This window comes from Tabrizicola flagellatus (assembly GCF_008271465.1).
Taxonomy (GTDB): domain Bacteria; phylum Pseudomonadota; class Alphaproteobacteria; order Rhodobacterales; family Rhodobacteraceae; genus Tabrizicola; species Tabrizicola flagellata.
The window spans coordinates 109,510-328,617 of sequence record NZ_VMDU01000003.1; the positions used below are offsets into that span (position 1 = coordinate 109,510).

The following is a 219,108-nucleotide window of genomic DNA, read 5'->3' on the forward strand; positions in this document are numbered from 1 at the left end:
GGGGAGGCTTACCTCAGCCATGCGGTGATCTCGCCTTACCTCAACATCGGGCTTCTGGGGCCGATGGAGGTGTGTCGTGCGGTCGAGGCGGCGTGGCAGGCGGGCCGTGTGCCGATCCAGGCGGCGGAAGGGTTCATCCGGCAGGTGATCGGCTGGCGGGAATATGTGCGGGGGATCTGGGCGCTGAAGGGGCCGGCCTATCTGGAGGGCAACGCCCTGGGCCATTCCCGCGCCCTGCCGGCGGTCTATTGGGGGGGCACGACGGGCATGGCCTGCATGAAGGCGGCCGTCGGGCAGACACGGGACCTGGCCTATGCGCATCATATCCAGCGGCTGATGGTGACGGGGAATTTCGCGCTCCTGGCCGGGGTCACTCCGAGCGAGGTGCATGAGTGGTACCTGTCGATCTATGTCGATGCCTTCGAATGGGTGGAGGCGCCGAACACGCTGGGGATGAGCCAGTTCGCGGACGGGGGGCTTCTGGGGTCGAAACCCTATGTCTCGTCCGGGGCCTATATCGACCGGATGTCGGATTACTGCGGGGGGTGCCGGTATCGGGTGAAAGAAAAGGTGGGCGAACGGGCCTGTCCTTTCAACCTGCTCTACTGGCATTTCCTCGACCGGCACCGAGCGCGGTTTGAGGCCAATCCGCGGATGGCGCAGATGTATCGGGTCTGGGACGGGATGCCGGAAAGCCACCGGCAGGCGGTGCTGGCCGGCGCCGACGGCGTGCTGGCCCGGCTGGACGCCGGAGCGCCGGTCTGAGGCGGCGCTGCCTCCGGCGGGAGTATCTGGATGAAGGGCAAGCGCAGGGCCGGGGGCTTCGGGATCAGTCGAAGAAGCCGGCACCCGCGCGGGCCAGAAGTTCGTCGGCCAGGGCGCGGCCGATGTCTGCGCCCTGGCGAACCGGGCCGCGCCGGTCGCCGGCGACCGCGGCGCTGCCGTCGGGGCGCAAGATCTCGCCGCGCAGCCAGAGGCTGTCGCCCTCGATCACCGCCAGGCCCGCGATGGGGGTTTCGCAGGATCCGTCGAGCCGGGCGAGGAAGGCGCGTTCGGCCGCGAGGCGCAGGCCGGTTTCCGTGTCGTGGATGTGGGACAGCAGCGCGGCGGTGCGGGCATCGGCAAGGCGGCGTTCGACCCCGATCGCGCCCTGGGCGACGGCGGGCAGCATCTCCTCGGGTGCTATGGCAGAGCGGGCGACCTCGGTCATCCCGAGGCGGGTGAGGCCAGCCATGGCAAGGAAGGTGGCATCGGCCACGCCCTCGTCGAGCTTGCGCATCCGGGTCTGGACGTTACCGCGGAATTCCACGAGCTGCAGGTCGGGGCGGCGCAGCGCGAGTTGGGCGCGGCGACGCAGGGAGGAGGAGCCGACTGTGGCGCCCTGGGGCAGGTCGTCGATGGAGGCGTAACGCGGCGAGACGAAGGCATCGCGCACGTCGGCGCGGGGGAGGTAGCAGTCGAGGATCAGGCCCTCGGGCTGCACCGTGGGCATGTCCTTCATCGAATGGACGGCGATGTCGATGGAGCCGTCGAGCAGCGCCTCCTCGATCTCGCGGGTGAAAAGGCCCTTGCCGCCGATCTCGCGCAGGGCCTTGTCCTGGATCTGGTCGCCGGTGACCTTGATGACCACGATCTCGAAGGCATCCTCGGGCAGCGCGAAGGCGGCCATCAGGCTGCGGCGCGTCTCGTGCGCCTGCCAGAGGGCGAGGGCCGAGCCTCGGGTGCCGATCTTGAGGGGACGCGCGGGGGTGGGCAGATCATCGCTCATGCGCCAAGGCTTAACCCTGTCAGGCCAGGCTTACAACTCTTGACAAGCCGGGCGGGGCAGCGGACGCATGGTCCGACACGGAAAGGACTTCCCATGACCAAGACGATCCTGCGCGCGCTGAGGGGCGAGGTGCTGCCCACCCCCCCGATCTGGATGATGCGCCAGGCGGGCCGCTACCTGCCGGAATACCGCGAGACGCGGGCGAAGGCGGGGGATTTCCTGTCGCTCTGCTATACGCCGGAGCTGGCCGCCGAGGTCACGTTGCAGCCGATCCGCCGCTTCGGGTTCGACGCCGCGATCCTGTTTGCCGACATCCTTCTGCTGCCGCAGGCGCTGGGCCCGAAGCTGTGGTTCGAGACGGGCGAGGGGCCCCGGATGGAGACGACGGATACGCCCGGACAGGTGGCGAACCTGAAGCCCGTGGAGGCGATCCACGAGACGCTGGCCCCGGTCTACGAGACGGTGCGGATCCTGGCGCGCGAGTTGCCGAAGGAGACGACGCTGATCGGCTTTGCCGGCGCGCCCTGGACGGTGGCGACCTACATGATCGCGGGCCGGGGCTCGAAAGACCAGGCGGCTGCGCATGCGCTGAAGGATCAGGACCGGGCGACCTTTCAGGCGCTGATCGACCGGATCGTCGAGGCGACGGTGGAATATCTCTCGGCGCAGATCGAGGCCGGGGCCGAAGTGGTCAAGCTGTTCGACAGCTGGGCCGGCAGCCTGAAGGGGCAGGATTTCCGCGACTTTGCCGAGGCGCCGGTGGCTCGCATCATCGCTGGCGTCAAGGCGCGGCATCCCGGCGTGCCGGTGATCGCCTTCCCGCGCGAGGCCGGGCAGGGCTACATCGGCTTTGCGCATCGGACAGGGGCGGATTGCGTGGCGATCGACAATTCGGTCAGCCCGGAATGGGCGGCGGCGAATGTGCAGATCGACGGCTGCGTGCAGGGGAACCTTGCACCCGAGCACATGGTGACGGGCGGGCAGGCTCTGGTGGCGGCAACGCGGCATGTGGTGCGCGCCTTCTCGAAGGGGCCGCATATCTTCAACCTGGGCCACGGGATCACGCCGGACGCGAATCCCGACAATGTGCAGTTGATGATCGACACGGTGCGGGGCGGCTGACCGGCCGCTTGCCGTCCAGGTGACGACACGTCCGGCCTGCGGGCGTTGCAGGGCGGCAGAACCATCCGGTGCCCCCGTTGCGCGGCATTAGCCGCCACGGGCAGTGGCAGGACAGCTGAGGCCGCTGCAACGCCGGCGCCGGCCGCCGACGTGCCCATGGGCCGGGCCGGCGGGACAAGATGCCGTGCGATCCGGGACGCGAGGGCACGTCGCGCGCGGGGCTGCCGGCCGTGCCGCGGTGGGCCTCCTCGCGGGTTGGCGAGGAGGAGACGCAGTCGAACGACGAGCGGGTCGGTCAGGCGTGGATCGCGCCGTCGCCGCAGGCGAGCGCGGCCTCGCGCACGGCCTCGGACCAGGTGGGGTGCGCGTGGCAGGTGAGCGCGAGGTCCTGCGCCGAGGCGCCGAACTCCATCGCCACGCAGACCTCGTGGATCAGGTCGCCCGCGGCCGGGCCGATGATGTGGCAACCGAGGATGCGGTCGGTGGCGGCGTCGGCGATCAGCTTGACGAAGCCTTCGGCCTGGAACACGGCCTTGGCGCGGGCATTGCCCATGAAGGGGAATTTTCCGACCTTGTAGGCGCGGCCCGCCTCTTTCAGCTGTTCCTCGGTCTGGCCCACCGAGGCCACCTCGGGCGTGGTGTAGATCACGCCGGGGATGACGCCATAGTTCACATGGCCATGCTTGCCCGCGAGGACCTCGGCCACGGCCATGCCTTCGTCCTCGGCCTTGTGGGCGAGCATGGGGCCTGCGACGCAATCGCCGATGGCATAGAGGCCGGGGATGTTGGTCTGCCAGTGCGCGTCGGTCTTGATCGTGCCGCGGGGGCCCATCTCGACCCCCAGCGCCTCGAGCCCGAGGCCGGCGGTGTAGGGCTTGCGGCCGGTGGCGACGAGGACGATCTCGGCGTCCAGGCTGGCCTCGCTGTCGTTCTTCCGCAGCTTGTAGGCAACGGTCGCGCCGCTGGCGGTTTTCGTGACCGACTGGACGGCGGCGCCGAGGACGAATTTCAGGCCCTGTTTCGTCAGGATGCGCTGGAAGGTCTTGGCGACCTCGGCGTCCATGCCGGGGGTGATGGCGTCGAGGTATTCGACCACGGTCACTTGCGTGCCGAGCCGGGCATAGACCGAGCCCATTTCAAGGCCGATGACGCCCGCGCCGATGACGACCATCGACTTCGGCGGCTTGGCCAGCGTCAGGGCGCCGGTGGAGGTGACGACGGTTTCCTCGTCCACCTCGACGCCGGGGAGGGACGAGGCCTCGGACCCGGTGGCGATGACGATGTTCTTCGCGCTGTGGATGTCGTCGCCGACCTTGACCTGGCCGGGGGCGGGGATCGTGGCCCAGCCCTTCAGCCAGGTGACCTTGTTCTTCTTGAACAGGAACTCGATCCCCTTGGTGTTGCCGGCGACGACATCGGCCTTGTAGGCCTGCATCTTCGCCCAATCGACGGTGGGGGCGGCGCCCATGAGGCCCATCTTCTCGAAGTTCTCGTGCGTCTCGTGCAGGAGGTGGGTGGCATGCAGAAGCGCCTTCGAGGGGATGCAGCCCACGTTCAGGCAGGTGCCGCCGAGCGTGTCGCGCCCCTCGACGCAGGCGACCTTCTGGCCAAGCTGTGCGGCGCGGATCGCGGCGACATAGCCGCCGGGGCCGGCGCCGATGATGATGGTGTCGAAATCTGCCATGGGTCGGGTCCTTTGGGTTCGGTCGGAGCCGGGGGTTTCACACCCCCGGACCCCCGTGGGATATTTGGGGACAGATGAAAGGGTCAGACGAGGGCGGCCACGATCATCGTCAGGGTTGCGAAGAAGCCTACCGCCCAGATGGCCGAGCGCCAAGGGCGCCAGCCGGCGGCATAGGCCGGGATGTAGAGCACGCGCGCCGCGAGATAGGTCCAGGCGGCATATTGCGTGAGCGGGGTGGACTGGTTGCCGAGGGTCACGACGACGACGGCGAGGGTGAAGAGGATCAGCCCCTCGAAATGGTTGTTCATCGCGCGTTGCAGCCGGCCGGTGAGCGGAGAGAGCGGCCGGGGCGGCGGGGTGTCGCGGGGGCCGGAGGTGTAGCCGGTGCCGAGTTCCAGGTTCGCGGGGATGGCGAAGAGGTGGAACTGCACGGCCTGCAGGAGGCCGGCCAGCGCGAGGGCGGTCAGTTCGGGGGTCATGCGGCGCCTTTCGTGATCTCGCGGATGCGGTCGGGGGTGAGCGCGGCGGCACGCGTCCGGAACCAGGCGCGGCAGTCGGCTTCGGCCTCGCCCATGCCCGGCAGGGCGCGGAGGCGGGCGAGTTCGGCCTCGACCTCGGGCCAGCGCAGGAGGATCGACCGGTCCTGGCACTCGTTGCGGTTGGCCTGGCGGTGCCAGGTGCCGTTCAGGCGGTACTTGGCATGGCGTTCGCCGGTGCCGAGGCCGCGGTCGTTCTTCAAGAGGAACACGTCGGTCGAGCGGGTCGCGTAGTGGTTCACCTGCGCGCCGCCCTTGAGGGCAAGGTCGGCCGGGTGATAGCGCGCGCGGGGCGGGCCGAGGAGCGTGTCGGGGGCCAGCGCCTCGCCTGCCGCATTGACCGCGACGGGGGCGGGGATGCGGGGGTCGCAGGGCTGGTGTTCGGAGGCATGGCCGAAGTCTCGGAAGCGGTAGAGCGACTTGAACTTCACGGTGGCCGGGTCGGGGGCTGTTTCGCAGGCGGTGAAGGCGCGCAGCGTCTCGCCCGGCCAGGTCGCATGGCCGTTGTCGCCGAAGAACCGCCAGGGCAGGGCCACGGCATGCGCCGCGCCGGCGCGGGCGGCGAGGTCGGCGACCGGCGCGGCGCCGGGGGCGAGGTTCAGGGACTCGTCGCTGTCGGGATGGGCAACCCGTTGCGCCGGGCTGTCCGCCACGTGCCGGTGCGCACGGCGGATGCCCGCGTCCTGCGGCGAAGCGCCGGGGGTGACGGGGTTCGGCAGGTGCTCCACCGCGCCGTGCCGCGCGAGGAGGTCGAGCAGGCGGTCGGAGCCGTCCTTGCAATCGTTGGTGCAGACGACGATCGGGCCGAAGCCGATCACGCGGTGACAGGTCAGCCATTCGAGGAGGTGGATCCCCTCGTTCCGCATGCAGGACATCAGCGCGACGGGGGCCGGGGTCATGGGAAGACCTGCGGGAGCCTTTGGCCGAGGAGGGTGAAATCGAACTGGGCGAGGCGGGTCTGCCAGTCGGTATGGGTGTCGCAGAGGCCCTTGATGGAAGCCCAAGGGGTTTCGGGGCCGGGCATCAGGGCGGCGGGCGCGGCGGAGCTGGTGAAGGCGGCGATGGCCTCGGGCGGAACCTTGTTGGCGGTCAGTATGGCGGTGGCGTCGGTCACGTCGCGCTGCCAGCTGTCGGCGATCCGGGCGTGGAGGGCGGGGTCGAGGGCCGAGCAGGTCAGGAACACGCGGTGTTCGGTGATGGCCTGGCTGAGGAGGATGTCGGCGGCGGGGGTACCGGTGGGGATGACCTGGGCGGCGGCTGGGGTGGAAAGCGTGATGGCGAGGGCCAGCGCGAGGCCCCCCACCCCCATCCCCTCCCCACGGCGGGGGAGGGGAGGCGCTTTGGGCCGGGGCGTGGGGATGGGGCGGGGCATGTGGGGTTTGGGAGGCCGGTTGGGGGTGGCGTAGGGTGCGGCTCACAGCGCACCGTCGGAAGGTGCGCTGTAGCGCACCCTACTCCAGGTTATTGTTGGCAGTTTTCCAAGGGAGTGATTTCATCGTTGGTGATGGCATAGGTTCTTAACTGGCCTTCGTTCATTATGCGGGCCATCATCAACCTGTAGGAAAACGTTCCAGAATCGCCACGGCAGGTGACGTCGAACAGAAATGCATCCATGCCCCTGACCGATGTCGGCTCTTCCATGACGCAAGTCTCTTCACAGGTGAAGAAACTGTTACCGGTGATGGGCACAGGCCCCGTGCATCCGTTCCCGGGAAAGCAGAGGCCGTCGTAGCTCTGCGCTGATGCTTGCAGGCCGACGACAACGACTAACGCTGGTGTCAGAAGAAGTCTCATCATCCGAAGCCTCAAGTACAAGGTTATATGGCTGTCGGGGCAGACCCCGCCCTACGCATCACCATAGGCCGGGGTTCACACTGGCTCCGCTCACAAATCCATCAGCAGCCGACGCGGGTCCTCCAGTGCCTCTTTCACTCGGACGAGGAACGTCACTGCCCCTTTGCCGTCCACGATCCGGTGGTCGTAGCTCAGCGCCAGGTACATCATCGGGCGGATGACGATCTGGCCGTTCACGACGACGGGGCGGTCCTGGATCTTGTGCATGCCGAGGATGCCCGACTGCGGGGGGTTGAGGATGGGCGACGACATCAGCGAGCCGTAGACGCCGCCGTTCGAGATGGTGAAGGAGCCGCCCTGCATCTCGGCCATCGACAGTTTCCCGTCGCGGGCGCGGACACCCAGTTCGGCGATCTTCTTTTCGATGGCGGCGAAGCTCATCTGGTCGGCGTCGCGGACCACCGGGACGACGAGGCCCGAGGGGGTGCCGACGGCGACGCCCATGTGGACGTAGTTCTTGTAGACGATGTCCTGGCCGTCGATCTCGGCGTTGACCTCGGGGACTTCCTTCAGCGCGTGGCAGCAGGCCTTCACGAAGAAGGACATGAAGCCGAGTTTCACGCCGTGCTTCTTCTCGAAGGCGTCCTTGTAGGTGTTGCGCAGCTCCATGATGCCGGACATGTCGACCTCGTTGTAGGTCGTCAGCATCGCGGCGGTGTTCTGCGCGTCCTTCAGGCGGCGGGCGATGGTCTGGCGCAGGCGGGTCATGCGGACCCGTTCCTCGCGCGCGGCGTCATCGGCGGGGACGGGGGCGCGGGGGATGGCAACCGGAGCCGGAGCCGGGGCGGAGGCGGCAGGGGCCGGGGCGGCGACGGCGCGGGCGACGTCTTCCTTCATGATCCGGCCGTCACGGCCGGTGCCCTGGACCTGATCGGGGGAAAGCCCTGCCTCTGCCATGGCCTTCCTGGCGCTGGGCGCGTCTTCCACCGATTTCGTGGCGGGTGCGGGCTTCGGCTCCTCCTTCGGTGCGGGCGCCTCGGTCTTCGCGGGGGCCGCAGCCGCCGCGCCTTCGGTCACGATGGCAAGACGGGCGTTGGCGGCCACCGTGGTGCCCTCGGGCGCGAGGATCTCGGCCAGGACGCCGGCGACGGGCGAGGGGACCTCGACCGAGACCTTGTCGGTTTCCAGTTCGCAGAGCATCTCGTCCTGCTTCACCGCATCGCCCGGCTTCTTGAACCAGGTCGAAACGGTGGCCTCGGACACGGATTCGCCAAGGGCGGGAACCATCACGTCAGTCATTTCAAAGTCTCCGGTCTTTCCGAGGTCAGTTCAGGCCAAGGGCCTGGGCGACGAGGGTTTCTTGTTCATGCTTGTGGCGGGAGGCGAGGCCCGTGGCGGGCGAGGCCGATGCCTTGCGGCCGGCATAGGACATGCGGGTGGTCTTGCCGCGCACCCTGGTCAGGATTGCCTCCATCTCGGGCTCGATGAAGGACCAGGCTCCCTGGTTCTTCGGTTCTTCCTGGCACCAGACGAATTCGGCCTTCGGGAACCGGGCGAGTTCCTGGCCGAGCGAGATCGTCGGCACGGGGTAAAGCTGTTCCACACGCAGCAGATAGACATCGTCCAGCTTCTGCGCATCGCGTTCGGCCAGAAGATCGTAATAGACCTTGCCCGAGCAGAGGACGACACGCTTGATCTTGTCGTCGGCCTTGAGTTTCAGGGTCGAATTGCCCTTCTGCGCGTCGTCCCAGAGGACGCGGTGGAAGGTGGAGCCGTCGGTGAAGTCCTCGGCCCGGCTGATGCACATCGGATGGCGCAACAGCGACTTGGGCGTCATCAGGATCAGGGGCTTGCGGTAGGTCCGGTGCAGCTGGCGGCGCAGGATGTGGAAGTAGTTCGCCGGCGTCGTGCAGTTGGCGACGATCCAGTTGTCCTCGGCACTGAGTTGCAGGAAGCGTTCGAGGCGCGCGGAGGAGTGTTCCGGGCCCTGGCCCTCGAAGCCGTGCGGCAGGAGGACGACAAGGCCAGACATCCGCAGCCATTTCGATTCCGACGAGTTGATGAACTGGTCGAACATGATCTGCGCGCCATTGGCGAAATCGCCGAACTGGGCTTCCCAGAGCGTCAGCGCGTTCGGTTCGGCCAGCGAATAGCCGTATTCGAAGCCGAGGACCGCGTATTCCGAGAGCATCGAGTCGATGACCTCATACCGCGCTTGCCCCGGACGGATGTGGTTCAGCGGGTAGTGGCGTTCCTCGGTGGTCTGGTCGATCCAGCCGGAATGGCGCTGGCTGAAGGTGCCGCGGGTGCAGTCCTGGCCGGCAAGGCGGACGGGGAAGCCTTCGAGCTGGAGTGAACCGAAGGCCAGCGCCTCGGCCGTGGCCCAGTCGAAGCCTTGACCTTTTGCAAACATTTCCCGCTTGGCTTCCAGCTGGCGGGCCACGGTCTTGTGGATATCGAACCCTTCCGGCACGCGGGTCAGGGCGGCGCCGATCTCGGCCATGGTCTCGGCCTTGATCCAGGTTTCGCCGCGTTGATAGTTGTTCAGGTCCTTGGTCTGGAGATTCTTCCAGCGCCCGTCCAGCCAGTCGGCCTTGTTCGGCAGGAAGGCCTTGCCGGCCTCGAATTCCTCGTTGAGCCGGGCCTGGAAGGCGGCCTTCATGTCCTCGATCTCGCCGGCCGAGATCAGCCCGTCGGCCACCAGCCGTTCGGTGTAGAGCTGAAGCGTCGTCTTCTGCTTGCGGATGCGGTTGTACATCGCCGGGTTGGTGAACATCGGCTCGTCGCCTTCGTTGTGACCGAAGCGGCGGTAGCAGAAGATGTCGATGACCACGTCCTTGTGGAACTTCTGGCGGAACTCGGTGGCGACCTTGGCGGCATGGACCACGGCCTCGGGGTCGTCGCCGTTGACGTGGAAGATCGGCGCCTCGACCATCAGCGCGATGTCGGTCGGATAGGGCGAGGTGCGGCTGAAGGCGGGCGCGGTGGTGAAGCCGATCTGGTTGTTGACGATGATGTGGATGCAGCCCCCTGTCCGGTGGCCCTTGATGCCCGACAGTTGCAGGCATTCCGCCACGACACCCTGGCCGGCAAAGGCCGCGTCGCCGTGCAACAGCACCGGCAGCACCGCGATGCGTTCGGCCTGATCGTTCAGCTGGTCCTGCTTGGCCCGCGCCTTGCCCAGCACGACAGGGTTCACGGCCTCGAGGTGCGAGGGGTTCGCGGTCAGCGAGAGGTGGACCTTGTTGCCGTCGAACTCGCGGTCGGACGAGGCGCCGAGGTGGTATTTCACGTCGCCCGAGCCGTCCACGTCCTCGGGCTTGTAGGAGCCGCCCTGGAATTCGTGGAAGATCGCGCGGTAGGGCTTCTGCATCACGTTGGCGAGGATGTTCAGCCGCCCGCGGTGCGGCATGCCGATGATGATTTCCTTCACCCCCAGCGCGCCGCCGCGCTTGATGATCTGCTCCATCGCCGGGATCAGCGCCTCGCCCCCGTCAAGGCCGAAACGCTTGGTGCCCATGTACTTGACATGCAGGAACTTTTCGTAGCCCTCGGCCTCCACGAGCTTGTTCAGGATGGCCTTGCGCCCCTCGCGGGTGAACTGGATTTCCTTGCCGTAGCCCTCGATCCGTTCCTTCAGCCAGGAGGCCTGTTCGGGGTCGGAGATGTGCATGTACTGCAGCGCGAAGGTGCCGCAATAGGTGCGTTTCAGGATGTCGATGATCTCGCGCATCGAGGCGTGCGTCAGGCCCAGCACGTTGTCGATGAAGATCGGCCGGTCCATGTCGGCCTCGGTGAAGCCGTAGGAGGCGGGGTCGAGCTCGGGGTGGTTGCCGCGTTCGGTGAGGCCCAGCGGGTCGAGATCTGCGGCGAGGTGGCCGCGGATCCGGTAGGCGCGGATGATCATGAGCGCGCGGATGGAATCCAGCACGGCGCGCTGGATCTGGTCTTCGGTCAACTGGACGCCCGCCTCGGCGGCCTTGACGGCGATCTTCTGGCCGGCGGCCTTCGCCTCCTTCGCAGGGGGCGAGGCCGCCCATTCGCCGGTCAGCGCGGCGGTCAGGTCGTCGGCGGGCTGCGGCGGCCAGTCGGCGCGCGCCCAGCTGGGGCCTTGCGCGGCGCGCTTGGCGTCGATCTCGCTGTCGCCGAGGGCCTTGAAGAATTCGGCCCATTGCGGGTCGACCGAGTTCGGGTCCTGCGCATGGCGAGCGGCGAGCTGGTCGACGTATTCGGCATTGGCCCCGTCGAGGAAGGACGAGGCGGTGAAGGCGGCGGTGGGGGATTGGTCGGTCATCGCGCGTTTCCTGTTGGGGCGGGGCTACCGCCGAGGGAAAGGCGGGGCGTCCCCCGCCCTGGTCCAGTTCAGCCCTTGATCGCTTTCAGCACGGCTTCGCCCAGGCCTGCGGGGCTGTCGGCCACGACGATCCCGGCGGATTTCATCGCCTCGATCTTCGATCCCGCGTCGCCCTTGCCGCCCGCCACGATGGCGCCGGCGTGGCCCATGCGGCGGCCTGGGGGGGCGGTGCGGCCGGCGATGAAGCCGGCGGTGGGCTTCCAGCGGCCGCGCTTCCTTTCGTCGGCGAGGAACTGGGCGGCTTCCTCTTCGGCCGACCCGCCGATTTCCCCGATCATGATGATCGAATGGGTGTCGGGGTCGGCGAGGAACATTTCCAGCACGTCGATGTGTTCGGTCCCCTTGATCGGGTCGCCGCCGATGCCGACGGCGGTGGTCTGGCCCAGGCCCACGTCGGTGGTCTGCTTCACGGCCTCATAGGTAAGCGTGCCGGAGCGCGACACAACCCCGACCGAGCCCTTGGAGAAGATCGAGCCCGGCATGATGCCGATCTTGCATTCGCCGGGGGTCAGGACGCCGGGGCAGTTCGGGCCGATGAGCCGCGACTTCGAATTTATGAGCGCGCGCTTCACTTTCATCATGTCGAGGACCGGGATGCCTTCGGTGATGCACACGATCAGCGGCACTTCGGCGTCGATGGCTTCGAGGATCGAGTCGGCGGCGAAGGGCGGCGGCACGTAGATCGCGGTCGCATCGGCGCCGGTTTTGGCGACGGCCTCGTGGACCGAGTCGAAGACGGGGAGGCCGAGATGCTCGGTCCCGCCCTTTCCGGGGGTCACGCCGCCGACCATTTGCGTCCCATAGGCGATGGCCTGTTCCGAGTGGAAGGTGCCCTGGGAGCCGGTGAAGCCCTGGCAGATGACGCGGGTGTTCTTGTTGACGAGAACGGACATGAGCTTCAGCCTTTCACCGCTTTGACGATCTTCCGGGCAGCATCCGACAGGTCGTCGGCTGCGATGACGTTGAGGCCCGAGTCGTTGATGATCTTCTTGCCCAACTCGACGTTGGTGCCTTCGAGCCGCACCACCAGCGGGACCTTGAGGCCGACTTCCTTGACCGCCGCGATCACGCCCTCGGCGATGATGTCGCAGCGCATGATGCCGCCAAAGATGTTGACGAGGATGCCCTTCACGTTCGGGTCCGAGGTGATGATCTTGAAGGCCTCGGTCACCTTCTCCTTGGTCGCACCACCGCCCACGTCGAGGAAGTTTGCGGGTTCCGCCCCGTAGAGCTTGATGATGTCCATGGTGGCCATGGCAAGGCCGGCGCCGTTGACCATGCAGCCGATCTCGCCATCAAGCGCGATGTAGTTCAGGTCGAACTTCGACGCGGCGAGTTCCTTGGGGTCTTCCTCGGTCTCGTCGCGCAGGGCGGCGATGTCGGGGTGGCGGTAGATCGCATTGCCGTCGAAGCCCATCTTCGCGTCCAGCAGTCGCAGCGAGCCATCCTTGAGGACGCAGAAGGGGTTGATCTCCAGCATGTCCATGTCCTTGTCCAGGAACAGCTGGTAGAGCTTCTTCACGATCTGGACGCATTGCTTGACCTGCGCCCCGGTCAGCCCCAGCGCAAAGGCCACGCGGCGACCATGGAAGTCCTGCAGGCCCGTGGCCGGGTCGATGGTGAAGGTGTGGATCTTCTCGGGCGTGTCGTGGGCCACGTCCTCGATCGACATGCCGCCCTCGGTCGAGGCGACGATCGAGATGCGGCTGGATTTGCGGTCGATCAGGAAGGCCAGGTAGAATTCCTTGTCGATGTCCGAGCCGTCCTCGATGTAGATGCGGTTCACCTGCTTGCCCGCCGGGCCGGTCTGGACGGTGACGAGCGTGCGGCCCAGCATCTGGCGGGCGAATTCGGCGGCCTCTCCGACGCTGCGGGCCAGGCGCACGCCGCCCTTCTCGCCGGCCTCGGGCTCCTTGAAATGGCCCTTGCCGCGGCCCCCGGCATGGATCTGCGCCTTCACGACCCACAGCGGCCCGTCGAGTTCCCCCGCGGCGGTCTTGGCGTCCTCGGCCTTCAGGACGACACGGCCGTCACTGACCGGTATGCCGTAGCTGCGCAGAAGCTCTTTCGCCTGGTATTCGTGGATGTTCATGGAGCGCCCCTTCACGGCCGGGATTGGTCAGGCGTCTTCTGGCACGGGTTGGCGGTCTGGCCAAACGGCAAATGCCTGTAATGCCGGCAGAATGCCGAGAAAATGAACGATGTGATCACGGCTTTCAAATGTGTGATCACATGCTGGAAACGTGTGATCACATGGTGGCGGTAACGCCAGAACAGTCTGCGAATCACCCCTGGAGTGGCCAGATTGACAAGGGGCGGCCGGCTTGCGAAGCCTTCCCGGACCAAGGAGGAGAGCATCATGCCGCGCCCAAGCGCCAACGACATCACCCAGGACAGCCTGCCGAAGATCAGCCACGGGCGCGGGGTCTATCTGTGGGATGTCGAGGGGAAGCAATACATCGACGGCTCGGGCGGGCCGGCGGTGTTCTCGATCGGGCACGGCGACCCCCGGGTCAACGCGGCGGTGGCCGGGCAGATGGAGAAGGTCGCCTACGGCTACCGCTATCTCTTCACCACCGACCCGCTGGAGGAGATGACCGAGATCATCCGGCAGGCCACGGGGCTGGCAGACATGGTCTATACCACCTCGGGGTCCGAGGCGGTGGAAAGCGCGGTGAAGATCGCGCTGCAATACCATTACGACAGGGGCGATCCGAAGCGGGTGAAGTTCATCGCGCGGAAGCGGTCCTGGCATGGGAATACGCTGATGGCGACGGCCTTGTCGGGGTTCGAGGAGCGGCAGCGCGCCTTTGCGGGCGCCTTGCCCCAGGTCGGGCGGGTGAGCGCGGCCAATGCCTACCGGCTGCCGGAGGGGGTGAGCCGCGAAGGGCTGGTGGCGCATCTGGCCGCCGAGTTGGAGGCAGAGATCCTGCGGCTGGGGCCCGAGACGGTGGCGGCCTTCATCTTCGAGCCGGTGGTGGGCGCGGCCGGCGGAGCGCTGCCCGCGCCGGAAGGCTATGGCAGGGCCGTGGCCGAGGTCTGCCGGCGGCACGGCGTACTGGTCATCTGCGACGAGGTGATGTGCGGCTCGGGCCGCACCGGGGTCTGGCGCGCCTCCGAGGAGGACGGGATCACCGCCGACATCATCACCGTGGCCAAGTCGCTGTCGGGCGGCTATCTGCCGCTGGGGGCGGCGGTCTACACGGCCGAGATCGCCGAGGCGATGGCGAAAGGCCACGGCGGGCCGCTTACGGGACACACCTACACCGGGCACACGGCCTGCCTTGCGGCGGGTGTGGCGGTGCAGAAGATCGTGCGAGAGGAGGGGCTTCTGGCCCGCATCCGCGACAAGGGCCCGCGCTGGCAGGCCGACTTGCGGGCGCGGATGGCGCATCTGCCGCAGGTCGGCGATGTGCGGGGGCGCGGCTATTTCATCGGGGTCGAGATCGTGGCGGATCCCGAGACGAAGGCTCCGTTCGACGTGGCGCTGGGCGTCAACGGCCGGATCCGCGCCGAAGGGCTGCGGCGGGGCCTGATCTGCTATCCCTCGGGCGGCAACGTGGATGGCGCGGCGGGGGATACGGTGATCCTTGCGCCGCCGTTCAATGCGACGGATTCCGAGCTGGACGAGATCGCCGACAAGCTGGTCGCAACGCTGGAAACGGTGATCGCCGGTCTGCCCGGCTGATGGTGGTCAGTTCAGGAAGACCGCGAACAGCATCGCGTCGCCCTGGATGAAATCCTCGAAGTCGCGCCAGGACTGCAACGACATCAGCGGGCCCTTCTCGGCATAGGGCAGCAGGCCCTCGCCCTGGATGAAGGTGACCAGGTCGATGGCGGGCGGGTCGTCGAAGGCGCGTTTCAGGTTGATCCCAGCCTCGGCCCCGAAGCGCCAGTGCGGGAGCAGCACCTCGCCTTTGAGCACCTTCTCGGCGTCGGCCAGCACCGCCTGCCAGCGTTCGCCGGTGCCCGGGGGCATCCTGAGGCCAAGGCCGGAAACCTGGGTATCGTTCGGGACCCATTCGCCGGTGTCGTCGGTCTCCATCTCCACCAGCGACCAAAAGCGGCGGTTCTCGCGGATCATCGACAGGAAGTGATTGTGGGCGTCCTGCGCCAGCGCGCGGTCGGGCCTGTTCGACAGGGCGTGCAGGATCATCGCCGCGCGGTCCACCTGGCGGCCGAACATCATGTCCATCGCGTTGCGGGGCGGCGTGGTGCCCCACAGGGCGTAGATCGCCTTCGACGAATCGATCACCCGCTGGATCGCGGGTTCGGGGTCGTATGCCAGAGCGGTCGAGGCGAAGCCGGACAGGAAATGGGTGTAGGCCGACAGCCATGCGGCGTCGGCGGTGTCGAAGGTGATGACCGGATCCTCGACCCGGACGCCCATGCCGCGACCGCCGCCGAGGGCCATGCCGGTGACTTCGGCGAGGCTTTCTCCGGCTTCGCGGGTGCCGTTGGCGTTGATGTCGAACCAGAGGTCGCTGATGCGGACCGGCAGCGAAAACTCCTGGTCGCCAAGCTGCGCCAGGGCCGTGCGGGCAGCGTCCATGTCGGCGTCGAGGTTGCGGATGAGGGCGGTGAAGTCGGCGGCCTGAAAGGGGATGGCGTCGGGGTTCTCGGGGATCGGCAGGCGGAGGATCGGGAGTTCGGACCAGTCGGCCTTGACCCCGGTCTTCCAGCGCAACTGCAGGGCTTGTTCGACGCCGCCGAGGAAGTGGAGACCAGCCAGCGCGAAGAGCTCTTCGCTGGTGGGGGAGGGGAGCGCAGCGAGGCGGGTTTCGGTCGCCTGCAGGCCGGTGCGGGCGATTTCCTCGGAGATCGTCTCGGCGGTGGCCGGGGTGGCGAGGAGGAGGGCGAGGGCGAGGGTGCGCATGGGGGACTCCGGATTCCGCACAAGTGTGGGCGGGCCTGCGGCGCGGCGCAAGGTGGGGAAGCCCTCATCAGGTCGCGGACCACAGGACCTGCCCGCGCGGCAGGAGTGTCGGGAGGCGGGTGGGGGTGAAACCTGCTGCGGCGATGGTGTCTCGAACGGCGGCTTCGGCGACGTGATAGGGCGGGCGGTCGGGGTGAGTGACGACTCCGTCGGGCTGGCGGGTGGGGCCGGGGGCGTCCGAGAGGAAGACCGTGAACAGGATCGCGCGGAGATCGGGGAAGCGCCGGAGGTTCCGCAGCGCCGTGGCGAGGTCGTCGTGTGGGAGGTGGGTGAAGACGCCGAAGGCGATGGCTAGCGTGATCGTGTCGGGGATGCCAGGGAAGGCGAAGGCGGCGTCCTCGATCAGGTGATCGAGCGGCAGCGCATCGGGGTCGGAGAGTTCGGTGCGCCGGCCGTGCCGCATCAGGGCGAGGGAGGCGTCGGTGCCCCAGTAGTGGCCGGGATTGAGGAAGGACACGGCCTTGTGGCCGAGCCGGAGCGCGCCGCAGCCGATGTCGAGGAGGTGGTCGTCCGGGGTCATCCCCGCGGCAAGCAGGGCCGCCATCTGGACGCGGGCGGTCTCGTCCCAGCGGCCGCCGACGATGTCGCGGTGGCGGCCCCTGGCGATGGCCTCGTCATAGAAGCCGGGGGCGAGGTAGGGCGATTTTAGGCGGGTCAGGCCTTGGGGTCCTTCTTCGCGGCGGCGGCAGCCTTCATGCGGGCGAGGAGTTGGTCCGGCGTCTCGCGCGGGGGCTTCACCGACTTGGGCGCGCCCTTCTGGGCATGGTCGGGGCCGCGGAGCGTGCTGCGGGAGCCCTTGGGGTTGCCGGATTTCGAATAGTCCATCGGGGCGCCTCCGAGGCTGTGGGTCTGGAAGGGGGATGCCGGATTTGCGGCGGCGGGACAAGAGGGTGCATATGTGTCCACGGTGGACAAATCCATAAATGTGAATGATTCCAACAGGTTCAGATTTTCCGTTATGGCTTTGTTAGGCATCCTGGATCGAGTGTTCGGGGCTTCCCTTCGCGCCCCGCTTCCCATCCCTCCTCTGCCCCCCTCCCCATCCCTCCCCCACGCGGGGGGAGGGAGGCGCGTCGCGGGAGATCAGGGTGCGGGCGGGGTCGCCGGTTGTGTCGGTCTGAAGCCCGATCGCCGGGCGGGAGCGGGCAGCAGGGCATGCATCCCCGGGGTGCCGGTCCCGAAGGCGGAACCGGATGCGATCAGTTCAGGAACACCATCATCAGCCCGGCATCGCCGCCCATCAGCGCCTCGAACCGGCGCAGGCTTGTGGCGGTCACCACGGGGCCCTGTTCCAGGTAGGGGACGGCGGCCCAGCCCTGCGCCCAGCCGATGATCGACATGGGCGCGGGGTCGTCGAACATGCGGCCGAGGTTGATGCCCTGGCCGGTGGGCCCGCGCCAGTAGGGGATCAGGAGACGGCCCTGAAGGAGGGCTTCGCCATCGGCCAGGACGCCGAGCCAGGTGTCGCCGGTGCCCGCAGGCAGATCGAGGCCAAGCGCGGAGGTCTGGCGGTCGTTCGGGATCCATTCGAGGGTATTGTCGGTCTCAAGCGCGACAAGGGACCAGAAGCGGCGGTTCTCGGCGATCATCGACAGGAAATGATCCTTGGCGGCTTTCGCTCGGGCGGCATCGGGGGGCTGGTTCACCGCACCTTCCAGCATGGCGAAGGCGTCGAGAAACTGTCCGAAGGAGGCATCGAAGCTGTAGTTTCCGGGACTTGGCGGTGCCACCCTGATCGCGGCGCGGGCGGCGATGACGCGGTCGATGCTGGCCGCGGGGTCGTAGGCGAGGACGGTGTTCGCCACGCCGGACATCACATGCGTGTAGGCCGCAAGCCAGGCCGCATCGGCGGCGTCGAAGCGGACGGTCAGGGGCGGCGCGGCGGGGTCGGGCGCCTGCCATTGCCAGCCGAGAAGGACCGGGCCGAGAATGGCGAGGGCGTCCTCTTCAGGCTCGCGGGTGCCGTTCAGGTTGATGTCGAACCAGAGGTCCGAGAAGGTGATTTCCAGGCCGAAGTCTTCGCCCGGCGGTAGGGTGGCCAGGGCGGCGCGGGCGGCGGCCATGTCGGCGTCGATGTCGGCAAAAAGCTGGCTGACCACTGCGCCGCTGAACGGCTCGGGCGCGGGGTTGGGCGGCACGGGCAGGCGCAGGAACGGCAGGCCCAGCGCATCGCCCACGTTGCCGGTGGCCTGATCGGCCCCGCTGCGCCACTGCATCTGAAGGGCGCGTTCGACGGAACCCAGGAAATGCAGCCCGCCGATGGCGAAGATGTCTTCGAGCGCGGGTTCGGGCTGGGCCTTGAGCCGGGCAAGCGTGGGGGCGATGCCGTTTGCGCCGATTTCGGCGGACAGGCTTTCGGCGGTCGCCGGGACGGCAAGGGCCAGGGCAAGGGCGGACAGGGCCACGACACGCATGAGTAACCTCCGGTAGAGCCTCATCCGACAATGGAGCCTGGCGCCTGCGCGTTCAAGGAAGGTTTCGGGTATGGATTGGCGCACGCCCGGCGGGGGGTGATACCTCCTGCCGGTCAGTGGTTTTCCGAGGTCATGACCACAGCGGAAAAGTCGCGCGCGGCCAGCGCCTCGGGGGTGATCCAGAATTGCAGGGCCCCGGCGTCGCCGAGATGGAGGCCCACGAAGGGATCCCAGCCGAGTTGCAGCAGCAGGATGCCGCCCTTGGGCCGCCCCTCGCCGTCCCGGATCACCGCGCCGCGGCCGAACATGCGGTGGAGGGGCGCCTGTTTCGTGGGCACGAGATAGCTTTGGTCGATCAGCTCTTGCGCGGCCTTGGGCAGAAGGGCGCGGCGGGCGGCATCGCCCCGGACCATCCAGAGAAGAAGGTCGGTCGCAAGCTGCCCGCCGCCCATATAGCTGGCCCGGTAGCGGGGGTAGCTTTGCGGCGTCGGCCGGTCGACGAACTCTTCCACCAGGGCTTCGACGGCGGCGAGGTCGGTCTCGGTCAGTGGCGCGGTCGGGGCCTTGCCCTGGGCGATGGCCTGCAACCGGGGCAGATAGATGCGAAGGCGTTCTGCCGTCTGGCCGGCATTTTCCGCGACGCTCTGCGCAAGTTTGAAGCCGGCAAGCATTTCGACCAGCACATGATCCGGCGGCGGCGGCATCACGGGCGCCGGGCTGGGGGTATCGGGCCTGGGGGCAAGCGCGCGGAAGATCCGGCCGAGAGTGGTGATGGGCGTCGAGGGCGCAGGGGTCGGACCCGGCGCCGGGGGAAGGGCCGCGCGGATCGCCGCCTTTCGGTCCTTGTCCAGAAGGCCGCCCAGGCTTCGTCCGGGCCAAGCCCGATCCCCATCGCCATCAGCTGCTGTCCAAGGTCCGCGGCCTTCTTGCCGCTGCGGGCCTGGACCTCCTCATTCCCCGCAATGTCGCCGGTCCAGGCATCGACCATCATGTGCAGTGCCTGGCCGAGGAAGGGCTTCCGCCCCATCGGCAGATGATCCTGCACGAGCGAGGCACCGAAGGTGACCTGCGCCGCAGGATGCGTGGCGGCAAGTTCGGCCCTGAGCTTCGCCTCTCCCGCGTCGTCGGCGAGGGCCGAGCGGCGCAGCTCGACCGGCCAGCGGGGCAGGATGCGGGGCGCGTCTGCGTGGCGGGGCGAGGTGGGGTAGAGGGACCGCCAGTGTTCGGCACCGAAGGGGGGTGGATGTCGTTGGGCTGCGGCGTGTCGGGCCGGGCCATCTGGTCGCCGGGCACATGCAGGACGCGGGCGGTCTGCCAGCCGACAGTATCGGCGAAAAAGGCGAGGCTTCCGCTGGTCGGCAGGCCAGTCAGCGGGGCCAGGCGGGCAAGGTCGCCCATGTCGATCTGGGCCAGGAAATGCAGCGCCCTGCCGCCGCAATGCGGCCAGTCGAGGTCACCGAGGCGCGGCAGCCCGCCCATCCAGCTGCGGGCCATGGGCCAGGTCACGGCATCGGCCAGGGGAGGCGGATCAGGAAGACGGGCGGACGCTGCGACATGAAAACACCCTCGGAACACAACGGCCCGAGGGTGTCTGGAAAGTCACGTCACGTCAACGGGTTGCTCAGGCGAGCGTCGGGTCGATGCCCTTGCAGGCGGCGACGAGGCCCTTCACGGCATCGACCGACTTGTCGAACATGGCCTTTTCGGCGGCGTCGAGTTTCACCTCGACCACACGTTCCACCCCGTTCGCGCCGATGATGACCGGCACGCCGACATAGAGGCCGTCAAGCCCGTAGGCGCCCTTCACATGGGCCGCGCAGGGCAGAAGGCGCTTCTGGTCCTTGAGGTAGGCTTCGGCCATTTCAACGGCCGAGGCGGCGGGGGCGTAGAAGGCCGAGCCGGTCTTGAGAAGGCCCACGATCTCGGCCCCGCCGTCGCGGGTGCGCTGGACGATGGCGTCGAGTTTCTCCTGCGTGGTCCAGCCCATTGCCACGAGATCGGGCAGCGGGATGCCGCCGACGGTGGAGTAGCGGACGGACGGCACCATCGTGTCCCCGTGGCCGCCGAGGACGAAGGCGGTGACGTCCTTCATCGAGACGTTGAACTCGAGGCTGAGGAAGTGGCGGAAGCGGGCCGAGTCGAGCACGCCGGCCATGCCGATCACCTTGTTGTGCGGCAGGCCCGAGAATTCGCGCAGCGCCCAGACCATGGCGTCGAGCGGGTTGGTGATGCAGATCACGAAGGCGTTCGGGGCATGGGCCTTGATGCCTTCGCCCACCGACTTCATCACCTTGAGGTTGATGCCCAGGAGGTCGTCACGGCTCATCCCCGGCTTGCGGGGGACGCCGGCGGTGACGATGCAGACATCGGCGCCCGCGATGTCGGCGTAGGAATTGGTGCCCTTCAGCGCCGCATCGAAGCCCTCCACGGGGCCGGACTGCGCGATGTCCAGCGCCTTGCCTTGCGGCGTGCCCTCGGCGATGTCGAACAGGACGACATCGCCCAGTTCCTTGAGCGCGATCAGGTGAGCAAGCGTGCCGCCGATCTGACCGGCGCCGATCAGGGCGATCTTGGGTCTGGCCATGGGAGCCTCCGTTGGGGTGAATCGGGGCTGTGGGTAGCGGCTAACGGCGCGTCTGTCCAGCCTTCGGACGGGATTGGTATACCATTGTATGCGAAATTTTCCGCCTTTCGGCGCGACGCGGAAGCGGTTAGCGGTAACGGGCGGAGGGCGCGATGGAAGGTCCGGGTTTCTGGGTGGCGGCAGTGGTCGCGGCGGCCCTGGTGGGGATGGGCAAGGGCGGTGTCCCGGTGGTGGGCATGCTGGGGGTTCCGGTCCTTGCGCTGGCGATCAACCCGGTGGTGGCGGCGGGGCTTCTGCTGCCGGTCTACATCGTTTCGGATGTCTTCGGGCTGTATGCCTACCGCCATGCCTTCGACCGAAGGGTGCTGGCCATCGTGGTGCCGGGGGCGGTGATCGGGATCGGCATCGGCTGGGCGACGGCGAGCCTGGTCAGCGAGGCGGCGGTGACGCTGGTCGTGGGTGCGATAGGTCTTGCCTTCGCGCTGAACATCCTGGCGCGCAAGCCGGTGGCGGCAAGCCCGAAGCGGGCCGAGGTGGCGCCGGGCCTGTTCTGGGGCGCCGTGACGGGGTTCACCAGCTTTGTGAGCCATGCGGGGGCGCCGCCCTGGCAGGTCTACACGCTGCCCCTGGGGCTGCCGAAGGCGGTCTTTGCGGGGACGACGACGATCGCCTTCGCGATCATCAACGCGGTGAAGCTGATCCCCTATTACGCGCTGGGCCAACTGAACCCGGCGAACCTGAAGGCGGCGGCGGTTCTGGCGCTGCCGGCCATTGTGGCGGTGTTCGCCGGGGTCCGTCTGGTGCAGCTGATGCCGGAGCGGCTGTTTTTCCGGCTGGTGGTCTGGGCGCTGGCGCTGATCTCGCTGAAGCTGATCTGGGACGGTGCCCGCGGGCTGATCTGACCCGGAAGCTGCGGTTTCCGCCGGGCGGGGGGTGATCGCGGAGCCGGTGCGTGGCAGCATGATCCCGCGGTGGCCGCTGCGCCCCCCCCTCTCCCTCCCACACGAGGGGGAAGGGAAGCGCCCGGCGTCCCGACCCGGAAGGAGAGAACGGATGCTGCCCGACAAAGATGTGCTTTACGCCAGCCTTGCCGCGCGGGACGGGCGGTTCGAAGGGTTGGCCTTCGTCTGCGTGACCACCACCGGGATCTTCTGCCGGATGACCTGCCCGGCGCGGACGCCCCTGCGGCGGAACGTGGTATTCAGGCCTTCGGTCGAGGATTGCCTTTCAGCGGGGTTCCGGGCCTGCAGGCGGTGCCGGCCTCAGGCAGGGTCGCCGCCGGCGGGCAGACCCTCGGTCACCGCCTCGTAGTCCGAGCCCGAGGCCATCAGGCACATCCTGCCGTCGGGCAAGGTCATGGTGATCGACCAGGTGCCGGTTTCGTCCGAGGCATAGACTTCCATCACGGCGGCCTGACCGGCGATGCCGACCGAGCGGCGCGTCTCGCCGTAGCGGTCGGCGAGCAGCGCGGTCACGGCCTCGCGGCTGTCGCATTGCGGGGCGCCGTGGGCGATGTCGGCGGCGGCAAGCATCGCGGCGAGGCCGAAGGAAAGGGCGAACATCTCTTGAGTCATGGGAGGGCCTTTCTGGCGGTCTGGATGCGGGAAAGGCTGCCGGTCCTGGGCTGACAGGCGGTTAACACGGCGTTCCCGCGCTGCGGTCGCCAAGAGATTTCTGCGCTGCGGCAGATTTCATCTTGCTGTTTGTGTCCGATCCGTGCTTTCAAGCGCAAGAATGTTGCGCGGAGGTGAGTCGTGATCCGTCCCTATCGCTCTGTCCTCTACATCCCTGCCTCGCGCGAGCGGGCGTTGGAGAAGGCCCGGGAGCTGGCGGCCGACGCGATCATCTTCGACCTTGAGGATGCCGTGGCGCCCGACGAGAAGGGGCGGGCGCGGGAGTTGCTGGCCCGTGTCCTGCGCGAGGCGGACTATGGCGCGCGGGCGCGGATCGTGCGGGTCAACGGCCTTGGCACCGAGTGGGTCGCGGGCGACCTGGCGGCGTTCGGCGACCATCCGGGCGTGGATGCGGTGCTGCTGCCGAAGGTGAATGGTCCGGCCGATCTGGACGCCGTGGCGGGACCGGTGCGCGCGCCGCTCTGGGCGATGCTGGAAACGACGAAGGGCTGCCTGAACGCAGCCGCCATCGCGGCGCATCCCCGGCTGGAGGGGATGGTGATGGGCACCAACGACCTGGCCAAGGAACTGGGCGCGCGGTTCCGGCCCGACCGGCTGCCGCTGCTGGCGGGGCTGGGCGCTTGCGTCATGGCGGCGCGGGCCGAGGGGCGCATCATCGTGGACGGGGTGTTCAACGCCTTCAAGGACGAGGCGGGGCTGCGCGCCGAATGCGAGCAGGGCCGCGACATGGGGTTCGACGGCAAGACGCTGATCCATCCGGCGCAGCTGGACATCGCCAACGAGGTCTTTGCGCCGAGCGAGGAGGAGGTCGCGCTGGCGCGGCGGATGATCGCCGCCTATGCCGAGGCGCGGGCGCGGGGCGAGGGTGTGGCGGTCGTGGACGGAAAGATCGTCGAGAACCTGCATGTGGCGACGGCCGAGGCGCTGATCGGCAAGGCCGAGGCAATTGCGGCGCTGGCGGTTTGAGGGCAGTGTGCGCGCGATGAACCGGCTGGAGGCATCGCATGACACTGATCGTTCTGGGACTGGCGCTGTGGTGGGCGGCGCATCTGTGGAAACGGCTGGCGCCGGCATCGCGGGCGCGGGTGGGCGCCCCCGGCAAGGGGATCGTCGCAGTCGGCGTGCTGGCCGGCGTGGTGCTGATGATCCTGGGCTATCGCGGGGTCGAGCAGGTCGATCTGTGGTATCCGCCGCGCTTCCTGGTGCATGTGAACAACCTCCTGATGCTGTTCGCCTTCTACCTTTACGCGGCGAGCGGCATGAAGACGCGGATCACCGGCGTGATCCGGCATCCGCAGCTGACGGCGGTCAAGACCTGGGCGGTGGCGCATCTTCTGGTGAACGGCGATCTGGCCTCGGTCGTGCTGTTCGGCGGGCTTCTGGCCTGGGCGGTGGTGGAGGTCATCCTGATCAACCGCGCCGAGCCGCGACCCGCGCCGCCGGCGCCTGCCTCGATGGGCAAGGAAGCGGGCGCCGTGATCGGGGCCGTGGTGGTGATGGGCGTGGTGATGCTGATCCACAACTGGCTGGGCGTGCCGCCCTGGGGCTGAGGCAGGACCGGGGGTTTCACACCCCCCAGCCCATTGGTTTCTCGAGCCAATGGCGAAACCAAACGGCTACCCCGTGGGATATTTGCGGACAGATGAAGGGCAATTCGAGGCGAATTGTCAGGGGCTTGGTGAGGGAATGAAGCTTTACCGTTTCTTGAGCGCGGACGACACCTCGGCCTTCTGTCACAAGGTGACGGCGGCCTTGAACAAGGGATGGGAGCTGCATGGCTCGCCCACTTATGCCTTCGACGCGGCCAATGGCGTGATGCGCTGCGGGCAGGCGGTGGTGAAGGAGGTGGCGGGCGATTATCACCCGGAGCTGAAGCTGGGCGAGCAATGAAGACCAATCCGGGACGGTTCTTCGAGGACTACCGCCTGGGCGAGGTCATCCGCCATGCGGTGCCGCGCACGGTGGGGGCGGGCGAGCGGGCGCTCTACCATGCGCTCTACCCGGCGCGCGGGGCCTTGTATTCGTCGGACGAGTTCGCGCGGTCGGTGGGGCTGAGGGCCTCGCCGCTGGACGATCTGATCGCCTTCCACACGGTGTTCGGCAAGACGGTGCCGGACATCAGCCTGAACGCGGTGGCGAACCTCGGCTATGCCGAGGGGCGCTGGCTGAGGCCGGTCTGGCCGGGCGACACGCTGCGGTCCGAAAGCGAGGTGATCGGGCTGAAGGAGACCTCGTCGGGGGCAACCGGGGTGGTCTGGGTGCGGACGCGGGGGCTGAACCAGGCTGGCGAGACGGTGCTGGAGTATGTCCGCTGGGTGATGGTGCGCAAACGCCGGCGCGAGGTCGAGGTGCCGGTGTCGGTGCCGGCACTGGCGGCGGTGGTGGAGCCGGGGGCGCTGGTGATTCCTGAGGGGCTGGATTTCGCGGCCTATGACTTCGGGCTGGCGGGAGAGCCGCACCGCTGGGGCGATTATCGGGTCGGCGAAGTGATCGACCATGTGGACGCGGTGACGGTCGAGGAGGCCGAGCACATGCTGGCGACGCGCCTGTGGCAGAACACGGCCAAGGTGCATTTCGACGTTACCCAGCGCGAGGATGGCCGGCGGCTGATCTATGGCGGGCATGTCATCAGCCTGGCCCGCGCCCTGTCGTTCAATGGCCTGGCCAATGCGCAGATGATCGTGGCGCTGAACGCCGGTGCCCATGCGAACCCCTGCTTCGCCGGCGACACGGTGCGGGCCTGGTCGGAGGTGCTGGACCGGGCGGAGACCTCGGTCCCCTCGGTCGGCGCCTTACGGCTGCGGCTTGTGGCGACGAAAGGCCGGGTGGGCGAGTTGCGCGGGCCGGACGGGAAATACCTGCCGGAGGTGCTCTTGGATCTCGACTACTGGGCGCTTGTGCCGATGTGAGTCGGGTGTCCGCACCGGGTGTGATCACGCCCCGAAAATTTGTGATCGCAAACGCCAGAAATTCGCCACCGATAGCGACAACATGTTGCAGTTGCGGCAATCCGCGCGTGACATGGGCGAAATCCGCGCTATGCAGAGGAACGAGTGACAGCCTGGCGCCGGTCTTCGGGCGGCGCCGCCAGACGTGAGGACGGACCATGGCAGACGCAAAGCGCCCCCCCGTGCAGGTCGCGCGACCCCTGTCGCCACACCTGCAGATCTATCGCTGGCAGGTGCCGATGCTGACCTCGATCCTGACGCGGATCACCGGGCACGCGCTGATCGCCGGGGTGGTGCTGGGCGTGTGGTGGCTGCTGGCGGCGGCGACCTCGGAGGCCTATTTCGCCACGGCGAACGCGGTGGCAACCAGCTGGTTCGGCGATCTGGTGTTCACCGGCTCGCTCTGGGCGGTGTGGTATCACTACCTGGCAGGCCTGCGGCATCTCTACTACGACGCCGGCAAGGGTCTGGACATTCCCACGGCGGAAAAGCTGGGCTGGGCCTGCATCATCGGCTCGGTCGTGCTGACTGTGATCACAATTCTTCTGGTACGGTGAGGGCTGCGACCATGCGCTACATCACTCCCCGCAAGCGGGCCGAGGGCCGGGGTGCCGCCCATCACGGGACGGAACACCACTGGTCGATGACCGTCTCGGCGGTCGGCCTCGCCTTCCTGGTACCGGTCTGGCTCTATGTCTTCGGCCGCGCGCTGGGGCAAAGCCGCGAGGCGGTGGTCCAGACCTTCGGCAGCCCGTTTCCGGCGATCCTGACGGCGCTTTTGCTGGTGGTGGGGATGCGGCATTTCGCCATGGGGGCGACGACGATGATCGAGGATTATGCCCGGGGCACGGCGCGGAAGATGCTGATCATCTTCGTCATCTCGCTGGCCTGGGTGATCGCCGCGACGGGGCTGTTCGCCCTGGCCCGCATGGCTCTGTAAGGAAGCGATGATGACTGCCTATCCGTACGAGACGCATGAATACGACGTGGTCGTGGTGGGGGCCGGCGGCGCGGGCCTGCGCGCGACGCTGGGCATGGCCGAACAGGGGCTGCGCACGGCCTGCGTGACCAAGGTGTTCCCGACCCGCAGCCACACGGTGGCGGCGCAGGGCGGCATCGCGGCCAGCCTTGGCAACATGGGGCCGGACCACTGGCAGTGGCACATGTATGACACGGTAAAGGGCTCGGACTGGCTGGGCGACACCGATGCCATGGAATACCTCGCGCGCGAGGCGCCGAAAGCGGTCTACGAGCTGGACCATTACGGGGTGCCATTCAGCCGCACCGAGGAGGGCAAGATCTACCAGCGCCCCTTCGGCGGGCATACGACCGAGTTCGGCAACGGCCCGCCGGTGCAGCGGACCTGCGCGGCGGCGGACCGGACGGGGCATGCGATCCTGCATACGCTCTATGGACAAAGCCTGAAGAACAACGCGGAATTCTACATCGAGTATTTCGCGATCGACCTGGTCATCACCGATGGCGCCTGCACGGGCGTCGTCGCGTGGAAGCTGGATGACGGCACGATCCATGTCTTCAACGCGAAGATGGTGGTGCTGGCGACGGGCGGCTATGGCCGCGCCTATTTCAGTGCGACCTCGGCCCATACCTGCACCGGCGACGGCGGCGGGATGGTGGCGCGGGCGGGTCTGCCCTTGCAGGACATGGAGTTCGTGCAGTTCCACCCGACGGGGATCTATGGCTCGGGCTGCCTGATCACCGAAGGCGCGCGGGGCGAGGGCGGCTATCTGACGAACAGTGCAGGCGAGCGGTTCATGGAGCGGTATGCGCCGCACTACAAGGACCTGGCACCGCGCGACTATGTCAGCCGCTGCATGACCATCGAGATCCGCGAGGGCCGTGGGGTGGGGCCGAACAAGGACCACATCCACCTGAACCTCAGCCACCTGCCGCGCGAGGCGCTGGAGCAGCGTCTGCCCGGCATCACCGAGTCTGCACGGATCTTCGCAGGTGTCGATCTGACGAAGGAGCCGATCCCGGTCCTGCCGACAGTGCACTACAACATGGGCGGCATCCCCACGAACTACTGGGGCGAGGTACTGAACCCGACGAAGGAGAACCCCGATGCGGTCTTCCCCGGCCTGATGGCGGTGGGCGAGGCGGGCTGTGCCAGCGTGCACGGGGCGAACCGGCTGGGGTCGAACAGCCTGATCGACCTGGTGGTCTTCGGACGTGCGGCAGCGATCCGGGCCGGGCAGGTGGTGGATCGCGGCGCAAGCGTTCCCGCGACGAACAAGACCGAGGTGGACAGGGCGCTGTCCCGGTTCGACGCGCTGCGCCATGCGAACGGCGCGATTCCGACGGCCGAGTTGCGGCTGGAAATGCAGCGCACGATGCAGTCCGACGCAGCGGTCTTCCGTGCCGAGGAGACGCTGGCGGCCGGCGAGCGCAAGATGACCGAGATCGCGGGCAGGATGGGCGATCTGAAGGTTACCGACCGCAGCCTGGTCTGGAACAGCGACCTGATGGAGACGCTGGAACTGACCAACCTGATGCCGAACGCGCTCGCCACGATCTATGCCGCACATGCCCGCACCGAAAGCCGCGGTGCCCATGCGCACGAGGATTATCCGCACCGCGACGACGCGAACTGGCGCAAACACTCGCTGGCCTGGGTGGACGGCAACCGGGTCCGGCTTGACTATCGCCCGGTCCACACCGACCCTCTGACGACGGAAGCCGAGGGCGGCATCGCCCTGGAAAGGATCGCCCCGGCGGAAAGGAAGTTCTGATGCGCGCCCTGGCCGTTTCGCTTGCCGCTGTCCTTGGTCTTGCCGCCTGCGATCCGGCGGAACTGGTGCAGGACACGCTTAAGCGGACGGCCCATACGGTGGTGTTCCCGGTGGTCAACATCGACATGCCGGCCGAACCGGCGCGGAAGGCCACGAAATGCATCCTCGATGCGGCCAGCGCGGACGAGCTTCGGCTTCTGGCGCGCGACGTCGGCGTCGAGGCCGGAACCGCGACCAAGGCGACGATCCGGCAGATCGCGCTTCGCCCCGCGGCACAGGCCTGCTTTGCCGCCAATGGCGTTCCTCCGATCCGGTGATGCGATGAACCGACTGCTGCCCGTTGCATGTCTTGCCCTCGCCGCCTGTGGCCCGATGTCGCTGGCCGAGGCCGAGCGGCAATGTTTCGAGCGCGCCCGCCTGGCCCAGCAGCCGCGGGGCGAGGTCACGGTCGGCCTCGGTTCGGGCGGGCAGAAGTCTGCGGGCGTGGAGTTGAACGTCAGCTCGGATTACCTGATGGGCCGCGACCCCTCGGCCGTTTACGACAGCTGCGTTATGCAGAAGGCCGGCGAACCGCCGAGCCGCCCCCTTTATGCAAGACCCGACTGGAAAGGCTGAGACATGGTCCAGTTCTCGCTCCCCAAGAATTCCAAGATCCGCACCGGCAAGACCTGGCCGAAGCCCGAGGGCAAGAACGTCCGCAAGTTCCAGATCTACCGCTGGAACCCCGATGACGGCGAGAACCCGCGGGTCGACACCTATTTCCTGGACATGGACCAGTGCGGCCCGATGGTCCTGGATGCGCTGATCAAGATCAAGAACGAGATCGACCCGACGCTGACGTTCCGGCGGTCCTGCCGCGAGGGCATCTGCGGATCCTGCGCGATGAACATCGACGGGATCAACACGCTGGCCTGCATCTATGGCCTCGACGAGATCAAGGGCGACGTGAGGATCTATCCGCTGCCGCACATGGCGGTGATCAAGGACCTGATCCCGGACCTGACGCATTTCTACGCCCAGCATGCCAGCATCATGCCCTGGCTGGAGACCAAGACGAACCGCCCGGCGAAGGAATGGCGCCAGTCGATCGAGGACCGGAAGAAGCTGGACGGGCTTTATGAATGCGTGATGTGCGCTTCGTGCAGCACCTCCTGCCCGAGCTACTGGTGGAACTCGGACCGTTATCTGGGCCCCGCCGCGTTGCTGCACGCCTATCGCTGGATCATCGACAGCCGCGACGAGGCGACGGGCGAGCGGCTGGACGCGCTGGAGGATCCCTTCAAGCTCTATCGCTGCCACACGATCATGAACTGCGCCAAGACCTGCCCCAAGGGGCTGAACCCGGCGAAGGCGATTGCCGAGATCAAGAAGATGATGGTGGAACGGGTAGTCTGATCCACCCATGCCGATCCTGCTGCTGATCCTGGCGGTCGGGGTCTATCTGTTCCTCTGGCACCAGTGGCGGACCACGACCCTGACGCGCGACTGCCGTTGGCGGCTGGACCGCGGCGTGGCGCCGGACTTCTGGCGCTGCGTGGCCTGCGGGGCCGAGGCGCGGGGGGCGGAACCGAAGGATTGCCTGCGCCGCCGGCGCTAGGTGGAAAGTTCGCGCCGCGCATCGCGCAGGATCGCAAGCGCCGAACCGAGAAACAGGCTGGCGATGCCGATGGCCACCAGGATGTCGGGCCAGGGGCTGCCCAGAAGCGCCACGAACAGCGCCGCCGCGACCACCGCCAGGTTGCCGATCGCATCGTTGCGCGAGAAAAGCCAGACGGCGCGGGCCGAGGCATCTCCTGTCCGATGCCGCATCATCAGGGCCGCACAGGCCAGGTTCACGGCCATTGCCCCAAGGCCCATGACGGTCATCACGGTGGATTGCGGCAGCTCCGGCCGCAGCGCCTCGAACAGGGTGCCGGTCAGCACGGACAGGCCCATTGCCATCAGGAACAGGCCCTGGACCATCGCAGTCCGGGCCCGCGCCCGCGCCGTCCAGCGCAGGGCTATGAGGGCCAGCAGCGAGATCAGCCCGTCACCGAGGAAATCCAGCGAATCCGCCAGAAGCGCCTGCGAACCCGCCCAGAGGCCGGCGACGATTTCAGCGAGCCCGTAGCCCAGATTCAGCGCCACCACGATGCCGAGGATGCGGGCATAGGCGGGGTCGTGATGGGTCTGGATCGGGGAAAGTTCGTGTCCCGTCGCGGCGACCGCGGCGGCGATGGCCGCGGCCTCCGGCCCTGCGGGCGCGAGAGTGACTTCCAGCGTGCCGTTGGTCAGCGAGGCGCGGGCCGAACCGACCCCGGGCACGGACAGGGCGGCCTGTTCGACGCGCTGCACGCAGGAGGCGCAGTCGAGCCCGGACACGGAGAAGCGCAAGGTCTCAGCCATGCCGGACTATTACCGCTGACTTCGTCCCGGGGAAAGCCGTCAGGAATAGCGTTCCACCGTCGCCGCCATGTGGTCGTCGTAGCGGTCGCCCCAGGCCCAGCCGATGGGCAGGACGCGGTCGATCTCGGCCCGGTCCTCGTCGGTCAGGTCGATGCCGGGCGCCATGGCCCAGGCGCGCAGGTGCTCGGCCGTCCGGGTGCCGGGGATCGGGATGAGATGCGGCCCCCGGTCGAGAAGCCAGGCAAGCGCAAGCGCCGCGGGGGAGTGGCCGCGGCTTCGGGCGAAGGCATGGAAGGCGTCGAGCCGCGCCTTGTTGTGCGGCCAGTTTTCCGGCGTGAAGCGGGGGATGCGACTGCGGAATTCGCCGGGCGCGAAGGTCGCGGGGTCGGCCATCGGTGTGCCGAAGGCGCCACGGGCGAGCGGCGAGAAGGGGACGAAGGCCACGCCCAGGCTCGCGCAGCGCTGGATGAGCCCCAGTTCCGGCGTTCGGGTCCAGAGGGAATATTCGCTCTGCACCGCCATCACGGGATGCACCGCATGGGCGCGCTCCAGCGTGTAGGGGCCAACCTCGGACAGGCCGTAGCCGAGGATTTTCCCTTCCTCGTGAAGGCGTTGCATGGTGCCGGCCAGATCCTCGGCCGGGATCAGGGGATCGTGGCGGTGGGCGTAGAAGAGCGTCACATGGTCCACCCCCAGCCGCCGCAGCGAGCCTTCGAGTTCCGCGCGCATGTGTTCGGGTCGGTTGTCGATCCGCCGGGCGGGGTCGTCGGTGAAGGCGGCCTTGGTGGCGATGTGGGGCCGGTGGCCCGTCCGCTTCAGCCAGGTGCCGATGACGGTTTCGCTGACGCCTTTGCCGTAACCGTTGGCGGTGTCGAGGAAGGTGATCCCGGCCTCCCAGGCGGCATCGAGCGTGCGGAGCGACTCGGATTCGGTCGTGGGACCGAACATGCCGCCGAAGGAGAGGCAGCCGAGCCCGAGAGCCGAGACCTCGGGGCCGTGCCGGCCAAGGCGGCGGGTTCTCATGGCGTCACATAGTGCAGGCCCTGGAACCGGGCGCGGAGGGCGCGGGTCCGGGGAGCGACGGTTTCGGGGGCGTTCGAGCGCAGGGCTTCGGCGATCAGCGCGGCAAGCGCAGGCGCATCGGCGGGGGTGACGCCACGGCGGACGAGTTCGGGCGTGCCGATGCGCAGGCCGTTCAGGTCGCCCGGCACCTCGGCCAGGGGCAGGCCGATGCCGCAGGCCAGGAACCCTGCCTTGCGCAGGGTCTTCGAGGCCGCCTGCCCGCCGCCGAAACCCGCGGCCTCCAGAGCGAACTGGTGCGAGGCGGTGGCGCCCCGATCGGCGGCAAAGACCGGCAGGCCGAGCGCGGCCAGTTCGCGCGCCAGTGCCTGGGCGAGGTCCACCATCGCCCGGGCATAGGCCGCGCCATGCTCGCGCCAGTCGAGCAGCGTATAGGCAAGCGCCGCCGATTTCGCGGCGTCGAAATTGGCGGTGAGGCCGGGGAAGGCGATGGCGTCCAGCCGTTCGGCGATGGCGGCGTCATTGGTGACGATCAGCCCCCCGGCGGGGCCGCCAAGCGACTTGTAGGTGGACATCGTCATCAGATGCGCGCCTTCGGTCAGCGGATTGGCCCAGACGCGCCCCGCGATGATCCCGCATTGATGTGCGGCGTCGAACAGCACCTTTGCCCCGACCCGGTCGGCGATCTTGCGCACCTCGGCCACCGGATGGGGGAAGAGGTTCAGGCTGCCGCCCACGATGATGATCTTCGGCCGCACGGCATGGGCCAGATCCTCCAGCCCTTTCAGATCAAGCGTATAGCCGTCGGCGTCGATCGGTGCCGGGTGGGTGGTCAGGCCGTAGAGCCCGGCGCAGCCTGCGGCATGGTGGGTGACATGGCCGCCGATGGAAGGGGGCGGCGCGATGATCGCATCGCCGGGCTTCGCCAGTGCCATGAAGCCGTAGAGGTTCGCGAGAGCCCCGGAGCCCACGCGGATCTCGGCATGTGTCGCGCCGAAGACCTCGGCGGCAAGCTCGGCGGCGATGACCTCGATCTCCTCGATCGCTTCCAGCCCCATCTCGTACTTGTCGCCCGGATAGCCCAGCGATGGGCGCGAGCCGAGGCCAGCGGCGAGGGCCGCCTCGGCGCGCGGGTTCATCACGTTGGTCGCGGGGTTGAGGTTGAAGCAGTCCCGGTCGTGGATCTGCCGGTTCTCGGCGATCAGCGCATCCAGCCGCGCCGCGACCTCGGACGAGGGGCGCGCGGCCCCGGCGGCAAGGCGCTGGACATGGGCCTCGCAGGAGGCGGGAACCCAGGGGCGGGGGGCGAGGTGGGACATGGGCAACTCCGGTCAGGTCGGCGCAGGAAAGCCGCCCCTTGCCCCGGATGCAAGGGGCAAGCGCCGCTCAGCCCGGCACGCGCGGCAGGCCGCGGGCGATCCAGCCCGGCCCGGCGGAGGAGCCGAGCATGCCTTCGGCCACGTCGAAGACCTGCGAGAAGCCCGCCTGTTCCAGCGCGCGGGCCAGCCGCGCCGACCGGCCGCCGGTGGCGCAGATCAGCGCAATGGGGCGGGACGGGTCGCCGCCGGCGAGGTCGGACAGGGCGGCGAGGAAATCCTTCCGCCGCATGTCCAGCCGGTGCGCCGGGGCCGGGCTGCCGGTCCCGGCCCATTCCTCGGGGGTGCGGATGTCCACGAGCAGAACCTCGCCCGCTTCGGCGCGGCGGAAGGCCTCGGCGGCGTCCAGCGCGGGGCCGGCCGGCCCCCTGGGCAGCGCGACATAGCCGACCCCGGCAACCGCGGCAGCCCCGGCCAGTAGCAGGAAGGTGCGGCGCGTGGACATGGGGTTCGTCTCCGGTTCGAGTGTCAGCCGAGGGCGGCTTCCAGCGCGATCTCGACCATGGCGCCGAAGCTGCGTTCGCGCTGGTCGGCAGGCAGCGCCTCGCCCGTGGTGATATGGTCCGAGACCGTCAGGATGGCAAGCGCCCGCGCCCCATGCCGGGCGGCGACCATGTAGAGCTCGGCGGCCTCCATCTCGACGCCCAGGCAACCGTGGCGCAGAAGCTGCTCGGTAAGGTCGGGGCGTTCGTCATAGAAGGTGTCCGAGGAATAGATGCCCCCCACATGGACGGGCGTGCCCCGTGCGGTCGCCGCGGCGTGGGCCTTGGACAAAAGGTGGAAGTCGGCGCAAGGCGCGAAGTTCAGTTCGCGGAAGATCGTGCGCGAGGGCGACCCCACGGTCGAGCAGGCCTGCGCCAGGATCACGTCGCGGACCTTGACATGGGTGGGCAGCGCCCCGGCCGACCCGATGCGGATCAGGGTCTTAGCGCCGAAGTCGCGGATCAGCTCGTTGGCGTAGATCGACAGGGACGGCATCCCCATGCCCGAGCCATGGATGGTGACCCGGTGGCCCCGCCAGGTGCCGGTGTAGCCGAGCATCCCCCGGACCTCGTTGACCAGCACCGCGTCGGTCAGGAAGGTCTGTGCTGCCCAGCGTGCGCGGTAGGGGTCGCCGGGCATGAGCACGGTTTCGGCGATGTCGCCCGGTCTGGCGCCGATGTGAACGGTCATCTTTTCCCCCCATGGTCTGGAAGCGTATCATCCGGAAACGTCCGGCCTGCCCGCAACGGATGCGCGGTGTGGCAAGTGGAAGTCCGGCTGACCACTCCTGGGTTCAGGTATGGGCCGCGCATCCTTCCGGCGCAAGGCCGCAAGATCCGGTCCGAGCGCCGACCGCCGGTATACCGCGCCGGCGGCGAATCCTATTCCCCCGGCATCGTGACCAGGGCGTTTGTCGCCGGAGACCAGGTCATCCGGAAGACGCCCGGATCGGGCCGGTTGATCAGTTCGCCCGCGATGGTGACCTTCAGGAGGTGCCGGTCGTCGTCGGGGACCAGCGACCACTCCTGCACGACCAGACTGTGCTGCGCACCGTGCTGGAAGACCTTGATCTCGCAGCCGATCGTGTCGGCGCAGAACATGGCAAGGGCGGCAGAGCAGGAGAGCCTGCGCGAATCGAGGACCAGGGCAGGGTCCTCGGGACCGAGGAGGAACGCCTGCGTCACGGCATCCTCGGAGACGGTCAGCGTTCCGCCCCGGGCGGTGCAGGCGGCCCGGTGGTAATCGAGAAGCGCCGTCAGCGCCTGCGGGCGGTCTTGCGCGACGGCCGGGGCGGCGAGGGCCAGGAGGAGGAGGGTGCGGATCATTGCAGCAGCCATTCGCTGCCGGTCCAGAGGAAGCGGACGGTCTCGCCCTTGTCGTTCGGGGCGGTGAGGTAGGTGACGCCGCCTTCGGTCACCGTGTCCCAGGAGTGCAGGTTGAGGCCCGCGCGGGTGCCGTCGATCAGGGTGTCGACGCCGCAGCCGCGGGTCCCGCAATAGGTGCCGTGGCTGTCCGAGCACCGGAAGAAGCCGCTGTCGATCACCCAGTCGGAGGTGCCGTCGCCGTTCAGGTCGCGCTGGGTCACGGCGCCAGGGTCCGCGGTGAACTCTCCAGCGCAGATGGACTTCGCCTCGTCCACGATGGTGGTGACGTCGCGCGGCCAGTCCTGGGCGGCGACAGGGCCGGCGAGGACGAGAAGGCTGAGGAAAATGCGCATGGCGGGCCCTTCCTGTTGCAGTCACCGCTTTCTAGGCAGGGCAACCGGGTCCGGAAAGGCAGGGAATCCCTATTCCGCCGCGACCGGCGCGGGGTCGGCCAGCGCCACGAGGTCCAGCATGATCCGGTTCAGCTGGAAATCCTTGGGCGTGTAGACCTGCGCCACGCCCATCGCCTTGAGCGTGCGGGCGTCCTCGTCGGGGATGATTCCGCCGACGACGAGGGGCTGGGTCAGCTTGGCCTCGCGCATCAGGTCGAGCGTCTCGCGGATGAGGGGGATGTGACTGCCCGAGAGGATCGACAGGCCGATGACGTCGGGCTGTTTCTCTGCCGCGGCGGCGACGATTTCCTGCGGGGTCAGGCGGATGCCGTCGTAGGTGATCTCCATCCCGCAGTCGCGGGCGCGGGCGGCGATCTGCTCGGCGCCGTTGGAGTGACCGTCGAGGCCCGGCTTGCCGAGGAGGAGGCGGAGCGGGCGGCCGAGTTTCGCCGAGACGGCGGCGACGGCGTCGCGGACGGGCTCCAGACCCTCGGTCCGGTTCGAGGGGTTGCGCGAGACGCCGGTGGGGGCGCGGTATTCGCCGTAGAGCGCGCGCATCGCGCCGCCCCATTCGCCGGTGGTGACGCCGGCCTTCGCGCAGGCGATGGAGGCGGGCATGATGTTTTCGCCGGACTGGGCGGCCTGGCGGAGGGCGGCGAGGGCCTTGGCGACCGCCTCGGGGTCGCGGGCGGCGCGCCACTGGGCGAGGCGGGCGCATTGGTCGGCCTCGGCCTTGGGGTCGGCCTGCATGATCGCGCCTTCGCCGGTGGCGAGCGGCGAGGGTTCGGTGGTGGTGAACCTGTTGACGCCGACGACCGTGGTCGCACCGGATTCGATGCGGGCGAGGCGTTCGGCGTTGGATTCGACGAGGCGGCCCTTCATGTAGGCGATGGCGGCGACGGCCCCGCCCATGGCGTCGATATGGGCGAGTTCCTCAAGCGCGCCGGCCTTCAGTTCGGCGACCTTGCGGTCGATGGCGGGGTTGCCGTCGAAGAGGTCGTCGTATTCCAGAAGGTCGGTCTCGTAGGCGAGGATCTGCTGCATGCGCAGCGACCATTGCTGGTCGAAGGGGCGGGGCAGGCCCAGGGCCTCGTTCCAGGCGGGCAGCTGGACGGCGCGGGCGCGGGCGTTCTTCGAGAGCGTCACGGCCAGCATTTCCAGAAGGATCCGGTAGACGTTGTTTTCCGGCTGCTGTTCGGTGAGGCCGAGGGAGTTGACCTGAACGCCATAGCGGAAGCGGCGGAACCGGGCGTCGGAGATGCCGTAGCGGGACTCGAGGAGTTCGTCCCAGAGCGCGGTGAAGGCGCGCATCTTGCAGAGCTCGGTCACGAAGCGGATGCCGGCGTTTACAAAAAACGACATTCTGCCCGCCATTGCCGGAAAATCTTCCGCCGGAACCTTCACTTTCAGATCATCGAGCACTGCGCAGGCCGTGGCGAGCGCGAAGGCAAGCTCCTGTTCCGGCGTCGCCCCGGCCTCTTGCAGGTGATAGGAGCAGACATTCATCGGGTTCCACTTGGGCAGGTGTTTCCCGGTATAGGCCGCGACATCGGTGATGAGGCGCAGCGAGGGCTCGGGCGGCAGGATGTAGGTGCCGCGCGAGAGATATTCCTTGATGATGTCGTTCTGGACGGTGCCCTGCAGTTTCGAGATGTCGGCGCCTTGTTCCTCGGCCACGGCGATGTAGAGGGCCAACAGCCAGGGTGCGGTGGCGTTGATCGTCATCGAGGTGTTCATCTGTTCCAGGGGAATGTCCTGGAAGAGCGTCCGCATGTCGCCGAGGTGTGCGACGGGAACGCCGACCTTGCCGACCTCGCCGCGCGCGCGGGGATCGTCCGAGTCGTAGCCGGTCTGCGTGGGCAGGTCGAAGGCGACCGAAAGCCCGGTCTGCCCCTTGGCGAGGTTGGTCCGGTAAAGCGCGTTCGAGGCCGCTGCGGTGGAATGGCCGGCGTAGGTGCGGAAGAGCCAGGGTTTTTCGGCGGTCATCGGGGCCTCGCGAGCGGTTTGGGCGATTCTGGCGGGTAATTTTATTGCGCATGGGAAGGCATACGGGAAAGATCATGCCGCTGTCAATCGCTGCGCTGCGGCAAGTCCGGGCGGGGGCCAGCCCCCGCACCCCCGGAGTATTTGGGAAAGGGCAAATGCATTGCGGGATGGGCCGGATGGGCTAGGCTGGCCCCATGTTCGGCACGGTGGCGGTTCCGGTCTGGTTGCTTGTCCTGATCCTGGGGTTTGCCGCGATCAGCCTTGCCACGCATTTCCTGTTTCCCAGCGTGCGCTGGTTCTTCCGGCGGCGGGCGGAGCGGGCGCTGTCGCAGCTGAACGCGCGGCTCGACCGCAAGATCGACCTGTTCAAGCTGGCGCGACGGTCGGACATGGTGGCGCGGCTGGCCTATGACCAGCGCGTCGTCGAGGCGGCGATGGCGCATGCGGCGGAAACCGGGGTGCCGGGCGAGGTGGCCTTCGAGGAGGCGCGGCGCTATGCCCGCGAGATCGTGCCGGGGTTTTCCGCCACGGTCTACTTCGGGTTCGGCACACGGGCGGCGAAATGGCTGAGCCGCCTCTTGTTCCGGGTCCGGGTTGGCAAGGTGGACCAGGCTTTGCGCCAGATCGACCCCAGGGCCACGGTCGTCTTTGTCATGAACCACCGCAGCAACATGGATTATGTGCTGGTGACCTGGCTGGTCGCGGACCGCTCTGCCATCAGCTACGCCGTCGGTGAATGGGCGCGTGTCTGGCCGCTTTCGGCGCTGATCCGGTCGATGGGCGCCTATTTCATCCGGCGCGGCAGCCGCAACGCGCTCTATCGCAAGGTGCTGGCGCGCTATGTGCAGATGGCCACCGAAGAGGGCACGACCCAGGCCATGTTCCCGGAAGGCGGGCTGAGCCTGGATGGCCGGGTCGGGCCGGCGAAGCTGGGACTGCTCAGCTATATCGTCGAGGGCTGGACCCCGGAGGCGCGCGACGTGGTCTTCGTGCCGGTGGGGCTTGCCTATGACCGGGTGCTGGAGGACCGGGTGCTGGTCGAGGCGGCAAAGTCCGGCACGCGGCGGTTCCGCAATCGCCCGTTCTTGGTGGCGTGGCACGGGCTGAAGTTCCTGTGGGCGCGGTTCCGGGGGCGGGCGGAGGTGTTCGGGACGGCGGCGGCGGGGTTCGGGGCGCCGATCTCGTTGCGCGACCATCTGCGGGCCGGGGGCACGGTCGAGGGCCTGGGCGAGCGCCTGATGGCGGCGATCGCGGCGGTGGTCCCGGTGCTTCCGGTGCCGCTGGTGGCGCGGGCCCTGGGCGAGGGGGCGGCGAGCCGCGACGAGCTGGACGCTCGGGTCAGGGATCTGGTCGCGCGGCTTGCCGAGGCGGGGGCGGTCCTGAAACTGCCGCCGGCCGGCGCAGCCTCGACCCTGGACGAGGGGCTGGGGCCGCTGATCCGGCGCGGCCTTGTGTCGGCGGAACTGCAGCCGGTTGCGGAGCATCGCTCGCTGCTGGACTTCTACGCGGCCTCGGTGCCCGACATCGGCATTTCTGCGCCGCCGCAGACATAAAATTTCAATATTGGCCCAAGATACTATTGCAAAGTTGCGCGCAAGAATATTATCTGCCGGCAGAGGCGCAGCGATTCTGCGGCGCGGCAACCATCTGGAGGCTGAGGTGGCTTTGGATACGCAAAATGCTCCGGTGATCTACGACGCGCCGAAGAAGGACCTGTACGAACTGGGCGAGATGCCCCCGCTGGGCCATGTGCCGAAGCAGATGTATGCCTGGGCCATCCGCCGGGAACGCCACGGGGCGCCGGAACAGGCCATGGTGCAGGAGGTGGTGGACACCTGGACCATCGACAGCCACGAGGTGCTGGTCCTGGTGATGGCGGCGGGCGTCAACTACAACGGCGTCTGGGCGGGCCTGGGCCAGCCGATCAGCCCCTTCGACGGGCACAAGGCGGCCTATCACATCGCGGGCTCGGATGCCTCGGGCATCGTCTGGGCGGTCGGCGACAAGGTCAGGCGCTGGAAGGTCGGCGACGAGGTGGTGATCCACTGCAACCAGGACGACGGCGACGACGAGGAGTGCAACGGCGGCGACCCGATGTTCAGCCCGACGCAACGGATCTGGGGTTACGAGACGCCGGACGGGTCCTTCGCGCAGTTCACGCGCGTCCAGGCCCAGCAGTTGATGCCGCGGCCGAAGCACCTGACCTGGGAGGAATCGGCCTGCTACACGCTGACGCTGGCCACGGCCTACCGGATGCTCTTCGGGCACGAACCGCATGACCTGAAGCCGGGTCAGAACGTGCTGGTCTGGGGCGCCTCGGGGGGCCTCGGGTCCTATGCGATCCAGCTGATCAACACGGCCGGGGCGAATGCGATCGGCGTCATCAGCGACGAATCGAAGCGCGATTTCGTCATGGGCCTGGGCGCCAAGGGCGTCATCAACCGCAACGAGTTCAAGTGCTGGGGCCAGCTGCCCAAGGTGAACTCGCCCGAATACAACGAGTGGCTGAAGGAAGCGCGCCGCTTCGGCAAGGCGATCTGGGACATCACCGGCAAGGGCGTGAACGTGGACATGGTGTTCGAACATCCGGGCGAGGCGACCTTCCCGGTCTCGAGCCTCGTCTGCAAGAAGGGCGGCATGGTGGTGATCTGCGCCGGGACCACCGGATTCAACTGCACCTTCGACGTGCGTTACATGTGGATGCACCAGAAGCGCCTGCAAGGGAGCCACTTCGCGCATCTGAAGCAGGCGGCCTCGGCCAACAAGCTGATGATCGAGCGCCGGCTCGACCCCTGCATGTCCGAGGTCTTCCCATGGGCCGACATCCCCAAGGCGCACACGCTGATGTGGAAGAACCAGCACAAGCCCGGCAACATGGCGGTGCTGGTGCAGGCGCCGCGCACGGGTCTGCGCACATTCGAGGACACGCTTGAGGCGAGCAAGCAGCTTTAAGCGCAACCTTTGACAACGAATTCACCCATCGCCCGGATTTCTGTGTTTAACTGAGTCGCCATGGGGTTCGGCCCTTCCGGGTCGGCCCTCTGGCGGCACAGGTTTCGGGCGGAGGGAATTCATGCGCCACGACTGGGTCTTCGACGTGTTGTCGGATCTTCTAACCTACGCGACCCAGAACGGCCTGCCCGGTTTGGCGGAGAAGGTCTCGCAGACGATCGACATGGCGCGCCTCGAGATCGGCGCGTCGCAAGCCGGGACGGAGGAGCCGCCGCAAGCGCCTCCGGCGAAGGGCCGGCGGATGCACTGACCCTACCGCTTGGGGCGGGAAGGGGCTATGGTCACAGGATGCAGGCCGCCGCGCTGATCTTTTCCGACGACCAGGCCGAGGCCTATGACCGGCTTGCCGCCGCCTTCCTTGGCGCGGGTATCGATCTTGCCGAGGGCGAGCTGACCCCGGTTGCCGAAGGGCGGAGCAGCGTCCTGGCTGTGGTGGGCAAGGCCGGGTCAGGCAAGACGATGCTGCTGGCCGAGCTGTATCGCGGTCTGAAGGCGGCGGGCGTCGAGGTGGTCTCGGGCGATTACGAGGGGCGCAAGCGCAAGGACCGCCGGACGCTGGCGATCCTGGCGCCGACGAACAAGGCCGCAAGCGTGCTGCGGCTGCGCGGGGTGCCGGCGACGACGATCCATCGCATCCTCTATACCCCGGTCTATGACCCGGAATACGAGAAGATCGCCGAATGGCTGACCGGGACGGGCACGCGGCCCAAGGTCGAGGGGCTGACGGATCTGGCGCTGGACCGGGCGCATGCCTTCTACCAACAGGTGGCCTCGATCCCCGGGGCGCTGGCGGCGGCGGGGCTTAAGGGGTCGGACTTCATCAAGGGCTGGAAGCGGCGCGAGGAACCCCTGGACGTGGGCTTCGTCGATGAAAGCTCCATGCTGGACGAGCGGCAGTTCAACGATCTGCAGGAAATCTTCCCGACTCTGGTCCTGTTCGGCGACCCGGCGCAGCTGGCCCCGGTCGGCCAGTCGGGCGAGATGGTGTTCGACCGGCTGTCCGAGGGGCGCAAGCTGGTGCTGCACCGCATCCACCGCCAGGCGGAGGACAACCCGATCCTCGACCTCGCCCATGCGCTGGGCGACGAGCGGCTGGGGTTCGAGGATTTCGAGGCGCTGGTGCAGGAGGCCGCGCGGAAGGACGACAGGGTGGTCTGGGCCGAACGGGTCGAGGCGGGGCTGATGGCGCGGTCTCCGGTCCTTGTCTGGCGCAACACGACGCGGGTGCGGCTGATCCAGGCCTTCCGGTCGGCCTATGGCGCGCCCGAGGACCAGCTTCTGCCGGGAGAGCCGCTGATCTGCGACGGCATCGAACTGCCGCTCAAGCACCGCAAGAAACGTATCGATCTCGAGGCGCGGGGGCTGATCAAGGGCGCGCAGGTGATCTATCTGGGCGAAGGCAACCGGCCGGGCTTTGCCCGTCTGCATGTGGTGGGGGCCGAGGAGCCGCAGCTTTCGGCCGCCTCGATCATCAAGATCGAGAAGCCGGACGCGGAAGAGCCCTTCATCCCGCATGCCGCCCAGATGGGCGCGGCCTTCCTGCATGGCGCGGCGGTTACGATCCACAAGGCGCAGGGCTCGCAATGGGAGGTGGTGCAGGTCTTTGCGCCGGACCTCTATGCCGCCGCGCAGTCGGGGCGGTCCGAAGCCGGAGTGCCCCTGTGGAAGCGGCTGGCCTATGTGGCGATCACCCGGGCGCAGACCCGGCTCTACTGGGTGGTGCGCAACCGGCTGGCCCGGCCCGAGGTTCCCCTCGGGATCGAGGACCTGCGCCGGGCTCCGGCGGCGCTGTCGCTGGAAGAGGCCGGCTAGGGTGGTGCGGGCCGCCGGAATTTTCCGGCGAAAAATTTTGGCGGCGGCGGTTCTGCTTTGGCGGCGTCTGGCCTATCCTGCCGCAAACAGAGGAGCCTTCGCATGACCCTGGTATTCGTCCAGTTCCGCTGCACGCCCGGCATGACCTACGAGGTCGCCGATGCGATCTGGGACCGCGAGGTGGTGAGCGAGCTTTACTCGACCAGCGGCGACTATGACCTGATCGCCAAGGTCTACATCCCGGACGACCAGGATGTGGGGCATTACCTGTCGTCGCGCCTGTTCGACATCCCCGGCATCCAGCGCACGCTGACCACGATGACGTTCAAGGCGTTCTGAGCCACGCCGCTCGGGTCGCGTCTGGGCTGTGGCCGAGGGCCGGGGGCCAGCCCCCGGACCCCCGGAGTATTTGGGCAAAGGGCAGGAGAGGATCAGAGCCAGGCGCTGCGGCCGGTGCCGACGGCGAGGGTCACGTTGGCGTAGCCGTCGCGCGCCAGCAGCCTGTCCAGCCCCTGGGCGATCCGCGGCACCAGCGACAACCCGTCATAGACCATGGCCGTGTAGAGCTGAACCGCCGAGGCCCCGGCGCGGATCTTCTCGTAGGCCTGTTCGGCCGAGCCCACCCCGCCGACCCCGACCAGCGGCAGGACTCCCTTGGTCAGATGCGACAGTCGCGCCAGGACTCTTGTGGACTTTTCGAACAATGGCGCCCCGGAAAGCCCGCCAGATTGATCCCGATTTGCAGATTTCAAACCTTCGCGGGACAAGGTGGTGTTCGTCGCGATGATGCCCGACACCCGGGCCAGCAGGGCCACCTCGACGATGTCCTCCAGCTCGCCCGGCGACAGGTCGGGTGCGATCTTCAGGAAGACCGGGATCGGGCGGGCGAGGGCCAGCCGCGCCTCCATCACCTGACGGAGAAGGTCGGCGAGGAGCGCCTTGCCCTGAAGGTTGCGCAGCCCCTCGGTGTTGGGCGAACTGACGTTCACCGTGGCGAAATCGACATGCGGGCCGCAATGGGCCAGCACGGCGGCGAAATCGGCGGCGCGGTTGGTCGAGGTCTTGTTCGCCCCTAGGTTCAGCCCGACCGGCACCGGCCCGCGCTGGCGGGCGGCAAGGCGTCCGCCGATCGCCTGCATGCCCTGATTGTTGAAGCCGAAACGGTTGATCGCCGCGCGGTCCTCGGTCAGACGGAAGAGGCGCGGGCGGTCGTTGCCGGGCTGCGCCAGGGGGGTCGCGGCCCCGACCTCGATGAAGCCGAAGCCCGCGCGCGACAGGGGGGCGATGGCCTCGGCGTTCTTGTCGTAGCCCGCCGCCAGCCCGACCGGGTTCGGAAGCCGCAGGCCGGCGATCGTCACATGCAGGCGCGGCAGGTCCACCGGGCCGGGCAGGGGCACGAGACCCGCGCGGAGCGCCCGGAGCGACAGGCCATGCGCGCGCTCGGGGTCGATGCGGTGCAGAAGCGACAGGCCCAGCCGCTCGAGCGTGCTCACCACAGCCCCTCGGGGAAGATGTGGCCGGTCGCGCCAAGGGGCAGCGACTTGTCCCAGACCACCTCGTCGAGGCGCAGGGGCCGGTAGAGATGCGGGAAAAGCTGCCCACCGCGCGAGGGTTCCCATTTCAGCGCCGGTCCCAGCCTGTCGGGGTCGAAAGCCACCAGCACGAGGTCGCTTTCCGTGCCGAACCACTTCGCCGCCGTTTCGGCCACCTGGGCGGGGGTGGAGAAATGGATGTAGCCGTCGGCCAGATCGACCGGCGCGCCCCGGGTTTCCCCGGCGGCCCGGAAGGCATCCCATTCGGTGCGGCGGAAGATCTTGAGGATAAGCATGGGCGCCGAATAGCGAAGGACGGGAGAGCTGGCAATGCCTTGCCGCCTGTCATTCGCCTGACACCGCGCGGGCCGATGTTCCTTTGACACGCCCGGCTCGCGCGGCGCAAGCTGGGCCCACTGGCAAACAACCTCTTGGAGAGTCGCGATGTTCAATGTTTCAAGGCTGGCCCTGATCTCTGCCATGCTGGCGCTGCCCGCGGGGGCCGAGACGGTGAAGCTGACGCTGCTGGGCGTCGGCGATGTCTACAATTTTGAAGAAGAGGACGGTCGGGGCGGTTTTGCCCGGCTGAACGCGGTGGCGAAGGCGGAACGCGCGGCCAATCCGAACACGCTTTACCTGTTCAATGGCGACATGCTGTCGCCGTCGCTCGCCTCGGGCTTCGACAAGGGGCAGAACACCATCGACTTCACCAACCTGGTGCCCTTCGACCTGGCGGTGCCGGGCAACCACGAATTCGACTTCGGGCCGGAGAATTTCTTCGAGAAGATGAAGGCCTCGAAATACCCGTGGGCGGCGATCAACATCACAAATGGCGACGGCAGCCCGATCGAGGGACTGGGCGGCGTGATGGTGAAGGAGGTCGGCGGGCTGAAGGTGGCGCTGATCCCGGTGGCGCAGGACACCTCGCCCGAGGTGAGTTCCACCGGCAGTCTGAAATTCGGACCCACGGTGGAGATGGGCGTCGAGGCCGCCAAGAAGGCGCGCGAGGACGGGGCGGACATCGTGGTCGGCGTGGTCCAGACCAACATGGAGAACGACCGCGCGCTGATGAAGAGCGGCGCCTTCGACGTGATCCTGTCGGGCGACGACCACACCTATGCCACCGCATATGACGGCCGCACGGCCTATGTCGAGACCAGCGTGGACGGCCAGTTCCTGACGCCGATCGATCTGACGGTCGAGGTGAAGGTGGCCGAGGACGGCAAGCGGTCGATAAGCTGGGTGCCGTCCTTCCGGTTCATCGACACCGCGACGGTGACGCCCGACCCCGAGTCGGTGGCGATGGCCGATGCGCTGCGCGCGACGATGGACAAGACGCTGGCGGTCGAGATCGGGACGCTCGCCGCTCCGCTCGACAGCCGCCGGAACGTGGTGCGGTCCGAGGAGGCGACCATGGGCAACCTGATTGCGGACGCGATGCGGGATGCGACCGGGGCCGATATCGCGATCATGAACGGCGGCGGCATCCGGGGGGACACGACCTATGACGCGGGTCGCAAGCTGACCCGTCGCGACATCCTGACCGAGCTGCCCTTCGGCAACGTCACGGTGGTGACCGAGCTGCCGGGCAGCCAGGTGCTGCTGGCGCTGGAGAACGGCGTCAGCCAGGTCGAGAAAGGCGCGGGGCGGTTTCCGCAAGTGTCGGGCCTGACTTTCGTCTTCGATCCGTCGGCCGAGCCGGGCAAACGGGTCAGCGAGGTGATGGTGGGTGGCGCGGCCCTTGAGCCCGACAAGCTCTACAAGGTGGCGGTCAACGACTACATCCTGGGCGGCGGAGACGGCTATGCGGCCCTTGGCGGCGGGCGCGTGCTGACCGACGGTCCGACCGGGCAGCTCGTGGCCAATGACGTGATGGCCTATGTCGAGAAGCTGGGCACGGTGAACGTGGGCGTCGAAGGGCGGATCCGCAAACTGGGACAATAGACCCGGGGGGCGGCTCCTCGCTTCCTTCGGTCGCTCCTCGCAGGGCACTCCGAGGAGAAGCCGAAGGCGCACGACGAGAGGTCAGCGGCGGATGCCGTGCAGGGCAAGGTCGCGGCCTTCGTCGTCCTTGAAGAAGGCCATCCACTCCTCGGACCCGTCCGGGTGCCGGTGGATCAGATTCGGGCCGCCGGTGACTGGGATGCCCGGCTCGACCAGCCGGGCATGGCCGGCGCTGATCTCGTCGGTCGCAAGGTAAAGGATGTCGGCGTCCTCGCGGCGACCGGTTTCCTTCAGCATCAGCCGGGTACCGGCGAGATCGAGGAAGGCCAGGCCGGGAAAGCGGTAGAGAAGGGGGGCGCCCAGCCGGTCGCTCCAGAAGGCGTGGGCGCGCTCGAGGTTCTCGACACGGCGCGAGATCTGGGAAAGCTGCGGCATCGGCGGCTCTGCGGTTGGGATGCGCGATCAGCCTGGCACGTCTTGCGCGTCTGCGGGATCGGGCACAGACTGGCGTGATGTGCGGGCGTTTCACCATCACCCACCCCACCGAGGCGCTGGCGGCGCTGTTCGATGCGGTCCCCGGCAACGACCTGCCGCCGGTGCCCAACTACAACGTCTGTCCGACGAACCCCGTCACCGTCGTGACCTCCGAGGGCGGGGTGCGGCGGCTGCGCGCGATGCGCTGGGGCTTCATCCCGGCCTGGTACAAGGCGCCGAACGATGGCCCGCTGATCATCAACGCGCGGTCCGACACCGTGGCCACGAAGCCCGCCTTCAAGGCCGCGATCCGCGAGCGGCGCTGCATCGTGCCCGCCAGTGGCTTCTACGAATGGAGCGAGGGCGAGAACAAGGCGCGGCTGCCCTGGTACTTCACCCGCGCCGACGGGCAGCCGATGGCGCTGGCGGGGGTCTGGCAGCGTTGGCGCGACCTCGACACCGTGGCCATCGTCTCGACCGAGGCCGGCGCCGGCATGGCCGGGATCCACCACCGCGAGCCGGTGATCCTGGAGCGGGCGGACTGGCCCCTGTGGCTGGGCGAGGCGGGGCACGGGGCGGCGGTCCTGATGCGACCCGTCGCGCCGGGCGTGCTGAACCCGCCCTGGCGGGTGGGGGTCGAGGTCAACTCGAACCAGGCGTCCGGAGAGCGTCTGATCGCCCCGGTCGCGGCTTGAAGCGCGCCCGGCGAGGTGTTATCTGACAGGCAGCGCGGGTGTTGTGTAATGGTAAGACCCTAGCCTTCCAAGCTAGAGACACGGGTTCGATTCCCGTCACCCGCTCCACCCCCTTCCCCACGGTCTCCGCAACCCGTCCACGGTGGACATTTCCGGATATCCGTTTCCTGACAAGGGCTTGTCCGTGGGCGTTCAGGGTTTGTTAACCCATCTTCCGCGTCTCGACGGAACGTCGGTTGTCCAGCGTATCAGTCGGTGACAGGCACGGAGTTCCACCGATGACGGACCGCGACAACCGCGCGGACAGCCGCGCGGACAGCCGCGCGGACAGCCGCGCGCGCGACGGGCATGAGCCGGAGAATCCGGCCGCCGACCCGCCGCATCTGACGCGGCGACGGCTGCTGGTGACGGGGCTGGGAATGGGCGCGGCGGCGCTGTCCTTGTGGGCAAGGCACGGACGCACGCCGACCATGCCGGGGACGCAGCGCCTTGCCTTGCCGGCCCGGCCAGGGTCGGGCAGTCTTTCCCTGCCGGCGCCGCCGCTGCCATCACGGGCCAAGCCGTCCACATCCTGAGCGAGGCCGGGACCGGACGGCAGGTGTCCGGGTCAGAAGATCCTGGTTATCAGTGGCCAGCCGACGATGCCGAAACTTGCCAGGGCCGCAAGATAGGCCGCGGCTGCCAGCAGGCCGTGCTGCCGTCCCATGCGGCGCTCGCGCCCGGTTTCGTCTCCGTCCGCGACCAGATACTGCGCGCCGAGCAGCGCGAAGGCGGTCAGGGCGAAGGATTGCAGCAGGAGCGCAATCAGGATCGCGGCGATGGACATGGCGATCGTCACCTTGCGGGCGATCCCGGGCGCGAAGGTCTGGCTCAGCACCGACAGGCAGCGCCCCCCGTCCAGGGGCCAGAACGGCAACAGGTTGAAGAAATTGATCGCGCCGGTGACAAGGGCGAAGGTCCAGAGGAAATCGGTCACGAGCGGGGACTGGATCAGCCCCGTGTCCAGAACGGTCAGGGCGAGGACCATGGGTGCGAGGCAGATACCCGGCCCCATAAGGGTGATGAAGACGTCCTCGGCGTGGCTTGCCGGTGGCCGGCCGGAGATGGCGACACCGCCGATCAGCGGGATCAGGCGAAACCGCGCATCGGCATGGCCGCAGACACGGTAGGCCGCGACATGGCCGAATTCATGGATCATCACCGAGAGGACCAGCGCCACGCCATACAGCGGGTCGAAGAAATAGACCGCGGCCGCCAGCGCCATGGCGCCCGTGACAAGCGCCGGGGCGTCGAGGCCGGCAAGGGTGACGAAACGGCCCCGGTCAACAAGCCCGCCGCGCAGCGCGTGAAGGGTGGCGGCACAGAGGGCGAGGGCGGCAAGGACCGGTAGCACCGCGGTCAGAGGTTCTCGGCCTGCGGCATGCCGAGGATGTGGAAGCCGCCATCGACATGGATGACCTCGCCGGTGGTGCAGGCGCCGTAGTCCGAGCAGAGCCAGACCGCGGTGCCGCCGATCGCCTCGAGCGTGGCGTTCGAGCGCAGGGGCGTGTTGTCCTCGGTGTGGCGGTAGGTGGCGCGGGCGCCGCCGATGGCCGAGCCGGCCAGCGTCTTCATCGGCCCGGGCGAGATCGCGTTGACGCGGATCTTCTGCGGCCCGAGGTCGTTGGCCAGATAGCGCGTCGCCGATTCCAGCGCCGCCTTGGCCACGCCCATCACGTTGTAGTTCGGCACGACCCGGTTCGAGCCCTGGAAGGTCAGGGTGATGAGCGTGCCGCCGTTGGGCATCAGGGGCTCGGCGCGCCGGGCCACGTCGATGAAGCTGAAGCAGGAGATGTTCAGCGAGTTCAGGAAGTTGCCCTTGGTCGTGTTGATGAAGCGCCCGGTCAGTTCCGCCTTGTCGGAATAGGCGATGGCGTGGATGACGAAATCGAGCGAGCCCCAGCGGCGGCCGATCTCGGCAAACAGCCGGTCGAGGCTGTCCTCGTTGGTCACGTCCACGTCGATCAGGAAATCCGACCCCACGCTGGCCGCCAGCGGTTCGACCCGCTTGCCGAAGGCCTCGCCCTGGTAGCTGAACGCAAGTTCCGCGCCTTCCGCCGCCAGCGCCGAGGCGATGCCCCAGGCGATCGACCGGTCGTTCGCCACGCCCATGACAAGCCCGCGCTTGCCTTTCATCAGTTCGGCCATGATGGTTACCCGAGGTATTTCGACATGACGAGGGTGGCGTTGGTGCCGCCGAAGCCGAAGCTGTTGGACAGCACGCTGTCGATGGCGACATTGTCGCGCATCGTGGTCACGATCTCTCCGGGATCGAGCGCCGGGTCGGGGGTGAAGACATTGGCCGAGGCGGCGATGAAGTTGCCGTTCATCATGATGAGCGAATAGATCGCCTCCCACACGCCGGCACCGCCGAGGCAATGGCCGGTCAGCGACTTGGTCGAGGCGATGGGCGGGGTCTGGCCGCGGCCGAAGACGCGGCGGATCGCCTCGACCTCGGTGATGTCGCCGACGGGGGTCGAGGTGCCGTGGCTGTTGATGTAGTCGATCTTCCGGCCCTGGGGCAGGGTGGAAAGCGCCAGCCGCATCGCCCGTTCGCCGCCTTCGCCCGAGGGCGCCACCATGTCGTAGCCGTCCGAGGTGGCACCGTAGCCGGTGACTTCGCCATAGATCTTCGCGCCGCGGGCCAGGGCGTGTTCCAGTTCCTCCAGCACCACGATCCCGCCGCCGCCGGCGATGACGAAGCCGTCGCGGTTGGCGTCATAGGTGCGGGACGCGGTTTCCGGCGCGTCGTTGTATTTCGAGGACATGGCGCCCATGGCGTCGAACAGGCAGGAAAGCGTCCAGTCCAGTTCCTCGCCTCCGCCGGCGAAGACGATGTCCTGCTTGCCCATCTGGATCAGTTCGGTGCCGTTGCCGATGCAATGGGCCGAGGTGGAGCAGGCCGAGGTGATGGAATAGTTCACGCCCTTGATCTTGAAGGGCGTGGCCAGGCAGGCCGAGGCGGTCGAGGACATGCCCTTGGTCACGCCGAAGGGGCCGATGCGTTTCGGCGAGCCGGTCTCGCGCACGATGTTGTGGGCGCGGAAGAAGGATTTGGTCGAGGGCCCGCCGGTGCCGACGATGATGCCGGTGCGGTCGTTCGAGATGTCGGCCTCGGCCAGGCCGGAATCCTCGATCGCCTGGCGCATCGAGAGATAGCAGTAGGCCGCGCCGTCGCCCATGAAGCGCAGGTCGCGCTTGTCGATGTGGTCCTCCAGCACGATGTTCGGCGCGCCGTGCACGCGGCAGCGGAAACCGTGTTCGGCATAGTCGGGGGCGAAGACGATGCCGGATTTCCCGGCACGCAGGTTCGCCTCGACCTCGGCGGCGGAGTTGCCGATGGACGAGATGATCCCGATCCCGGTGATGACGACGCGGCGCATGCGGCCTCCCTTCATGGCTTGGCGCCCTGTTTAGGGCAGAGGGGGGGAGGGGGCAAGCGGGTTGGCTCGGCCGGATCGGGCCAGTCGGCAATCCTGACTGTCATTGTTGACCATTCGGTGCTAATCTTCCCGCATTGTTCGATGTTTTTCAGCATGCAGCGAAGGAGCCGGGTTCATGGCCTCATCCGTTCCGCCGGGAATGTTCTCGACCGCCGAGATCCGCAAGCACCGCGACACGCTGGACGTGTTCACCGATGCGGCGGCGGATTTCCTGGACTGGGTCTATGACGACCACCTGAAGTTCTACGCGAAGTGGGGGGTGTCGAAATACTACGGCAACCGCAAGCCCGAGCACCGGACGCGGGAAAAGCGGATGGCGCAGTTGCGCAAGTTCGGCAAGCCCGAGTTCCTGGTGGACCTGCAGGTGGCGACGGCCTGCATCCTTCTGGCGATGCAGGCCTGCGAGCGCGGCTTCAACGCGACGGGCATGGGCAACACCTGGAAGAAGATCAACGCCCAGCTGAAGATCGACCAGAAGTTCTACGGAACCGACCTGCAGATCATGCTGCAGCAGCTGGGCTGGAAGCTCTACTACTGGAACCCCGACCCGTCCCAGAACGCGGCCTGGGATGCCGAGGACCAGGCGCTGAACCCGTTGAAGCCGCCGCGCAAGTGGATGCCGGTCTGGGGCGGCCATGCGCTGCGGTATGCGAGCGCGGTGAACAAGGGCATCTACTACGACGCGAAGGTGGACAACGTGACCAGGCTGGTGGGGTTCAGGAAGACCCAGCCCGCGGCCTTCCGCAACGTGCCCTTCTTCGTCGGCATCGCCCATGCCGGTTATCACGTCTTTCCCGGGCGCCGGGGCGACGTGATCGAGGCGCATTCGATGCGCGAGATGATCGCGAAGGACAACATCGAGGTGGCGCCCTTCAACCCGCTGGCCCAGGGCGGTGCGCCGCGCTGGACGCGGACCGAGAAATACCGGTCCGGCCTGATCGCCGTGCCGGCCGATTTCTGAGCCGGGATTTTCGTCAGGTCATTGCAGGAGAAGAACCATGCTGAAACGGGCGGTGACGATCGTTCAGGCGCATCTGAGGGGCGCGGGCCTGTTCAACGGTCCGGCGGACGGCGCGGTGACGCCGGCCTTCGACGCGGCGGTGCTGGCCGCGCTGACGGCCCGGCAGGCCGAGATCCCGGCCGGAGCCCTTGGCTTTCCGCCCCGGCGGCGGGCGATCCTCCTGTTCCAGCTGGTCTGCAAGGATCGCGGCATCCCCTGCGACCCGGTGGACGGGTTCTGGGGCCCGGTCACGCAGGAGGCCTACGACCAGCTGGTGCATCTGCTGGACCACGGCAGCCTGCCGCGGCCCTGGCGCGATGACGAGCCTTCGGATGCCAATCCGCACGGCTGGCCGCGCGACACCGGCAACCAGGCGGCGATGCGCGCCTTCTACGGCCCGCCGGGCGCCCCGCCGATCACCCGCGTCCGGGTGCCCTGGACGCTGCGGCTGGCCTGGAACAAGTCGCAGAAGGTCACGCATATCGGCTGCCATTCCAAGGTGGCGGCGAGCCTCGACCGCGTGTTGCAGAAGGTCCATGCCCATTACGGCGAGGCCGAGCTGAAGAAGCTGCGGCTGGACCTGTTCGGCGGCTGTTTCGCCAACCGCAAGAAGCGGGGCGGGACCACCTGGTCCACCCATGCCTGGGCGGTGGCGATCGACTGGGACCCCGAGCGCAATCCGCTGAACTGGGGCCGCGACCGGGCGAGCCTGGATGCGCCCGCCTATGACTTCTGGTGGCACGCCTGGGAGGCCGAGGGCTGGGTCTCCCTGGGCCGGTCGCGCAATTTCGACTGGATGCATGTCCAGGCGGCGCGGTTGTAGCGGTTCAGGGCCGGCGGCGGGCTAGCCGTTACCCGCACAGGCTACTATCGCCAAGGTTCCCACCATCATGAAGAGGAAGAAATTGGGCAAGAGCTGGAGGGCGAGGATGTAGGATATGATCGCCCAGAGGGCACCGTAAAGCAGCGAGGTGATCGTCCGGACGATCGCGAACACGACCGCGGTGATGAGAAAGACGATGACCGGAAACAGCGGTGCATACTGTTCGGCGAGGGCTTCCGTGCAACGGACCAGATCTTCCATGGCTGTCAGGCCCTCGTTCGAATTTCAGACAACGAAACCGGTGGCGGATGCAGCCAGAGAAGCGACGCCGAGGAGGCCTCAGGCCTCGCTGAGCGCGACCTTCATGTCCTTCACCAGATAGATCGTCTCGCCGTCCGCCTCGACCCGGCCGTCGGCGACACCCATGGTCAGGCGGCGGGTCTGCACGGCCTTGGTGAAATCGACGTAGTAGGTGAGCTTCTTGCGGTCGGGGCGGACCATGCCGGTCAGCTTGACCTCGCCCACGCCCAGCGCATAGCCGCGCCCCTGCCAGCCGCGCCAGCCGAGGTTGAAGCCGGTCAGCTGCCAGAGCCCGTCGAGGCCAAGGCAACCTGGCATGATCGGGTTGCCGGGGAAGTGGCACTCGAAGAACCACAGGTCGGGCGTGATGTCGAATTCGGCGACCACATGGCCCTTGCCGTGTTCGCCCCGGTCCTCCGAGATGTCGGTGATCCGGTCCATCATGAGCATCGGCGGTGCCGGCAGCTGGGCGTTGCCCGGACCGAACAGTTCGCCGCGCGAGCAGGCCAGAAGCGCCTCCTTGTCGAAATAGGTCGGATACGGCGCCATCCCTTGTGGTCCCCCATTTGCCCCTTCACCCTCCCTAGCATCCGGTGGCGAAGACTGGCAAGTCTGCCCGGGTGTCGCAGGAGGAACGGGCATGACGGCGTTGCAGCGCTTCATCGCGGCAAGCGGGATGACGAACCTCGCCGACGGGGTCGCGGTGGTGGCCTGGGGCTGGATCGCCTCGCTGCTGACGCGCGACGCGCTGCTGGTCGCGCTGGTGCCGGTGGCGCTGCGCCTGCCCTGGGCGCTGTTCGCGCTGCCGGCCGGGGTGGTGACGGACCGGGTGGACAGGCGCCGGCTGATCCTGGCCATGGACGGGGTGCGGGCGCTGGCCTTCCTGGGGGCGGCGATCGCGCTGGGGCTGGCCCTGCCGCTGGCCCCGGCGCCGGCGCAAGGCGTGTCGGCACCGGCGCTTTATGCCGCGCTGGTGGCCGCGGCCTTCGTGGTGGGCGGGGCCGAGGTCTTCCGCGACAATGCCGCGCAGACCATGCTGCCCGCGCTGGTGCCGCCCGAGCGGCTGGAGCGGGCGAACGGGCAGTTGTGGAGCGCCGAGCTGCTGACCAACGCACTGATCGGCCCGGTGCTGGGGGCGTTCCTGATCGGGCTCTGGCTGCCGCTGGGCTTCGGGCTGAACGCGCTCGCCTACGGGCTGGCGCTGCTGATGGTGGCCGGGCTGGCGGGCAGGTTCCGCGCGACGCGCAGGGACCGGCCGGGCTGGCGGGCCGAGATCGGCGAGGGTCTCGCCTTCCTGCGCGGCCTGCCGCTGCTGCGCACCCTGGCCTGGACCACCGGGTTCTGGAACCTGTTCCACCAGATGATCGTGATCGGCGTGGTCCTGCATGCGCAGGAGAACCTGGGGCTGTCGGCCGAGGCCTACGGGCTGACGCTGGCCGGCGGCGCGGTCGGCGGGATCGCGGGCAGCCTTCTGGGCGAACGCATCGCAAGGGCGCTGGGGCCGGTCAGGACGATGCAATGGATGCTGGCCGCGTCGGGGCCCTGCTTCATCGCCATGGCGCTGGCGCCGGGGCCGTGGACCTTGGGGCTGGCCTTCGCGGCGATGGAGTTTTCCGGCTTTGTCTGGAACGTGGTTTCGGTCAGCACCCGGCAGCGACTGATCCCGGATGCGCTGCTGGGCCGGGTGAACAGCCTGTACCGGCTGCTGGCCTGGGGGATGATGCCCCTGGGGCTGGTCCTTTCGGGCGTGGTGGTGTCGCTGGGCGCAACCTTCCTGCCCCGCGAGAGCGCGCTTTTGCTGCCGTTCTGGGGGGCGGGCCTGGGCTCGCTGGCCGTGACCGCGGTGGTCTGGGGGGCGATCCGGCGCGGATTTGCCGGGATTTCCCGCTGAAAGCCGCGATTTCGCATTGAAACGGTCGGGTTTGCGGTCCTATATCGGAAGGGCAACGCAAGGGGCGGCATGTGACCGGCACGGAACGCAGCGCGGATTGGCTGAAGGCGGGGGGCCTGCGCCCCACGCGCCAGCGGCTTGCGCTGGCGGAACTTCTGGTCGGCGACGGGATGAACCGGCATGTGACGGCGGAAAGCCTGCACGCCCTGTCGCGCGAGGCCGGAGAGCGGGTCAGCCTTGCCACGGTCTACAACACGCTGCGCGCCTTCTGCGAGGCTGGGCTGATGAACGAGGTCGTGGTGGACGGGTCGAAAAGCTATTTCGACACGCGCACCGACGACCATCCGCATTTCTACTGGGAAGACAGCCACAGCCTGACCGACGCCCCGGCGGAGGAACTGGAGATCGCCTCTCTGCCGCAGGTGCCCGAGGGCATGGCAGTGGCCCGCGTCGATGTGGTGATCCGCCTGCGCCGCGCCTGAGTGGCGATGCGGCGCACGAAGTGCGGCCATTCCGGACCCTCTGGCCCCTGCGCGAAAGGGGCACGCCGGACCAACCCCCTGGGGACGGGCGATCCGGCGTGCCGACGGCGCCCACAGGCACCGTGTCGGGACAGAAAATCCATTGATCTGTTGCATTTGCGCAAAGATCTGGTCGAAACGCGCGCTGTTTTCCGTAACGGAGTTGACGCACGCACAGCTTGTGTCATGTCATTCATGCACGTGCCAGTTGCAAGTCGGGGTCACGAGTTGTGTTGAAATGCAAGTTGTTGCATCCGGTTGCAGGATGGGTGCGGCGTTGAACATCCCCGACGATTTTGCCGGCAGGCTGAATCTGGCGATGAAGCAGGCGAACGTCTCTCCCGCAGCTCTGGCGTCGGCGGTGGGCGTGGACAAGTCGGTGGTCTCGCGCTGGATCTCGGGTCGGGTCCGACCGACGCAGCACAACCTGTCGCGCATCTCTGCCGTTCTGGCCCAGGGCCTGCCGGGGTTCACGGTGCTGGCCTTCGAGGCTCCGGCGGCCGCCTTCCGGGCGCTGGTCATGCATGGGGCACGCGGCGCTCTGGCCGGGTCCGACCACAGTCTGCCGATTCCCAATGCCATACTGGACGCCGCCCGGCAGGAGACGGCTCTGCGGGGCGCGCAGTATCTCGGCTTCTACCGGATGTTCTACCGATCCTTCAGTCGCCCAAGGGGCATCGTCCGCATGGCCACGCTGCTTCGGCCCCTGGACGGATTGATCGAAATGCGCGCCGGCGCGGCGGGAACGTCCTTCGAGGGCTGGGCGCTTCTGCTGTTGAACCGGGTCTATGGGCTGCTTGTCGAGGACAGGCTGGAAGCCCTCGCCTTCCTGGTGCTGAACGCCGGCCAGTTGCCGAGGGCGAGATTCATCACCGGTGTGCTGTCGGGTCCGGCGGCCGGGGTGCAGGTGCCGTCGGCGGCACCTGTGGTGCTGGTGCGCAGCCGCGATCTGACCGGCGAGGCAGAGGCCGATCTCGCCCGTCACCGGCTGGACTGCGCCGAGCCCCCGCTGATCGACCCGCGCGAGGTCCCGCCGGAAGTTCTGGCGGTGCTGGACGCGCCGGCCGAGCCCGGACCTCCGATGCTGCGTGTGCCCTTCTCCGAAGGCTGACGGATCAGAACCACTGACCGGGCTCCATCAGCCCGAGGTCCATCAGCTGCCGGCTATGCCAGTCGAACCTTGCCGAGTTCGGCCATCGGAAGGTAGCGATCGCGTGGCGCGAGCCGGGGTTGGTGCGCAACGCCTTTGCGGTGCGGAAGGAACAGACCGCCGCCGTCAGGTTGTTGTGCCAGCGGCAGGAATGGGTGTTCATCTCTTCGTCCGTAAGCGTAAAGTCGGACCGCAGCACCAGCCCTGGCTTGGCACGGAACAGCGAGATTCGGTCGATCCGGCGGCGGGTATAGGGGATATGTTCCTCGAAGCGCCAGCGCAGGCCCCCGTAGAAATCGAGCTGCCGGTCCTTCGGTTGCCAGTCCTTCTCCGGGTCCTTGCGGGCGAGCGCATAATAGCCCGAGCGGTCGAGCCAGGCATCGGTCAGGCTGACCGCGTTCGGAGCGGCGTCAAGGTCTCCGGCGTAGAGGTCGATCACATAGGTCAGCATTGCCTCGCGCCGTTCCTCGGCGTGGAAGGCCAGCATCTCGCCCACGCGGCGGGTCTCGCAGAAGGGGAAGAACAGGTATTCGGCGTTGTGGCAGTAGTAGAGCCAGCGGCCGGGCAGGGCCCTGATCGCCCGGTTCACCGCCTGGACCAGCGCGCCTTCGGCAAAGACATCATGGGCCACGATGTGGACGCGGGCCTCATGCTCGGGGCTGACCTCGACGCCTTCGGGTGCCAGCAGGATGACATCGCGAAAGCCGATCTTCAGATGGTGGTCGAGGGTCGAGGCCAGTTCGACATCGTCCTCGGCCAGGATCAGCGCGACCGGCCCCTTGCCGAAGCCGGGCGGCGGGCGGTCGAGGAGGGCGGCGAGGCTGGAGTGGTGCATTGCGGCATCCGTTGGCGAACAGCGCCAAGGTCCGCGATCCGCCCGCCCGATGCAAGGCCGCGCGGCGCAAGCGTTGAGGTGGCGGGCGGCTTGCGCTAGAAGGCCCCCCATCCCAGGAGACCCGGCCCATGACCGAAGCCAAGAAGCTGTTCGTCAAGACCTACGGCTGCCAGATGAACGTCTATGACAGCGAGCGCATGGCCGAGGCGCTGGGCGCGAAGGGCTATGTCACGACCGAGGTCGTGGAAGAGGCGGACATGGTGCTCTTGAACACCTGCCACATCCGCGAGAAGGCGTCGGAAAAGCTTTACTCCGACCTCGGCCGGCTGCGGGCGCTGAAGGCAGAGCGGCCGGGGATGAAGATCGGCGTCGCGGGCTGCGTCGCCCAGGCCGAGGGCGAGGAGATCCTGCGCCGCGCGCCGGTGGTCGATCTGGTGGTCGGGCCGCAGGCCTATCACCGCCTGCCGCAGATGGTCGAGGCCGGGACTCGCGTCGTGGACACCGAGTTCCCGGTCGAGGACAAGTTCGCCCATCTGCCCGAACGCCGCAGCCTGCGCGGTCCCACGGCCTTTCTGACCGTGCAGGAAGGCTGCGACAAGTTCTGCGCCTTCTGCGTCGTCCCCTACACCCGCGGAGCCGAGGTCAGCCGCCCGGTCGCGCGCCTTCTGGACGAGGCGCGCAAGCTGGTCGATCAGGGGGTGCGCGAAATCACGCTTCTGGGCCAGAACGTCAACGCCTATCACGGCGCGGGGCCGGGCGGCACATGGGGTCTCGCGCGGCTGGTGCGCGAGATGGCCGGGATCGCGGGGCTGGACCGGATCCGATACACCACCAGCCACCCCAACGACATGGACGACGACCTGATCGCCGCCCATGGCGAGGTGGCGCAGCTGATGCCCTACCTGCACCTGCCGGTGCAGTCGGGCAGCGACCGGATCCTGAAGGCGATGAACCGCAAGCACACGGCCGAGGCCTATCTGCGGCTGGTCGAACGCATCCGCGCGGCGCGGCCCGACATCCTGTTGAGTTCCGATTTCATCGTGGGCTTCCCGGGCGAGAGCGATGCCGATTTCCAGGCCACGCTGGACCTCATTCGCGCCGTTGGCTTCGGGGCGGCCTTCAGCTTCAAGTATTCCGCCCGGCCGGGCACCCCGGCCGCGGAAAAGACCCCGGTCCCGGCCGAGGTGGCCGATGCGCGGCTGCAGGAGCTTCAGGCGCTGATCACCACGCAGCAGCAGGCCGCACAGCAGGCGATGGTCGGCCGCGAGGTCGAGGTGCTGTATGAAAAGCCCGGGCGCAGGTCCGGCCAGATGGTCGGCAAGTCGGGCCATCTGCATGCGGTGCATGTGGACGATCCCGAAGGACGGATCGGCGACATGGTGCGGGCGAGAGTTTCAGCTTCGGCGCCCAACTCTCTGGCAGCGGAACTGATTTCCCGGATCGCTTGAAGAAATGCGACTGGTGCGCGCACGGAACAGACCGGCAGGCGACCTGTTCCGGCACAGCAGATTCCTGTTCTCAAGCGACGGCGTCCTGCCGTAAGAGGAACGGCGCTGGCTGCCCAGCGCGCAATAGCTGGACGATTCGACCGGGTCGGTAACGAGGAGTGGGGGATGTGATGAAGCGGAGTGGCAGGCTTCGGCATGCGCTTCCGGTGGTGCTGGCGGGCCTCTGCCTGGCAGCCGCGCCTATGGCGTCTGCGCAGGAGGGCGCGGTCTCGGGTCGGATCGAATGGGGTCTCTGGATCGACCCGGACGGGTGCCAGCACTGGTGGGCCGATGGCGGGACCGAGGGCTACATGGTGCCCCGGCGCGATCCGAAAACCGGCAAGCCCGTCTGCCTGAAACAGGTCAGCTGCCTGACCGAAAGCGTGGACACCTATTTTGCCACCGCCAGCGCCACGCTTACGGCGGCAGGTCGGGCGAAGCTGGAGGACTATTTCCGGCAGACCGGCGCCTTCTCGTTCTCGATCGCCGGCCACACCGACAGCCGCGGGTCGGAAGCCTACAACCAGGGTCTGTCGGAGGCCCGCGCCGCAGCCGTGGCGGCGGTCGCGCAGTCGGTCGGTGCGGTGGTGGACAGTGTGACGGGATATGGCGAAAGCCGGCCCGTTGCCTCGAATGCGACGGCGAAGGGCATGGCGAAGAACCGCCGTGTCGAAGTCCTCTGCACGAAGGGCGGATGATGATGACGGTTGCAGTAAGATCGGAACTCGGCCGTGGCGCGGTGGCGCGGGCCGGCGTGGCTCTGGGTCTGGGTGTTCTCTTGTCGGGCTGCGGCGGGCTGTTCGAGAGTGTCGAGGGCACCCGACCCTATTCGGGACCGGATTCGGTGATCGCCACGGCGGAGGACTATGGCCGTGACTCGACCAGGCTGGTCGATGGCGAGGCTGCGGTCGCCTATGACCCGGACGGTTGCCAGGTCTGGATCATCGACGACGGGCTGGAAGGCTATTCCTCGCCGCGGTTCGACCCGAAGACCGGGCTACCGGTCTGCGACGGCAAGTATCCGCCCGGCACGGTGATCGGTGTCTACGAGACGCGCGATGCCGGCATCCGCGACAGCGTTCCGGGTCCGGCCGCGAGCCACCGCAAGCCCTGATCGACGGGAAACGGTCCGGGACATGAGAGAGGCCCCGGCTGGAGCGGGGCCTTTTTCCTGGGCACTTTTGCTCCGATTGTCATCAATTCGGCATGATTCCCCACAACACTTTGTGGCGGCATCCGGTTTTGCTTGCCAGATGCCGTGTCTGGCTGCACACTTTCCCTGTGGCCCTGCAACAAGGAGACCCCTTTGGGCATCAGCGCGCTGACCCCCCCGTCCGCCGAGGATATCGTCGAGACCGTCCTCGAATTTCCCGACAACCGCTTGCTGATCGATCTCTGCGGCGAATTCGACCGCAACCTCGCGCAGATCGAACACCAGATGGGGGTACACATCCTGCGACGCGGCAACCGCCTGGCGGTGGTGGGCGACAGGGTGACGCGCGAACAGGCGGCGGCCGTGCTGCGCTCGCTCTACGCGCGCCTCGAATCGGGGCGCAATGTCGGGGCGGGCGACATCGACGGGGCAATGCGCATGGGGCGCCCGGCCGGAGAGGCCGAGGGCGCCGAGCAGATCGAGCTGTTCTCGACCGGCATGGAGTTGCGCACCCGCAAGAAGCCGATCGAGCCCCGGACCGAGGCGCAGAAGGCCTATGTCGCCAACCTGTTCCAGAACGAACTGGGCTTCGGCATCGGCCCGGCGGGGACCGGCAAGACCTATCTTGCCGTCGCGGTGGGCGTGACCATGTTCATCTCGGGCGCGGTGGAGAAGATCATCCTCAGCCGTCCGGCGGTGGAGGCGGGCGAGAGGCTCGGCTTCCTGCCCGGCGACATGAAGGAGAAGGTCGATCCCTACATGCAGCCGCTTTACGACGCGCTGAACGACTTCCTGCCCGCGAAACAGGTGGAAAAGCTGATCCAGGAAAAGCGGATCGAGATCGCGCCTCTGGCCTTCATGCGCGGCCGCACGCTGTCCAACGCCTTCATCGTGCTGGACGAGGCGCAGAACGCGACCAGCATGCAGATGAAGATGTTCCTGACCCGTCTGGGCGAGGGCAGCCGCATGGTCATCACCGGCGACCGCACCCAGGTGGACCTGCCGCGCGGCACCGCCTCGGGCCTGGCCGAGGCCGAGCGCATCCTGAAGGGCGTCAAGGGCGTCAGCTTCAACTACTTCAGCTCGAAGGACGTGGTGCGCCACCCGCTGGTCGGGCGGATCATCGAGGCCTACGAGGCCGACGAAGCCCAAGGCTGACCGGCGCCCCTGCGTAACGCCGCCGGGGGCATTCTGCCCCCGGACCCCCTGAGAGTATTTCGAAAAGGGCAAGTGCATTTGCCCTTTTCCCAAATACTCCCGCCGGAGGCAGCGCCGAGGAGGCGGCGCAAGCCGACGACGAGGGGAAAGGCTTGCGCCGCAGGCGCGCAATTCGGTTTGCCTCCGGCGCGCATCGGCGCTAGGGGGCAGCCATGGATCTGGTCGAGACGGTGATCGAGGAGGCGCGCTGGGAAGGCTTCGGCTTGCCCGCCCTGGCCGAGCGCGCGGCGCGTGCTGCGCTTGCCGGTCTCGGGCTGGAGGCGTCGGGCTTCGCGATCGTCGTCATGGGTTGCGACGATGCGCGGATCGCCGTCCTGAACGCCGATTTCCGCGGCAAGCCGCAGCCGACCAACGTGCTGAGCTGGCCGTCGGAGGAGCGGGGCTCGGACTTCGCGGGCGAGGCGCCGGCCCTGCCGGAGCCGGGGCCGGAGGACGACCCGGAATCCCTGGGCGACATTGCCATCGCCTGGGAGACCTGCGCGTGCGAGGCGGCCGAACAGGGCAAGACCATGGAAGACCACGTCACCCATCTTCTGGTGCATGGCGTGCTGCATCTTCTGGGCTACGACCATGTCGAGGACCAGGATGCCGCGCTGATGGAGGCGCTCGAGGTGCGGATACTTGCAAGCCTCGGGGTTTCTGACCCATATTGACGGTTGCATCCGCCGGACGGGTGTTCTCTGGAAAAAGGACCGATGGGCAGTAGCAGCGACGGGTCTGACGCGGCGCAGGGCGCGCTGGCCGAGACCGATGATCCCGCCTCGGACCAAAGCCAGCGCGGCTTTTTCGGCAGGCTTCTTTCCGCGTTCAGTTCCGCACCCGAACCCGCCGTCAGCGAGACGGCGTCTGGCGCCGGCCCCGCGAACCCGGGGTTGCATGCGCTGCGCCGGATGCGGGTCGATGACGTTGCCATTCCGAAGGCCGAGATCGTCGCCGTGCCGCTGGACATCGGCAAGGACGAGCTGGTCGAGACCTTCCGCGAGCATGGCTTCAGCCGGCTGCCGGTCTACAAGGGCACGCTCGACCATCCGCAGGGGTTGGTGCTGTTGAAGGACCTGGCACTTCAGCACGGCTTCGGCGCCGCCGGCCGGTTCAGCCTGAAGCGGCTTTTGCGTCCGATCCTCTATGCCCCCCCCTCGATGCCGACCGGCGTCCTGTTGCAGAAGATGCAGAAGGAACGGGTCCACATGGCGCTGGTCATCGACGAATACGGCGGCGTGGACGGGCTGGTGACCATCGAGGACCTGATCGAGACCGTCATCGGCGAGATCGAGGACGAGCATGACGAGGACGAGGGCGCGCTGTGGAAAGAGGAGAAGCCCGGCGTGATCCTCGCGCAGTCCACCGCGCCCCTGGAGGAGATCGAGGCCGCGCTCGGCCTGCCGTTGCGGGTCGGCGAGGAGGACGAGGAGATCGACACGCTGGGGGGCCTCGTCTTCCTGCGCTCGGGCCGGGTGCCGGCACGGGGCGAGGTGATCGAGCACGAAAGCGGCGTCCAGTTCGAGATCGTCGATGCCGATCCGCGCCGGATCAAGCGGCTGCGGGTGCGGCTGCCGGCGGCGGGCGCGGCCCCGGCTCCGGCGGCCGGGTAGGGCATGGTGCAGCCATGGACCGAGGGCCGGCGGCGGCTGGTGCTGGCCTTTGGCCTGGGCGCGCTGGCCGCGCTGGGGCAGGCGCCGCTGGGCTTCTGGTGGGCGACGCTGGCGGGGACGGCGGGGCTGATCTGGCTTGTGGGCCGCGTGCCGGACGCGCGCGGGGCCTTCCTGACCGGGCTGTTCGCCGGCGCGGGGCATTTCGCCGTTGCCCTGAACTGGATCGTGGAGCCCTTCCTGATCGACATCGCCCGCCACGGCTGGATGGCGCCCTTCGCCGTCGTCCTTCTGTCTTTCGGCCTTGGCCTGTTCTGGGCCGGGGCGGCGGTGCTGGGGCGCCTGGCGGCCCGGCCGGCCCTGGGCTTCGTCCTGGCCTTCGTCGCGCTGGAATGGCTGCGCGGCGTGGTCTTCACCGGCTTTCCCTGGGCGATGGCCGGCCATGTCTGGATCGGCACGCCGGTCGATCAGCTGGCCGCGCTGGCAGGGCCCTCCGGGTTGAGCCTTCTGACCCTGACCCTGGCCATGCTTGCCGTGCAGTGGCGCGGCCGGGGGCTGGCGCTGGCGGCTGTCCTTCTGGCCGCGGCCTGGGGCTTCGGAGCCTGGCGGCTGGCCCAGCCGTTGCCCGCCCCGCGCGAGGGCGTGGTGCGTCTGGTGCAGCCCAATGCCGAGCAGTCGCTGAAATGGGACCAGGCGCTGGCGGACATGCACCTGGACCGGCTTCTGGACCTGACGGCCGAGGGCGGGCCGGCGGACCTGACGCTCTGGCCGGAAACGGCGGTGCCCTACATGCTGGAATATGCGCCCTCGGTGGCCGGGATGGTCGTCGCCGCCTCGGACGGGCGGCCGGTCGCGGTGGGCATCCAGCGCGAGGAAGCGGGGCGGTTCTACAACTCGATCCGGGTGCTGGAAGGCGACGGGCAGGAAAGCGCGCGCTACGACAAGGCGCATCTGGTGCCATTCGGCGAATACATTCCCTTCGGCGACCTGGCCTATGACTGGTTCGGTCTGCGCGCCTTTGCCGCCCAGGCGGGCAACACCTATTCGGCGGGGCCGGGGGTGCGGGTCATGGACCTTGGCCGCTTCGGCAAGGTGCTGCCGCTGATCTGCTACGAGGCGATCTTCCCGCGCGAGGTCAACGTGGCGCCCGAGCGCGCGGACTGGATGCTGCAGGCGACGAACGACGCCTGGTTCGGGGTCTGGACCGGTCCGTTCCAGCATTTCGCCCAGGCCCGGCTGCGGGCGGTGGAGCAGGGGCTGCCGCTGCTGCGCGTGGCCAACACCGGGGTGACGGCGGTGATCGACGCGCGGGGGCGGGTGGTGGACAGCCTGCCCTTCGGCGAGATGGGGGCGCTGGATGCGGCCATCCCCGGCGCCCTGCCGCCCACGCCCTATGCGCGCTGGGGCGACGGACCAATGGCGCTGTTGCTGGCGGGTCTCGCGCTGGCGGCCATGACGCGCGGGAGGCGGCTTGCCATTGACGGCCCGCCCCCCGCCGTCTAAGGCGCATCCAGAACCGCCACAACGGCTTCCTGGCGTGGCGGGGATCATCCAACGGAGCACTTCCTCATGAGCCGCAAAGATTACGTCTTCACTTCCGAGTCCGTCTCGGAAGGTCACCCCGACAAGGTCTGCGACCGCATCTCGGATGCCGTCCTGGATGCCTTCCTGAAGGAAGAGCCCAACGCTCGTGTGGCCTGCGAGACCTTCGCCACCACGAACCGCGTGGTGGTCGGCGGCGAGGTCGGCCTGTCCTCGAAAGAGGCGACCAAGGCGATGATGGACCGCATCGACGGCATCGTGCGCGACTGCGTGCGCGACATCGGCTATGAGCAGAAGAAGTTCCACTGGGACAAGATCAGGGTTCACAACTACATCCACGAACAAAGCGCGCATATCGCGCAGGGCGTTGACCGCGATGGGGCGGGGGACCAGGGCATCATGTTCGGCTATGCGACGCTGGAGACGCCCGAGTACATGCCGGCGCCGATCCAGTATGCCCATGCCATCCTGCGCCGTCTGGCCGAGGCGCGGAAGTCGGGCGCGGAACCCACGCTCGGTCCGGATGCCAAAAGCCAGCTGACGCTGCGGTATGCGGACGGAAAGCCGGTCGAGGTCACTTCGATCGTGCTGTCCACCCAACATACTTCGAAGCGGCAGACCTCCAAGGTCATCCGCAAGATCGTGGAGCCCTATATCCGCGAAGTGCTGCCCGAGGGCTGGATCACGAAGAAGACCGAATGGCATGTGAACCCGACCGGGACCTTCGTGATCGGGGGGCCGGATGGCGATGCAGGCCTGACGGGCCGCAAGATCATCGTCGATACCTACGGCGGCGCGGCGCCGCATGGGGGCGGGGCGTTCTCGGGCAAGGACCCGACCAAGGTGGACCGCTCGGCCGCCTATGCCGCGCGGTATCTGGCAAAGAACGTCGTGGCGGCGGGACTTGCCGATCGCTGCACCTTGCAGGTGAGCTATGCCATCGGCGTGGCGAAGCCCCTGTCGATCTATGTCGATACCCACGGAACCGGCCAGGTCGAGGCCGCGCGGATCGAGAGGGCCGTGGCCGAGGTCATGGACCTGACCCCGCGCGGCATCCGCACGCATCTGGAGCTGAACCGGCCGATCTACCAGCGCACCGCGGCCTACGGCCATTTCGGCCGGGCCCCCGAGGCGGATGGCGGGTTCAGCTGGGAACGCACCGACCTGGTCGAGGCGCTGAAGAAGGCCGTCTGACCGGGGGAGCCGTCCTTGTGGCATCGAGCCACGCGGACGGCGTCGCCAGTTCCGGCTCCGGTCGCGCTTGACCCTTGGCGCCCGCTCTGCTTGAAGGCCCCGGATCAAACCGGGGCCTTTCTCATGTCGGACGCGGGCGAACACCGCAATTTCTATGGCCGCATCCACGGCAAGACGCTCCGGGCGCAGCAGAAGGCGGACCTGGAGACCGGACTTGCCGCGCTTTCGTTGCGGGGCGTGACGCGGGCGGAGAACCCGGACCGTGCGACGCTGGACCTGGGCTTCGCCGGGGGGCGGCCCTTGTGGCTGGAGGTCGGCTTCGGCGGGGGCGAACACCTGGTCCACATGGCCGGGAAGAACCCGGGGATCTTCCTGATCGGCTGCGAGCCGTTCGTGAACGGCGTGGCGATGCTTCTGGGCAAGCTGCGCGACGGCCGGATCGGGAATGTGGCGATTCACCCCGGCGACGTGCGCGACCTTTTCGACGTGCTGCCGGACGGGTGCCTGGAGAAGGTCTTCCTCAACTATCCCGATCCCTGGCCGAAGGCACGCCACCACCGCCGACGCTTCGTGACGCCGGGCTACCTCAAACCGCTTGCCCGCGTTTGCACGCCGGGGGCCGAGTTTCGCGTGGCGACCGATATTCCCGACTATGTCCGTCAGACGCTGGAGGAAGTGCCGCCGGCAGGCTTCGCCCTGATCAGCGAGGCGGGCCCTGGCGAGGCCTGGGACGATTGGCTCTCCACCCGCTATGAACAGAAGGCGCTGCGCGAAGGGCGGCGCCCGCATTACCTGACCTTCCGCCGGTCCGGCTGACGGACTGAGTATTTGGAAAGGGGCAAGACATGCCGATTTGCCCATTCCCAAATACTCCCCCCGGAGGGTCCGCCATCGGCCCGGCGCGCGCCGCTTCCGGTGATGGACCCCGGCTGCCGCTTGCGCTATCAGGCGTGCCGGAATGCAAGGGAGACCCAGATGTCCGGCCACGGCGAAGCGCAACCGATGAAATCCCGCAAGTCGGGGCCCTTGCAGGGTGTGGCCGAGGTGCCGGGCGACAAGTCGATCAGCCACCGGAGCCTGATCTTCGGGGCGATGGCGGTAGGCGAGACGAAGATCTCGGGCCTGCTGGAAGGTCAGGACGTGCTGGACACGGCCAAGGCGATGCGCGCCTTCGGGGCGACGGTCACGCGGCACGGGCAGGGTATCTGGACGGTGAATGGCGTCGGGGTCGGCGGCTTTCGCGAGCCCGAGGACGTGATCGACTGCGGCAACTCGGGCACCGGGGTGCGGCTGATCATGGGCACCATGGCGACCACGCCGATCACGGCGACCTTCACCGGGGACGCCAGCTTGCGCAAGCGGCCGATGGGCCGGGTGACCGATCCGCTGAGCCTGTTCGGCGCGCGCGCCTACGGGCGGCAGGGCGGGCGGCTGCCGATGACCGTCGTCGGCGCGGCGAATCCGGTGCCGGTGCGCTATGCCCTGCCGGTGGCAAGCGCGCAGGTGAAGTCGGCGGTGCTGCTGGCTGGCCTCAACGCCCCCGGCGAGACGGTGGTGATCGAACGTGAACCCACGCGGGACCACTCCGAGCGGATGCTGGTGGGCTTCGGGGCGAAGTTGCGGGTCGAGAAGACCGCCGAGGGCCAGGTCATCACCCTGACTGGCCAACCCGAGCTGCGCCCGCAGAGCGTGGCCGTGCCGCGCGACCCCTCCAGCGCCGCCTTCCCGGTCTGTGCCGCGCTGATCGTCGAGGGGTCCGACATCCTGGTGCCCGGCGTCAGCCAGAACGCGACCCGGAACGGCCTTTACCTGACCCTTGTCGAGATGGGCGCCGACATCGCGTTCCAGAACCCGCGGGAAGAGGGCGGCGAGCCGGTGGCGGACCTGCGGGTGCGGTTCTCGGGCGACATGAAAGGGATCGAGGTTCCGCCCGAGCGCGCGCCCTCGATGATCGACGAATATCCGGTGCTGTCCGTCGTCGCGGCCTATGCGACCGGCCGGACGGTGATGCGGGGCGTCAAGGAGCTGCGCGTCAAGGAAAGCGACCGGATCGACGCGATGGCCCGGGGGCTCGAGGCCTGCGGGGTCCGGGTCGAAGAGGACGAGGACACGCTGATCGTCCATGGCATGGGGCCGGGCGGGGTGCCGGGCGGGGCGACCTGCGCCACCCATATCGACCACCGGATCGCGATGTCCTTCCTCGTCTGCGGCCTGGCCGCGAAGGCCCCGGTCGCGGTGGACGATGGCTCGCCCATCCAGACCTCCTTCCCGGTCTTCGAGGAGCTGATGCGCGGTCTTGGGGCAGAGATCGAGCGCGGCTGACCTCGGCCGCGCCGCCGCTTGTCCACGGTGGACAATCCGAGATTTGCCATGAATGACAAGGGCTTGGCGATTCTCGTTAGGGTGGTGTCAACCATGTCCTGAACCGCCCTCCCGGACCGCGGCTGCGGCGGTCCGGGTGCATTCGGTCGTCAGAACACATCCACGAGATGGAGGATGATGATGATCGGGATCGGGATGCCGATCAGCCAGGCCAGAACGCCTTTCATGGGAAATCTCCGTCGGTTGCTCTGGCCGGGCAACGCAGCGCGGCGGGCTGCGGTTCCCTTGTCCCGCGCTTCAGCAGGGCGCGTCGGGGGCCGGTGAGCGGAACTGCCGTTCGATCCGCGCGGTGAGGTCGGGGCGGGAGAGGAAGAGCATGTGCCCCTCTTCTGGCAGCACGCAGAGCCGCGCGCCCAGCCGGTCGGCCAGGCGCCCGACCGCCCCGAGCGGGAACACCGGGTCGCGGTCGCCGTGGTAGAAGGTGATCGCGGCGCGGCTCTCCAGTGCCGCGCGCGAGGGGCTCCAGAACAGCAGGCTTGCCGATTGCGCGCGGCCGCGCCCCTCGCCCGGGGTGGTCAGGCGGCCGCGCATCGCTTCTTCCAGCCGGCGGGCGAGCGCGCGCTTTTCGGGCGACTGCCGCCAGCCGCTGCCGAGGTAGAGCGTCTTGAAATATTCCTCCCAGATCCGGTCGCGGTCGAGCGACCCGATGGCGAGCGCCCCGCCCGCGACCTGCGCCGCTCCGCGCATGAGGGCGAGGGCCGCGCCGGGGAAGGGCGTGGCGCTTGAGACGGCGACGATGCGCACCCTCTCGCTGCGGTCGATGCGGCCGGCGGCCTCGATGGCGATCACGGCGCCGGTGGAATAGCCGAGGAGCTGGATCCGCGCCTGCGGGTGGCGGTTGGCGAGATCGGCCACCCAGCCCGCCGCGCGGTCGATGTCGAGCGCGGGGCGCAGGGGTTCGCCCTGCATGCCGGGCAGGCGGTATTCGACGACGAGGTGGTCGGGCCCGGCCCAGTCGCGCGCCGGGCCGAAGACGCGCGAGGTGGTCAGGGCGCCCGGCAGAAGGACGGTGACGGTGGCGGGGCCGGCGCGGGTCTCGGCCGCGACGGGGTAGAGGGGGGCACGGGCAGGCGGGGGCGCGGCGGCGCAGGCGGCTAGGAGGAACGCGACCAGCGCCCCCATCGCCGACCGGGCGCGGGGCGGGCGGGTCAGAACGGCCATCGGTCCTGGGCGAAGGCCGAGATCGCGGCGGTGATCCGGGCAAAGCTTTCGGCGGCGCGGGGGACGGAGTGCCGGGCGCGCAGGTAGCCGTGGACGAGGCCCGCTTCGGTGATCGCCTGCGCGCGGCCCCCGGCGGCCCGGATCTTGGCGGCATAGGCGGGGGCGTCGTCGGCCAGGGGGTCGCATTCTGCGGCGATGGCGAACGTTGGCGGCAGGCCGGTGAAGTCGGTGTCCTGGAGCGGGCTGACGGTCGGGTCGCCTTCCGGCGCGGGGCCGTCGTGGCGGATGTCCTTGTAGAAAAGGACGTCGTCGCGGGACAGCATGGGCGCCTGGGCATGGGTGAGGTAGCTGCCTTTTGAGAGGTCTCCGCCGAGGCCGGGGTAGATCAGGACCTGTCCCTTGATCTGCGGTTGCCCCCGAAGCGCATGGACCGCGGCGGCGGCGAGGTTGGCGCCGGCGCTGTCGCCGACGAGGATCAGGGGGCCTTGCTGGGCGAGGGCGCGGGCGACGGCGCAGGCGTCGTCGAAGGCAGCGGGGTGCTTGTGTTCCGGGGAGAGGCGGTAGTCGGCCGAGACGACGGTCAGGCCGGTGGCGGCGCGGATGTCGGCGCAGACCCCGTCGTGGGAGTGGAGGCCGCCCACCACGTAGCCGCCGCCGTGGAGGTAGAGGACGGTCGGTTCCTTGCCCGGATAGATGCGGCAGGGGACGCCGGCGATGGGCGCGTCATGGGAGGTCACGCCGGGCGGGTAGGGGGTGTCGAAGGCCGCGCACATGCCGTCGTAGATCGCCCGCTGCTCGGCGATGGAGAGGGTGGCGGTGTTCTCGGGGTAGGAGGCGCTGGTCTTTTCGATGAAGGCCCAGGTGGGGGCGTCGATGAGGGTCTGGTAGTCGGTCTGGGTCATGGTGCGGGGCGGCCTCCGGTTCGCAGGGGAGTGTAGGGGGGAGGCCGTGGACATGGGAAGGGGGGCCGGAGCCCCCCTTGCGTGGTCGTGAAGTCGGGTTGGGCAGGTCGGGGCAGGCGCCCCGATCTCCGGCCATGACTTCAGTATGGCAGAGCGAACTCCGGTTTGGACGCGTCCAGAGAACCGGCTTCGCAGACATGCCATTCCATGTCCGCTTCGATCTGCCCGTCTTTCCCGTAGCAGTAGCCGCGTCGGGACAAGAGCCAGGAAGCATAATCACGCGCGCCGCAGGCCATCCAGGTATCGGTGCTGTCGCCTGGACCTCCGCGACAGTTGGCATCGAGGACTTCCATGTCCTGCAGCAGTCGGATCGTCTCGGCGTCCTGACCTGACGCAGGCAAGGCCAGGCCGAGCGCAAGCGCAGCAAGAATGATTTTCGGGCCTGAGGACATCACCTCGCAAACCGCTTGTACTTCACCCGCTTCGGCTCCAGCGCATCCGGACCCAACCGGCGGACCTTGTCTTCCTCGTAGGCCTGGAAGTTGCCCTCGAACCATTCCACATGGGCATCGCCCTCGAAGGCGAGGATGTGGGTGCAGAGCCGGTCGAGGAAGAAGCGGTCGTGGCTGATGATGATCGCGCAGCCGGCGAAGTCTTCGATGGCGGCCTCCAGGGCCTGGAGCGTTTCCACGTCCAGGTCGTTGGTCGGTTCGTCGAGCAGGAGCACGTTGCCGCCGGATTTCAGCAGCTTGGCCATGTGGACGCGGTTGCGCTCACCGCCGGAGAGGAGACCGACCTTCTTCTGCTGGTCCGTGCCCTTGAAGTTGAACGCGCCCGTGTAGACGCGGGAGTTCATCTGCATGTCGCCGAGGTGGATGACCTCGGCCCCGCCGGAGATTTCCTCCCAGACGTTCTTTTCCGGGTCGAGCGCATCGCGCGACTGGTCGACGTAGGCGAGTTTCACCGTCTCTCCGAGCTTGATTGTGCCGGCGTCGGGCTTTTCCTGGCCGGTGATCATGCGGAAGAGCGTGGACTTGCCCGCACCGTTCGGGCCGATGACGCCGACGATGGCGCCGGGGGGGACGGTGAAGCTGAGGTCCTCGATCAGGAGCTTGTCGCCCATGGCCTTGCGCAGGCCCTCGACCTCGATGACCTTGTTGCCCAGGCGTTCGCCGTTCGGGATGATGATCTGCGCGGTGGAGGCGCGTTCGAGGACGGTCTGGCTGGCCAGCTCGTTGTAGCGCTGGATCCGGGCCTTCTGCTTGGCCTGGCGCGCCTTGGCGCCCGAGCGGATCCATTCCAGTTCCTTTTCCAGCGCCTTCTGGCGCGACTTGTCCTCGCGCGCTTCCTGCGCCATCCGCTTGGCCTTCTGGTCGAGCCAGGAGGAATAGTTGCCTTCGTAGGGGATGCCGCGGCCGCGGTCGAGTTCCAGGATCCAGCCGGTGATGTCGTCGAGGAAATAGCGGTCGTGGGTGACGATCAGGATCGTGCCCTTGTAGTCGATCAGGTGCTTCTGCAACCAGGCGATCGACTCGGCGTCGAGGTGGTTGGTCGGTTCGTCGAGGAGCAGCATGTCCGGCTTTTCGAGCAGCAGCCGGCAGAGCGCCACGCGGCGGCGTTCCCCGCCGGACAGCGTGGTCACGTCGGCATCGTCGGGCGGGCAGCGCAGCGCGTCCATCGCGACGCCCACGGTCGCCTCGAGCTCCCACAGGTTCTCGGCGTCGATCTGGTCCTGAAGCGCCGCCATCTCGTCGGCGGTTTCGTCCGAGTAGTTGACGGCCAGTTCGTTGTAGCGGTCGAGGATCGCCTGCTTGTCGGCCACGCCCAGCATGACGTTGCCCTTGACGTCGAGCGTCGGGTCAAGTTGCGGTTCCTGCGGCAGGTAACCGACCCGGACGCCCTTGGCGGCCCAGGCCTCGCCCTTGAAGTCCTTGTCGATGCCGGCCATGATCTTCAACAGCGTGGATTTCCCCGCGCCGTTCACGCCGACGACACCGATCTTTACCCCCGGCAGGAAGTTGAGATTGATGTTCTCGAAGCACTTCTTGCCCCCGGGATAGGTCTTGGAGACGTTCTCCATGTGATAGACGTACTGGTAGCTGGCCATGGCGTAGGTTCCTGAGATCTGGGGTTGGCGCGTATGTAGCGGCGAAGGCCGCAGGCTGCAACGGCTGGCGGGCTTGTGCGGGACCAAGGGTTCGGGTTTTCTGGCCGCGCAGGGGGAGAGGCCGATGCGCGCGGGATTTCCGGTGGCGACCCGGGGGATGGTCGTGGGGCTCTTGGGCGGGTCGTTCGACCCGGCGCACGAGGGTCATGTCCATATCACCCGCGAGGCGCTGAAGCGGCTGGGGCTGGATCAGGTCTGGTGGCTGGTGACGCCGGCCAATCCGCTGAAGGCACGGCAACCGGCGCCGCTGGCCGAAAGGCTGGCGCGGGCGAAGGCGGTGATGCGGCATCCGAAGGTGAGGATCACCGCGCTGGAAGAGGCGCTGGGCACAAGGGCGACGGCGGACACGATCGACCGGCTGCGGGCGATCTATCCGGGGGTGACCTTCGTCTGGCTTATGGGGGCGGACAACCTGGTTCAGTTCCACAAGTGGGGCCGCTGGCGCGACATACTGCGGGCGGTGCCGGTGGGGGTGCTGGCGCGGCCGGGGTCGGGGGTGCAGGCGCGGCTGTCGGTGGCGGCGCGGGCCTTCCGGGTGAACCAGGTCGACCGCGGCGAGACGCTGCGCGGCCGCAGGGCGCCGGTCTGGGCCTTCGTCAACCTGCCGATGAACGATGCCTCCTCGACCGAGATCCGGGCGCGGGGCGGCTGGCGGTCGGGGCGCTGAGCGGCGGCTCCTCGTGCGCCTTCGGCTTCTCGTCGCGGGGGCCTGCGACGACGCGGCGGAGGCGCGGTCAGAGCGTCTTGCCGAGCCAGGTATCGGCCGGCGCGCCGGTGTAGGGGGCGATGTCGGTCCATCCCGTCTGGCGGTAGAGCGCGATCGCCTCGGCCAGCGCGGAGTTGGTGTCGAGTTTCAGCGCGGTGAGACCCATGGCGCGCGCCTCGTCCTCGATGGCGGTCATCAGGCGGCGAGCGAGGCCCTGGCCCCGCGCCGAGGCATCCACCCAGAGCCGCTTGACCTCGGCCGTCGCCGCATCGATGGGGCGCAGCGAGACGCAGCCGACGGGCAGGTCGTCCGACCAGGCGACGAGGCAGCGGCCGTGCGGGGGACGGTAGCTGTCGGCGCCGGGGTCGGGGACGGGGAAGAGTTCGGGACGCGCGCCGGGCACGCGGGCGCAGAGTTCGTCGATATAGCCGCGCCAGCAGGACAGCATCTCGGGGCTGTCCGGGTCGGCGGGGCGGATTTCGAGCTGGTCGCGGTTCAGGAGCGTGGCGATCAGGTCCATCGCCGCGACGAGTTCCCCCGCCCGCGCCCCGGCGCGCGCGATCAGCCGCGCGGCCCGGGCATGGCCGATGGCATCGTAGGCCGCGACCTCGGCCTCGCCCGCGGCGGTCAGCCGGGCGATGCGGCGGCGGCGGTCGTCGGGATCGGGGCCGGTCTCGATCAGGCCCTCGCGTTCGAGGCTGCGCAGGAAGCGGCTCATCAGGCCCGAATCCAGCCCCAGCCGGTCCCGGATCAGCGCGACATCGGCGCCTTCGGGGCGCACCATGACCAGAACGCGCACCGCGCCGAGCGGCCGGCCCCGACCGAGGAAGGAGGTGTCCAGCGCCCCGGCCTCGCGGGTCACGGCGCGGTTGAAGCGGCGGAGGCGGGCGACGGCGTCCAGCATGATGACAGACCTTGGTCAGCTATTTTGACTGACTATAGTCAGACAATCGTCTCACGCAAGCGGGATGAGCGGGGGCGCAGGCCGGACTGGCGGAATCGCCCGGGATGGCGCTATCACCGGGAAAACCGGAGGTGATGGGGTGATATCACGGCGGATGATGCTGGCCGGACTGCTGGCGGGCGCGGCCTTGCCGGCGATGGCAGAGGTGATGGACACATCGCCCCGCCCCAAGGCGCGCGGTGGCAGGGCGGCTGCGGCGGGCGGGCAGCCGGCGCAAGGGCCGGTCGATGCCGAGACGCTGATCGACGCCGCCAAGCTGGGAGGATCGGTAGCCTTCGTGGTCATGGACGCGGCGACCGGCAAGGTCTTGCAGGCGCGCGAGCCGGACCTTCCGCTGCCGCCGGCGAGCGTCGCCAAGGCGGTGACCGCGCTATACGCGCTGGACCGGCTGGGGTCCGGCCATCGCTTTGCCACCCGGGTCCTGGCCACCGGGCCGGTGCAGGGCGGCATGGTGCAGGGCGATATCGTGCTGGCGGGCGGCGGCGATCCGACGTTGCAGACCGACCAGCTGGGCGATCTGGTGGCGCGCCTGGCCAAGGTCGGATTGAAGGGTGCGACGGGGCGGTTCCTCTACTGGGACGGCGCGCTGCCCCGGCTGCGCGGCATCGCCGAGGACCAGCCCGACCATGTCGGCTACAACGCGGCGATCTCGGGCCTGTGCCTGAACTTCAACCGGGTCCATTTCGAATGGAAGCGCGAGGGCAGCGACTGGCGCGTGGCGGTCGATGCGCGGGGCGAGCGGTTCCTGCCGCCGGTCGGGCGGGTGCGGGTCGCGATCGCCCAGCGCGAAGCGCCGCTGTTCACCTATGCGCCGGGACAGGTGGAGGAATGGACGGTGGCCGCGGCCGCGCTGGGCAAGGGGGGCAGCCGCTGGCTGCCGGTGCGCGACCCCGGCGCCTATGTGGCAGAAGTGTTCCGCACGCTGGCCCGCGCCCAGGGCATCCGGCTTGAGCCGGGCGAGCGGGCGGCGGCGCTGCCGGCGGGCCGTGAGCTGGGGCGGGTGGAAAGCGAGCCGCTGCCGGTGGTGCTGCGCGACATGCTGAAGTTTTCCACCAACCTGACGGCGGAATGCGTGGGGCTGACGGCCTCGGGGCTGACGACGCTGGAGGCCTCGGCCCGGGCGATGTCGGACTGGGTCGGTGCGGCTTTCGGGGTGCAGGTCGATCTGCACGACCATTCCGGGCTTGGCGGGCGGTCGCGGGTGACGGCACGGGCGATGGCGACGATCCTGCAAAGGGCCGAGGCGGGCCGGCGCGGGCTGAAGCCGATCCTGCGCGACATCGGGATGAGGGACGACGCGGGCAAGGAGATCAAGGGCCACAAGGTGAAGGTGCTGGCCAAGTCGGGGACGCTGAACTTCGTCTCGGGCCTGGCGGGCCATGTGGTGCCGCCGGCGGGCGGGCGCGAGCTGATATTCGCGATCTTCTCGGGCGACCCGGCCCGGCGCGACGCGGTGCCGGTCGCCTTGCGCGAAGGCCCGGACGGTGCGGCCGCCTGGACCAAGCGCGCGCGGCGCCTGCAAGGCCAGCTGATCAGCCGCTGGGCCGCGACCTACTCCTGACCCGGCAGCGCGGTGTCAATGGGCGGCCGCCCGGCCCCGACCAGGGCGCGAGGCATATTGCGGCAGCCATTGCGCCTGGGCGGCCAGCATCTCGTCCACCATGGCCCAGACTTCGGCCGGGGTGCAGACCGCGCCGACCAGCGGATCGTGCAGGACGGCGAGCTTCAGGAGGTCCACGTCGCCCGTGACCGCGGCCCGGACCGCCATCCGCTGCACGTCCACCGAGGCCTGGCAGGTCGCGGCGCAGGCGAGGGGAAGGGTGACGCCCTCGACCATGTTGATCCCGAAACGGTCCACCCAGCCGGGGCTTTCGACGATGCAGTCGGCGGGCAGGTTGGTGATCGTGCCGCCGTTCCTGACGTTGAAATGCCCGCGATAGGGGCGGCCGGTTTCAAGCGCCTCGAGGATGTGGGAGGCGTGTTCGTCGGTGCGCTTCCACTCCGAGAGGGGTCTTTCGGCCTCTTTCAGCATGGTGGGGTATTCGGTTTCGAACCAGTTGCGGCTTTCGCGGGTGTGGCGGAGATAGCCGCCGGTTTCGCCGTGGATCCAGTCGTCGGTGGAAATCCAGTCCGGGATCTCTTCGCGCCGCTTGCGATACCAGGGAAGGTATTCCGACAGGTGGCCGTTCGATTCGGTGGAGTAGAAGCCGAAACGGCGCAGCACGTCGATGCGCACCTTTTCCTGGCGGGAGAAGAGCGGATGGGCCTCGAAGGCCGCAAGAAGCTCGTCACGGCCGATCTTCCGGCCCTTGTGGCGGATGTCGATGTACCAGGTCTGGTGGTTGATGCCGGAACAGACGATGTCCACCTCGTCCATCGGCACGCCGAGCGCGGCGGCGATCTGGCGGTGGCCGTTCTGGACGCCGTGGCAGAGGCCCACGGTGTTCACCCCGCCGTGTTCGATGGCCGCCCAGGTCATCATCGCCATCGGGTTGGCGTAGTTGAGAAGCAGGTGGTCCGGGGGGCAGACCTCGCGGATGTCGCGGCAGAAGTCGAGCATCGCGGCGATGCCCCTTTGGCCATACATGATGCCGCCCGCGCAGATCGTGTCGCCGACGCATTGGTCCACGCCGTATTTCAGCGGGATCGAGATGTCGGTCTCGAAGGCCTCGACCCCGCCGATGCGGACCGTGTTCATGATGTATTTCGCGCCTTCCAGCGCGCGGCGGCGGTCGGTGGTGGCGGTGATCCGGGTCTTCAGGCCCGAAACCTCGACCGTGCGGCGCAGGATGCGGGCGATCATGTCGAGGTTCTGCGGGCTGATGTCGGTCAGCGCGATCTCGATCCCTTCGAATTCGGGCACGGACAGGATGTCGGCGCAGAGCTTGCGGGTGAACCCGACGCTGCCCGCGCCGATGATGGCAAGTTTGAACGGCATGGTGGAGCCTCCCTTTCATCAGAAAGGCTAGGCTTCGGGGCGGGCGGGGTGTAGGGAAAACTTGTGCCAAAGCGGGTAATTTCATGCTGTCCAGCCTTCTGGCCCATGGCCATGACATCCGCAGTCTTGCCGCGCGCGGCACGTATCCGGCGCTGGGCATCCTGGCCGAGGCGGCGGGCTACGAGCAGCGGCGCAACGAGCTTTACAGCTGGGACGGGATGAAGCGGGGAAGCGCGCCTTTCCTGGTGATCCAGCACACGATCCTGGGCGAGGGACGGCTGGACTTCGCCGGGGTGCGGCATCGGCTGGGTCCGGGGCAGACCATGCTGGTGACGATGCCGCACGCGCACCGCTACTGGCTGGAGCGGGGCGGGCAGTGGGAGTATTTCTGGCTCATCCTGTCGGGGCGCGAGGCGCTGCGGCTGGCGCGGGAGGTGCTGGCCGCAGCGGGGCCGGTGCTGAAGCCGGGGCCGGAGGGGGCCGAGCGGCTGGCCGGGGCCTGTCACGCGCTGCTGACCCGGTCGCTGACGCCGGCGCAGGCCTCGGTCCTGGGCCACGAGGCGCTGGCGGTGCTGTATGACGCGGCCTTTGCCGGAGCCGAACCGCGCCCGGCGCTGGCGCCGGAGTTGGCGCGGGTGCTGGCCCATGTCGAGGCGAACCTTGCGGGCGACCTGCGGGTGGAGGCGCTGGCAAGGGTCGCGGGCCTGAGCCGGGCGCATTTCGTGCGCCGCTTTGCCGCCGAGGTCGGCCTGCCGCCTTCGGCGCATGTGCTGGCGCGGCGGATGGACCGGGTGGAGCGGCTCCTGACGGCCTCGGAGATGAAGGTGGCCGAGATTGCCCGGGCCACGGGCTTTGCCGAGGCGAACTATCTGGCCAAGGCCTTCCGGCGGCACCGGGGGCTGTCGCCGATGGCGTTCCGCGCCTTGCGCGACGAGGCGGTCTGAGGTGCTCACTGGGGGCCTGCGGCGTCGCGCCTTCGGCTTCGCGTCGGATGGCGCGGAGCGCCGGAGGCTGCGACGAACGGTTCAGGAGGATGCGCGCAGCGATTGCAGCCAGGCGCGGTGCGGCAGGGCCAGCGATGCGGCGCGGCGGTATTCGGCGACCAGTGCCGCATGGGTCTTGCGGGCATGGTCGCGCGCCCTGGGGTCGGCAGCCATCTCGGCCCGCGCGGCGTCGCGGTTCAGCAGGCCGAGGCCGTCCAGGACGGGCACGTAGAGCTGTTCCTGCACATGGGCGAGGCCCAGATGTTCCAGGCCCGGCGGAAAGCGGGGGAAGTCGTCGCGGGTGGGGGTCTTCTTCTGCCACAGCGCCAGCCGGTCGGTGACGAAGTCGGGGTGGCTGGCGGTGATGTCGCGCCAGAAGGCGCTGTCGCGGCGTTCGGTGACATAGTGCAGCCGCACGAAATCGCGGAAATCGTCCACCTGCCGGGCGAAGGCGGTGTTGTAGCGGTCGCGGCCCTCGGGCGTGCCCAGCCATTCGCCGAACATGATGAGCTGCACCACGGTGCCGTGGATCGAAGTCGCCTCCAGGGGTTCGAGGAAGCTGGAGGCCAGCCCCATCGCCAGGCAGTTGCCGATCCACGGCCGCTCCATCCGACCCGCGTCGATGCGGATGTCGCCGCGCGGTTCGACCTCGTGCCCCAGCGCCGCCTCGATCTCGCGCTTTGCCTCGTCCGGCGAGATGTGGCGGTCGGAATAGACATAGCCCGCGCCGATCCGGTCCTGCGTGGGGATGCCCCACATCCAGCCGTTCTTCTGCGCCCAGGCGAGCGTGCAGGGCGTGATCTCCTCGCCGTCCTTGAGGTCGATCCAGAACGGGAGCGCGCGGTTGATCGGCAGCACGTCGCTGTAGCTGATCCAGCGGGGGCCGAGTTCCGAGATCAGCCGGCGGCGGAAGCCGGAGCAGTCGAGGAAGAAGTCGCCATCGACCCGCTGGCCGCTTTCAAGCGTCAGCGCCCTGATCCCGTCGTCGCCAAGTTCGACGCCCGTCACCCGATCGTCGATCAGCGCGATTCCCCTGGCCTTCCTGCGCAGCCACTGGCCGACCAGCGCCTGGTCGAAGTGGAAGGCGTAGTGGAAGGGGCCGACCGGAACCGGGCGGCCGTCCTTCAGCGCGTAGGGGCCCTTGTTGCCGTCCAGCAGATGCTGGAACAGATGCGCCTCGGCCACCGGGCGGCCGGCAGCGATGGCATAACGGTCGAGCTGCGCGCCACCCGCCACCAGATGCGGGTCGTCGATCGGCCCGTCGTAGGTGTAGCCCACCCGCCGCCAGTCCTTGTGCCGGATGCCGAGCTTGATCGTGGCGCCGGTCTCGCGCAGGAATTCGGTCTCGTCCAGGTCGAAGTGGCGCAGCATCTGGCGGAAGACGGCGGTCGAGCCCTCGCCGACGCCGATGACGCCGATCTTCGAGGACTCGATCACCGTGACCCTGGTGGCATGCCCGCGCCGTTTCGCCAGGTCGGTCAGCATCATGGCGGAAAGCCACCCCGCCGTGCCGCCGCCGACGATGACGATATGCGCGGGCCACATGCGCCTTAGCCCGCCTTGCGCACGGGCACCCGCGCCCAGTCGGGCAGCCAGTCGCCGTGGGCCTCCAGAAGCTCGGTCGTCAGCTGCCAGATCTGGTCGAGGTCCAGTTCCGCCCCGGTGTGCGGGTCGAGCATGGCGGCGTGGTAGATGTGGTCGGGGTTTTCGGTCAGCAGCGCCTGGACGGTCAGGTCCTGGACGTTGATGTTGGTCCGCATCAGCGCGATGAGTTGCGGCGGGATGTCGTGGACCACGGTCGGTTGCAGGCCCGAGGCATCGACCAGCACCGGCACCTCGACCGCGCAGCCTTCGGGCAGTTGCGGGATGTAGCCGCGGTTGCCGATGTTGCCGTAGATCACCGAAGGTTCGCCCGTCACCACCGAGTTCACGATCTCGGACGCATATTCGTGGCTTTCCTTCACCTCGACGGTGTTGGCGTTCTTCAGCGCCTCGGCCTCCTTCTTCCAGCGCGCGATCTGTTCGACGCAGCGCTTGGGGTATTCGTCCAGCGGGATGCCGAATTTCTCGATCAGGTCCGGGCGGTCGCGCTTGATGAACCAGGGCGTGTATTCGGCGAAGTGTTCCGAGGACTCGGTGACGAAATAGCCAAGCCGCGTCAGCATCTCGTAGCGGACCCTGTTCGGGCAGCGCGGGTTCCAGTGCGAGGGCTTGGGGAAGCGCCCCTCGCGGTAGCCCCTGACGAGGTCGGGGTAGAGGTTGCGGTAGCTGCCGTCCGGCTGGCGGTGTTCGAAGGTCAGGAAGAAGGCCATGTGGTTGATGCCGCCCGCGCGGTAGCGGATCTCTTCCACGGGAATGTCGAGGTCGCGGGCCAGTTCCCAGGCCGTGCCCTGCACGGAATGGCAGAGGCCGACCTGCCGGATCTTGGGGTATTTCGCGGCGATGGCCCAGGTGTTGATCGCCATGGGGTTGACGTATTGCAGCATGATCGCGTTCGGGGCGACCTCAGCCATGTCCTCGCAGATCGACCAGAGGTGCGGGACGGTGCGCAGGCCGCGCATGATGCCGCCGATGCCCAGCGTGTCGGCGATGGTCTGGCGCAGGCCGAACTTCTTCGGCACCTCGAAATCGGTGATGGTGCAGGGGTCGTAGCCGCCGATCTGGAAGCAGACGACGACGAAATCCGCCCCGTCCAGCGCGCGGCGCTGGTTGGTGTAGGTCTTGACCGTCGCGGTCCCGCCCAGGGTCTGGGCCATCTTGCCGACGATGATCTCGGATTCCTCCAGCCGCTCGGGATTGATGTCCATCAGGCGGATTTCCGCGTTGGCGAGCGCCGGGCGCGAGAGGATGTCGCCGGCGATGTTCTTGGTGAACACGGTCGATCCGGCGCCGATGAAGGTGATGACGGGGGTGGGCATGATGCTCCTCTAGGCTGCGATTTCGAAGGCCGCCTTGACGAGGCGGCGGGTGTAGTCGGTCGTGGGGTTCTCGAGCACCGCGTCAACGGGGCCCTGTTCGACGATGCGGCCGTGCTGCATGACGATGACCCGGTGGCAGAGCGCGCGGACGACCTTGAGGTCGTGGCTGATGAAGAGATAGCTCAGCCCCTTGTCGCGCTGCAGCTTGCGCAAGAGTTCGATGATCTGGGCCTGGACGGACAGGTCGAGCGCCGAGGTCGGTTCGTCCAGGAGGATGAACTCGGGTTCCAGCGCGATGGCGCGGGCGATGGCGAGGCGCTGGCGCTGGCCGCCGGAAAACTCGTGCGGAAAGCGCGACAGGATCGTGTCGGGCAGGCCCGCGTCGCGCAGCGCCTGCCTGACGCGCGCCTCGCGGTCGGCCCGGCCCTGGCCGATGCCGTTGACGATCAGGCCCTCCTCGATGATCTGGCGGACCGACATGCGCGGGTTGAGGCTGGCGAAGGGATCCTGGAAGACGATCTGCATCCGCTGGCGGTAGGGCTTCATGCCGCGCCGGTCCAGCCCGTCGATGCGGTGGCCGAGGAAATCGACCTCGCCCTCGGTCAGATTGTTCAGCCGCAGCAGCGCCTGGCCGAAGGTGGTCTTGCCCGAGCCGCTTTCGCCGACCAGCCCCAGCGTTTCGCCGCGCTTCAGCGCCAGCGACAGACCGTCCACGGCTTGCAGCTTAGACCAGGTGCCCCGGAAGGCGCCGCCCTTGCGCAAGTTGTAGGTGACGCGGATGTTGCGGCCCTCCAGCACGGTTTCCTCGCCCACCTGCGCCGGGTCGGCCCGGCCCCTGGGCTCCGAGCCGAGCAGGCGGCGGGTATAGGGGTGCCGGGGGCTGGTGAAGATGGTTTCGGTCGGCCCGGCCTCGCGCACCACCCCATGCTGCATGACATGGACATGGTCGGCGAACTGGCGGACCACGGTCAGGTCATGGGTGATGAGGATTACGGCGAGGCCGGTCCGGTCCTTCAGGTTCTTGATGAGGTTCAGGATTTCCGCCTGAACGGTCACGTCCAGCGCGGTCGTCGGTTCGTCGGCGATCAGCACGTCGGGGTTGTTCGCCAGCGCCATGGCGATCATCACCCGCTGGCGCTGGCCGCCCGAAAGCTGGTGCGGATACTGGTTCAGCCGCGCCTCGGGATCGGGGATCTGCACGTCCTTCAAGAGCGCGAGCGCCCGGTCCTTCGCCTCGGCCTTCGACATCCGGTTGTGGATGCGCAGGACCTCGGCGATCTGGGTGCCGATGGTATAGACCGGGTTCAGGGAGGACATCGGCTCCTGGAAGATCATCGACAGCCGGTTGCCCCGAAGGGCGCGCATCTCGGCCGGCGAGAGCCGCGCCATGTCGCGCCCGGCATAGAGGATCTCGGTCTGCGGGCTGACGATGGCGCGCTTGGACAGAAGCCGCATGATCGCCCGGGCGGTCACCGACTTGCCGCTGCCGCTCTCGCCCACCAGCGCGATGGTCTGGCCCCTGCGCAGGGTGAAGGAGACATCCCTGACGGCCTCGATCGTGCCGCCGTCCACCTTGAAGCTGACCCCGATGTTGCGGGCGTCGATGACGATGTCGTCGGTCATGGCGTCCTCCTCAATAGGGGTCGATGGCATCGCGCAGCCCGTCGCCCAGCGCGTTGAAGGCGAAGACGGCCATGAGGATGAAGCCCACCGGGGACAGGATCCAGGGATAGGAGCCGATGACCGAGAAGGTCGAGGCGTCCTGAAGCATCAGCCCCCAGGAGATCAGCGGCGGCTTCACGGCAAAGCCGAGGTAGCCGAGGAAGGACTCCAGAAGGACGATGGCGGGGATGCCGAGCGTGATGGAGACGATCACATGGCTCATCACGTTGGGCAGGATGTGGCGCGTGACGATGCGCGCGTCCGAGGCGCCCACCGCCTGTGCCGCGCGGACATAGTCCACCCGCGCCATGGCCATGGTCTTGGACCGGACCTCGCGCGACAGCTGCGCCCAGCCGAGGCCGGCGATGACCAGGATCACGAAGGTGATGAACAGGGACGAAGGCGCGGTCACGGGGATCAGGGTGGTGAGCGTCAGGTAGAGCGGCAGTTGCGGGAAGGCGAGGACGATCTCCACGAAACGCTGGAACCACAGGTCGAAGCGCCCGCCGACATAGCCCGAGACGATGCCCAGAAGCGTGCCGGCGATGGTGATGAGCGTGATCGAGGTCAGCGCGATGATCAGCGTGATCCGGCTGCCGATGATCCCGCGCGACAGGATGTCCCGCCCCAGCTTGTCGGTCCCCAAGAGCCGCAGCGGCGTGCCGTCGGAGAGGCCGATGAAATGCGTGTTCATCGGGATCAGGCCGAGGAAACGGTAGTCCCAGCCGTCCACGAAGAAGGCCAGCGGGCGGGGATTGTCGAGATCCGGCCCCATCAGCGGCTGGAAGGTGATCGGGTCCAGCTCGTCGCTTTCGGTGATGGCATAGACCACCGGCCAGGGGGTGAAGCCCTCTTTCGTGAAGAAGCTGATCCGGTCCGGCGGCGCGAAGGAGGCGCCGTTGGCGTTGGGGTTCTGGGGGGCGAAGAACTCGGCGAAGATCGAGATCAGGAAGAGGAGCGAGACCAGCACCAGACCCAGCATCCCCGGCACCGACTTGCGGAACCGACGCCAGACCAGCGCCCGATAGCTTTGCGAGGCGGTCGAGACCGTGGAGAGCCTGGCATCGGCCTCTTCGCCGTCATGGATCGCGGTCATGCGTTGCCTCCCACCCGGATGCGCGGGTCGAGCAGGGCCAGCAGGAGGTCGGCGATGATGTTGCCGATGATGAGCGTGGCGCCGAGCACCAGCAGCAGCGTCGCGGTGACATAGACATCGCCGATGGCCATGGAGCCGACGATGGCCGGGCCGATGGTGGCCAGGCCGAAGACGATGGCGACCTCGATCTCGCCGGTCAGCATGTAGGGCAGGACGACGCCCTGGTAGGCGACCAGCGGGTGCAGCGCGTTCGGCACCGCGTGGCGCATGATGACCGCGCCTTCGCCGAGGCCCTTGGCGCGGGCGGTTTCGATGTACTGGGCGTTCAGCGTGTCAAGAAGGTTCGCCCGCATCACCCGCATGTTGTAGGCCAGCCCCCCGAAGGCCGCCACCGCGATCACCGGCCAGATGTGCTGGATCAGGTTCCAGAGCTTGGCCCAGTTGAAGTCGAGAAAGCCCAGCCAGTAGGGCTGCCCGCCGTAGCGCGAGGAATAGAACGAGCCGATTTCCTGCACGTTCAGCTGGAAGACGAGGATGTAGAGGATGATGAGCGCAAGAAGGAAGCGCGGGATCGTCATACCCATGAAGCTGACGAAGGACAGGACGGTATCGATCCAGGTGTATTGCCGGGTCGCGGCCAGGATGCCGAAGCCGATGCCGATGAAGGTGGCCAGGAGGTGGCAGGTCAGCGCGATGGCGATGGTCGGCGGCAGGCGCTGGGCGAGGATCTCGGCCACGGGCTTGTTGTAGGCGTAGGACTGGCCGAAGTCGCCGCGGCTGACGATGCCCCAGATCCAGCGGACATATTGCACGACCAGGGGATCGTTCAGGCCATGCGTCTCGCGATAGCGGTTGGCGGCCTCGGTCGCGGCCTCGGGCGAGGCGCCGCCCTGCACGATCATGTTGGTGCGGATGAAGTCGCCATAGTCGCCCGGCGGGGCCTGGATGATCAGGAAGGTGATGAAGCTCATCACGATCAGGACCGGCACCGATTGCATCAGGCGGACGCCAAGAAAGCCCAGCATCGCGGGTCTCCTGTCCATGGGTGAGATGGGAGAGGGCGCCCGGGGGCGGCGGTCGTCTGCCGCCCCCGGGCCTCGGGAGGATCCCGTCAGTTCGCCGCGACCGGCCCGGCCGAGCCGGGCGCGCCGGGCAGGGTCTGCGGATGCAGTTCGGCGCCGATCTGCTTGTCCGTGGGCACATACACCCGTTCGCGGATGATGTTGTCCTCGGCCCAGTTGTACATGAAGATCGGAGCCCCCGCCGGGATGTTGGCGAAACGCTTGTTGATTATGAGCGCGCCGGGATAGGCGGTCAGACCTACGGCGGCGACGTTTTCGGTGAAGACCTTCTGCCAGGTCTTCATCGCCTCGACCTTGGCCGCCGGATCGCGGGTGCCGGTGAAGGCCTTGATCGCGGCGACGAGCTCTTCCTCGTAGGGCAGGAGGTCCATCTCGCCGGCCCCGTTCGCCCGGTGCCAGACCGCCGTCATCGGACCCATAGGGGCAAGCCGGTCGGTGCCCTGGACGACCGAGACGAATTCCTGGTCGTTGCGCCGCAGCAGCCAGTCCCAGGCCCCGGCGTCGCGGGCATTGTCGTAGTCTTTGCCTGTCAGGCTGTTCAGCGTGACCTTGACGCCCACGTCCGCCATCATCGCGACCACGCCCTCGGCGAGGTTCTTGTCGGTGGCATAGTCGGCGTTAACCAGAAGCGTGACGTTCAGGTCCCCGCCGCCGGGCAGGTTGACCGCGCCGTTTCCGTCGGTGTCGGTCAGCCCCGAGGCTTCGAGAGCCATCCTCGCGCTTGCCTGATCGAAGGGGTAGAACACCGTCGAGCCGGCGTCATAGTAGCTGGTCGAGGTGAGGAGCCCCCCGGCATAGGGCGCGGTGAACGGGCCCTTGACCAGGCTGTCGCCCAGCCGCTGGCGGTCCAGCGCATAGGTCACGGCCTTGCGGAAATCGAGGTTCCGGTTCAGCTCGCGCACCGCCTGACCCCGGGCATCGGGCTCGCCCCAGCCGTTGGCCGACTGGTTGAAGAACAGCTGATAGCCGATGGACCGCGGCCCGAAGGCCAGACGCGCGGGACTGGCCGGATCGGCGGCCTTCTTCAGGCTTTCGACATAGTTTTCCGGCTGTTCCAGGTTCGAGAAATCGCCCGTCCCCGCCACGGCCTGCACGTCGCGGTCGCCCCAGGTGGAAAGCCGGTAGTGCATCTCGTCGAGGTAGGGGAGCTGCTGGCCGGTCTCGTCCACCTTCCAGTAATAGGGATTGCGGCGCATCACCACGATGTCGTCGGGGCGGTGTTCCACCACGGTCCAGGCGCCCATGGTCGGGAAGTTCATGTAGTTCGACGGGAAGGCGTTCAGGAAGGCCTCATAGCTTTCGCCGCCATACTTGGGGTGCTTGGGTTTCAGAAGGTGCGCCGGGCCGGGGCAGAAGTTGCCGTAGGCCATGGCGTAGAGCACCTGTTCGGGGAAGGGATCCGCGAAGCTGAGGGTGAAGGTGTAGGGGTCCACCACCGCGAAGGTCGCATTGTCGTAGGTCGCGGGGCTCGCGCCCATCAGGGGTGTGACGTTCTCGTCCATCACCACGTCGTTCCAGTAGAACTCGATGTCCTCGACGTCGAAGGGGTCGCCGTCCGACCATTTCGCGCCCTCGATCAGGTGGACGGTCAGCGTCTTGCCGTCCTCGGACCATTCCCAGCTTTTCGCCAGGTTCGGCAGCGGTTGCAGGTCGTCGGCGTTGACGGTGAACAGGGGGCCGGTGCGCGTCAGGCATTCCACCAGGCCAATGTCGATGCCGCCCCAGCCGTAGCTTTGCCCGGCCCAGAAGTTCCAGCCCTCGGGCCGCCCGCCGATCACATGGCGCATCACGTCGCCATAGACGCCGGGCCCGTCGGGCATGTTGGCGGTCTTGTAGACCAGCGGTTCCTTCGGCAGGCGTTCGGCTACCGGCGGCAGCTTGCCAGCCTCGACGAAGGCCGTGACCCAGGCCGGTTCGGAATAGGCCGGCAGGGCCTTGAACTCGAAGATGTCCGCGCGGTTGACGAAGACCGGCTCGGTCTGCGCCTCGAACTTCGGAGCCTCCGGCGGTGCGGTCGGCGCGGCCATCTCGGCCTGCACCGCAGCAGCGGACACCCCCATGAGCAGCGCCGCCAATGCGGCGCGCCGGCTATGGATCGTCATGATACCTCCCTTGACCTGTGGCTGTTCCCGGTCATCCGGCTTTGCAGTCCTTGCCGGGCGGGACTCCGTCCTTCCCGGTCCGGCAGGCAAAGCTTGCGGAAAGCGGCGGGGTGCAGCAATGTCAGTTCGTCAGAAACTTTTCCGGTTTTCTAAGATCGGCCGAGACCATGGACGGCGACCGCAGCACGGCACTCAGACGGCGCAACCCGACTCCGGTCCCGAACCACGAGCGGCATTTCTACGCGCGCAACCGCGCCTTCGGCCGGTTCGGCATCCGCATCTTCGAGCCGCAGCTGATGCCGATGCCGCACTGGCACGGCCACGTCGAGATGAACTTCGCGACCGGCGTGCGGATGACCTACGACTTCGACGGCAGCCGCCTGACCGTGCCCGAAGGCCGGCTGGTGCTGTTCTGGGCCGGGGTTCCGCACCAGCTGACCGGGCTGGAGCCGGTGGGCGAGGGGCCGATGCGGCTGGCCAACATCTACCTGCCGCTCGACAGCTTCCTGCAGATGCGCCACATCATGACCCTGCAGGCGGCGCTGATCGGCCGGGGGATGGTCGCCCTGCCGGACACGCTGTGCGACGCCGGTCTGGTGCAGCGCTGGTATGCCGACTACCGATCCGGCGATTTCGAGCGCGCCGAGATCGTCAAGATGGAGCTGAACGCGCTGTTCCGCCGCGCGCCTGTCGCCGGGTTCGACTTCCTGCGCGACCCCCTGCACGAGATCGGCAGCGACCGTTCGCTGAGCACCGCGCATGTCCGGCATGTGATCGCGATGGTGCGGCATGTGCTCGAGAATCTGGAAAAACCGCTGCTGAACGCAGAGGTCACAGCCGTCACTGGCCTGCACGAGAACTATGCGCTGGCGTTGTTTTCCCGAACCATGAAGGTGCCCCTGAAGCAGTTCATCAACCGGATGCGGCTGATGCGGGCGCGGGCGCTCTTGGTCGAAAGCTCGACCGCCATATCCGAAGTCGCCGAACAGAGCGGCTTCAGTTCACTGACCCAGTTCTACGCCCGGTTCCGGGCCGGCTACGGGATATCGCCCGCCGCGCTGCGCCAGCACTACGTCCGCATGGACCTGCGATAGCCTCCCCGGCCTTCCTACCCCTGCAACGTCCGCACCCCATAGCCCTCGCCGCGCGCCTTCATGGCGGCCACGGCGGCCACGCTGGCCGCGGCGGTGGTGAAGTAGGGGATCTTGTCCATCAGGGCGACGCGGCGGATGTCGCGGCTGTCGCTGACGGCCTGCGTCCCTTCGGTCGTGTTCATCACCAGCGCGATCTCGTTGTTCTTCAGCCGGTCGACGATGTTGGGCCGGCCTTCGTAGACCTTGGCGACCGGCTCGGCCGGCACGCCCTGCGCGGCCAGCCACTGGGCGGTTCCCCTGGTGGCGACGAGGGTGAAGCCCATCGCCACAAGATCCCGGGCGGCGGCCGCAAGCGACGCGGTCTTGTCCGCGTCCTTGACCGACAGGAACACGCGCCCCTCGGTCGGCAGGATCGTGCCGGCGCCCATCTGCGCCTTGAGGAAGGCCAGCGGGAAGGTCCGGTCCCAGCCCATCACCTCGCCGGTGGACCGCATCTCGGGCCCCAGCATCGGATCGACGCCGGGGAACCGGGCGAAGGGAAGGACGGCCTCCTTGACCGAGAACCACGGGGTGTTCGGGTCGGCCAGGGTCAGCGGGTCAGCCAGCGGCAGGTCGGTATCGGGGCCGACGCCGGCGGGGTAGGGCGCGCGCTGGGGGAAGGCCGAAAGCGGCTCGCCGGCCATCAGGCGGGCGGCGATGGAGGCGATGGCGCTGTCGGTGGCCTTGGCGACGAAGGGCACGGTGCGGCTGGCGCGGGGGTTCACTTCCAGGACGTAGATCACCCCGTCCTTGATCGCGAATTGCACGTTCATCAGGCCGACGACGTTCAGCGCGCGGGCCATGACGATGGTCTGGCGCTTGAGTTCCTCGACCGTCTCGGCCGAAAGCTGATGCGGCGGCAGGCAGCAGGCGCTGTCGCCGGAATGGACGCCCGCTTCCTCGATATGCTCCATGATCCCCGCGACATGCACCGACTTGCCGTCGCTTAACGCATCGACGTCAACCTCGACCGCGCCGGAGAGATAACTGTCGAGAAGGACGGGCGAGTCGCCGGATACCTGCACGGCGGTGGAGATGTAGCGGTCGAGTTGTTCGTCCGAGCGGACGATTTCCATGGCGCGGCCGCCAAGCACGAAGGACGGACGGATGACCAGCGGATAGCCGACCTCGGCGGCGACCCTGAAAGCTTCCTCGCGCGACCGGGCCGTGCCGTTGTTGGGCTGTTTCAGGCCAAGGTCCTTGAGCAGGCGCTGGAACCGTTCGCGGTCCTCGGCCAGGTCGATGGCGTCGGGCGTGGTGCCGAGGATCGGGATGCCTTCGGCATGCAGGGCGTTCGCCAGTTTCAGCGGCGTCTGGCCGCCGAACTGGACGATGACGCCGTGAAGCGTGCCGTTCTGCCTCTCCACCCGCAGGATTTCGAGGACGTGTTCCAGGGTCAGCGGCTCGAAATAGAGCCGGTCGGAGGTGTCGTAGTCGGTCGAGACGGTCTCGGGGTTGCAGTTGACCATGATGGTCTCGTAGCCCGCCGCGGTCAGGGCAAAGCAGGCGTGGCAGCAGCAGTAGTCGAACTCGATCCCCTGGCCGATCCGGTTCGGGCCGCCGCCCAGGATGACGACCTTCTTCGCGCCCGTGGGGCGGGATTCGCATTCCACCTCGCCCATCGCGGGGGATTCGTAGGTGGAATACATGTAGGGCGTCTGGGCCTCGAACTCGGCGGCGCAGGTGTCGATGCGCTTGAAGACGGCGGTAACGCCGAGGCGGGTCCTCGCGCGGCGGACCTGGGCCTCGTCGCGGCCGGTGAGCTTGGCGAGGCGGGCGTCGGTGAAGCCCATCATCTTGAGGCTGCGGAGCGCGTCGGCATTGGTGGGCAGGCCGTTCTTGCGGATGCTGGCTTCGGTGTCGATGATCTCGCGGATGCGGGCGAGGAACCAGGGGTCGAAGGCGGTGACGGCCTGGATCTCGTCGTTCGTCAGCCCGTGACGCATGGCCTGGGCGATGACGCGCAGCCGGTCCGGCGTGGCCTGGCCGAGCGCCTTGACGATGGAGGCCTTGTCGGGGGCGCCCGGAATGGCGATCTCGTCAAAGCCGGTCAGGCCGGTTTCGAGGCTGGCCAGCGCCTTCTGCAGGGATTCGTGGATGGTGCGGCCGATCGCCATGGCCTCGCCCACCGATTTCATCGCGGTGGTGAGGTTGGGCTCGGAACCCGGGAATTTCTCGAAGGCAAAGCGCGGGATCTTGGTCACGACATAGTCGATGGAGGGCTCGAACGAGGCGGGCGTGACCTTGGTGATATCGTTGTCGAGCTCGTCCAGCGTGTAGCCCACGGCCAGTTTCGCGGCGATCTTGGCGATGGGGAAACCCGTGGCCTTCGAGGCCAGCGCCGAAGAGCGCGAGACGCGCGGGTTCATCTCGATGACGACCATGCGGCCGTCCTTCGGGTTGATCGCCCATTGCACGTTCGACCCGCCGGTCTCGACCCCGATCTCGCGCAGCACGGCGATGCTGCCGTTGCGCATGATCTGGTATTCCTTGTCGGTCAGCGTCAGGGCCGGCGCGACGGTGATGGAATCACCGGTGTGGACGCCCATCGGATCGACGTTCTCGATGGAACAGACGATGATCGCATTGTCCGCCTTGTCGCGGACCACCTCCATCTCGTATTCCTTCCAGCCCAGCAGACTTTCGTCCACCAGCACCTGCGCCACGGGCGAGGCTTCGAGGCCGGATTTCACGATGGCCTCGTAATCGTCGCGGTTGTAGGCCACCCCGCCGCCGGTGCCGCCGAGCGTGAAGGCGGGGCGGATGATGGCGGGCAGGCCGACATATTCCAGCGCATCCATCGCCTGCCTGACGCCGGCGGCGATGTCATACTTGCCCGATGCCAGTTTCGGGGCCGCGACGATGGTCGCCTTCGGATTTTCCAGCCCGATCCGCTCCATCGCCTCGCGGAACAACTTGCGATCTTCTGCCATTTCTATGGCTTCGCGCTTGGCCCCGATCAGCTCTACCTTGTACTTTTCCAACACGCCCATGTCGGCAAGCGCGAGCGCGGTGTTCAGCCCCGTCTGCCCGCCCATCGTGGGCAACAGCGCGTCGGGGCGTTCCTTCTCGATGATCTTGGCGACGACTTCCGGCGTGATCGGCTCGATGTAGGTGGCATCCGCCAGCCCCGGGTCGGTCATGATCGTCGCGGGGTTCGAGTTCACCAGGATGACGCGGTAGCCTTCCTCGCGCAGAGCCTTGCAGGCCTGGGCGCCGGAGTAGTCGAACTCGCAGGCCTGGCCGATGACGATGGGGCCCGCGCCGATGATCATGATCGACTTGATATCGGTCCGCTTCGGCATCTCAGCCCCCATCCGCTGCGCAAAATTGGGCGGGTTATAGACAGAAGCGGTGGGGGCGCAAGGGGCAAACGGGGCCTTCAGCAGAGGGCTCGGCCCCCTGACGCCGGATTCCTTGCCAGGGGTCAGAGCATCCGGTCCAAGGGTGCCCGTGCAGCGCGCCAAGGCGCTTGCGACCTTTGACGATAAGCGCCTAGACTGACCCGGTGTCACGTGCCGTTTGTGAGGAGCAGCGAGTTTGCAGCAAGGCACCCCATCCACCCCCGCAGGCCAGGGTGCGTGGATCAGCGATGTCTTTATCAATACCAGGAACAGTCGCAGCTTCCGGCACATCCCGGACGACCCCTATGACAAGATGGAACTGCTGCGGAAGGGCGCTGACCTTCTGAAACGGATGCAGCGTGGCGAGCCCTTTGCCGCGGGCGAAATCGAGCGTGACCGGCACCACATCAACAATTGGCCGTTCGAGGAAACCCTGCCGCCGGTGATCCTGTTCGGCTGGGTTGCGCTGCATCGGGACGTGGCGGCGGTCTTCTCGCGCTTCGATCCGGGACAGGGCAGGCTGCACCCGATCCGGCTGATCGACCATGACCGCAGGAAGGTGATTTCCGAGGAATATTCCATCCTCACGCCCGGCAATGCCGCCGATACGCTGGACCTTGACCGCTCGACTTCGATCAAGCGGATGAAGGCTCAGGAAAAGATCTTCTACTTCCACGAGACGGTCCCCAAGCCCGGCACCTTCGTGCTGCGGTCGGGGTTCGGCATGGGGCCGGATTTCTGGGTTGACAGTCGGGTGGTGAACTCGTTCTTCCTGTCCGACCGGCTGGTTGCGGCGCTGGCGGCGGAGAAGTTGGACCGGCATTTCGGGCTCAGGCGCTGCGTTCCGGGCTGACAGAAGAGCTCCGGGCGCGCAAGTGGACCGGGCGGGCAAGGCGCAAACGCGCGGCTGTGGGTCGCGAACGGCTCTGGAACCCTGGTGGCTCCTGTCCTAAGACCCGGAGTGCCGCGCAACGGCACGGGCGCTGACAGGGAACGGTGGGCGTGATCCTTCTGGAACATGGACCGGGTGGCAGACCGGCGCTGTTTGACGCGCCGCGCGAGGTCATTGCCGCCCATGCCCCTGGCGAGGTCGTGCGCGCGCTTGCCCGGGCCGAGGCCGCTCGCGCCGCAGGGGGCTGGGTCGCGGGTTACGTTGCCTATGAGGCGGGCTATGCGCTGGAGCCGAAGCTGCGCCGGCTGATGCCGCGCCGGCGGCCGGGGCCCTTGCTGGCGCTTGGCGTCTTCGACGGGCCGCGCCCGGCCGAGGCTGCGCTCGCGCGGGCGGCGGAGGAAGGGCGCGCGACCGCGATGACCGAACCCGCGCCGCAGATCGGCAGGCGCGCCTATGGCACGGCCGCGCGGAAGGTGTTCGACTACATCGCCGCGGGCGACTGCTACCAGGTGAACCTGACCTTTCCGATGACGGCGCGGCTGGTTTCCGGCACCCCGCTGGGGCTGTATGGCGCGTTCCGGCGTACGGGGGCGGTGGGACACGGGGCCTATGTCGATCTGGGCGTGGGGCCCGTGGTCGTGTCGCGCAGCCCGGAGCTGTTCTTCAAGGTCGGACAGGGCCGGATCGTCACCCGGCCGATGAAGGGCACGCGGCCCCGCGGCAAGGATGCCGCCGAGGATGCGGCGATCATTGCCGAGTTGCAGGGGGCCGAAAAGGACCGGGCCGAGAACCTGATGATCGTGGACCTTCTGCGCAACGACATCAGCCGGCTTTCGAAGGTGGGCACGGTGAAGGTGCCGGCGCTTTACGCCATCGAAAGCTATGCGACGGTGCACCAGATGACCTCGACGGTCGAGGGGGTGCTGGAGCGCCCGGCGACCCTGCCCGGCCTGATGGCGGCGCTGTTTCCCTGCGGCAGCGTGACGGGCGCGCCGAAGATCCGGGCGATGGAGATCATCCGGGAAATGGAGCCCCATCCGCGCGGCGTCTATTGCGGCGCGGTGGGCTGGATGTCGCCCTCGGGGGACGCGGATTTCTCGGTCGCGATCCGCACGCTGTCGGTCAGCGGCGACCGGATCGTGATGAACGTGGGCGGCGGGCTGACGCATGGGTCCACCGCCGAAGGCGAATGGGAGGAGGCGCTGTGGAAGGCGCGCTTCGTGAAGGCGGCGGTGAGCCGGGACTGAAGCTGATCGAGACCGTCCTCTGGGACGGCCGCGCCGCGCCGCGCTGGCCGCTGCATCGGGCGCGTATGCGGCGGTCGGCAGAGCTGCTGGGCTGGGCCTGCCCCGACGTGGCGCCCTCGGGCCCGGATCATCCCGCGCGGTTGCGGCTGACGCTGGACCGCGCGGGCCGGGTGGAGTGGCAGGTCGCCCCCTTGCCCCCGACGAAGGCCGCATGGCGGGTCGGCCTGGCCGAGGCGCGGCTTCGGTCGGACGATCCCTGGCTGCGGGTCAAGACGACCCGGCGCGCGGTCTATGACGCGGCGCGGGCGGGGCTTCCCGAGGGGCTGGACGAGGTGCTGTTCCTGAACGAGCGGGGCGAGGTCTGCGAGGGCACGATCACCACGGTCTTCTTCGACCGGGGGCAGGGGATGCGGACGCCGCCCCTGTCGTCCGGCCTCTTGCCCGGGGTGCTGCGCGCCGAACTGTCCTGTCCCGAGGAGGTCTTGGGCGCCGAGGACCTGGGCGCCGTACGGCTCTGGGTCGGCAACGCCTTGCGCGGGCTGATACCGGCGGTCTGGACAGGGTGAGGCCGCCCGGGGGCGCTTCGCCCCCCGGACCCCCCGAGAGTATTTGGAAAAGGGCAAATCAGGGTAAGCGGACTGCGTCTTGCCCTTTTGCAAAATACTCCCGCCGGAGGCGTCCGACCGCGGTCCGGGGCGGTGCCGCGGGGTTGACTCGGACCGCGCGGCAAGGTGTATCGGCGCGATGACCTTTGAGGCCCTGGAAAGGGGAATGACGATGCATGCCTATCGCAGCCATACCTGTGCCGCGCTGAACAAGTCCCATGTGGGTGAAACCGTCCGCCTGTCGGGCTGGGTCCACCGGGTGCGCGACCATGGCGGCGTCCTGTTCATCGATCTGCGCGACCATTACGGGATCACCCAGATCCTGTGCGACGGCGACAGCCCGGCCTTCGCCGCGCTGGAGAAGGTGCGTGCCGAATGGGTGATCCGCGTCGATGGCCGGGTCAAGGCGCGCGATGCGGCTCTGGTGAACCCCAAGATCCCGACCGGCGAGATCGAGGTCTATGTGACCGACCTGGAAGTCCTGGGCGCGGCCGAGGAGCTGCCGCTGCCGGTCTTCGGCGACACCGAATACCCTGAGGAGACGCGGCTGACCTACCGCTTCCTCGACCTGCGCCGCGACACGATGCACCAGAACATGATGCTGCGGTCGAACGTGGTGCGCTGGCTGCGCAATGCCATGTGGGACCAGGGCTTCACCGAGTTCCAGACACCGATCATCACCGCCTCCAGCCCCGAGGGGGCGCGCGACTTTCTGGTGCCGAGCCGCCTGCACCCAGGCAAGTTCTACGCGCTGCCGCAGGCGCCGCAGCAGTTCAAGCAGCTGATCCAGGTCGCGGGCTTCGACCGCTATTTCCAGATCGCGCCCTGCTTCCGCGACGAGGACCCGCGCGCCGACCGCTCGCCCACGGATTTCTACCAGCTCGACATCGAGATGTCCTTCGTCACCCAGGACGACGTCTTTGCCGCCGTCCAGCCGGTGTTGCAGGGGTTGTTCGAGACCTTCGGCAAGGGTCGCAAGGTCTATTCCGACTGGCCGCGCATTGCCTACCGGGATGCGCTGAAGTGGTATGGCTCCGACAAGCCCGACCTGCGCAACCCGATCCGCATGCAGGACGTGAGCGAGCATTTCCGCGGCTCGGGCTTCGCCATCTTTGCCAAGCTTCTGGAGCAGGAGGGCAACGAAGTCCGCGCGATCCCCGCGCCGAAAGGGCCGTCGGGCGAACCCGTGGGCCGCAAGTTCTGCGACCGGATGAATGCCTTCGCGCAGAGCCAGGGCCTGCCGGGGATGGGCTACATCTTCTGGCGCGACGCCGAGGACGGTTCGGGCATGGAGGCCGCGGGGCCCTTGGCCAAGAACATCGGGCCGGAGCGGACCGAGGCGATCCGGCTGCAACTGGGGCTGGAGAAGGGCGACGCGGCCTTCTTCCTGGGCGGCAAGCCGGAAACCTTCGAGGGCATCGCCGGCAAGGCGCGCAACGTGATCGGCGAGGAGCTGGGGCTGACCGAGAAGGACTGCTTCCGCTTTGCCTGGATCGTCGATTTCCCGATGTACGAGAAGACCGACGAGGGGAAGATCGACTTCAGCCACAACCCGTTCTCGATGCCGCAGGGGGGCCTCGAGGCGCTGAACGGCGACCCGCTGAAGGTTTATGCCTATCAGTACGACCTGGCCTGCAACGGCTATGAGGTCATCTCGGGCGGCATCCGCAACCACAAGCCCGAGATCATGTACAAGGCGTTCGAGCTGGCCGGCTATCCGAACAGCGAGGTGGACAAGCGGTTCGGGGGCATGGTGAAGGCGTTCAAGTATGGCGCCCCCCCGCACGGCGGTTGCGCGGCGGGGATCGACCGGCTGGTGATGCTGCTGGCCGATACCCAGAACATCCGCGAGGTCATCATGTTCCCGATGAACCAGCGCGCCGAGGACCTCTTGATGGGCGCGCCTTCGGAACCGACGCTCCAGCAGTTGCGCGAGCTGTCCTTGCGCGTCGTCCCGAAGGACAGCTGATGTACCAGGCTTCGGTCCCCGTCTTCCGCCACTACCTGTCGCGCGTCAGCGACATCGTGGCGGTCGCGGGGCCGGATGCGCTGGACGCGCAGATCGCCGACAGCTTCCCCGCCCGCCAGCAGTTCGCCACCGCGGCGGGCTTTGCCTTGCGGATCGCCTGCCCGCTGGCCGGGCGCGAGGTGCCGGACCTGCCGCAAGGCCTTGGTCCGCGCCTTGCGGTCGCGCGCGCGCTTCTGGGTGCGATGACGCCGGCCGAGTTCGAGGGCGCCGAGACGCGGGTGATCCGCCACCGCGCGGGCTTTGCCGAGCTGGAGCAGACGGGCAGCGATTTCCTGTTTCTCTACGGCCTGCCGAATTTCTTCTTCCACCTCACCATGGGCTATGCCGCGCTGCGCGCCGCCGGGGTGCCGCTCGGCAAGGCCGATTTCGACGGGTTCCACAGCTATCCCTCCGACTTCCGTTTCTGAGCGGCCAGCTTGCGCGCGACCTGTCCGGGGCCTAGCCTGTGGCCTGGGCAGGGGAGGATCGGGCGTGTCCGACGAACGACTGGGTGCCGTGGTCGAGGGCTGGCAGCCGCCGCCCCGGCCGGACCGGGCGGCGATGGAGGGGCGCTACGTCCGGCTGGAGCCGCTCGAGGCCGAGGCCCATGCCTTCGACCTGCACGCCGCCTTCCAGGGTCACGATGCGCTGTGGGACTACATGCCTTACGGGCCCTTCGCCTCGGGCTCGGCCTATCACCGCTGGGCGCGCGAGCGCGAGGCGAGCGAGGATCCGCGCTTTTTCGTGCTGCGCGACCGGGCCAGCGGCCTGCCGGGCGGGATCGCGAGCTATCTGCGCATCGCGCCCGAGGCGGGGTCGATCGAGGTGGGCCACATCTGCATCTCTCCGTCGATGCAGCGCAGCCCGGCGGCGACCGAGGCGATGTTCCTGATGATGGACTGGGCCTTCCGCGCGGGCTACCGGCGGTATGAATGGAAGTGCAACGCGCTGAACCTCGCCTCGCGCCGGGCGGCGCAGCGGCTGGGGTTCAGTTTCGAAGGCGTGTTCCGCAATCACCTGGTGGTCAAGGGGCGCAACCGCGACACGGCCTGGTTCTCGGTCATCGACAGCGAATGGCCGGCCTTGGCCGAGGCATTCGCCTTCTGGCTGTCTCCGGCCAATTTCGACGCGCAGGGCCGCCAGCGCGAGCGGCTGTCCGACCTGACCCGGCTGGTGCGCGCAGGCAGCGACCCGGCGCTGGAGGGCTGATCCGGATGGCCGGGGCGGTCAGGCAAGCGAGCGGAGCGCCTCGAGCCGGTCCTCGATGATCCGCGCCACGCGCGCCCGGTCGAAGGGGGTCGTCCCGCCGCGGACCGCGTCTTCCAGCGCCTGGTCGCCCGCGGCCCGTGCCAGGCTTTGCACGAAGGCGCGCGCATAGGCCGGATCGCCCGGGGCACGGATCAGGCCGGCCGCCCGCGCCAGATCGTCGCGCAGCGCCACGGGATCGCCCGCCGGGGTAGGAACCTCCTCGCCCTTGGCGATCGGGCCGACCCCGGTCGTCAGTTGCCGAATCAGCCGCACCAGCCCGGCGACGGAGCCAAGCGGCTTTTCCAGGAAGGCGGCCGCCCCGGCATCGAGCGCCGGATCGCGCCCGTCGGGATCGCCCGAGATCCCGAGGACCGGGAAGCCCTGACCCGACAGTTCGGCGATCAGGTCCTCGCCCCGGCCATCAGGCAGGCCGAGGTCGATGATGGCCAGGTCCGGCCGGTAGCAGTTGAGATGAAGTCGCGCGATTTCAAGGCTTTCCGCACGCCTCAGCTTGGCGCCGGCGCGTTGCAGGATCAGGCGCAGGGCATCGCAGGTGAACCGGCTGTCATCGACCAGCATCAGCGTCAGGCCCTGAAGCGGAAGGTCCTGGCCCGCAGCAGGCGCGGTGGGGAGGGTCGGGTGGGGGCGAAACGGCATGGCGGACCTCGTATCTGGCGGTCAGAGTGTCGCCGCACCCCGTAAAGCGGCGGTTAACGCGCCTGCGACCATCGCGCCGCTTGCAGGTCCGCGCCCGGCACCGCATAACGCGGGCCACGAGCCGCGCGAGGAGCCCCATGATCGGACGCCTGAACCACGTCGCCATTGCCGTGCCCGACCTTGCGGCGGCGGCAGAGCAGTATCGGTCGACCCTGGGCGCGAAGGTCGGCGCGCCGCAGGACGAGCCCGATCATGGCGTCACTGTGGTGTTCATCGAACTGCCGAACACCAAGATCGAGCTTCTGCACCCCCTGGGCGAGGCATCCCCGATCGCGGGATTCCTGGAGAAGAACCCCGCGGGCGGGATCCATCACATCTGCTACGAGGTCGATGACATCCTGGCCGCGCGCGATCACCTCAAGGCTTCGGGCGCGCGGGTACTGGGGTCGGGAGAGCCGAAGATCGGCGCGCATGGGAAGCCCGTGCTGTTCCTGCACCCAAAGGATTTCAACGGTTGCCTGGTGGAGCTGGAACAGGCATGACCATCACGGCCGCCCTTGTCCTCTATTCCGTGACCTGGTTCATGACGCTGTTCTGCGTGCTGCCCTTCCGCACCCAGTCGCAGGACGAGGCCAACGAGATCGTCCCCGGCACGCCGCCCGGTGCCCCTGCGGGCGAGGTCATGAAGCGCAAGGCCTGGATCACCACTCTGATCGCCACGCCGATCTGGGCGGTGATTGCCGGGATCATCCTGTCGGGCTGGATCACCGTCCACGACCTGGACTGGTTCGGCCGGATGAAGCCCTGACGGCCGGTCCGGGGGCAGGAGCCTTCGAAGGATTCTGCAAATCCTTTCGGAAAGATTTTCGCCCATCGTCAGCGGCCTGCTTGCGCCAATCGGTGGAAGATATGGGTGAAGGTCGCGACCCCCAGCGTCGGGATCACGAGGTTGACCAGCGGCAGCGACAGGGGTGCGGCCATCAGCGTCCCTGCGGCCCAGAGCGTCCAGCGGTTGCGCCGCCGCATGGCCCTGACCTCGGACGGCGGCAGGCGGCGCAGGGCGACGAGGCTGAAATACTCCCGTCCCAGCAGGAAGCCGTTCACCGCCCAGAAGACAAGCGGCGCGCCCGGACCGACGAAGGGATACAGGAACACCGCGCCCAGGTTCACCGCGATGACCACGCCGAGGAAATTGACCGCCTGGCGCAGGCTTTCGCTCAAGGACAGGGGCGTCGCCGGAGGCAGATGCGGATAGTGGCGGTCCTCGACCGCGTCGGCCACGTCCTCGAGGAAGAAGCCGGTGAAGGCGGCAGCGACCGGGATCATCAGGAAGACCGACAGCCCCAGCATCAGGAACAGCGAGGTCCAGCCGAGGAAGCTGTCGATCCCCGAGACCGGGCCGATCACCGGCAGGTCCACCGTGTCGGGGGCCAGCCACCAGATGCCTTGCAGGAAGAGGAGATAGGCCGCGAACAGAAGCGCCAGCGCCAGTAGGACGCCAAGCCCCAGCACCCGGCGGAACCGCCGGTCGCCCAGTTGGCCGAGCGCCGCGAAGAAGGCGGCGAAGATCACGCCTCGACCCAGGTCACGAGCCGCGACAGGTCGGGGCGCGGGCGGTCGGGGCCGTCGGTTGGCGGGGTGGCGATGTGGACGATGCCGGCCACCGTCTCGCCCTCGGCGCAGCCGAAGGCGCGGGCGGCGAAGACCGGATCATGCGCGGGCCAGCCGGTCAGCCAGCAGGCGCCCCAGCCCGCCGCCTCGGCCGCGTTGACGATCCCGAAGCAGAGCGCGGCCGCCGACATGAGCTGTTCAACGGGCGGGATCTTGGGCGAGGGTTTCGGCGAGGCGATGACCACCACCGCAAGCTTGCCGGTGTCGTATTGCCCGCGCCCCTTGCCGACCATCTCCTCGTCGCCGCCGAGGTCCCGCGCCCGCGCCTCGGCCAGGTCGGCCAGCCGCGCGAAGGCAGCGCCCTGCACCACGATCAGCCGCCAGGGTTCCAGCTTGCCATGATCGGGGACGCGGGTCGCCGCGGTCAGGATCTCTTCCAGTTCGGCGCGCGAGGGCACGGGCAGGGTGAAAAGCTTCGCCGGGCGCGAGCGGCGGGATTTCAGGAAGGCGAGGGCGGCATCGTTGCGGGCAGGCATGTCGGGTCTTTCGGTTAGGGTCAGGGGCAACCCCAAGATTTTTCGACGAAAAATCTTGGGGCGGGGGTGTCAGAGGCCAAGGGCGGAGGCGGCTTCGTCGATCCAGGCGCGGGCGAAGGCGTCGAAGCGCGCTTCGGGCTGGCGCCGGGCCAGGGTCGCGGCCAGGGGATCGGCGGCCGAGATGTCCGACCCGCTCAGCTCTTCCAGCACGGCATGGCCGCAGAAGGGGACATAGACCTCGGAATAGCCGCCCTCGTGCACCATGACCAGCCGCCCGTCGCACAGCCGGTCGGCGGCCTGCATCGCCATGCGGGTCAGGACGCGGAAGGTTTCGGCCGAGCAGAGCATGCGGCCCAGCGGATCCACCGCCGCCGCGTCGAAGCCGCAGGCGACGACGATCGCCTCGGGGCGGAAGCGGTCGAGCGCGGGTAGGACCACCCGCTCCATGGCGTATAGATAGGCCGCATGGCCGCAGCCGGGCGGCAGGGGGAGATTCAGGTTCGACATCGGCGCCGCAGGGCCGCCCGTCGCCTCCACCCCGCCGGTATCCAGCGGATAGTTGCGCTCCTGGTGGAGGCTGATCGTCAGCACCTCCGGGTCGTCCCAGAAGATCGCCTCGGTCCCGTTGCCGTGATGCACGTCCCAGTCGATCACGGCGACGCGGCGGACCAGCCCCTGTCCTTGCGCGGCGCGGATCGCCACGGCGATGTTGTTCAGAAGGCAGAAGCCGTTCGGCCAGTCGGAGGTCGCATGGTGCCCCGGCGGGCGCGAGAGCGCATAGGCGTTCCGCGCCTCGCCTGTCAGCACCGCCCGCAGCGCGGCGCTGGCCAGCCCCGCCGACAGCGCCGCGATCTCGTAGCCGCCGGCACCGAAGGGGCTGCGCAGGCCCAACTCGCCCCCGCCCGCGTCCGAGGCCGCCTTGAAGGCCGACAGATAGCTGTCGGGGTGGACGCGCAGGAGGTCCTCGCGGCTGGCCGGTTCCGCCCCGCGCATCGACAGGTGCCGGGCAAGGCCGGTGACCTCGATCAGGTTGCGCAGGCGGCGCTTGGTTTCCGGGTTCTCGGGCAACCCGCCGGGGCTGGGCTGCACAAGGCCGCCGGCGGGCAGGGTGAAGGCATAGTTGCCGCCGCCGTGCCAGAAGCAGCGTTCGTCGGAATAGAAGGCGGTGGTCATGCGGGTCTCCGTTTCGGGCAAGCCTAATCAGGCGGCGCGCGATTGGCCAGCGTCGGGCGACAATGGCGGGAGGCGCGGGCCTCTCACGATCATTTGTGTCAAGTCGCCTTTTGCCATTTGTGCCCGGCGGGATAGTTCGCTTTACTGACGGCAACGGACCCTGAAGGGAGCATGAGGCATGGCCGACAGCAAGGCGCTGGTCGCGGAAATCGAGGCACTGGGCGCGGTGCTGGGGCAGGCGAAGGTCTCGATCAACCGCCGCTTCATCGGGCAGGAGAAGGTGGTGGACCTGGTCCTCGCCTCGATGCTCTGCGGGGGGCATGCGCTGCTGGTGGGTCTTCCGGGGCTGGGCAAGACCCGGCTGGTGGACACGCTGGGCACGGTGATGGGGCTGAAGGCCAACCGCATCCAGTTCACGCCCGACCTGATGCCCGCCGACATCCTGGGCTCCGAGGTGCTGGAGACCGCCGCCGACGGCAGCCGCGCCTTCCGCTTTGTCGAGGGCCCGATCTTCTGCCAGCTGCTGATGGCGGACGAGATCAACCGCGCCAGCCCGCGCACGCAGTCGGCGCTCTTGCAGGCGATGCAGGAGAAGGAAGTCACCATCGCCGGCCAGCACCGCCCGCTGGGCCGCCCGTTCCATGTGCTGGCCACCCAGAACCCGATCGAGCAGGAGGGCACCTATCCCCTGCCCGAGGCGCAGCTGGACCGCTTCCTCGTGCAGGTGGACGTGGAATATCCCACCCGCCAGACCGAGCGCGACATCCTGATCGCCACCACCGGGGCCGAGGAGGCCGAGGCGCATCAGGTCTTCACCGCCGAAGAGCTGATCCGCGCGCAGGGCGTGTTGCGGCGGATGCCGGTGGGCGATCAGGTGGTCGAGGCGATCCTGGACCTGGTGCGCGCCTGCCGCCCGGGCGAACCCGAGGGGCGCGACCTAGCCGACAGCCTGTCCTGGGGCCCGGGGCCGCGCGCGGCGCAGGCGCTGATGCTGATGGTGCGGGCGCGGGCGCTCTTGGACGGGCGGCTGGCGCCCTCGGTCGGCGATGTGGCCGATCTGGCGCAATCGGTGCTGATCCACCGCATGGCGCTGTCCTTCGCCGCCCGTGCGCGGGGCGAGACGCTGGCCGGGATCATCGCCCGCGTCACCAACCGCGTCCTGCGGCTCGAGGCCGCCGCGTGACCACCGCTGCCCCCGATCTGCGCACCCGCGCCGAGGCGCTGGGGCAAAGCCTGCCGCCCCTCCTGGCCGAGGCCGAGATGCTGGCCTCGACCGTGATGATGGGCGAACACGGCCGGCGCAGGGCGGGGCTGGGGGACGAGTTCTGGCAGTACCGCCCGGCGCATCAGGGCGATTCGGCGCGGATGATCGACTGGCGGCGTTCGGCGCGGTCGGACGCGCATTTCGTGCGCGAACGCGAATGGCAGGCGGCGCAGTCGGTGACGATCTGGATCGACCCGGCGAAAAGCATGGCCTTTACCGGCGACCGGGCGCGGCCGCCCAAGTCCGACCGGGCGCGGCTTCTGGGTCTGGCGCTGGCGGTCCTGCTTCTGCGCGGGGGCGAGCGGGTCGGGCTGGCGGGCCTGGCCAGCCCGCGCGCGGGGCGGGCGCAGCTTCTGCGGCTTGCCGAACGGCTGGCGGCGGAGGCGGCGGGCGCGGATTACGGCGCGCCGGAAACCGAGGGCATGGTCAGCCATGGCCGGGCGGTGTTCCTGTCGGATTTCCTGGGCGACCTGAAGGCCATCGAGGCGGGGCTGGCCCGCGCCGCCGACCGGGGGGTGAAGGGGGTGCTGATCCAGGTGCTTGACCCGGCGGAAGAGGAGTTTCCCTTCGACGGCCGCACGATCTTCGATTCCATGGGCGGGACGCTGACGCACGAGACGCGGCAGGCGGGCGATCTGCGCGCGCGCTACCTGGCGCGGCTGGCCGAACGCAAGGAGCGGCTCGCGGCGCTGGCCCGGGCGGTCGGCTGGCATTTCACCACCCATCACACCGGCGCCCCGGCGCAGGGGGCACTGCTCTGGGCCTACATGGCCTTGCAGGGGGGGCGGTAGATGTTCACGCTCGGACCCCTCGGTTTTGCCACGCCCTGGCTTCTCGTGGCGCTGGTGGCGCTGCCGATCCTGTGGCTTCTGCTGCGCGCCGTTCCGCCCGCGCCGATCCGGCGGCGGTTCCCCGGCGTGGCGCTGCTTCTGGGCCTGAAGGACGAGGAGGTCGAGGCCGACAAGACGCCCTGGTGGCTCCTGCTGTTGCGGACGATCGCGGTCGGGGCGCTGATCCTGGGCTTTGCCGGGCCGGTCCTGAACCCCGAGGACCGCGGCGCGGGCTCCGGCCCTCTCCTGATCGCGGTCGATGGCGGCTGGGCCGATGCCCGCGACTGGCCCGAGCGGCAGGCCCGCATCGAGGCGCTGGTCGAGGAGGCAGGCTCTCGCGGCCGCCCCGTTGCGCTGGTCCGGCTCAGCGATCCGCCGGATCAGGTGGCCTTCCAGACGGCCGAGGCCTGGGCCGGCCGCGCCGCGGGGCTTGCGCCGCAGGCCTGGGCGCCCGGAGACTTCGCCGGCTGGGCCGCGGCGCTGCCCGAGGGCGGGTTCGAGACGGTCTGGCTGTCCGATGGCCTTGCGCACGAAGGCCGCGAAGATCTGGTCGCCGCCCTGCGCTCGCGGGGCGATCTGCGCGTGACCGAGACTGCGCGCCCGGTCCTTGCCCTGCACCCGGCCGCGCATGCCGAGGGACAGGTGACGGTCGCAGCCTCGCGCGTGCCGGCGGGGGCGCCCGTGTCGGTCGACGTGCTGGCCCAGGGGCCGGACCCGTCAGGGGTGGAGCGCGACCTGGGCCGCGTCACGCTGAACTTCGAGGCCGGCGCAACCCGTGCCGAGGCGGCGATCGACCTGCCGCCGGAGTTGCGCAACCGGATCACCCGCTTCGTGCTGGAGGGCGCGCGCACCGCAGGGGCGGTCAGTCTGGCCGACGACAGCCTCAAACGGCGCAAGATCGCCCTGGTGCGGTCGGGCGCGGACCAGGAGACCTTGCAGCTTCTGTCGCCGATGCACTACCTGCGCCAGGCGCTGGCCCCGACCGCCGACCTGATCGAGGCCAACCTGGCCGACTCGCTTCTGGCCAGCCCGGATGTGGTGATCCTGGCGGATGTGGCCGATGTCTCGGGACCCGAGCGGGCGAGCCTGACCGAATGGGTGCAGAAGGGCGGTCTGCTCCTGCGCTTTGCCGGGCCGGTGCTGGCGGCCAGCGATGTCAGCCGCATCGAGGAGGATCCCCTGCTGCCCGTCCGCCTGCGCGAAGGCGGCCGCACCGTGGGCGGCGCGATGAGCTGGGGCGAGCCCAAGACGCTCGCGCCCTTCCCGGAAGGCTCGCCCTTCTTCGGCCTGGTGCCTCCGGCGGACGTGGTGGTGCGCCAGCAGGTGCTGGCCCAGCCCGATCCCGACCTGGCCGAGCGGACCATCGCCGCGCTCGACGACGGCACGCCGCTGGTCACGCGCAAGGTGATGGGGGCGGGGCAGGTGGTGCTGGTGCATGTGACGGCCAATGCCGAATGGTCCTCGCTGCCCCTGTCGGGCCTCTTCGTGCAGATGCTGGAGCGGTTGGCCGTGTCCACGAAGCCCGCGACGCCCGAGGCGGGCGACCTGGCCGGGCAGACCTGGTCGCCCGAGGTGGTGCTGGATGCCTGGGGCCAGACCGGCGATGCCGGGGAACTGCCGGGCGTGGAGGGAGAAGTCCTCGCCCGTGCCATCGCCGAGGGGCCGACCGCGGCCACCCCGCCCGGCCTCTACGCCGGGGCCGACCGGCGCGTGGCGCTGAACGTGGTGGGGGCGGAGACGGTGCTGGAACCGGCCGTCTGGCCCGCCGGCGTTCCGGTGGACCGGCTGGAAGCCCGCGCAGCGCGGCCCCTGAAGGGCGAGTTCCTGACGCTGGGAACGGTGCTGCTGCTCCTGGACGTGCTGGCCGCGCTGTGGCTGGCCGGGCGTCTGCGCGGGATCCTGCGCGGGGCGACGGCGGTTCTGGCCGTGGTGGTGGTCTCGGGCGCCCCGCAAGGGGCAAGGGCGCAGGACGCCGCCGCCCCGCCGCCCGACCCGAAGGCCGAGGAATTTGCGCTCGAGGCGACCAGCGCCGTCGTGCTGGCCTATGTCCTGACCGGCGATCCCAAGGTGGACGAGATGTCGCGCGCGGGGCTGCTGGGCCTGTCCGACAAGCTGTGGCAGCGCACCTCGGTCGAGCCGATGATGCCGATGGGCGTGAACATCGAGACGGACGAGCTTGCCTTCTTCCCCTTCCTCTACTGGCCGGTGGTGGCGGGGGCGACGCAGCCCTCGGACGCGGCCTATGCGAAACTGAACCAGTATCTGCGCACCGGGGGGATGATCCTGTTCGACACCCGCGATGCCGATCTGGCGGGCTTCGGCGGCGGCACCACGCCCGAGGGCCAGGCGCTGCAAATCATCGCCTCGGGCCTAGACATCCCGCCGCTGGAACCCATGCCGCCCGACCATGTCCTGACCCGGACCTTCTACCTGCTCCAGGATTTTCCCGGCCGGCATCAGGGCGGGCAGGTCTGGGTCGAGGCCTCGCCCGACGCCGAGGCGCAGGCGGCCGAGGGCATGCCCTTCCGCAACCTCAATGACGGGGTGACGCCGGTGGTGATCGGCGGGAACGACTGGGCCTCGGCCTGGGCCACGGACGATGTCGGCGTGCCGCTGGTGCAGATCGGCCGGGGATTTGCCGGGGAACAGCAGCGCGAGATTTCCTACCGCTTCGGCATCAACCTCATCATGCATGTGCTGACCGGCAACTACAAATCCGACCAGGTCCATGTGCCGGCGCTGCTGGAAAGGCTGGGACAATGACCGCAAGCCTCGTCTTCGCGCCGCTGGTGCCGTGGGCGCTGCTCTACGTCCTTGCGGGGCTGGCGCTGGCGCTGGTCGCCTTCGCGCTCTGGCGCGGGCTGTCGGGCTGGTGGCTGCGGGGCCTTGCGCTTGCCGCGCTGGTCGCGGCGCTGGCCAACCCGGCCCTGCAGGAGGAAGAGCGGCAGACCCTGTCGGACATCGTGATCCTCGTCGTAGACGAAAGTGCGAGCCAGGGCCTTGCCGACCGCCGCGCCCAGACCGAGGCCGCCGTCGCCGCAATCGAGGCCGAGGTCGCGGCGCTGCCCAACACCGAACTGCGCATCCGTCGGGTGGGCGACGGGGCCGAGGATGCGGGCAGCCTGGTGATGACCGCGCTGTCCGAGGCGCTGGCCGAGGAACCCCGCGCCCGTGTCGCCGGGGCCATGGTCATCACCGACGGGCGGGTCCATGACGCGGGCGTGGTGCCGAACTTGCCCGCGCCGCTGCATGTCCTGCTGACCGGCCGCGCCGCCGACTGGGACCGCCGCATCGTGGTGAAGAACGCGCCCGCCTTCGCCATCATCGGCGAGGAGTTCATGCTGGAACTCAGGGTCGAGGATGTGGGCGCCCCGCCCGCCTCGGCGGGGACCGAGGTCGCGCTCACCATCGCCATCGACACCGAGGAACCGGTAACCTACACCGTGCCGCTGAATGAGGATCTGGAACTGCCGGTGACGCTGCCGCATGGCGGGGCAAACGTGCTGCAATTCAGCGTGGCGCCGGTCGAGGGCGAGATCACCGACCGCAACAATGCCTCGGCCGTGCAGATCAACGGGGTGCGCGACCGGCTGCGGGTGCTCCTGATCTCGGGCGAGCCGCATGCCGGCGAAAGGGTCTGGCGCAACCTCTTGAAATCCGACGCGGCGGTGGACCTGGTGCATTTCACCATCCTGCGCCCGCCGGAAAAGCAGGACGGCGTGCCGGTGGACGAGCTGTCGCTGATCGCCTTCCCGACGCGCGAACTGTTCGTCGAGAAGATCGAGGAGTTCGACCTGATCATCTTCGACCGCTACCGGATGCGGGGCATCCTGCCGATGTCCTACATCGACAACATCGTGTCCTATGTGCGGAACGGCGGCACCGTTCTGGTCGCGGCGGGGCCGGAATTCGGCGCGGTGGACAGTCTCTACCGCTCGCCGCTGGCGGAAATCCTGCCGGTCGCCCCCACGGCGCAGGTGATCGAGGGCGGGTTCCGCCCGGCGCTGACCGATCTCGGCCGCCGCCACCCGGTGACCGAGGGGCTGGAGAAGGAGGCGCCCGAGGGCGGCTGGGGCCGCTGGTTCCGCCAGATCGAGGTGCGGCAGACAGCCGGCCAGGTGCTGATGTCGGGGCCGCGCGACCTGCCGCTTCTGGTGCTGAACCGGGTCGATCAGGGGCGCGTCGCGGTTCTGGCCTCGGATCATGCCTGGCTCTGGCGCCGGGGGTATGAGGGCGGCGGGCCGCAGCTGGAACTCCTGCGCCGGCTGGCGCACTGGATGCTGAAGGAGCCGGAGTTGGAAGAAGAGACCTTGACCGCCGAGGTGCGTGGCGAGGCCCTGACCATCACCCGCCGGACGCTCGCCGAGGCCGATCCGGGGCCGGTGACGGTGACGGGCCCGGACGGGACGGCGGTGGAACTCGCGATGCCGCTTGTCGGGCCGGGGCGCTACGAGACGGTCTGGCAGGCGCCGGCACTGGGGCTTTACCGGCTGGAACAGGGCGAGCTGACCCGGGTGATCGCGGTCGGCCCCGCCACCCCGCGCGAGTTCGCCGAGACCATCGCCTCGGGCGAGCTTCTGCAACCTGTGGCCGAGGCGACGCGCGGCGGAGTGACCCGGCTGGAGCCGGGCGTGCCCGACATCCGCGCGGTGTCCGAGGGCAGGGTCGCCGTCGGTCGCGGCTGGATCGGCATCACTCCGCGCGAAGCCTATCTGACGGCCTCGGTCAACGTTGTCCCGGTGCTGCCGGCCTGGGCCTGGCTCCTGATCGCCGCCGGCCTTGCCGTGCTCGCCTGGCTGATCGAGGGCCGCAAGGGCGCGAGGGCGGCCTGACGTCGTTGCGGTCGGGTGCCTGCGGTTGCCCGGCGCCCCCCGGCGCACGGCCCATTCGCGCCGCGACGTGCCCGGCATCGGCATCCGGGGTCGGCGGGTCGCTTTCCGCGCCTCACCGGTCCCCTTCGGCTTGGAAACCCTGTGCCGCCCCGCTACTCTCGGCACCAAAAAGGAGACCCCGATGCCCCGCGCCGAGACCATTGCCCTGATCCGCCGCTACTATGACGCCTTCAACGCCGGCAGGCCCGAGGAGATGCTTGCCTGCCTGACCGACGACATCGAGCACCGGGTGAACGAAGGCGGGCACCGGATCGGCAAGGCGAAGTTCGCCGAGTTCTGCAGCCACATGGGGGTCAGCTACCGCGAGCAACTGAAGGACATGGTGATCTTCGCCACTGACGACGGCAGCCGCGGGGCGGCGGAATTCGTGGTTCACGGGCAGTATCTCAAGACCGACCCCGGCCTGCCCGAGGCGAAGGGCCAGACCTACATCCTGCCCGCCGGCGGGTTCTTCGAGGTGCGCGACGGCCTCATCTCCCGCATCACCACCTTCTACAATCTCAACGACTGGATCCGGCAGGTCAGCCAGTGAACATCGACGACATCGACGTCCGCGTCCTGCGCGGCCCCGAGCTGGAGGCCGCCCTGGACGGTGTCGCCCGGCTGCGGATCACGGTGTTCCGCGACTGGCCCTACCTCTACGACGGCTCGCTGGACTACGAACGCGAATACCTTGCCACCTACCGCGACAATCCCGGCGCGCTGCTGGTCGGCGCGTTCCACGAGGGCCGGCTGGTCGGCGCCTCGACCTCGACGCCGATGGAGGACCACGCGCCGGAATTCTCGGCCCCGTTCCGAGAGATGGGCATCCCGGTCCAGAAGATCCTCTACGGCGCCGAATCCGTCCTCCTCCGCCCCTATCGCGGTATCGGCCTCGGCCACCGTTTCATCGACCTGCGCGAGGCCCATGCCCGCGCGCTGGGACGGACGCATGTCGCCTTCTGCTCGGTCATCCGGCCCGAGGACCACCCGGCCCGCCCCGCCGTCTATCGCGGCAACGATGCCTTCTGGCGCGGCAGGGGCTATGAACCCCTGCCCGGCGTGGTCGCCCGTTTCAGCTGGAGGGATCTCGGCGACACGGAAGAGACCGAGAAACCCTTGCAATTCTGGATGCGGTCCCTTGATTAGACAGAAGGATCAGGGACATGGCAGCAGAGAGCACTCCGGCCATCCACGCCGAGACCGTCCGGGGCGCGCTTGAAGCCTTCGCGGCCCGGGCAGAAGGGCTGACCTCTGCCGAGGCGGCGCGGCGGCTGGCCGAACACGGGCCCAACCGCCTGCCCGAGGCGCGTGCACGCGGGCCGGTCGTCCGGTTTCTGGCGCAGTTCAACAACGTGCTGATCTATGTGCTGCTTGGCGCGGCGGCCGTGACTGCGGGCCTGCAGCACTGGGTGGACACCGGGGTGATCCTGGCCGTGGTCCTCGCCAATGCGGTGATCGGCTTCATCCAGGAAGGCAAGGCCGAGGCGGCGATGGCCGGGATCCGCTCGCTCTTGGCGCCGAAGGCGACGGTCCTGCGCGACGGTGCAAGGGTCACGGTGCCGGGGGCGGATCTGGTGCCCGGCGACATCGTGCTCTTGGAGGCGGGCGACAAGGTGCCGGCCGACCTGCGGCTGATCGAGGCGCGGGGGCTGGCGGCGCAGGAGGCGATCCTGACCGGAGAGTCTGTGCCGGTGGACAAGGACCCGCGGCCGGTCGGGGCCGACGTGCCGCTGGGCGACCGCCGCTCGATGCTGTGGTCGGGGACGCTGGTCACCCAGGGCACCGCGAAGGGGCTGGTGGTGGCCACGGGGCAGGGCACCGAGATCGGCCGGATCGGCGGGCTGCTGGCGGGGGTCGAAAGCCTGACAACGCCGCTGGTCGCGCAGATGGACCATTTCGCGCGCTGGCTGTCCTTCCTGATCCTGCTGATCGCCGCGCTGATCCTGGTCTGGGGCTATTTCGTCGGCCACCACGACTTTGGCGAACTGTTCATGGTGGTGATCGGCGTGGCCGTCGCCGCCATTCCCGAGGGGTTGCCGGCGGTGATGACGATCACCCTGGCCATCGGCGTGCAGGCCATGGCCCGGCGCAACGCAATCGTCCGCCGCCTGCCCGCGATCGAGGCGATCGGCTCGGTCTCGGTCATCTGCACCGACAAGACCGGCACGCTGACCCGCAACGAGATGGTTGTCGCCGCCGCCCAGACGGAGGAGGGGGTCTTTGCCGTCACGGGCGACGGCTACGGGCCCGAGGGCGGGATCACCCCGGCGGGCGATCTGTCGCGCCTCGCGCGGGCGGCGGCGCTGTGCAACGACGCGGCCTTGCACCTGCGCGATGGGCAATGGATCGTCGAGGGCGACCCGATGGAGGGGGCGCTTCTGGCCTTTGCCGCGAAGGCGGGCGGTGTAGCGCCCTCGGCCCGCGTGGATGCGGTGCCCTTCGACAGCCGCCACCGCTTCATGGCAGTGCTGGGCAGCGACGGCGTGACCCATGTCAAGGGCGCGCCGGAACGGGTGCTGCGCATGTGCCGCGACGTCGACTACGGGCATTGGCACGACCGGGCCGAGGCGATGGCGCGGCAGGGGTTGCGGGTGCTGGCCTTCGCCGAACGCGCCGAGGCGAGCGACCGGATCGACACGGCGACGCTGGACGGCGGGCTGACCTTCATCGGCCTTCTCGGCCTGATCGATCCGCCGCGTCCCGAGGCGATCGCTGCGGTGGCCGAATGCCGGGCGGCGGGGATCCGGGTCAAGATGATCACCGGCGACCATGCCGGGACCGCCGCCGCCATCGCGGCGCAGATCGGCCTCGCCAAGCCCGGGCGCGTCCTGACCGGGGCAGACCTCGACAAGCTGGACGATGCCGAACTGGCGTTGGAGGCTCTGGATGTCGATGTCTTTGCCCGCACCAGCCCCGAACACAAGCTGCGCCTGGTGACGGCCTTGCAGTCGCGCGGTCTGTCGGTGGCGATGACCGGCGACGGAGTGAACGACGCCCCCGCGCTGAAACGGGCGGATGCCGGCATCGCCATGGGCCTGAAAGGGTCGGAGGCCGCGAAGGAGGCCGCCGATCTGGTGCTGGCCGACGACAATTTCGCCTCGATCGCCGCGGCGGTGCGAGAGGGGCGGACGGTCTATGACAACCTCAAGAAGGTGATCAGCTGGACCCTGCCGACCAATGCCGGCGAAGCCGCGGTCGTGGTGCTGGCGCTGCTTCTGGGCCTCGCGCTGCCGGTGACGGCGGTGCAGATCCTGTGGATCAACCTGATCACCGCGATTACGCTGGGCCTGGCGCTGGCCTTCGAGCCGACCGAGGACGGCACCATGTCGCGCCCGCCCCGCCCGCGCGATGCGCCGCTGCTGACGGGGGGGCTTGTCTGGCAGGTGATCCTGATCGCGGGCCTCTTCGTGGCCGCGACTTTCGGCGTCTTCAGCTATGCGATCCAGAAGGGCCATTCGCTGGCCCTGGCCCAGACCATGGCGATGAACACCCTGGTCGTGCTGGAGATCTTCAACCTGTTCTTCATCCGCAACATGCACGGCACCTCGCTGACATGGGCCGCGGTGCGGGGCACCCCGGTCGTCTGGGCGGTGGTGATCGTGGTCACCCTGGCGCAGGTCGCGGTCACCTATCTTCCGCCCCTGCAGGCGGTGCTGGGCACGGAAGCCGTGCCGTTCCGGGACGGCATCCTGATCGTGGCCGTGGGCGTGGTGTTCTTCGCGCTGACCGAAATCGAGAAACAGGTCCGGCTTGGCCTGCGCGCCCGGCCCGGGGTGGCGAACGAAGAATCCGCTTGAAAACCGGCCCTTTCGGGGGCATACGGCCCGGCGGAAGCCTGCGGGACATGCCGCGCGGGCCCATCTGCAATGGAGAGACCATGGCCAAGGAAGACATTCTCGAATTCCCCGGTGTCGTGAAGGAACTCCTGCCGAACGCGACATTCAGGGTCGAACTCGAGAATGGCCATGAACTGATCGCGACCATGGCGGGCAAGATGCGCAAGAACCGCATCCGGGTTCTGGCCGGCGACAAGGTGCAGGTCGAGATGACGCCCTACGACCTGTCCAAGGGCCGCATTAACTATCGTTTCAAGTAAATTGCGCCTGATCCTGGGATCGGGCAGCCCGCGTCGGAAAGAGCTTCTGGCGCAGCTTGGTATCCTGCCCGACCTGATCCTGCCCCCCGACATCGACGAAGATCCCCGCAAGGGCGAACTGCCCCGCCCGTACTGCCTGCGTCTGGCCGAGGAAAAGGCCCGCGCCGTCCCCGCCGGTCCGGATGACGTGGTCCTGTGTGCCGACACGACGGTGGCGCTGGGCCGCCGGATCCTCGGCAAGCCCGCCGATGCCGGCGAGGCGGCGGCCTTCCTCACCGCGCTCGGCGGGCGCCGCCACCAGGTGATCACCGCGCTGGCCGTGCGGCGGGGCGACCGGGTTCTGCTGCGCGAAAGCCTGAGCACGGTGAAGATGAAGCGGCTGTCGGATGCCGAACTCAATGCCTATCTCGCCAGCGGCGAATGGCAGGGCAAGGCCGGCGGCTACGGGATCCAGGGCCTTGCGGGGGCGTTCATCCCGTGGATTTCCGGGTCCTTCACCGGGATCATGGGCCTGCCGGTGGCCGAGACGGCGGCGCTTCTGACAGCCATCGGCTATCCGGTCTGGAGACGGGAATGAAGGGACGGCTTCTGGTTCTGGACGAGATCGACGGCCGGCAGGCCGCGGCACTTCTGGTGGATGGGCGGATCGAGGAACTCGCCATCGACCCGGCGGACGACGTGGCGATCCCCGGCGCGATCTACCGCGCCGTTGCCGACCGGCCCGTGAAGGGCCAGGGCGGCATCTTCGTGAAACTGCCGGGCGGCTCGGGCTTCCTGCGCCAGATCTCCGGCGTGGCGCCCGGCCAGCGGCTTCTGGTGCAGGTCACCGGCCCCGCCGAACCCGGCAAGGCGGTCCCCGTCACCACGCGTCTCCTGTTCAAATCACGCTTCGCCATCATCACCCCCGACGCTCCGGGCCTGAACATCAGCCGCCGGATCAAGGACGAGGAGCGCCGGGCCGAGCTTTCCGTCCTGGCCGAGGCCGGCATGTCCGGCGCGGACGAAAGGCTTGGCCTTATCCTGCGCTCCGGCTGCCTCGAGGCCGAGGATAAGGCCATCGCCGAGGACATCGCCGCGATGCGCAGCCTGGCCGAGGCGGTGCTCGCCGACCTCTCCGGCGGGCCGGAGCTGCTGGTGGACGGACCCTCGGCGCATGACCTTGCGTTCCGCGATTGGCTCGACCCGGCGGTGGACGACGCCGACACCGACCCCGAAAGCTTCGAGCGTCACGGTGTGATCGAGGCGATCGCGGCGCTGCGCCGCCCCCGTGTCGTGCTGGAGGCGGGCGCGCACATGATGATCGAGCCGACCCGCGCGCTGGTGGCTGTCGATGTGAACACCGGCCCCGATACCTCGCCAGCGGCGGCGCTGAAGGCAAATGTCGCCGCCGCCCGCGACCTGCCGCGTCAGCTGCGGCTGCGGGGTCTGGGGGGGCAGGTGGTGGTGGACTTCGCCCCGATGCCAAAGCGCGACCGGCACATCCTCGACCAGGTGCTGAAGGCCGCCTTCAAGACGGATGGCGAGGCGAACCTTGCCGGCTGGACGACGCTGGGCCTCTACGAACTGACCCGCAAGCGCGACCGTGTGCCCTTGTCGGAGCTTCTGCCCGAGGATCTGCCATGACCGCCTGCCCGATCTGCGGCAAGCCCGCTGTCCCTTCCTACCGCCCCTTCTGCTCGCGCCGTTGCGCCGATGTGGACCTTGGCCGCTGGCTGACCGAGGGCTATCGCATCCCTGCCGGGACCGAGGAGGAGGCCGAGGACGTTTCCGAGGACGGAACGCCGCCAAAGCCGCATTGAGGGGGCGTTTTCCCTCTGGACAGCCCCCCGCCCCTTGAGTATCACCCGCCCACCAACCGGTGCCCAGATAGCTCAGTTGGTAGAGCAGCGGATTGAAAATCCGCGTGTCGCTGGTTCGATTCCGGCTCTGGGCACCACCTCTACCGCCAAGCCATTGAATAGACCCAGCTTTGTCCTTGGATAGAGCGAGCGTAGAACATGGCGGAGAACAAAGCTGCACCCCACTCATTTGTGAAAGACGGGGTCTACTACTTCATCAGACGCGTTCCGAACGACCTTCGGCACCACTACACCTCATCGAAAATCTCCTACTCCTTGCGAACAAGGTCGGTCACAGTGGCCGCTCCCCGTGCTGTCAGGACAGCTCAGAAGCTCGACGAGTATTGGTATCACCTCAGGATCAACGACAGCGACCTGCCGGGAAAGCACATGCTCCGCATGGCTGGGAAACATCGGTGCGGCCCCTTCCACCCTGCCGATGCCCCCTGCGGCGGCTATAGCGGCCAGTGTGAAGCTGTCGGAGGCGGTGAGCATCTACTTGCGCCTGAAGGGCAAGGGTCGCCCCATCACCTTCCAGCGGTCCGCTGAGAGATCGTGCGGCTACATCATCAACGTGAGCGGCGACAAGGACATCACGGCCTACACCAAGGCGGATTCGAACGTCTTCCGCGACGATCTGCTGTAGCGCGGTCTCACCGGCAGCAGCAGCTCACGGTGAAGTTCTCCTTCATCGATGCGGAGATTGCCAGCTTTCCGATCAGCCGGATGTGCCGTGTTCTTGGTGTCAGCCAGAGCGGCTTCTTCGCCCGGCAGCAACGGCCTGCCTGTCGCCGCCAGCAGCAGGACTGGTCTATCTGGCGCAGGTCCGGACGGCCTTCGCGCTGTCGAACGGCACCTGTGGCAGGCCGCGCATGCACCGCGATCTCGTCGATGATGGCCAGGAGATCGGTTGGAATCGCACGGCGCGCCTAGTGCACGAAAACCAGTTGATCGCGCGGCAGAAGCGGCGCTTCAAACGGACGACGGACAGCGAACATGCTTGGCCCATCGCCCCAATCTGGTGGCGCAGGACTTCATGGCGGATGGGCCGGACCGAAAATGGGGGGCGCAGACATCTCCTGCATCTGGACGGCAGAGGGTTGGTTGTACCTCGCCGTCGTGCTGGATCTCCCTTCTCGGCGCGTCGTCGGCTGGGCCACGAGTGCCCGCATGAAGCGCGATCTCGCGGTCGAAGCCCTGCGCCGTGCTCTGGCGGCTCGCAACCCTGCGCCGGGGCTGGTTCACCATTCCGACCATGGATCGCAATACTGCTCTGTCGACTATCAGACGTTGCTCCGCCGAGGTGGCATCCTGATCTCTATGAGCGGGCGCGGAAACTGCTACGACAATTCGATGGTGGAAACGTTCTTCAAGACCGTCAAGCCGGAGCTGATCTGGCCGGTCGCATGGCAATCCCGCCAGCAGGCCGAAAACGCCGTCGCCAGATATTTTGACGGGTTCTATAACCCCGTCAGGCGGCATTCATCGCTCGGATTCCAGAGCCCCATCGCCTTCGAGCGAAAGGTCTGGGAAGTGAGCTGAACGCTCTCCACAGAAACCGGGCAAGTCCAGGCCGTCCTTGGCCCGAATCGCGCATGGAGGCATCCTGACGCCATTTCAGGCGGAGGATTTCGGGATGACGGATGTCGATGTGGTCGTCGTGGGTGCGGGGTGCGCAGGGCTTGGGGCGGCGAAGCGGCTGCGGGCGGCTGGGCGGTCGTTCCAGGTTGTCGAGGCGATGGACCGGATCGGCGGGCGGGCCTGGACCACGACCTCGGACTTCGGCGTTCCCTTCGACGTTGGCTGCGCCTGGCTGCATGCCGCCGACCGCAACCCTTACTTCGCCGAGGCGCAGGCGGCCGGCTGGACGCTCTCTCATCATGACATGGGTCTGGATCACCTTTGGTTCGGCAGGCGCCGGGCGAGTGACGAGGAGATGGCGCGTGTCGCGGCCGCGGACTCGGCGCTGCGGGCCTGTCTGGAGGCGCATCAGGGGACGGATGACCGGCTGTCGGGCCTGATCGCGGATTGCCATTGTCTGCGGGCGAATTCCACCTTTGCCGGCCCGATGGATTTCGGTGCGGACGACGACGAGATTTCCATCGCGGATTTCAGGGCTGCGGCGGATCTGGACCCGAACTATTTCACCAAGGAGGGTTTCGGCGCCCTGATCCATCGCTGGGGCGCGGATGTGCCGGTGACGCTGGACTGCCCGGTGCGACGCATCCGCTGGGACGGGCCGGGGGTAGAGGTCGAGACCGTGCGCGGCACGATCCGGGCGCAGGCCGTGATCGTCACCGTCTCGACCGGAGTCCTGGCATTCGAGGACATCGCGTTCACCCCCGAGCTGCCCGCAGGCCATCAGGAAGCGATCTTCGACCTGCCGATGGGCCTTCTGACCAAGGTTCCGCTAAAGATCGAGGGCACGCGGCTGGGCCTGAAGCCCTTTGACGATCTGCTGATCGAACGCCATGCGCGGCATGATCTCTATTTCCTGGCCTTTCCCTTCGATCTAGACCTGATGGTCGGCTTCGTCGGCGGCGATTTCGCCTGGGAGATGGAGGCGGCGGGCGCGGCGGCGGCGGTGGATTTCGTGACGGACCGGCTGGCGGATATCTTCGGATCCGACGTGCGCCGCGCGGTGCGGCACGGGACGATGACCAATTGGGGCGCCGAGCGCCATGTCAGGGGAGGCTATGCCGCCGCGCGCCCGGGCAAGGCCCATGCCCGCGAAGTGCTGAAGGACCCCGTGGGCGAGCGGATCTGGTTCGCGGGCGAGGCGCTGGCCGGGGGACTTAAACAGACTGCGGCCGGGGCGCGGCTTTCGGGCGAGGCGACGGCGGGGCAGGTGGCCCTATGGCTCGCGGGCCAGGATCACCCGGCGTGAGGTGCTGGCGAACTCGCGCCTGATCAGGATGGCGGTCGCAAGCCCCGTGCCCACGGCAAGGCCCCAGGGGCCTAGAAGCCAGCCGAGCGCGGCCAGCGCGTAGTAGATCGACCGCAGACCCCGGTTGAAGCTTTTCGCGGCGGTGATGTTGATCTCGGCCGCCTGGCCCGCACGATGGAAGGCCAAGGGATCACCGGGGTCGTTCGGCACCGCAGCCATCAGGATGGAGCAGTAGCCGAACAGCCGGTGCGCCCAGACGAATTTCAACAGCGCATTGGCCAGGAAGCCGATCACCGGCAGCATCTTGACCGCGACATCCGGCCCGTCCGCGATCGGCAACTCCTCGGCCAGCCTCTGCACCGCCGCCGCATTGCCGATCACCGCCACCCCGCCGCCGATGGCGATCATGCAGGCCGAGGCGAAGAAGGCCGTCCCCTGGCGCAGGGAGTCGATCAGCGTGGCGTCGAAGATGCGCGGCTGACGGGTGACGAAGGTGCGCATCCAGTCGCGCCGGTAATCCTCCATCAGCCACGAGACCGAGGGCAGGGCGCGGGGCGGATGCTCGCTGATCCAGCCCGCGGCAAGCCAGGCGGCGATCAGAAGGCCCAGCATTGCCAGGTCGAGCACTGGGATCGCGGCAAGGTTCATCGTCATGGCATGGCACAGTAGGGCTGGGGTTTTTCCTTGTCATCCGGCGAAATTGGTTATATTTGTTTACCAGTCAGGAGGGGTTTCCATGCAGATGCCGGAACCGGATCGGGGCGTGCTGGAGCGGAGGGCGGCCATTCTGGCCCGGCTGCGGGCGGTGCTGCCGGCTGACGGGCTGATCGACGCGCCCGAGGAGCTGCGCGTCTATGAATGCGATGCCCTGACCGCCTATCGTTGCCCTCCGCTTGCCGCCGTGCTGCCGCGCACGACCGAAGAAGTCGCGGCGGTGCTGCGGGTCTGCTGGGAGGAGGGGGTTCCGGTCGTGCCGCGCGGCTCGGGCACCTCGCTGGCCGGGGGGGCGATGCCGACGGCGGACAGCGTGATCCTGGGCGTCGCGCGGATGAACGCGGTGCTGGAGACCGACTACGAGAACCGCTTCATCCGGGTGCAGTCGGGCCGCACCAACCTGTCGGTCACCGGCGCGGTCGAAGCGGATGGGTTCTTCTACGCGCCCGACCCCTCCAGCCAGCTGGCCTGCGCGATCGCCGGGAACATCGCGATGAACTCGGGCGGGGCGCATTGCCTGAAATACGGGGTCACGACGAACAACCTTCTGGGCGTGACGCTGGTCCGGATGGACGGGACGGTGGTCACGCTGGGCGGGCCCTGGGGCGAGCCGGCCGGGCTTGACCTCCTCGGCGTGGTCTGCGGGTCCGAGGGGCAGCTTGGCGTCGTCACCGAAGCCTGGCTCCGCATCCTGCCCAAGCCCGAAGGCGCGCGGCCGGTGCTGGTGGGGTTCAATTCGAACGAGGTCGCGGGTGCCTGCGTCAGCGACATCATCAAGGCGGGCATCCTGCCGGTGGCGATCGAGTTCATGGATCGCCCCTGCATCCGCGCCACCGAAGCCTTCGCCAAGGCGGGCTACCCGGATTGCGAGGCGCTTCTGATCATCGAGGTCGAGGGGTCCGAGGCCGAGATCAGCGAACAGCTGGCCCGCATCCGCCAGATCGCCCTCGCGCATGACCCGGTCGAATTCCGCGAGGCCGAGGACGAGGATCAGGCCAAACGCATCTGGCTGGGGCGCAAGTCGGCCTTCGGCGCGATGGGGCAGATCAATGACTACATGTGCCTTGACGGGACGATCCCGGTTTCCTCCCTGCCGCATGTGCTGAAGCGGATAGGCGAGATGAGCCGCGAGTTCGGCCTGGACGTGGGCAACGTGTTCCATGCCGGCGACGGCAACATGCACCCCCTGATCCTGTTCGACGCCAACAAGCCCGGCGACCTGGAGAAATGCGAGGCCTTCGGCGCCGAGATCCTGAAGCTGTGTGTCGAGGTCGGCGGCTGTCTGACCGGCGAGCACGGCGTGGGGATCGAGAAGCGCGACCTGATGGCGGTGCAGTTCTCGGCCGCCGACATGGAGGCGCAGATGCGGATCAAGGACGTTTTCGATCCGAAATGGCTGTTGAACCCGGCAAAGGTGTTTCCGCTTGAGACCAGTGCCGGGCGGCGCGCGGTCTGAACCGTCCGGGGGTTTTGCACCCCCGGACCCCCGCAGAGTATTTGGGCAAAGGGCAAGGCATGCGGCCTTCGAGCGAAGCGGAACTGGCGGAAGCCGTGGCGGGGGCTGCGGGGCCGCTGCTGGTGCGGGGCGGAGGCACGCGCACCCTGGGCCATGCGGTCGGTGAGGTGCTGGAGACCGCGGGCATCTCGGGGGTCGAACTCTACGAACCTGGCGCGCTGACGCTGGTCGTCCGGGCAGGCACGGCCCTGGCCGAGGTGGAGCACGTTCTGGCGGGGGAACGGCAGCGGTTGGCCTTCGAGCCGCCGGACCTGCGCGCGATCCTCGGGCGCGAGGGCGTTTCGACCATCGGCGGAGTGGTGGCCGCCAACGGCTCGGGCCCGCGCCGGGTGCAGGCGGGCGCGGCGCGGGATGCCTGCCTGGGGGTGCGGTTCGTGGATGGCACCGGGACGGTGGTGCGGAACGGCGGGCGGGTGATGAAGAACGTCACCGGCTATGACCTGGTGAAGCTGATGGCCGGCAGCCGGGGCGTGCTGGGCGTATTGACCGAGGTGAGCCTGAAGGTGCAGGCGATACCGGAGGCGGAGGCGACGCTGGTCGTCGAGGGTCTGGACGATGCGGCCGGGCTCGCTTGTCTGCGGACGGCGCTGGGTTCGCCCTTCGACGTCTCGGGCGCGGCGCGACATTCCGGGCAAAGCCTGATCCGCGTGGAAGGCATGGCCGGGTCCGTCGCCTACCGCATCGGGCGGCTGAAGGCGCTGGTCGGGGGCGAGGCGACGGTGGTCGAGGGGGAGGAAAGCGCCGCGCTCTGGCGCAGGGTGCGCGATGTCGTGCCCTTGCAGGGCAAGGCGGGGGAGATCTGGCGGATTGTCACCCTGCCCACGGCTGCGGCCGGGATCGTGGCGGCCGTGGGCGGCACCGCGCTCTGGGACTGGGGCGGGGGGCTGATCTGGCTGTTGTCCGAACCCGGACGCGGTGCGGAGGTCGCGGCAGCCGTTGCGGGCAAGGGCCATGCGACACTGGTGCGCGGGCAGGGCGGCCCGGTCTTTCCCCCCGAGGCGCCGGAGGTGGCGGCGCTGGTGGCCGGGTTGAAGGCAAGGTTCGATCCGAGGGGGATTCTCAATCGCGGGATGATGGGCTGATGCAGACGACCTTCACGCCTGAACAGCTGGCCGACCCCGGCATCGCGCGCGCTAACGAGATCCTGCGCTCTTGCGTGCATTGCGGCTTCTGCACCGCGACCTGCCCGACCTATCAGGTTCTGGGCGACGAGCTCGACAGTCCTCGCGGGCGGATCTACCTCATCAAGGACATGCTCGAGGCCGGTCGGCCGGCCGACGAGAAGACGGTGAAGCACATCGACCGCTGTCTTTCGTGCCTCGCCTGCATGACGACCTGCCCCTCGGGCGTGCATTACATGCATCTGGTCGACCACGCGCGGGCGCATGTCGAGAAGACCTATCGCCGACCCTTCATGGACCGGGTGCTGCGCGCGGTGCTGGCCCGGGTGATCCCCTATCCGGGGCGGTTCCGGCTGGCGCTGCTGGCGGCGAAGATCGGCAGACCCTTCGCCCGGGCGATCCCCGATGCCCGGCTGCGGGCCATGCTGGCCATGGCGCCGAAGACCATCCCGCCGGTCAGCCGCAACGACGACCCGCAGGTGTTCCCGGCGCTAGGCGAACGCCGGATGCGCGTGGCCCTGATGACCGGCTGCGCGCAGAAGGCGCTGAACACCGACATCAACGATGCGACGATCCGCCTGTTGCGCCGGCTCGGCTGCGAGGTGGTGGTGGCGAAGGGTGCTGGCTGCTGCGGGGCGCTGACGCATCACATGGGCAAGGAGGACCTGGCCCATGCCAGTGCCGCCGCCAACATCCGCGCCTGGATGGCCGAAAAGCGGGAGGGCGGTCTCGATGCCATCGTCATCAACACCAGCGGCTGCGGGACCACGGTCAAGGACTATGGTCACATGTTCCGCACCGATCCCGCCCTGGCCGAGGATGCAGCGACGGTCGCGGGGCTGGCGAAGGACATCTCCGAGGTGCTGACCCGCCTCGGCCTGCCCGAGGGCGCGCCCAAGGGCCTCCGCGTGGCCTATCACGCGGCCTGTTCGCTGCAGCACGGGCAACAGATCAAGTCCGCGCCGAAGGACCTTCTGAAGCGGGCCGGCTTCGAGGTGGTGGAGCCCGCCGACAGCCATCTCTGCTGCGGCAGCGCGGGCACCTACAACCTGTTGCAGCCCGAGATCAGCGCCGAGTTGAAACGGCGCAAGGTGGCCACGCTCGAGGCGAAGGCCCCCCAGGTCATCGCCGCGGGCAACATCGGCTGCATGATGCAGATCGGCTCGGGCACCGGGATTCCGGTCGTCCACACGGTCGAACTGCTCGACTGGGCGACCGGCGGGCCACAGCCGCGGGCGTTGCAGGGCTGAGCGCAACGCCGCGCTTGCGCGACCGGCCGCAAATCCGCCAAACTTCCCGCGTAACGCTGAGGTCCGCGCGGAAAGGGAGGGGCTCCATGCGTCATCTGTTCCCCGGGCTTCTGGCGGCGGGGCTTGCGCTTTGGGTCGCGATCGGGACGGTCAAGCCGGTCCTGTCCGAGGAGGCCGGGATGGTCCGGCTTCAGACGGCAGACGATTCCCGCGGTTGGGATGCGGTCGGCAAGCTGATCCTTGGTGACCGGGGCTTCTGCACCGGGGCGCTGATCGGGCCGCAACTGGTGCTGACCGCTGCGCACTGCCTTTACGACAAGACCACCGGCGTGCAGCTGCGCCCCGAGGAGATCGAGTTTCAGGCCGGCTTCCGCAACGGCCGGGCCGTCGCCTACCGCCGGGTCAGTCGGGCGGTTGCCCATCCGGGCTATCGCTACGGCACGGCCGACAAGCTGGACCGCGTGACCGACGATGTGGCCCTGCTGGAACTTAGCCAGCCGATCCGGTTGCCGTCGCTGTTGCCCTTCGAGACCGGCGCCGCCCCGGTCGAGGGCGATGCGGTCGATGTCGTCTCCTATGCGCAATACCGCGAGGAGGCACCCTCGATCCAGGAGGCCTGCGAGGTGCTGGCGGGCCGCCGCAATGCCCTGATCCTGACCTGCAACGTCGATTTCGGCTCGTCCGGTGCGCCGGTGTTCAGCGTCCGCGACGGGGTCGCGCGGGTGGTCTCGGTCATCTCGGCCAAGGCCGAGGTCGATGGCCGCAAGGTCGCCCTGGCCGTGCCGCTGGCCGAGCCGCTGGCCGCACTGCGCAGCGCGCTCGAGGCCAGCAAGGCCGGCTCGACGGCCGGGGGCAAGTCGGTCAGCATCCTGTCGGGCGGTACCGGATCCGGGGCAAAGTTCCTGAAGCCATGAAAAGCATTTTCGTTCTGCTTGCGGCCCTTCTTGGCGCGACGGTGTCGCCGCAGGGTGCCGCTGCGCAGAATTCGGGACTGGACGCCTTGCTCACGCGCGAGGAGCTGCGTGGGTTCGAACCCGTAGGCCGGGTCGATATCGAAGGCGGCGGCTTCTGCACCGGCGCGCTGATCGCCCCCGATCTGGTGCTGACTGCCGGTCATTGCGTGCTGAACCGCGACCAGTCGGCGGTCCCGGCCGAACGGATCAGGTTCCGCGCCGGACTGGCCAACGGAACCGCGCTGGCCGAATCTGCCATCGCCCGCACTATCGTCGATCCCGCCTATCGCAGCCTCGACCCGGCCCCTCCCGAGATGATCGCCCGCGACGTGGCCCTGTTGCAGCTGGCGGAACCGATCCCGACCTCGCTGATCTCGCCCCTGACAGTGGCGCGGCCCGGCAACGGTGACGAGGTGAGCGTCGTCTCCTATGCCATGGGCCGGGAAGAGGTCCTGTCCTGGCAGCGACTCTGCCATGTCGTCGGGCGGCAGGACCAGCTGATCGCGATGGATTGCGATGTCACCTTCGGGTCGTCGGGGGCGCCGGTGCTGGACCGCTCCGGCTATCGCGCGCGGATCGTCTCGATCATTTCGGCGGGCGCCGACGACGACGGCAAGCCCGTTGCGGTCGGCATGGAACTGCCCGCGCTCGTCGATCGGCTGAAAGACGCGCTGCGCCGCGGGCAAGCGACCAGCGTCGCCCAGGCGCCGGAGGCCGTGACTGTCGGCCTTGCCGCGCCGTCGATGCCCGGAAAGCCCGTGCGGCGGATCGAGCTTCAGGGCGACAAGCGCATCGGCATCGGGGGCGGGTCGGGCGTCCGCATCATCTCGCCCTGACCCGAACCTCGATCCGGTGCGCAGCCTGCGCCCAGGGTCTTGAAAGCCGGTTTCTGCCTTCCTACCTCACGGCTATCCGGGTGCCATGACGGGCCCGGTGACACCCGCCTTGCCCTTGCCGAGGGAAGGCCCCTGACATCGCTTCCAGGAGGATGACAATGCGCAACCTTGATTTCGCCCCGCTTTACCGCGCCACCGTCGGCTTCGACCGCATCGCCGATCTGATGGACCGGGTCCTGTCCACTGACGTGGCCCAGCCGACCTATCCGCCCTACAACATCGAAAAGACCGCCGAGGACGCCTATCGCATCTCGATCGCCGTGGCCGGGTTCACGCCCGAGGAACTGAGCGTCGAGGTTAAGGACGGTTCGCTCTTCATCTCGGCCCGCAAGTCGGCCGACGAGACCGAGCGCACCTACCTGCACCGCGGCATCGCCACCCGCGCCTTCGAGCGTCGCTTTGCCCTGGCCGACCATGTCCGCGTGACCGGCGCCGTGCACGAGAATGGCATGCTGCACGTCGATCTCGTCCGCGAAGTGCCCGAGGCGATGAAGCCCCGCCGGATCGAGATTACCCGTGCCAACGGCGCGACCCCCGTCATCGAGGCCAAGCCCGAGACGGTGAACTGATCCATCCCTGGCCGCTTGCAGGAGCCCGGGTTCCCGCCCGGGCTCTTTCACGTCTTGCAAGCCGGTTGCGGGCAGCGGATGAAGGGCCAAAGGAAAGGCTCGCCGAATGTCCGATCAGCCGCTGCCCCCCGATCAGATGCAGCCCGCAACCCGCGCCCTGGATGCCGGTCTCGTGCCCGACCCGCTGACCGGGGCCATCGCGCCGAACCTGGTCGCTTCGGTGAACAATGTCTTCGCGCCGGGCTCGGCCGGGTTCTCGGCCGAGGGTGCCGACCTGACCGAACAGCCCTTCCTCTATGCCCGCTGGACCAATCCGACGGTTCGCGCCCTGGAAGAGCGGCTTGCCGGCCTCGAAGGCGCCGAGGATGCGCTGGCCACCGCGACCGGCGTCGCCGCCGCCGCCGCCGTGTTCCTGACCTTCCTGAAGGCAGGGGATCATCTGATCGTTTCGGACGTGTGCTACGCGGGTGCCTACGAACTGGCCACCCGCGTCCTGCCCGACCTCGGCATCGCGGTCACGCCCTGCGACCTGACCGATCCTGCCGCAGTGCGTGCGGCGCTGCGCCCCGAGACCCGGCTGATCCATGCCGAAACGCCCTGCAATCCGATCCTGCGGCTGACCGATCTTGCACCCCTGTCCGCCCTGGCGCGCGGGGCAGGGGTGCTTCTGTCGGTGGACAGCACGCTGGCGACGCCGGTCATCACCCGGCCGCTCGATCACGGGGCCGACCTCGTGATCCATTCGCTGACCAAGTTCATGAACGGTCATGGCGATGCGCTGGGCGGGGCGGTGATAGGCCGGAAGGATCTCGTCTCGCGCCTCCGCTCGCGTGCCGGGGTGTATCTCGGGGCGAGCCTCTCGGCGCAGAACGCCTGGCTGATCCTGCGCGGACTGGACACGCTGTTCCCCCGGATGCGCATGGCCTGCGCCACGGCGGAACGCCTGGCCGCCTGGCTTGCCGGGCACCCTGCCGTCTCGCGCGTCACCTGGCCCGGGGCGGCGGACCATCCGCAGCATGACATCGCCCGGCGCCAGATGGCCCTGGGCGGCGCGATGATCGCCTTCCAGACCCGCTCGGACCCCGCGACCGTCGCCGCCCGCATGGCGGAACGGTTCCGCGTGATCCATTACGCCTTTTCCCTGGGCCACCAGCGGTCGATCTGCGTTCACATCGGGACCGGGGAAATCCAGCGCAGCACCTTCCGCATGGAGGGTGCTGCATTGGAGCGTTGGAAGGACTGGGCGGGCGAGGGGGTCTTCCGGTTGTCCGTGGGCCTGGAAGACCCCGCCGACCTGATCGCTGATCTGGCCCGCGCCCTCGACTGACCGCTCCTCGTCGACTGCGTCGCTCGTCGCTGCGACGAGACGGCGCAGCCGATCGAGGAGCCGCCGCCTATTTCGACAGGCTCTGCGCCAGCCGCATCAGGTTCACCGCCTCGATGCGGTAGCCGAACGGATCGTCGCCCCGGTTCGCCACCGCAAGTTCGATGGCCTCGTCCCAGCCCCAGTCTCCCAGGTAGGCCGAGCCTTGCAACAGCTGGCCGAACCCGGCGATCGCGGCGGCAAAGCGGGTTTCGGCGCTGGCCGGTTCCTGCCCGGTGATCGGCGTCTCGACCAGCGTCGAGGTTTCCGCGCCCGGCGCCTTCCAGCGCAGGCGCAGGAAGCCCAGCTCGCCCGAAGCCTCGCCCGTCGCCGTCGCGGTGCCGTAGCGCAGCGGATCGTTCAACAGCGCGTCCGACCCCGGTGCCGTGACTTCATAGATCGCCGTGACCTGCCGCCCCGCGCCGATCTCGCCCGCGTCCACGCGGTCGTTGTTGAAATCCTCGCGACGCAGGGCGCGGGTCTCGTAGCCGATCAGCCGGTATTCGGCGACCGTGGCCGGGTTCCATTCCACCTGGATCTTCACATCGTCCGCGATGGGGAACAGCGCGCCCGTCAGCTGGTCCACCAGCACCTTCCGCGCCTCGCCAAGCGTGTCGATGTAGGCCGCGGTCCCGTTCCCGTTCTGCGCCAACGCCTGCATCACCGCATCGTCCAGGTTCCCCCGCCCGAAGCCCAGGACCGACAGGTAGGTCCCCGTCGCCCGCTGCCTGGCGACATAGGCCTCCAGCCCGTCCGGGTCGCTGACGCCGACATTGAAGTCGCCATCCGTCGCCAGAAGGATCCGCGTGACCTCGCCGTCCGCCTTCATCCCCTCGGCCACCTGGTAGGCCAGCTCCAGCCCCTCGGCCCCCGCCGTGGACCCGCCCGCCATAAGGTTGTCGAGCGCCGAAAGGATCGCCGCCCGGTCCCCCGCCCTGGTCGGCGGCAGCACCTCGCCGGCCGAGCCGGCATAGGTGACGATGGCCACCTGATCCTCGGGGCGCAGCTCCGCCAGCATCAGGGACAGCGACTGCTTCAGCAGCGGCAGCTTGTTGGCATCCTCCATCGACCCCGAGGTGTCGATCAGGAACACAAGGTTCAGCGGAGGCCGTGCGGCCACTTCGGGCAAGGCCCCCTGGATGCCGATGGTCACCAGCCGCGTGCCGGGGTTCCAGGGCGTCGGCATCACGGCTATGGTCGAGGCGAAGGCCGCGTCCCCCTCGGGTGCCGCATAGGCATAGGGGAAATAGTTCACCATCTCCTCGATCCGCACCTGGTCGGGCGTCGGCAGATAGCCCGCGGTCAGCGAGGACCGCACCACGGCATAGGACGCGGTATCCACGTCGATCGAGAAGGTCGAGACGGGTTCTTCCGCCGCCACCTTCACCGGGTTCGGGGCGGCGTTGGCATAGGCCTCGGTGTCCTCCATCGGGAAGACCCGGACATCCGGGGCAGACACGGAGGGCAGGGCTGCCGGAGCAGAGGCGAAGTCCTCCGTCCGCTTGGCCTCGGTCCGGGCGCGGGGGGCGGCATCCATGGCCAGCCCGACGGCCCCCGGATCGACGGGCAGCGCGTCTGTTGCCATCTCCGGCTCCGGCATCTCGGCAAGGTTGTCGCCTTCCGGGCTGATGGCGGTCGGCGGCGGGGCGGGCTCGACCGGAGCCAGCCGGGCAAGGTCATCGGGCACGGGAAGCGCAAGGGGTTCAGGCGCCGCCGGTTCGGCCTCGGCCATCGTCGAGTCGGTTGTGCCCGCGCCAGTCACCGGAGCGACCGGCGCAGTTTCGGTCTGGCTCTGCGCCGCGACGGTGTCGGGCTTCGGGGCCTCGGCATCGGTGATCGCCGGTGCGGGTCTGTCGGGCGCACCGATCCGCAGGTCGGTGACCGGCAGGATCACTGCCACCCCGATCAGCAGGGCGGCTGCCGAGGTGGTCATGGCAAGGGCAGGGCGGGCAGTCAGGTAGTGGAACATGCGACGTACTCCGTTCAGGGGGGCCGCGCCGTGGCGGTCCTCACTGGAACGGACGGGCCCGTTCGATTCTTGGAGCCGGTCGAAATTTTCCACCGCCAGCCGCATCGCCCGCGCCTTCGCATCGCCGTCCGGGGGCGGCGCCGCCTTCAGGGCACGGCGGAGGTCGTCGAGATCGTCGGTCATTCCGCCTCCTCCCTTGCCATGGCCCGCAGCCGTTTCTTCACTTCACTCATCCGCCAGGCGATCGTGCCCTCGGACACGCCCAGCACCGCCCCGGCCTCGGCCTGGGTCATCTCCTCGCCCAGGACCAGCGCCACGGTATCCCGCAACTCGGGCGAAAGCCGCGTCATCGCCTGGGCCAGCCAGTCCGCCGCCTCGGCCTGCGACGCGATCTCGTCCTGGCGCGCGATCTCCCAGTCGCCCCAGCCCTGCGCGGCGCGCGCCCGGGTCGCCTGCCGCCGCCGCAGGTCATGCGCCGCATTCACCACCACGCGGTAAAGCCAGGTTGTGAACCTGGCCTCGCCCCGCCAGTTGCGCAGCTTGGACGGAAGCGCGGCGCAGATGTCCTGCGCCAGGTCCTCGGCCTCGGCCTTCGAGCCGGTCAGCCGCCAGGCCAGGCCGTGAACCCGGTCATAGTGGCGCCCGACCAGCGTGGCAAAGGCCGCCCGGTCGCCCCGGGCGGCAGCGGCAGCCAGCAACTCGTCGGACGTTTCCATCAGCATCACGTTACCTGTGACGCAGCCCGGCCGGCAATCCTTGGGCCGGGCACGGAAATCCCGACCCCGCACGAAAAGCGACCCGGCCCGGGACGGAGCCGGGCCGGGCGACGGAACGGGGTCCGGTTCGGCGCGCAAGGCGGCGATCAGTAGATCATGCCGTCGTAGAGGCCATAGGCACCCGAGGTGCTGCGCAGGCTGGCCGAGGCGCCCTCGTCGCGGGCATAGGCCACGATCGCGTTGTAGGTGCCGGGCCCGAAGGCGCCGTCGATGCCGCCGCGATAGTAGCCCCAGGCGCGCAGGTTGCGCTGGATCGCCTTGCGTTCCGACAGCGAATAGCTCTGGAAGGCGCGGGCGGCGGGGGTCGAATAGATCGAGGTGCCGACCGTGCGGCGCGGCTCGACATAGCTGTGGCGCGGCTCGACGAAGTTCGGCGCCGGAGCGACATAGACCGGGGCCGCCATCCGGGCGCGGCGGCTCTTGATGATCTCGTCGACGATCACCGCAGTTGCGACACCGGCGACGAAGCCCTGTTCCCTGTCGCCCCAGGCAAGCGCAGGGGTGGCGGGAACGGCGGCGATAGAAAGCGCGGTCAGGCCGGCAAGGAGGGTAGTCTTCGCAGCGTTGAACGAGAGCAGCATGGCATGTCCTTTCGTGAGTGACCCGAGGCAGCCGGGCCGATGCGATCGGTTATGGCCATCCCGCTCACGCTAGGCAAAATCAGCCGCGCGCTAGGCAAGAACGCGCGTCTGTTATCGGATAACACCTGGATTTTCAGATGGTTGAGCGATCCGGCAGCTCTCGCAGGGCAGCAGAAAGCCGGTCTAAACCTTCGTTGAGACGCGCTTCCGGCCCCCCGCCCGCCCCGATGCGCAGATGGTGGGGCAGACCGTAGGCCGAACCGGGCAGCAGGAAGGTCCGGTAGGGCGGGCGCAACAGCGCGCGGGCCAGCGATTCGCCGTCCGAGCCCTCCAGCCGGGCGAGGCCGATCAGCCCGGCCTGCGGGCGATGCCAGGAAAGCCGCGGCTCGTCCGCGACAAAGCGGTCGAGCAGGTCCAGCGTCGCCCGCCCCTCGGCCCGCGCCCGCTCCAGCGCCGCCGCCAGCCTGTCGGGCCGCAGCGCCACCTCGGCGATATGCTCCCCCAGCACGTTCATGATTTCCGAGCCGTTCTCGCGCAGGATCATCGCGTCGCGGATCACCTCTGGCGCCTGGCAGATCATCCAGCCGGTGCGCAGCCCCTGAAGCCCCAGCGCCTTCGACACCGATCCGGTGGTGATCCCGAACCGCGTCATCCCGGCGATGGCCGGCGGGCGCGGTCCGGCCCACTCCAGCCCGGCATAGACTTCGTCCACCACCAGCCAGATACCGTGCCGCTCGGCCACCCGGGCGAGCGCTTGCAGATCGGCCTCCGGGATCAGCCGCCCGGTGGGGTTGTTCGGGTTGGTCAGGAAGATCATCCGGGTCTTCGGGGTCACCGCCCGCGCCACCGACTCCGGGTCGAGCCACCAGCCGCGCGCTTCGTCCCGCGCCACCTCGACCAGCCGCGCGCCGATGGCCCGGGCCATCACCCTCGCCTGCGGCCAGCCGGGCGCCTCGGTGACGATCTCGTCGCCGGCGGACAGAAGCTGGCGGAACAGAAGATAATTCGCCTCGGCCGCCCCCGCCGTGATGAGGACAGACTCCAACGGCACCGAAAGCCCCGTCTGGTCCAGCACCCGCTGCCGAAGCGCGGGAAGGCCGAGGAAGCTTTTCCCGTTCCAGTCCAGCGACAGCTCGGGGTCGAGGTCGGGCAGGAAGTCCTTCAGCCGCGGCGACCGCGCGAGCGAAAAGCCGATGAAACACTCCGGCGGGTCCTGCGCGGTGGTCTCCAGGAGGTAATCGAACAGCTTGTGAATGGTGACCTTCATCCGCCCTCTCGCGCCCCCCGGACTTTTCGAAAAGTCCGGACCGGAGCCTTCAAAGGCTCCGTTGCGATTTCTTCGAAGAAATCGCTCCCCCTCACCGCACGTCGCGTCCCTGGTTCAGGATGATGACATTGCCCGAGGACACATCCCCCGCGGGCGAGATCAGGAACCCGACCCAGGCCGCGATCTCCTCGGGCCGCATCGCGTGCCCATGCGGCATGGCGCTGATCGCCCGCGCAAGGACCTCTTCGGTCAGCACGTTGAACAAGGGTGTCTCCGTCATCGCCGGCGCGATCGAGTTCACCGCGATCTTGTCCCGCGCATAGCGGCGGGCAAGGTCCTTCGTCAGCGTATCCATCGCCGCCTTCGAGGCCCGGTAATGCGGCGGGTCGAAGACATCGAAGTTGTAGGCGCCGTTCGACGAGATGTTCACGATCTTGCGCACCCCCGGTCGCCCGGCCATCGCCTTCACCGCCTGCTGACAGCAATGGAAGGCGGACGAGAAGTTGATCGACATCTGCCGGTCAAGTTCATGCGCCGGGATCTCCGGGAAGTCCGACATGAAGCATGTCCCGGCGTTGTTGACCAGCGCATCCACCCCGCCGAACCGCGCCACCAGCCGGTCGAAAAGGTCCGCGATCGCCTCCGCATCGGTCAGGTCCACCGCCTCGGCCACGAAGCCCTTGCGGTCCGCGGCCATCGCCAGCAATGCCCCGCCGTCGATGTCTACACCGACGACGGTAAACCCGTCCGCAAGCAGCCTGTCGACAAAGGCCCGGCCCAGCCCGCCTGCGGCTCCGGTTACGACGGCAATGCGGGCGGTGGTCATGGCGGCTCTCCTTACTGGAAGGCCAGCCTAGGCGAAGGCCCGTGCCGGCTCAACCGCTCAGGGAGCCTTGGGAAGTTTGTCGAAGTCCGACGGGGAATGACGCTCCGGCAGCTTCTCCCAGTCCTCGCCCCAGGAGCGGTTGACCTTGCGGCCCCGCACCACGGCAGGCCGCGCGTCGATGCGCTTGGCCCAGGCCATGACGTGCTTGTAGCTTTCCACGTCCAGGAACTCGGCCGCGTTGTAGGCCCGGCCCAGCACCAGGCTGCCATACCAGGCATAGATCGCCATGTCGGCCAGCGAATAGTCCCCGGCCATCCACTCATGTGTCGCCAGATGCCGGTCGAGCACGTCGAGCTGTCGCTTCGTCTCCATCGCATAGCGGTTGATCGCGTATTCGATCTTCACCGGCGCGTAGGCGTAGAAATGCCCGAAGCCGCCGCCGACAAAGGGCGCCGAGCCCATCTGCCAGAAGAGCCACGAAAACATCTCGGTCCGTTGCGACGGGTCCTTCGGGATGAAGGCGCCGCCGAATTTCTCGGCGAGGTAGAGCATGATCGAGGCGCTTTCGAACACCCGCTGCGGCGGGTTGACGGAGTGGTCCATCAGCGCCGGGATCTTCGAGTTCGGGTTTACCGCGACGAAGCCCGACCCGAACTGGTCGCCCTTGCCGATGTCGATCAGCCAGGCGTCGTATTCGGCATCGTGGCCGGCCTCCAGAAGCTCCTCCAGAAGGATCGTGACCTTTATCCCGTTCGGCGTCGCCATGGAGTAAAGCTGCAAGGGGTGCTTGCCCACCGGCAGTTCCTTGTCGTGCGTGGCACCTGCGACGGGGCGGTTGATGTTGGCGAAGGCGCCGCCCGAGGGCTGCTCCCATTTCCAGACCTTGGGCGGAGTATAGTCGTTCGGCATCGGAAATCCCCCGAGTTGCGGATCGGTAACGAAGCTAGTGCCTCGGGTCGCCTTGCACCAGAGGCCCGAAACAGCGGGTCGGGACTGCCGGAATGCACAGCACAAATGGCAAGGGGCGGCCCCAGCGGACCGCCCCCCTTCGCCAAGTCCAGCCCGTCAGATCGACAGGCAGACGTATTTCAGCTCCATGTAGTCATCGAGGCCATGCCGCGAACCCTCGCGCCCCAGGCCCGACTGCTTGACGCCCCCGAAGGGCGCCATCTCGTTGGAAATCAGGCCGGTGTTGACCCCCACCATCCCGTATTCCAGCGCCTCCTGCACCCGGGTGATGCGGCCGATGTCGCGGGCGTAGAAGTAGGAGGCCAGGCCGAAGATCGTGTTGTTGGCCATGGCGATGACCTCTTCCTCGGTCTCGAATTTGAAGAGGGGGGCGAGCGGGCCGAAGGTCTCTTCCTGTGCGACCTTCATGTCGGGTTGCACGCCGGTCACCACGGTCGGCTCGAAGAAGGTCCCGCCCAGTTCGTGCCGGCGGCCCCCGGTGACGACCTTGCCGCCGCCGGCGAGCACGTCCTGGATATGCTCCTCGACCTTCTCGACCGCAGCCTCGTTGATCAGGGGGCCGGTCGTGACGCCCGGCTTCAGCCCGTCGCCGATCGACAGCTTCTTCACCGCCGCCGCCAGCTTCTCGGCGAAGGCGTCATAGACCCCGGCCTGCACATAGATGCGGTTCGCGCAGACGCAGGTCTGGCCGTTGTTGCGGAACTTCGAGACCATCGCCCCTTCCACCGCCGCATCCAGATCGGCGTCGTCGAAGACGATGAAGGGCGCGTTGCCGCCAAGCTCCATGCTGCATTTCAGGATCTGGTCGGCGGCCTGCTTCAACAGGATGCGCCCCACTTCGGTCGAGCCGGTGAAGGTCAGCTTGCGGATCAGCGGGTTCTCGCAGAACTCCTTGCCGATGTCCGAGGACCGCTTCGAGGTGATGACCGAGAAAAGGCCCGCCGGAACCCCGGCGCGTTCGGCCAGCACGGCCAGGGCCAGGGCCGACAGCGGGGTCTCGGCGGCGGGGCGCGCGACGAAGCCGCAGCCAGCGGCCAGCGCCGGGGCCACCTTGCGCGCGATCATCGCGTTCGGGAAGTTCCATGGCGTGATGGACGCGGCCACGCCGATCGGCTGCTTCAGCACATGGATGCGCTTGTCGCGCTGGTGGCCGGGGATGATGTCGCCATAGGTGCGCTTGGCTTCCTCGCCGTAGAACTCGATGTAGCTGGCGCCATAGGCGATCTCGCCCTTGGCCTCGGCCAAGGGCTTGCCCATCTCGGCGGTCAGGATCGTGGCCAGGTCGTCCTGGTTCGCCATGCAGAGGTCGAACCAGCGGCGCAGCACCTGGGCGCGTTCCTTGGCGGTGCGGGCCGCCCATTCGCGGTGGGCAGCATGGGCAGCCTTGATGGCGCGGGCGGTTTCGGCCCGGCCCAGATTCGGCAGTTCGCAGATCACGTCGCCGCGCGCGGGGTTGGTGACGGGGAAGGTGGTGGCGTCATCGGCGGCGATCCACTCTCCGGCAACATAGGATTTCGTCGCCAGAAGCGAGGGATCTTTCAGAAGCGATGCGAGATTGGTCACGGAATCGAGCATGGGTGGGCCCTCCTTGTGCTTAGGCCGACAGGTGCCATGCGAGGGGCGCCATGTCCAGTTGCAAGGCGGTTGTCAGGCCAGGGTTTGATCAAATTCCCGGCAAGCTGGACCTGTTCCCCGGAGTTATCGAAAACTCCGGACCGGAGCCTTCAAAGGCTCCGATGCGATTTCTTCGAAGAAATCGACGCCTCACCCGTTCGCGTGCATCCGCTCGATATAGGCGCGCATTTCCTCGGCCTCGTGGCGGGCGTCGCGCAGGCCCTCCATCGCGGCCTTCAGTTCGGCCTCGGTCTGGCTCAGCTGGTTGGACAGTTCCGCCTCGCGCTGTTCCATGTAGGCCAGCGCCTGGTCGCGCAGTTCCTCGGCCTCGTGCAGCGATTGCGCCAGCTTGTCCATCTCGGCCATGTCCCCGCCCTGTACCCGGGTGAAACGGTGCAGAAGCCAATGGGCGAACCAGCCCATTGCGAAGGAGACGAGCAGGATGATGGCGGTGGCGACGACGAATTCGGTGCGGTTCATGGGGTGTCCTGGGCCTTCAGGCCGTCGGGTCGGGGCTTCGGAGCGATCGTCTTTTCGGTCGGCGCGACCGACGGGCTGATGTCGTTCGAGAAATCGGATCCGGTCGCGGCGGAAGGATCGGCACCCGTTGCCACCGGCGCGGCGGGTGCGGGGGCCTCGCTCGCGGCCATCACGTTGCCCGGTGCGCCTTTCAGCACGAACTCGATCCGGCGGTTCGCCTCGCGGCCTTCCTCGGTGCCGTTGTCGGCGATCGGCTGCGCCTCGCCGTAGCCGACCGCCGTCATCCCCGAGACATCGACCCGCCGGCCCTGCAAGGCCAGAAGCACCGCCTCGGCCCTTGCCTGGCTCAGCGCCTTGTTGCCGCCCTCGGAGCCCTGGCTGTCGGTATGGCCGGCGATTTCCATCTGCATCGCCGGACAGTTGGCCAGGATCTTTGCCAGCTCGTCCAGCACCGGGCGCGCGGTGGTGGCGATCTCGGCCGAGGCGGGGGTGAAGGTGATCTTGGTCCGGGCAATGACCGCATTCACATCCGCCGCGCATTCCTCGGGCGTGGGCAGCGCGGCCAGCGGGTCCAGCGCCTCGTCGTAGCGCACGTTGACCCGGAAGGTCTGGCCCTGGCCCAGCGCCTCGGACAGGATCTGCGTGATCCGCCCGCGCGTCTCGGTCGATCCGGTGACGCCGGTCACCTCGACCAGATCGGGCCTAACCAGAAGCCGCCCGGTCTGCACCTCGGCCAGCGCCTTCAGCCCGGCCAGCACCCGGATCGCCCAGCCATCGGGCAGGCCCTCGTCCAGCCGGGTCGCGGTCAGGACCTCGGCCCCGGCAAAGGCCGAACGCGCGAAGGCGTCCACCGCGCTGCGCTGCATCTCGTCGGTCAGCCGTCCGCGCAGCTCGACCCGGCTGTCTTCGGCAAGGGTCGCGGTGAATTCGGCCGGACCCTGGGTCGCCGTTTCCTTCCGCTCCAGCGTCGAGGTCAGCGAGAAGACATCCGGGAGCCCGGTCTCCAGCTCGCCCACCACCTTGTCGAACACATCCTGCGGCACGTCGCTGCCCGCCAGGAGCGTGACATCGGCGTCCGAGAAGGTGATCGACCCCGACCCGAGTTCGGTCACCGCCCGCATCCCAAGGCTCACCGCGTCCGCCCAGCGCGGGGTCGGCGTGCCAAGCCCGACCTGGCAGACGGTCGTCCCGGTGACCCCGACCGCAGCCGCCGCCCGCAGGATCTGGGTCCGCGCGCGGTCGGTGTCGGCAGAACAGCTGTCGAAACGCGCGCCCTCGTCATCGACGACGAAGCGCAGACTGAAGGGGGTGATGACCGGACGCGGCGCCGAGATTTCCATCACCAGCTGCACAGTTTCTGGCGCCAGGCCCCGCAGGTCCGCCTCGACCTTGCGCTTTTCGTCGGCGCTGTCGGTGATCGCCTTGACCTCCACCCGCTCGGCGGTGACCGAGACCTTGGACAGTTCCAGCCGCTCCAGCGCCTTCAGGCCGAAAGCCAGCGCCTCGTTCCAGCCCTCGGGCGCCGGATAGTCCGCCGTCTCCAGCATGTCGGGCAGTTCGCTCCCCTGCGCCAGCGCCGCCGCCGCTGCGGCAAGGTCCGCCTCGGTCATCCCGCCCTCGTCGGGGGTTTCCGGGATCAGGCCGCTCAGCTGGACCTCGTCCTCGGTGCGCAGCATCTCGACGCTGAACTTCGGCGCCTCGATGGCCGAGGCGGGCGCCACGTCCAGCCCGTCGCGGATGCGCGAGGCGTCGATCAGTTCGCCCACCTTGTTCACTGCGCGGAACCGGGCCGCCTCGTTCGGCGCGGTCCCGGTAAGCCGCACCTGCAATCCGTCCGTCGTCACCGTGATCCAGTCGATCCCGGCCTCGGTCAGCTTGCCGCTTACCACCTTCTGGGTGCGCGACTCGATCACCTTCGCCGCCCCCAGCGCGACCGACACCATTACCACCCCGGCAAGCAGGAAGGCGAGAAGGGCAAGCGTGGTCGAGGACAGTCTGGCGAGGCGATGCAGCAAATCGGGTTCCGGAAGACTCAGGCGCCGTGGCGCGATTCCTGCTTCCTAGGGGTTCGGGGCGCCGGGTTCAACCAAGCCAGGCGGCAGCGGCAAGAAATGGCACGGGGATCAGCCCGGCATCGCGGTTCGACCGGAAGACCGCCAGGCACGAGGCCGGGTCGTCCAGGTCCAGCCGCCGCATCTGCCAGCCGATGTGCAGCCCCATCGCCCAGACGCCCGCCAGCGCCACGACAAAGGCCAGGGGGCGCCCGGCCCCGGCATGGGCCAGCACCACCGCCGCCGCGAACAGCGCGAGCGTCGCCGCGAAGAAGCCCCAGAGCCAGGCCCGGCTTTTCGCGCCGAACAGCCGCGCCGTGGATTTCACCCCGATCAGCGCGTCGTCCTCCCGGTCCTGATGCGCGTAGATCGTGTCGTAATAGAGCGTCCAGGCGATCCCGGCGGCATAAAGCGCGATGGCTGCCGGTGGCACCTCGCCGGCATGGGCGGCCCAGGCCAGCAGCGCGCCCCAGTTGAACGCCAACCCCAGAAAGACCTGCGGCCACCAGGTGAACCGCTTGGCAAAGGGATAGATCGCCACCAGCGCCAGCGATGCCACGCCCAGCCCGACGGCCAGCCAGTTGTAGGTGAACAGGATCACGGCGGCCAGGGCCGCCTGCACCACCATCCAGACCAGCGCCGCCTTCACCGTCACCTGCCCCGAGGGCAGGGGCCGCGACCGCGTGCGCGCCACCTGCGCGTCGATGTCGCGGTCGGTGATGTCGTTCCAGGTGCAGCCCGCCCCCCGCATCAGGAAGGCTCCGATCCCGCAGGAAACCGCAAGCCACAAGTCCCAGGCCCGGAACCCGCCGACCCCGCCGGCCAGCGCGATCGCCCAGAGACAGGGGATCAGCAGCAGCCAGGTGCCGATCGGCCGGTCGGCGCGGCTCAGCCGCAGATAGGGGCGCGCCCGGACCGGGGCGTAGCGGTCCACCCAGTTTTCCGGTGGGGCATCCGCGACCCGGCCCCCGTGCGCATCCGCCGCGGCGGCCTCTGGCAATTCGGGCGCTTGGGTCATAGGGTCCGGCTCATGGAAGCGAAGATCAGGCTTTATGTAGATCAGCCGCTCGGGGCGGGGCAAGCCGTGGCCCTGTCGCAGGACCAGGCGCATTACCTGACCGGGGTCATGCGGCTGGGCGAAGGCGCGGCCATCCTGCTCTTCAACGGCCGCGATGGCGAATGGCGCGCCACGCTCGCGCAGGCCGGAAAGCGCAACGCCATCGCGGTCTGCGACGCGCAAACCCGGCCCCTGCACCTGCCGCCCGACCTCTGGCTGCTCTTCGCGCCGATCAAGAAGGCCCGCACCGATTTCATCGTGGAAAAGGCGGTGGAGCTTGGGGCCGCGCGAATCCTGCCGGTCCAGACCCGCCACACCAATTCCGAACGCATCCGCCAGGACCGCCTGCAAGCGCACGCCGTCGAGGCAGCCGAACAATGCGGCGCGACCTTCGTGCCCGAGGTCGCCGATCTCCAGCCGCTCGACCGTCTCCTGCGGACCTGGCCGGAGGACCGCGCGCTCATCTGGTGCGACGAGGCTTCCGCCAGCGCGCCTCCCTCCCCCCCGCGTGGCGGAGGGATGGGGTGGGGGGGCGCGACGCTGCCACCTGCGCCCGCCGCCATCCTGATCGGCCCCGAGGGCGGCTTCTCCGCCGACGAGGCCGCGACGCTGCGCTCGCGCCCCAATGTGACCCCCCTCTCGCTCGGCCCCCGGATCCTGCGCGCGGACACCGCCGCCGTCGCCGCGCTGACGCTCTGGCAGGCTGCCTGCGGGGACTGGCGATGAGCTTCATACGGCCCGAACTTTCCGCCGCGCTCTGGCGCTGGCGCGAAGTGGGGGCGGGGGCGGCGCTCGCCGCGCTGGGCGCCTGGACCGCCACGCGCGGTGGCTATCTGCTCTTGCCCCTCGGCCTTGCCCTCATGGCGCTCGGGCTCGGCTGGACGCTGACCGCCTGGCGCCGCCTGCGCTTTCGGCAAGAGGGCGAGGCCCCCGGCATCCTGCGCGTGACCGAGGCACAGATCGCCTATTACGGGCCGAGGGTGGGCGGCTTCGTCGGCCTGCCCGACCTGTCCGAGATCCGCCTTCTCACCCTGCGCGGCCGCCGGATCTGGAAACTGAAGCAGGCCGACGGTCATCTGCTGCACATCCCGGTCGAGGCCGAGGGCGCCGAAGCCCTGTTCGACGCCTTCGCCACCCTGCCGGGGATCGACATGGCCGCGCTGGTCGCGGCGCTGGGGACGGATGCGCCGGCCTCGGACGCCCGCGTCATCGCGCTGGCCGAGGTCGATCGCCTGATCTGGGCGCGGCCGGGGCAGGGTATCCTCCGGGCCTGAGCCGAAAATTCTTCGCCAAAGAATTTTCGGCCCGCGCAGACCCCGCGTTCCGGACAATTTCTCTGTTCACCTGTTAACAGAAACTGAATCCGCTTCTGTAACCATCTGAATTCATTGTGGTCGATTCTCTGACCACGCTGGACGGCCGCTCTGGGCTCCGCGACCCCCCTTGACTTGGCACCGCCCGCGCGACAGGTCTTGGCCTCCGGTCCGGCAGGCCGGAGCCCGAGACAGCGAAGGTCCGAAATCCATGTCCATCCCTCAGACCGGCGGCGGCCTCATCGAAAGCTTCGACCAGCTCGCCGCCTACATGGAGGCCGGCTGCAAGCCCAGGGCCGACTGGCGGATCGGGGCCGAGCACGAGAAGTTCGGCTGGCTGACCGACACCCGCCAGCCGCTGCCCTACGCCGGCGACCGCTCGATCTCGGCCATCTTCGCCGCGCTCGAGGCCCGTTATGGCTGGCAGCCGGTCCGCGAGGGCGAGAACGTGATCGGCCTCACCCGGAACGGCGCCAACATCAGCCTCGAACCGGGCGGCCAGTTCGAACTGTCGGGCGCGCCGCTGACATCGACCCTCGCCGTCGCGGCCGAGTTGCAGACCCACCTCGACGAGGTCCGCTCGATCGCCGAGCCGATGGGCGTCCGCTTCATGGGGATCGGCGCGGCACCGGAATGGACGCACGACCAGATGCCGGTGATGCCCAAGGGCCGCTACCGCCTCATGACCGATTACATGGGCCGGGTCGGCACGCATGGCACGCAGATGATGTACCGGACCTGCACGGTGCAGGTGAACCTCGACTACGCCTCCGAAGCCGATTTCGTGAAGAAGCTGCGCGTGGCGCTGGCCCTGCAACCCGTCGCCACCGCGCTCTTCGCCTCGTCGCCCTTCTTCGAGGGCCGGCCCAACGGCCACCGCAGCTGGCGCAGCCGCATCTGGCGCGGCCTCGACGACAGCCGCACCGGAATGCTGCCCTTCGCCTTCGAGGAGGGGATGGGCTTCCAGCGCTATGTGGACTGGGTGCTGGATGTGCCGATGTATTTCGTCTACCGCGACGGAAGATACATCGACGCCCTGGGGCAAAGCTTCCGCGACTTCCTGGCCGGACGCCTGCCCGCGCTTCCGGGCGAGAAGCCGACGCTGTCGGACTGGGCGGATCACATGACCACCGTCTTCCCCGAGGCGCGGGCGAAGAAGTTCATCGAGATGCGCGGCGCCGACGCCGGCGACCAGGCGCATATCGTGGCCCTGCCGGCCTTCTGGGTCGGGCTGATGTACGACCAGACCGCGCTCGACGCGGCCTGGGATCTGGTCAAGGGGCTGGACACGGAAACGCGCGAGGGCCTGCGGGTCGCGGCCTCGGTCTCGGCGCTCCAGGGCGAGGCGGGGGGCGTGAGGCTTCTGGACCTTGCGCGGGCGGCGGTGGGGCTGTCGCACGCGGGGCTTGTCGCCCGGGGCCTGGGCGAGGAAGCGCAGCTTGCTCCGCTGGTCGAAAGCCTGAAGACCGGCCGGGTCCAGGCGGACCGCTGGCTTGAGCTTTACGAAGGCGCCTGGGGCCGGGACCTGACCCCGATCTACGCGGCCGCCTCTCTCTGAGGCGCCTCCTCGTTCGACTGCGTCCCCTCGTCGGACCGCCCCGCGAGGAGTGGCGCAGCCATCGACGAGCCGCCAGCAGCGTCAGGCCTTCTTCGCCCCGATCCGCGGCTCGGTCCCCGCCTTGATCCGCTTCAGGTTCTCGGCATGCCGGACATAGATCAGGATCGTCAGGGCCAGGGCCAGCAGCAGAAGGCTGCCATCCGTCAGCGCCAGGATCCAGAGGCCCGAACTTGCCGCGGCCACCAGCGCCGCAATGGACGAGGTGCGGGTGACGACTGCGGTCAAAAGCCAGGTGCCGCAGACCGCAAGACCGACCGGCCAGTTCAGCGCGAGAAGGACGCCGAGAAAGGTCGCCACCCCCTTGCCGCCGCGAAAGCCCAGCCAGACCGGGAACAGATGGCCGAGGAATGCGGCCAGACCCGCTACCTGTGCCGCGTCCTCGGCCAGAAGCCAGCGCGCGATCAGCACGGCAAGTGCTCCCTTGCCCCCGTCCAGCAGAAGCGTCGCCAGCGCCGCGCCCTTGTTCCCGGTGCGCAGCACGTTGGTCGCGCCGATGTTCCCCGACCCGATCTGGCGCAGGTCGCCCAGACCCAGCATCCGCGTCACGACCACGCCGAAGGGGATGGCGCCCAGCAGATAGCTCAGCACCGCGGTCAGCAGAAGAAGCCCCGGCGAAGTCACAAGTTCAGGCATGTCTCAGGCATCCGCAGCGAAGACCTGTGTCCCCGCGACCCAGGTGCCCAGCACCTTACCTTCCATCCGCGCGCCGTCAAACGGCGTGTTCTTCGACTTGGACCGCAGGCGGAAGCGGTCCATCAGGAAGGGGGCATCGGGGTCGAACAGGACCAGATCGGCCGGCGCGCCCTCGGCCAGCCGGCCCTGCGGCAGGCCCAGCCGGCGGGCGGGGTTCAGCGCCATGGCCCGGAACAGCGCGGGCAGGTCGAGATGGCCGGCATGGAACAGCCGCATGGCCGCGGGCAGGAAGGTTTCCAACGCTACGGCGCCCGGCGCGGCCTCTTCGAAGGGCAGGCGCTTCGATTCCTCGTCGGCAGGTGTGTGCATCGAACAGATGATGTCGATCGTCCCGTCCGCCACCGCCGCGACCATCGCCAGCCGGTCCTGTTCCGACCGGAGCGGCGGGGTGAACTTGAAGAAGGTCCGGTAGTCGCCCACGTCGAATTCGTTCAGCGTCAGGTGGTGAATCGAGGTGCCAGCCGTCACGTCGATCGCTGCCGACTTGGCGCGGCTCAGCGCCGGCAATGCCTTGGCCGTGGTGATCTGGTCGGCGTGGTAGCGCACGCCCGTCATCTCGACCAGCGCGAGGTCGCGTTCCAGCCCCATGCGTTCCGCCATGGGCGACACGGCCGGGATGCCGCGCAGCGAGGCGAACTTGCCGGACGTCGCCGAGGCCCCGGCGGACAGGCCGGGGTCCTGCGGATGGCCGACGACCAGCGCGCCGAGGCTGCGGGCGTAGGTCATCGCCCGGGCAAGGGCCTTGGCATCGGTCGAGACGCGGAAGACATCGGTGAAGGCGATCGCGCCGGCGTCGCGCAGAAAGCCGATCTCGGTCATCTCGCGCCCCTCGCGGCCCTTGGTCAGCGCGGCCATGTGCCGGATCCGAACCGGGGCTTCGGCGGCGCGGCGGGTGACGAATTCAAGCGTCTCGGGCGTGTCGATGGCGGGGTGGGTGTCGGGCCGGGCGATGATCGTGGTCACGCCCCCCGCCGCCGCAGCAGCCCCGGCCGAGCCGAAGCTTTCGCGGTGCCTCTCTCCCGGTTCGCCGATCTTGACGCCCAGATCGACGATGCCGGGGGCAAGGCACTTTCCCCCGCAGTCGATGACGGTTGCGCCTTTCGGGGCCTTCCCGTCGCGGGCAAGGATCGCGCCGTCCTTCACCGTCAGGCTGCCCGGGGCATCGGTCCCGGCTTCGGGGTCGATCAGGCGGGCGTTGGCGAAATGCAGCGTGGTCATGTCCGGTCCGTCCGAAGGTCGCGGAGGGTATGCGACGGCACGGGGCGCTTGTCCACTGGAACTCACCCGAAGGCGAGCCAGAGCGCGGTGGCCCCGGTCAGGGCCAGCGCGAGGCCGAGGAAGAGGAAGGCGGACTCCGGGCGCTGCGGGGTCGGGTCGGGGGCCATGTCGGGTCCGAGGGTGCCTTCGGCGGCGGCGGTCGGCAGCGGCTCGAAATGCACCGGCGGGCGGTCCTCGGCATAGGTGGCGACTAGGGTCAGCCGCGGATCCGGGGTCAGGGTGAGGGCGCGGCCGTGCAGCGCCTTTGACAGAAGGATCAGGACCGGCCCCCGCAATGCCTCCAGCCGCTCGCGATCCGACGCCACGGCGGCGTCGGGGACGCCCAGCCCTTCGGTCAGATAGGCGGGCAGGCCGAGGCCGGCGAGGTCGGCAAGGTCGAAGATCTCGATGAAGGCGGGGTCGAGGTCGGGATCGCCGAGCAGCTCTGCCGCCAGCCGCGCCTTGTCGCGGCGGAAGTCGTCCGGGGAAAGCCGCGCCGCGAAGACGCGGATGCCGTGGCGGTCGTGGGCGGGGATCGTCAGGCTCATCGCCGGGTCATGATGCGGGCGGCGGTGGCGGCGGGGTCGGCCTGATACTTGACCAGATGCCGGTCGCCGGTGGCGGTGGTGATCTGCACCGCGCCGAGGAAGGGCCGGGCCGATTGCAGCTCGGCCAGCGGGATCGCCCGCCCACCGGGGCCAAGGAGGCGACGGTCGGTCAGCCGCCAGGTCTCGCCCAGGGCCTCGGAGGCAAGGAAGGCCGCCCGCGCGCCGATGGCGATGGCCGCGCCAAGCGGGCCGGCGACGGGGTAGGGATTGCCCTGCCAGATCAGGAACAGCCCGGCGGCGGCGCCAAGGACGACGGCCATGACCAGGTGACTGCGCCAGTAGGCGGTGCGGTCGGCGGGAAACTCGGCCAGCACCGTCTCGCCGTCCAGAAGCGGGACCGCATGGCCGAGGATCGGGTCGGGTTCGATGCGGGCCATCAGGCGATCCAGACGATGACGATGGTGAAAAGGGCGAGAAAGACCAGCACTGCGGCCGCCACCATGCCGCCCTGGCGCATCTCGGCTTTCGTGGGCTTGCGGTCGGGGTCGGGGGTCATTCGGTCTTGCCCTGCAGGTCGCGGATCATGGCGAAACCAAGAGGCTCCGGCGTCAAGGGAGAAGGCAGTCTCCAGCCATCACGTGGTGATGTGCTACTTGCGATCCGGTCCGACCTCACGCCATCATCCCCACGATCTTCCGCCCCCGCTCTGCCCGCAGGTTCCGCGCCAGAAGGTCCATGCAGGCCATCCGTACCGCGACGCCCATTTCCACCTGGTCCTGGATCACGGAACGGTTGATGTCGTCGGCGAGGTCCCCGTCGATCTCCACCCCCCGGTTCATCGGCCCCGGGTGCATCACGATGGCCTCGGGGCTGGCGTGGGACAGTTTCTCGGCGTCGAGGCCGTAGCGGTGGTAGTATTCGCGCTCGGACGGGATGAAGCCGCCGTCCATCCGTTCCTTCTGGAGCCGCAGCATCATGACCACATCTGCGCCCTTCAGCCCCTCTCGCATGTCGTCGAACAGTTCGCAACCGAAGTCCTCCACCCCCGAGGGCATCAGGGTCGGGGGCGCGATCAGGCGCAGGCGGTTTTCCATTTTCCCAAGCAGAATCAGGTTGCTGCGGGCCACGCGGGAATGGGCGATGTCGCCGCAGATGGCGATGGTCAGGCGCTGGATGCGGCCCTTGGCGCGGCGGATGGTCAGCGCATCGAGCAGCGCCTGGGTCGGATGCTCATGCCGCCCGTCGCCCGCGTTCAGGACCGCGCAATCGACCTTCTGTGCGAGCAGGTTCACCGCCCCGGAGGCCCCGTGGCGGACGACCAGAAGGTCCGGGTGCATCGCGTTCAGCGTCATCGCGGTGTCGATCAGCGTCTCGCCCTTCTTCAGGCTGGAATTGGCCACCGACATGTTCATCACATCCGCCCCCAGCCGCTTGCCGGCCAGTTCGAAAGAGGATTGCGTGCGGGTCGAGGCCTCGAAGAAGAGGTTGATCTGCGTCATCCCGGCCAGCACGTCCGACTGTTTCACCGTGCGCCGGTTCAGATCGACATAGCGTTCGGCCAGGTCGAGGACGGTGGTGATCTCCAGAGGCGCGAGATGCTCGATCCCCAGAAGATGGCGGGCGCGGAAGGCCATGATCGTCCCCTTTTCCGGTTTTCCCCTCTATCGCAAAGGGGGCGCATCCCGGCAAGCCGCTCGTCGATGCCTTCGGCACTCCTCGCTGACCTCCCGACGAGAAGCCTAAGGCGCGACGCAGGAGGTGCTTAGACGGCGTCACTTCCGTTTCAGGTGCTCTTCCAGGCGCGGCATGATCTCGACGAAGTTGCAGGGCCGGTGGCGGCTGTCGAGCTGGGGTTTCAGGATCTCGTCCCAGGCATCGCGGCAGGCGCCGGGGCTGCCGGGCAGGGCGAAAAGGTAGGTGCCGCCCGCCACGCCCCCGGTCGCGCGGCTTTGCACCGCCGAGGTGCCGATCTTCTGCATGGAAACGAGGGTGAAGACGGTGCCGAAGGCCTCGATCTCCTTCTCGTAGACCTCGCGGTGGGCCTCGACCGTGACATCGCGGCCGGTCAGGCCGGTGCCGCCGGTGGTCAGGATCACGTCTACCTGCGGGTCGGCGATCCAGCCGCGCAGGCGCGCGACGATGGCGGCGCGGTCGTCGGGCACGATGCCCCGGTCGGCCAGCACATGCCCGGCCCCGGTCAGCCGCTCCACCAGCGTGTCGCCGGACTTGTCCGTTTCGGGTGTGCGGGTGTCGCTGACGGTCAGCACCGCGATGCGGACCGGGTGGAAGGGCAGGCTTTCGTCGATGCGGGACATGGGTCAGTTCCTTGGCATGAGGGCAAGCCGCAGCGCCAGCGCCCCGAAGATCGTGGCGCTGATCCGCGAGAGCCACCGCGCCAGTCCGGCCGAACGGGCGACGCGCTGGCCGATGGACCCGGCGAAGACACCGACGGCGCCGTTGACCAGAAGGCCACCGAGGGCAAAGACGATGCCGAGCGTCAGGAATTGCGGCAGGATCGGGCGGGCGGGGGTCACGAACTGCGGCAGGAAGGCCAGGATGAACAGGATCACCTTGGGATTCAGCAGGTTGACCATGAGTCCCTGCCAGAAGGCCATGGCGGGCGTGGTGGGCACCACCTGCGCTTCGCGGGCGAAGGGCGAAGCGCGCAGGGCCCCGACGGCCAGCCAGAGCAGGTAGCCCACGCCCAGCCAGCGGATCGCCTCGAAGGCCGCCGGATGCGCCGCGACCAGCGCCCCGAGGCCAAGCGCGGCCAGCAGCGTATGGACCATGCCGCCCGTGGCTATCCCGAAATTTGCGGCCATCGCCGGGCGCCAGCCGGATTTCAGCCCCTGGCCCAGGCAGAACATCATGTCCGCCCCCGGCGTGAGGTTCAGCGCCAGCCCGGCGGGGACGAAGGCGAGCAGGGTCAGGGGCTCGACCGGCAGCATCAGCGCAGCCTCGCCTGCAGCGACAGAAGGTCGGCCCAGGCCTCGCGCTTGGCCGAGGGGTTGCGCAAGAGATAGGCCGGATGGGTCATCGGCAGCATCGGCTTGCCCAGGGCCTGCGTCCAGGTGCCCCGGGCGCGGAGGATGCCCTTCGCCCCCGTCAGCGCGAAAAGGGGTGTGTTGCCCAGGACCACGATCACCTGCGGATCGACCAGCGCGATATGGCGTTCGACGAAGGGCAGCATCATGGCGATCTCGGCCGGTTCCGGGTCGCGGTTGCCGGGGGGGCGCCAGGGCATCACATTGGTGATGTAAAGCGCGCTTTCGGCATCGGGCGATGTGCGCGACAGGCCGATGGCGGCGAACATCCGGTCCAGAAGCTGCCCGGCCCGGCCGACGAAGGGGCGGCCCTCGCGGTCCTCGTCCGCGCCGGGTGCCTCACCCAGGAGCAGCACGCGGGCGGCGGGGTTGCCGTCTGCAAAGACCGTGTTCCGTGCGCCCTTCTTCAGGTCGCAATGCGGATAGCGGGCGATCGCGGCGCGGAGGTCCTCCAGCGTTGTCGCGGCCGATGCCGAGGCCCGTGCTGCGCCCACAGGGTCGTCCGCAGGCACGGGGACATCGGGGGGCGGAGCCGCCGCGACACGGGGGCCGGAGGGTTCGGGCGCGAGGTCGTACCGATTGAGCGCAGTCTCGGAAATCGCCTCGTCGGCCCCGGCTTCCCCGAGCCAGACCAGCGCCGCCAGGGCGGCCTGCCAGTCGTCTGCGATCTCGCCAGCGATTCCCATGGGAGAAAGCCTAGGTTTCCGGTGCAGGAGTGACAACCGGCTCTTGCACGTCCGGCGGCGTCCTCCGGCTCAGGGGGCGGGGCAGCCCCGGACCTCGACCGCGCTGCCGGCGGCCAGGATGGTCATGGTGATCTGGGATCGGTCCAGCGCGAAGGGGGCACCGCTCGGGGGGACAAGCTCGGTGATCGAGACCAGCTCGCCGCCCCGGCGCTCGGTGACGGCCTCTGCCACCCAGACATCGCGGTCGGCGGTCTCGAAGGCGACCACCTCGGGAAGTCCCGGATCGGGCAGCCCCACACGCGCAGTGATGCGCAGGCCGTCCGCGATCGGGTCGATGCTGCAGGCAACGCGGGTCACGCCTGCCTCCTGAGCCGTCGCCGCGCGTCGGGCAAGGGCCGCCCGGATCGCGTCGTCCGGCGCGCCGGGCGCCGTCAGTTCGGAGCCGAGCTCGACGGTGGCGGGCATGCAGATTTCGTCGCAGACACCCAGATCCATCCTCACGCGCAGCCGGATCGGACGGGCAGGATCTTCGGGGGTGACCTCGACCGGCAGCACCAGTCGGTCGTGATAGCCGATGGTCTGCATCCTGTTGACCTGAAACACATCTGGTGCCGGCCAGTGCAAGCGCACCGACCTTACGTTCTCGGACCCCGACCAGTCGAAGCTGGGCGGAATCCCGGCATCGCCGGGGCTGCGCCAGTAGGTCTTCCAGCCGGGCGCGAGCCGCAGGTCCAGCCCAGCCATGCGCCCGCCATTTTCTGTCTGCCATCCGGGAATCAGCGCGACCGACAACACATCGTCCTGCGTGGTCGCAAGGGCGGGGGCAGCAAGGCAGGTGAGGAGGAGGACAGATCGGATCATGCCGCGAAGATAGGAATAGCGGGGCGCGATGGAAATCACTTTGCGGCGAAGGCGCGTGATCGTGGCCTTCCGGCCATGGTCGGGGCTTGTCCCCCAAGGCTCGCAGGGCCATGTTCTGATCAGGGGAATGGGGGTGCCGATGGACCTTTCCGGACAGATCCTGATCGCGATGCCAGGCATGGCGGACCCGCGGTTCGAGAAAAGCGTTGTTCTTATTTGCGCCCATTCGGCCGAGGGGGCGATGGGGTTGATCGTCAACAAGCCCCTGGAAGACCTGAGCTTTTCCGGGCTGCTGGAGCATCTTGGCATCCCCCTTGCGCCTGCAGGCCGCGACATCCGGGTGCATTTCGGCGGGCCGGTGGAGCGGGGGCGGGGGTTTGTCCTGCACTCCGCCGACTGGCGTCCCCCGGGCGAGGGCACGATGGCCGTGCCGGGGGGGCTGGAGATGACGGCGACGATCAACGTGCTGGAGGCTTTGGCGAGCGGAGGGGGGCCGGGTAAGGCCTTGCTGGCGCTGGGGTATTCCGGCTGGGGGCCGGGTCAGCTGGAGGCCGAGATCGCGCGGAACGACTGGCTGACTTGTGAGGCTCCGGACGGGCTGGTGTTCGCGCCGGATGACGGCGGGAAGTGGTCGGCGGCGCTGCGGGGGATGGGGATTGATCCCTTGACCCTGAGCGCGGCGGCGGGGCGGGCTTAGGGCCGCAAGAGACTCAGCTAAGGGGTTGGGAACGCTGGGTTAATCCGGGGGATTTCAGGGAGGTTAACGGTCTGGCATCCGTCTGGCATGCGTCGGGTTTCCGTCCCGACGGTTTGCGGGCGGGTGGGGCGTTAACCTTGGGGGACGAATCGCGTGTGGCTGGCCGGGGCGGTGCGCTGTAGCGCACCCTACGATGCGGGAGATGTTGGTTACTGGGCGTTAAGGTTTGGCCGCTAGCTTTCGGTCATGTCCAGCTATCTTCGCCCCAGAGTTCCCGGAGCTTCGGTCTTTCTCACGGTCACCCTTGCAGAGCGCGGCACCAATCTGCTCGTGCGTGAGATTGAAGCCTTGCGCCATGCGGTTCGTGTCACGCGTCTCAAGCGACCATTCCGGATAGATGCCTGGGTCGTGCTGCCGGATCACATGCATTGCGTCTGGACCTTGCCGGAGGGTGATGCCGATTACGGTGGGAGGATAGGCCAGATCAAGGCGACGTTCTCAAAGGCGTTACCGGAAGGGCGATTGCGGTCAAGCCACATCCTGCGGCGGGAGAAGGGTATCTGGCAGCGGCGTTTCTGGGAGCATCATGTCAGGGGCGAGCAGGATTTCTCGGCCTGCGTTCACTATTGCTGGACCAATCCGGTGAAGCATGGGTTGGTCCAGGATGTTCGGGATTGGCCCTATTCGTCGTGGCATCGCGATGTCGGTGCGGCAGCGTAGGGTGCGCTACAGCGCACCATCCGACGGTGCGCTGTAGCGCACCCTACGATTGTTTTGGAAAATGTTCGTGGAGAAACTCACGTACAGTGACCCAAAGCATTGCGGATCCGATGTCAGCGGGTGGCGGTAAATTTCTTGCAGCTTCCCGCGCCTTTATCGCGAGTGGGTCCATGCTTGTCGGACTGATAAGGCCAGCTATCGCAAAGAATACTCCTTCTGCGTGTTCTTTTCCTTTTGCGAAATCACCTGTCTGCGAAGCATTCTCCATTAAAGCCAGCCAATCACGCTGAGTGAACCCCGGAGTGTTCATGCTGAACTCCTGATTGGCCGCTTCGACGAACTCCCCTTTTTTCGCGTACGACCAACTCTCGCCCTTGAAGACCAACTTCATCATCAAACCAATTGAAGTTGTAGAGAATGCAAGAACGTAAGGGTGCCGAAGAAAGGTCAGCGTAGGCCGAAATCCTACGCCAAACTCAAATAGTGACGATCCAAGACTGACAGCAGCGAAAGAATTTCGCGTAGCGAGCCCAGCTTCTCGGCCCTGTTTCTTATGGCTTCCAAACATGCAATCCTCCCGAGTAACGGCTGAAAGAAGCATTCACGAACTTAAAGAGAAAGGCCATTGCTTTGGCGTAGGGTGCGCTACAGCGCACCATCCGACGGTGCGCTGTAGCGCACCCTACGATGATGACGCTGGTGGAGCCTTCACTCCCCATAGGGCACCCAGACCGTCTTGACCTCGGTGGCCTGGGACAGGAACGTCCGGCCTTCGCCCTCTGGCCCCATCCAGTTCCGCGCGCGGCCGTGGTTGACCCAGGTGCGTTTGAGGTTGCCGGCCGCCTCGCGCTCGATGAGGGCGGAGAGGGGGTGGGAGGAGAAGCTCCAGACGGCATCCACGTCCATGTGGCCGGCGAGGCTGCGCGCCAGGTCGGGGACGGGGCCGGTGACGATGTTGACGACCCCGGCGGGCACGTCGGAGGTGTCGAGGACCTGGTAGAAATCGGTGGCCGACAGGGGGTGCTGGCCGGGGACGAGGACCGTGGTGTTGCCCATTGCGATGGTCGGGGCCATGACGGAGACGAGGCCGAGGAGGGGGCATTCGTCGGGGAGGAGGGCGCCGATCACACCGACGGGTTCGTTCATCGCAAGCGCGATGCCGCGGATCGGGACGGATTTGGCGGCGCCGTCGTATTTGTCGGCCCAGGCGGCATAGGTGAAGAGGCGCTGGATGCTCGCGTCAACTTCGGCTGCGCCGGGCTTGCCGGTGAGGTCTTTCAGGCGCTGGGCGAACTCGGAGTGCCTTGCGGAGAGGTTCTCGGCGATGAAGTAGAGGACCTGGGCGCGGTTGTAGGCGGTGGTTTTGGCCCAGCCCTTGGCGGCGTGGGCGGCCTCGACGGCGTTCCTGATGTCCTTGCGGTTGCCGATGCCGACATGGCCGAGGAGTTTGCCCTTGGGGCCGTAGACGGGTTGCGAGTAGCCGGAGTCGGGGCGGGCCTGTTTGCCGCCGATATACAGCTTGGCGGTGCGGTCGAGGGCGTCAACCTGCGGCTCTTGCGGCACGGGGATGGGCGCGGCGGGTTTGAGGGCCGCGGGTTTGGCGGCGGGTTTGAGGTAGGCCATCAGGCCCTCCCATCCGCCCTCGCGCCCGAAGCCGCTCTCGCGGACGCCGCCGAAGCCCGCGGCGGCGTCGAAGAGGTTGGTGGCGTTGATCCAGACGACTCCGGCCTTGAGTTTCGGGGCCACGTCGAGGGCGAGGTTGATGTTCTCGGTCCAGACCGTCGCGGCAAGGCCGTAGCGGGTGTTGTTGGCGAGTTGGACGGCTTCCTCGGGCGTGCGGAAGGTCATCGAGACGAGGACGGGGCCGAAGATTTCCTCCTGCATCAGGGGCGAGGCGGTGCCGAGGCCGGTGATGAGGGTGGGGGGGTAGAAGCAGCCTTCCGCGGGCAGGGGGGTGGCGGCGACGTAGTGCTCGCCCTCGGGGTTGTCGCGCACGAGGCGGGTGATGGTGTCGAGCTGGACCGGATCGACCACCGCGCCGATGTCGATGCACTTGTCGAGGGGATCGCCGATGCGCAGCCCGTCCATCCGGCGTTTCAGCTTTTCATGGAAGCGGGGGGCGACGCCTTCCTGGACGAGAAGGCGGGAGCCGGCGCAGCAGACCTGGCCCTGGTTGAACCAGATCGCGTCCACGAGGCCCTCGACGGCCGAGTCGAGGTCGGCGTCGTCGAAGACGATGTAGGGGGACTTGCCGCCGAGTTCGAGGGTGAGGGCCATGGCCCTGCCGGCGGTGGCCTCGCGGATGCGCTTGCCGACGGAGGTAGAGCCGGTGAAGGCGATCTTGTCCACCGGGGCATCGACGAGGGCCGCGCCGGTGGCCCCGTCGCCGGTGACGATGTTGAGGACGCCTTTGGGCAGCCCCGCCTCGCGGGAGATGTCGGCGAAGAGGAGGGCGGTGAGGGGGGTGTATTCGGCGGGCTTGAGGACGATCGTGTTCCCGGCGGCCAGCGCGGGGGCGACCTTCCAGGCGAGCATGAGGAGGGGGAAGTTCCAGGGGATGACCGCGCCGCAGACGCCGAGGGGGCGCATGTCGGGGTGTTCGGAGGGGAGGAGCTGGGCGAGGCCGGCGTGGTAGGAGAAATGGCGGGCGACGAGGGGGATGTCGATGTCGCGGCTTTCGCGGATCGGCTTGCCGTTGTCGAGGGTTTCCAGCGTGGCGAAGAGGCGGGAGTGCTTCTGGACGAGGCGGGCGAGGGCGTAGAGGTATTCCGCGCGGCGGAAGGCCGGGAGGGCGGCCCATTTCGGTTGGGCGCGTTTTGCGGCGGCGACGGCTTTCGCGACGTCCTCGGCGGTGCCTTGCGTCACTTGCGCCAGGGGCTTGCCGGTGGCGGGGTTCGCTGTGGTGAAGGTCTCGCCCGGCGCCGTGAATTGGCCGTCGATGTAATGGCCGAAGGTGGCACCGTGTTTCGCGATCCAGGCCAGCGCCTCGGCGGCGGATTCGGGGGCGGGGCCGTAGGCCATGCTGTCGAAGATTTCCTTGATGGTCATGGGATCAGTCCTTCGCCGCAGCACAGGTGGGGGCGGTTTTCAGATTGAGCGCCTTGCGGCGCAAGCCTTTTGTCTCGCCTCTGCGCGCGAAGGGCGCGCAACCGGCTCGGGAGGAAGAGCCTCCGGCGGGAGTATTTGGAAAAGAGCAAATGCCGGGGTCGGGCATCGGATCAGCCCATCGCGTGGCGGTTGGCGGCGGAGTAGTGGCCGGTGAGGTGGTGTTCCAGTTGGCGTTCGATGTCGCCGAGGAGGCTGGAGGCGCCGAAGCGGAAAAGGTCGGGCTGCAGCCAGGGATGGCCGAGTTCGTCCTTCATCAGCGTGAGATAGACCAGCGCGTCCTTGGCCTTGGCGATGCCGCCGGCGGGCTTGTAGCCGACCTTGAAGCCGGTCCGCGCCTCGTAGTCGCGGATGGCGCGGATCATGGTCAGGCTGACGGGCAGCGTGGCGTTCACCGCCTCTTTCCCGGTCGAGGTCTTGATGAAATCGGCGCCCCCCATCATGCAGACGAGGCTGGCGCGGGCGACGTTCCTTAGCGTGCCGAGCTCGCCGGTGGCGAGGATGGCCTTGACATGGGCATCGCCGCAGGCCTCGCGCATGTCGCGCATCTCGTCGTAAAGCGCCTGCCAGTTCTGGGTCAGGACGTGCCGGCGGGAGATGACGATGTCGATTTCCTTCGCGCCTGCACGGACGCTTTCGCCGATCTCGGCGATGCGGAGCCTGTAGGGCGACAGGCCCGCCGGAAAGCCGGTAGAGACGGCGGCGACGGGGATGTTGGTGCCTTCCAGCGCGCGGACGGCGGTTTCCACCATCTCGTGGTAGACGCAGACCGCGCCGACGGTCAGGCCGGGCATTCCCAGACGCTCCAGCATCCAGGGGGCGACCGGCTGGCGGGCCTTGGCGCAGAGGCGCTGGACGCGGCCCGGCGTGTCGTCGCCGGACAGGGTGGTGAGGTCGATGAGGCTGATCGCCTTCAGAAGCCAGGCGGCCTGGTATTCCTTCTTCACCGAGCGCCGGCCGGGCAGGGTGGCGGCGCGGCGCTCGATGGCCGAAGTGTTGGCCTGGACCGAGGCCACCCAGTCGAGATCGAGCGCCATTCCCGGATTGCGGGGATGGGTGACCTGGGGCAGGAGGCCGGTCGCCGTGGTGGAGAGGGTTGTCATCGTCTCTGGATCCATCGCAGTGCCCGCGCTGCCCCCCCTCCCCATCCCTCCCCCACGGAGGGGGGGAGGGAGGCGCGGGGCGGTGCACGCGGTCCTGTGCGGACGATGACATGCGAAACCCTTGAGTGGCAAGGGCCGGGCTGGCTGATTTCTGACCGGATGGTCAAAAAATTACGGGTCGGGCCGTTCCTGGCCCAGGGTGGCCCAGGGCTGGCCGGTGCCGCTGTCGGGGATGTCGGGGTCGGCTTCGCCGCGCAGGATCAGGGTCTTGGCGAGGAACAGGGCCGAGATCGGCGCGGTCAGCAGGAGGAACAGGGTGATGAGCCATTCCTGGATGCTGATCGTGCCGCCCTGCGGCAGGTCGCCGATCGAGGAGGCAAGGAGCGCCGCGCCCACGCCGATCGTGGTGGCCTTGGTCGGCGCATGCAGGCGCTGCATCGGGCGCGGCAGGCGGATCAGGCCCCAGGAGCCGACCAGCGCGAAGAAGCCGCCGCCGACGAGGCCCGCGGCGATGACCAGCTCGATGGCGGTTTGCAGGACCGGGGTCATTCGATGATGCTCCCCCGCAGGAGGAACTTGCAGTAGGCGACGGTGCCGAGAAATCCGGTCAGGGCCAGAAGGACCGAGACTTCCAGATAAAGCCCGGTGCCGGCGCGGATGCCGTAGAGCACCACGAGCGCGAGGGCGTTGATCGCCATGGTGTCCAGCGTCACGATCCGGTCGGTCAGCGTGGGCGCGGTGAAGAGCCGCCAGATGTTCAGCACGAAGGCCAGCGCGATGCAGGCGAACATGAAGGTCAGGGCGTAACCGAGGATCATTCGAAAATCCTTTTCAGGCGGGCCTCGTAGCGGGACTTGATCTGGTCGCGGACCGAGTCGGGGTCGGGGGCGTGCAGGGAATGGATCAGCAGGGCCCGACCGCAGGCCGACATGTCCGAAGTCAGCGTGCCGGGCGTCATGGTGATGGTGCCGGCCAGGAGGCTGATCGCCTCGGGCGATTTCAGGTCGAGCGGCACGGTGATCCAGCGCGACTGCACCTTGTCGCGCGGGATGAACAGGATGACATAGGCGACCTGGAAGTTGGCGACGATGATGTCCCAGAACACCAGCATCGTATAGCCGAAGAGCCGCAGCGGATGGTGGACCCGCGCCCGGTTCGGCCACCAGGCCGAGGTGACGAGCGGCAGGATGGTCGCGAGGATGATCGCCATCACCAGGCTGCCGAGCTTCCACTGGTTGACCAGCATGAACCACAGGACGACCAGCGTCAGCGAGAGGTAGGGATGCGGGAAGAGGCGCTTCAGCATGGGTCAGCCTCCCTCGCCCAGACGGTTGGCGGCGATGTAGTCCTGCGGCGCATACAGGCTGTCCGCGGTGATCCCGAGCCAGACGGTGACGGGTCCGGCCAGCAGGGTCAGCGCCACGAGGCCCGCGAGAAGGCCGAAGGTGGCAGTGAAGGCCAGGCCCTCGGGTGCGCGCTCGTCGGGCTGCGCCTCCATCGCCGACGGCTTCCAGAACAGGGACGAGCCGGCGCGGGCATAGCCGAGGATCATCAGGAAGGAGTAGACGAGGATCACCGACCACACCAGCGGCGCCTGATCGCGGAAGGCGTCGAGGATCAGGAGCTTGCCGAGGAAGCCCGACAGCGGCGGCATCCCGGCCATGGCGATGGCGGCGGCCATGTAGAGCGCCGAGATCAGCCCGGACTGGGCGATGGGCGGCGCGGTCTCGGTCAGCCGGGCATGGGCCCGACGGCGGATGACGAGGTCGGCCACGAGGAACATCGCTGCCGTCGCCAGGGTGGAATGCAGGATGTAGTAGAGCGCGGCACTTGTGGTTGCCGGTGTGAAGGCGCCGATGGCGGTGAAGGCGGTGCCCATCGAGGCGATGCCGCCGAAGGCCACGAGGCGCGGCAGGGTCGAGGCGCCGAGGACCCCCACGGCTCCGACCACGAGGGTCACGAGGCCCGCGGGCAGGATCAGGGCGTGCAGGAGTGTGCCGGTCGCGGGCAGGTCGGGCGGAAAGACCATGGCGCCGAAGCGCAGCGTAGCATAGGCGCCGACCTTGGTCATCACCGCGAACATGGCGGCGACCACCCCCGGCGCGTTGGCATAGGTGCCGGGCAGCCAGAATTGCAGCGGCACCAGTGCGCCCTTGATCGCGAAGACGAGGATCAGGAGGACCGCCGTCACCCGCAGCAGGGCCGCATCGCCCTCGGGCAGGTCGGGGAGCTTCTGGGCGAGGTCGGCGATGTTCAGCGTGCCGGTGACGCTGTAGGTCAGCGCGAGCGCGAAAAGGAACAGCGACGAGCCGATCAGGTTGAAGGCCACATATTGCAGCCCCGCCCGGGTGCGTTCGGACCCGCCGCCGTGGATCATCAGGCCGTAGGAGGCGATGAGCAGGATCTCGAAGAACACGAAGAGGTTGAACGCGTCCCCGGTCAGGAAGGCCCCGCCGATGCCCATCAGCAGGAACTGGAGAAGCGGGTGGAAATGCGCCCCCTTCGCGTCCCAGCCCGAGCCGATGGCATAAAGCACCACCGCCAGCGCCAGCGCGGCGAGCAGCATGACCATCATCGCCGACAGCCGGTCGAGCACCAGCACGATGCCGAAAGGCGCCGGCCAGTCGCCGAGGAAATAGACCTGCGGCCCGTGGGTCGAGGCCGACCAGAGAAGCGCCAGCGCGATTGCGTTCAGAAGCACGATCGAGGTCACGCCCATGACGCGCTTGAGCAGGAGGTCGTTGCGCATCGCGGTGACCATGAGCCCGGCCATGAAGGCCGGCAGCACGACCGGCGCGATGATCCAGTGGCCCATCATGCCCGGCCCTCCCCGGCTGCGTCGCCGTCGGCGGCACCGGCCTCCGGACCGCCGTCGTCCTGGTCGCGGCCCGACATGTTCACCCGGTCATGGCCGGATTCGAGGAAGCCGCCGATGGCCATGATCATGATGACGGCGGTCATCCCGAAGGAGATCACGATGGCCGTCAGCACCAGCGCCTGGGGCAGGGGGTCGGTGTAGGTCTCGCCCGTGCCGATGATCGGCGCCCGGTTCTGCACGAGCCGCCCGGAAGAGAAGAGGAAGACGTTGACCGCGTAGCTGAGCATGGTCAGCCCGAGGATCACCGGAAAGGTGCGCAGGCGCAGGGTCAGATACAGGCCCACGGCGGTCATGACCCCGATGGCGATGGCGACGAGGGCTTCCATCAGCGGCTCTCCTGCGGGGCTTCGGTGTCATAGGCGCGGGTGTTGGCGACCTCGCCCGTGCGCTGCGCCAGCCGCGACAGCGAGGCGAGCGCCAGAAGCACCGCGCCGAGGACGCAGAGGAACACGCCGAGGTCGAAGATCGCGGCGGTGGCGAGCTCGAATTCCTCCAGCGGCCAGACGTGGACGTATTCGTAGCCCGAGGTCAGGAAGGGCAGCCCGAAGGCCCAGGCCCCCGCGCCCGAGAGCGTGGCGATCAGCACGCCCCAGCCGATCAGCACATGGTGGTCGTAGCGCTGGCGCGCGTGGCTCCAGACATAGCCCGAGGCCATGTATTGCATCAGGTAGGCAATGGCGAAGACGAGGCCCGCGACGAAGCCGCCGCCGGGCATGTTGTGGCCGCGCAGGTAGATGTAGACGCCGACCATCATCGCCATGGGCAACAGGAGCCGGGTCGAGACGACCAGCATCATCGGGTGGCGGTCGCCGGCCTCGCGCTCGGGGCGCGTCCCGGCCAGGCGGCGGGTGACGGCAGGGCTGCGCATCAGGTTTTCCGACAGCGCGTAGATCGCCAACGCGGCGATGCCGAGCACGATGATCTCGCCGAAGGTATCGTAGCCGCGGAAGTCCACGAGGATGGTGTTGACCACGTTCGTGCCGCCCGCGCCCGGTTTCGACTGGGCGAGGTGGAAATGCGAGATCGGCTCGAAGGCGGCGTTCCGCGTCATCATCTCCCACGCCAGCCAGCCGATGCCGATGCCGGCGATGCCCGCCACGCCCGCGTCGAACAGGCGGCGGGGAGCGGGGCTTTCCTCGGGCGTGGTCTTGGGCAGGAAATTCAGCGCCAGAAGCATGAGGAGGATCGTCACCACCTCGACCGACAGCTGGGTCAGCGCGAGGTCGGGGGCGGACATCAGGACGAAGAAGGGCACGAGCAGCAGGCCCACGACGCCGACGAAGATCAGCGCCACCACCCGGATCCGGTGCAGGAAGGGCACCGAGACTGCGGCGGCCATGGTGACGGCCCAGATCACGGCCACCACAGGCTCGACCGGCATCAGCGCGCGGGAGCCGGGCGCGTGGCTGCCGCCCGAGAAGGCCCAGAGCGCCGCCGCAGCGATGGCAAGGACCGCAACCGCAATGGCGCGGGAGAGCGAGCTGTTGTGGATCGCGTAGGTCAGGCTGCGGGCAAGGGCCGCAAGCGGTTCGATGATGCCGTCGAAGATGCGCTTGGCCTCGGGGCGCGGGGTGCCGTCCCACATCGCGCGCAAGGGGGCCCAGGCGCCGAGCATCATCAGGCCGCCGCCGACGGCCGCGATCGACATCCACAGCGCGGCGGGTTCCAGCCCGTGCCAGTGGGAAATCTTCACCGCGACGGGTGCGCCGGTGACGGCCCCCGCGGCCACGTCCACCAGCCAGGCGGCCGAGGCCATGGGGAAGAGGCCGATGACGACGACCAGCAGCACCAGGAAGGCCGGCGCGCCCCAGAGGCCGGGGCCCGGATCATGCGGCGCATGGGGATAGTCGTCGCGCACCGGGCCGAGGAAGCCGTGCGCGAGGAAGCGGAAGGAATAGGCGACCGAGAACATCGCCCCGATCGTGGCCAGGACCCCCATCGCCCAGGGGGTGATCCAGGTGGTATGGGCGGCCTCTTCCAGCATCAGCTCCTTCGACAGGAACCCGTTCAAGGGCGGGATTCCGGCCATGGAAAGGCTGGCCAGGAGCGCGATGGTGAAGGTGATCGGCATGAGGGTGCGCAGGCCACCAAGGCGGCGCAGGTCGCGGGTATGGGCCTCGTGGTCCACGATCCCGGCGGTCATGAAGAGCGCGGCCTTGAAGGTGGCGTGGTTGATGATGTGGAAGACGGCGACGGTCGCGGCGGCCCTTGTCCCGAAGCCGAGAAGCATGGTGATGAGGCCGAGGTGGCTGACGGTCGAGAAGGCGAGAAGTGCCTTCAGGTCGTCCTTGAAGAAGGCGATCTTGGCGGCCATGACCATGGTGACAAGGCCCGCGGTCGAGACGATCCAGAACCATTCCGGCGTGCCGGCCAGCACCGGCCACATCCGCGCCATCAGGAACAGCCCCGCCTTCACCATGGTTGCCGAGTGCAGGTAGGCCGAGACCGGGGTCGGCGCGGCCATGGCATGGGGCAGCCAGAAGTGGAAGGGGAACTGCGCCGACTTGGTGAAGGCGCCGAGCAGGATTAGGATCAGGGCGGGCAGATACCAGTCCGAGGCCTGGATTGCCTCCTTGTGCTGGAGGATCACCGTCAGGTCGTAGCTGCCCGCGATGTTGCCGAGGATCAGCATGCCCGCGATCATGGCGAGCCCCCCGCCGCCGGTGACGGCCAGCGCCATCCGCGCGCCCTGCCGGCCCTCGGGCAGGTGCTTCCAGTAGCCGATGAGGAGGAAGGAGGAGAGCGAGGTCAGCTCCCAGAAGATCAGGAGCAGCAGGATGTTGTCGGACAGGACGATCCCGACCATCGCGCCCTGGAACAGCATGAGATAGCTGTAGAACTGCCCCATCGGGTCGGATTTCGCGAGGTAGAAGCGGGCGTAGAGGATGATGAGAAGCCCGATGCCGAGGATCAGCCCGGCGAAGAGGAGGCCGAGCCCGTCGAGGAAGAAGGTGGCGTTGAGGCCGAGCGCGGGCAGCCAGTCGATGCGGGTCTGCACGATCTCGCCCCGCAGAACGGCGGGGGCCTGCAGCGCGAGGAGCGCGAGGGCCAGGAGCGTGACCGATCCGGTGGCGGTGGCGCAGGCGGTACGTCCGGCGCGGATCATCAGGCCGGGCAGGAGCGCGCCGAGGAAGGGCAACGCCGCTATCAGGGCTAGGGTCATTCGGGCGGCGTCCTCGTCGTGGCGGCGGGCTTTTCGTTCTTGATCGCGTCGCGGCGGGTTTCGGGCGATTTTGGGCCTTGCGTCAGGGGTTTCAAGCCCCCTGCGACAGGATTGCCGGGTTTTTTGCAGGCGGGGGCCGGCCGAGGGGGGTGCAAGGCGGATCAGGAAAGGCGCCAGTGGCGCGTTTCCCCGCCGCAGCGGAGCCCCCCTCGGCCGGGCTGCCGCGGCGCCGGACCGGACGGCGGCGCGGGGTGGAACGTGCGGCCGCTCCGCGGGGAGTATTTGGGTAAAGGGCAAGGCGCGGGCGATCCGTGCTTGCCCTTTCCGGAAATACTCCCGCCGGAGGCAGCACGGCTGCGACCGCGATGCCCCGGCAGGAGAGGGACGGGCCTCAGACCGTTTCGGTCACGCCCTCGGGCAGCTTGGCGCCGGTCATGAAGGCCACGGCATCCGACATCGAATAGTCCTGCGGCCGGATCACGCAGAGCCTGCGGCCGAGACGGTGGATGTGGATGCGGTCGGCGATCTCGAACACATGCGGCATGTTGTGGCTGATCAGGATGATCGGGATGCCGCGGTTCTTCACGTCGCGGATCAGCTCCAGCACCCGGCGGCTTTCCTTGACGCCGAGCGCGGCGGTGGGTTCGTCGAGGATCACCACCTTGGACCCGAAGGCCGCCGCGCGGGCCACCGCCACCCCCTGGCGCTGGCCGCCCGAGAGCGTCTCGACTGCCTGGTTGATGTTCTGGATCGTCATCAGCCCGAGTTCGTTCAGCTTTTCCCGCGCGAACTTCTCCATCTTGGGGCGGTCGAGCTTGCGGAAGAGCGAGCCCAGGATCCCCGGCGCGCGCAGCTCGCGCCCCATGAACATGTTGTCGGCAATGGAGAGCGCGGGGGACATGGCGAGGGTCTGGTACACCGTCTCGATCCCCGCGGCGCGGGCCTCGATGGGCGTCCTGAAGCTGACCTCCTGGCCCTCGAGCCAGATCTTGCCCTCGTCCGGGACCACGGCGCCGGAGATCGCCTTGATCAGCGTCGATTTCCCCGCGCCGTTGTCGCCGATCACGGCGAGGATCTCGCCCGGCATCAGGTCGAAGTCGCAGTCGTTCAGCGCGGTGACCTTGCCGTAGCGCTTGGTCAGGCCGCGTGCCTTGAGAATCGGTTCCATCAGCTGGCCACCTTTCTGATCCACTGGTCCACGGTCACGGCGAAGATGATGAGCACGCCGATGAGGAAGAAGGTCCATTGCGGGTCGGTGCCGACGAGGCGCAGGCCCATCTCGAAGACGCCGACGATCAGCGCGCCGAAGAACATGCCGACGATCGAGCCGCGCCCGCCGAAGAGCGAGATGCCCCCGATCACCACGGCGGTGATCGACTGGATGTTGCCGAGCTGCCCGGTCGAGGCGGTGGGCGAGACCGAGCCGAAGCGGCCGATCATCACCCACCCCGCGATTGCGCAGAAGAGGCCGGCCAGCGCATAGACCTGGATCAGCACCTTCTTCGTGGGCACGCCCGCCAGTTCCGCCGCCGCCGGATCGTCGCCGGTGGCATAGACGTGCCGTCCCCAGGCCGTATGGCGCAGCACATAGGCCATGATCGCCACCAGCGCGATCATCAGGAAGACGGCGTAGAGCACCTTCACTCCGCCCGGTTCGATCGAATAGCCCCAGAACTGAAGGGCGGGGGCCTTTTCGGCAATGTCGGAGGACCGGATCGTCTCGTTCGCGGAATAGATGAAGTTCGAGGCCAGGAGGATCTGCCAGGTCCCGAGCGTGACGATGAAGGGCGGCAGTTTCAGCCGGGCGATCAGGAAACCGTTCAGTGCCCCCATGGCGGTGCCGAGCGCAAGGCCGATGGCGATGGCGGCGGGTGCGGGGATGCCGTAGCGGAAGGTCATCTGGCCCATGAGGACCGAGGAGAAGACGGCGATGGCGCCCACCGAAAGGTCGATGCCCGCAGTCAGGATCACGATGGTCTGGGCGCAGCCGAGGATGCCGACGATGGCGATCTGTTGCAGGATCGTGGACAGAGTGGCCGCCTTGAAGAAATTGTCGGCCAGGAGCCCGAAGACGATGACCGAGACGACCAGCACGATCATCGGCACGGCCGAGGGCGTCTGGTGCAGCCAGTGCTGCAGTTTCTTCAGCGCATTCTGTTCTTCGTGAAACTCGGCAACGGTTTCCGCGGCCCCCTTCAGGCCTGCCTCATAGGCGCCGGAGACCGACTTGGCATCATTGGTCATGCGTTCCCTCCCCTGGGTCCGGCTGCATCGGCCGGCCGGTTATGCGAAGGGCGGCGCGATGGCCGCCCTTGCACATCAGCATGGGGTCAAGCGGTGCCGCAAATCAACTGCGGCCTGCACCTTGACGGTCGGGGATCAGCCCCAGCAGAGCTCCATCCCCTTGGCGGTGTCGATCGACTCCACCCCCTCGACCGGCTTGTCGGTGACCAGGGCCACGCCGGTGTCGAAGAAGTTCTTGCCCTCGGTCGGCTGGGGCTTGGTGCCGTCGGCGGCGAACTTGGCGATGGCTTCGACCCCGAGCGAGGCCATCAGCAGCGGATACTGCTGCGAGGTGGCGCCGATCACGCCGTCCTTCACGTCCTGCACGCCGGGGCAGCCGCCATCGACCGAGACGATCAGCACGCCTTCCTTGCCGGCGGCCTTCAGCGCCTCGTAGGCGCCGGCGGCCGAAGGTTCGTTGATGGTGTAGACTACGTTGATGTCGGGATCCTTGGCGAGGAGGGCTTCCATCGCCTTCAGGCCGCCTTCCTCGTTGCCGGCGGTGACTTCGTTGCCGACGATGCGCGGGTCGGTCTCGTCGCCCCACTTGTTGATGTCCACGGTGTCGATGCCGAAGCCGGTCAGGAAGCCCTGGTCGCGCAGCACGTCCACCGAGGGCTGCGAGATGGCGAGGTCGAGCATCGCGATCTTGGCGTTCGCCGCTGCGTCGCCGAGCGTCGCCTTGGCCCACTGGCCGATCAGGAGGCCGGCCTGGAAGTTGTCGGTGGCGAAGGTCGCGTCAGCCGCGTCGATCGGGTCGAGCGGGGTGTCGAGCGCGATCACGAGGACGCCGGCGTCGCGGGCGGCCTTGACCGAGTCGACGATGGCCTTGGTGTCCGAGGCGGTGATCAGGATCCCCTTGGCGCCGTCGGCCACGCAGGCCTCGATGGCGGCCACCTGGGATTCATGGTCGCCGTCGATCTTGCCGGCATAGGACTTCAGCGTCACGCCCAGCTCGGCCGCCTTGGCCTCGGCGCCTTCCTTCATCTTCACGAAGAAGGGATTGGTGTCGGTCTTGGTGATCAGGCAGGCCGAGACGCCTTCGGCCGAGGCGAAGCCTGCCGACAGCGCAAGCGCGCCCGCGCCCAGAAGGGCTTTGGTGATGACTTTCATGGTCTTCCTCCCAAGGTGGGGGCCTTCGGGCCCCCGTTACGAAATTCGTGCGCCGACCCGGAGGCCCTGCGCCAAGGCCAAGAAAAGCCGATTCCCTCCCTTGCGTCAAGATAAATAAATCACTGTGATTTATTATTGACAGGATGCCGTTCCGACCGCAGTCTGCGAGGCAGGGACCGGACCGCCTTTGTCCGGACCGCCACACCCGGGAGGAGGGGGAGGCCATGCTGATCGGTATTCCGCCCCTGTTGGGGCCGGACTTCCTGGCGACGCTGCGCGCCATGGGGCACGGGGACGAGATTGCCATCGTGGACGGCAACTATCCAGCGGCCGAGCATGCCCGTCGGCTGGTCCGTGCCGATGGTCACGGGGTGCTGGCGGTGGTCGAGGCGGTGCTGACGGTGATGCCGCTGGACCGGGCGGTCCCGGCGGCGCTGTTCCGGGCCAGCCTGAACAACGATCCGGCGCAGGCGGGTGAAATCCATCGGCAGATCGACGCCCTCTTCGCGCGGATGGCCCCCGGCATGGCAGCGGTGCCGCTGGCGGGAGAGGCGCTTTATCCGCGCATCCGGGCCGCGCATGCGGTGGTGGCGACCAGCGAGACGGCGCTGTTTGCCAATGTCATCCTGCGCAAGGGCGTGATCGGGCCGGCGGGCTGAGGGGGCGGGACGGATGCCGGAAACCTCCCTCGACCGCGGCCTCGCCGATGCCGACGCCCCGCGGGGGACGAACCAATCCGGCATGCGCGACCACAACGAGCGGCTGGTGCTGTCGCTGGTGCGCCGTCACGTCGCGCTGGCCAAGTCCGACATCGCACGGATGACGGGACTTTCGGCACAGACGGTGAGCGTCATCATGCGCGGGCTGGAGGAGGAGGGGCTTCTCGAACGCGGCGAGCCGGTGCGGGGGCGGGTGGGCCAGCCCTCGATCCCGATGTCGCTGGCGGCGGAGGGGGCGTTCTTCTTCGGGCTGAAGCTGGGGCGGCGGTCGGCGGACCTGGTGCTGACCGACTTCCGCGGCCGGATGCGGGCCGCGCGGCGGAAGGTCTATCGCTATCCCACGCCGGATGCGGTGGTGGGCTTCGTCAGGGAGGCAGTCCCGGCGCTGGCGGGGGAACTCCCGGCGGCGCTGCGCGGGCGGATCATGGGGATGGGCGTGGCGATGCCCTTCCAGTTGTGGAACTGGGTCTCGGTCCTGGGAGTGCCGCAGGCGGAGATGGACGCCTGGCGGTCGCGCGACCTGGGGGCGGAGCTGGGGGCGATCACCGGGCTGCCGGTCTATGTCCAGAACGACGCGACCTCGGCCTGCGGGGCGGAACTGATCTTCGGGACGGGGGAGCGGCCGAAGGATTTCCTCTACTTTTACTTCGGGACCTTCATCGGCGGCGGGCTGGTGATGAACGGCCAGCTTTACCTGGGGCGGACGGGGAACGCGGCGGCGGTGGGGTCGATCCAGGTGCCCGCGCCGGGCGGGGGCACGCGGCGGCTGATCGACCTGGCCTCGATGTCTGTCCTTGCCGAGGCGATGGAGGCAGCGGGGGAGCCGTCGGACCATCTGTGGAGCCAGCATGACCGCTGGGAGGTCTCGGACCGCGTGCTGGGACCGTGGCTCGACCAAGCGGCGGGGGCGCTGGCCCATGCGACGCTGGCGGCGGCGGCTCTCCTCGAGATCGAGGCGGTACTGATCGACGGGTGGATGCCGGTCTCGGTCCGGGCCGAGGTGGTGCGGCGGACGAGGGCGGCCTTGCTGGGCCTCGACCTCGCCGGGATCGAGCCGCCGGTGATCCGGGAGGGGACGGTGGGGGCGGATGCCCGGGCCCTGGGGGCCGCGGCGATCCCGCTGTCTCAGAGGTATCTGATCGACCAGAACGTGGGCCAGCGCGAGGGGTAGTGTCCACGGTGGACATTTTCTGATTCCGGTTTGGAATCAGCGGGATGGGCGTGGGCGTTTACCGGGTGTCAACCTGCTTTCGGCGGCCCCCCCCCCACCCCATCCCTCCCCCACGGAGGGGGGGGAGGCGCCTGGGGCCGGGGCCCGGTCCCGGGGGCGTGACGGCTGCGCCTTGGGCTGGCGGCCGGGGGGGGGGCACACCCCAGCGCAGCATTGGTTGCTTGAACCGATGGCACAACCAAGGCTGCACCCGTGGGATATTCGCGGACAGATGAATGGGATTGTCGGTCCTGTCCTGGAGCAGGGGACAAGCCGGCCTTCCTGCTGTTCCTTCGGTCGGAGAGTGCCGGGCGGATCTGTGAGACGGGTGGCAAGAGCTGCGGTGCGCTGTAGCGCACCCTACGCTGGCGCGGCGTCGGTCGCTTTGGATCCCCGCGTGCGCGGGGATGACGGGTGGGGCGGGGATCAGCCCCTGGCGAGGTCCTCGAACAGGCGCGCCACGCCTTCGGCCCCCGGGTCGTTGTGCCCTTTGAGCTTGTCGGCGGCGAGGTAGCTCGCGCGGCCTGCCTTGGCGCGGGTCATCTGGGCGGTGGCGTTGGCACCTTCGCGGGCGGCTTTCGCGGCTGCTGCAACTCCCTGCGGGAGGGCGGCGAGGGCGGGGGCCAGGGCGTCGATCATGGTGCGGTGGCCGGGGGCGGCGCCGCCGACCTGCATCACGCGGTCGAGGCCGGCGGTGAGGGCGCCGATCCAGGTCTTGCCGGAGGCGGAGGCGTCGCCGGCGGCGGCGAAGAAGATGGCGAGGAGGACGCCGGAGGAGCCGCCCATGGTCTGCGAAAGCTCCATGCCGATGGCGCGGTAAAGCTGCGTCGGATCGGCGAGGGGGAGGCGGTCGAGGGCGGCGAGGAGCGCCTTGGCGGCCCCGGCGAGGGTGGAGCCGGTGTCGCCGTCTCCCGACTTGGCGTCGAGCTGGTTCAGGTCGGATTCGACGGCGATCAGGGCCTTGCAGCACCGCTCGATCAGGGCGCGGCGGGCGGGGTGGGCGCTTGGCACCGGCTGGATCGGCGCAAGGCCGTCAGGGAGCGGTTTGACGACGACCTGCCCGAACGGGGAGAGGCCGGGCCAGGCGTGGGGGGCCACGGGGGCGGCGAGGCTGGTCACCTGCGCGTGGTCCACCGGCAGGAGAGAGACCGAGAAGCCGTGCATGTCGAGCGAGGTCATCAGCGGCGCGGGGCCGATCATCCACTTGACCTTGGCGCCCAAGGGGGAGCGGGCGAGTTCTTCGGCCAGCACCGACATCTCCAACGGCGTGGTGGAGCCGAGGTTGTTGAGGAGCGCGACGTGGTCGCCGGGGCCGGTGTGGGGCAGGAGTTTCTCGGCAACCATCTGCATGGCCGAGCGCGCGCCGGAGAAATCGACCTGTTCGATCCCGGCCTCGCCATGGATGCCGAGACCGAGCTCGGCCTTGCCGGGGCCGATGCGGTCTTCCTTGGGCGAGCCGGGGACGGTGCAGGTGTCCAGCGACATGCCGATGGAGATGGCGCCCCTGATGACGCCCTGTGCGGCGGCGGTGATGGTGTCGAGGTCGGCGCCGGATTCGGCCATGGCGCCGGCGATCTTGTGGACGAAGAGGGTTCCGGCGACGCCGCGCGCCTGTGGCAGGTCGGGCAGCGCCACGTCGTCATCGACGATGACCATGGCGACCTTGAGGCCGAAGGCGCGGGCGCGTTCCGCCGCGAGGCCGAAGTTCAGCCGGTCGCCGGTGTAGTTCTTGACGATGAGGAGGCAGCCGGCCTTGCCGGTGACGGCGAGGATGCCGGCGAGGACGGCATCCACCGAAGGCGAGGCGAAGACATCGCCGCAGACGGCCGCCGTCAGCATGCCCTGGCCGACGAAACCGGCGTGGCTGGGCTCGTGCCCCGAGCCGCCGCCCGAGACCAGCGCCACCTTGGAGCGGTCCCAGTCGGTGCGGATCACGACGCGGATATGGGGGTATCCGTCCAGCCGGGCAAGCTTTCCGCCCGAGGTTCTCAGGAGGCCGTCGATCGCTTCGGTGACGAGGCTTTCGCGGGAGTTCATGAACTGTTTCATGGGCTTGGCCTTTCAGATGCGGTTGCCGGCGGCGTCGAACCAGAGGGGATTGTGCGGGCGGATCCTGACGGTCTGCCCCGGTTGGAGAGGCGTGTGCGGGTCCGTGAGCGTGACCAGCGCATGCGGCCCGAAGGTCAGGTGCAGGCGGGTCTGGTCGCCCAGATGCTCGATGCGGGAGATCGCGGCCTCGACGCCCTCCCCGATATGGATGTGTTCCGGGCGCAGACCGATCTGCGCGGCGTTCGGGGGCGGGGCGCCGAAGGCGTCGGCGGGCAGGAGGTTGATGTGCGGCTGGCCGAGGCGCGAGGCGACATAGGCCGAGACGGGGGTCTCGTATATCTCGCGCGGGGTGCCGAACTGGACGAGGCGGCCGTGGTCGAGCACACCGACATGGGTGGCCATGGTCATCGCCTCGATCTGGTCGTGGGTGACGTAAAGGAAGGTCGCGCCGAGGTCCTGATGGATGCGCTTGAGTTCTACGCGCAGGTCGGCGCGGAGTTTCGCGTCGAGCGAGGAGAGCGGTTCGTCCATCAGGTAGATGCGGGGGTTGCGGACGAGCGCCCGGCCGATCGAGACGCGCTGCATCTCGCCGCCCGAAAGGGCCGTGGCCTTGTTGTCGAGCTTGTGCGGGATGCGCAGGACCTCGGCCACCTCCTGCACCCGGCGGGCGATCTGGTCCTCGGGCATCGCGATCATCGGGGACCGCAGCGGGAAGGCGAGGTTGTCGCGGACGCTGAGGTGGGGATAGAGCGAGTATTGCTGGAACACCATCGCCACGTCGCGCTGGGCAGGGGTGTCGCGGAGGACCGACTGGCCGGAGATGCGGACGTCGCCCGCGTCGGGCCGGTCGAGGCCGGCGATCAGGCGCAGGGTGGTGGTCTTGCCGGCTCCGGTGGGGCCGAGCAGCACGACGAAGGCGCCGTCGGGGATGGTCATGGTGACATCCTTCAACGCCCGGGTCGCGCCGTAGGACTTGGACAGGTTCGAGAGCGTGACCTCAGCCATGGTTGACCCCGGCATTTGCGGCGGTGCGGAAGGCGCGGCCGGTGGTGGCGTCAAAGAGCGACAGGCGGGAGGCGTTCAGCACAAGGCCCGTCAGGTCGCCGGGTCGCGCGGGCAGGGTGGAGGGCGTGCGGGCCTTGATCGTTCCCTGGGGAGTGGAGAGGGTCACGATCTGGGTGGTGCCGAGATATTCCACCGCCTCGATGCGGGCCCGCAGCGGGGCGCTGTCGGAGAGCGCGACATGTTCGGGCCGGACGCCGAGGACGAGGCTGCCGCTGGCGGCCTCCCGGAGTTCGGGAAGGGCGATGGGCGTGTCGCCGAGGGTCACGGTCGCGGCACCCGCCGGGGCGCTGCCCTCGAACCTCAGGAAGTTCATCGCGGGACTGCCGATGAAGTCGGCGACGAACAGGGTGGCGGGGTGGTCGTAGATGTCCTGCGGGGTGCCGAACTGTTCGACGACGCCGTGATTCATCACCACGATCTTGTCGCCCATCTGCATGGCTTCAAGCTGGTCGTGGGTGACATAGACGGTGGTGGCGTGCATCCGGTCGTGCAGCGCGCGCAGTTCCTCGGCCATGATCTCGCGGAATTCGGCGTCGAGCGCGCCGAGCGGTTCGTCCATCATGAAGGCCTTGGGGTTGCGCACGATGGCACGGCCGAGGGCTACGCGCTGGCGGTCGCCGCCCGAGAGGCCGCCGACGCCCTTGTCGAGCAGGTGATCGATGCGCAGGATGCGCGCGACCTCGGCCACCTTCCTTTGCACCTCGGCCCGCGGAACGCCTTGCGACACAAGCGGATAGGCGATGTTCTTGCGTACGTTCATGTGCGGGTAGAGCGCGAACATCTGGAAGACCATGGCGATGTCGCGTTGCGAGGCGGGCTTCTGGCTCACGTCCTCGCCGTCGATCAGGATCTGGCCGGAGGTCGGCAGTTCGAGGCCCGCGATCATGCGCAGCGTTGTGGTCTTGCCGCAGCCCGAGGGGCCGAGCAGCATGAAGAACTCGCCGTCCCGGATGGTGAAGGTCGAACCCTGCACGGCGGTGAAGGCGCCGAATTCCTTGCGGAGGTTGCGGATGACGATCTCGGCCATGTCTATTCCGGGAAATGCGAGACGATGATGAACATGACCGTCCCGACCAGGGTCACGAGGAAGGACCAGGTATAGGCCCAGAGGAAGAAGGGTTGCATCAGCATCACCACGCCGAGGGCGATCAGGAATGTCGCCAGCATCTCCCACGGGCCGCGACGCAGGCGGAGGAGACCGGATGCGAAGGAGGCGAGGAAGGTCATGCGGCGCCTCCGGCACTGTCGGGGGACCAGGATTTTTCGACGAAAAATCCTGGGGTTGCGCAAGGGGGGTGCGTCGGGTTGGTCATTTGCGGACGGCTCCGAAGGTGATCCCGCGCAGCAGGTGCTTGCGCAACAGGATGGTGAAGATCATCACCGGGAGGAGGAAGAGCGTGGCGCCAGCCGCCACGGCGGGCCAGTCCTGGCCGCCGACGCCGATGATCGTCGGGATGAAGGGCGGCGCGGTCTGGGCGTTGCCCGAGGTCAGAAGCACGGCAAAGGCATATTCGTTCCAGGCGAAGATCAGGCAGAAGATCGCGGTCGAGGCGATGCCGGTCGCGGCCTGCGGCAGCACCACTTTGCGGAAGGCCTGAAAGCGGGTGTAGCCGTCGATCAGCGCGGCTTCTTCGTATTCGCGCGGGATCTCGTCGATGAAGCCTTTCAGGAGCCAGACGGCGAGGGAGATGTTCACGGCCGTGTAGAGGAGGATCATGCCGAGATGCGTGTCGGACAGACCAAGCTCGCGGTACATCAGGTAGATCGGGATCGCGACGGCGATGGGTGGCATCATCCTGGTGGAGAGGATGAAGAACAGGAGGTCGTCCTTGAGCGGCACCCTGAACCGGCTGAAGGCATAGGCCGCCAGCGTGCCGAGGAAGATCGACAGGAAGGTCGAGCCGAAGCCGATGATGACCGAGTTCATGAACCTTTCGCCGAACCGCGACTGCCCGGCGATCACCATGCCCTGATCGCGCACGATCCTGTCATACCAGGTCTCGGGCGGGGGCAGCGCCGCGAAATCCTCGGCCGCGATCCGGGTGCGGGTGGTGAAGAGGTTGACGTAGCCTTCGAGCGAGGGTTCGAAGACAACCTTCGGTGGGTATGAAATGCTGTCCGGCCCGGTCTTGAAGCTGGTGGAAATGATCCAGACCAGCGGCAGGAGCGTGATGATCGTATAGAGCGCGACCAGCAGGCCCGCAGCCCATTTCGAGGCTTTCGAGGGTTCGGTGACGGAATAGGCGCTCATGGATGCGCTCCTGATCTGGCGGGGTGCCCCCCCACCCCATCCCTCCCCCACGAGGGGGGGAGGGAGGCGCGGGAAGGATGCGCTGGCGCGAAACGGACGGGCCGGGCGGCGCCCCTCCCCCAGGTGAGGAGGGGATGGGCATGGCGGGCCCCGGCCTGGTGGTGGGCTGGACGCGGGGACATCACCGTTCCTTCACCTTGTTCAGCGCCTTGACGTAGATCGAGGCGAGGCCGAAGACGGTCACGAACAGGATGATCGCATAGGCCGAGGAATAGCCGGTGCGCCATTTCTCGAAGGCTTCGCGCTTGAGGTCGATCGAGGTGAGAAGGGTCTCGTTCCCCGGACCGCCGCCGGTCAGGAGATTGACCATATCGAACATCTTGAAGTTCTCGATGCCGCGGAAAAGGACTGCCAACATGAGAAAAGGCAACACCATGGGCACGGTGATGGTCCAGAACTGCCGCCATTTCGAGGCGCGGTCCACTTCGGCCGCCTCATAGATGTAGTCGGGGATCGACCGCAGGCCCGCCAGGCAGATCAGCATGACGAAGGGGGTCCACATCCAGGTGTCGACGATGATGATCGACCATTTCGCAAGGCCCCCGGGGCCGAGCATGGAGAAGGAAGAGGCTGGGGTGCCGGTGACCAGTTCGACCATGTAGTTCACCAGGCCGATCTGCGGCTGGTAGAGGAATGTCCAGACGTTGCCCACCACGGCCGGCGACAGCATCATCGGCAGCACGATCAGCGTGGTCAGCAGGTCGTTGCCCTTGAATTTCCGGTTGATGAGCCAGGCGAGGGTGAAGCCGATCAGCACTTGCAGGGCGATGGTCCAGACCAGGAAATGTGCCGTGGTCTGCATCGTCTCCCAGGTACCGGCGTCGGTCAGGATGCGGGTGTAGTTGCGCAGGCCGACCCATTCCACCTCGCGGTTCGGCCGGTTGGCGGCGAAGTTGGTGAAGGACAGCCGCACCGTCCAGATCAGCGGGAAGATGTTGATCGCAAGCAGCAGGAAGATCGTGGGGGCCACGAAGATCCAGGCTATGGCGCGGTCGCTGAGGCCCCGGACGCGGCGGGCGAGGGCGGCGGGCGTGGCCCGGGCGGCGGCTTCGATGGGGTTGGTCATCGGCTGATCCGGCGAAGAAGCTTTGGCGCAACGAGGCGACTGTGCGCGTCCTTCCCCCTGCATGGGGGAGGGGAGGCGCCGGGCGGGGAGCGTCGCGCTACGGGAGACTAGAGCTTGCCCTCGTCCTGGAAGATTTCGGTCCAGTCGGCGATCAGGCCGTCCAGTGCCTCTTTCGCGGTGCCCTGGTCGGCCACGATGTAGTTGTGCAGCCGTTCCTGCATCGCCAGCAGAAGCTGGGCATAGGCCGGTTCCTGCCAGAAGTCCTGCACCCCGGCCATCGCCTCCAGGAAGTCTCCGGCGAAGGGCGCGGTGTTCACGAAGTTCGGGTCCTCCAGCACCGCCTTGTGGCAGGAATAGCCACCGGCGGCCCACCATTTCTTCTGCACCTCGGGATTGGCGAACCATTTGATGTAGGCCAGCGCGCCATCCATGTTGTCGGTGTTGGCCACCACGCTGATCCCCTGTCCGCCGAGGGTGGAGGCGGCCACGTTCTGCGGCGGGTTCACGAAGAAGTCGATCTTGTCGCCCCCGGTGTTCGGATCGGCATAGAGGCCGGGGAAGAAGGCGAACCAGTTCATCGCCATCGCCACCTGACCCGACTTGAAGGCGTCGAGCGACTGTTCCATGTAGGCGTTGTCATAGCCCGGAGGCGTCGCGGTCTTGTAAAGTTCCTTGTAGAATTCAAGGGCTTCCACCGCCTCGGGCGAGTTCACCGCGCCTTCCATGTCATACTTGCCGGGGGTGTTCTCATACTTGAACCCCCAGGCATAGAGCGCCCCGGTCGCGCCCATGGTGATGCCCTCCGAGCCCCGCTCGGTGAAGATCGAGGCGCCGTAGACCGTCTTGCCGTCGATCTCGCGGCCCTGGAAGAACTGGGCGATTTCCAGCAGTTCCTTCTGGGTCTTGGGCTCGGCCAGGTCGCGGCCGTATTTCTCCTTGAACTCGGCCTGGATCTCGGGGCGGGCGAACCAGTCCTTGCGGTAGAACCAGCCGTTCGCGTCGCCCATGGCAGGCAGCGCGTAATAGTTAGGCGTGCCCTTGGGCCAGGTCGAATAGGCATAGACGGTCGCAGGCGCGAAGTCGTCCATGCTGATGCCTTCCTTGTCGAAGAAGTCGTTCAGCTTGACATACCAGCCGTTCTCGGCGGCACCCCCGATCCACTGGCTGTCGCCGATCAGGAGGTCGCAGAGCTGACCGCCCGAGTTCAGCTCGTTCAGGATGCGGTCGGCGAAGTTCGGCCAGGGCACGAACTCGAACTTCATCTTCGTGCCGGTCTGCGCCTCGAAATCCTTCGACAGTTCGACCAGCGCGTTCGCCGGATCCCAGGCGGCCCAGCACAGGGTGAGTTCGTTGGCTTGCGCATTGGCCTGGCTCGCCCAGACCAGCGCGATGGCCGCCGAGGCGGCAAGTGTCGTGCGCTTCATGTAGTCCTCCCGGTGGTTGGTTGGGACCCGTGCGGATGCCGGGCCTTCTTCGGATTGGAGGGACGATAGGCAAAAGCGGACGGGCCTGTAAAGCGTTTTTGAGGTGCGTACCTCAAATTTGGTTGGCGCGTTTGGTCAAAGCGGTTTGAGGCGGGCTCAGGCGACCCGGTCGATCCTTGCGGCAGATGCCGGGGCGGGCAGGTCGGGCAGGTTTTCGCGCAGGACGATCTCGATTCGGATCTGTTCCTGGCTTTCGTCGAGCGGCTGGTTGTCGGCCTTGGCGCGCAGGACGCGCAGGGTCGAACGGGCGAGGTGGCCGAGGTTCTGGGTGATGACGGCGGTGATCTCTCCGGTCAGCAGGGCCTGCCGGACATGCGGGGTCAATTCGTGGCAGACCACGGTGAGCTTGCCGGAAAGTCCCATCTCGCCAAGCACTTGCGTCAGGGTCCGGTTGCCCCCGCCCATCGCGTAGATCCCCCGCACCCGGGGCGCGTTGGCCAGCATCTCGGTCACGACCTGGCGCAGGGTCGTGGGCGAGCCGTGCGTTTCCAGCGATTGCAGGACCTCGAGCCCCGGAAAGTCGCGCTGCATCACCTCGTCGAATCCGCGACGGCGTTCGATCATGTCGCGGGCGAGAAGCGACTGCCCCAACACCATGACCTGCCCCGGCCCCCCGCCGAGGAAGCGGCCGAGCAGCACCCCGGCCGTCCGGCCCGCGGCGCGGTTGTCGATGCCGATGAAATGGTCGGCGTTGGGCAGGTCCGAGACCAGCGCGACCACGGGCAAGCCGCGGGCGCGCAGCGCGCGGACCGCATCGCGCAGCACCGGCGTCTCCGGCGCCATCAGCGCGACCCCGGCAAGGTCGCGGCTGGACAGGCTGCCCAGAAGGGCGGCCAGCGCGTGCGGGTCCTCGGCCGGAAAGCGGATCAGGCGAAGTTCGGTGCGGCTGGGGGCGGCGGCCTGGCCCGCCTCGACCAGTGCGGCCGCAAGGGATTGAATGAATTGGCTTTCCGTATCGGGAAGCAGGACGGCCATCCGGTAGTTCCGGCTGCGCGCCAGGTTCGCGGCGGTCAGGTCGCGGACGTAGCCCAGCCGCGCAATTGCGTCGTTCACCGCCTTGACGGTCTTTGCCCGCACCCCGGGCCGCGCGTTCAGGACGCGATCGACCGTGGCAAGGCTGACACCGGCCTCGCGGGCGATATCGTTCACAGTTGGCCGCAAGATGGGCTCCAGGTTTCCGGTGGCGAGTATCGGCCGGGCCATGAGGTACGTCAATCAGATACGCGGGCCGGCGGTGCCGGACGGGGTGGATTTGTCGCGGCCCGGACGCTAGCCTGCGCCGGCAACAAGGAGGCGCAGATGACGCGGACGGTCCTGCTTTTCGGCGACAGCAACACGCATGGCACGATGCCGATGCCGGACCTGGGCGCGGGCGGGCGCTTTTCCCGCGAAGAGCGCTGGGCGGGACGGCTGGCCAGGCTGCTTCCCGACTGGGAGGTTATCGCCGAGGGCCATCCGGGCCGCACGACCGTGCATGACGACCCGGTGGAAGGCGCGCACCGCAACGGGCTGACGGTGCTGCCCGCGCTTCTGGAAAGCCACAGGCCGATCGACGTCGTGCTGGTCATGCTGGGCACAAATGACCTGAAGGAGCGGTTCTCGGTCAATGCCAGCGACATCGCGCTCTCGCTGGAGAGGCTGGTGCGGCTGATCCGGGCCTCGGACTGCGGGCCCGGAGGCAAGGCCCCGGGCGTGCTGCTGGTCGCGCCGCCGCCGATCGTCGAGGTCGGGTGCCTTGCGGGGATGTTCGCCGGCGGGGCGGCGAAGTCGCAGGCGCTGGCGTCCGAGGTGGCGGCAGCGGCACGGCGCGCCGGCGTGCCGTTCCTGGATGCGGGGCAGGTGGTCAGGGTCTCGCCCATCGACGGGATCCACTACGACGCCGAGGCGAACCCGGCGCTGGCCGAGGCCTTCGCTGCGGCGATCCGGGCGCATTTCCCCGCCTGAGGGGCGCATTTCCGCTGGAAGTCGCGGCCCCGGGGCGGCAGAGAGGGGGGCAGGAGGCCAGACCGATGACCCAGCACGATCCCTCGCTTGCCATTGCCGAATTGCGCGCCAATGTCGCGGTCCCGTTCGAGCGCGCGCGGGCGATGCCGAAATCCGTTTATACTTCGGAGGCCTTCGCCAAGGCCGAAGAGACGCATATCTTCGCGAAGGAATGGCTCTGTGCGGGGCGGGCGGATGCGTTGCCGAACCCCGGCGACTACCTGACCATGGTGATCGCGGGCGAGCCGGTCATCATCCTGCGCGACCGCGAGGGGGTCTTGCGGGGGATGTCCAACGTCTGCCGCCACCGGATGAGCACTCTGCTGGAGGGCCGGGGGAACGTGCGGTCGATCGTCTGCCCCTATCATGCCTGGACCTACAACCTGGACGGATCCTTGCGCGGGGCGCCGGCGATGGCGCGGAACGAGGGGTTCTGCAAGGAGGACGTGAGGCTGCCCGCCATAAGGGTCGAGGACTGGCAGGGCTGGATCATGGTGACGCTGAACCCCGATGCGCCGCCGGTGGCCGAGCAGCTGAGCGGCGTGGACCGGCTGGTGGGCCATCTGCGGATGCAGGATTACCGCGAGGCCTTCCGCGAGGAATTCCGCTGGAACACCAACTGGAAGGTGCTGGCCGAGAATTTCATGGAAAGCTATCACCTGCCGGTCTGCCATGCCGGCACCATCGGCGGGTCCTGCGACCTTAACCTGATGGAATGCCCGCCGGGGGAAGAGGCGTTCAACTACCACTGGATCGTGAAGAACGACGCGGTGCCGCTGGCGCTGGCGCATCCGTCGAACACGGTCTTGCAGGGCGATGACCGGCGGATCACCTGGCTTCTGGCGATCTATCCGGCGCTGCTGATCACGCTGACGCCGGGGTATTTCTGGTATCTGTCCCTGACCCCGGATGGTCCGGGCGCGGTCCGGGTGCTGTTCGGCGGCGGGATGAGCGCGGAGTGGGTGGCCGACCCCGAAGCCCCGGCGCATCTGGCGGCGGTGAAGGCGCTGCTCGATGACGTCAATGTCGAGGACAAGGGCTGCGTCGAGCGGGTCTGGAAGGGGCTGTGCGCGGGCCTGTCGGAACCCGGCGCGCTGAGCCATCTGGAGCGGCCGAACTACGATTTCGCCCGTTACATCGCCAGCCGGATGCCCTGACCGCCCGAGGGGTTGACCTTCGCCTGCCAGGCGTCACCTTTCCGCGCATGACCCGGCATGCTGTCATAGTGGCCCATGGCCAGCCGTCCGACCCTCGTCCCGCGGGGGCGGCGCTGGAGGCGCTGGCGGCGCGTGTCGAGGCGCTTAGCCCCGGGTGGAGTGTCGGCGCGGCGACGCTGGCCGAGGAGGGGGCGATCGCGCGGGCGGTGGCCGGCCGGCCGGGTGGAGTGGTCTTCCCGATGTTCATGGCCGGGGGCTGGTTCACGCGGGTGCAGATCCCGCAGCGGCTGTCCGCAGCGGGGGCAGGAGACTGGACGGTGCTGGAGCCCTTCGGCTGCGATCCCCTGGTGCATGATCTCTGCGTGACCCTGGTGCGCGAGGCAGGGGCGGATCAGGTGATCCTTGCGGCGCATGGGTCGTTCAAGTCCTCGGCGCCGTCGGACATTGCGCTTCATGTCGCCGGGCGGATCGCGGCGGAAACCGGGGCCGATGTCGCGGCTGGGTTCATCGACCAGGAGCCGCAGCTCGCCTCGCTCATCGGGCGCGGGGGCGTGTGCCTGCCGTTCTTTGCCGCCGAGGGCGGGCATGTGAGCGAGGATATCCCGGCGGCGCTGGCCGAGGCGCGGTTCACGGGCCGCATCCTGCCGCCGGTGGGCCTTGATGCGCGGGTGCCGGGGATCATCGCGGCGGCGATCGTGCGGGGCGAGCCGGTCTGCAAGGGCGCCTGCCGGTGGGCCAGGGACCGGATCCTTTGAAGGATCCGGACCGATTTCTTTGAAGAAATCGGCTCCCGGCCGTCAGACCGTGTGCAGGTAGAGGTCGAAGTCCACCTCGCTGACAGTCCGCATCACGCGGGCATATTCGGCGGCCATGATCGCGGTGAAGGTGCGGTGCATGTCCTCGCCCAGGGCGTCCTTCAGGAAGGCCGACCGTTTCGCGGCGTCGATGGCCGCCTTCCAGTCGGTCGGGATGCCGGAGGCATCCTCGTCGGCATAGCCGTTGCCGGTGGTTTCCGGGCCGGGGTCGATCCGTTCATTCAATCCCTTGCGGATACCGGCCAGGACCGTTGCGGCCACGAGATAGGGGTTCGCGTCCACGCCGGCGGGGCGGTGTTCGATCCTCCGGGCCTTGATGTCGCCGGCCGGGATCCGCAGCGCAACCGAGCGGTTGTTGACGCCCCAGGTGGGGCTGACCGGCGCGTAGGACTGGCTGGCGAACCGCCGCCAGGAGTTCGCGTGCGGGGCAAAGACCAGCATGCTTTCGCCCATCGTCGCCTTCAGCCCGCCAAGCGCATGCAGGATGGTCGGGTTCCACTTGCCCTCTTCCTTCTCGACGAACACGTTGCGGCCCGTGTCGTCCAGCAGCGAGACGTGGAAGTGCATGCCGGAGCCGGCGTAGTTCTCGTTCGGCTTTGCCATGAAGCAGGCGACGACGCCGTGCGCCCGGGCCTGCGCCCGGACGATGCGCTTCAGCCGCATCAGGTCGTCGGCGGCCTGCATCACATCGGTGCGGTAGTGCAGCGTCAGTTCATACTGGCCGGGGGCGTATTCGGAAATGAGCGTCTCGGCCTTGATCCCTGCCTTCTCTGCGCCTGCGTAGATGTCGGAGAAGAGGGGCAGCATCCCGTGCAGGTGATCGACCGAATAGACCTCGGTCTTGGTCGACTTGCGGCGGTCGAGCACGTCGCGGGCGGGTTGCATCTTGCCGTCCGGGCCGCGCTCGGGGTCGAGGAGGAAGAATTCCAGCTCGAAGGCGCCCGCGGGATGGAGGCCGTCCTGCGCAAGGAGATCCACCTGGCGTTGCAGGGCGTGGCGGGGGTCCGAGGTCATCGGCGCGCCGTCGAGCGTGTACATCGACATGAACACCTCGCCGCGCGGGGGCTGGGTGTTGTGCAGGGCCTTCAGCGTGCCGGGGATCGGCCAGGCGCGCAGGTCGCCGTCGCCCTGATCCCAGATCAGCCCGGTCTCGTGCACGTCCTCGCCGCAGATGTCGAGGCCGAGGATCGAGATGGGGAGATGGCGGCCGTTGTTGTAAAAAGACAAAAGCTCATGCCGGCGGATGATCTTTCCCCGGCCGATTCCGTTGGTGTCGTGCAGGATAATGTCAAAGGCCTCGATTTCCGGATGAGCGGAAAGGAAGGCTTCGGCCTCGGCCGCGGTGGACCCGGAGGGGCTGGTGGAGGTCATTTTCAGGCTGCTTTGAAAAGATCGGTCAGGATGGTGTCGAAGTTTGCGATCAGCCTGTCAACCTGGCGTTTCCGGGTCGCGGGGCTGATGAGCATCATGTTGTGGAAGGGGGCGATCAGCGTACCGCGGTTGATGAGGGCGGTGTGGATCGCGGCCTCGACCCGGGGCTGGTGGGCATATCCGGCCTCGGTCCCGTTGCGGAGAGGGCCGGGGGCGCAGATGAATTCCACCCGCGCGCCGACGCGGACGACGTGCCAGGGGGCCTTGTGCCGCTCGATCGCCTTGCGCAGACCGGCGGAGAGGCGTTCGGCCAGTTTCTCCATATGGGCATAGTTTTCGGGGGTCATCACCTCGGACAGGGTGGCGACGAGGCAGGCGAACTGCATCGGGTTCGCGGAGAGCGTCGTGCCCATGCCGGTGCGGCCGGGCTCGCGTTTCGCATCCGCCTCCTCGTACCGCTTCGCGGTCTCGTCGGTCAGGCCCCAGACGGCGGTCGGCATCCCGCCCGCCACGCATTTGCCGACGACGAAGATGTCGGGGCGCAGCGAATGGACGCGGGTATAGCCGCCGAGACCGGACGAGATGGTATGCGTCTCGTCCATGATGAGGAGCGCGCCGTATTTGCGGGAAAGCTGGCGGAGGCCGTCGTGGAAGCCGGCTTGCGGCAGGACCATGCAGGAGTTGGTCATCACCGGCTCGGTCAGGATCGCGGCGACATCGCCCTTGGCAAGCGCGGCCTCGACCCCGGCGAGGTCGTTGAACTCGCAGGCGACGGCGGTCTGCGACAGGTCGTTGACCTGGCCGAGGAGCCCCGGCGCGTTCACCGTGCGGCCGTTCTCGAGGACGACGAAGGTGTCGTCCACCGTGCCGTGGTAGCAGCCGTTGAACACCAGCACCTTCGGCCGCCCGGTGATCGCCCTGGCGACGCGCAGGGCAAAGCGGTTGGCATCGGTCGCGGTGGTGGCGATCTGCCAGCGGAAGGGGCCGAAGCGTTCGGTGAGGAGGCGCCCGGCCTCGAGCGCGGTTTCGGTCGGCAGCATATAGGTCAGGCCGCGGCGGGCCTGGTGGCGGATGGCGCGGGCCACCGGCGGCGGGGAATGGCCGAACATGGACCCGGTGTCGCCGAGACAGAAGTCGTCGAGCGCGACGCCGTCGATGTCCTCGATCCGCGCGCCATGGGCCTTTGCGACCAGCGGCAGGTGCGGCATCGGCCAGTCGGACATCCAGTGCATCGGCACGCCGCCGAGAAAGACCCCGGCGCCCTTCTCCAGCGCCTTCGCGGCCTTCGGGCGGGCCTTGGCGTAGGTTTCGGCCTCGCGCGCGGCGAAGGCGGCCAGGCGGTCAGAGGAAATTCCGGCGATGGTTTCGGCAGACATGACAGGCGGGCCCCGGGACAGATTGCGCTGTTTATGCCGGAATTTGATCAAATAGCAAGCAGCTGCTCCTCGTGCGCCTTCGGCTTCTCGTCGTGGCATGGGCAGGCGAGGAGTGGCGAAGCCATCGACGAGCGGCGCGATCAGGCCCAGCGGCCCTCGAAATCCTCGGGCACGAGGAGGTTGTGGCGGCCCATCGCCTTGACGTCCTTCTCGCCGCACAGCGCCATGGTGATGTCCATCTCCTTCTGGATCACTTCCAGCGCCTTGGTCACCCCTGCCTCGCCCATGGCGCCGAGGCCGTGGATGTAGGCCCGGCCGATCATCGTGCCCTTCGCCCCCAGTGCCAGCGCCTTCAGCACGTCCTGGCCCGAGCGGATGCCGCTGTCGAGCCAGACCTCGGTCCGGTCGCCGATGGCGCGGACGATGGAGGGCAGCATGCGGATCGAGGAGAGCGCGCCGTCCAGTTGCCGCCCGCCGTGGTTCGAGACGATCACGGCGTCGGCGCCGAGATCGGCGGCCAGCCGCGCGTCGTCGGGGTCGAGCACGCCCTTGAGGATGAACTTGCCCTTCCACTGGTCGCGGATGCGGGCGACCTTCTGCCAGTCGAGCTGCGGATCGAACTGTTCGTTGGCCCAGGCGGTCAGATCGGCCAGCTTGGTGACACCCTTCACATGGCCGACGATGTTGCGGAACTGGCGGCGCGGGGTTTTCAGCATCCCCAGCGACCAGCGCGGTTTCATCGCCATGTTGACGAGGTTCGGGATCGTGGGTCTGGGCGGGCTGGTCAGGCCGTTCTTCAGGTCCTTGTGGCGCTGGCCGAGGATCTGCAGGTCCAGCGTCAGCACCAGCGCCGAGCATTTCGCCGCCCGCGCGCGTTCGATGATCGCATCGACGAAATCCTCGTCCTTCATGACGTAAAGCTGGAACCAGAAGGGCTCCGGGCTATGGGCCGCCACGTCCTCGATCGAACAGATCGACATGGTGGACAGCGTGAAGGGCACGCCGAACTTCGCCGCGGCGCGGGCGGCGTGGATTTCCCCGTCGGGGTGCTGCATGCCGGTCGAGCCGACCGGTGCAAGGGCAACCGGCATCGTGACCTTCTGCCCGGCCATGGTGCTTTCCAGCACGCGGTTGGTCAGGTCGCGCGCGACGCGCTGGCGAAAGCGCAGGCGCGCGAAGTCCGAGGTGTTCTCGCGGAAGGTCTGTTCGGTGTAGCTGCCGCTTTCGCAGTAATCCCAGAACATCTTCGGCGTGCGCTTGCGGTGCAGCCGCTTGAGATCCTCGATGCAGGTGATGACGGGCATGGGCGCCTCCCGGGATTGGTCAGATCGTGTTACCAATCTCCGGGGGGTGCGGCAAGTCCCGGCTCAGGCGGAATGGGCGCCGTCGGACAGGGCCTTGACCTTGGCCAGCACCTCGGCCACCGGGACGCCCGCGCCGATGTCCTTGACGATGGCCGAGCCGACCACGCAGCCGTCGGCCACGCCGGCAATGGCGCGGGCGGCCTCGGGCGAGGTGATGCCGAAGCCGACGATCACCGGCAGGTCGGTGGAGCGCTTGATCCGCGCCACCTCGGGTCCCACCTCGCCGGCCTGGGCGGCGGCGGCGCCGGTGATCCCGGTGATCGAGACGTAATAGACGAATCCGCTGGTGTTCTGCAGCACCTTGGGCAGGCGCTTGTCGTCGGTGGTGGGGGTCGCCAGCCGGATGAAGTTGAGGCCCGCCTTCTGGGCGGGGATGCAGAGCTCGTCATCCTCTTCGGGCGGAAGATCGACGACGATGAGGCCGTCGATTCCGGCCTCGGTCGCGTCCTTCAGGAAGCGGTCCACGCCGCGGGAGTAGATCGGGTTGTAGTAGCCCATGAGGACGATGGGCGTGGTCTGGTCCTTGGCGCGGAAGGCGCGGACCATGGCGAGGACCTTGTCCATCGTCATGCCGCCTTCCAGCGCGCGCTGGCCAGCGGCCTGAATGGTGGGGCCGTCGGCCATGGGATCGGTGAAGGGCATGCCGAGTTCGATGATGTCCACCCCTGCGGCGGGCAGACCCTGCATCACGGCAAGGCTGGTCGCCTCGTCCGGGTCGCCGCCCATGATGTAGGCGACGAAGGCCTTCTTCCCCTGCGACCGCAGCCGCGCGAAGGTATCGTCGATCCGTGTCATGCTGGTCCCCCCTGTGATCCGTTCCATCTGCCATGGGCCGCGCGGGGAAATCAATGGGGCCGCTTGATCCTTGGGACCCGCGCCCGTAGAAGCGGCGCGGTCGCCAATGGAGGGTCGCATGGGTTTCAGGATGGGCATCGTCGGGCTGCCGAACGTGGGCAAGTCCACGCTCTTCAACGCGCTGACCCGGACGGCGGCGGCGCAGGCGGCGAATTTCCCGTTCTGCACCATCGAGCCGAACGTGGGCGAGGTCTCGGTCCCCGACGCGCGGCTGGAAAAGCTGGCGGCCATCGCCGGGTCGAAGCAGATCATCCCGGCGCGGATGACCTTCGTCGATATCGCGGGCCTGGTGCGGGGCGCATCGAAGGGCGAGGGGCTGGGCAACCAGTTCCTGGCCAACATCCGGGAATGTGACGCCATCGCCCATGTCCTGCGCTGTTTCGAGGACGGGGACATCACCCATGTCGAGGGCCGGGTGGACCCGGTGGCGGATGCCGAGACCATCGAGACGGAACTGATGCTGGCCGACCTGGAGTCGATCGAGCGGCGCCGGGCGAACCTGGCGCGCAAGCTGAAGGGCGGCGACAAGGAGGCCGCGGATCAGGACCGGCTGCTGGCCCTGGCCCAGAAGGCGCTGGAGGAGGGCAAGCCCGCCCGCAGCGTGACGGTGGCCGAGGACGACCGCAAGGCGTGGCGGATGCTGCAACTTTTGACGGCAAAGCCGGTGCTTTACGTCTGCAACGTCGAGGAGGCCTCGGCGGCCTCGGGCAACGCGCAGTCGGCGCGGGTGGCGGAGATGGCGGCGCAGCAGGGTGCGGCGTCGGTGGTGATCTCGGCCCGGATCGAGGAGGAGCTGGCGCAGCTGCCCGAGGACGAGGCGGCGCTGTTCCTGGAAGAGATGGGGCTGGCCGAGGCGGGGCTGGACCGGCTGATCAGGGCGGGCTACGCGCTGCTGGGTTTGCAGACCTATTTCACCGTTGGGCCGAAAGAGGCGCGGGCCTGGACGATCCCGAAGGGGACGCTTGCGCCACAGGCGGCGGGGGTCATTCACGGGGACTTCGAGAAGGGCTTCATCCGGGCCGAGACCATCGCCTATGACGACTACATCGCCGGGAACGGCGAGGCGGGGGCCAAGGAAGCGGGCAAGTTCCGGGTCGAGGGCAAGACCTATGAAGTGAAGGACGGAGATGTCCTGCACTTCCTGTTCAATGCCTGAGCCAGGGACGCCGGGTTCATCCGGGGCGCAGGCGCCCTTTCGCACCGGGTGAGCCCAAGAATTTTCGGCGAAAATTCTTGGGGCTTCGGCGTGGCGCGCTAGACGCCGGCGGGGTTGTCCACCTCGCCGCCCATTTCCTTCAGGTCCTGGTAGCGGTCGCCGATCCGGTGGTGCGGGCGGCCTCCGAGGCTTGCGCCGAGGGCGATGACGAGTTCGTCAGGACCCGGCGCATCGGGGACGGAGAACTGGATGGTCAGGTAATGCGAGCGGCGGCCCGCGTCGTGCTTGTCCATCAGCGGGATCTGGATCTGCGTATTGGCCGGCCCCCGCGTGTTGGTGAAGCCGAGGTAGGTCTTGGCCCCCACCGCCTCGCGGTAGAAATTGCCGAAGCGGAGGGTGTGGATCAGGGCCGAGCAGTGTTCCAGCTCGCAGGACGTACCGCAGAGCGCGGCCTTGCCGTAGGCCTCGATCCTGTCGCCCCCGCCCGCGAGGCGGACCAGGCGGTCGGTCAGGAGTTGGCCGAGGGCGGGGCCCATGCGCCTGATCTCGGGCGAGAGGTCTTCCACGAAGCCGCGCCCATGCCACGGGTTCGTCACCACGGCGGCGACGGCGATCATCCGCAGGGGGGGCGTGCAGGCGCGGCCGCCGTCGGTGATGGTGTCCTCGTCATAGGTGACAAGCTTGCGGAGTTCGGGAAGCGACATCGGGGGTCCTTTCTTACAGCGCGCCGATCTGGCGGGTTTGGCCCGTGGTTTCGGTGCCGTGATAGATCGAGAAGCTGCCGTTGCGGTAGTCCTGCGCATAGCGGGCCAGCATGGCGGCTTCGGCGGGGTTGGTGATCTGCGCCTGGGCGAGGTCGGCCAGCGGCAGGATGCGGTAGCCTTGCGGAAGGGCGCCGGTGACGGTGCCGTGGTAATAGACCGCGTGGCCGCCGGTGGAGCGGTCGTCGAAGGTGGCGTAGACAAAGTCGATCTGCGGTTGCAGGCCGAGGGCCGTGAGTTTGGCCGTCAGGCTGTCGAGGGTGGGTTGCGGGGCGAGGGGGAGGCGGAGCTGGTCGCCTTCGGCTTTCAGAAGCACCCCGCCGTCGCAGGCAAGGACGGCCCCGAGGCGGCTGCCTTTCGCGGCGGCGGCGGCTTCGGCGAGGTCCTTCTCGATCCCGATGGAGAAGTAGTTTCCCCGGAAATAGCCGAGCGGTTGGCCTTCTGAGGCCGAGAAGGCCTCGATCCGGCCGATCAGGATCAGGTGGTCGCCCGCATCGACAAGCTGGTGGCGCGCTGCGGTGAAGCTGGCCAGCGCGCCGTCGATCAGGGGCATGTCGGCGGGGCCGGGCGTCCAGGCGCATTGGGCGAACTTGTCGGGCGCGCGGGAGGCGAAGAGGCCGGAGACGGCTTTCTGGTCCTCGGCCAGGATGTTGACGGCGAAATGGGGGGCGTTTGCGAAGGTGTCGGCGGAATGCGCGGTCTTGGCGAGGCAGACGAGGAGGAGCGGTGGGTCGAGCGAGACGGAGGTGAAGCTGTTGGCGGTGAAGCCGCGGGGCGTGCCGTCGGGTTGGCGGGTGGTGACGACGGTGACGCCGGTCGCAAAGGCACCGAAGGCGTTGCGCAAGGCTTTCGGGTCGAGGGTCTGGGGGTCGGTCACAGCAGCACCTCGGTCAGGAAATCGGCGACGGGGCGGTTGACGGCCGCCGGCGCCTCGGCCAGGGCCATGTGGCGGAGGCCCTTCAGGATCACCAGCCGCGCGCGGGGGATCTCCTCGGCGATGGCCATGCTCATCTCGGGGCCGTTGCCGGTATCCTCGTCGCCGGTCAGGACGAGGGTCGGGACGGTGAGGGGGGGCTGGGGGGCGACGATCTCGTCCACCCCATGCGCGAGGATGCGGTAGAGCTTGACATAGACCTCGCGCTTGTTGGCGAGGACCCAGTGGCGTGTGAGGTCCATCAGGTCGGGACGGGTGGCTTGCGCGGCCTCGGTATACCAGCGTTGGAGGGCAAGCTCGACTGTGGCCTCGGGGCCTTCGGCTTCGGCCTGGGCGACGCGGTAAAGGATGGCGCCCTGCTGTTTCTCGGTCCGTTTGTGGGCGGAGTGGAGGACGACGAGCGCCGTGGTGCGGTCGCGGTGATCCTGGGCAAAGCGGCGCGCGACCATGCCGCCGAGCGAGAAGCCGACGATGGCGGCCTTTTCGATGCCGAGGTGGTCGAGGAGGGCGGCCAGTTGGTCGGACAGGTCCCTGAGGGTCGGGTCGCCGTCCGGCGGGGCGGTTTCGCCATGGCCGATCAGGTCATAGGTCAGGACGCGGAATTTCCCGAGGTCGGGGAGCATCCACTGCCAGACGGCGCGGGTGAGGCCGAGGCCGTGGATCAGGACGACGACGGGCGCGTCCTCGGGGCCGGTCAGGTCGTAGGCGGTGCCGTTGTGGATCATTGCGGTTTCCAGGCGATGACCTCGACCTCGACCCGGATGTCGACGAGGAAGTCGGAGACGAGGGCCGAGCGGGCGGGGGGATGGGTGGGGAAGTAGTCGGCATAGACGGCGTTGAAGCCGGGGAAATCGGCGCGGTCCTTCAGCCAGACCATCGTCTTCACCACGTCGTCGCGCGTGCAGCCGGCCAGGGCCAGGGTCTCGGTGATCCGGTCGAGGCAGGCGCGGGTCTGGTCCTCGATCGTGCCGGTGGTGAGGACCTCGCCGCCGACCATCGGGACCTGGCCCGTCAGGAAGACGAAATCGCCCGCGCGGACAGCTTTCGACAGCGAAAGCGTCCGTCCGTTGATGACCAGGGGTCCGCCGATGATCTCTTTCATGCCGTCCTCCATGGTCCTTGGGTTTGCCATCGGGGCGCGGGGCCGGATTGCGGATTTTCGTCAGAAAATGACGAAAAAGCGGAAACATGCGGCATTTGCGCGCGGCATGAACGGGGAAAGGCCACGGAGGACGCGATGGGCGAGATCAAGCGCTGCCGGATGCTGATCGACGGGGAATGGGTGGGCGCCTCGGACGGGGGGGTGTTTCCGTCGGTCTCGCCGGTGACGGGGAAGGTCTGGGCCGAGGTGCCGGAGGCGACGGCTGCGGATGTGGACCGGGCGGTCCGGGCGGCGGACCGGGCTCTGACGGGGCCGTGGGGGGCGATGACGCCCTCGGCGCGCGGCAAGTGCTTGCGGAAGCTGGGGGATCTCCTGGCCGAGGCGTCGGAGGAGCTGGGGCGGGCCGAGACGCTGGACACCGGCAAGATGCTGAAGGAGACGCGCTGGCAGGCGAAATACATCGCGGAGTTCTTCCATTTCTATGCCGGGGCGGCGGACAAGATTTCGGGCGAGGTGCTGCCGATCGACAAGCCGGACCTGCTGGTCTTCACCAACCGCGAGCCCCTGGGGGTGGTGGCGGCGGTGGTGCCCTGGAACTCGCAACTGTTCCTGTCGGCGGTGAAGCTGGGGCCGGCGCTGGCGGCGGGGAATACGGTGGTGCTGAAGGTCAGCGAACACGCCTCGGTGCCGATGCTGGAGTTCGGGCGGCTGATCGAGGCGGCGGGGTTTCCGGCGGGGGTGGTCAACATCATCAGCGGGCATGGCGAGGTGGGGCGGGTCCTGACCTCGCATCCGCTGGTCGCGCGCGTTTCGTTCACCGGGGGGCCGGAGACGGCGCGGCATGTGGTGCGGAACTCGGCCGAGAATTTCGCGGAGGTGTCGCTGGAGCTGGGGGGCAAGTCGCCCTTCGTGGTCTTCGAGGATGCGGACCTGGAAAGCGCGGTCAACGGCTGCATGGCGGGGATTTTCGGCGCGACGGGGCAAAGCTGCGTCGCCGGGTCGCGGCTGATCGTGCAGGAGAGCATCTCGGAGGAGTTCCTCAAGCGGCTGGTGGCGGCGGCGAAGGAGATTCGCATCGGCGATCCCCTGGCGGACGAGACGCAGATGGGGCCGCTGTGCACCGAAGCGCAGGTGCGGCTGATCGAGGCGCAGGTGGCGCAGGCGGTGACGGAAGGGGCGAAGGTCCTGACCGGGGGGAAGCAGCCCGCGCTGGGGGGGACCTATTACGAGCCGACCATCATCGACTGCCCCTCGCCGGACCTGACCATCGTGGATACGGAGCTCTTCGGGCCGGTCCTGTCGGTGCTGCGCTTCAGGGACGAGGCCGAGGCCGTGGCGCTGGCGAACAGGTCGCAGCACGGCCTTGCGGCGGGGGTCTTCACACGGGACGGGGCGCGGCAGATGCGGGTAGCGAAGGCCATTCGCGCCGGGATCGTCTGGGTCAACACCTACCGCGCGGTGTCGCCCATCGCGGCCTTCGGCGGCGTCAAGGGATCGGGCTACGGCCGCGAAAGCGGGTTCCAGGCGCTTTACGACTACACGCGGCCCAAGACGATCTGGGTCAACACCTCATCCGAGCCCATCGCCAACCCCTTCGTGATGCGCTGAAATTTCAGGGAGATAGAAGATGAAATTCCACCTCGCCATCAACATGGAGCGGATAGACGACACGCTCGACATGAAGGATGTGGCGCGGCACACGCTGGAGATGGTGCAGATGGCCGACGCGGGCGGGTTCCGCATCGCCTGGGCGGCGGAGCATCACGCGCTGGAGATGACCATCGCGCCGAACCCGTTTTCCATCCTGACCTGGTGGGCCGAGCATACCAATGACATCCGTCTGGGCACGGCGGTGATCGCGGCGCCTTACTGGCACCCGATCAAGGCGGCGGGGGAGGCGGCGTTCGTCGACCTCATCTCCGGCGGGCGGTTGGAGTTCGGCATCGGCTCCGGCGCCTATCAGCGCGAGTTCGACCGGATGCGGCCGGGCCTGAAGCAGACCGACGCCTGGCGCTACATGCAGGAGATGCTGCCGGTGATCCGGGAGCTCTGGAAGGGCGACTACGCGCATGAGGGCGAGCACTGGTCGTTCCCGGCCTCGACCTCCTGCCCGAAGCCCTTGCAGAAGGAGGTCCCGGTCTGGGTCGCGGCCCGCGCGCCGATCACCTATGACTATGCGGTCAAGCAGGGCTGCAACATCCAGTCCTGGCCGCTGACCCGCGACATGGGCGAGGCGCGGCTTTACATGGACCGGATGGCCGAGGCGCTGGCGAACAACCCGGGGAAGAAGCGCCCGATCATGGCGATGATGCGGCACACGGCGCTGTACGACCGGAAGGAGGACTGGATGGTCCCGGTCCGGGCGGCGCAGCGGCAGCTGTCGCAGTTCGAGAACCTGTTCAAGAACCTGGGCGATGTGGAGAACGGCTTTCCGAAGGCGATCCCCTTCGACCAGCTGGGCAACCGCGCGGAATATGACCCGGAGATGCTGTCGCGGAACCTGATGTTCGGCACGCCCGACGAGGTGATCGCCAAGCTGAAGGAATACGAGGCGATCGGGGTGGACGAGTTCATCTATTATGCCTCCCTCGGCCTGGGGCACAAGGAACAGAAGCGGTCGCTGGAACTGTTCTGCCAGGAGGTCATCCCGGCCTTCGCGTGACGGTCGGCTCGTCGATGACTTCGTCACTCCTCGCGCGGGTTTCCGACGAGGAGACGAAGTCGAACGAGGAGGCCCCGCCCCGGACCGCGCGGGTGGTGCGCTGGCGCAGCGCCTCGAGATAGGCGGTCAGCGTGCCGGGCCAGGAGGGAGCGGCTTCCGAGGGTGCCCAGCCCTGGCGGTAGTCGCTGGGCCGGCGGTCGAAGCATTTGCGGAAGGCGCTGGTGAAGTGCGACAGCGCGTTGAAGCCGGTCGCGGTGGCGATCTCGCGCACCGAAAGCCGGGTCGCGATCAAGAGGACGCGGGCGTGCTGCAGGCGGACGAGCGTGCCGAACTGCACCACCGAACAGCCGAGCCCGCGCCGGAACTGGCGTTCCAGCTGGCGCTGCGACAGGCCGAGACGGTCGGCGATCTCGGGCACGGGCAGGGGGTCGGCGATGTTCTTCTCGATCAGCGCGATGGCCCGGCGCAGGATCGGGGCGAAGGCCTCGGTGCCCTCGCCGGGCGTGCGGCGCTGCGGCCCGGTGGCGGGCCTGATCGGCTGGTGCAGCATCTGGTCGGCGACCTCGCCCGCCATGCCTTCGCCGTGGCGGTCGGCGATCAGGCGCAGCATCAGGTCGATCCCGGCCGTGCCGCCGGCGCAGGTCAGGATGCCGTCGCCTATGGTGTAGAGCTGTTCCACCACGGCGATCTCCGGGTGGCGTTCCTGGAACCCCGGCGCCCAGGACCAGTGCGTCGCCACCTGCCGCCCGTTCAGCAACCCTGCCCGCGCCATGGGGTAGGAGCCGAGCTCCACCGCGCAGAGCCGCGCCCCCTCGCGCGACTGGCGGCGGAGCCAGGCCAGAAGCTCGCGCGCGCCGTAGTCCTCGGCCCCCCACGAGCCGAGCAGGAACACCGTCTCGCCCCGCCGGTTGCGGTCGTCGAGCGGTGCGGCGGTGATCGACAAGCCGTTCGAGGCCGGCACCTCGGGGCAGTCGGGCGAGAGGATCTCCCACCGGTAGAGGGGGCGGGAGGCGAGGTAGTTTGCAATGCGCAGCGGCTCGATCAGGGTGATGAGCGTGGCAAGGTTGAAGCGCGGCAGCAGGACGAAGGTCATGCGGTCCGCCCCGGTGTCCTCGGGCAAGGGGGCAGGGGGCACCAGTATGCGGTTTTTCGCCATGGGCGAAGGCTAGCCGACGAAAAACCGTGAGGGAAGGCGCAGGGGGGCGCGGCGGGCGGTTCTGTTGCAGGACTGTGATCTTCGCGTCGCGCGACTGTCACCGGGACTTGCTAGGCGGGGTCGAAAGCAACCTCCGACAGGACCATGCCATGAACCGCTTCCTTGCCTCGGGCCTTCTGGCCGCCAGCCTTGCCGTCGCCGCCCCGGTCGCCGCGCAGGACACGATCCGCTTCGCCGTCACCGACATCGACGGGCTGGAGGCGCTGCAGCGCGAGATGGGGCCGTTCAAGGAGGCCTTCGAAGCCGCCTCGGGGCTGAAGGTCGAGTTCTTCCCGGTCTCGGGCCGCACCGTCGCGGTCGAGGCGATGGCCGCCGACCAGGTGGATTTCGTGCTGACCGGCCCGGCGGAGTATGTGGTGTTCAACGCGCGGCTGGACGCCCAGCCGGTCGTCACCTTCAGCCGGCCGGACTATTATTCGACCGTGGTCGTGCTGGATGACAGCCCGGTCAAGGCGCCGGCCGACCTGAGGGGCGCCAAGATCTCGTTCGGCGAGATCGGATCCACCTCGCAGCACCTGGGGCCGGTGGATCTGCTGGCCAAGGCGGGGCTGACCTATGCGGTGGATTACGAGCCCGTGTTCCTCAAGCGCAACGTGGCCATGGAGGCGCTGATCTCGGGCGAGATCGCGGCGATCGGGCTGAACCGGACGCATATCGAACAGCTGACCGAGAAGTTCCCCGACCAGAAGCTGCGCGTGGTGGTGAAGGGCGAGCAACTGCCGGACGACATCCTGCTGGCCTCGCCTAAAGTCTCGCCGGAAGTCATCGAGACGGTCCGCAAGACCTTCGCCGAACAGGGCGAGGCGCTGCTGGCTGCCGTCACCTCGACCGAAGAGAATGCGAAATACATCGGCGGCAGCTTCAACGCGACCGTGACCGACGCGGACTACGACGTGGTCCGGAAGATGTACGAGAACATCGGCATCAAGGAATTCACCGAATTCGTCGGCCAGTGAGGCCCCGGTGAACGCGCCCGTTTCCCCTGTTCGGGCCGAGGCCGGTTCCACCCTGGTGGAGCCGGTCCTTACCGTTTCCGGCCTGACGAAATCCTTCGGCACGGCCGAAGTGCTGCGTGGCCTCGACTTCGCCCTGGCGCCCGGCCAGTCCACCGCGCTGATCGGGGCGAACGGGTCGGGCAAGTCCACGCTTCTGCGCTGCCTCGTGCGGCTGGTGGAGCCGACCTCGGGCCGGGTGCGGATGCTGGGGCAGGAGGTGGGGGCGCTGTCGCCGCGCGCCTTGCGGCGGTTCCGGGCGCGGGTCGGAATCGTCTGGCAGAAGCACAACCTGGTGCCGCGCATGTCGGCATTGTCGAACGTGATCCACGGCGCGCAGGCGCGCATGGCGGGGCCGCAGGTCTGGGGGCAGGCGCTGGCCCCGGCCCCGGTGCGGGCCGAGGCCATGGCCTGCCTGGCCCGCGTGGGCCTGGCCGACCGGGCGCTGGCCCGGGTGGACAGCCTGTCGGGCGGGCAGAGCCAGCGCGTCGCCATCGCGCGGATGCTGATGCAGCGGCCCGAGTTCATCCTGGCCGACGAACCCGACGCGAGCCTCGACCCCCAGACCGGGCAGGAGGTGATGGAGCTGCTGCTGGGCCTCGTCCGGCAGGACGGGCTGTCGCTTCTGGTGATCTCGCACCGGCTGGAACATACGCTGGCCTTTTCCGACCGGATCCTCGGTCTGGCGCAGGGCCGGATCGCGCTGGACCAGCCCACGCGCGAGGCGAGCGTCCCGGCGCTGCGGCGCTTTTTCGACCATGAGGCCGCGGCATGAGCGAGTCGGCGACCCTTCCCGCCCCGCCGCGGTTCCGTCACCTGGGACTGACGGGCTATGCCGGGTTCCTGGTGGTGGCGGCGCTCGTGGTCTCGTCGCTGGCCGCGACCGCGCCGGCGCCGGACAAGCTCGTCAACGGTCTGGCGCGGCTGTTCGCGCCCTCGGGCCTGTTCACCCAGATGTTCCCGCCGGATTTCAGCCGGATCGGGCCGATTTCCTGGAAGCTGCTGGAAACGCTGCAGATGGCGGTGGCGGGCTGTTTCCTGGGGCTGATCTTCGCGCTGCCCTTCGCGATCCTCGCCACCGACCGGCTGTCGCCGCATCCGGTGGTCCGCACGGCCGCCCGTGCCGTCATCGCGCTGTTCCGCACGGTGCCGGACCTGGTCTGGGCGATCATCTTCATCATCATCGTGGGCCTGGGCCCGGCGGCGGGCGTCCTCGCGATCATGGTGGACAAGATCGGATTCGCCGGCCGCTTCTTCGCCGAAGCGATGGAGGAGACCGACCCCGGGCCCCAGGACGCGCTGCGCGCGATCGGGGCAAGCCGGCTGGGCATCATCGGCTCCGCCGTCCTGCCCGCCTGTCTGCCGTCCTTCACCGCCACCTCGCTTTTCGCGCTGGAGAAATCGGTGCGCGGGTCCGCCGCGCTGGGCCTGGTGGGCGCGGGCGGTATCGGGGTGGACCTGAAGGTCGCCTTCGACCTTTTCAACTATGACGAGGCCTTCGCGATCATCCTTCTGATGCTCGCGCTGGTCGTCGCGGTGGAACAGGGATCCGGCTGGATCCGCAGGAAGCTGATATGAACGAGATGACGACCGATACCGCCCATCGCTACTGGAACGCGCGCTGGCAGAAGTCAGAGGCCGGCTCGCCCTGGGCGATCCCCGAGCCCTGGGTGATGGACCATGCCGCCAGCCTGGCGCCGGGCGCGCGGATCCTCGACCTTGGCGCGGGCATCGGCCGGCATGCGCTGGCGCTGGCCGAGATGGGCCATCAGGTCACCGCGCTGGACGCGGCCGAGGCTTCGGTCGCGGCCATCGCGGCGGCGGCCTTTGCCAGGGGCCTGGCGATCGAGACGGTCGAGGCCTCGATGACCGATCTGCCTTTCGAGGATGCCACTTTCGATCATGTCCTTGCCTGGAACGTGATCTATCACGGCGACGAGGGCGTGGTGCGCCGCACACTTTGCGAGGTGGCCCGCGTGACCCGGCCGGGGGGCACGTTCCTGGCCACCATGCTGTCGGCCCGCCGCCTGCCGGTGGAGCGCGCCCGCGCGAAGGGCCGCGAGATCAGCCGCAACACCTGGGTCTTCGAGGGCGAGGGCGACAAGGTGCATCCGCACTACTTCTGCAATGCTCCCGACCTGCTGTCGCTGCTATGGGGCTTCGAGGTCTTCACGCTGTTCGACCGGCCGCATGAAAAGCCCGGCTCCTGGCACTGGCACCTTCTGGCGGAGCGTCTGGGATGAGCGCGGAGCTGATCGAGGGCGCGCGCGTCATCTTCGGGGACCGGGTGGATACGGCCTCGGTCCGCATCGAGGGCGGGCGGATCACCGGAATCGACGTGGCGCGCGACGGGGCGGCGGTGATCCCGGCGCAGGGGCGGCTTCTGGCGCCGGCCTTCGTCGATGTGCATGGCGACGCCTTCGAGCGGCAGATCATGCCGCGCCCGGGTGTCATGGTCGATGTCGAGACCGCGCTTCTGGAGACCGACCGGCAACTGGCCGCGAACGGGATCGCCACGGCCTATCATGCGCTGACGCTGAGCTGGGAGCCGGGCCTGCGCAGCGTGGATACCGGCTGGCAGGTCGTCCGCGCGCTGGAGGCGCTGCGGGGGCGGCTGACGGCCGACAACCGCCTGCAACTGCGCTGGGAGACCTTCTGCGCCGAGGCCGAACCGCTGATCGCGCATGTCCTTTCCGGCCCGGACCGCCCGGCGCTGGCCTTCAACGATCACACCACCTCGGCGCTGCTGCACCCCGAGATCGCGGTGCACGACCGGCCCTTCGACCATGTCGAGGACTATCCGGTGACGGACATCACCACCGAGGCCTTCCTGCACAAGATGGGGGAACGGGCCAAGCGGTCGCAGATGACCACGGGCGATTTCGTGGGGCTGATCGCCCGGGTCTGGGCGCGGCGGGCCGAGGTGCCGGCGGACATCGCGCGGCTGGCGGCGCTGGCGAAAAGGCACGGCGCGCCGATGCTGAGCCATGACGACAGCCAGGTGGAAACCCGCGACTGGTATCGCGCGCTGGGTGCGAAGGTGGCCGAGTTCCCGATGCACGAACGGGTGTTCCATGCCGCGCGGGCGGCGGGCGACCCGATCGTCCTCGGCGCGCCGAACGCGATGCGCGGGGGCAGCCACCTGGGCAGCCCCGGCGCGGCCGAGATGATCGCGCGGGGGCTCTGCGACATCCTGGCCTCGGACTACTATTACCCGGCCATGCTGGGCGCGGTCGCGCGGCTTCATGCCGACCGCGTGGCGCCGCTGCCGGCGCTCTGGCGGCTGGTCTCGACCAACCCCGCCGCCGCGATGGGCCTTGCCGATCGGGGGCGCATCGCACCCGGTCTGCGCGCCGACCTCGTGCTGATCGACTGGCCCGAGGGGCATGCGCCCGCCCCCCTGCGCACCTGGGTGGCTGGGCGGGCAGGCTATTCCGCGCTTGCCCCCCAATCCGTCCGCCATCCCGAACCTGCCTTCTGACCCGACAAGACCGCTGCCCGGAGATGACCCGATGCTGACAGACCTCCTGCCCGTGACAGCCGAACCCGCCCCGTTCTTCGCCGAGACCCCGGCCGACACGGTGCGGTTCACCTATTCGCATCCCGGCCAGTCGGCCTTTCGCCGCGGGCTGATCCGAACGGTCGAGCGGGTTTCCGGCCAGCCGAAGCTGGAGCGGCTCTATCTGGACTGGGCGCGGTCGGGCAAGCGGCCGGGGGAAAGCGTGTTCGACGCGGCGCTGCGCCAGCTGCGCGTCGCGGTGCGAGTCCATGCCGACGAGGCCGAGCAGGAACGCATCCGCCCCGAGGGCGGGCTGCTTCTGGTGGCGAACCACCCGTTCGGGGTGCTGGACGGGCTGGCGCTGGGCTGGCTGGGGATGCGGCTGCGCGGCAATGTGCGGATCCTGACCAACAGCCTCTTGTGCCGGGTGCCGGAAGTGGACCCGCACCTGTTGCCGGTGGACTTCTCGGGCACGCCCGAGGCGCGGCGGCTGACGGCCGAGACCCGGCGCAAGGCGGCGCAACTCTTGTCCGAGGGCAAGGTCGTCGCGGTCTTTCCCGGCGGCGGAGTCGCGACGGCGAACCGGCCGCTGCGCGGGCATGCGGTCGATTCGCCCTGGCATCCCTTCGTCGGGCGCCTGGCGACCCTGCCGGGGGTTACCACCCTGCCGGTTCATGTCGCCGGGCAGAACTCGCGCCTGTTCCAGATCGCCAGCCACACCTCCTATCCCCTGCGCGTGGCGCTGATCTTCCACGAGACCCGCCGCCGCATGGGCCGCCCGGTCGATCTGACGCTCGGCGCGCCGATCACGCCCGAGATGCTGGCGCAGATCCCGCGCGACGAGGTCGCGGCCACCCTGCGCCGGCGCTGCATGGCGCTGGCCGGCCCCGCCATCCCCGACCCGGACGAGACCTTCGTCTGGCCCGCGCATGTCCGCTGGTAGGCCAGCCGACCCTAGGGGATCCGTTACAGAAGCTTCATCCCGGCTTTCGCCATCTGTCACATTCGCCCGTTAGGACCCGGATCGTAACGAACGGGGGATGACCGATGCTGGATGTCGTCGGAGTGACCAGGATGTTCGGCCAGAAGGCCGCGGTCGACAACATCAGCTTCCGCGTGGATCGCCCGGCCTTCGTCGGCATCATCGGCCGGTCCGGCGCGGGCAAGTCCACCTTCCTGCGCATGATGAACCGGCTGACCGACGCCACCTCGGGCGAGATCCGGGTCGAGGGGCGCGACGTGCTGGCGCTGAAGGGTGCCGAGGCGCGGGCCTGGCAGTCGCAATGCGCGATGATCTTCCAGCAGTTCAACCTGGTGCCGCGGATGGACGTGGCCTCGAACGTGCTGCACGGCATCCTGAACCGCCGCTCGACCCTTCAGACCTTGTTCAACCTCTGGCCCCGCGCCGACATCCTGAAGGCGCTGGAGATCCTCGACCGCCTCGGCATCGCCGAGCAGGCGCCGAAACGGGCCGAGGCGCTGTCGGGCGGCCAGCAGCAGCGCGTGGCCATCGCGCGCGCCCTGATGCAGGACCCCAAGATCATCCTGGCCGACGAGCCCATCGCCAGCCTCGACCCGATGAACGCGCAGGTCGTCATGGACACGCTGAAACGGATCAACGTCGAGGACGGGCGCATGGTGATCGCCAACCTCCACACGCTCGACACCGCGCGGCGCTATTGCGACCGGGTGATCGGCATGCGGGACGGCCGCATCGTCTTTGACGGCACGCCCGACCAGCTTTCGACCCAGGTCGCGCGGGAGATCTACGGCGCCGACGACAGTTTCAACGAGGCCGCCACCTCGACCTCGATTCCCACCGACACCGCAGCCGACCGGTCCTACGCCGACCTGATGCTGTCGTGACCACCGGCCCGCAGGGCCACAACCCCATGGAGCCCCCATGCAAAAGCTGCTGACTGCAACCGCTCTGACTGCCGTGCTGGCCTCTTCGGCCTTCGCGCAGGAGATCAAGGAATTCAACATCGGCATCCTCGGCGGCGAGAACGCCCAGGACCGCCTGGCCTCGACCGAGTGCCTGCGCGTCAAGACCGAGGAACTGCTCGGCGTTCCGGTGAAGCTGTTCACCCCGGCCGACTATGACGGCGTGATCCAGGGCCTCCTGGGCGGCACGCTGGACTTCGCCTGGCTCGGGCCGTCAGCCTACGCCAAGGTCTATCTGACCAACCCCGAAGCCGTGGACGTCATCCTGACCAAGCAGAACACCGACGGCTCGATCGGATACTACTCGATCGGCTTCGCGCGCGTGGACAGCGGCATCAAGTCGATGGACGACGCCAAGGGCAAGATCTTCGCCTTCGCCGACCCGAACTCGGCCTCGGGCTATCTGATCCCCGGCGCGGAGCTGACCGAGAAATACGGCAAGCTCGAAGACTACTTCGGCGAGGTGAAGATGTCGGGCGGCCATGAGCAGACCATCGTCGGCGTGGCCAACGGCGACTTCGACGCCGGCGTGACCTGGGCCGACGGTCTGGGCAACTGGGAAGACGGCTACAACTCGGGCGCGCTGCGCAAGGCCTCTGATGCGGGTCTGGTGGACATGTCCACGATCCAGGAGATCTGGCGCTCGAAGCTGATCCCGGAAGGCCCGATGGTCGTGCGCAAGGCGCTGCCGCAGGACGTGAAGGACAAGGTCTATGCCATGCTGGACACGATGTGGCAGGACGACCCCGAGTGCGCCTACAACGTCGCTGCGGGCGAGGCCAAGGACTTCGTGCCGGTGAAGCACGAGGACTATCTGGGCATCATCGCCGCCCGCAAGATGCAGGAAGGCATGTAAGCCACACCCTCGCCGGACCCCGCCGCTCCCCGGGGTCCGGCTTTTCCTTTTCCGGATGATCCCATGGTCGATGTCGCCTTCGGTCCCGAGCCGGGCCAACGCCCGAACCTTGCCAACCCGCGCGAGGCCTATCTGGACATGGTCCGCCGCAAGCGGATGTATGGCGGCATCCTGCTGGTCATCTTCGTGGCGCTCATGGCCTCGGGCTGGATGCTGGCCGACCACCGCAACGCGGGCGGGTTCTGGAACGGGCTGCACCAGGTGCTGGACTTTCCGTCCGAGGTCCTGTCCGAAGCCTGGGAAAAGCGCGCGAACCTGCCGGGCATCTTCTGGGATCACATCCCTGCGCTGATCGAGACGGTGAACATCGCCGCCGTCGCCACTCTGGTCGGCGCGCTGGCGGCCATGGGCCTGTCCTTGCTGGCGACGCGGGGCCTTGCGCGCTGGCCGCGGCTGATCCCGGTCTTTCGCCGCACCATGGACGCGCTGCGCGCGATCCCCGAGATCGTCATCGCGCTGGTCCTGATCTTCATTCTCGGCGGCGGCCCGGTGCCGGCCGTCATCGCCATCGCGCTGCACACGGGCGGCGCGCTGGGCAAGCTGTTCTCGGAAGTCGCCGAAAACGCCGACTTGAAACCGGTCGAGGGCCTGGCCTCGGTCGGGGCCAACTGGTCGCAGCGGATGTGGCTGGGCGTGATCCCGCAGGTCGCGCCGAACTGGCTGAGCTATGCGCTTCTCCGCTTCGAGATCAACGTGCGCGCCTCGGCGATCCTCGGCTTCGTGGGCGAGGGCGGCATCGGCCATGACCTGAAGCTGGCGATGCAGTGGGGCCAGGGCCGCTATGACGAGGTCGTGGCGATATTCCTGCTGTTGTTCCTGACCATTGTGGTGATCGACCAGCTGTCCGACCACTACCGGCACAAGCTGGTGAAGGGGCATTGACCGATGCAGTCCTGCCCCTCCAGAGCCCGCCATCCGGCAGGCGCTCCCCACCCCCATCCCCTCCCCACGCGGGGGGAGGGGCGCCGCCCGGCCCATCCCCGGCCCTTCCTTCGCCATCCCGCGCCTCCCTCCCCCTGCTTTGGGGAGGGATGGGGTGGGGGGGCCGCCAGCCCGGAGCATGACGCATGACCGATGCCACCCTTGCCGGCCCCGCGCTGGCCGAGACCGTGACCCGCGCCTTCGACCGCAAGCGGCGGCTCGCATTTGCCATTCCGGCCGCGATCCTTGCCTACCTGATCTATGCCGCGATCAGCTTCGACATTGCGAGCCTGATGGCCCGCGCGCGCTTCGACAATGCGGCGATCCTTCTGTCGGACTTCTGGTCGCACAAGACCCATGTCACCCGCGACAACCGCACCGGCAAGCTGACCGTCGCCATAGAGGGCGAGGCCAAGGGCACCTATCCCGAGGGCCGTCTGCCCGACTGGATCAGCACCAGCGGCGACACGACGACGATCGACCTGGGTCAGGGCAACATCGTCACCTATGACGCCGACGGCGCGCGCTTTGTGGTGCCCGGCTATGGCACCATCGACATCCGCGAGGAGGGGGGCCGACCCGTCCTCACCGCGCCCGAGCCGATCCCCGACTGGATCAGCGTCGGCGAGAACCGCATCGGCGTCACCACGCCGGCGGGCCGGTTCAACTATACCCGCTCCAAGGTCGAGACCTTCAAGTACGAGCCGGGCTGGGAGCTGTGGTTCTTCACCCTCGACAGCCCGCTTTACGGCAAGTCCTTCGGCGAGCTGGCGGCCTTGGCCGTGTCGGGCGAAAGGCTGGACCCTGCGCGGTCGAACCTGGCGCTGATGGCGTCGGAGTTCTGGACCAACAAGATGTGGCGCCACGGCGATGTGGCTTGGGCGATCTTCGAGACGATCCTGATGGCATTCCTCGGCACGATTACGGCCGCGCTCATCGCCCTGCCGCTGTCCTTCCTGGCCGCGCGCAACTTCATGTCCCTCGGCCCCCTGCGCTTTGCCGCGCGCCGGGTGTTCGACTTCGTGCGCGGGGTGGACGGGCTGATCTGGACCATCGTGTTGAGCCGCGCCTTCGGCCCGGGGCCGATGACCGGGGCCATCGCCATCGCGCTGACCGACTCGGGCAGTTTCGGCAAGATGTTCTCGGAGGCGCTGGAAAACATCGACGAGAAGCAGGTCGAGGGCGTGCGTTCGACCGGGGCGAACGCGGTCCAGCGGGCGCGGTTCGGGGTGATCCCGCAGATCATGCCGGTGTTCCTGGCGCAGGTGCTGTACTACCTGGAATCGAACACCCGCAGCGCCACCGTGATCGGCGCCATCGTCGGCGGCGGGATCGGGCTTCTGCTGACCCAGGCGATCGTCACCCAGAAGGACTGGGAGGAAGTCGCCTATTACATGGTCCTGATCGTGCTGATGGTCATGCTGATGGACAGCCTGTCGGGCTGGCTGCGGCGCAAGCTGATCAAGGGCGAATAGGCCGGTCATGCCGAAACTCTCGGCCGAGAGGCCCTTCGTCCATCCCGGCTGCCAGATCGTCAACTCGACCTTCGGCGCCTTCTGTGAGGTCGGCGAAGGAAGCCGCGTGCTCAACTCGGACTTCGGCGATTACGCCTATTGCGACCGGATGGCGGACATCGCCAACACCACGGTCGGCCGCTTTGCCAACATCGCCGCGATGACGCGGATCGGGCCGACCGACCATCCTTACACTCACGCTGCGCAGCATCATTTCCTCTACCGCTCCAGCTATTACTGGGACGATGCCGAGGACGATGCGGCGTTCTTTGCCGCCCGCGCCGCGCGGCGCATCGTGCTGGGGGCGGATTGCTGGATCGGCCATGGCGCGATCGTCAAGCCCGAGGTGACGCTGGGCATCGGGGCCGTGGTAGCAGCCGGAGCCGTGGTGACGAAGGACGTGGACCCCTTCATGATCGTCGCGGGCTGCCCGGCCCGGCCGCTCCGTAGCCGATTCCCGCAAGCCGTGATCGACCGGCTTCTGGCGCTGGCCTGGTGGGACTGGAGCCACGACCGCCTGCGCGCCGCGCTGATGGATTTCCGAGCGCTGAAGGCCGAGGCGTTCCTGGAGAAGTATCAGGGCTGATCGGCCACCGTTAGCGTCACCCGTTCGCCCGCGAACCAGGTCGTCCCGTGTTCCACCGGCCGCCCGGAGGGATCGACGTTGAGCGCGACCGTCCGCAGGACCGGCGCGCCGGGCCGCACCGAGAGCGCGACCGCCAGCACCGGATCGGCCAGTTGTGCGGTGATCCGCGTCTCGGAACGGGTGTAGTCGGTCAGCCCGAGCGCAGCCAGCGCGCGGGTGATTGACTGCGTCTCGCGCAGGGCGGCGGGCAGGCCGGGGAAGGGTGCGGCGGGAAAGATCGAGCGGAAGGCCGCGACCGGCTGGCCATCGGCCAGCGAGACACCCTCGACCACATGCACCGGCTCGCCCGGTTTCAGGCGCAGCGCCCGCGCTTCCCCGGCGTCGGAGGGGCGGGTCTCGACCCGACTGATCCGGCGCGAGGGCGTCTGGCCGGCGGCCAGCACGTTCTGGTGAAACCGCACGCGACGGCCCAGCGGATAGTCGGTCGGGCGCTGTGCGACGAAGACCCCGGCCCCGCGGCGGGAGTGGACCAGCCCGGCCTCGGCCAGCGATGACAAGGCATGGCGGACCGTGTGGCGGTTTACGCCGAAGCGAGTGGAAAGGGCCGCCTCGGTTGGCAGCCGGTCGCCGGGCCGGTAGTGACCCGCGCCGATCTCGTCCCGCAGGGTGGCGGCAATGGCCGACCAGATCGCGTCTTTCATCGGGGCCCCGTCACGAAAACTTCACAACTCTCCGGTTGGCCTTGGCGCCCCGGTGGTGTAAGATTTGTATAGTTGTCTAGACGGATAGACAAGTCAATTCAGTTGTCGAGGTTGCCATGCCCGCACCGGATGCCGAGGCCCGCAAGGCCTGGATCGCCACGCTTGCCAAGGCTCCGCCCGCGCGGCTGGCCGACCTGATGCCGGAGCTTCCGCCGCATGATCTTCTGCGCGCGCCCGAGGTCGGCGCGGTGATGGTGCGCGGGCGGACCGGGGGCACGGGGGCGGCCTTCAATCTTGGCGAGATGACGGTGACGCGCTGTTCGGTGCGGCTTGCCGACGGGCCGGTGGGCCATGCCTGGGTGCAGGGCCGCGACAAGGCCCATGCCCGCCGCGCCGCGGTGATCGACGCGCTGATGCAGACCGAGGCCGCGCCGGACCTGTCGGCCCGCATCCTCGCCCCCCTCCGGGCCGAGGCCGAGGCCCACCGCGCCGCCCGCGCCGCGAAGGCCGCCGGGACGAAGGTCGAATTCTTCACCATGGTCAGGGGAGAGGATCAATGACGGCCCATGCGCTGCAAGGCGGCTTTGCCGAAGCCCCGGTGCAATCCGCCCGCGCCTTCCGCGAGATCCTCGAGGCCATGGCGCGCCCCGGCACGATCCGCCGGGTCGCGGGGGCGGAACCGCCGGCGCCCCTGTCGGTCGCGGCGGGAGTGGCGCTCCTGACGCTCTGTGATCCGACAACCGGGCTGCATCTGGCGGGCGGCGCAGACTGCCCCATGGTGCGCGACTGGGTGGCCTTCCACATCGGCGCGCCGCTGGTCGCGGCCGACGTGGCGGATTTCGCCGTCGGCTCCTGGGAGGCCTTGCAGCCCGTCAGCCGCTTTCGCATCGGCCAGCCCGATTATCCTGACCGTTCGGCCACGCTGATCGTCGAGAGCGAGCGGCTGGTCAACCACGGCCCGGCGCTGACCGGCCCGGGGATCGAGACCGCGACCTGGCTGAACCTGCCCGAGACGGCGGCCTTCCGCGCCAACCGGGCGCTGTTTCCCCTGGGCTTCGACTGCCTGTTCACCGCCGGCGACCGGATCGCCGGCCTGCCCCGGTCCACCCGCGTGGAGAAGATCTGATGTATGTCGCCGTCAAGGGTGGCGAACGCGCCATCGACAATGCGCACCAGTGGCTGGCCGAGGAGCGCCGGGGCGACCGCTCGGTGCCCGAACTGACCATCCCCCAGATCCGCGAGCAGATGAAGCTCGCCGTCAACCGGGTCATGGCCGAGGGCTCGCTCTACGACCCCGACCTTGCGGCGCTGGCGATCAAGCAGGCGCGCGGCGACCTGATCGAGGCGGTGTTCCTGATCCGCGCCTACCGCACCACGCTGCCGCGCCTTGCCGGGTCGCGGCCGGTGGACACGGGCGCGATGGCGGTGGACCGGCGGATCAGCGCCACGTTCAAGGACCTGCCGGGCGGGCAGGTGCTGGGGCCGACCTTCGACTATACGCATCGCCTGCTGGACTTCGCGCTGATGGCCGAGGGCGAGCCCCCCACCCCCATCCCCTCCCCACGAGGGGGAGGGGAGGTTCCCGGCGCGGCGGCCGGGCAAGAGGCGCCTCCCTCCCCCCTGGTGGGGGAGGGATGGGGTGGGGGGTCACCCCGCGTGCCCCATGTCACCGGATTCCTGAACCGCGACGGGCTGATCGAGGCGGCACCGCCGTCCGACGCCACGCCCCCCGACCTCACGCGAGAGCCGATGGAACTGCCTGCCGACCGCGCCCTGCGCCTGCAGGCGCTGGCGCGGGGGGACGAGGGGTTCGTCCTCGGCCTCGCCTATTCCACCCAGCGCGGCTATGGCCGCACGCACGCCTTTGTCGGCGAATTGCGCATCGGCCGGGTGGCGGTGGAGGTGGAGATCCCGGAACTGGGTTTCGCCGTCGAGATCGGCGAGATCGAGCTGACCGAATGCGAGACGGTGAACCAGTTCAAGGGCTCGAAATCCGAGCCGCCGCAGTTCACCCGGGGTTATGGGCTGGTCATGGGCCAGTCGGAACGCAAGGCCATCGCGATGAGCCTCGTGGACCGCAGCTTGCGCTGGCAGGAACTGGGCGAGGATTTCACCGGCGCCCCGGCGCAGGACGCGGAATTCGTCCTGATGCACTGCGACAACATCCAGGCGACCGGGTTCCTCGAACACATCAAGCTGCCGCACTACGTCGATTTCCAGGCGGAGCTGGAACTGGTCCGCCGCCTGCGGGCCGAGGCGCAGACCCTTCAGGAGGCTGCGGAATGAGCCTAGTCACCGCCCCCGCCGTCGCCTCCGCCGTCGCCTCCGTCGCAGCTGTCGCCTGTGCCACAGGCCGCGCCATCGTCCGGCCCGGCCAGTGTCGCTCCCCCTTCGCCCCCATTGCCGGACCTGCTGCGGTGCCGATGCCTGCCGGGTTCAGCAGGCTGACGCATGGTGATTGCACCGATGAGCACGGTGCCGACCACCGCGGCAAGTGCGAGCCAGAGCATCCCTGTCCTCCTTTCATGGCCTTGCCCCCCTGCAGGAGCTAATCGTGACCGATCAGGCCTACAATTTCGCCTATCTCGACGAACAGACCAAGCGGATGATCCGCCGCGCGATCCTGAAGGGGATCGCGGTGCCCGGCTACCAGGTCCCCTTCGCCAGCCGCGAGATGCCGATGCCCTATGGCTGGGGCACGGGCGGGGTGCAGGTGACGGCGGCCTGCCTGGTGCCCGAGGACCGGCTGAAGGTCATCGACCAGGGTGCGGACGATACGACGAATGCGGTGTCCATCCGCCGCTTCTTCCAGCGCACCGCCGGGGTGGCCACGACCGAGGCCACCGCCGAGGCGACCGTGATCCAGACCCGCCACCGCATCCCGGAAACCCCGCTGAAGGCCGGCCAGATCCTGGTCTATCAGGTGCCGATCCCCGAGCCCTTGCGCTTCCTGGAACCGCGCGAGACCGAGACGCGGAAGATGCACGAGCTTGAGGAATATGGGCTGATGCATGTGAAGCTTTACGAGGATATCGCGCGGCACGGGCAGATCGCGACCTCCTACGCCTATCCGGTCAAGGTCGAGGGGCGCTATGTGATGGACCCCTCGCCGATCCCAAAGTTCGACAACCCCAAGCTGGGCAACAACCCGGCGATCCAGCTGTTCGGCGCGGGGCGCGAGCAGCGGATCTATGCCCTGCCACCATGGAGCCGGGTCGAGAGCCTCGATTTCGACGACCACCCGTTCGAGGCCTCGAAGGCCGCGCATGACTGCGACCTCTGCGGGGCCGGGCACAGCTATCTGGACGAGGTGATTACCGATGACGCAGGCGGGCGGATGTTCGTCTGTTCGGATACCGATTTCTGCGCCGGGCGGCGGGCGAAGGGGCACCGCGGGCGGCTTTCCAGCGAGGGGGTGGCCCCCCCACCCCATCCCTCCCCCACGAGGGGGGAGGGAGGCGCTTCGCTCGATGCCATGGTGCATGTGAACGATCCTCTCGCCTCCTCTCCCCCGCGTGGGGAGGGGATGGGGGTGGGGGGCGCCGATCCGGAGGGCACGGCATGACCCTGATGGAGCGCATGACCATGACCGACCAGCCGCTTCTGCGCGTCGAGGGGCTGACGAAACGCTATGGCCAGAGAATCGGCTGCGCGGATGTGTCCTTCGACCTTTACCCCGGCGAGGTGCTGGGGATCGTCGGCGAAAGCGGCTCGGGGAAATCGACGCTTCTGTCCTGCCTCGCCGGCCACCAGCGCCCGGACCTCGGCCGCATCGCCTATGACGGGCGCGACGTGCTGGCGATGTCTGAGACCGAGCGTCGCCGGCTTTCCCGCACCGACTGGGCCTATGTCCACCAGAACCCGCGCGACGGGCTTCGGATGGGTGTTTCTGCGGGCGGCAATGTGGGCGAACGCCTGATGGCCGTCGGTGCCCGGCACTACGGAGATATCCGGGGCAAGGCGGCGGACTGGCTGGGCCGGGTCGAGATCGCCGCCGACCGGATCGACGACCGGCCCTCGGCCTTTTCGGGCGGCATGCAACAGCGGTTGCAGATCGCGCGGAACCTGGTGACGGGGCCCAGGCTCGTGTTCATGGACGAGCCGACCGGGGGCCTTGACGTCAGCGTGCAGGCGCGGCTTCTGGACCTGCTGCGCGGGCTGGTGCGCGACCTCGGCCTTTCCGTCATCATCGTGACGCATGACCTTGCGGTGGTGCGGCTGCTGGCGCATCGGCTGATGGTGATGAAATCGGGTCGGGTGGTGGAACAGGGCCTGACCGACCAGGTGCTGGACGACCCGCAGCACGCCTATACGCAACTGCTCGTCTCCTCCGTCCTGCAGGTGTAAGCCCATGATCCGCATCGAGAACCTGTCGAAATCCTTCACGCTCCACAATCAGGGCGGGGCGGTGATCCCGGTGATGGCTGGCGCGGCCCTGACCGTCGGCCCCGGCGAATGCGTGGGCCTGACCGGCCAGTCGGGCGCGGGCAAGTCCACGCTGATGCGCATGGTATACGGCAACTACCTGGCCGCCGGGGGCAGGCTGATGGTCGGCGACCTTGACGTGGCGACGGCCGAGCCGCGCCAGATCATCGCGCTGCGCCGCCAGACGCTGGGCTATGTCAGCCAGTTCCTGCGCGTGGTTCCCCGCGTCCCTACGCTGGAAGTCGTGGCCGAGCCGCTTCTGGCCCTTGGCACCCCGGCGGATCAGGCGCGCGAGCGGGCGGCGTCGCTTCTGCGGCGGCTGAACATCCCCGAACGGCTCTGGTCGCTGTCGCCCACCACCTTCTCGGGCGGCGAGCAGCAGCGGGTGAACATCGCGCGCGGCTTTGCCCATGCCTATCCGGCGCTCCTGCTGGACGAGCCGACCGCAAGCCTCGATGCCGCCAACCGCGAGGTGGTGCTGAGCCTGATCGAGGAGGCCAAGGCGCGCGGCGCGGCGATCCTGGGCATCTTCCACGACGAGGCGGCGCGCGCGCGCGTCTGCGACCGGCTGGTCGATGTGACCGAGTTCACGCCGAAGGCTGCGGCATGATTTTCGCGGTCGTCGGTCCATCGGGCGCGGGCAAGGACACGCTGATCCGGGGCGCGATCGCCGCGCGGCCCGACCTGCGGCTGGTGCGCCGCGTCATCACCCGGCCCGCCGAGGCGGGGGGCGAGGATTTCGAGGGCGTCTCGGCGCCGGAGTTCGCCCTGCGCCGCGACCGGGGCGAGTTCGCCCTGTGGTGGGAGGCGCATGGCCTGTCCTACGGCATCCCCAGGGCGCAGGTCGCAGGGCCGGGCGACGTGATCTTCAACGGCAGCCGCGCGGCGCTGCCCGAGGCGGTGCGGGTCTTTCCAGACCTGCGGGTGATCCTTGTCACGGCGCCCGATCCGGTGCTGGCCGCACGGCTGGCCGCACGGGGGCGCGAGAGCGAGGCCGACATCCGTGCGCGGCTGGCCCGGGCGGCCTTCACCCTGCCGGAGGGCGTCGCTGCCGAGACGGTGGTCAACGATGGCTCGCAGGAGGCCGGCGTGGCCCGGCTGCTGGCCGCGCTTCAGCCGGTCAGGGCATAGCGGTGCAGAAGATGGAACCGGCCCGCTGCATCCTCGCCGAACAGGCACAGGTCCTCGATCACGAAGGGCCGGGGGAGCACATCGGCGAAATGCGCCCCCAGCGCCGCCATGACGGGGGCGGGCTCGGCCAGACGGTCGGTCAGCGTCAGGTGGAAGCGGAACTCTTCCATCACGTAAGGATAGCCCCAGCGGTGCAGCAATTCGCGCTGGCGGGGCGAGAGGGATTCGGGCCGGCGGCGGGCGATCTCGGCCTCGCTGAGCGGCGCGCGGAGGTCGTTCGTGCCCTCGACCACGACGGCGCCGAGGTCCAGAAGCGCGGCCTCGCAGCCCTGAGGCGTCAGCGCGAGGAAACCGTGCAGGTTTTCGAGGATAAGCCCCTCGCAGGTGACCGGCGCAAGGCGGGCGGCGAGCGTGGCGACCGTGGCGGCGGCGGTCTCGGGCGTCACGCCCTCGACCAGCCGGAAGGGGGCGCGGATGGTGCCGTGAAAGCCGTAGCGGCGGGGATCGGCGGTGATTGCGGCGGGATCGGCGATGCCGGGAACAGCGGGTTGCGGCAGCTCCGCGCCGGTGGCTGGATCCCATCCGAGCCATTCGTTCGCGCGCGAGGCAAAGGCGCCGGGGCGCGGGGCGTAATAGACGGCGAAACGTTTCATCTGGTCCATGGCCGCGGGCGTAACGGGGCTGTGTCACATCCGTGTGACGCATCCGTGTCAGCAGACGCCAGCCGCAAGCGGGCCGCAAGACAAGAGAGTAGAAGATGACGACCGAGACGATCCTGGCGAACGCAACCCTGGTCCTGCCGACCGAAACCCTGCGGGGCCAGGTCCGCATCCGGGACGGCCGCATCGCCGACATCGCCGAAGGGGCGGCGGTGCCGGCGGGGGCGGTGGACTGCGGCGGCGACCTGGTGATGCCGGGGCTGATCGAGCTGCACACCGACAACCTCGAACGCCACATCCAGCCGCGCCCCAAGGTGGACTGGCCGCACGCCGCCGCGATCATCGCCCATGACGCGGAGCTGGCCTCGGTCGGCATCACCACGGTGTTCGATGCGCTGCGGGTGGGGTCGGTCGTGTCGAACGCCAAGATGAACTACGGCGAATATGCCCGGGCGCTGGCGGACGAGATCCTGGGCCTGCGGGCACAGGGTGTCCTGCGGATCAGCCATTTCCTGCACCTGCGCGCCGAGGTCTGTTCCGAAACCCTGATCGAGGAGCTGGACAAGTTCGGCCCCGAGGACCGTATCGGCATCGTCAGCCTGATGGACCATACGCCGGGCGCCCGGCAGTTCCGCGACATCTCGAAGCTGAAGGAATACTACGTCGGGAAATACGGGATCTCCGAGGCCGACTGGGAGGCCCATGTCGCCACCCAGAAGGCCCTGCGCGACCGGCTCGGCGCGGCGCACGAAGCGGCGGCGGTGGCGGCCGCTCGCCGCTATGGTGCGGTTCTGGCCAGTCATGACGACACCGAGCCCGAACATGTGGTGCAATCCGCCGCCCATGGCGCGCATTTCGCCGAGTTCCCGACCACGGTCGAGGCGGCGCAGGCCTGCCAGGACCATGCGATCAAGGTGATGATGGGCGCGCCGAACCTGATCCGCGGCGGCAGCCATTCCGGCAACGTGGCGGCGCAGGAGCTGGCCGAGGCGGACCTCCTCGACATCGTCTCGTCGGACTATGTGCCCTCGTCGCTTCTGTCGGCGGCGCTGATGCTGGGCGATCTCTGGGGCGATCTGGCACGCGGCATCGCCACGGTGACGGCGGCCCCGGCGAAGGCGGTGGGCCTTGAGGACCGCGGGACGATCGCCGAAGGCCATCGGGCCGATCTGGTCCGGGTGACGCGGATCGGCCAGGCCGGCGCGATCCGGGGCGTCTGGGTGCAGGGCAACCGCGTGGGCTAGGCCGGGCAGGCGGCGCGATGCGGGCTAGTTGCAGACCCTCTGCCAGGACCGGCTGTCGAAATCCCAGCACTGGCCGATGGCTTCCTTCAACTCGTAGATCACGTCCAGCGACTGGCTGGGCGTGCCCGGGTCGCAGGTCAGCCGCGCGACCGTGGTTTCGCCCTGCAACACCGTGACACCGCCGCGGAGCCCGGTCGTGGAGTCCGGGTCGCGGGTGACGCTGGTCCAGACCTCGTAAGCGTAGCCCTCGTTCGGGAAGGCGACGGTTTCCCAGATGTCGCCGCCGATGCCGGGCCAGGGGGTGAAAGCGAGGGTGTCGAGCGGCTGGGAGAGGGACAGCTCGGGCTTGTCCGCCGGGCCGAAGCTGTAGGTCAGGCGCCCCGCGTCATGGCAGAGGTGCAGGGGCTTGCCCTTGATCGTGCAGGAGAAGACCTCGGCACCCGTGGGGCAGGCGGTCGCGGGGCTGGCGAGGGCGATGAGGAGAAGGGCTGCGCGCATGGGGGCCTCCGGGTGCGGGCGGAGTGTGCGGCGGGAGGGCAGGGGGCGCAAGGTGGGGATATCGTAGGGTGCGCTACAGCGCACCGTCGGCTGGTGCGCTGTAGCGCACCCTATGCTTACTGCTGACCTAGCCTACAATTCGAGAAAAGCCCGAGCAGCAAAACAAACACCACTGCCAAAAAATACCAGCGCCAGTAAAAAGGAAATGTATGTGAGCCGATGGAAACACAAGGCTATAGAGTAATTCTGGTTCCCATATTGCAGCTGGGTCAGGTAGGCCATCGCAAACGAGATCGGGCTGAAAACGGCACCCGATGCGAAAAAAATCATTGCATAGACCAGTCGATCATCGGCCGATTTGGAATTTCCCAGGAATGTTAAAGTTGATACTGCCGCTGCTCCGTTGAGTATTAGAGACCCTTTCAACGCCTCAACGACGTATTTCATTCCCTCTGCCCAATGAAACTTGGCGTCGTCGTCAGACACTTCTATTCTCCATTGGGTAGACGGCTTAGAAGCATCACTGATCCAGGAAACTCCGCAGCTTCCGTGACCGGCTCGGGTGCTTCAGCTTCCGCAGCGCCTTCGCCTCGATCTGGCGGATGCGTTCGCGGGTGACGCTGAACTGCTGGCCGACCTCTTCCAGCGTGTGATCGGTGTTCATCCCGATGCCAAACCGCATCCGCAGCACACGCTCCTCGCGCGGGGTCAGGGACGCCAGAACCCGGGTCGTCGTTTCCTTCAGGTTCTCCTGGATCGCCGAATCCAGCGGAAGGATCGCGTTCTTGTCCTCGATGAAGTCGCCAAGCTGGCTGTCCTCCTCGTCGCCGATGGGCGTCTCAAGGCTGATCGGCTCCTTGGCGATCTTCATCACCTTGCGGACCTTCTCCAGCGGCATCTGGAGTTTCTCGGCCAGTTCCTCGGGCGTGGGCTCGCGGCCGATCTCGTGCAGCATCTGGCGCCCCGTCCGCACGAGCTTGTTGATCGTCTCGATCATGTGGACCGGGATGCGGATGGTCCGCGCCTGGTCGGCGATCGACCGGGTGATCGCCTGACGGATCCACCAGGTCGCGTAGGTGGAGAACTTGTAGCCGCGGCGGTATTCGAACTTGTCCACCGCCTTCATCAGGCCGATGTTGCCTTCCTGAATGAGATCAAGGAATTGCAGGCCCCGGTTGGTGTATTTCTTGGCGATGGAGATCACCAGGCGCAGGTTGGCCTCGACCATTTCCTTCTTGGCCTGACGCGCCTCTTTCTCGCCCTTTTGGACCTGGTTCACGATCCGGCGGAATTCGGAGATGTCCACGCCGACATACTGGCCGACCTGCGCCATTTCGGCGCGAAGCTCCTCGACCTTGTCGCGGCTCCGCTCGATCAGCGCCTGCCAGCCCCGGCCGGCCTTCTGCGCCATGCGGTCGAGCCAGGTCGGGTCGAGTTCGTAGCCCTGGTATTCCTGGATGAATTCCTGACGGTTGATCCGCGCGGCATCGGCCAGCTTCACCATGCCCGAGTTGATCGACATGATCCGCTTGTTGATGCCGTAAAGCTGGTCGATCAGCGCCTCGATCCGGCTGTTGTTGAGGTGCAGCTCATTGACCAGAAGCACGATTTCCGAGCGCAGCTTCTGATAGGCCGCCTCGTCGGCGGTGGAGAAGCGCTGGGACGAGGATAGCGTTGCGTTCATGCGGCTTCGCTGCATCTCGGCCAGCTTGTCATAGTCCCGCGCGATCAGGTCGAGCGTTTCAAGCACGCGCGGCTTCAGCGCGGCCTCCATCGCGGCCAGCGACATGTTCGAGGCCTCGTCATCCTCGTCCTCGTCCATCTCGCGCAGGATCGGGTTGCCGTCGGCATCCAGTTCCGGCTCGGCGCTGGAGGCGCGGCGCGGGGCGGCCTCGCCAACGCCGACCTCGTCGAGGGCGGGCCCGTCCATGTCATCGTCGCCGTCGAGGCTGCGCCCGAACGTGGCTTCGAGGTCGATCACGTCGCGCAGCAGGATCTCTTCGTTCAGAAGTTCGTCGCGCCAGATGATGATGGCCTGGAAGGTCAGCGGGCTTTCGCAAAGCCCCGCGATCATCGTGTTGCGGCCGGCCTCGATGCGCTTGGCGATGGCGATCTCGCCCTCGCGCGAGAGAAGCTCCACCGAGCCCATCTCGCGCAGGTACATCCGCACCGGGTCGTCGGTGCGGTCGAGCGTCTCGGTCGTGGTGCCCGCGACCGCGATCTCGCGACTGGTCGAGGTTTCGACCAGGTCGCCTACGGGCGCCTCGCCCTCCTCGACCTCTTCGTCCTCGATGATGTTGATGCCCATTTCGGACAGCATCGACATCACGTCCTCGATCTGCTCCGAGGACACCTGATCCGGCGGCAGCACCGCGTTCAGCTGGTCGTAGGTGATGTAGCCACGCTCCTTCGCGTCGGCGATCATCTTCTTGACCGCCGCCTGGCTCATGTCGAGCGAGACATCCGCATCGTCGGTTTCCGGCTTGGCGTCGTCGGTGTCCTTGAGGGCCATTGAGTCTCCTATCGGCGCGAATCGGGGCGTGGCTTGGTCGAATCAATAACGCGAATCAGGCTGGGGGAAAGGCCGAATCAGCGGTTTTTCTTGACCCAGACCTGGCTATCGATCAGGGATTGCAGATGTCTTGACAGGGCGGTCCGGTCTTCCCCCAGATCGGAACTGTCGGCCGTGCCACTTCGTTCCGACCTGTGGCGGGCTTCCGCGGCCTGGGAAAGCCGCCAGGTCAGGCCCTCGTCGGGCAGGCCGTCCATATCCTCCATCGCATCCTCGATCTCGCGGCGCGCGCCCCTGCGGGCCTCGAGCTTGGCCAGCTCCTCGGCCAGGCAGAGCGCGGCAAGGTCGTCGTCCTGGCGATTGCGCACCGGGGGGGCGATGGCGACATGGGGACGCGACATCAGCGCGTCAAGGGCGGCGGGGGCGGACTGGGCGATCTTTGCGTGCAGATCCGGCAGGTCCGCGCCGGACAGGATCATCTGGCGGAGCTTGTCGTGGTCCTCGCCGGTCAGGTCCAGCCGTTCCAGGGCGGATTCGAAGCGGTGGATCAGTGCGGGATGCAGGATCAGCGTGGCCAGGATCACCGCCTCGCGCAGGATTTCCTCGACCGGGCCCTGCGCCTGGGCCAGAAGCGAGGAACGGGTCGAGGCAAGCGCCCCGCCGGGCGGCGCGAACCTGCCGCCCCTGCGCCAGGGGCCGGGCTGGAAGGGCCGGGCCTGCTTCGCGCCGAAAAGCTCTTGCCGCAGGCGCTTGATCTCCTCGGCATAATGCGTGCGGATCGAGGGGTCGGTGATCCGGGCGAGATGCCCGCGCAGGACCTTGTCCAGCGCCGCCCGGCGTTCCGGGCTGTCGAAGACGCGGCCCTCGGTCTCACGCTGCCAGAGCAGCTGGACCATGGGCTTGGCCTGGTCGAGCACCGCCTGCATCGCGGGAGCGCCCTGGGCCATCAGAAGGTCGTCCGGGTCCATGCCACCGGGCAGGATCGCGATTCGCAGCGCCTTGCCGGCCTCGAGGAGCGGCAGCGCCAGGTCGATCACCCGCTGCGCGGCCTTGAGCCCCGCGTTGTCGCCGTCCAGCGCCATGATCGGCTCGTCCGCGATGCGCCAGATCATGCGCAACTGGTCCTCGGTGACGGCTGTCCCCAGCGGCGCGACGGCGGCGGTGAAGCCGGCCTCGGACAGGGCAATCACGTCCATGTAGCCTTCGGCCACGATCAAGGGCTTGCCCTTTCCCGCAGCCTCGCGCGCGGGGGCGTGGTTGAAGATGGTGCGACCCTTGTCGAACAGCTCGGTCTCAGGCCCGTTCAGGTACTTGGCCTGGGCGTTGGGGTCAAGGGAGCGGCCGCCAAGGCTGATCGGGCGGCCGCGCGTGTCCTTGATCGGAAAGATGATCCGCGCGCGGAACCGGTCGTAAAGGCTGCCGTCGTCCGCCCTGGCGATCAGGCCGGAGGCGACCATCAGGTCGGGCGGGATGCCCTTGGCTGCCAGCGCATCCTTCAGCGCGTGACGCGAAGCGGGGGCCCAGCCGATGTCCCAGCGGTCCCAGGCGGCCTCGGTCAGGCGGCGTTTCTGGGAAAGGTAAGTGCGCGCCTCGGCCCCGGCGGCGGTCTTCAGTTGCAGGCGGTAGAAGCGGATCGCCTCGTCCATGACCTGTTGCAGAAGCGTCCGGCGGTCGGCCCGTTCCGCGGCCCTTGGGTCGCGGGCAGGCATCTGCATCCCGGCCTCGCGGGCGAGGATCTCGACCGCCTCCATGAAGCCGAGGTTCTCGGACTCCTTCACGAAGGTGACCGCATCGCCCTTCGCGTGGCAGCCGAAGCAGTAGTAGAAACCCTTGCGGTCATCGACGTGGAAGCTGGCCGACTTTTCCTGGTGAAAGGGGCAGGGCGCCCAGAAATCGCCCTTGGCCATGTTCGACTTGCGCATGTCCCAGGTGACTTTCCTGCCCACGATGGAGGACAGGGTCACCCTTGTGCGCAGCTCGTCGAGGAATCCGGTCGGCAGGGACATGGGGCCGCTTATACCAGATCGCGCGCCCGGTGCAGCCCCCCGGGGGCGCTTCGCCCCCCGGCCCCCCGAGAGTATTTGTGCAAGGGGCAAATGCATTTGCCCTTTTGCAAATACTCCACGGGGGTGCGGGGGTGTGAAACCCCCGCCGCCGACCGTTGTCAGAGGCCCAGCCGGTCGCGCATCGCGTACCAGGTCATGGCCGTAACGAGGAGCGGCCAGCGCAGCAGCGCGCCGCCGGGGAAGCGGTATTGCGGCAGGCTCGCCATCAGGTCGAAGCGTTCCATCTGCCCCGCCGCCGCCTCGGCCATCAGCTTGCCCGCCAGCGTGGCCATGGCGACGCCGTGGCCCGAGTAGCCGGAAGCCGACAGGATGTTCTGGCCGGGTCGCGTGAAGCAAGGCATCCGGTTCACCGTGATCGCCAGGGTGCCGCCCCAGGCGTGAGTGATCCGGGTCTTCGCGAGTTGCGGATAGACCTTCAGCATGGGTTTCGAGACGGTGCGGATGATGTCGGGGAAGCGGTAGCCGTAGCTTTCGCCGCCGCCGAAAAGCAGGCGGTTGTCCTCGCTGAGGCGCCAGTAGTTCACCACGAAGCGGGTGTCGGCGACGGCGACGGGTTCGGACAGAAGATCCTTGGCCGCTTCACCCAAAGGTTCAGTTGCGACGATGAAGTTGTTGATCGGCATGACCTTTGCCGAAACCCTGGGGCTGAGTTGCCCAAGGTAGCCGTTCCCGGCGAGGATCACCGTGGCGCAATCGACATGGCCCGATGGCGTGCGCACCACGGGGCGCGCGCCTGGCTCGACGCGGTGGACTTCGCTGAGTTCATGGATCCGCACGCCCGCCTTCGCCGCCGCCTGCGCCAGACCGATGGCGTAGTTCAGGGGATGCAGGTGGCCCGCGTCGCGGTCGATCTCGCCGCCGACATATTCGGTCGAGCCGATCAGTCGGCGGATGCCCGCACGATCCAGAAGTTCCAGGTGCTGGTAGCCGTAGTCGCGGCGCAGCTTCTCGGCATAGGCGTGGGTGTGGCGGACCTCGGCCTCGGTCCGGCAGGCATGGGCAATGCCGGGGTGGAAGGTGACCGGCATGGCGTGGTCACGGATGAGCGCCTTGACCAGGGCCTTCGCTTCCTCGGCCAGGTCCCAGAGCCGGTGGGCGTTTTCGCGTCCCACGGTCCGTTCCAGCCAGACCTGATCCTGCCGCTGGCCGCTGCCCACCTGACCGCCGTTCCGCCCCGAGGCGCCGAAGCCCACGCGGTGCGCTTCGAGGAGCACCACGTCGAAGCCCTTCTGCGCCAGATGCAGCGCAGCGGACAGGCCGGTGTAGCCGCCGCCCACGACGCAGACATCGGCCCGGGTCGCGCCCTTCAGGACCGGGAAGCGGTCGATGGGCGCGGCGGTGGCGGCATAGTAGCTTTGTGGCCATTCCCCGCGCCGGTCATTGATGTGCAGGAGATTCATCAGACGTTCAGAAGCAGGTGTTCGCGTTCCCAAGGCGAGATGACTTGCAGGAACTCCTTGTATTCGTTGCGCTTCACGCTGTCATAGACCTTGATGAAGTCCTGTCCCATTACGTCCTTCAGCGCCTCGTCCTCGTCGAGGAGGTCAAGCGCATCGCCCAGGTTCACCGGGATGTCCTCGCTGTCGATATAGGCCGATCCGGTGAATTCGGGCCGGGCCTCGACCTTGTTCATGAGGCCGAGATAGCCGCAGGCGAGCGTTGCCGCGATGCCGAGATAGGGATTGCAGTCCATTCCGGGCAGGCGGTTCTCCACCCGGCGGGCCGAGGCCGAGGAGATCGGCACGCGCAGGCCGGTTGTGCGGTTGTCGCGGCCCCATTCCAGGTTGATCGGCGCGGCGAAGTCGGGGACATAGCGGCGGTAGCTGTTCACGTAGGGCGCGAACAGGGCCACGGCGGCGCCGAGGTGCTTCTGCAGGCCGCCGATGAAGTGGAGGAAGGCTTCCGTTTCCACCCCCTTCGGACCGGCGAAGATGTTCTTGCCGGTCTTGGTGTCCACGACCGAGGTATGGATGTGCATGGCGCTGCCCGGTTCCCCGGCGATGGGCTTGGCCATGAAGGTGGCGAAACAGTCGTGGCGCAGCGCCGCCTCGCGGATCAGGCGCTTGAAGAAGAACACGTCGTCTGCCAGCCGGACCGGGTCGCCGTGGGCGAGGTTCAGCTCGATCTGCCCCGCGCCGCCCTCCTGGAGGATGCCGTCGATCTCCAGCCCCTGCGCCTCGGCGAAGTCGTAGATGTCGTCGATCACCTTGCCGTATTCGTCCACGGCGGACATCGAATAGGCCTGCTTTGCGGCAGCGCGCCGGCCAGTCCGACCCATCGGCGGGATGACGGGCATGTTCGGATCGGTATTGCGCGCGGTCAGGAAGAACTCCATCTCGGGCGCCACCACCGGTCGCCAACCCTGCGCCTCGTAGAGCGCGACGATGCGCTTGAGCACGTTGCGCGGCGAGAAGGAGACCAGATTGCCGTCATGGTCCTTGGCATCATGGATGACCTGAAGCGTCACGTCCGCCGTCCAGGGCGCTGCGGTGGCGGTGGACCAGTCGGGCTCCAGGATCATGTCGGGTTCGGTGAAGGCGTCGAAGGGGTTGTCGGCCCATTCGCCGGTGATCGTCTGCAGGAAGATCGAGTTCGGCAGGAAGTAGCTGGTCTGCTTGGCGAATTTCGCAGCCGGCATCGCCTTGCCGCGGGCCACGCCGGCGATGTCGCCGATGATGCATTCCACTTCGTCTACCCGACGGTTGCCGATGTAGTCGCGCGCTGCCTCGGGCAGCTGGTCGGTCCACTTGGACATCTGTCGCACATTGGTTGGGGGTGGCCCCCGCGGCCGAACGGGTCAGGCGCGGAGCTTCTCGGCCCCGGTTTTCTTCGCTTGGTGGGTCAGGAAGAATTCCGCGATCCGGTCGGCCATCGACGGGTTGTCGAGGGGCGTGTCGAGCCGTTGCGTGGCATCGGCAAGGAGCGCGTCGGGGACCAGACCCGGCCCCCGGACCTTGATCAGCCCCTCCATGAACTCCTTGCGGAATTCGGGGTGGGGCTGGACGGTGAACATGCGGTCGTCATAGAGCAGCGCCGCGTTCTCGCAGAGCGCGGTAGAGGCGAGGACCTTCGCGGTTTCCGGCTTCTTCACCACCTGGTCCTGGTGCCAGGCGTTGAGCGTGTAGGTCCGGTCGCCGAAGTCGTATTCGGTGGGGCCGACGGTCCAGCCGCCCGCGAATTTCTCGACCTTGCCGCCCATGGCCTGGGCGATGATCTGGTGGCCGAAGCAGATTCCGACCACGGGAACATGGGCGGCATAGGCGGCGCGGATGAAATCCTCGAGCGGCGGGATCCAGTCGTGCGGCTCGTAGGCGCCGTGGCGCGAGCCGGTGATCAGCCAGCCGTCGCAGTCGTGCACGCTCTCGGGGAACTCGTTGCGCAGCACGGCCCAGCGGCGGAAGGTCAGGCCCTTGCCCGCAAGCAGGGTCTCGAAGAAATCCGGGTAGTCGCCCTGGTGGCGCAGCGCGTCGGGGCTTTCGCCGGTCTGGAGGATGCCGATCTGCATCTTGGTCCTCTTGGTTTTCCTCAAGGTGGGAGCGAAGGGGGGGCCTGGTCAAGGGGCGCTCGTCTTTCGACTTCGTCTCCTCGTCGCGGATACGACGAGGCGACGAAGTCGCAACGAGGATCGATCAGACGGTATCGAGGTAAAGCTCCACCCGTTCCTCGGGCGAAAGCTCGGCGATGTAGTGCAGTTCCTGCCGCTTGGTCTGCACCAGGTTGCGGATCAGCTCCTTCGGCAGGAAGCGGTAGAGGATGTCCGAGTTTTCGAAGGCGTCGATCGCGGCTTCCCAGCTGGACGGGATCTGCGGCAGGTCCATGGCATAGGCGTTGCCGGTGATCGGGGCAGGAGGTTCCTTCTGGTCCTCGATTCCCATCAGCGCAGCGCCCAGGATCGCAGCCAGCATCAGATAGGGGTTCACGTCGCCCCCGGCCACGCGATGCTCGATCCGCCGGGCGGCGGGGTTGCCTGCCGGGATGCGGATCGCGGTGGTACGGTTCTCGTAGCCCCAGGAAATGGCGGTCGGCGCATGCTTGCCCGGCACCAGACGTTCGTAACTGTTCAGATGTGGTGCGAAAAGCAGCGTGGAATCGTGCATCGCCTCCAGGCAGCCGGCCACGGCATGGCGCAGCTGCACCGTGCCCTTGGGCCCGCCAGAGTCGAATATGTTGTCGCCCTTCTCGTCCAGCACCGAGAAATGGGTGTGCAGGCCCGAGCCGGAATATTCGGCATAGGGCTTGGCCATGAAGCTGGCGGCAAAGCCATGCCGCCGCGCCAGCCCCTTGACCAGCATCTTGAACAGCCAGGCATCGTCTGCGGCGCGCAGGGCGTCGTCGCAGTGCATCAGGTTCACCTCGAACTGCCCGAGCCCGGTTTCCGAGGTGGTGGTGTCGGCCGGAATGTCCATCGCCTCGCAGGCGTCGTAGAGATCGGTGAAGAAGGTGTCGAAGGCATCGAGCGCGCGGATCGACAGCGTTTCGGCGGCCTTGCGGCGCTTGCCCGACCGCGGCGAGGGCGGCACCTGCAGCGTCTTGCCGGAATCGTCGATCAGGAAGAATTCCAGCTCCATCGCGACGACCGGCGTCAGTCCGCGCGCCTTGTAGCGCTGCACCACCGCATTGAGCGCATGGCGCGGGTCGCCCTCGTAAGGCGCTCCGTTCTCGCGGAACATCCAGATCGGCAGAAGCGCGGTCGGCGCCTCGAGCCAGGGCATCGGCATGAAGCCGCGCTCGGTGGGTTTCAGCACCCCGTCCTGGTCGCCCTGCTCGAAGACCAGCGGGCTGTCGTCGATGTCCTCGCCCCAGATGTCGAGGTTCAGCACCGAGAAGGGAAAGCGTGTTCCATCCTTCACCACCTTCTCGGCAAAGCGGGCGGGCACACGCTTCCCCCGGGCCTGCCCGTTCAGATCCGCGGCGGCCACGCGAATGGTCCGCACGTCGGGGTGCTTTCTCAGCCAGTCCTTCATCATCATGTCATCAGCAAGGGCACGATCTGCCCGCGCCCGCAGCCAGCCGAGGCTGCCCCCTGCGCAGGATGGGACCATGCCCTTGGTCCTTCCCCTGGTTGCGATCGCCGCCCCCGCGGGCCTTGTTTTCGGCTTTGCCGCGGGGTCCGGGCGGGTGCCCGGATAATTTGATCAAAAGTAGCCTACTACCGGATCAGGTTCGGACGCAAGCGGATTCTGCTGCGGGTGTTGGCCGGCAGGTGCCGGTTCAGGCGCCGGTTCACCAGACCATAGAAGTAGGTCACGGCGAGCGTCAGCAGGATGAAATAGAAGGCCACGATCGGATAGGGGATGAAGGGGTTGAAGGTCTTGTCGGCGAAATAGTTGGCGTAATAGAGCGCGTCGCCCTTCTGCTGGAAGGCCGGGAAGCCCGAGAAGAACACCAGCGTCGTGGCGTGGAACAGGAAGATGGCCTCGTTGGTGTAGGCGGGCCAGCCCAGGCGCAGCATGGTCGGCCATTCGATGCGGATGAACTTCTTCCAGCCGGTCAGGCCATAGGCCTCGGCGGCCTCGAGGTCGCCCTTGGGGATCGACTTCAGCGCCCCGTGGAAGATCTCGGCGGAATATGCGGCGGTGTTCAGGAACAGGACAAGGAGCGCCCCGGCCCAGGCCCGGGTGGTCCAGGCAGTATTGAGGTGGATGCCCAGGATATCCACGCCGCCCTTGGGCAAGAGGACCAGCGCCTCGTAGGCCAGGAAGAACTGGATGAAGAGCGGAGAGCCGCGGAAGACGAAGACGAACCAGTCGGCGGGCTTGCGGATCAGGGGATTGCGCGCGGTCCGGGCCAGCGCGATGGCATTGGCGAGGAAGAAACCCCCGGCCAGCGCGAGAATGCCGAAATAGAGATTCCAGATCATCCCCGATCCGATCAGGGTGAACTGCTGGCACAGTGTGAAGTCAGACCGGGGCAGAAGGTTCTCGCCGATCCCGATCGAGCGCAGGCCATAGGCCTGGATGGTTTCCCAGCAGGTCATGCTCATGCCCCGGCTCTCCGAAGGGCTTCGCCGCCGGCCGTGGCCTGACCGTGGCTCAAACGGCGTGTCAGGCGTGAGATGCCGATTTCCGAGATGCGGGTGAACAGGAGGTAGAAGACCATGAGCGCCATAAAATACCACAGCCGCCAGTCGCCATGCGGGTATTCGTAGGCCTGCGTCTTGGACCCGCCGAGTTCGCGGGCGTAGTAGACGATGTCCTTGACGCCCAGGAGGAACAAAAGCGGCGTGGCCTTGATGAGGATCATCCAAAGGTTTCCCAGACCCGGCAGCGCGTATATCCACATCTGCGGGATGAGGATGCGGCGGAAGACCTGGGCGCGGCTCATCCCGTAGGCCTCGGCGGTTTCCAGTTGCGCGCGGGGCACGGCGTTCATCGCGCCGTAGATGACGTTGGCGACGAAGGCGCCGAAGACGATGGCGAAGGTGACGACCGCCAGCATGAAGCCGTAGGCCTGGTGCCAGAAGGCCGAGGACCGGGCGAGCGGCACCTTGGCCTCGGGGCAGACGCGGAATTCGAGGCCCTGCCAGGGCCAGGCGTGGTTCTCGCAGACCATCAGGCTCTTGCCATATTCGATGATCTGGTCCAGCGCGATGACGAAGAAGAGGAAGAAGATGATGTCGGGCACGCCGCGCACCATCCAGATGTAGAGCTTGCCCAGCCAGCTGACCGGCGCGATGTGCGACCGGGCTGCGGTCGCGCCGACGAAGCCCATGGCCAACGCCGCCGGGGCGGTGATCGCCAGGAGAAGAAGGACGGTCAGGAAGGACCAGTAGAACAGGACGTGCTTGGCCGAGGTCAGGTAGCAGACGGCCCAGGTCAGGCCCTCGATGGCTTTCGGATCGGCGCAGAATTCGAACATTCGCAGGTCCCGTTTCAAGGGTGGGGCGGGCCCGGAGGCCCGCCCGGTTCAGGCCTCAGCAGCCTTCCTTGCCGGCATCGCCCCAGGTCTTGGCCTCGGGTCCGAAATATTCCGGCTTGACGATCATGGCGTCCAGCGTGCCGTCGCACTTCATCGACTTGATCGCTTCGTCGAACTTGGCCCGCAGCTCCTTGTCGCTTTCGCGGAAGCCGAGGCCCACGCCGCCGCCGATCGACTCTTCCTTCTCCAGCAGCACCAGCGCGCCGCCCGATTCCGCAGCGATCGGCGCCAGGTAGTCCTTGTCGGCCAGCACCGCGACCGCCTCGCCATTCTTCACCGCAGCGACGGTTTCCTCGGGCGTGGCATATTCGACCAGCTGCATGCCGTTCTCGGCCACGAAGGCAGCCTGGATTGTCGAGGTCTGCGCGGCCACCGGGCC

General features: G+C 68.2%; 218 protein-coding genes, 2 tRNA genes, 2 pseudogenes and 1 riboswitch (2 of these 223 cut by a window edge). Of the genes and pseudogenes, 107 read left to right on the forward strand and 115 right to left on the reverse strand.

Annotated features, from left to right (window positions below; genetic code table 11):
* A protein-coding gene (locus FL625_RS06415; protein ID WP_149587820.1) for a cryptochrome/photolyase family protein crosses the window boundary here: on the forward strand, positions 1–765 show its 3' portion. Its footprint begins 759 nt before the window's first position; 765 of the gene's 1,524 nt are visible here — the last part of the coding sequence; the start codon falls outside the window, past its left edge; the stop codon is at positions 763–765.
* A gap of 64 nt (positions 766–829) precedes the next feature.
* Here the strand turns inward: FL625_RS06415 and hemC are convergent, their stop codons facing one another.
* Positions 830–1,768, reverse strand: coding sequence for a hydroxymethylbilane synthase (hemC, locus tag FL625_RS06420; RefSeq protein WP_149587821.1), 939 nt, complete (start codon positions 1,766–1,768; stop codon positions 830–832).
* A gap of 93 nt (positions 1,769–1,861) precedes the next feature.
* Here hemC and hemE point away from each other — a divergent pair, with 93 nt between their 5' ends.
* On the forward strand, positions 1,862–2,890 hold the full coding sequence (gene hemE, locus FL625_RS06425; protein ID WP_149587822.1) for a uroporphyrinogen decarboxylase: 1,029 nt from the start codon (positions 1,862–1,864) through the stop codon (positions 2,888–2,890).
* A 295-nt stretch (positions 2,891–3,185) separates the two neighbouring features.
* On the opposite strand, the gene lpdA is transcribed toward hemE, so the two are convergent.
* From lpdA to FL625_RS18060, 10 genes are all read right to left on the reverse strand, one after another.
* Positions 3,186–4,574: a dihydrolipoyl dehydrogenase gene (gene lpdA, locus FL625_RS06430; protein ID WP_149587823.1), complete on the reverse strand. Its 1,389-nt coding sequence runs from the start codon at positions 4,572–4,574 to the stop codon at positions 3,186–3,188.
* An 83-nt stretch (positions 4,575–4,657) separates the two neighbouring features.
* The gene (locus tag FL625_RS06435) at positions 4,658–5,053 is read right to left on the reverse strand and encodes an MAPEG family protein (protein ID WP_149587824.1); all 396 of its coding nucleotides are present in this window, start codon (positions 5,051–5,053) and stop codon (positions 4,658–4,660) included.
* The gene (locus tag FL625_RS06440; RefSeq protein ID WP_149587825.1) at positions 5,050–6,009 is read right to left on the reverse strand and encodes a glycosyltransferase family 2 protein; all 960 of its coding nucleotides are present in this window, start codon (positions 6,007–6,009) and stop codon (positions 5,050–5,052) included. Before FL625_RS06440 ends, FL625_RS06435 begins: the two co-directional genes overlap by 4 nt.
* Positions 6,006–6,413, reverse strand: a complete 408-nt coding sequence (locus FL625_RS06445; RefSeq protein WP_149587826.1) for a hypothetical protein — start codon at positions 6,411–6,413, stop codon at positions 6,006–6,008. The genes FL625_RS06440 and FL625_RS06445 overlap by 4 nt, the downstream gene beginning before the upstream one ends.
* Positions 6,414–6,571: 158 nt before the next feature.
* On the reverse strand, positions 6,572–6,904 hold the full coding sequence (locus FL625_RS06450; RefSeq protein WP_149587827.1) for a hypothetical protein: 333 nt from the start codon (positions 6,902–6,904) through the stop codon (positions 6,572–6,574).
* A gap of 90 nt (positions 6,905–6,994) precedes the next feature.
* On the reverse strand, positions 6,995–8,203 hold the full coding sequence (gene odhB, locus FL625_RS06455) for a 2-oxoglutarate dehydrogenase complex dihydrolipoyllysine-residue succinyltransferase (RefSeq protein ID WP_235019338.1): 1,209 nt from the start codon (positions 8,201–8,203) through the stop codon (positions 6,995–6,997).
* 25 nt (positions 8,204–8,228) lie between these two features.
* Positions 8,229–11,198, reverse strand: a complete 2,970-nt coding sequence (locus FL625_RS06460; protein WP_149587828.1) for a 2-oxoglutarate dehydrogenase E1 component — start codon at positions 11,196–11,198, stop codon at positions 8,229–8,231.
* 68 nt (positions 11,199–11,266) lie between these two features.
* Entirely contained in the window at positions 11,267–12,151 is an 885-nt protein-coding gene (sucD, locus tag FL625_RS06465; protein ID WP_149587829.1) for a succinate--CoA ligase subunit alpha, read from the reverse strand.
* 5 nt (positions 12,152–12,156) lie between these two features.
* Entirely contained in the window at positions 12,157–13,350 is a 1,194-nt protein-coding gene (gene sucC, locus FL625_RS06470) for an ADP-forming succinate--CoA ligase subunit beta (RefSeq protein WP_149587830.1), read from the reverse strand.
* 11 nt (positions 13,351–13,361) lie between these two features.
* The gene (locus FL625_RS18060; protein ID WP_160147740.1) at positions 13,362–13,619 is read right to left on the reverse strand and encodes a hypothetical protein; all 258 of its coding nucleotides are present in this window, start codon (positions 13,617–13,619) and stop codon (positions 13,362–13,364) included.
* On the opposite strand from FL625_RS18060, the gene FL625_RS06475 reads away from it, so the two are divergent.
* On the forward strand, positions 13,618–14,946 hold the full coding sequence (locus FL625_RS06475; protein ID WP_149587831.1) for an aminotransferase class III-fold pyridoxal phosphate-dependent enzyme: 1,329 nt from the start codon (positions 13,618–13,620) through the stop codon (positions 14,944–14,946). The two genes, FL625_RS18060 and FL625_RS06475, sit on opposite strands and share 2 nt — an antisense overlap.
* Positions 14,947–14,952: 6 nt before the next feature.
* On the opposite strand, the gene FL625_RS06480 is transcribed toward FL625_RS06475, so the two are convergent.
* The 7 genes from FL625_RS06480 to mdh all read right to left on the reverse strand — a co-directional run bounded on the left by FL625_RS06480 (position 14,953) and on the right by mdh (position 21,192).
* Entirely contained in the window at positions 14,953–16,134 is a 1,182-nt protein-coding gene (locus tag FL625_RS06480; protein WP_149587832.1) for a hypothetical protein, read from the reverse strand.
* A gap of 67 nt (positions 16,135–16,201) precedes the next feature.
* Entirely contained in the window at positions 16,202–16,714 is a 513-nt protein-coding gene (locus tag FL625_RS06485; protein WP_235019339.1) for a class I SAM-dependent methyltransferase, read from the reverse strand.
* Positions 16,715–16,848: 134 nt separating this feature from the next.
* The gene (locus FL625_RS18220) at positions 16,849–17,019 is read right to left on the reverse strand and encodes a hypothetical protein (RefSeq protein WP_200833906.1); all 171 of its coding nucleotides are present in this window, start codon (positions 17,017–17,019) and stop codon (positions 16,849–16,851) included.
* Between the two features lie 374 nt (positions 17,020–17,393).
* Entirely contained in the window at positions 17,394–18,608 is a 1,215-nt protein-coding gene (locus FL625_RS06495) for a hypothetical protein (RefSeq protein WP_149587834.1), read from the reverse strand.
* 113 nt (positions 18,609–18,721) lie between these two features.
* Positions 18,722–19,312 carry a DUF1963 domain-containing protein gene (locus tag FL625_RS06500; protein WP_149587835.1) on the reverse strand — a complete coding sequence of 197 codons (591 nt, stop codon included), beginning with the start codon at positions 19,310–19,312 and terminating at the stop codon, positions 18,722–18,724.
* Positions 19,313–19,595: 283 nt separating this feature from the next.
* Positions 19,596–20,102, reverse strand: coding sequence for a DUF1963 domain-containing protein (locus FL625_RS06505; protein WP_149587836.1), 507 nt, complete (start codon positions 20,100–20,102; stop codon positions 19,596–19,598).
* A gap of 127 nt (positions 20,103–20,229) precedes the next feature.
* Positions 20,230–21,192 (reverse strand): malate dehydrogenase, encoded by a 963-nt coding sequence (gene mdh, locus FL625_RS06510; RefSeq protein WP_149587837.1) that lies wholly within the window; start codon positions 21,190–21,192, stop codon positions 20,230–20,232.
* Between the two features lie 152 nt (positions 21,193–21,344).
* On the opposite strand from mdh, the gene FL625_RS06515 reads away from it, so the two are divergent.
* On the forward strand, positions 21,345–22,094 hold the full coding sequence (locus FL625_RS06515) for a sulfite exporter TauE/SafE family protein (protein WP_149587838.1): 750 nt from the start codon (positions 21,345–21,347) through the stop codon (positions 22,092–22,094).
* A gap of 151 nt (positions 22,095–22,245) precedes the next feature.
* Complete coding sequence (locus tag FL625_RS06520) at positions 22,246–22,503, forward strand: Ada metal-binding domain-containing protein (protein ID WP_149587839.1); 258 nt, start codon at positions 22,246–22,248, stop codon at positions 22,501–22,503.
* Here FL625_RS06520 and FL625_RS06525 read toward each other — a convergent pair.
* Positions 22,455–22,766 carry a hypothetical protein gene (locus FL625_RS06525; RefSeq protein WP_235019340.1) on the reverse strand — a complete coding sequence of 104 codons (312 nt, stop codon included), beginning with the start codon at positions 22,764–22,766 and terminating at the stop codon, positions 22,455–22,457. The two genes, FL625_RS06520 and FL625_RS06525, sit on opposite strands and share 49 nt — an antisense overlap.
* Before the next feature lie 180 nt (positions 22,767–22,946).
* Here FL625_RS06525 and FL625_RS06530 point away from each other — a divergent pair, with 180 nt between their 5' ends.
* From FL625_RS06530 to FL625_RS06580, 11 genes are all read left to right on the forward strand, one after another.
* The gene (locus FL625_RS06530; protein ID WP_149587840.1) at positions 22,947–23,792 is read left to right on the forward strand and encodes an HpcH/HpaI aldolase/citrate lyase family protein; all 846 of its coding nucleotides are present in this window, start codon (positions 22,947–22,949) and stop codon (positions 23,790–23,792) included.
* A 38-nt stretch (positions 23,793–23,830) separates the two neighbouring features.
* Positions 23,831–24,376 (forward strand): NnrU family protein, encoded by a 546-nt coding sequence (locus FL625_RS06535; RefSeq protein ID WP_149587841.1) that lies wholly within the window; start codon positions 23,831–23,833, stop codon positions 24,374–24,376.
* A gap of 136 nt (positions 24,377–24,512) precedes the next feature.
* Positions 24,513–24,716: a DUF1737 domain-containing protein gene (locus FL625_RS06540; RefSeq protein ID WP_149588038.1), complete on the forward strand. Its 204-nt coding sequence runs from the start codon at positions 24,513–24,515 to the stop codon at positions 24,714–24,716.
* Complete coding sequence (locus tag FL625_RS06545; RefSeq protein WP_149587842.1) at positions 24,713–25,735, forward strand: MaoC family dehydratase; 1,023 nt, start codon at positions 24,713–24,715, stop codon at positions 25,733–25,735. Before FL625_RS06540 ends, FL625_RS06545 begins: the two co-directional genes overlap by 4 nt.
* A gap of 197 nt (positions 25,736–25,932) precedes the next feature.
* Positions 25,933–26,331 (forward strand): succinate dehydrogenase, cytochrome b556 subunit, encoded by a 399-nt coding sequence (sdhC, locus tag FL625_RS06550; protein ID WP_149587843.1) that lies wholly within the window; start codon positions 25,933–25,935, stop codon positions 26,329–26,331.
* 11 nt (positions 26,332–26,342) lie between these two features.
* Complete coding sequence (gene sdhD, locus FL625_RS06555; protein WP_149587844.1) at positions 26,343–26,714, forward strand: succinate dehydrogenase, hydrophobic membrane anchor protein; 372 nt, start codon at positions 26,343–26,345, stop codon at positions 26,712–26,714.
* Between the two features lie 10 nt (positions 26,715–26,724).
* On the forward strand, positions 26,725–28,527 hold the full coding sequence (gene sdhA, locus FL625_RS06560) for a succinate dehydrogenase flavoprotein subunit (RefSeq protein ID WP_149587845.1): 1,803 nt from the start codon (positions 26,725–26,727) through the stop codon (positions 28,525–28,527).
* Positions 28,527–28,844: a hypothetical protein gene (locus tag FL625_RS06565; RefSeq protein WP_149587846.1), complete on the forward strand. Its 318-nt coding sequence runs from the start codon at positions 28,527–28,529 to the stop codon at positions 28,842–28,844. Before sdhA ends, FL625_RS06565 begins: the two co-directional genes overlap by 1 nt.
* Positions 28,845–28,848: 4 nt before the next feature.
* Positions 28,849–29,142: a hypothetical protein gene (locus FL625_RS06570; RefSeq protein WP_149587847.1), complete on the forward strand. Its 294-nt coding sequence runs from the start codon at positions 28,849–28,851 to the stop codon at positions 29,140–29,142.
* Between the two features lie 3 nt (positions 29,143–29,145).
* On the forward strand, positions 29,146–29,922 hold the full coding sequence (locus FL625_RS06575) for a succinate dehydrogenase iron-sulfur subunit (protein WP_149587848.1): 777 nt from the start codon (positions 29,146–29,148) through the stop codon (positions 29,920–29,922).
* Positions 29,923–29,929: 7 nt separating this feature from the next.
* Positions 29,930–30,124, forward strand: coding sequence for a hypothetical protein (locus FL625_RS06580; RefSeq protein WP_149587849.1), 195 nt, complete (start codon positions 29,930–29,932; stop codon positions 30,122–30,124).
* On the opposite strand, the gene FL625_RS06585 is transcribed toward FL625_RS06580, so the two are convergent.
* The 8 genes from FL625_RS06585 to FL625_RS06620 all read right to left on the reverse strand — a co-directional run bounded on the left by FL625_RS06585 (position 30,121) and on the right by FL625_RS06620 (position 37,533).
* Entirely contained in the window at positions 30,121–30,912 is a 792-nt protein-coding gene (locus FL625_RS06585) for a cation efflux transmembrane domain-containing protein (RefSeq protein ID WP_149587850.1), read from the reverse strand. The genes FL625_RS06580 and FL625_RS06585 overlap by 4 nt on opposite strands.
* Positions 30,913–30,951: 39 nt before the next feature.
* Positions 30,952–31,935: an aldo/keto reductase gene (locus tag FL625_RS06590; protein WP_149587851.1), complete on the reverse strand. Its 984-nt coding sequence runs from the start codon at positions 31,933–31,935 to the stop codon at positions 30,952–30,954.
* A complete protein-coding gene (glyA, locus tag FL625_RS06595; RefSeq protein ID WP_149587852.1) occupies positions 31,932–33,251 on the reverse strand; it encodes a serine hydroxymethyltransferase in 1,320 nt (439 codons plus the stop codon). Before glyA ends, FL625_RS06590 begins: the two co-directional genes overlap by 4 nt.
* A gap of 67 nt (positions 33,252–33,318) precedes the next feature.
* On the reverse strand, positions 33,319–33,753 hold the full coding sequence (locus FL625_RS06600) for a rhodanese-like domain-containing protein (RefSeq protein ID WP_149587853.1): 435 nt from the start codon (positions 33,751–33,753) through the stop codon (positions 33,319–33,321).
* Positions 33,754–33,776: 23 nt separating this feature from the next.
* Positions 33,777–34,481, reverse strand: coding sequence for a purine-nucleoside phosphorylase (deoD, locus tag FL625_RS06605; RefSeq protein WP_149587854.1), 705 nt, complete (start codon positions 34,479–34,481; stop codon positions 33,777–33,779).
* A 191-nt stretch (positions 34,482–34,672) separates the two neighbouring features.
* Positions 34,673–35,116: a hypothetical protein gene (locus tag FL625_RS06610; RefSeq protein WP_149587855.1), complete on the reverse strand. Its 444-nt coding sequence runs from the start codon at positions 35,114–35,116 to the stop codon at positions 34,673–34,675.
* Positions 35,113–35,508 carry a hypothetical protein gene (locus FL625_RS06615; protein ID WP_149587856.1) on the reverse strand — a complete coding sequence of 132 codons (396 nt, stop codon included), beginning with the start codon at positions 35,506–35,508 and terminating at the stop codon, positions 35,113–35,115. Before FL625_RS06615 ends, FL625_RS06610 begins: the two co-directional genes overlap by 4 nt.
* A 69-nt stretch (positions 35,509–35,577) precedes the next feature.
* Positions 35,578–37,533, reverse strand: a complete 1,956-nt coding sequence (locus FL625_RS06620) for a methylmalonyl-CoA mutase family protein (RefSeq protein WP_149587857.1) — start codon at positions 37,531–37,533, stop codon at positions 35,578–35,580.
* A 194-nt stretch (positions 37,534–37,727) separates the two neighbouring features.
* On the opposite strand from FL625_RS06620, the gene FL625_RS06625 reads away from it, so the two are divergent.
* The 5 genes from FL625_RS06625 (at position 37,728) to FL625_RS06645 (ending at position 42,696) form a co-directional block, all read left to right on the forward strand.
* Positions 37,728–39,086 (forward strand): 1-acyl-sn-glycerol-3-phosphate acyltransferase, encoded by a 1,359-nt coding sequence (locus FL625_RS06625; protein WP_149587858.1) that lies wholly within the window; start codon positions 37,728–37,730, stop codon positions 39,084–39,086.
* A gap of 106 nt (positions 39,087–39,192) precedes the next feature.
* Positions 39,193–40,485: a crotonyl-CoA carboxylase/reductase gene (gene ccrA / locus FL625_RS06630; RefSeq protein ID WP_149587859.1), complete on the forward strand. Its 1,293-nt coding sequence runs from the start codon at positions 39,193–39,195 to the stop codon at positions 40,483–40,485.
* A gap of 121 nt (positions 40,486–40,606) precedes the next feature.
* On the forward strand, positions 40,607–40,795 hold the full coding sequence (locus FL625_RS06635; RefSeq protein WP_149587860.1) for a hypothetical protein: 189 nt from the start codon (positions 40,607–40,609) through the stop codon (positions 40,793–40,795).
* 38 nt (positions 40,796–40,833) lie between these two features.
* A complete protein-coding gene (locus tag FL625_RS06640; protein WP_149587861.1) occupies positions 40,834–42,357 on the forward strand; it encodes an ATP-dependent DNA helicase in 1,524 nt (507 codons plus the stop codon).
* Between the two features lie 102 nt (positions 42,358–42,459).
* Positions 42,460–42,696 (forward strand): Lrp/AsnC ligand binding domain-containing protein, encoded by a 237-nt coding sequence (locus FL625_RS06645; protein WP_149587862.1) that lies wholly within the window; start codon positions 42,460–42,462, stop codon positions 42,694–42,696.
* Between the two features lie 92 nt (positions 42,697–42,788).
* On the opposite strand, the gene FL625_RS06650 is transcribed toward FL625_RS06645, so the two are convergent.
* Entirely contained in the window at positions 42,789–43,850 is a 1,062-nt protein-coding gene (locus FL625_RS06650; protein ID WP_149587863.1) for a quinone-dependent dihydroorotate dehydrogenase, read from the reverse strand.
* A complete protein-coding gene (locus tag FL625_RS06655) occupies positions 43,847–44,185 on the reverse strand; it encodes a DUF952 domain-containing protein (RefSeq protein ID WP_149587864.1) in 339 nt (112 codons plus the stop codon). Before FL625_RS06655 ends, FL625_RS06650 begins: the two co-directional genes overlap by 4 nt.
* Positions 44,186–44,333: 148 nt before the next feature.
* Here FL625_RS06655 and FL625_RS06660 point away from each other — a divergent pair, with 148 nt between their 5' ends.
* Positions 44,334–45,833, forward strand: a complete 1,500-nt coding sequence (locus FL625_RS06660; RefSeq protein WP_149587865.1) for a bifunctional metallophosphatase/5'-nucleotidase — start codon at positions 44,334–44,336, stop codon at positions 45,831–45,833.
* Positions 45,834–45,914: 81 nt separating this feature from the next.
* Here FL625_RS06660 and FL625_RS06665 read toward each other — a convergent pair whose 3' ends face one another.
* A complete protein-coding gene (locus tag FL625_RS06665) occupies positions 45,915–46,268 on the reverse strand; it encodes a VOC family protein (RefSeq protein WP_149587866.1) in 354 nt (117 codons plus the stop codon).
* A gap of 77 nt (positions 46,269–46,345) precedes the next feature.
* Here FL625_RS06665 and FL625_RS06670 point away from each other — a divergent pair, with 77 nt between their 5' ends.
* The 3 genes from FL625_RS06670 to FL625_RS06680 all read left to right on the forward strand — a co-directional run bounded on the left by FL625_RS06670 (position 46,346) and on the right by FL625_RS06680 (position 47,577).
* Positions 46,346–47,002 (forward strand): SOS response-associated peptidase, encoded by a 657-nt coding sequence (locus FL625_RS06670; protein ID WP_149587867.1) that lies wholly within the window; start codon positions 46,346–46,348, stop codon positions 47,000–47,002.
* Positions 47,003–47,036: 34 nt separating this feature from the next.
* Positions 47,037–47,110: transfer RNA gene (locus FL625_RS06675), tRNA-Gly, on the forward strand.
* 170 nt (positions 47,111–47,280) lie between these two features.
* A complete protein-coding gene (locus FL625_RS06680) occupies positions 47,281–47,577 on the forward strand; it encodes a hypothetical protein (RefSeq protein ID WP_149587868.1) in 297 nt (98 codons plus the stop codon).
* 32 nt (positions 47,578–47,609) lie between these two features.
* Here the strand turns inward: FL625_RS06680 and FL625_RS06685 are convergent, their stop codons facing one another.
* From FL625_RS06685 to fabB, 3 genes are read right to left on the reverse strand one after another with little or no spacing between them, the layout of a single operon-like run.
* Positions 47,610–48,395: a metalloprotease gene (locus FL625_RS06685; RefSeq protein ID WP_149587869.1), complete on the reverse strand. Its 786-nt coding sequence runs from the start codon at positions 48,393–48,395 to the stop codon at positions 47,610–47,612.
* Between the two features lie 5 nt (positions 48,396–48,400).
* Complete coding sequence (locus FL625_RS06690) at positions 48,401–49,189, reverse strand: enoyl-ACP reductase FabI (RefSeq protein ID WP_149587870.1); 789 nt, start codon at positions 49,187–49,189, stop codon at positions 48,401–48,403.
* A 5-nt stretch (positions 49,190–49,194) separates the two neighbouring features.
* Positions 49,195–50,424, reverse strand: coding sequence for a beta-ketoacyl-ACP synthase I (gene fabB, locus FL625_RS06695; protein WP_149587871.1), 1,230 nt, complete (start codon positions 50,422–50,424; stop codon positions 49,195–49,197).
* A 175-nt stretch (positions 50,425–50,599) separates the two neighbouring features.
* On the opposite strand from fabB, the gene FL625_RS06700 reads away from it, so the two are divergent.
* A complete protein-coding gene (locus FL625_RS06700) occupies positions 50,600–51,445 on the forward strand; it encodes a hypothetical protein (RefSeq protein ID WP_149587872.1) in 846 nt (281 codons plus the stop codon).
* A 37-nt stretch (positions 51,446–51,482) separates the two neighbouring features.
* Entirely contained in the window at positions 51,483–52,307 is an 825-nt protein-coding gene (locus FL625_RS06705; protein WP_149587873.1) for a M15 family peptidase, read from the forward strand.
* Positions 52,308–52,328: 21 nt separating this feature from the next.
* Here FL625_RS06705 and FL625_RS06710 read toward each other — a convergent pair whose 3' ends face one another.
* On the reverse strand, positions 52,329–52,568 hold the full coding sequence (locus tag FL625_RS06710) for a hypothetical protein (RefSeq protein ID WP_149587874.1): 240 nt from the start codon (positions 52,566–52,568) through the stop codon (positions 52,329–52,331).
* A gap of 78 nt (positions 52,569–52,646) precedes the next feature.
* On the reverse strand, positions 52,647–53,156 hold the full coding sequence (fabA, locus tag FL625_RS06715; RefSeq protein WP_149587875.1) for a bifunctional 3-hydroxydecanoyl-ACP dehydratase/trans-2-decenoyl-ACP isomerase: 510 nt from the start codon (positions 53,154–53,156) through the stop codon (positions 52,647–52,649).
* A 91-nt stretch (positions 53,157–53,247) separates the two neighbouring features.
* On the opposite strand from fabA, the gene FL625_RS06720 reads away from it, so the two are divergent.
* The 3 genes from FL625_RS06720 to FL625_RS06730 all read left to right on the forward strand — a co-directional run bounded on the left by FL625_RS06720 (position 53,248) and on the right by FL625_RS06730 (position 56,130).
* The gene (locus FL625_RS06720) at positions 53,248–54,498 is read left to right on the forward strand and encodes an MFS transporter (protein ID WP_149587876.1); all 1,251 of its coding nucleotides are present in this window, start codon (positions 53,248–53,250) and stop codon (positions 54,496–54,498) included.
* Between the two features lie 71 nt (positions 54,499–54,569).
* Positions 54,570–54,980: an iron response transcriptional regulator IrrA gene (gene irrA, locus FL625_RS06725; protein WP_149587877.1), complete on the forward strand. Its 411-nt coding sequence runs from the start codon at positions 54,570–54,572 to the stop codon at positions 54,978–54,980.
* Between the two features lie 304 nt (positions 54,981–55,284).
* Positions 55,285–56,130, forward strand: a complete 846-nt coding sequence (locus FL625_RS06730; protein ID WP_235019341.1) for a helix-turn-helix domain-containing protein — start codon at positions 55,285–55,287, stop codon at positions 56,128–56,130.
* Positions 56,131–56,134: 4 nt separating this feature from the next.
* Here the strand turns inward: FL625_RS06730 and FL625_RS06735 are convergent, their stop codons facing one another.
* Positions 56,135–57,004 (reverse strand): hypothetical protein, encoded by an 870-nt coding sequence (locus FL625_RS06735; RefSeq protein WP_149587879.1) that lies wholly within the window; start codon positions 57,002–57,004, stop codon positions 56,135–56,137.
* Positions 57,005–57,132: 128 nt separating this feature from the next.
* On the opposite strand from FL625_RS06735, the gene miaB reads away from it, so the two are divergent.
* The 10 genes from miaB (at position 57,133) to aroA (ending at position 67,509) form a co-directional block, all read left to right on the forward strand.
* Positions 57,133–58,452 carry a tRNA (N6-isopentenyl adenosine(37)-C2)-methylthiotransferase MiaB gene (gene miaB, locus FL625_RS06740; protein WP_149587880.1) on the forward strand — a complete coding sequence of 440 codons (1,320 nt, stop codon included), beginning with the start codon at positions 57,133–57,135 and terminating at the stop codon, positions 58,450–58,452.
* Positions 58,453–58,622: 170 nt separating this feature from the next.
* Positions 58,623–59,189 carry an OmpA family protein gene (locus FL625_RS06745; RefSeq protein ID WP_149587881.1) on the forward strand — a complete coding sequence of 189 codons (567 nt, stop codon included), beginning with the start codon at positions 58,623–58,625 and terminating at the stop codon, positions 59,187–59,189.
* Positions 59,189–59,605, forward strand: a complete 417-nt coding sequence (locus FL625_RS06750; protein WP_149587882.1) for a hypothetical protein — start codon at positions 59,189–59,191, stop codon at positions 59,603–59,605. The genes FL625_RS06745 and FL625_RS06750 overlap by 1 nt, the downstream gene beginning before the upstream one ends.
* A gap of 192 nt (positions 59,606–59,797) precedes the next feature.
* Positions 59,798–60,802: a PhoH family protein gene (locus FL625_RS06755; RefSeq protein ID WP_235019342.1), complete on the forward strand. Its 1,005-nt coding sequence runs from the start codon at positions 59,798–59,800 to the stop codon at positions 60,800–60,802.
* Between the two features lie 212 nt (positions 60,803–61,014).
* The gene (gene ybeY, locus FL625_RS06760; protein WP_149587883.1) at positions 61,015–61,515 is read left to right on the forward strand and encodes an rRNA maturation RNase YbeY; all 501 of its coding nucleotides are present in this window, start codon (positions 61,015–61,017) and stop codon (positions 61,513–61,515) included.
* 42 nt (positions 61,516–61,557) lie between these two features.
* Positions 61,558–62,454: a transporter associated domain-containing protein gene (locus tag FL625_RS06765; RefSeq protein ID WP_149587884.1), complete on the forward strand. Its 897-nt coding sequence runs from the start codon at positions 61,558–61,560 to the stop codon at positions 62,452–62,454.
* A gap of 3 nt (positions 62,455–62,457) precedes the next feature.
* Entirely contained in the window at positions 62,458–63,954 is a 1,497-nt protein-coding gene (gene lnt / locus FL625_RS06770) for an apolipoprotein N-acyltransferase (RefSeq protein WP_149587885.1), read from the forward strand.
* A 10-nt stretch (positions 63,955–63,964) separates the two neighbouring features.
* Positions 63,965–64,013: riboswitch (SAM-SAH riboswitch) on the forward strand.
* A gap of 7 nt (positions 64,014–64,020) precedes the next feature.
* Positions 64,021–65,187, forward strand: coding sequence for a methionine adenosyltransferase (metK, locus tag FL625_RS06775; protein ID WP_149587886.1), 1,167 nt, complete (start codon positions 64,021–64,023; stop codon positions 65,185–65,187).
* A gap of 123 nt (positions 65,188–65,310) precedes the next feature.
* The gene (gene trmB / locus FL625_RS06780) at positions 65,311–66,003 is read left to right on the forward strand and encodes a tRNA (guanine(46)-N(7))-methyltransferase TrmB (protein WP_149587887.1); all 693 of its coding nucleotides are present in this window, start codon (positions 65,311–65,313) and stop codon (positions 66,001–66,003) included.
* Positions 66,004–66,162: 159 nt separating this feature from the next.
* Positions 66,163–67,509, forward strand: a complete 1,347-nt coding sequence (gene aroA, locus FL625_RS06785; protein WP_149587888.1) for a 3-phosphoshikimate 1-carboxyvinyltransferase — start codon at positions 66,163–66,165, stop codon at positions 67,507–67,509.
* Positions 67,510–67,806: 297 nt separating this feature from the next.
* Here aroA and FL625_RS06790 read toward each other — a convergent pair whose 3' ends face one another.
* The 4 genes from FL625_RS06790 to ettA form a co-directional block, all read right to left on the reverse strand.
* The gene (locus tag FL625_RS06790) at positions 67,807–68,730 is read right to left on the reverse strand and encodes an alpha/beta fold hydrolase (protein ID WP_149587889.1); all 924 of its coding nucleotides are present in this window, start codon (positions 68,728–68,730) and stop codon (positions 67,807–67,809) included.
* Positions 68,718–69,632 carry an alpha/beta hydrolase gene (locus FL625_RS06795; protein ID WP_149587890.1) on the reverse strand — a complete coding sequence of 305 codons (915 nt, stop codon included), beginning with the start codon at positions 69,630–69,632 and terminating at the stop codon, positions 68,718–68,720. Before FL625_RS06795 ends, FL625_RS06790 begins: the two co-directional genes overlap by 13 nt.
* Before the next feature lie 140 nt (positions 69,633–69,772).
* Positions 69,773–70,084 carry a hypothetical protein gene (locus FL625_RS06800; RefSeq protein WP_149587891.1) on the reverse strand — a complete coding sequence of 104 codons (312 nt, stop codon included), beginning with the start codon at positions 70,082–70,084 and terminating at the stop codon, positions 69,773–69,775.
* Positions 70,084–71,739, reverse strand: a complete 1,656-nt coding sequence (gene ettA / locus FL625_RS06805; protein ID WP_149587892.1) for an energy-dependent translational throttle protein EttA — start codon at positions 71,737–71,739, stop codon at positions 70,084–70,086. The genes FL625_RS06800 and ettA overlap by 1 nt, the downstream gene beginning before the upstream one ends.
* A gap of 124 nt (positions 71,740–71,863) precedes the next feature.
* Between ettA and FL625_RS06810 the strand changes: the two genes are divergently transcribed.
* Positions 71,864–72,466, forward strand: coding sequence for a nicotinate-nucleotide adenylyltransferase (locus FL625_RS06810; protein WP_149587893.1), 603 nt, complete (start codon positions 71,864–71,866; stop codon positions 72,464–72,466).
* Between the two features lie 67 nt (positions 72,467–72,533).
* Here the strand turns inward: FL625_RS06810 and FL625_RS06815 are convergent, their stop codons facing one another.
* Positions 72,534–73,409, reverse strand: coding sequence for a bifunctional helix-turn-helix transcriptional regulator/GNAT family N-acetyltransferase (locus FL625_RS06815; RefSeq protein ID WP_149587894.1), 876 nt, complete (start codon positions 73,407–73,409; stop codon positions 72,534–72,536).
* Positions 73,410–73,548: 139 nt separating this feature from the next.
* Between FL625_RS06815 and dacB the strand changes: the two genes are divergently transcribed.
* Complete coding sequence (gene dacB, locus FL625_RS06820) at positions 73,549–75,030, forward strand: D-alanyl-D-alanine carboxypeptidase/D-alanyl-D-alanine endopeptidase (RefSeq protein ID WP_235019343.1); 1,482 nt, start codon at positions 73,549–73,551, stop codon at positions 75,028–75,030.
* 15 nt (positions 75,031–75,045) lie between these two features.
* On the opposite strand, the gene FL625_RS06825 is transcribed toward dacB, so the two are convergent.
* Positions 75,046–76,407 (reverse strand): alpha-glucosidase/alpha-galactosidase, encoded by a 1,362-nt coding sequence (locus tag FL625_RS06825; RefSeq protein WP_149587896.1) that lies wholly within the window; start codon positions 76,405–76,407, stop codon positions 75,046–75,048.
* Between the two features lie 83 nt (positions 76,408–76,490).
* Here FL625_RS06825 and FL625_RS06830 point away from each other — a divergent pair, with 83 nt between their 5' ends.
* The gene (locus tag FL625_RS06830) at positions 76,491–77,351 is read left to right on the forward strand and encodes an AraC family transcriptional regulator (protein ID WP_149587897.1); all 861 of its coding nucleotides are present in this window, start codon (positions 76,491–76,493) and stop codon (positions 77,349–77,351) included.
* A gap of 81 nt (positions 77,352–77,432) precedes the next feature.
* Here FL625_RS06830 and FL625_RS06835 read toward each other — a convergent pair whose 3' ends face one another.
* From FL625_RS06835 to FL625_RS06860, 6 genes are all read right to left on the reverse strand, one after another.
* Positions 77,433–78,935, reverse strand: coding sequence for a tryptophan halogenase family protein (locus FL625_RS06835; protein ID WP_149587898.1), 1,503 nt, complete (start codon positions 78,933–78,935; stop codon positions 77,433–77,435).
* 5 nt (positions 78,936–78,940) lie between these two features.
* The gene (locus tag FL625_RS06840; RefSeq protein WP_290426956.1) at positions 78,941–80,308 is read right to left on the reverse strand and encodes an alpha-glucosidase/alpha-galactosidase; all 1,368 of its coding nucleotides are present in this window, start codon (positions 80,306–80,308) and stop codon (positions 78,941–78,943) included.
* A gap of 9 nt (positions 80,309–80,317) precedes the next feature.
* Positions 80,318–81,931, reverse strand: a complete 1,614-nt coding sequence (locus FL625_RS06845) for an ABC transporter ATP-binding protein (protein WP_200833897.1) — start codon at positions 81,929–81,931, stop codon at positions 80,318–80,320.
* A 10-nt stretch (positions 81,932–81,941) separates the two neighbouring features.
* The gene (locus FL625_RS06850; protein WP_149587901.1) at positions 81,942–83,066 is read right to left on the reverse strand and encodes an ABC transporter permease; all 1,125 of its coding nucleotides are present in this window, start codon (positions 83,064–83,066) and stop codon (positions 81,942–81,944) included.
* Complete coding sequence (locus FL625_RS06855; RefSeq protein WP_149587902.1) at positions 83,063–84,091, reverse strand: ABC transporter permease; 1,029 nt, start codon at positions 84,089–84,091, stop codon at positions 83,063–83,065. Before FL625_RS06855 ends, FL625_RS06850 begins: the two co-directional genes overlap by 4 nt.
* 86 nt (positions 84,092–84,177) lie before the next feature.
* A complete protein-coding gene (locus FL625_RS06860) occupies positions 84,178–86,250 on the reverse strand; it encodes an ABC transporter substrate-binding protein (protein ID WP_149587903.1) in 2,073 nt (690 codons plus the stop codon).
* A gap of 167 nt (positions 86,251–86,417) precedes the next feature.
* On the opposite strand from FL625_RS06860, the gene FL625_RS06865 reads away from it, so the two are divergent.
* Positions 86,418–87,344, forward strand: coding sequence for a helix-turn-helix domain-containing protein (locus FL625_RS06865; RefSeq protein WP_149587904.1), 927 nt, complete (start codon positions 86,418–86,420; stop codon positions 87,342–87,344).
* 14 nt (positions 87,345–87,358) lie between these two features.
* Here FL625_RS06865 and carB read toward each other — a convergent pair whose 3' ends face one another.
* The gene (carB, locus tag FL625_RS06870; RefSeq protein ID WP_149587905.1) at positions 87,359–90,688 is read right to left on the reverse strand and encodes a carbamoyl-phosphate synthase large subunit; all 3,330 of its coding nucleotides are present in this window, start codon (positions 90,686–90,688) and stop codon (positions 87,359–87,361) included.
* 352 nt (positions 90,689–91,040) lie between these two features.
* Between carB and FL625_RS06875 the strand changes: the two genes are divergently transcribed.
* The 6 genes from FL625_RS06875 to FL625_RS06900 all read left to right on the forward strand — a co-directional run bounded on the left by FL625_RS06875 (position 91,041) and on the right by FL625_RS06900 (position 96,688).
* Positions 91,041–91,580 carry a hypothetical protein gene (locus tag FL625_RS06875; RefSeq protein ID WP_149587906.1) on the forward strand — a complete coding sequence of 180 codons (540 nt, stop codon included), beginning with the start codon at positions 91,041–91,043 and terminating at the stop codon, positions 91,578–91,580.
* Between the two features lie 149 nt (positions 91,581–91,729).
* A complete protein-coding gene (locus FL625_RS06880; protein WP_149588040.1) occupies positions 91,730–92,866 on the forward strand; it encodes an aminodeoxychorismate synthase component I in 1,137 nt (378 codons plus the stop codon).
* The gene (locus FL625_RS06885) at positions 92,824–93,432 is read left to right on the forward strand and encodes an aminotransferase class IV family protein (RefSeq protein ID WP_435532698.1); all 609 of its coding nucleotides are present in this window, start codon (positions 92,824–92,826) and stop codon (positions 93,430–93,432) included. Before FL625_RS06880 ends, FL625_RS06885 begins: the two co-directional genes overlap by 43 nt.
* Before the next feature lie 211 nt (positions 93,433–93,643).
* Entirely contained in the window at positions 93,644–95,440 is a 1,797-nt protein-coding gene (gene aspS / locus FL625_RS06890; protein ID WP_149588041.1) for an aspartate--tRNA ligase, read from the forward strand.
* Positions 95,440–95,907 (forward strand): DUF1993 family protein, encoded by a 468-nt coding sequence (locus FL625_RS06895; RefSeq protein WP_149587908.1) that lies wholly within the window; start codon positions 95,440–95,442, stop codon positions 95,905–95,907. The genes aspS and FL625_RS06895 overlap by 1 nt, the downstream gene beginning before the upstream one ends.
* Positions 95,908–95,971: 64 nt before the next feature.
* On the forward strand, positions 95,972–96,688 hold the full coding sequence (locus FL625_RS06900; RefSeq protein WP_235019344.1) for a GNAT family N-acetyltransferase: 717 nt from the start codon (positions 95,972–95,974) through the stop codon (positions 96,686–96,688).
* Between the two features lie 18 nt (positions 96,689–96,706).
* On the opposite strand, the gene FL625_RS06905 is transcribed toward FL625_RS06900, so the two are convergent.
* Entirely contained in the window at positions 96,707–97,384 is a 678-nt protein-coding gene (locus FL625_RS06905; RefSeq protein ID WP_149587910.1) for a response regulator, read from the reverse strand.
* Between the two features lie 137 nt (positions 97,385–97,521).
* Here FL625_RS06905 and mce point away from each other — a divergent pair, with 137 nt between their 5' ends.
* Together mce and FL625_RS06915 are read left to right on the forward strand one after the other, a co-directional pair.
* Entirely contained in the window at positions 97,522–97,926 is a 405-nt protein-coding gene (gene mce, locus FL625_RS06910) for a methylmalonyl-CoA epimerase (RefSeq protein WP_149587911.1), read from the forward strand.
* Positions 97,923–98,192, forward strand: a complete 270-nt coding sequence (locus FL625_RS06915; RefSeq protein ID WP_149587912.1) for a DUF1467 family protein — start codon at positions 97,923–97,925, stop codon at positions 98,190–98,192. Before mce ends, FL625_RS06915 begins: the two co-directional genes overlap by 4 nt.
* A 68-nt stretch (positions 98,193–98,260) precedes the next feature.
* Here the strand turns inward: FL625_RS06915 and FL625_RS06920 are convergent, their stop codons facing one another.
* The 3 genes from FL625_RS06920 to FL625_RS06930 form a co-directional block, all read right to left on the reverse strand.
* Positions 98,261–98,953 carry an EI24 domain-containing protein gene (locus tag FL625_RS06920; RefSeq protein WP_435532700.1) on the reverse strand — a complete coding sequence of 231 codons (693 nt, stop codon included), beginning with the start codon at positions 98,951–98,953 and terminating at the stop codon, positions 98,261–98,263.
* Positions 98,953–99,531, reverse strand: coding sequence for a nitroreductase family protein (locus FL625_RS06925; RefSeq protein ID WP_149587914.1), 579 nt, complete (start codon positions 99,529–99,531; stop codon positions 98,953–98,955). Before FL625_RS06925 ends, FL625_RS06920 begins: the two co-directional genes overlap by 1 nt.
* Positions 99,532–99,600: 69 nt before the next feature.
* Positions 99,601–100,704, reverse strand: a complete 1,104-nt coding sequence (locus tag FL625_RS06930; RefSeq protein WP_149587915.1) for a class II histone deacetylase — start codon at positions 100,702–100,704, stop codon at positions 99,601–99,603.
* Positions 100,705–100,882: 178 nt separating this feature from the next.
* Between FL625_RS06930 and FL625_RS06935 the strand changes: the two genes are divergently transcribed.
* The 16 genes and pseudogenes from FL625_RS06935 to FL625_RS07005 all read left to right on the forward strand — a co-directional run bounded on the left by FL625_RS06935 (position 100,883) and on the right by FL625_RS07005 (position 116,493).
* Positions 100,883–101,887, forward strand: coding sequence for an AAA family ATPase (locus FL625_RS06935; RefSeq protein WP_149587916.1), 1,005 nt, complete (start codon positions 100,883–100,885; stop codon positions 101,885–101,887).
* Positions 101,884–102,759: a DUF58 domain-containing protein gene (locus FL625_RS06940; RefSeq protein ID WP_235019345.1), complete on the forward strand. Its 876-nt coding sequence runs from the start codon at positions 101,884–101,886 to the stop codon at positions 102,757–102,759. Before FL625_RS06935 ends, FL625_RS06940 begins: the two co-directional genes overlap by 4 nt.
* The gene (locus tag FL625_RS06945) at positions 102,760–105,561 is read left to right on the forward strand and encodes a DUF4159 domain-containing protein (RefSeq protein ID WP_149587917.1); all 2,802 of its coding nucleotides are present in this window, start codon (positions 102,760–102,762) and stop codon (positions 105,559–105,561) included.
* Positions 105,558–107,630 (forward strand): hypothetical protein, encoded by a 2,073-nt coding sequence (locus FL625_RS06950; protein ID WP_149587918.1) that lies wholly within the window; start codon positions 105,558–105,560, stop codon positions 107,628–107,630. Before FL625_RS06945 ends, FL625_RS06950 begins: the two co-directional genes overlap by 4 nt.
* Positions 107,631–107,811: 181 nt before the next feature.
* Positions 107,812–108,222, forward strand: a complete 411-nt coding sequence (locus FL625_RS06955; protein ID WP_149587919.1) for a ketosteroid isomerase-related protein — start codon at positions 107,812–107,814, stop codon at positions 108,220–108,222.
* Positions 108,219–108,818, forward strand: coding sequence for a GNAT family N-acetyltransferase (locus tag FL625_RS06960; protein WP_235019346.1), 600 nt, complete (start codon positions 108,219–108,221; stop codon positions 108,816–108,818). Before FL625_RS06955 ends, FL625_RS06960 begins: the two co-directional genes overlap by 4 nt.
* Positions 108,819–108,835: 17 nt before the next feature.
* Positions 108,836–111,469 (forward strand): HAD-IC family P-type ATPase, encoded by a 2,634-nt coding sequence (locus FL625_RS06965; RefSeq protein ID WP_149587920.1) that lies wholly within the window; start codon positions 108,836–108,838, stop codon positions 111,467–111,469.
* Positions 111,470–111,549: 80 nt separating this feature from the next.
* Positions 111,550–111,768 (forward strand): translation initiation factor IF-1, encoded by a 219-nt coding sequence (gene infA / locus FL625_RS06970; protein ID WP_135450909.1) that lies wholly within the window; start codon positions 111,550–111,552, stop codon positions 111,766–111,768.
* Position 111,769: 1 nt separating this feature from the next.
* Positions 111,770–112,345: a Maf family protein gene (locus tag FL625_RS06975; RefSeq protein WP_149587921.1), complete on the forward strand. Its 576-nt coding sequence runs from the start codon at positions 111,770–111,772 to the stop codon at positions 112,343–112,345.
* Entirely contained in the window at positions 112,342–113,391 is a 1,050-nt protein-coding gene (locus FL625_RS06980; protein ID WP_149587922.1) for a ribonuclease E/G, read from the forward strand. Before FL625_RS06975 ends, FL625_RS06980 begins: the two co-directional genes overlap by 4 nt.
* Positions 113,388–113,567 (forward strand): DNA gyrase inhibitor YacG, encoded by a 180-nt coding sequence (locus FL625_RS06985; protein WP_149587923.1) that lies wholly within the window; start codon positions 113,388–113,390, stop codon positions 113,565–113,567. Before FL625_RS06980 ends, FL625_RS06985 begins: the two co-directional genes overlap by 4 nt.
* A 61-nt stretch (positions 113,568–113,628) precedes the next feature.
* A tRNA-Phe gene (locus FL625_RS06990) sits at positions 113,629–113,704 on the forward strand.
* 61 nt (positions 113,705–113,765) lie between these two features.
* A complete protein-coding gene (locus tag FL625_RS18565; RefSeq protein WP_354001246.1) occupies positions 113,766–114,155 on the forward strand; it encodes a DUF6538 domain-containing protein in 390 nt (129 codons plus the stop codon).
* Positions 114,094–114,252, forward strand: a complete 159-nt coding sequence (locus FL625_RS18065; RefSeq protein WP_160147744.1) for a hypothetical protein — start codon at positions 114,094–114,096, stop codon at positions 114,250–114,252. Before FL625_RS18565 ends, FL625_RS18065 begins: the two co-directional genes overlap by 62 nt.
* An 11-nt stretch (positions 114,253–114,263) precedes the next feature.
* Positions 114,264–115,148: pseudogene (locus FL625_RS18360) on the forward strand (IS3 family transposase); the annotation flags it as partial.
* A gap of 94 nt (positions 115,149–115,242) precedes the next feature.
* Entirely contained in the window at positions 115,243–116,493 is a 1,251-nt protein-coding gene (locus FL625_RS07005) for a flavin monoamine oxidase family protein (protein WP_149587925.1), read from the forward strand.
* On the opposite strand, the gene FL625_RS07010 is transcribed toward FL625_RS07005, so the two are convergent.
* Positions 116,461–117,147 (reverse strand): DUF599 domain-containing protein, encoded by a 687-nt coding sequence (locus tag FL625_RS07010; protein WP_149587926.1) that lies wholly within the window; start codon positions 117,145–117,147, stop codon positions 116,461–116,463. The genes FL625_RS07005 and FL625_RS07010 overlap by 33 nt on opposite strands.
* 82 nt (positions 117,148–117,229) lie before the next feature.
* Between FL625_RS07010 and FL625_RS07015 the strand changes: the two genes are divergently transcribed.
* The 7 genes from FL625_RS07015 to FL625_RS07045 all read left to right on the forward strand — a co-directional run bounded on the left by FL625_RS07015 (position 117,230) and on the right by FL625_RS07045 (position 124,839).
* Positions 117,230–118,663 (forward strand): FAD-linked oxidase C-terminal domain-containing protein, encoded by a 1,434-nt coding sequence (locus tag FL625_RS07015; RefSeq protein ID WP_149587927.1) that lies wholly within the window; start codon positions 117,230–117,232, stop codon positions 118,661–118,663.
* 59 nt (positions 118,664–118,722) lie between these two features.
* Positions 118,723–119,805, forward strand: coding sequence for an FAD-binding protein (locus FL625_RS07020; protein ID WP_149587928.1), 1,083 nt, complete (start codon positions 118,723–118,725; stop codon positions 119,803–119,805).
* Entirely contained in the window at positions 119,805–121,094 is a 1,290-nt protein-coding gene (gene glcF, locus FL625_RS07025; protein ID WP_149587929.1) for a glycolate oxidase subunit GlcF, read from the forward strand. The genes FL625_RS07020 and glcF overlap by 1 nt, the downstream gene beginning before the upstream one ends.
* A gap of 86 nt (positions 121,095–121,180) precedes the next feature.
* Positions 121,181–122,008, forward strand: a complete 828-nt coding sequence (locus FL625_RS07030) for a trypsin-like serine peptidase (RefSeq protein ID WP_149587930.1) — start codon at positions 121,181–121,183, stop codon at positions 122,006–122,008.
* Entirely contained in the window at positions 122,005–122,883 is an 879-nt protein-coding gene (locus tag FL625_RS07035; RefSeq protein WP_149587931.1) for a trypsin-like serine peptidase, read from the forward strand. The genes FL625_RS07030 and FL625_RS07035 overlap by 4 nt, the downstream gene beginning before the upstream one ends.
* 158 nt (positions 122,884–123,041) lie before the next feature.
* A complete protein-coding gene (locus tag FL625_RS07040; protein ID WP_149587932.1) occupies positions 123,042–123,512 on the forward strand; it encodes an Hsp20 family protein in 471 nt (156 codons plus the stop codon).
* Positions 123,513–123,618: 106 nt separating this feature from the next.
* The gene (locus tag FL625_RS07045) at positions 123,619–124,839 is read left to right on the forward strand and encodes a trans-sulfuration enzyme family protein (protein ID WP_149587933.1); all 1,221 of its coding nucleotides are present in this window, start codon (positions 123,619–123,621) and stop codon (positions 124,837–124,839) included.
* A 67-nt stretch (positions 124,840–124,906) separates the two neighbouring features.
* On the opposite strand, the gene FL625_RS07050 is transcribed toward FL625_RS07045, so the two are convergent.
* From FL625_RS07050 to ubiA, 10 genes are all read right to left on the reverse strand, one after another.
* Positions 124,907–127,027, reverse strand: coding sequence for a vWA domain-containing protein (locus FL625_RS07050; RefSeq protein WP_149587934.1), 2,121 nt, complete (start codon positions 127,025–127,027; stop codon positions 124,907–124,909).
* Entirely contained in the window at positions 127,024–127,560 is a 537-nt protein-coding gene (locus FL625_RS07055; protein WP_149588044.1) for an RNA polymerase sigma factor, read from the reverse strand. The genes FL625_RS07050 and FL625_RS07055 overlap by 4 nt, the downstream gene beginning before the upstream one ends.
* 146 nt (positions 127,561–127,706) lie before the next feature.
* Positions 127,707–128,201: a peptidoglycan-binding protein gene (locus FL625_RS07060; protein ID WP_149587935.1), complete on the reverse strand. Its 495-nt coding sequence runs from the start codon at positions 128,199–128,201 to the stop codon at positions 127,707–127,709.
* Positions 128,202–128,334: 133 nt separating this feature from the next.
* Positions 128,335–129,468 (reverse strand): pyridoxal phosphate-dependent aminotransferase, encoded by a 1,134-nt coding sequence (locus tag FL625_RS07065; RefSeq protein WP_149587936.1) that lies wholly within the window; start codon positions 129,466–129,468, stop codon positions 128,335–128,337.
* 91 nt (positions 129,469–129,559) lie between these two features.
* Positions 129,560–130,294 carry an SDR family NAD(P)-dependent oxidoreductase gene (locus tag FL625_RS07070; protein WP_149587937.1) on the reverse strand — a complete coding sequence of 245 codons (735 nt, stop codon included), beginning with the start codon at positions 130,292–130,294 and terminating at the stop codon, positions 129,560–129,562.
* A 57-nt stretch (positions 130,295–130,351) separates the two neighbouring features.
* Positions 130,352–131,203, reverse strand: coding sequence for a glutathione-dependent disulfide-bond oxidoreductase (gene yghU / locus FL625_RS07075; RefSeq protein ID WP_149587938.1), 852 nt, complete (start codon positions 131,201–131,203; stop codon positions 130,352–130,354).
* 156 nt (positions 131,204–131,359) lie between these two features.
* The gene (locus FL625_RS07080; RefSeq protein ID WP_149587939.1) at positions 131,360–132,838 is read right to left on the reverse strand and encodes an NAD-dependent succinate-semialdehyde dehydrogenase; all 1,479 of its coding nucleotides are present in this window, start codon (positions 132,836–132,838) and stop codon (positions 131,360–131,362) included.
* Positions 132,839–133,027: 189 nt separating this feature from the next.
* Positions 133,028–133,357, reverse strand: coding sequence for a hypothetical protein (locus FL625_RS07085; protein WP_149587940.1), 330 nt, complete (start codon positions 133,355–133,357; stop codon positions 133,028–133,030).
* Entirely contained in the window at positions 133,354–135,372 is a 2,019-nt protein-coding gene (locus tag FL625_RS07090) for an OmpA family protein (protein ID WP_235019347.1), read from the reverse strand. Before FL625_RS07090 ends, FL625_RS07085 begins: the two co-directional genes overlap by 4 nt.
* Before the next feature lie 67 nt (positions 135,373–135,439).
* The gene (gene ubiA, locus FL625_RS07095; protein ID WP_235019348.1) at positions 135,440–136,426 is read right to left on the reverse strand and encodes a 4-hydroxybenzoate octaprenyltransferase; all 987 of its coding nucleotides are present in this window, start codon (positions 136,424–136,426) and stop codon (positions 135,440–135,442) included.
* Positions 136,427–136,438: 12 nt separating this feature from the next.
* Here ubiA and FL625_RS07100 point away from each other — a divergent pair, with 12 nt between their 5' ends.
* The 3 genes from FL625_RS07100 to FL625_RS07110 all read left to right on the forward strand — a co-directional run bounded on the left by FL625_RS07100 (position 136,439) and on the right by FL625_RS07110 (position 139,336).
* Entirely contained in the window at positions 136,439–137,191 is a 753-nt protein-coding gene (locus FL625_RS07100) for a 16S rRNA (uracil(1498)-N(3))-methyltransferase (RefSeq protein WP_149587942.1), read from the forward strand.
* On the forward strand, positions 137,188–137,739 hold the full coding sequence (locus tag FL625_RS07105) for a hypothetical protein (protein ID WP_149587943.1): 552 nt from the start codon (positions 137,188–137,190) through the stop codon (positions 137,737–137,739). Before FL625_RS07100 ends, FL625_RS07105 begins: the two co-directional genes overlap by 4 nt.
* A gap of 250 nt (positions 137,740–137,989) precedes the next feature.
* A complete protein-coding gene (locus FL625_RS07110) occupies positions 137,990–139,336 on the forward strand; it encodes a glutamate--cysteine ligase (protein ID WP_149587944.1) in 1,347 nt (448 codons plus the stop codon).
* 81 nt (positions 139,337–139,417) lie between these two features.
* Here the strand turns inward: FL625_RS07110 and plsY are convergent, their stop codons facing one another.
* From plsY to FL625_RS07155, 9 genes are all read right to left on the reverse strand, one after another.
* Entirely contained in the window at positions 139,418–140,029 is a 612-nt protein-coding gene (gene plsY / locus FL625_RS07115) for a glycerol-3-phosphate 1-O-acyltransferase PlsY (RefSeq protein WP_149587945.1), read from the reverse strand.
* A gap of 3 nt (positions 140,030–140,032) precedes the next feature.
* Entirely contained in the window at positions 140,033–141,307 is a 1,275-nt protein-coding gene (pyrC, locus tag FL625_RS07120) for a dihydroorotase (protein ID WP_149587946.1), read from the reverse strand.
* Positions 141,308–141,369: 62 nt separating this feature from the next.
* A complete protein-coding gene (locus FL625_RS07125) occupies positions 141,370–141,894 on the reverse strand; it encodes a hypothetical protein (protein WP_149587947.1) in 525 nt (174 codons plus the stop codon).
* Entirely contained in the window at positions 141,891–142,331 is a 441-nt protein-coding gene (locus FL625_RS07130; protein ID WP_160147746.1) for a hypothetical protein, read from the reverse strand. Before FL625_RS07130 ends, FL625_RS07125 begins: the two co-directional genes overlap by 4 nt.
* 234 nt (positions 142,332–142,565) lie before the next feature.
* Positions 142,566–143,528 (reverse strand): aspartate carbamoyltransferase catalytic subunit, encoded by a 963-nt coding sequence (locus FL625_RS07135; RefSeq protein ID WP_149587949.1) that lies wholly within the window; start codon positions 143,526–143,528, stop codon positions 142,566–142,568.
* Positions 143,529–143,666: 138 nt separating this feature from the next.
* The gene (gene moaB / locus FL625_RS07140; protein ID WP_149587950.1) at positions 143,667–144,209 is read right to left on the reverse strand and encodes a molybdenum cofactor biosynthesis protein B; all 543 of its coding nucleotides are present in this window, start codon (positions 144,207–144,209) and stop codon (positions 143,667–143,669) included.
* Positions 144,210–144,212: 3 nt separating this feature from the next.
* Positions 144,213–144,842 carry a LysE family translocator gene (locus tag FL625_RS07145; protein ID WP_200833898.1) on the reverse strand — a complete coding sequence of 210 codons (630 nt, stop codon included), beginning with the start codon at positions 144,840–144,842 and terminating at the stop codon, positions 144,213–144,215.
* Complete coding sequence (locus FL625_RS07150) at positions 144,842–145,624, reverse strand: uracil-DNA glycosylase (RefSeq protein WP_149587951.1); 783 nt, start codon at positions 145,622–145,624, stop codon at positions 144,842–144,844. The genes FL625_RS07145 and FL625_RS07150 overlap by 1 nt, the downstream gene beginning before the upstream one ends.
* Before the next feature lie 69 nt (positions 145,625–145,693).
* Positions 145,694–146,485, reverse strand: a complete 792-nt coding sequence (locus FL625_RS07155) for a protein-disulfide reductase DsbD domain-containing protein (protein ID WP_149587952.1) — start codon at positions 146,483–146,485, stop codon at positions 145,694–145,696.
* 139 nt (positions 146,486–146,624) lie between these two features.
* On the opposite strand from FL625_RS07155, the gene FL625_RS07160 reads away from it, so the two are divergent.
* Together FL625_RS07160 and FL625_RS07165 are read left to right on the forward strand one after the other, a co-directional pair.
* The gene (locus FL625_RS07160) at positions 146,625–147,182 is read left to right on the forward strand and encodes a YqgE/AlgH family protein (protein WP_149587953.1); all 558 of its coding nucleotides are present in this window, start codon (positions 146,625–146,627) and stop codon (positions 147,180–147,182) included.
* 246 nt (positions 147,183–147,428) lie between these two features.
* Positions 147,429–147,902: an REP-associated tyrosine transposase gene (locus tag FL625_RS07165; RefSeq protein ID WP_149587954.1), complete on the forward strand. Its 474-nt coding sequence runs from the start codon at positions 147,429–147,431 to the stop codon at positions 147,900–147,902.
* A 43-nt stretch (positions 147,903–147,945) separates the two neighbouring features.
* Here the strand turns inward: FL625_RS07165 and FL625_RS07170 are convergent, their stop codons facing one another.
* The 12 genes from FL625_RS07170 to FL625_RS07225 form a co-directional block, all read right to left on the reverse strand.
* The gene (locus FL625_RS07170; protein ID WP_149587955.1) at positions 147,946–148,293 is read right to left on the reverse strand and encodes a hypothetical protein; all 348 of its coding nucleotides are present in this window, start codon (positions 148,291–148,293) and stop codon (positions 147,946–147,948) included.
* Between the two features lie 317 nt (positions 148,294–148,610).
* Positions 148,611–150,950 (reverse strand): aldehyde dehydrogenase family protein, encoded by a 2,340-nt coding sequence (locus FL625_RS07175; protein ID WP_149587956.1) that lies wholly within the window; start codon positions 150,948–150,950, stop codon positions 148,611–148,613.
* A 170-nt stretch (positions 150,951–151,120) separates the two neighbouring features.
* Entirely contained in the window at positions 151,121–152,110 is a 990-nt protein-coding gene (gene deoC, locus FL625_RS07180) for a deoxyribose-phosphate aldolase (protein WP_149587957.1), read from the reverse strand.
* A 171-nt stretch (positions 152,111–152,281) separates the two neighbouring features.
* A complete protein-coding gene (locus FL625_RS07185) occupies positions 152,282–152,659 on the reverse strand; it encodes a cation:proton antiporter (RefSeq protein ID WP_149587958.1) in 378 nt (125 codons plus the stop codon).
* On the reverse strand, positions 152,656–152,928 hold the full coding sequence (locus tag FL625_RS07190; RefSeq protein ID WP_200833899.1) for a K+/H+ antiporter subunit F: 273 nt from the start codon (positions 152,926–152,928) through the stop codon (positions 152,656–152,658). The genes FL625_RS07185 and FL625_RS07190 overlap by 4 nt, the downstream gene beginning before the upstream one ends.
* Positions 152,925–153,416 carry a Na+/H+ antiporter subunit E gene (locus FL625_RS07195; protein WP_149587959.1) on the reverse strand — a complete coding sequence of 164 codons (492 nt, stop codon included), beginning with the start codon at positions 153,414–153,416 and terminating at the stop codon, positions 152,925–152,927. Before FL625_RS07195 ends, FL625_RS07190 begins: the two co-directional genes overlap by 4 nt.
* Positions 153,417–153,419: 3 nt before the next feature.
* Positions 153,420–154,925 carry a monovalent cation/H+ antiporter subunit D gene (locus tag FL625_RS07200; RefSeq protein WP_149588047.1) on the reverse strand — a complete coding sequence of 502 codons (1,506 nt, stop codon included), beginning with the start codon at positions 154,923–154,925 and terminating at the stop codon, positions 153,420–153,422.
* On the reverse strand, positions 154,925–155,314 hold the full coding sequence (locus tag FL625_RS07205; RefSeq protein ID WP_149587960.1) for a Na+/H+ antiporter subunit C: 390 nt from the start codon (positions 155,312–155,314) through the stop codon (positions 154,925–154,927). The genes FL625_RS07200 and FL625_RS07205 overlap by 1 nt, the downstream gene beginning before the upstream one ends.
* Positions 155,314–158,151: a monovalent cation/H+ antiporter subunit A gene (locus tag FL625_RS07210; RefSeq protein ID WP_149587961.1), complete on the reverse strand. Its 2,838-nt coding sequence runs from the start codon at positions 158,149–158,151 to the stop codon at positions 155,314–155,316. The genes FL625_RS07205 and FL625_RS07210 overlap by 1 nt, the downstream gene beginning before the upstream one ends.
* 391 nt (positions 158,152–158,542) lie before the next feature.
* Positions 158,543–159,319: an ATP-binding cassette domain-containing protein gene (locus FL625_RS07215; RefSeq protein WP_200833900.1), complete on the reverse strand. Its 777-nt coding sequence runs from the start codon at positions 159,317–159,319 to the stop codon at positions 158,543–158,545.
* Positions 159,319–160,395 (reverse strand): ABC transporter permease, encoded by a 1,077-nt coding sequence (locus tag FL625_RS07220; protein ID WP_149587963.1) that lies wholly within the window; start codon positions 160,393–160,395, stop codon positions 159,319–159,321. Before FL625_RS07220 ends, FL625_RS07215 begins: the two co-directional genes overlap by 1 nt.
* A gap of 135 nt (positions 160,396–160,530) precedes the next feature.
* The gene (locus tag FL625_RS07225) at positions 160,531–161,547 is read right to left on the reverse strand and encodes a sugar ABC transporter substrate-binding protein (protein WP_200833901.1); all 1,017 of its coding nucleotides are present in this window, start codon (positions 161,545–161,547) and stop codon (positions 160,531–160,533) included.
* Between the two features lie 224 nt (positions 161,548–161,771).
* Here FL625_RS07225 and FL625_RS07230 point away from each other — a divergent pair, with 224 nt between their 5' ends.
* Together FL625_RS07230 and FL625_RS07235 are read left to right on the forward strand one after the other, a co-directional pair.
* Positions 161,772–162,206 (forward strand): RbsD/FucU family protein, encoded by a 435-nt coding sequence (locus FL625_RS07230; protein WP_149587964.1) that lies wholly within the window; start codon positions 161,772–161,774, stop codon positions 162,204–162,206.
* Between the two features lie 13 nt (positions 162,207–162,219).
* Entirely contained in the window at positions 162,220–163,437 is a 1,218-nt protein-coding gene (locus tag FL625_RS07235; RefSeq protein ID WP_149587965.1) for an ROK family protein, read from the forward strand.
* 465 nt (positions 163,438–163,902) lie between these two features.
* On the opposite strand, the gene FL625_RS07240 is transcribed toward FL625_RS07235, so the two are convergent.
* From FL625_RS07240 to FL625_RS07275, 8 genes are all read right to left on the reverse strand, one after another.
* Positions 163,903–165,525: a dihydroxyacetone kinase subunit DhaK gene (locus FL625_RS07240; RefSeq protein WP_149587966.1), complete on the reverse strand. Its 1,623-nt coding sequence runs from the start codon at positions 165,523–165,525 to the stop codon at positions 163,903–163,905.
* Between the two features lie 12 nt (positions 165,526–165,537).
* A complete protein-coding gene (locus FL625_RS07245; protein WP_149587967.1) occupies positions 165,538–166,530 on the reverse strand; it encodes an ABC transporter ATP-binding protein in 993 nt (330 codons plus the stop codon).
* On the reverse strand, positions 166,523–167,617 hold the full coding sequence (locus FL625_RS07250) for an ABC transporter ATP-binding protein (protein ID WP_149587968.1): 1,095 nt from the start codon (positions 167,615–167,617) through the stop codon (positions 166,523–166,525). Before FL625_RS07250 ends, FL625_RS07245 begins: the two co-directional genes overlap by 8 nt.
* 2 nt (positions 167,618–167,619) lie before the next feature.
* On the reverse strand, positions 167,620–167,817 hold the full coding sequence (locus tag FL625_RS07255; protein ID WP_149587969.1) for a hypothetical protein: 198 nt from the start codon (positions 167,815–167,817) through the stop codon (positions 167,620–167,622).
* Between the two features lie 82 nt (positions 167,818–167,899).
* On the reverse strand, positions 167,900–168,841 hold the full coding sequence (locus FL625_RS07260) for a carbohydrate ABC transporter permease (RefSeq protein ID WP_149587970.1): 942 nt from the start codon (positions 168,839–168,841) through the stop codon (positions 167,900–167,902).
* A gap of 181 nt (positions 168,842–169,022) precedes the next feature.
* Positions 169,023–169,967 carry a carbohydrate ABC transporter permease gene (locus tag FL625_RS07265; RefSeq protein WP_149587971.1) on the reverse strand — a complete coding sequence of 315 codons (945 nt, stop codon included), beginning with the start codon at positions 169,965–169,967 and terminating at the stop codon, positions 169,023–169,025.
* A gap of 107 nt (positions 169,968–170,074) precedes the next feature.
* Positions 170,075–171,391, reverse strand: a complete 1,317-nt coding sequence (locus tag FL625_RS07270; protein WP_149587972.1) for an ABC transporter substrate-binding protein — start codon at positions 171,389–171,391, stop codon at positions 170,075–170,077.
* Positions 171,392–171,547: 156 nt separating this feature from the next.
* On the reverse strand, positions 171,548–172,600 hold the full coding sequence (locus tag FL625_RS07275; protein ID WP_200833902.1) for a LacI family DNA-binding transcriptional regulator: 1,053 nt from the start codon (positions 172,598–172,600) through the stop codon (positions 171,548–171,550).
* Between the two features lie 150 nt (positions 172,601–172,750).
* On the opposite strand from FL625_RS07275, the gene FL625_RS07280 reads away from it, so the two are divergent.
* The 3 genes from FL625_RS07280 (at position 172,751) to FL625_RS07290 (ending at position 175,346) form a co-directional block, all read left to right on the forward strand.
* Positions 172,751–173,395, forward strand: coding sequence for an SGNH/GDSL hydrolase family protein (locus tag FL625_RS07280; protein ID WP_149587974.1), 645 nt, complete (start codon positions 172,751–172,753; stop codon positions 173,393–173,395).
* Positions 173,396–173,460: 65 nt separating this feature from the next.
* On the forward strand, positions 173,461–174,591 hold the full coding sequence (locus FL625_RS07285) for an aromatic ring-hydroxylating oxygenase subunit alpha (protein WP_149587975.1): 1,131 nt from the start codon (positions 173,461–173,463) through the stop codon (positions 174,589–174,591).
* A gap of 47 nt (positions 174,592–174,638) precedes the next feature.
* Entirely contained in the window at positions 174,639–175,346 is a 708-nt protein-coding gene (locus FL625_RS07290; protein ID WP_149587976.1) for a sirohydrochlorin chelatase, read from the forward strand.
* Between the two features lie 42 nt (positions 175,347–175,388).
* Here FL625_RS07290 and FL625_RS07295 read toward each other — a convergent pair whose 3' ends face one another.
* The 4 genes from FL625_RS07295 to trpA form a co-directional block, all read right to left on the reverse strand.
* Positions 175,389–176,777, reverse strand: a complete 1,389-nt coding sequence (locus tag FL625_RS07295; RefSeq protein ID WP_149587977.1) for a glutamine synthetase family protein — start codon at positions 176,775–176,777, stop codon at positions 175,389–175,391.
* A 2-nt stretch (positions 176,778–176,779) separates the two neighbouring features.
* Positions 176,780–178,153, reverse strand: a complete 1,374-nt coding sequence (locus FL625_RS07300; RefSeq protein ID WP_149587978.1) for an aspartate aminotransferase family protein — start codon at positions 178,151–178,153, stop codon at positions 176,780–176,782.
* A gap of 140 nt (positions 178,154–178,293) precedes the next feature.
* The gene (locus FL625_RS07305) at positions 178,294–179,457 is read right to left on the reverse strand and encodes an alpha-hydroxy acid oxidase (RefSeq protein ID WP_149587979.1); all 1,164 of its coding nucleotides are present in this window, start codon (positions 179,455–179,457) and stop codon (positions 178,294–178,296) included.
* A 63-nt stretch (positions 179,458–179,520) separates the two neighbouring features.
* Positions 179,521–180,312, reverse strand: a complete 792-nt coding sequence (trpA, locus tag FL625_RS07310) for a tryptophan synthase subunit alpha (RefSeq protein ID WP_149587980.1) — start codon at positions 180,310–180,312, stop codon at positions 179,521–179,523.
* 118 nt (positions 180,313–180,430) lie between these two features.
* Here trpA and ychF point away from each other — a divergent pair, with 118 nt between their 5' ends.
* Positions 180,431–181,528 carry a redox-regulated ATPase YchF gene (ychF, locus tag FL625_RS07315; protein ID WP_149587981.1) on the forward strand — a complete coding sequence of 366 codons (1,098 nt, stop codon included), beginning with the start codon at positions 180,431–180,433 and terminating at the stop codon, positions 181,526–181,528.
* Between the two features lie 98 nt (positions 181,529–181,626).
* On the opposite strand, the gene FL625_RS07320 is transcribed toward ychF, so the two are convergent.
* Genes FL625_RS07320 through FL625_RS07335 form a run of 4 tightly spaced genes read right to left on the reverse strand, consistent with a single transcriptional unit; the run spans position 181,627 to position 184,325 of the window.
* Positions 181,627–182,232, reverse strand: coding sequence for an amino acid synthesis family protein (locus FL625_RS07320; RefSeq protein WP_149587982.1), 606 nt, complete (start codon positions 182,230–182,232; stop codon positions 181,627–181,629).
* 13 nt (positions 182,233–182,245) lie between these two features.
* Positions 182,246–183,166, reverse strand: a complete 921-nt coding sequence (locus FL625_RS07325) for a flavin reductase family protein (RefSeq protein WP_149587983.1) — start codon at positions 183,164–183,166, stop codon at positions 182,246–182,248.
* The gene (locus tag FL625_RS07330) at positions 183,163–183,948 is read right to left on the reverse strand and encodes an alpha/beta fold hydrolase (protein WP_149587984.1); all 786 of its coding nucleotides are present in this window, start codon (positions 183,946–183,948) and stop codon (positions 183,163–183,165) included. The genes FL625_RS07325 and FL625_RS07330 overlap by 4 nt, the downstream gene beginning before the upstream one ends.
* Positions 183,945–184,325 carry a RidA family protein gene (locus tag FL625_RS07335; RefSeq protein ID WP_149587985.1) on the reverse strand — a complete coding sequence of 127 codons (381 nt, stop codon included), beginning with the start codon at positions 184,323–184,325 and terminating at the stop codon, positions 183,945–183,947. Before FL625_RS07335 ends, FL625_RS07330 begins: the two co-directional genes overlap by 4 nt.
* Before the next feature lie 135 nt (positions 184,326–184,460).
* Here FL625_RS07335 and FL625_RS07340 point away from each other — a divergent pair, with 135 nt between their 5' ends.
* Entirely contained in the window at positions 184,461–185,933 is a 1,473-nt protein-coding gene (locus FL625_RS07340; protein WP_149587986.1) for an aldehyde dehydrogenase, read from the forward strand.
* A gap of 19 nt (positions 185,934–185,952) precedes the next feature.
* Entirely contained in the window at positions 185,953–186,987 is a 1,035-nt protein-coding gene (locus FL625_RS07345) for an LLM class flavin-dependent oxidoreductase (protein WP_149587987.1), read from the forward strand.
* Here FL625_RS07345 and FL625_RS07350 read toward each other — a convergent pair.
* Entirely contained in the window at positions 186,968–188,143 is a 1,176-nt protein-coding gene (locus tag FL625_RS07350) for a GlxA family transcriptional regulator (protein WP_235019349.1), read from the reverse strand. The genes FL625_RS07345 and FL625_RS07350 overlap by 20 nt on opposite strands.
* Before the next feature lie 149 nt (positions 188,144–188,292).
* Here FL625_RS07350 and FL625_RS07355 point away from each other — a divergent pair, with 149 nt between their 5' ends.
* The 11 genes from FL625_RS07355 (at position 188,293) to FL625_RS07405 (ending at position 198,575) form a co-directional block, all read left to right on the forward strand.
* Entirely contained in the window at positions 188,293–189,159 is an 867-nt protein-coding gene (locus FL625_RS07355) for a PhnD/SsuA/transferrin family substrate-binding protein (RefSeq protein ID WP_149587988.1), read from the forward strand.
* Positions 189,160–189,166: 7 nt separating this feature from the next.
* A complete protein-coding gene (locus tag FL625_RS07360; protein WP_149587989.1) occupies positions 189,167–189,970 on the forward strand; it encodes a phosphonate ABC transporter ATP-binding protein in 804 nt (267 codons plus the stop codon).
* Positions 189,967–190,773 carry a phosphonate ABC transporter, permease protein PhnE gene (phnE, locus tag FL625_RS07365; protein WP_200833903.1) on the forward strand — a complete coding sequence of 269 codons (807 nt, stop codon included), beginning with the start codon at positions 189,967–189,969 and terminating at the stop codon, positions 190,771–190,773. The genes FL625_RS07360 and phnE (FL625_RS07365) overlap by 4 nt, the downstream gene beginning before the upstream one ends.
* Positions 190,770–191,438, forward strand: coding sequence for a class I SAM-dependent methyltransferase (locus FL625_RS07370; RefSeq protein WP_235019350.1), 669 nt, complete (start codon positions 190,770–190,772; stop codon positions 191,436–191,438). The genes phnE (FL625_RS07365) and FL625_RS07370 overlap by 4 nt, the downstream gene beginning before the upstream one ends.
* A complete protein-coding gene (locus FL625_RS07375; protein ID WP_149587990.1) occupies positions 191,435–192,676 on the forward strand; it encodes an alpha-D-ribose 1-methylphosphonate 5-triphosphate diphosphatase in 1,242 nt (413 codons plus the stop codon). The genes FL625_RS07370 and FL625_RS07375 overlap by 4 nt, the downstream gene beginning before the upstream one ends.
* 31 nt (positions 192,677–192,707) lie before the next feature.
* A complete protein-coding gene (locus FL625_RS07380) occupies positions 192,708–193,637 on the forward strand; it encodes a lysophospholipid acyltransferase family protein (RefSeq protein WP_160147747.1) in 930 nt (309 codons plus the stop codon).
* A gap of 104 nt (positions 193,638–193,741) precedes the next feature.
* The gene (gene phnC / locus FL625_RS07385) at positions 193,742–194,560 is read left to right on the forward strand and encodes a phosphonate ABC transporter ATP-binding protein (protein WP_149587992.1); all 819 of its coding nucleotides are present in this window, start codon (positions 193,742–193,744) and stop codon (positions 194,558–194,560) included.
* Positions 194,561–194,597: 37 nt separating this feature from the next.
* Entirely contained in the window at positions 194,598–195,494 is an 897-nt protein-coding gene (phnD, locus tag FL625_RS07390; protein ID WP_149587993.1) for a phosphonate ABC transporter substrate-binding protein, read from the forward strand.
* Between the two features lie 138 nt (positions 195,495–195,632).
* Positions 195,633–196,436 (forward strand): phosphonate ABC transporter, permease protein PhnE, encoded by an 804-nt coding sequence (gene phnE / locus FL625_RS07395; protein ID WP_435532701.1) that lies wholly within the window; start codon positions 195,633–195,635, stop codon positions 196,434–196,436.
* Positions 196,437–196,621: 185 nt separating this feature from the next.
* Complete coding sequence (gene phnE, locus FL625_RS07400) at positions 196,622–197,950, forward strand: phosphonate ABC transporter, permease protein PhnE (RefSeq protein WP_149587995.1); 1,329 nt, start codon at positions 196,622–196,624, stop codon at positions 197,948–197,950.
* Between the two features lie 7 nt (positions 197,951–197,957).
* Positions 197,958–198,575, forward strand: a complete 618-nt coding sequence (locus tag FL625_RS07405; protein WP_149587996.1) for an LbetaH domain-containing protein — start codon at positions 197,958–197,960, stop codon at positions 198,573–198,575.
* Here FL625_RS07405 and phnF read toward each other — a convergent pair.
* Positions 198,566–199,276 (reverse strand): phosphonate metabolism transcriptional regulator PhnF, encoded by a 711-nt coding sequence (phnF, locus tag FL625_RS07410; protein ID WP_149587997.1) that lies wholly within the window; start codon positions 199,274–199,276, stop codon positions 198,566–198,568. The genes FL625_RS07405 and phnF overlap by 10 nt on opposite strands.
* Before the next feature lie 116 nt (positions 199,277–199,392).
* Here phnF and phnG point away from each other — a divergent pair, with 116 nt between their 5' ends.
* The 7 genes and pseudogenes from phnG to phnN all read left to right on the forward strand — a co-directional run bounded on the left by phnG (position 199,393) and on the right by phnN (position 204,832).
* Positions 199,393–199,836, forward strand: coding sequence for a phosphonate C-P lyase system protein PhnG (phnG, locus tag FL625_RS07415; protein ID WP_149587998.1), 444 nt, complete (start codon positions 199,393–199,395; stop codon positions 199,834–199,836).
* Complete coding sequence (phnH, locus tag FL625_RS07420; protein ID WP_149587999.1) at positions 199,833–200,402, forward strand: phosphonate C-P lyase system protein PhnH; 570 nt, start codon at positions 199,833–199,835, stop codon at positions 200,400–200,402. The genes phnG and phnH overlap by 4 nt, the downstream gene beginning before the upstream one ends.
* Positions 200,402–201,562: a carbon-phosphorus lyase complex subunit gene (locus FL625_RS07425; protein ID WP_149588000.1), complete on the forward strand. Its 1,161-nt coding sequence runs from the start codon at positions 200,402–200,404 to the stop codon at positions 201,560–201,562. Before phnH ends, FL625_RS07425 begins: the two co-directional genes overlap by 1 nt.
* 268 nt (positions 201,563–201,830) lie before the next feature.
* Positions 201,831–202,697, forward strand: a pseudogene (locus FL625_RS07430) (alpha-D-ribose 1-methylphosphonate 5-phosphate C-P-lyase PhnJ); the annotation flags it as partial.
* A gap of 164 nt (positions 202,698–202,861) precedes the next feature.
* Positions 202,862–203,623 (forward strand): phosphonate C-P lyase system protein PhnK, encoded by a 762-nt coding sequence (gene phnK, locus FL625_RS07435; RefSeq protein ID WP_149588052.1) that lies wholly within the window; start codon positions 202,862–202,864, stop codon positions 203,621–203,623.
* A 4-nt stretch (positions 203,624–203,627) separates the two neighbouring features.
* Positions 203,628–204,311: a phosphonate C-P lyase system protein PhnL gene (gene phnL, locus FL625_RS07440; protein ID WP_149588002.1), complete on the forward strand. Its 684-nt coding sequence runs from the start codon at positions 203,628–203,630 to the stop codon at positions 204,309–204,311.
* Positions 204,308–204,832 carry a phosphonate metabolism protein/1,5-bisphosphokinase (PRPP-forming) PhnN gene (phnN, locus tag FL625_RS07445; protein ID WP_149588003.1) on the forward strand — a complete coding sequence of 175 codons (525 nt, stop codon included), beginning with the start codon at positions 204,308–204,310 and terminating at the stop codon, positions 204,830–204,832. The genes phnL and phnN overlap by 4 nt, the downstream gene beginning before the upstream one ends.
* On the opposite strand, the gene FL625_RS07450 is transcribed toward phnN, so the two are convergent.
* Positions 204,814–205,485, reverse strand: a complete 672-nt coding sequence (locus FL625_RS07450; protein ID WP_354001247.1) for a DUF1045 domain-containing protein — start codon at positions 205,483–205,485, stop codon at positions 204,814–204,816. The two genes, phnN and FL625_RS07450, sit on opposite strands and share 19 nt — an antisense overlap.
* Before the next feature lie 104 nt (positions 205,486–205,589).
* Between FL625_RS07450 and FL625_RS07455 the strand changes: the two genes are divergently transcribed.
* On the forward strand, positions 205,590–206,735 hold the full coding sequence (locus FL625_RS07455; RefSeq protein WP_149588005.1) for an alpha-D-ribose 1-methylphosphonate 5-triphosphate diphosphatase: 1,146 nt from the start codon (positions 205,590–205,592) through the stop codon (positions 206,733–206,735).
* A gap of 24 nt (positions 206,736–206,759) precedes the next feature.
* Here FL625_RS07455 and FL625_RS07460 read toward each other — a convergent pair whose 3' ends face one another.
* The 11 genes from FL625_RS07460 to FL625_RS07510 form a co-directional block, all read right to left on the reverse strand.
* Positions 206,760–207,233, reverse strand: a complete 474-nt coding sequence (locus FL625_RS07460; protein WP_149588006.1) for a hypothetical protein — start codon at positions 207,231–207,233, stop codon at positions 206,760–206,762.
* Between the two features lie 132 nt (positions 207,234–207,365).
* Complete coding sequence (locus FL625_RS07465) at positions 207,366–207,719, reverse strand: hypothetical protein (protein ID WP_149588007.1); 354 nt, start codon at positions 207,717–207,719, stop codon at positions 207,366–207,368.
* Between the two features lie 34 nt (positions 207,720–207,753).
* Positions 207,754–209,745: an RNA polymerase sigma factor RpoD gene (rpoD, locus tag FL625_RS07470; protein WP_149588008.1), complete on the reverse strand. Its 1,992-nt coding sequence runs from the start codon at positions 209,743–209,745 to the stop codon at positions 207,754–207,756.
* A 77-nt stretch (positions 209,746–209,822) separates the two neighbouring features.
* A complete protein-coding gene (gene dnaG / locus FL625_RS07475) occupies positions 209,823–211,751 on the reverse strand; it encodes a DNA primase (protein ID WP_149588009.1) in 1,929 nt (642 codons plus the stop codon).
* Between the two features lie 158 nt (positions 211,752–211,909).
* Positions 211,910–213,211 carry an NAD(P)/FAD-dependent oxidoreductase gene (locus tag FL625_RS07480; RefSeq protein WP_149588010.1) on the reverse strand — a complete coding sequence of 434 codons (1,302 nt, stop codon included), beginning with the start codon at positions 213,209–213,211 and terminating at the stop codon, positions 211,910–211,912.
* Positions 213,211–214,566, reverse strand: coding sequence for a glutamine synthetase family protein (locus FL625_RS07485; protein WP_149588011.1), 1,356 nt, complete (start codon positions 214,564–214,566; stop codon positions 213,211–213,213). The genes FL625_RS07480 and FL625_RS07485 overlap by 1 nt, the downstream gene beginning before the upstream one ends.
* Before the next feature lie 42 nt (positions 214,567–214,608).
* Positions 214,609–215,316, reverse strand: a complete 708-nt coding sequence (locus FL625_RS07490; RefSeq protein ID WP_149588012.1) for a type 1 glutamine amidotransferase — start codon at positions 215,314–215,316, stop codon at positions 214,609–214,611.
* Between the two features lie 124 nt (positions 215,317–215,440).
* Positions 215,441–216,775 carry a glutamine synthetase family protein gene (locus tag FL625_RS07495; RefSeq protein ID WP_149588053.1) on the reverse strand — a complete coding sequence of 445 codons (1,335 nt, stop codon included), beginning with the start codon at positions 216,773–216,775 and terminating at the stop codon, positions 215,441–215,443.
* 185 nt (positions 216,776–216,960) lie between these two features.
* On the reverse strand, positions 216,961–217,788 hold the full coding sequence (locus tag FL625_RS07500; protein WP_149588054.1) for an ABC transporter permease: 828 nt from the start codon (positions 217,786–217,788) through the stop codon (positions 216,961–216,963).
* 2 nt (positions 217,789–217,790) lie between these two features.
* Entirely contained in the window at positions 217,791–218,669 is an 879-nt protein-coding gene (locus FL625_RS07505; RefSeq protein WP_149588013.1) for an ABC transporter permease, read from the reverse strand.
* Positions 218,670–218,724: 55 nt separating this feature from the next.
* Positions 218,725–219,108, reverse strand: partial view of a transporter substrate-binding domain-containing protein gene (locus tag FL625_RS07510; protein WP_149588014.1) — the 3' portion only. 369 nt of this gene lie beyond the right edge of the window; the window shows 384 of its 753 coding nt (coding positions 370–753); its start codon lies beyond the right edge, outside the window; it ends in the stop codon at positions 218,725–218,727.

Bases quoted from the DNA above. Each gene is read 5' to 3' on its own strand.
- FL625_RS06450 (WP_149587827.1), bottom strand. From the start codon at position 6,904: ATGAGACTTCTTCTGACACCAGCGTTAGTCGTTGTCGTCGGCCTGCAA.
- FL625_RS06835 (WP_149587898.1), bottom strand. From the start codon at position 78,935: ATGTGGCCCGCGCATATCGTCATCGTCGGCGGCGGCACGGCGGGGTGG.
- FL625_RS06495 (WP_149587834.1), bottom strand. From the start codon at position 18,608: ATGCGTGTCGTGGCCCTGTCCGCCCTTGCCCTGGCCCTTGCCGTCCCG.
- FL625_RS06520 (WP_149587839.1), top strand. From the start codon at position 22,246: ATGCTGCCCGACAAAGATGTGCTTTACGCCAGCCTTGCCGCGCGGGAC.
- FL625_RS07305 (WP_149587979.1), bottom strand. From the start codon at position 179,457: ATGCCCGTCATCACCTGCATCGAGGATCTCAAGCGGCTGCACCGCAAG.
- FL625_RS06860 (WP_149587903.1), bottom strand. From the start codon at position 86,250: ATGACGATCCATAGCCGGCGCGCCGCATTGGCGGCGCTGCTCATGGGG.
- FL625_RS07340 (WP_149587986.1), top strand. From the start codon at position 184,461: ATGGGCGAGATCAAGCGCTGCCGGATGCTGATCGACGGGGAATGGGTG.
- FL625_RS06525 (WP_235019340.1), bottom strand. From the start codon at position 22,766: ATGACTCAAGAGATGTTCGCCCTTTCCTTCGGCCTCGCCGCGATGCTT.
- phnN (WP_149588003.1), top strand. From the start codon at position 204,308: ATGATTTTCGCGGTCGTCGGTCCATCGGGCGCGGGCAAGGACACGCTG.
- FL625_RS06840 (WP_290426956.1), bottom strand. From the start codon at position 80,308: ATGCCCACCCCCGTCATCACCTTCATCGGCGCCGGATCGACCGTGTTC.
- FL625_RS07370 (WP_235019350.1), top strand. From the start codon at position 190,770: ATGAACGAGATGACGACCGATACCGCCCATCGCTACTGGAACGCGCGC.
- FL625_RS07050 (WP_149587934.1), bottom strand. From the start codon at position 127,027: ATGACCGACGATCTCGACGACCTCCGCCGTGCCCTGAAGGCGGCGCCG.
- FL625_RS07195 (WP_149587959.1), bottom strand. From the start codon at position 153,416: ATGCTGAAGCGCCTCTTCCCGCATCCCTACCTCTCGCTGACGCTGGTC.
- FL625_RS07105 (WP_149587943.1), top strand. From the start codon at position 137,188: ATGAGCTTCATACGGCCCGAACTTTCCGCCGCGCTCTGGCGCTGGCGC.
- FL625_RS07035 (WP_149587931.1), top strand. From the start codon at position 122,005: ATGAAAAGCATTTTCGTTCTGCTTGCGGCCCTTCTTGGCGCGACGGTG.
- FL625_RS06925 (WP_149587914.1), bottom strand. From the start codon at position 99,531: ATGCCTGCCCGCAACGATGCCGCCCTCGCCTTCCTGAAATCCCGCCGC.
- miaB (WP_149587880.1), top strand. From the start codon at position 57,133: ATGACCGAAGCCAAGAAGCTGTTCGTCAAGACCTACGGCTGCCAGATG.
- glcF (WP_149587929.1), top strand. From the start codon at position 119,805: ATGCAGACGACCTTCACGCCTGAACAGCTGGCCGACCCCGGCATCGCG.
- FL625_RS07350 (WP_235019349.1), bottom strand. From the start codon at position 188,143: ATGGCGAAAAACCGCATACTGGTGCCCCCTGCCCCCTTGCCCGAGGAC.
- FL625_RS07110 (WP_149587944.1), top strand. From the start codon at position 137,990: ATGTCCATCCCTCAGACCGGCGGCGGCCTCATCGAAAGCTTCGACCAG.
- rpoD (WP_149588008.1), bottom strand. From the start codon at position 209,745: ATGGCCCTCAAGGACACCGACGACGCCAAGCCGGAAACCGACGATGCG.
- FL625_RS07020 (WP_149587928.1), top strand. From the start codon at position 118,723: ATGCGGCCTTCGAGCGAAGCGGAACTGGCGGAAGCCGTGGCGGGGGCT.
- FL625_RS06480 (WP_149587832.1), bottom strand. From the start codon at position 16,134: ATGCGCACCCTCGCCCTCGCCCTCCTCCTCGCCACCCCGGCCACCGCC.
- FL625_RS06810 (WP_149587893.1), top strand. From the start codon at position 71,864: ATGCGCGCGGGATTTCCGGTGGCGACCCGGGGGATGGTCGTGGGGCTC.
- FL625_RS07355 (WP_149587988.1), top strand. From the start codon at position 188,293: ATGAACCGCTTCCTTGCCTCGGGCCTTCTGGCCGCCAGCCTTGCCGTC.
- FL625_RS07265 (WP_149587971.1), bottom strand. From the start codon at position 169,967: ATGACCAACCCCATCGAAGCCGCCGCCCGGGCCACGCCCGCCGCCCTC.
- phnE (WP_149587995.1), top strand. From the start codon at position 196,622: ATGACCGATGCCACCCTTGCCGGCCCCGCGCTGGCCGAGACCGTGACC.
- phnL (WP_149588002.1), top strand. From the start codon at position 203,628: ATGATCCGCATCGAGAACCTGTCGAAATCCTTCACGCTCCACAATCAG.
- FL625_RS07270 (WP_149587972.1), bottom strand. From the start codon at position 171,391: ATGAAGCGCACGACACTTGCCGCCTCGGCGGCCATCGCGCTGGTCTGG.
- FL625_RS18220 (WP_200833906.1), bottom strand. From the start codon at position 17,019: ATGGACTATTCGAAATCCGGCAACCCCAAGGGCTCCCGCAGCACGCTC.
- plsY (WP_149587945.1), bottom strand. From the start codon at position 140,029: ATGCCTGAACTTGTGACTTCGCCGGGGCTTCTTCTGCTGACCGCGGTG.
- phnD (WP_149587993.1), top strand. From the start codon at position 194,598: ATGCAAAAGCTGCTGACTGCAACCGCTCTGACTGCCGTGCTGGCCTCT.
- FL625_RS06830 (WP_149587897.1), top strand. From the start codon at position 76,491: ATGCTGTCCAGCCTTCTGGCCCATGGCCATGACATCCGCAGTCTTGCC.
- infA (WP_135450909.1), top strand. From the start codon at position 111,550: ATGGCCAAGGAAGACATTCTCGAATTCCCCGGTGTCGTGAAGGAACTC.
- FL625_RS06710 (WP_149587874.1), bottom strand. From the start codon at position 52,568: ATGGAAGATCTGGTCCGTTGCACGGAAGCCCTCGCCGAACAGTATGCA.
- FL625_RS06640 (WP_149587861.1), top strand. From the start codon at position 40,834: ATGCAGGCCGCCGCGCTGATCTTTTCCGACGACCAGGCCGAGGCCTAT.
- FL625_RS07345 (WP_149587987.1), top strand. From the start codon at position 185,953: ATGAAATTCCACCTCGCCATCAACATGGAGCGGATAGACGACACGCTC.
- FL625_RS07010 (WP_149587926.1), bottom strand. From the start codon at position 117,147: ATGACGATGAACCTTGCCGCGATCCCAGTGCTCGACCTGGCAATGCTG.
- FL625_RS06565 (WP_149587846.1), top strand. From the start codon at position 28,527: ATGCGCGCCCTGGCCGTTTCGCTTGCCGCTGTCCTTGGTCTTGCCGCC.
- FL625_RS07425 (WP_149588000.1), top strand. From the start codon at position 200,402: ATGTATGTCGCCGTCAAGGGTGGCGAACGCGCCATCGACAATGCGCAC.
- FL625_RS06950 (WP_149587918.1), top strand. From the start codon at position 105,558: ATGACCGCAAGCCTCGTCTTCGCGCCGCTGGTGCCGTGGGCGCTGCTC.
- FL625_RS07135 (WP_149587949.1), bottom strand. From the start codon at position 143,528: ATGGCCTTCCGCGCCCGCCATCTTCTGGGGATCGAGCATCTCGCGCCT.
- FL625_RS07005 (WP_149587925.1), top strand. From the start codon at position 115,243: ATGACGGATGTCGATGTGGTCGTCGTGGGTGCGGGGTGCGCAGGGCTT.
- ychF (WP_149587981.1), top strand. From the start codon at position 180,431: ATGGGTTTCAGGATGGGCATCGTCGGGCTGCCGAACGTGGGCAAGTCC.
- phnK (WP_149588052.1), top strand. From the start codon at position 202,862: ATGACCGACCAGCCGCTTCTGCGCGTCGAGGGGCTGACGAAACGCTAT.
- FL625_RS07290 (WP_149587976.1), top strand. From the start codon at position 174,639: ATGACCCGGCATGCTGTCATAGTGGCCCATGGCCAGCCGTCCGACCCT.
- FL625_RS07125 (WP_149587947.1), bottom strand. From the start codon at position 141,894: ATGAGCCTGACGATCCCCGCCCACGACCGCCACGGCATCCGCGTCTTC.
- FL625_RS06500 (WP_149587835.1), bottom strand. From the start codon at position 19,312: ATGCCGCCGCCGCCGGATCATGTGCTGGTCGAAATGCTTGCCGGCTTC.
- FL625_RS06540 (WP_149588038.1), top strand. From the start codon at position 24,513: ATGAAGCTTTACCGTTTCTTGAGCGCGGACGACACCTCGGCCTTCTGT.
- FL625_RS07150 (WP_149587951.1), bottom strand. From the start codon at position 145,624: ATGGGAATCGCTGGCGAGATCGCAGACGACTGGCAGGCCGCCCTGGCG.
- FL625_RS07165 (WP_149587954.1), top strand. From the start codon at position 147,429: ATGTCCAGCTATCTTCGCCCCAGAGTTCCCGGAGCTTCGGTCTTTCTC.
- sdhA (WP_149587845.1), top strand. From the start codon at position 26,725: ATGACTGCCTATCCGTACGAGACGCATGAATACGACGTGGTCGTGGTG.
- glyA (WP_149587852.1), bottom strand. From the start codon at position 33,251: ATGTCCCACCTCGCCCCCCGCCCCTGGGTTCCCGCCTCCTGCGAGGCC.
- FL625_RS07240 (WP_149587966.1), bottom strand. From the start codon at position 165,525: ATGAAACAGTTCATGAACTCCCGCGAAAGCCTCGTCACCGAAGCGATC.
- FL625_RS07085 (WP_149587940.1), bottom strand. From the start codon at position 133,357: ATGAACCGCACCGAATTCGTCGTCGCCACCGCCATCATCCTGCTCGTC.
- FL625_RS07080 (WP_149587939.1), bottom strand. From the start codon at position 132,838: ATGCTCGATTCCGTGACCAATCTCGCATCGCTTCTGAAAGATCCCTCG.
- FL625_RS06545 (WP_149587842.1), top strand. From the start codon at position 24,713: ATGAAGACCAATCCGGGACGGTTCTTCGAGGACTACCGCCTGGGCGAG.
- FL625_RS07485 (WP_149588011.1), bottom strand. From the start codon at position 214,566: ATGTCCAAGTGGACCGACCAGCTGCCCGAGGCAGCGCGCGACTACATC.
- FL625_RS06660 (WP_149587865.1), top strand. From the start codon at position 44,334: ATGTTCAATGTTTCAAGGCTGGCCCTGATCTCTGCCATGCTGGCGCTG.
- lnt (WP_149587885.1), top strand. From the start codon at position 62,458: ATGGTGCAGCCATGGACCGAGGGCCGGCGGCGGCTGGTGCTGGCCTTT.
- FL625_RS07215 (WP_200833900.1), bottom strand. From the start codon at position 159,319: ATGGAACCGATTCTCAAGGCACGCGGCCTGACCAAGCGCTACGGCAAG.
- FL625_RS06795 (WP_149587890.1), bottom strand. From the start codon at position 69,632: ATGACCCAGACCGACTACCAGACCCTCATCGACGCCCCCACCTGGGCC.
- FL625_RS06735 (WP_149587879.1), bottom strand. From the start codon at position 57,004: ATGCACCACTCCAGCCTCGCCGCCCTCCTCGACCGCCCGCCGCCCGGC.
- hemC (WP_149587821.1), bottom strand. From the start codon at position 1,768: ATGAGCGATGATCTGCCCACCCCCGCGCGTCCCCTCAAGATCGGCACC.
- hemE (WP_149587822.1), top strand. From the start codon at position 1,862: ATGACCAAGACGATCCTGCGCGCGCTGAGGGGCGAGGTGCTGCCCACC.
- FL625_RS07375 (WP_149587990.1), top strand. From the start codon at position 191,435: ATGAGCGCGGAGCTGATCGAGGGCGCGCGCGTCATCTTCGGGGACCGG.
- FL625_RS07255 (WP_149587969.1), bottom strand. From the start codon at position 167,817: ATGACCTTCCTCGCCTCCTTCGCATCCGGTCTCCTCCGCCTGCGTCGC.
- FL625_RS06945 (WP_149587917.1), top strand. From the start codon at position 102,760: ATGTTCACGCTCGGACCCCTCGGTTTTGCCACGCCCTGGCTTCTCGTG.
- FL625_RS06745 (WP_149587881.1), top strand. From the start codon at position 58,623: ATGAAGCGGAGTGGCAGGCTTCGGCATGCGCTTCCGGTGGTGCTGGCG.
- sdhC (WP_149587843.1), top strand. From the start codon at position 25,933: ATGGCAGACGCAAAGCGCCCCCCCGTGCAGGTCGCGCGACCCCTGTCG.
- yghU (WP_149587938.1), bottom strand. From the start codon at position 131,203: ATGCCGAACGACTATACTCCGCCCAAGGTCTGGAAATGGGAGCAGCCC.
- FL625_RS07185 (WP_149587958.1), bottom strand. From the start codon at position 152,659: ATGACCCCGGTCCTGCAAACCGCCATCGAGCTGGTCATCGCCGCGGGC.
- FL625_RS07220 (WP_149587963.1), bottom strand. From the start codon at position 160,395: ATGACCAATGATGCCAAGTCGGTCTCCGGCGCCTATGAGGCAGGCCTG.
- phnG (WP_149587998.1), top strand. From the start codon at position 199,393: ATGCCCGCACCGGATGCCGAGGCCCGCAAGGCCTGGATCGCCACGCTT.
- FL625_RS06600 (WP_149587853.1), bottom strand. From the start codon at position 33,753: ATGTCCACGCGCCGCACCTTCCTGCTACTGGCCGGGGCTGCCGCGGTT.
- FL625_RS07330 (WP_149587984.1), bottom strand. From the start codon at position 183,948: ATGATCCACAACGGCACCGCCTACGACCTGACCGGCCCCGAGGACGCG.
- phnH (WP_149587999.1), top strand. From the start codon at position 199,833: ATGACGGCCCATGCGCTGCAAGGCGGCTTTGCCGAAGCCCCGGTGCAA.
- FL625_RS06845 (WP_200833897.1), bottom strand. From the start codon at position 81,931: ATGACCGACGACATCGTCATCGACGCCCGCAACATCGGGGTCAGCTTC.
- FL625_RS07455 (WP_149588005.1), top strand. From the start codon at position 205,590: ATGACGACCGAGACGATCCTGGCGAACGCAACCCTGGTCCTGCCGACC.
- FL625_RS07495 (WP_149588053.1), bottom strand. From the start codon at position 216,775: ATGAAGGACTGGCTGAGAAAGCACCCCGACGTGCGGACCATTCGCGTG.
- FL625_RS06705 (WP_149587873.1), top strand. From the start codon at position 51,483: ATGCTGAAACGGGCGGTGACGATCGTTCAGGCGCATCTGAGGGGCGCG.
- FL625_RS06485 (WP_235019339.1), bottom strand. From the start codon at position 16,714: ATGACCCCGGACGACCACCTCCTCGACATCGGCTGCGGCGCGCTCCGG.
- FL625_RS06700 (WP_149587872.1), top strand. From the start codon at position 50,600: ATGGCCTCATCCGTTCCGCCGGGAATGTTCTCGACCGCCGAGATCCGC.
- FL625_RS06535 (WP_149587841.1), top strand. From the start codon at position 23,831: ATGACACTGATCGTTCTGGGACTGGCGCTGTGGTGGGCGGCGCATCTG.
- FL625_RS06765 (WP_149587884.1), top strand. From the start codon at position 61,558: ATGGGCAGTAGCAGCGACGGGTCTGACGCGGCGCAGGGCGCGCTGGCC.
- FL625_RS06855 (WP_149587902.1), bottom strand. From the start codon at position 84,091: ATGCTGGGCTTTCTTGGCGTCCGCCTGATGCAATCGGTGCCGGTCCTG.
- FL625_RS07335 (WP_149587985.1), bottom strand. From the start codon at position 184,325: ATGAAAGAGATCATCGGCGGACCCCTGGTCATCAACGGACGGACGCTT.
- FL625_RS06955 (WP_149587919.1), top strand. From the start codon at position 107,812: ATGCCCCGCGCCGAGACCATTGCCCTGATCCGCCGCTACTATGACGCC.
- FL625_RS07155 (WP_149587952.1), bottom strand. From the start codon at position 146,485: ATGATCCGATCTGTCCTCCTCCTCACCTGCCTTGCTGCCCCCGCCCTT.
- ubiA (WP_235019348.1), bottom strand. From the start codon at position 136,426: ATGACCCAAGCGCCCGAATTGCCAGAGGCCGCCGCGGCGGATGCGCAC.
- FL625_RS07130 (WP_160147746.1), bottom strand. From the start codon at position 142,331: ATGGCCCGCATCGAACCCGACCCGATCCTCGGCCATGCGGTCCCGCTT.
- FL625_RS07030 (WP_149587930.1), top strand. From the start codon at position 121,181: ATGCGTCATCTGTTCCCCGGGCTTCTGGCGGCGGGGCTTGCGCTTTGG.
- lpdA (WP_149587823.1), bottom strand. From the start codon at position 4,574: ATGGCAGATTTCGACACCATCATCATCGGCGCCGGCCCCGGCGGCTAT.
- FL625_RS06980 (WP_149587922.1), top strand. From the start codon at position 112,342: ATGAAGGGACGGCTTCTGGTTCTGGACGAGATCGACGGCCGGCAGGCC.
- FL625_RS06850 (WP_149587901.1), bottom strand. From the start codon at position 83,066: ATGACCGCGATCCATGACGGCGAAGAGGCCGATGCCAGGCTCTCCACG.
- FL625_RS07070 (WP_149587937.1), bottom strand. From the start codon at position 130,294: ATGACCACCGCCCGCATTGCCGTCGTAACCGGAGCCGCAGGCGGGCTG.
- metK (WP_149587886.1), top strand. From the start codon at position 64,021: ATGAGCCGCAAAGATTACGTCTTCACTTCCGAGTCCGTCTCGGAAGGT.
- FL625_RS06460 (WP_149587828.1), bottom strand. From the start codon at position 11,198: ATGACCGACCAATCCCCCACCGCCGCCTTCACCGCCTCGTCCTTCCTC.
- FL625_RS06665 (WP_149587866.1), bottom strand. From the start codon at position 46,268: ATGCCGCAGCTTTCCCAGATCTCGCGCCGTGTCGAGAACCTCGAGCGC.
- FL625_RS07380 (WP_160147747.1), top strand. From the start codon at position 192,708: ATGCTGACAGACCTCCTGCCCGTGACAGCCGAACCCGCCCCGTTCTTC.
- FL625_RS06475 (WP_149587831.1), top strand. From the start codon at position 13,618: ATGCCGCGCCCAAGCGCCAACGACATCACCCAGGACAGCCTGCCGAAG.
- FL625_RS07065 (WP_149587936.1), bottom strand. From the start codon at position 129,468: ATGAAGGTCACCATTCACAAGCTGTTCGATTACCTCCTGGAGACCACC.
- phnE (WP_435532701.1), top strand. From the start codon at position 195,633: ATGGTCCGCCGCAAGCGGATGTATGGCGGCATCCTGCTGGTCATCTTC.
- FL625_RS07490 (WP_149588012.1), bottom strand. From the start codon at position 215,316: ATGCAGATCGGCATCCTCCAGACCGGCGAAAGCCCCGACGCGCTGCGC.
- FL625_RS06935 (WP_149587916.1), top strand. From the start codon at position 100,883: ATGGCCGACAGCAAGGCGCTGGTCGCGGAAATCGAGGCACTGGGCGCG.
- moaB (WP_149587950.1), bottom strand. From the start codon at position 144,209: ATGTCCCGCATCGACGAAAGCCTGCCCTTCCACCCGGTCCGCATCGCG.
- FL625_RS06680 (WP_149587868.1), top strand. From the start codon at position 47,281: ATGACGGACCGCGACAACCGCGCGGACAGCCGCGCGGACAGCCGCGCG.
- FL625_RS07175 (WP_149587956.1), bottom strand. From the start codon at position 150,950: ATGACCATCAAGGAAATCTTCGACAGCATGGCCTACGGCCCCGCCCCC.
- FL625_RS06645 (WP_149587862.1), top strand. From the start codon at position 42,460: ATGACCCTGGTATTCGTCCAGTTCCGCTGCACGCCCGGCATGACCTAC.
- FL625_RS07100 (WP_149587942.1), top strand. From the start codon at position 136,439: ATGGAAGCGAAGATCAGGCTTTATGTAGATCAGCCGCTCGGGGCGGGG.
- FL625_RS06440 (WP_149587825.1), bottom strand. From the start codon at position 6,009: ATGACCCCGGCCCCCGTCGCGCTGATGTCCTGCATGCGGAACGAGGGG.
- FL625_RS07170 (WP_149587955.1), bottom strand. From the start codon at position 148,293: ATGAAGTTGGTCTTCAAGGGCGAGAGTTGGTCGTACGCGAAAAAAGGG.
- FL625_RS06580 (WP_149587849.1), top strand. From the start codon at position 29,930: ATGCCGATCCTGCTGCTGATCCTGGCGGTCGGGGTCTATCTGTTCCTC.
- FL625_RS07450 (WP_354001247.1), bottom strand. From the start codon at position 205,485: ATGAAACGTTTCGCCGTCTATTACGCCCCGCGCCCCGGCGCCTTTGCC.
- FL625_RS06750 (WP_149587882.1), top strand. From the start codon at position 59,189: ATGATGACGGTTGCAGTAAGATCGGAACTCGGCCGTGGCGCGGTGGCG.
- FL625_RS06905 (WP_149587910.1), bottom strand. From the start codon at position 97,384: ATGCCGTTTCGCCCCCACCCGACCCTCCCCACCGCGCCTGCTGCGGGC.
- FL625_RS18060 (WP_160147740.1), bottom strand. From the start codon at position 13,619: ATGATGCTCTCCTCCTTGGTCCGGGAAGGCTTCGCAAGCCGGCCGCCC.
- FL625_RS06930 (WP_149587915.1), bottom strand. From the start codon at position 100,704: ATGACCACCGCCTTCTATTCCGACGAACGCTGCTTCTGGCACGGCGGC.
- mce (WP_149587911.1), top strand. From the start codon at position 97,522: ATGATCGGACGCCTGAACCACGTCGCCATTGCCGTGCCCGACCTTGCG.
- FL625_RS07040 (WP_149587932.1), top strand. From the start codon at position 123,042: ATGCGCAACCTTGATTTCGCCCCGCTTTACCGCGCCACCGTCGGCTTC.
- FL625_RS07250 (WP_149587968.1), bottom strand. From the start codon at position 167,617: ATGGCCGAGATCGTCATCCGCAACCTCCGCAAGGAATTCGGCGCCTTC.
- FL625_RS07285 (WP_149587975.1), top strand. From the start codon at position 173,461: ATGACCCAGCACGATCCCTCGCTTGCCATTGCCGAATTGCGCGCCAAT.
- FL625_RS07015 (WP_149587927.1), top strand. From the start codon at position 117,230: ATGCAGATGCCGGAACCGGATCGGGGCGTGCTGGAGCGGAGGGCGGCC.
- FL625_RS06625 (WP_149587858.1), top strand. From the start codon at position 37,728: ATGTTCGGCACGGTGGCGGTTCCGGTCTGGTTGCTTGTCCTGATCCTG.
- FL625_RS06635 (WP_149587860.1), top strand. From the start codon at position 40,607: ATGCGCCACGACTGGGTCTTCGACGTGTTGTCGGATCTTCTAACCTAC.
- FL625_RS07405 (WP_149587996.1), top strand. From the start codon at position 197,958: ATGCCGAAACTCTCGGCCGAGAGGCCCTTCGTCCATCCCGGCTGCCAG.
- FL625_RS06815 (WP_149587894.1), bottom strand. From the start codon at position 73,409: ATGCTGGACGCCGTCGCCCGCCTCCGCCGCTTCAACCGCGCCGTGACC.
- FL625_RS07480 (WP_149588010.1), bottom strand. From the start codon at position 213,211: ATGAATCTCCTGCACATCAATGACCGGCGCGGGGAATGGCCACAAAGC.
- phnF (WP_149587997.1), bottom strand. From the start codon at position 199,276: ATGAAAGACGCGATCTGGTCGGCCATTGCCGCCACCCTGCGGGACGAG.
- FL625_RS06610 (WP_149587855.1), bottom strand. From the start codon at position 35,116: ATGATCCGCACCCTCCTCCTCCTGGCCCTCGCCGCCCCGGCCGTCGCG.
- FL625_RS06435 (WP_149587824.1), bottom strand. From the start codon at position 5,053: ATGACCCCCGAACTGACCGCCCTCGCGCTGGCCGGCCTCCTGCAGGCC.
- FL625_RS06865 (WP_149587904.1), top strand. From the start codon at position 86,418: ATGGACGGCGACCGCAGCACGGCACTCAGACGGCGCAACCCGACTCCG.
- FL625_RS07280 (WP_149587974.1), top strand. From the start codon at position 172,751: ATGACGCGGACGGTCCTGCTTTTCGGCGACAGCAACACGCATGGCACG.
- FL625_RS07300 (WP_149587978.1), bottom strand. From the start codon at position 178,153: ATGTCTGCCGAAACCATCGCCGGAATTTCCTCTGACCGCCTGGCCGCC.
- FL625_RS07320 (WP_149587982.1), bottom strand. From the start codon at position 182,232: ATGTCGCTTCCCGAACTCCGCAAGCTTGTCACCTATGACGAGGACACC.
- FL625_RS06620 (WP_149587857.1), bottom strand. From the start codon at position 37,533: ATGACCGCCGAAAAACCCTGGCTCTTCCGCACCTACGCCGGCCATTCC.
- sucD (WP_149587829.1), bottom strand. From the start codon at position 12,151: ATGTCCGTTCTCGTCAACAAGAACACCCGCGTCATCTGCCAGGGCTTC.
- FL625_RS06590 (WP_149587851.1), bottom strand. From the start codon at position 31,935: ATGAGAACCCGCCGCCTTGGCCGGCACGGCCCCGAGGTCTCGGCTCTC.
- FL625_RS07190 (WP_200833899.1), bottom strand. From the start codon at position 152,928: ATGATCCTCGGTTACGCCCTGACCTTCATGTTCGCCTGCATCGCGCTG.
- aspS (WP_149588041.1), top strand. From the start codon at position 93,644: ATGCATGCCTATCGCAGCCATACCTGTGCCGCGCTGAACAAGTCCCAT.
- FL625_RS06790 (WP_149587889.1), bottom strand. From the start codon at position 68,730: ATGGCCGTTCTGACCCGCCCGCCCCGCGCCCGGTCGGCGATGGGGGCG.
- trpA (WP_149587980.1), bottom strand. From the start codon at position 180,312: ATGACACGGATCGACGATACCTTCGCGCGGCTGCGGTCGCAGGGGAAG.
- FL625_RS07060 (WP_149587935.1), bottom strand. From the start codon at position 128,201: ATGCTGCTCTCGTTCAACGCTGCGAAGACTACCCTCCTTGCCGGCCTG.
- FL625_RS07505 (WP_149588013.1), bottom strand. From the start codon at position 218,669: ATGTTCGAATTCTGCGCCGATCCGAAAGCCATCGAGGGCCTGACCTGG.
- ettA (WP_149587892.1), bottom strand. From the start codon at position 71,739: ATGGCCAGCTACCAGTACGTCTATCACATGGAGAACGTCTCCAAGACC.
- odhB (WP_235019338.1), bottom strand. From the start codon at position 8,203: ATGACTGACGTGATGGTTCCCGCCCTTGGCGAATCCGTGTCCGAGGCC.
- FL625_RS06825 (WP_149587896.1), bottom strand. From the start codon at position 76,407: ATGCCGTTCAAACTTGCCATCATCGGCGCGGGCAGCGTCGGGTTCACC.
- FL625_RS07295 (WP_149587977.1), bottom strand. From the start codon at position 176,777: ATGACCTCCACCAGCCCCTCCGGGTCCACCGCGGCCGAGGCCGAAGCC.
- FL625_RS06670 (WP_149587867.1), top strand. From the start codon at position 46,346: ATGTGCGGGCGTTTCACCATCACCCACCCCACCGAGGCGCTGGCGGCG.
- dnaG (WP_149588009.1), bottom strand. From the start codon at position 211,751: ATGTCCCTGCCGACCGGATTCCTCGACGAGCTGCGCACAAGGGTGACC.
- FL625_RS07160 (WP_149587953.1), top strand. From the start codon at position 146,625: ATGGACCTTTCCGGACAGATCCTGATCGCGATGCCAGGCATGGCGGAC.
- FL625_RS07235 (WP_149587965.1), top strand. From the start codon at position 162,220: ATGCCGGAAACCTCCCTCGACCGCGGCCTCGCCGATGCCGACGCCCCG.
- phnC (WP_149587992.1), top strand. From the start codon at position 193,742: ATGCTGGATGTCGTCGGAGTGACCAGGATGTTCGGCCAGAAGGCCGCG.
- sdhD (WP_149587844.1), top strand. From the start codon at position 26,343: ATGCGCTACATCACTCCCCGCAAGCGGGCCGAGGGCCGGGGTGCCGCC.
- FL625_RS07460 (WP_149588006.1), bottom strand. From the start codon at position 207,233: ATGCGCGCAGCCCTTCTCCTCATCGCCCTCGCCAGCCCCGCGACCGCC.
- FL625_RS07245 (WP_149587967.1), bottom strand. From the start codon at position 166,530: ATGGCTGAGGTCACGCTCTCGAACCTGTCCAAGTCCTACGGCGCGACC.
- FL625_RS06915 (WP_149587912.1), top strand. From the start codon at position 97,923: ATGACCATCACGGCCGCCCTTGTCCTCTATTCCGTGACCTGGTTCATG.
- FL625_RS06985 (WP_149587923.1), top strand. From the start codon at position 113,388: ATGACCGCCTGCCCGATCTGCGGCAAGCCCGCTGTCCCTTCCTACCGC.
- FL625_RS06585 (WP_149587850.1), bottom strand. From the start codon at position 30,912: ATGGCTGAGACCTTGCGCTTCTCCGTGTCCGGGCTCGACTGCGCCTCC.
- FL625_RS06515 (WP_149587838.1), top strand. From the start codon at position 21,345: ATGGAAGGTCCGGGTTTCTGGGTGGCGGCAGTGGTCGCGGCGGCCCTG.
- FL625_RS06730 (WP_235019341.1), top strand. From the start codon at position 55,285: ATGGGTGCGGCGTTGAACATCCCCGACGATTTTGCCGGCAGGCTGAAT.
- deoD (WP_149587854.1), bottom strand. From the start codon at position 34,481: ATGACCGTTCACATCGGCGCCAGACCGGGCGACATCGCCGAAACCGTG.
- fabA (WP_149587875.1), bottom strand. From the start codon at position 53,156: ATGGCGCCGTATCCGACCTATTTCGACAAGGAGGCGCTTCTGGCCTGC.
- FL625_RS06505 (WP_149587836.1), bottom strand. From the start codon at position 20,102: ATGGCCCGCAGCTGGATGGGCGGGCTGCCGCGCCTCGGTGACCTCGAC.
- mdh (WP_149587837.1), bottom strand. From the start codon at position 21,192: ATGGCCAGACCCAAGATCGCCCTGATCGGCGCCGGTCAGATCGGCGGC.
- fabB (WP_149587871.1), bottom strand. From the start codon at position 50,424: ATGCGCCGCGTCGTCATCACCGGGATCGGGATCATCTCGTCCATCGGC.
- FL625_RS06895 (WP_149587908.1), top strand. From the start codon at position 95,440: ATGTACCAGGCTTCGGTCCCCGTCTTCCGCCACTACCTGTCGCGCGTC.
- FL625_RS06570 (WP_149587847.1), top strand. From the start codon at position 28,849: ATGAACCGACTGCTGCCCGTTGCATGTCTTGCCCTCGCCGCCTGTGGC.
- FL625_RS06615 (WP_149587856.1), bottom strand. From the start codon at position 35,508: ATGCGCATTTTCCTCAGCCTTCTCGTCCTCGCCGGCCCTGTCGCCGCC.
- FL625_RS07260 (WP_149587970.1), bottom strand. From the start codon at position 168,841: ATGAGCGCCTATTCCGTCACCGAACCCTCGAAAGCCTCGAAATGGGCT.
- FL625_RS07045 (WP_149587933.1), top strand. From the start codon at position 123,619: ATGTCCGATCAGCCGCTGCCCCCCGATCAGATGCAGCCCGCAACCCGC.
- phnE (WP_200833903.1), top strand. From the start codon at position 189,967: ATGAGCGAGTCGGCGACCCTTCCCGCCCCGCCGCGGTTCCGTCACCTG.
- FL625_RS07055 (WP_149588044.1), bottom strand. From the start codon at position 127,560: ATGGAAACGTCCGACGAGTTGCTGGCTGCCGCTGCCGCCCGGGGCGAC.
- deoC (WP_149587957.1), bottom strand. From the start codon at position 152,110: ATGACAACCCTCTCCACCACGGCGACCGGCCTCCTGCCCCAGGTCACC.
- FL625_RS07200 (WP_149588047.1), bottom strand. From the start codon at position 154,925: ATGGGCCACTGGATCATCGCGCCGGTCGTGCTGCCGGCCTTCATGGCC.
- FL625_RS07230 (WP_149587964.1), top strand. From the start codon at position 161,772: ATGCTGATCGGTATTCCGCCCCTGTTGGGGCCGGACTTCCTGGCGACG.
- FL625_RS06575 (WP_149587848.1), top strand. From the start codon at position 29,146: ATGGTCCAGTTCTCGCTCCCCAAGAATTCCAAGATCCGCACCGGCAAG.
- FL625_RS07205 (WP_149587960.1), bottom strand. From the start codon at position 155,314: ATGGAAGCCCTCGTCGCCATCGCCATCGGGGTCATGACCGCCGTGGGC.
- FL625_RS06720 (WP_149587876.1), top strand. From the start codon at position 53,248: ATGACGGCGTTGCAGCGCTTCATCGCGGCAAGCGGGATGACGAACCTC.
- FL625_RS06875 (WP_149587906.1), top strand. From the start codon at position 91,041: ATGGAACTGCTGCGGAAGGGCGCTGACCTTCTGAAACGGATGCAGCGT.
- FL625_RS06655 (WP_149587864.1), bottom strand. From the start codon at position 44,185: ATGCTTATCCTCAAGATCTTCCGCCGCACCGAATGGGATGCCTTCCGG.
- aroA (WP_149587888.1), top strand. From the start codon at position 66,163: ATGTCCGGCCACGGCGAAGCGCAACCGATGAAATCCCGCAAGTCGGGG.
- FL625_RS06690 (WP_149587870.1), bottom strand. From the start codon at position 49,189: ATGGCCGAACTGATGAAAGGCAAGCGCGGGCTTGTCATGGGCGTGGCG.
- carB (WP_149587905.1), bottom strand. From the start codon at position 90,688: ATGCCGAAGCGGACCGATATCAAGTCGATCATGATCATCGGCGCGGGC.
- pyrC (WP_149587946.1), bottom strand. From the start codon at position 141,307: ATGACCACGCTGCATTTCGCCAACGCCCGCCTGATCGACCCCGAAGCC.
- FL625_RS06965 (WP_149587920.1), top strand. From the start codon at position 108,836: ATGGCAGCAGAGAGCACTCCGGCCATCCACGCCGAGACCGTCCGGGGC.
- FL625_RS07210 (WP_149587961.1), bottom strand. From the start codon at position 158,151: ATGACCCTAGCCCTGATAGCGGCGTTGCCCTTCCTCGGCGCGCTCCTG.
- FL625_RS18565 (WP_354001246.1), top strand. From the start codon at position 113,766: ATGGCGGAGAACAAAGCTGCACCCCACTCATTTGTGAAAGACGGGGTC.
- FL625_RS07500 (WP_149588054.1), bottom strand. From the start codon at position 217,788: ATGACCTGCTGGGAAACCATCCAGGCCTATGGCCTGCGCTCGATCGGG.
- FL625_RS06800 (WP_149587891.1), bottom strand. From the start codon at position 70,084: ATGTCCTCAGGCCCGAAAATCATTCTTGCTGCGCTTGCGCTCGGCCTG.
- ybeY (WP_149587883.1), top strand. From the start codon at position 61,015: ATGGATCTGGTCGAGACGGTGATCGAGGAGGCGCGCTGGGAAGGCTTC.
- FL625_RS07225 (WP_200833901.1), bottom strand. From the start codon at position 161,547: ATGAAAGTCATCACCAAAGCCCTTCTGGGCGCGGGCGCGCTTGCGCTG.
- trmB (WP_149587887.1), top strand. From the start codon at position 65,311: ATGTCGGACGCGGGCGAACACCGCAATTTCTATGGCCGCATCCACGGC.
- FL625_RS07145 (WP_200833898.1), bottom strand. From the start codon at position 144,842: ATGCTGCCGGTCGAGCCCCTGACCCTGCTCGCCTTCGTCCCCGCCGGG.
- sucC (WP_149587830.1), bottom strand. From the start codon at position 13,350: ATGAACATCCACGAATACCAGGCGAAAGAGCTTCTGCGCAGCTACGGC.